The sequence below is a fragment of the Wolbachia endosymbiont of Oryzaephilus surinamensis genome (genome assembly GCF_025617515.1).
GTDB lineage: Bacteria > Pseudomonadota > Alphaproteobacteria > Rickettsiales > Anaplasmataceae > Wolbachia.
The window spans coordinates 173014-403699 of the sequence record NZ_CP092526.1 but is presented as its reverse complement, the minus strand read 5'-3'; the positions used below and the strand labels follow the sequence as shown (position 1 = coordinate 403699).

General features: G+C 34.3%; 168 protein-coding genes and 21 pseudogenes (1 of these 189 cut by a window edge). 101 read left to right on the top strand and 88 right to left on the bottom strand.

What is annotated here, in order from left to right:
• The first annotated feature begins 42 nt into the window (after nucleotides 1–42).
• From MJ631_RS01710 to MJ631_RS01670, 9 genes and pseudogenes are all read left to right on the top strand, one after another.
• Nucleotides 43–852: an ATP-binding protein gene (locus MJ631_RS01710; protein WP_262986573.1), complete on the top strand. Its 810-nt coding sequence runs from the start codon at nucleotides 43–45 to the stop codon at nucleotides 850–852.
• Nucleotides 853–868: 16 nt separating this feature from the next.
• On the top strand, nucleotides 869–1675 hold the full coding sequence (locus MJ631_RS01705; RefSeq protein ID WP_262986572.1) for a helicase RepA family protein: 807 nt from the start codon (nucleotides 869–871) through the stop codon (nucleotides 1673–1675).
• Between the two features lie 32 nt (nucleotides 1676–1707).
• On the top strand, nucleotides 1708–2199 hold the full coding sequence (locus MJ631_RS01700) for a hypothetical protein (protein ID WP_262986571.1): 492 nt from the start codon (nucleotides 1708–1710) through the stop codon (nucleotides 2197–2199).
• Nucleotides 2196–3380 carry a helicase RepA family protein gene (locus MJ631_RS01695; RefSeq protein WP_262986570.1) on the top strand — a complete coding sequence of 395 codons (1185 nt, stop codon included), beginning with the start codon at nucleotides 2196–2198 and terminating at the stop codon, nucleotides 3378–3380. Before MJ631_RS01700 ends, MJ631_RS01695 begins: the two co-directional genes overlap by 4 nt.
• A gap of 35 nt (nucleotides 3381–3415) precedes the next feature.
• Complete coding sequence (locus MJ631_RS01690) at nucleotides 3416–5512, top strand: AAA family ATPase (protein WP_262986569.1); 2097 nt, start codon at nucleotides 3416–3418, stop codon at nucleotides 5510–5512.
• Nucleotides 5513–5662: 150 nt separating this feature from the next.
• Entirely contained in the window at nucleotides 5663–7186 is a 1524-nt protein-coding gene (locus MJ631_RS01685) for a hypothetical protein (RefSeq protein ID WP_262986568.1), read from the top strand.
• Nucleotides 7187–7276: 90 nt separating this feature from the next.
• Nucleotides 7277–8043: pseudogene (locus MJ631_RS01680) on the top strand (IS5 family transposase).
• A 727-nt stretch (nucleotides 8044–8770) separates the two neighbouring features.
• Nucleotides 8771–9790: an IS110 family RNA-guided transposase gene (locus MJ631_RS01675; protein ID WP_262986354.1), complete on the top strand. Its 1020-nt coding sequence runs from the start codon at nucleotides 8771–8773 to the stop codon at nucleotides 9788–9790.
• A 287-nt stretch (nucleotides 9791–10077) separates the two neighbouring features.
• A pseudogene (locus MJ631_RS01670) lies at nucleotides 10078–10641 on the top strand (transposase); the annotation flags it as partial.
• A 561-nt stretch (nucleotides 10642–11202) separates the two neighbouring features.
• On the opposite strand, the gene MJ631_RS01665 reads toward MJ631_RS01670, so the two are convergent.
• Complete coding sequence (locus MJ631_RS01665; protein WP_214303242.1) at nucleotides 11203–12222, bottom strand: IS110 family RNA-guided transposase; 1020 nt, start codon at nucleotides 12220–12222, stop codon at nucleotides 11203–11205.
• A gap of 56 nt (nucleotides 12223–12278) precedes the next feature.
• Between MJ631_RS01665 and MJ631_RS01660 the strand changes: the two genes are divergently transcribed.
• A complete protein-coding gene (locus MJ631_RS01660; protein WP_262986567.1) occupies nucleotides 12279–13103 on the top strand; it encodes a hypothetical protein in 825 nt (274 codons plus the stop codon).
• A 188-nt stretch (nucleotides 13104–13291) separates the two neighbouring features.
• Nucleotides 13292–22330: an ankyrin repeat domain-containing protein gene (locus tag MJ631_RS01655; protein ID WP_262986566.1), complete on the top strand. Its 9039-nt coding sequence runs from the start codon at nucleotides 13292–13294 to the stop codon at nucleotides 22328–22330.
• A gap of 347 nt (nucleotides 22331–22677) precedes the next feature.
• Here the strand turns inward: MJ631_RS01655 and MJ631_RS01650 are convergent, their stop codons facing one another.
• Nucleotides 22678–23607 carry an Rpn family recombination-promoting nuclease/putative transposase gene (locus tag MJ631_RS01650; RefSeq protein ID WP_262986565.1) on the bottom strand — a complete coding sequence of 310 codons (930 nt, stop codon included), beginning with the start codon at nucleotides 23605–23607 and terminating at the stop codon, nucleotides 22678–22680.
• 129 nt (nucleotides 23608–23736) lie between these two features.
• Here MJ631_RS01650 and wmk (MJ631_RS07990) point away from each other — a divergent pair.
• The 5 genes and pseudogenes from wmk (MJ631_RS07990) to MJ631_RS01620 all read left to right on the top strand — a co-directional run bounded on the left by wmk (MJ631_RS07990) (nucleotide 23737) and on the right by MJ631_RS01620 (nucleotide 28449).
• Nucleotides 23737–24640: pseudogene (wmk, locus tag MJ631_RS07990) on the top strand (WO male-killing family protein Wmk).
• Between the two features lie 164 nt (nucleotides 24641–24804).
• Nucleotides 24805–25467 (top strand): JAB domain-containing protein, encoded by a 663-nt coding sequence (locus MJ631_RS01635; protein ID WP_230609182.1) that lies wholly within the window; start codon nucleotides 24805–24807, stop codon nucleotides 25465–25467.
• A 106-nt stretch (nucleotides 25468–25573) separates the two neighbouring features.
• Nucleotides 25574–26245, top strand: a pseudogene (locus tag MJ631_RS01630) (hypothetical protein); the annotation flags it as partial.
• Nucleotides 26246–26307: 62 nt separating this feature from the next.
• Nucleotides 26308–26439, top strand: coding sequence for a hypothetical protein (locus MJ631_RS01625; protein ID WP_255521118.1), 132 nt, complete (start codon nucleotides 26308–26310; stop codon nucleotides 26437–26439).
• 255 nt (nucleotides 26440–26694) lie between these two features.
• On the top strand, nucleotides 26695–28449 hold the full coding sequence (locus tag MJ631_RS01620) for a reverse transcriptase domain-containing protein (protein ID WP_214303292.1): 1755 nt from the start codon (nucleotides 26695–26697) through the stop codon (nucleotides 28447–28449).
• On the opposite strand, the gene MJ631_RS01615 is transcribed toward MJ631_RS01620, so the two are convergent.
• Nucleotides 28429–29823, bottom strand: coding sequence for a coiled-coil domain-containing protein (locus MJ631_RS01615; protein ID WP_262986561.1), 1395 nt, complete (start codon nucleotides 29821–29823; stop codon nucleotides 28429–28431). The genes MJ631_RS01620 and MJ631_RS01615 overlap by 21 nt on opposite strands.
• Nucleotides 29824–30795: 972 nt before the next feature.
• On the opposite strand from MJ631_RS01615, the gene MJ631_RS01610 reads away from it, so the two are divergent.
• The 3 genes and pseudogenes from MJ631_RS01610 to MJ631_RS01600 all read left to right on the top strand — a co-directional run bounded on the left by MJ631_RS01610 (nucleotide 30796) and on the right by MJ631_RS01600 (nucleotide 39266).
• Nucleotides 30796–36705, top strand: coding sequence for an ankyrin repeat domain-containing protein (locus tag MJ631_RS01610; protein ID WP_262986560.1), 5910 nt, complete (start codon nucleotides 30796–30798; stop codon nucleotides 36703–36705).
• A 263-nt stretch (nucleotides 36706–36968) separates the two neighbouring features.
• Nucleotides 36969–38498, top strand: coding sequence for an ankyrin repeat domain-containing protein (locus MJ631_RS01605; RefSeq protein WP_262986559.1), 1530 nt, complete (start codon nucleotides 36969–36971; stop codon nucleotides 38496–38498).
• 67 nt (nucleotides 38499–38565) lie between these two features.
• Nucleotides 38566–39266, top strand: a pseudogene (locus MJ631_RS01600) (IS6 family transposase).
• A 58-nt stretch (nucleotides 39267–39324) separates the two neighbouring features.
• Here MJ631_RS01600 and MJ631_RS01595 read toward each other — a convergent pair.
• From MJ631_RS01595 to secA, 4 genes and pseudogenes are all read right to left on the bottom strand, one after another.
• Nucleotides 39325–39864 (bottom strand): annotated as a pseudogene (locus MJ631_RS01595) (phage terminase large subunit family protein); the annotation flags it as partial.
• Between the two features lie 130 nt (nucleotides 39865–39994).
• Nucleotides 39995–40413 (bottom strand): annotated as a pseudogene (gene tnpA, locus MJ631_RS01590) (IS200/IS605 family transposase).
• 15 nt (nucleotides 40414–40428) lie between these two features.
• Nucleotides 40429–40737, bottom strand: a complete 309-nt coding sequence (locus MJ631_RS01585; protein WP_038227401.1) for an IS4/Tn5 family transposase DNA-binding protein — start codon at nucleotides 40735–40737, stop codon at nucleotides 40429–40431.
• Between the two features lie 220 nt (nucleotides 40738–40957).
• Entirely contained in the window at nucleotides 40958–43609 is a 2652-nt protein-coding gene (gene secA, locus MJ631_RS01580; RefSeq protein WP_012481813.1) for a preprotein translocase subunit SecA, read from the bottom strand.
• 225 nt (nucleotides 43610–43834) lie between these two features.
• Between secA and MJ631_RS01575 the strand changes: the two genes are divergently transcribed.
• On the top strand, nucleotides 43835–43981 hold the full coding sequence (locus MJ631_RS01575) for a hypothetical protein (RefSeq protein WP_007302910.1): 147 nt from the start codon (nucleotides 43835–43837) through the stop codon (nucleotides 43979–43981).
• 73 nt (nucleotides 43982–44054) lie between these two features.
• Here the strand turns inward: MJ631_RS01575 and MJ631_RS01570 are convergent.
• Nucleotides 44055–44755, bottom strand: a pseudogene (locus MJ631_RS01570) (IS6 family transposase).
• Between the two features lie 74 nt (nucleotides 44756–44829).
• On the opposite strand from MJ631_RS01570, the gene MJ631_RS01565 reads away from it, so the two are divergent.
• Complete coding sequence (locus MJ631_RS01565; protein WP_246485268.1) at nucleotides 44830–48417, top strand: hypothetical protein; 3588 nt, start codon at nucleotides 44830–44832, stop codon at nucleotides 48415–48417.
• On the opposite strand, the pseudogene MJ631_RS01560 reads toward MJ631_RS01565, so the two are convergent.
• A pseudogene (locus tag MJ631_RS01560) lies at nucleotides 48411–49220 on the bottom strand (IS982 family transposase). The gene MJ631_RS01565 and the pseudogene MJ631_RS01560 sit on opposite strands and share 7 nt — an antisense overlap.
• 97 nt (nucleotides 49221–49317) lie before the next feature.
• Between MJ631_RS01560 and MJ631_RS01555 the strand changes: the two are divergent.
• Nucleotides 49318–49491 (top strand): annotated as a pseudogene (locus tag MJ631_RS01555) (transposase); the annotation flags it as partial.
• A gap of 510 nt (nucleotides 49492–50001) precedes the next feature.
• Here the strand turns inward: MJ631_RS01555 and MJ631_RS01550 are convergent.
• A complete protein-coding gene (locus MJ631_RS01550) occupies nucleotides 50002–50271 on the bottom strand; it encodes a hypothetical protein (protein ID WP_262986558.1) in 270 nt (89 codons plus the stop codon).
• Nucleotides 50272–50511: 240 nt separating this feature from the next.
• Nucleotides 50512–51420 (bottom strand): annotated as a pseudogene (locus tag MJ631_RS08215) (IS5 family transposase).
• 192 nt (nucleotides 51421–51612) lie between these two features.
• Between MJ631_RS08215 and MJ631_RS07985 the strand changes: the two are divergent.
• The 5 genes and pseudogenes from MJ631_RS07985 (at nucleotide 51613) to MJ631_RS01515 (ending at nucleotide 61101) form a co-directional block, all read left to right on the top strand.
• Nucleotides 51613–52107 (top strand): annotated as a pseudogene (locus MJ631_RS07985) (ankyrin repeat domain-containing protein).
• A gap of 90 nt (nucleotides 52108–52197) precedes the next feature.
• Nucleotides 52198–54759 (top strand): ATP-dependent chaperone ClpB, encoded by a 2562-nt coding sequence (gene clpB / locus MJ631_RS01530; protein ID WP_052264804.1) that lies wholly within the window; start codon nucleotides 52198–52200, stop codon nucleotides 54757–54759.
• A gap of 27 nt (nucleotides 54760–54786) precedes the next feature.
• On the top strand, nucleotides 54787–59457 hold the full coding sequence (locus MJ631_RS01525) for an NAD-glutamate dehydrogenase (RefSeq protein WP_214303349.1): 4671 nt from the start codon (nucleotides 54787–54789) through the stop codon (nucleotides 59455–59457).
• A gap of 5 nt (nucleotides 59458–59462) precedes the next feature.
• Nucleotides 59463–59753 carry a Sec-independent protein translocase subunit TatB gene (gene tatB, locus MJ631_RS01520; RefSeq protein ID WP_007302915.1) on the top strand — a complete coding sequence of 97 codons (291 nt, stop codon included), beginning with the start codon at nucleotides 59463–59465 and terminating at the stop codon, nucleotides 59751–59753.
• On the top strand, nucleotides 59725–61101 hold the full coding sequence (locus tag MJ631_RS01515; protein WP_262986555.1) for a PleD family two-component system response regulator: 1377 nt from the start codon (nucleotides 59725–59727) through the stop codon (nucleotides 61099–61101). The genes tatB and MJ631_RS01515 overlap by 29 nt, the downstream gene beginning before the upstream one ends.
• Before the next feature lie 22 nt (nucleotides 61102–61123).
• On the opposite strand, the gene recO is transcribed toward MJ631_RS01515, so the two are convergent.
• Nucleotides 61124–61852 (bottom strand): DNA repair protein RecO, encoded by a 729-nt coding sequence (gene recO, locus MJ631_RS01510; RefSeq protein WP_007302913.1) that lies wholly within the window; start codon nucleotides 61850–61852, stop codon nucleotides 61124–61126.
• A gap of 196 nt (nucleotides 61853–62048) precedes the next feature.
• Between recO and MJ631_RS01505 the strand changes: the two genes are divergently transcribed.
• Together MJ631_RS01505 and MJ631_RS01500 are read left to right on the top strand one after the other, a co-directional pair.
• On the top strand, nucleotides 62049–62597 hold the full coding sequence (locus MJ631_RS01505; protein ID WP_052265027.1) for a hypothetical protein: 549 nt from the start codon (nucleotides 62049–62051) through the stop codon (nucleotides 62595–62597).
• A gap of 49 nt (nucleotides 62598–62646) precedes the next feature.
• Nucleotides 62647–62740 (top strand): annotated as a pseudogene (locus MJ631_RS01500) (IS200/IS605-like element ISW1 family transposase); the annotation flags it as partial.
• 103 nt (nucleotides 62741–62843) lie between these two features.
• Here the strand turns inward: MJ631_RS01500 and MJ631_RS01495 are convergent.
• Nucleotides 62844–63047 (bottom strand): annotated as a pseudogene (locus tag MJ631_RS01495) (IS256 family transposase); the annotation flags it as partial.
• Nucleotides 63048–63124: 77 nt separating this feature from the next.
• On the opposite strand from MJ631_RS01495, the gene MJ631_RS01490 reads away from it, so the two are divergent.
• The 12 genes from MJ631_RS01490 to MJ631_RS01435 all read left to right on the top strand — a co-directional run bounded on the left by MJ631_RS01490 (nucleotide 63125) and on the right by MJ631_RS01435 (nucleotide 72858).
• On the top strand, nucleotides 63125–64537 hold the full coding sequence (locus tag MJ631_RS01490) for an IS4-like element ISWosp2 family transposase (protein WP_214303148.1): 1413 nt from the start codon (nucleotides 63125–63127) through the stop codon (nucleotides 64535–64537).
• Entirely contained in the window at nucleotides 64528–65097 is a 570-nt protein-coding gene (locus MJ631_RS01485; RefSeq protein ID WP_262986554.1) for a hypothetical protein, read from the top strand. Before MJ631_RS01490 ends, MJ631_RS01485 begins: the two co-directional genes overlap by 10 nt.
• A gap of 15 nt (nucleotides 65098–65112) precedes the next feature.
• Nucleotides 65113–66288, top strand: a complete 1176-nt coding sequence (locus tag MJ631_RS01480) for a phage tail sheath subtilisin-like domain-containing protein (RefSeq protein WP_262986553.1) — start codon at nucleotides 65113–65115, stop codon at nucleotides 66286–66288.
• 17 nt (nucleotides 66289–66305) lie between these two features.
• A complete protein-coding gene (locus MJ631_RS01475) occupies nucleotides 66306–66812 on the top strand; it encodes a phage major tail tube protein (RefSeq protein WP_262986552.1) in 507 nt (168 codons plus the stop codon).
• Between the two features lie 82 nt (nucleotides 66813–66894).
• Complete coding sequence (locus tag MJ631_RS01470; protein ID WP_262986551.1) at nucleotides 66895–67149, top strand: phage tail assembly protein; 255 nt, start codon at nucleotides 66895–66897, stop codon at nucleotides 67147–67149.
• Nucleotides 67150–67264: 115 nt separating this feature from the next.
• Nucleotides 67265–69541, top strand: a complete 2277-nt coding sequence (locus tag MJ631_RS01465) for a phage tail tape measure protein (protein ID WP_262986550.1) — start codon at nucleotides 67265–67267, stop codon at nucleotides 69539–69541.
• Nucleotides 69541–69888, top strand: a complete 348-nt coding sequence (locus MJ631_RS01460; RefSeq protein WP_262986549.1) for a phage tail protein — start codon at nucleotides 69541–69543, stop codon at nucleotides 69886–69888. Before MJ631_RS01465 ends, MJ631_RS01460 begins: the two co-directional genes overlap by 1 nt.
• Nucleotides 69889–69890: 2 nt before the next feature.
• A complete protein-coding gene (locus MJ631_RS01455) occupies nucleotides 69891–70100 on the top strand; it encodes a tail protein X (RefSeq protein ID WP_141456743.1) in 210 nt (69 codons plus the stop codon).
• Nucleotides 70101–71036 (top strand): phage late control D family protein, encoded by a 936-nt coding sequence (locus MJ631_RS01450; RefSeq protein WP_262986548.1) that lies wholly within the window; start codon nucleotides 70101–70103, stop codon nucleotides 71034–71036.
• A gap of 118 nt (nucleotides 71037–71154) precedes the next feature.
• A complete protein-coding gene (locus MJ631_RS01445; protein WP_262986547.1) occupies nucleotides 71155–71634 on the top strand; it encodes an ankyrin repeat domain-containing protein in 480 nt (159 codons plus the stop codon).
• A 67-nt stretch (nucleotides 71635–71701) separates the two neighbouring features.
• Complete coding sequence (locus MJ631_RS01440; RefSeq protein ID WP_263858700.1) at nucleotides 71702–71923, top strand: hypothetical protein; 222 nt, start codon at nucleotides 71702–71704, stop codon at nucleotides 71921–71923.
• Between the two features lie 14 nt (nucleotides 71924–71937).
• Nucleotides 71938–72858, top strand: coding sequence for a patatin-like phospholipase family protein (locus MJ631_RS01435; protein ID WP_262986545.1), 921 nt, complete (start codon nucleotides 71938–71940; stop codon nucleotides 72856–72858).
• A 38-nt stretch (nucleotides 72859–72896) separates the two neighbouring features.
• On the opposite strand, the gene wmk (MJ631_RS01430) is transcribed toward MJ631_RS01435, so the two are convergent.
• The 5 genes from wmk (MJ631_RS01430) to wmk (MJ631_RS01410) form a co-directional block, all read right to left on the bottom strand.
• Nucleotides 72897–73799, bottom strand: a complete 903-nt coding sequence (gene wmk / locus MJ631_RS01430; protein ID WP_262986544.1) for a WO male-killing family protein Wmk — start codon at nucleotides 73797–73799, stop codon at nucleotides 72897–72899.
• Nucleotides 73800–73824: 25 nt separating this feature from the next.
• Entirely contained in the window at nucleotides 73825–74739 is a 915-nt protein-coding gene (wmk, locus tag MJ631_RS01425) for a WO male-killing family protein Wmk (protein WP_263858699.1), read from the bottom strand.
• Between the two features lie 67 nt (nucleotides 74740–74806).
• Nucleotides 74807–75967 carry a hypothetical protein gene (locus tag MJ631_RS01420; RefSeq protein ID WP_262986542.1) on the bottom strand — a complete coding sequence of 387 codons (1161 nt, stop codon included), beginning with the start codon at nucleotides 75965–75967 and terminating at the stop codon, nucleotides 74807–74809.
• A 103-nt stretch (nucleotides 75968–76070) separates the two neighbouring features.
• A complete protein-coding gene (locus MJ631_RS01415; protein ID WP_262986541.1) occupies nucleotides 76071–76727 on the bottom strand; it encodes a JAB domain-containing protein in 657 nt (218 codons plus the stop codon).
• Between the two features lie 185 nt (nucleotides 76728–76912).
• Nucleotides 76913–77824 (bottom strand): WO male-killing family protein Wmk, encoded by a 912-nt coding sequence (wmk, locus tag MJ631_RS01410; RefSeq protein ID WP_262986540.1) that lies wholly within the window; start codon nucleotides 77822–77824, stop codon nucleotides 76913–76915.
• A gap of 121 nt (nucleotides 77825–77945) precedes the next feature.
• On the opposite strand from wmk (MJ631_RS01410), the pseudogene MJ631_RS08065 reads away from it, so the two are divergent.
• The 3 genes and pseudogenes from MJ631_RS08065 to MJ631_RS01395 form a co-directional block, all read left to right on the top strand.
• Nucleotides 77946–78191 (top strand): annotated as a pseudogene (locus MJ631_RS08065) (PD-(D/E)XK nuclease family transposase); the annotation flags it as partial.
• A gap of 633 nt (nucleotides 78192–78824) precedes the next feature.
• The gene (gene ltrA / locus MJ631_RS01400; RefSeq protein ID WP_019236826.1) at nucleotides 78825–80372 is read left to right on the top strand and encodes a group II intron reverse transcriptase/maturase; all 1548 of its coding nucleotides are present in this window, start codon (nucleotides 78825–78827) and stop codon (nucleotides 80370–80372) included.
• Nucleotides 80369–81130, top strand: a complete 762-nt coding sequence (locus tag MJ631_RS01395) for an Rpn family recombination-promoting nuclease/putative transposase (RefSeq protein ID WP_262986538.1) — start codon at nucleotides 80369–80371, stop codon at nucleotides 81128–81130. Before ltrA ends, MJ631_RS01395 begins: the two co-directional genes overlap by 4 nt.
• Here MJ631_RS01395 and MJ631_RS01390 read toward each other — a convergent pair.
• Nucleotides 81114–90512 (bottom strand): ankyrin repeat domain-containing protein, encoded by a 9399-nt coding sequence (locus MJ631_RS01390; RefSeq protein ID WP_262986537.1) that lies wholly within the window; start codon nucleotides 90510–90512, stop codon nucleotides 81114–81116. The genes MJ631_RS01395 and MJ631_RS01390 overlap by 17 nt on opposite strands.
• Nucleotides 90513–90697: 185 nt before the next feature.
• The gene (locus MJ631_RS01385; RefSeq protein WP_262986536.1) at nucleotides 90698–91945 is read right to left on the bottom strand and encodes a hypothetical protein; all 1248 of its coding nucleotides are present in this window, start codon (nucleotides 91943–91945) and stop codon (nucleotides 90698–90700) included.
• A gap of 788 nt (nucleotides 91946–92733) precedes the next feature.
• On the opposite strand from MJ631_RS01385, the gene MJ631_RS01380 reads away from it, so the two are divergent.
• The 3 genes from MJ631_RS01380 (at nucleotide 92734) to MJ631_RS01370 (ending at nucleotide 98884) form a co-directional block, all read left to right on the top strand.
• Nucleotides 92734–94071 (top strand): hypothetical protein, encoded by a 1338-nt coding sequence (locus MJ631_RS01380; RefSeq protein ID WP_262986535.1) that lies wholly within the window; start codon nucleotides 92734–92736, stop codon nucleotides 94069–94071.
• 9 nt (nucleotides 94072–94080) lie between these two features.
• A complete protein-coding gene (locus MJ631_RS01375) occupies nucleotides 94081–96279 on the top strand; it encodes a hypothetical protein (protein ID WP_262986534.1) in 2199 nt (732 codons plus the stop codon).
• Nucleotides 96280–96937: 658 nt separating this feature from the next.
• Nucleotides 96938–98884: an ankyrin repeat domain-containing protein gene (locus tag MJ631_RS01370; protein WP_262986533.1), complete on the top strand. Its 1947-nt coding sequence runs from the start codon at nucleotides 96938–96940 to the stop codon at nucleotides 98882–98884.
• Between the two features lie 438 nt (nucleotides 98885–99322).
• On the opposite strand, the gene MJ631_RS01365 is transcribed toward MJ631_RS01370, so the two are convergent.
• The 23 genes and pseudogenes from MJ631_RS01365 to MJ631_RS07980 all read right to left on the bottom strand — a co-directional run bounded on the left by MJ631_RS01365 (nucleotide 99323) and on the right by MJ631_RS07980 (nucleotide 117867).
• Nucleotides 99323–100816, bottom strand: a complete 1494-nt coding sequence (locus MJ631_RS01365; protein WP_262986532.1) for a recombinase family protein — start codon at nucleotides 100814–100816, stop codon at nucleotides 99323–99325.
• Between the two features lie 2 nt (nucleotides 100817–100818).
• Nucleotides 100819–101250 carry a DUF2924 domain-containing protein gene (locus MJ631_RS01360; RefSeq protein WP_262986531.1) on the bottom strand — a complete coding sequence of 144 codons (432 nt, stop codon included), beginning with the start codon at nucleotides 101248–101250 and terminating at the stop codon, nucleotides 100819–100821.
• A 4-nt stretch (nucleotides 101251–101254) separates the two neighbouring features.
• On the bottom strand, nucleotides 101255–101728 hold the full coding sequence (locus MJ631_RS01355) for an ankyrin repeat domain-containing protein (protein WP_262986530.1): 474 nt from the start codon (nucleotides 101726–101728) through the stop codon (nucleotides 101255–101257).
• 31 nt (nucleotides 101729–101759) lie between these two features.
• The gene (locus MJ631_RS01350) at nucleotides 101760–102464 is read right to left on the bottom strand and encodes an ankyrin repeat domain-containing protein (RefSeq protein WP_262986529.1); all 705 of its coding nucleotides are present in this window, start codon (nucleotides 102462–102464) and stop codon (nucleotides 101760–101762) included.
• 167 nt (nucleotides 102465–102631) lie between these two features.
• The gene (locus MJ631_RS01345) at nucleotides 102632–103786 is read right to left on the bottom strand and encodes a phage tail protein (RefSeq protein WP_262986528.1); all 1155 of its coding nucleotides are present in this window, start codon (nucleotides 103784–103786) and stop codon (nucleotides 102632–102634) included.
• Entirely contained in the window at nucleotides 103771–104571 is an 801-nt protein-coding gene (locus tag MJ631_RS01340) for a baseplate assembly protein (RefSeq protein ID WP_262986527.1), read from the bottom strand. Before MJ631_RS01340 ends, MJ631_RS01345 begins: the two co-directional genes overlap by 16 nt.
• A 2-nt stretch (nucleotides 104572–104573) precedes the next feature.
• Entirely contained in the window at nucleotides 104574–104909 is a 336-nt protein-coding gene (locus MJ631_RS01335; RefSeq protein ID WP_263858714.1) for a GPW/gp25 family protein, read from the bottom strand.
• Between the two features lie 7 nt (nucleotides 104910–104916).
• Nucleotides 104917–105954, bottom strand: coding sequence for a PDDEXK nuclease domain-containing protein (locus MJ631_RS01330; protein ID WP_262986525.1), 1038 nt, complete (start codon nucleotides 105952–105954; stop codon nucleotides 104917–104919).
• A gap of 29 nt (nucleotides 105955–105983) precedes the next feature.
• On the bottom strand, nucleotides 105984–106238 hold the full coding sequence (locus MJ631_RS01325) for a PAAR domain-containing protein (protein ID WP_019236415.1): 255 nt from the start codon (nucleotides 106236–106238) through the stop codon (nucleotides 105984–105986).
• Nucleotides 106239–106703 carry a phage baseplate assembly protein V gene (locus MJ631_RS01320; RefSeq protein ID WP_262986524.1) on the bottom strand — a complete coding sequence of 155 codons (465 nt, stop codon included), beginning with the start codon at nucleotides 106701–106703 and terminating at the stop codon, nucleotides 106239–106241.
• The gene (locus MJ631_RS01315) at nucleotides 106690–107166 is read right to left on the bottom strand and encodes a hypothetical protein (RefSeq protein ID WP_262986523.1); all 477 of its coding nucleotides are present in this window, start codon (nucleotides 107164–107166) and stop codon (nucleotides 106690–106692) included. Before MJ631_RS01315 ends, MJ631_RS01320 begins: the two co-directional genes overlap by 14 nt.
• Nucleotides 107163–107672, bottom strand: coding sequence for a phage tail protein (locus MJ631_RS01310; RefSeq protein WP_262986522.1), 510 nt, complete (start codon nucleotides 107670–107672; stop codon nucleotides 107163–107165). The genes MJ631_RS01315 and MJ631_RS01310 overlap by 4 nt, the downstream gene beginning before the upstream one ends.
• Before the next feature lies 1 nt (nucleotide 107673).
• Nucleotides 107674–107979, bottom strand: coding sequence for a head-tail joining protein (locus MJ631_RS01305; RefSeq protein WP_262986521.1), 306 nt, complete (start codon nucleotides 107977–107979; stop codon nucleotides 107674–107676).
• 96 nt (nucleotides 107980–108075) lie between these two features.
• On the bottom strand, nucleotides 108076–109080 hold the full coding sequence (locus tag MJ631_RS01300; protein WP_262986520.1) for a major capsid protein: 1005 nt from the start codon (nucleotides 109078–109080) through the stop codon (nucleotides 108076–108078).
• Between the two features lie 25 nt (nucleotides 109081–109105).
• Nucleotides 109106–109477 carry a head decoration protein gene (locus tag MJ631_RS01295; RefSeq protein WP_262986519.1) on the bottom strand — a complete coding sequence of 124 codons (372 nt, stop codon included), beginning with the start codon at nucleotides 109475–109477 and terminating at the stop codon, nucleotides 109106–109108.
• 141 nt (nucleotides 109478–109618) lie between these two features.
• Nucleotides 109619–110650 (bottom strand): S49 family peptidase, encoded by a 1032-nt coding sequence (locus MJ631_RS01290; protein ID WP_262986518.1) that lies wholly within the window; start codon nucleotides 110648–110650, stop codon nucleotides 109619–109621.
• Complete coding sequence (locus MJ631_RS01285; RefSeq protein WP_262986517.1) at nucleotides 110650–112068, bottom strand: phage portal protein; 1419 nt, start codon at nucleotides 112066–112068, stop codon at nucleotides 110650–110652. The genes MJ631_RS01290 and MJ631_RS01285 overlap by 1 nt, the downstream gene beginning before the upstream one ends.
• A complete protein-coding gene (gpW, locus tag MJ631_RS01280; protein WP_263858713.1) occupies nucleotides 112069–112284 on the bottom strand; it encodes a gpW family protein in 216 nt (71 codons plus the stop codon).
• 1 nt (nucleotide 112285) lies between these two features.
• The gene (locus MJ631_RS01275; RefSeq protein ID WP_262986515.1) at nucleotides 112286–114112 is read right to left on the bottom strand and encodes a phage terminase large subunit family protein; all 1827 of its coding nucleotides are present in this window, start codon (nucleotides 114110–114112) and stop codon (nucleotides 112286–112288) included.
• Nucleotides 114109–115584 carry an ankyrin repeat domain-containing protein gene (locus MJ631_RS01270; protein ID WP_262986514.1) on the bottom strand — a complete coding sequence of 492 codons (1476 nt, stop codon included), beginning with the start codon at nucleotides 115582–115584 and terminating at the stop codon, nucleotides 114109–114111. Before MJ631_RS01270 ends, MJ631_RS01275 begins: the two co-directional genes overlap by 4 nt.
• A gap of 3 nt (nucleotides 115585–115587) precedes the next feature.
• Nucleotides 115588–116067 carry a hypothetical protein gene (locus MJ631_RS01265; RefSeq protein ID WP_262986513.1) on the bottom strand — a complete coding sequence of 160 codons (480 nt, stop codon included), beginning with the start codon at nucleotides 116065–116067 and terminating at the stop codon, nucleotides 115588–115590.
• A gap of 28 nt (nucleotides 116068–116095) precedes the next feature.
• A complete protein-coding gene (locus MJ631_RS01260) occupies nucleotides 116096–117307 on the bottom strand; it encodes a DNA modification methylase (protein WP_262986512.1) in 1212 nt (403 codons plus the stop codon).
• 103 nt (nucleotides 117308–117410) lie between these two features.
• Nucleotides 117411–117867: pseudogene (locus MJ631_RS07980) on the bottom strand (crossover junction endodeoxyribonuclease RuvC).
• Between the two features lie 463 nt (nucleotides 117868–118330).
• Here MJ631_RS07980 and MJ631_RS08210 point away from each other — a divergent pair.
• The 24 genes and pseudogenes from MJ631_RS08210 to MJ631_RS01130 all read left to right on the top strand — a co-directional run bounded on the left by MJ631_RS08210 (nucleotide 118331) and on the right by MJ631_RS01130 (nucleotide 138695).
• Nucleotides 118331–118708, top strand: coding sequence for a virulence RhuM family protein (locus MJ631_RS08210; protein ID WP_262986510.1), 378 nt, complete (start codon nucleotides 118331–118333; stop codon nucleotides 118706–118708).
• 38 nt (nucleotides 118709–118746) lie between these two features.
• Nucleotides 118747–118947, top strand: a complete 201-nt coding sequence (locus MJ631_RS08205) for a virulence RhuM family protein (RefSeq protein ID WP_262986509.1) — start codon at nucleotides 118747–118749, stop codon at nucleotides 118945–118947.
• Between the two features lie 1610 nt (nucleotides 118948–120557).
• The gene (locus tag MJ631_RS01240; protein ID WP_262986508.1) at nucleotides 120558–122621 is read left to right on the top strand and encodes an AAA family ATPase; all 2064 of its coding nucleotides are present in this window, start codon (nucleotides 120558–120560) and stop codon (nucleotides 122619–122621) included.
• A 42-nt stretch (nucleotides 122622–122663) separates the two neighbouring features.
• Nucleotides 122664–123164 (top strand): sigma-70 RNA polymerase sigma factor region 4 domain-containing protein, encoded by a 501-nt coding sequence (locus tag MJ631_RS01235; protein WP_262986507.1) that lies wholly within the window; start codon nucleotides 122664–122666, stop codon nucleotides 123162–123164.
• Nucleotides 123165–123179: 15 nt separating this feature from the next.
• A pseudogene (locus MJ631_RS01225) lies at nucleotides 123180–123984 on the top strand (ATP-binding protein).
• Nucleotides 123985–124001: 17 nt separating this feature from the next.
• Nucleotides 124002–124808, top strand: coding sequence for a helicase RepA family protein (locus tag MJ631_RS01220; protein WP_262986504.1), 807 nt, complete (start codon nucleotides 124002–124004; stop codon nucleotides 124806–124808).
• Between the two features lie 33 nt (nucleotides 124809–124841).
• Nucleotides 124842–125333 carry a hypothetical protein gene (locus tag MJ631_RS01215; protein ID WP_262986503.1) on the top strand — a complete coding sequence of 164 codons (492 nt, stop codon included), beginning with the start codon at nucleotides 124842–124844 and terminating at the stop codon, nucleotides 125331–125333.
• 307 nt (nucleotides 125334–125640) lie between these two features.
• Complete coding sequence (locus MJ631_RS01210; protein WP_262986502.1) at nucleotides 125641–126324, top strand: hypothetical protein; 684 nt, start codon at nucleotides 125641–125643, stop codon at nucleotides 126322–126324.
• 97 nt (nucleotides 126325–126421) lie between these two features.
• Nucleotides 126422–126646, top strand: a pseudogene (locus MJ631_RS01205) (hypothetical protein); the annotation flags it as partial.
• A gap of 2 nt (nucleotides 126647–126648) precedes the next feature.
• Nucleotides 126649–128586: a DUF4815 domain-containing protein gene (locus MJ631_RS01200; RefSeq protein WP_262986501.1), complete on the top strand. Its 1938-nt coding sequence runs from the start codon at nucleotides 126649–126651 to the stop codon at nucleotides 128584–128586.
• A gap of 14 nt (nucleotides 128587–128600) precedes the next feature.
• Entirely contained in the window at nucleotides 128601–129785 is a 1185-nt protein-coding gene (locus tag MJ631_RS01195) for a hypothetical protein (protein ID WP_262986500.1), read from the top strand.
• Between the two features lie 4 nt (nucleotides 129786–129789).
• On the top strand, nucleotides 129790–129984 hold the full coding sequence (locus MJ631_RS01190; protein WP_262986499.1) for a hypothetical protein: 195 nt from the start codon (nucleotides 129790–129792) through the stop codon (nucleotides 129982–129984).
• Entirely contained in the window at nucleotides 129981–131354 is a 1374-nt protein-coding gene (locus MJ631_RS01185) for a hypothetical protein (RefSeq protein ID WP_262986498.1), read from the top strand. The genes MJ631_RS01190 and MJ631_RS01185 overlap by 4 nt, the downstream gene beginning before the upstream one ends.
• Nucleotides 131355–131376: 22 nt before the next feature.
• Nucleotides 131377–131937 (top strand): hypothetical protein, encoded by a 561-nt coding sequence (locus MJ631_RS01180; RefSeq protein ID WP_262986497.1) that lies wholly within the window; start codon nucleotides 131377–131379, stop codon nucleotides 131935–131937.
• A complete protein-coding gene (locus MJ631_RS01175; protein ID WP_262986496.1) occupies nucleotides 131930–133111 on the top strand; it encodes a phage tail sheath subtilisin-like domain-containing protein in 1182 nt (393 codons plus the stop codon). The genes MJ631_RS01180 and MJ631_RS01175 overlap by 8 nt, the downstream gene beginning before the upstream one ends.
• A gap of 13 nt (nucleotides 133112–133124) precedes the next feature.
• Complete coding sequence (locus MJ631_RS01170; RefSeq protein WP_262986495.1) at nucleotides 133125–133631, top strand: phage major tail tube protein; 507 nt, start codon at nucleotides 133125–133127, stop codon at nucleotides 133629–133631.
• Between the two features lie 46 nt (nucleotides 133632–133677).
• Nucleotides 133678–133935 (top strand): phage tail assembly protein, encoded by a 258-nt coding sequence (locus MJ631_RS01165; RefSeq protein ID WP_262986494.1) that lies wholly within the window; start codon nucleotides 133678–133680, stop codon nucleotides 133933–133935.
• On the top strand, nucleotides 133932–134063 hold the full coding sequence (locus tag MJ631_RS01160) for a hypothetical protein (protein ID WP_256438231.1): 132 nt from the start codon (nucleotides 133932–133934) through the stop codon (nucleotides 134061–134063). Before MJ631_RS01165 ends, MJ631_RS01160 begins: the two co-directional genes overlap by 4 nt.
• A complete protein-coding gene (locus tag MJ631_RS01155; RefSeq protein WP_262986493.1) occupies nucleotides 134045–136336 on the top strand; it encodes a phage tail tape measure protein in 2292 nt (763 codons plus the stop codon). Before MJ631_RS01160 ends, MJ631_RS01155 begins: the two co-directional genes overlap by 19 nt.
• Nucleotides 136336–136683: a phage tail protein gene (locus MJ631_RS01150; protein WP_262986492.1), complete on the top strand. Its 348-nt coding sequence runs from the start codon at nucleotides 136336–136338 to the stop codon at nucleotides 136681–136683. Before MJ631_RS01155 ends, MJ631_RS01150 begins: the two co-directional genes overlap by 1 nt.
• Entirely contained in the window at nucleotides 136680–136889 is a 210-nt protein-coding gene (locus MJ631_RS01145) for a tail protein X (RefSeq protein WP_262986491.1), read from the top strand. The genes MJ631_RS01150 and MJ631_RS01145 overlap by 4 nt, the downstream gene beginning before the upstream one ends.
• Nucleotides 136886–137851 (top strand): phage late control D family protein, encoded by a 966-nt coding sequence (locus tag MJ631_RS01140; RefSeq protein WP_262986490.1) that lies wholly within the window; start codon nucleotides 136886–136888, stop codon nucleotides 137849–137851. The genes MJ631_RS01145 and MJ631_RS01140 overlap by 4 nt, the downstream gene beginning before the upstream one ends.
• Before the next feature lie 48 nt (nucleotides 137852–137899).
• A complete protein-coding gene (locus MJ631_RS01135) occupies nucleotides 137900–138418 on the top strand; it encodes an ankyrin repeat domain-containing protein (RefSeq protein WP_262986489.1) in 519 nt (172 codons plus the stop codon).
• 67 nt (nucleotides 138419–138485) lie between these two features.
• Entirely contained in the window at nucleotides 138486–138695 is a 210-nt protein-coding gene (locus tag MJ631_RS01130) for a hypothetical protein (RefSeq protein WP_262986488.1), read from the top strand.
• Here the strand turns inward: MJ631_RS01130 and MJ631_RS01125 are convergent, their stop codons facing one another.
• Nucleotides 138696–139217, bottom strand: coding sequence for a phospholipase D family nuclease (locus MJ631_RS01125; RefSeq protein WP_262986487.1), 522 nt, complete (start codon nucleotides 139215–139217; stop codon nucleotides 138696–138698).
• Here MJ631_RS01125 and MJ631_RS01120 point away from each other — a divergent pair.
• A complete protein-coding gene (locus MJ631_RS01120; protein ID WP_263858698.1) occupies nucleotides 139216–140121 on the top strand; it encodes a patatin-like phospholipase family protein in 906 nt (301 codons plus the stop codon). The two genes, MJ631_RS01125 and MJ631_RS01120, sit on opposite strands and share 2 nt — an antisense overlap.
• A gap of 129 nt (nucleotides 140122–140250) precedes the next feature.
• On the opposite strand, the gene wmk (MJ631_RS01115) is transcribed toward MJ631_RS01120, so the two are convergent.
• The 4 genes from wmk (MJ631_RS01115) to wmk (MJ631_RS01100) form a co-directional block, all read right to left on the bottom strand.
• Nucleotides 140251–141171 (bottom strand): WO male-killing family protein Wmk, encoded by a 921-nt coding sequence (gene wmk / locus MJ631_RS01115; protein WP_262986485.1) that lies wholly within the window; start codon nucleotides 141169–141171, stop codon nucleotides 140251–140253.
• Nucleotides 141172–141262: 91 nt separating this feature from the next.
• Nucleotides 141263–142486: a hypothetical protein gene (locus MJ631_RS01110; RefSeq protein WP_262986484.1), complete on the bottom strand. Its 1224-nt coding sequence runs from the start codon at nucleotides 142484–142486 to the stop codon at nucleotides 141263–141265.
• Nucleotides 142487–142765: 279 nt separating this feature from the next.
• Nucleotides 142766–143434, bottom strand: a complete 669-nt coding sequence (locus tag MJ631_RS01105; protein WP_262986483.1) for a JAB domain-containing protein — start codon at nucleotides 143432–143434, stop codon at nucleotides 142766–142768.
• Nucleotides 143435–143621: 187 nt separating this feature from the next.
• The gene (wmk, locus tag MJ631_RS01100) at nucleotides 143622–144530 is read right to left on the bottom strand and encodes a WO male-killing family protein Wmk (RefSeq protein ID WP_262986482.1); all 909 of its coding nucleotides are present in this window, start codon (nucleotides 144528–144530) and stop codon (nucleotides 143622–143624) included.
• A gap of 129 nt (nucleotides 144531–144659) precedes the next feature.
• Here wmk (MJ631_RS01100) and MJ631_RS01095 point away from each other — a divergent pair, with 129 nt between their 5' ends.
• Entirely contained in the window at nucleotides 144660–145589 is a 930-nt protein-coding gene (locus MJ631_RS01095) for an Rpn family recombination-promoting nuclease/putative transposase (protein WP_262986481.1), read from the top strand.
• A 208-nt stretch (nucleotides 145590–145797) separates the two neighbouring features.
• Nucleotides 145798–146864: pseudogene (locus MJ631_RS01090) on the top strand (IS481 family transposase).
• A gap of 252 nt (nucleotides 146865–147116) precedes the next feature.
• Here the strand turns inward: MJ631_RS01090 and MJ631_RS01085 are convergent.
• From MJ631_RS01085 to MJ631_RS01065, 5 genes are all read right to left on the bottom strand, one after another.
• Nucleotides 147117–147677: a latrotoxin-related protein gene (locus tag MJ631_RS01085; protein ID WP_262986480.1), complete on the bottom strand. Its 561-nt coding sequence runs from the start codon at nucleotides 147675–147677 to the stop codon at nucleotides 147117–147119.
• A gap of 389 nt (nucleotides 147678–148066) precedes the next feature.
• Entirely contained in the window at nucleotides 148067–154339 is a 6273-nt protein-coding gene (locus MJ631_RS01080; RefSeq protein WP_262986479.1) for a hypothetical protein, read from the bottom strand.
• Nucleotides 154340–154838: 499 nt separating this feature from the next.
• On the bottom strand, nucleotides 154839–155858 hold the full coding sequence (locus MJ631_RS01075) for an IS110 family RNA-guided transposase (RefSeq protein WP_214303242.1): 1020 nt from the start codon (nucleotides 155856–155858) through the stop codon (nucleotides 154839–154841).
• Between the two features lie 109 nt (nucleotides 155859–155967).
• Nucleotides 155968–161757: a hypothetical protein gene (locus MJ631_RS01070; protein WP_262986478.1), complete on the bottom strand. Its 5790-nt coding sequence runs from the start codon at nucleotides 161755–161757 to the stop codon at nucleotides 155968–155970.
• Between the two features lie 9 nt (nucleotides 161758–161766).
• Nucleotides 161767–167265: an OTU domain-containing protein gene (locus MJ631_RS01065; protein ID WP_262986477.1), complete on the bottom strand. Its 5499-nt coding sequence runs from the start codon at nucleotides 167263–167265 to the stop codon at nucleotides 161767–161769.
• A gap of 728 nt (nucleotides 167266–167993) precedes the next feature.
• Here MJ631_RS01065 and MJ631_RS01060 point away from each other — a divergent pair.
• Entirely contained in the window at nucleotides 167994–169256 is a 1263-nt protein-coding gene (locus MJ631_RS01060; protein WP_262986476.1) for an ankyrin repeat domain-containing protein, read from the top strand.
• A gap of 87 nt (nucleotides 169257–169343) precedes the next feature.
• Complete coding sequence (locus MJ631_RS01055) at nucleotides 169344–171758, top strand: ankyrin repeat domain-containing protein (RefSeq protein ID WP_262986475.1); 2415 nt, start codon at nucleotides 169344–169346, stop codon at nucleotides 171756–171758.
• Nucleotides 171759–172172: 414 nt separating this feature from the next.
• On the opposite strand, the gene MJ631_RS01050 is transcribed toward MJ631_RS01055, so the two are convergent.
• The 23 genes from MJ631_RS01050 to MJ631_RS00940 all read right to left on the bottom strand — a co-directional run bounded on the left by MJ631_RS01050 (nucleotide 172173) and on the right by MJ631_RS00940 (nucleotide 190724).
• Nucleotides 172173–173660: a recombinase family protein gene (locus MJ631_RS01050; protein ID WP_262986474.1), complete on the bottom strand. Its 1488-nt coding sequence runs from the start codon at nucleotides 173658–173660 to the stop codon at nucleotides 172173–172175.
• Complete coding sequence (locus tag MJ631_RS01045; RefSeq protein ID WP_262986473.1) at nucleotides 173654–174088, bottom strand: DUF2924 domain-containing protein; 435 nt, start codon at nucleotides 174086–174088, stop codon at nucleotides 173654–173656. Before MJ631_RS01045 ends, MJ631_RS01050 begins: the two co-directional genes overlap by 7 nt.
• A gap of 4 nt (nucleotides 174089–174092) precedes the next feature.
• A complete protein-coding gene (locus MJ631_RS01040) occupies nucleotides 174093–174557 on the bottom strand; it encodes an ankyrin repeat domain-containing protein (protein ID WP_262986472.1) in 465 nt (154 codons plus the stop codon).
• Between the two features lie 38 nt (nucleotides 174558–174595).
• Nucleotides 174596–175306, bottom strand: coding sequence for an ankyrin repeat domain-containing protein (locus tag MJ631_RS01035; RefSeq protein WP_262986471.1), 711 nt, complete (start codon nucleotides 175304–175306; stop codon nucleotides 174596–174598).
• A gap of 167 nt (nucleotides 175307–175473) precedes the next feature.
• Complete coding sequence (locus MJ631_RS01030) at nucleotides 175474–176634, bottom strand: phage tail protein (protein WP_262986470.1); 1161 nt, start codon at nucleotides 176632–176634, stop codon at nucleotides 175474–175476.
• Nucleotides 176634–177428 (bottom strand): baseplate assembly protein, encoded by a 795-nt coding sequence (locus MJ631_RS01025; protein ID WP_262986469.1) that lies wholly within the window; start codon nucleotides 177426–177428, stop codon nucleotides 176634–176636. The genes MJ631_RS01030 and MJ631_RS01025 overlap by 1 nt, the downstream gene beginning before the upstream one ends.
• A 2-nt stretch (nucleotides 177429–177430) precedes the next feature.
• Nucleotides 177431–177766: a GPW/gp25 family protein gene (locus MJ631_RS01020; protein ID WP_263858697.1), complete on the bottom strand. Its 336-nt coding sequence runs from the start codon at nucleotides 177764–177766 to the stop codon at nucleotides 177431–177433.
• A 22-nt stretch (nucleotides 177767–177788) separates the two neighbouring features.
• Nucleotides 177789–178043 carry a PAAR domain-containing protein gene (locus MJ631_RS01015; protein WP_262986467.1) on the bottom strand — a complete coding sequence of 85 codons (255 nt, stop codon included), beginning with the start codon at nucleotides 178041–178043 and terminating at the stop codon, nucleotides 177789–177791.
• Nucleotide 178044: 1 nt separating this feature from the next.
• Nucleotides 178045–178509 (bottom strand): phage baseplate assembly protein V, encoded by a 465-nt coding sequence (locus MJ631_RS01010; protein ID WP_262986466.1) that lies wholly within the window; start codon nucleotides 178507–178509, stop codon nucleotides 178045–178047.
• Nucleotides 178496–178972, bottom strand: a complete 477-nt coding sequence (locus tag MJ631_RS01005) for a hypothetical protein (protein WP_262986465.1) — start codon at nucleotides 178970–178972, stop codon at nucleotides 178496–178498. The genes MJ631_RS01010 and MJ631_RS01005 overlap by 14 nt, the downstream gene beginning before the upstream one ends.
• Entirely contained in the window at nucleotides 178969–179475 is a 507-nt protein-coding gene (locus MJ631_RS01000) for a phage tail protein (RefSeq protein WP_262986464.1), read from the bottom strand. Before MJ631_RS01000 ends, MJ631_RS01005 begins: the two co-directional genes overlap by 4 nt.
• 1 nt (nucleotide 179476) lies before the next feature.
• On the bottom strand, nucleotides 179477–179782 hold the full coding sequence (locus tag MJ631_RS00995) for a head-tail joining protein (RefSeq protein WP_262986463.1): 306 nt from the start codon (nucleotides 179780–179782) through the stop codon (nucleotides 179477–179479).
• Nucleotides 179783–179865: 83 nt separating this feature from the next.
• On the bottom strand, nucleotides 179866–180870 hold the full coding sequence (locus tag MJ631_RS00990; protein ID WP_262986462.1) for a major capsid protein: 1005 nt from the start codon (nucleotides 180868–180870) through the stop codon (nucleotides 179866–179868).
• A gap of 36 nt (nucleotides 180871–180906) precedes the next feature.
• A complete protein-coding gene (locus MJ631_RS00985) occupies nucleotides 180907–181278 on the bottom strand; it encodes a head decoration protein (RefSeq protein WP_262986461.1) in 372 nt (123 codons plus the stop codon).
• A 46-nt stretch (nucleotides 181279–181324) separates the two neighbouring features.
• On the bottom strand, nucleotides 181325–182404 hold the full coding sequence (locus MJ631_RS00980) for a S49 family peptidase (protein WP_262986460.1): 1080 nt from the start codon (nucleotides 182402–182404) through the stop codon (nucleotides 181325–181327).
• Nucleotides 182405–182418: 14 nt separating this feature from the next.
• A complete protein-coding gene (locus MJ631_RS00975) occupies nucleotides 182419–183831 on the bottom strand; it encodes a phage portal protein (protein ID WP_262986459.1) in 1413 nt (470 codons plus the stop codon).
• On the bottom strand, nucleotides 183831–184862 hold the full coding sequence (locus MJ631_RS00970; protein WP_096097252.1) for a PDDEXK nuclease domain-containing protein: 1032 nt from the start codon (nucleotides 184860–184862) through the stop codon (nucleotides 183831–183833). The genes MJ631_RS00975 and MJ631_RS00970 overlap by 1 nt, the downstream gene beginning before the upstream one ends.
• A 26-nt stretch (nucleotides 184863–184888) precedes the next feature.
• A complete protein-coding gene (locus MJ631_RS00965; RefSeq protein WP_262986458.1) occupies nucleotides 184889–185113 on the bottom strand; it encodes a gpW family head-tail joining protein in 225 nt (74 codons plus the stop codon).
• Nucleotides 185103–186944, bottom strand: coding sequence for a phage terminase large subunit family protein (locus MJ631_RS00960; protein ID WP_262986457.1), 1842 nt, complete (start codon nucleotides 186942–186944; stop codon nucleotides 185103–185105). The genes MJ631_RS00965 and MJ631_RS00960 overlap by 11 nt, the downstream gene beginning before the upstream one ends.
• Complete coding sequence (locus tag MJ631_RS00955; protein ID WP_262986456.1) at nucleotides 186941–188422, bottom strand: ankyrin repeat domain-containing protein; 1482 nt, start codon at nucleotides 188420–188422, stop codon at nucleotides 186941–186943. The genes MJ631_RS00960 and MJ631_RS00955 overlap by 4 nt, the downstream gene beginning before the upstream one ends.
• A complete protein-coding gene (locus MJ631_RS00950; RefSeq protein ID WP_262986455.1) occupies nucleotides 188422–188901 on the bottom strand; it encodes a hypothetical protein in 480 nt (159 codons plus the stop codon). Before MJ631_RS00950 ends, MJ631_RS00955 begins: the two co-directional genes overlap by 1 nt.
• A gap of 29 nt (nucleotides 188902–188930) precedes the next feature.
• On the bottom strand, nucleotides 188931–190145 hold the full coding sequence (locus MJ631_RS00945) for a DNA modification methylase (protein ID WP_262986454.1): 1215 nt from the start codon (nucleotides 190143–190145) through the stop codon (nucleotides 188931–188933).
• Between the two features lie 102 nt (nucleotides 190146–190247).
• Nucleotides 190248–190724, bottom strand: a complete 477-nt coding sequence (locus MJ631_RS00940; protein ID WP_262986453.1) for a crossover junction endodeoxyribonuclease RuvC — start codon at nucleotides 190722–190724, stop codon at nucleotides 190248–190250.
• 217 nt (nucleotides 190725–190941) lie between these two features.
• Between MJ631_RS00940 and MJ631_RS00935 the strand changes: the two genes are divergently transcribed.
• From MJ631_RS00935 to MJ631_RS00910, 6 genes are all read left to right on the top strand, one after another.
• Nucleotides 190942–193101, top strand: coding sequence for an AAA family ATPase (locus MJ631_RS00935; protein ID WP_263858696.1), 2160 nt, complete (start codon nucleotides 190942–190944; stop codon nucleotides 193099–193101).
• Between the two features lie 1360 nt (nucleotides 193102–194461).
• Nucleotides 194462–194986, top strand: a complete 525-nt coding sequence (locus MJ631_RS00930; RefSeq protein WP_007301868.1) for a sigma-70 family RNA polymerase sigma factor — start codon at nucleotides 194462–194464, stop codon at nucleotides 194984–194986.
• 60 nt (nucleotides 194987–195046) lie between these two features.
• A complete protein-coding gene (locus tag MJ631_RS00925) occupies nucleotides 195047–195871 on the top strand; it encodes an ATP-binding protein (protein WP_141457091.1) in 825 nt (274 codons plus the stop codon).
• A gap of 16 nt (nucleotides 195872–195887) precedes the next feature.
• Nucleotides 195888–196694, top strand: coding sequence for an AAA family ATPase (locus MJ631_RS00920; protein WP_262986451.1), 807 nt, complete (start codon nucleotides 195888–195890; stop codon nucleotides 196692–196694).
• A 39-nt stretch (nucleotides 196695–196733) separates the two neighbouring features.
• Entirely contained in the window at nucleotides 196734–197234 is a 501-nt protein-coding gene (locus MJ631_RS00915; RefSeq protein ID WP_007301871.1) for a hypothetical protein, read from the top strand.
• 42 nt (nucleotides 197235–197276) lie between these two features.
• Nucleotides 197277–199025 (top strand): AAA family ATPase, encoded by a 1749-nt coding sequence (locus MJ631_RS00910; protein WP_012482040.1) that lies wholly within the window; start codon nucleotides 197277–197279, stop codon nucleotides 199023–199025.
• A gap of 6 nt (nucleotides 199026–199031) precedes the next feature.
• Here the strand turns inward: MJ631_RS00910 and MJ631_RS00905 are convergent, their stop codons facing one another.
• Together MJ631_RS00905 and MJ631_RS00900 are read right to left on the bottom strand one after the other, a co-directional pair.
• Entirely contained in the window at nucleotides 199032–200168 is a 1137-nt protein-coding gene (locus MJ631_RS00905; RefSeq protein WP_262986450.1) for a hypothetical protein, read from the bottom strand.
• On the bottom strand, nucleotides 200110–201321 hold the full coding sequence (locus tag MJ631_RS00900; RefSeq protein ID WP_007301877.1) for a hypothetical protein: 1212 nt from the start codon (nucleotides 201319–201321) through the stop codon (nucleotides 200110–200112). The genes MJ631_RS00905 and MJ631_RS00900 overlap by 59 nt, the downstream gene beginning before the upstream one ends.
• 140 nt (nucleotides 201322–201461) lie before the next feature.
• On the opposite strand from MJ631_RS00900, the gene MJ631_RS00895 reads away from it, so the two are divergent.
• The 16 genes from MJ631_RS00895 (at nucleotide 201462) to MJ631_RS00820 (ending at nucleotide 215272) form a co-directional block, all read left to right on the top strand.
• Entirely contained in the window at nucleotides 201462–202145 is a 684-nt protein-coding gene (locus tag MJ631_RS00895; RefSeq protein WP_262986449.1) for a hypothetical protein, read from the top strand.
• 6 nt (nucleotides 202146–202151) lie between these two features.
• Nucleotides 202152–204104 (top strand): DUF4815 domain-containing protein, encoded by a 1953-nt coding sequence (locus MJ631_RS00890; protein WP_262986448.1) that lies wholly within the window; start codon nucleotides 202152–202154, stop codon nucleotides 204102–204104.
• 11 nt (nucleotides 204105–204115) lie between these two features.
• Complete coding sequence (locus MJ631_RS00885) at nucleotides 204116–205300, top strand: hypothetical protein (RefSeq protein ID WP_262986447.1); 1185 nt, start codon at nucleotides 204116–204118, stop codon at nucleotides 205298–205300.
• A gap of 5 nt (nucleotides 205301–205305) precedes the next feature.
• Complete coding sequence (locus tag MJ631_RS00880; protein ID WP_262986446.1) at nucleotides 205306–205500, top strand: hypothetical protein; 195 nt, start codon at nucleotides 205306–205308, stop codon at nucleotides 205498–205500.
• Nucleotides 205497–206930, top strand: a complete 1434-nt coding sequence (locus tag MJ631_RS00875; RefSeq protein ID WP_262986445.1) for a hypothetical protein — start codon at nucleotides 205497–205499, stop codon at nucleotides 206928–206930. Before MJ631_RS00880 ends, MJ631_RS00875 begins: the two co-directional genes overlap by 4 nt.
• Nucleotides 206931–206936: 6 nt before the next feature.
• A complete protein-coding gene (locus MJ631_RS00870) occupies nucleotides 206937–207497 on the top strand; it encodes a hypothetical protein (RefSeq protein ID WP_262986444.1) in 561 nt (186 codons plus the stop codon).
• A gap of 77 nt (nucleotides 207498–207574) precedes the next feature.
• Complete coding sequence (locus MJ631_RS00865) at nucleotides 207575–208744, top strand: phage tail sheath subtilisin-like domain-containing protein (RefSeq protein WP_262986443.1); 1170 nt, start codon at nucleotides 207575–207577, stop codon at nucleotides 208742–208744.
• Between the two features lie 15 nt (nucleotides 208745–208759).
• Nucleotides 208760–209266 carry a phage major tail tube protein gene (locus MJ631_RS00860; RefSeq protein ID WP_208571690.1) on the top strand — a complete coding sequence of 169 codons (507 nt, stop codon included), beginning with the start codon at nucleotides 208760–208762 and terminating at the stop codon, nucleotides 209264–209266.
• Nucleotides 209267–209312: 46 nt separating this feature from the next.
• On the top strand, nucleotides 209313–209567 hold the full coding sequence (locus tag MJ631_RS00855; RefSeq protein ID WP_262986442.1) for a phage tail assembly protein: 255 nt from the start codon (nucleotides 209313–209315) through the stop codon (nucleotides 209565–209567).
• 115 nt (nucleotides 209568–209682) lie between these two features.
• A complete protein-coding gene (locus MJ631_RS00850; protein ID WP_262986441.1) occupies nucleotides 209683–211953 on the top strand; it encodes a phage tail tape measure protein in 2271 nt (756 codons plus the stop codon).
• A complete protein-coding gene (locus MJ631_RS00845) occupies nucleotides 211953–212309 on the top strand; it encodes a phage tail protein (RefSeq protein ID WP_262986440.1) in 357 nt (118 codons plus the stop codon). Before MJ631_RS00850 ends, MJ631_RS00845 begins: the two co-directional genes overlap by 1 nt.
• Complete coding sequence (locus MJ631_RS00840; protein ID WP_262986439.1) at nucleotides 212306–212515, top strand: tail protein X; 210 nt, start codon at nucleotides 212306–212308, stop codon at nucleotides 212513–212515. The genes MJ631_RS00845 and MJ631_RS00840 overlap by 4 nt, the downstream gene beginning before the upstream one ends.
• Nucleotides 212516–213451 (top strand): phage late control D family protein, encoded by a 936-nt coding sequence (locus MJ631_RS00835; protein WP_262986438.1) that lies wholly within the window; start codon nucleotides 212516–212518, stop codon nucleotides 213449–213451. It abuts the gene before it with no gap.
• Nucleotides 213452–213503: 52 nt separating this feature from the next.
• Complete coding sequence (locus tag MJ631_RS00830; protein WP_038227557.1) at nucleotides 213504–214037, top strand: ankyrin repeat domain-containing protein; 534 nt, start codon at nucleotides 213504–213506, stop codon at nucleotides 214035–214037.
• 72 nt (nucleotides 214038–214109) lie between these two features.
• A complete protein-coding gene (locus tag MJ631_RS00825; RefSeq protein ID WP_007302999.1) occupies nucleotides 214110–214337 on the top strand; it encodes a hypothetical protein in 228 nt (75 codons plus the stop codon).
• 20 nt (nucleotides 214338–214357) lie between these two features.
• Nucleotides 214358–215272 carry a patatin-like phospholipase family protein gene (locus tag MJ631_RS00820; protein WP_262986436.1) on the top strand — a complete coding sequence of 305 codons (915 nt, stop codon included), beginning with the start codon at nucleotides 214358–214360 and terminating at the stop codon, nucleotides 215270–215272.
• Between the two features lie 95 nt (nucleotides 215273–215367).
• On the opposite strand, the gene wmk (MJ631_RS00815) is transcribed toward MJ631_RS00820, so the two are convergent.
• The 10 genes and pseudogenes from wmk (MJ631_RS00815) to mutL all read right to left on the bottom strand — a co-directional run bounded on the left by wmk (MJ631_RS00815) (nucleotide 215368) and on the right by mutL (nucleotide 226117).
• The gene (gene wmk, locus MJ631_RS00815) at nucleotides 215368–216354 is read right to left on the bottom strand and encodes a WO male-killing family protein Wmk (protein WP_236515186.1); all 987 of its coding nucleotides are present in this window, start codon (nucleotides 216352–216354) and stop codon (nucleotides 215368–215370) included.
• 46 nt (nucleotides 216355–216400) lie between these two features.
• The gene (wmk, locus tag MJ631_RS00810) at nucleotides 216401–217303 is read right to left on the bottom strand and encodes a WO male-killing family protein Wmk (protein ID WP_262986435.1); all 903 of its coding nucleotides are present in this window, start codon (nucleotides 217301–217303) and stop codon (nucleotides 216401–216403) included.
• Nucleotides 217304–217403: 100 nt separating this feature from the next.
• Nucleotides 217404–217886, bottom strand: a pseudogene (locus MJ631_RS00805) (hypothetical protein); the annotation flags it as partial.
• A 92-nt stretch (nucleotides 217887–217978) separates the two neighbouring features.
• A complete protein-coding gene (locus MJ631_RS00800) occupies nucleotides 217979–219733 on the bottom strand; it encodes a reverse transcriptase domain-containing protein (protein ID WP_262986433.1) in 1755 nt (584 codons plus the stop codon).
• Between the two features lie 255 nt (nucleotides 219734–219988).
• Nucleotides 219989–220120 carry a hypothetical protein gene (locus tag MJ631_RS00795; protein WP_255521118.1) on the bottom strand — a complete coding sequence of 44 codons (132 nt, stop codon included), beginning with the start codon at nucleotides 220118–220120 and terminating at the stop codon, nucleotides 219989–219991.
• 62 nt (nucleotides 220121–220182) lie between these two features.
• Nucleotides 220183–220896, bottom strand: a pseudogene (locus MJ631_RS00790) (hypothetical protein); the annotation flags it as partial.
• A gap of 191 nt (nucleotides 220897–221087) precedes the next feature.
• Nucleotides 221088–222320: an IS256 family transposase gene (locus MJ631_RS00785; RefSeq protein ID WP_262986431.1), complete on the bottom strand. Its 1233-nt coding sequence runs from the start codon at nucleotides 222318–222320 to the stop codon at nucleotides 221088–221090.
• A 91-nt stretch (nucleotides 222321–222411) separates the two neighbouring features.
• Nucleotides 222412–223077 (bottom strand): JAB domain-containing protein, encoded by a 666-nt coding sequence (locus tag MJ631_RS00780; RefSeq protein WP_262986430.1) that lies wholly within the window; start codon nucleotides 223075–223077, stop codon nucleotides 222412–222414.
• A gap of 170 nt (nucleotides 223078–223247) precedes the next feature.
• Nucleotides 223248–224186: a WO male-killing family protein Wmk gene (gene wmk / locus MJ631_RS00775; RefSeq protein WP_262986429.1), complete on the bottom strand. Its 939-nt coding sequence runs from the start codon at nucleotides 224184–224186 to the stop codon at nucleotides 223248–223250.
• A 68-nt stretch (nucleotides 224187–224254) separates the two neighbouring features.
• Nucleotides 224255–226117 (bottom strand): DNA mismatch repair endonuclease MutL, encoded by a 1863-nt coding sequence (gene mutL / locus MJ631_RS00770; RefSeq protein WP_262986428.1) that lies wholly within the window; start codon nucleotides 226115–226117, stop codon nucleotides 224255–224257.
• Nucleotides 226118–226316: 199 nt separating this feature from the next.
• Between mutL and MJ631_RS00765 the strand changes: the two genes are divergently transcribed.
• From MJ631_RS00765 to MJ631_RS00755, 3 genes are all read left to right on the top strand, one after another.
• Complete coding sequence (locus MJ631_RS00765; protein WP_262986427.1) at nucleotides 226317–227234, top strand: Rpn family recombination-promoting nuclease/putative transposase; 918 nt, start codon at nucleotides 226317–226319, stop codon at nucleotides 227232–227234.
• A 264-nt stretch (nucleotides 227235–227498) separates the two neighbouring features.
• Complete coding sequence (locus tag MJ631_RS00760; RefSeq protein WP_262986426.1) at nucleotides 227499–228842, top strand: cytoplasmic incompatibility factor CifA; 1344 nt, start codon at nucleotides 227499–227501, stop codon at nucleotides 228840–228842.
• Between the two features lie 9 nt (nucleotides 228843–228851).
• Nucleotides 228852–230686, top strand: the 5' portion of a protein-coding gene (locus tag MJ631_RS00755) for a hypothetical protein (RefSeq protein ID WP_262986425.1). 352 nt of this gene lie beyond the right edge of the window; the window shows 1835 of its 2187 coding nt (coding positions 1–1835); the start codon lies at nucleotides 228852–228854; its stop codon lies beyond the right edge, outside the window.

Sequence of the window (230686 nt, the reverse complement as noted above, 5' to 3'; positions counted from 1 at the left end):
GTCACCGTGTATATATATCTGAGTGATTAAACCAGGAGAAAAATGAAAATAATTGATAGAGATGAACGAATGAAGACACAAACAGGAGCAAAAATTGTGATCTTTGGTCCTTATGGAATTGGTAAAACTAGTTTACTTAAAACTCTCGATGAAGCAACAACACTTTGCCTTGATTTTGAAGCAGGACTTCTAGCTGTACAAGACTGGAAAGGAGATTCAACTGAGATTCGCACTTGGAATGAGGCCAGAGACATTGCTTGTCTTATTGGTAAACCTAATCCTGCATTAAGGTCTGATCAGGCGTATAGTCAAAAACACTATGAGCATGTCTGTAGCAAATATAAAGATCTTCTTTCTGAGGTTTCTAAATACCAATGCATCTTTGTCGATAGTATAACCGTTGCTTCACGTTTATGTCTATTATGGGCAAGGATGCAACCTGAGTGTTTTTCTGATAGATCGGGAAAAGAAGACAAAAGAGCTGCTTACGGGTTACTCGCACAAGAGATGATGGCTTGGCTCAATCAATTTCAACACATCAGAGATAAAGACATCATCATAGTTGGCACATTAGGTCAATATCTTGATGACTGCAATCGTCCAACTTGGCTACCTCAATGTGAAGGTGCTAAAACCGCAAGTGAAATTCCAGGTATTGTTGACGAAGTAATCAGTATGGTTGGAATCAAGAAAGATGATGGTACAGAGGTTCGTTCATTTGTCTGTCAGACGATTAATTCTTGGGGATACCCTGCTAAAGATCGAAGTGGTTGTCTTAACATGGTTGAAGAACCGCATCTTGGTAGATTACTTGCGAAAATTAAAGCCAAAACCTTGGCTTCTGTTGCCTAATTTTAAAAGGAGTAATATGGAACAAAGCTTTTTCAATATCGGTCAAAAAATTCCTTTTTTCAGCGTAAAGGAGTATTTAAGTGATCAAACGCCAATACCAGAAGATATAATCTCACCAAGAATTTTGACAAAAAGAGGTCTATTGGTACTGGGTGGCCCACCTAAAATTGGCAAAAGTGACTTTTTGATCTCTTGGCTTATTCATATGGCAGCTGGAGTTTCATTTTTGGGTATGACTCCAAGCAAACCTATGAAAATTTTCTATCTGCAAACTGAAATTGAATATGAATATATGAAAGAACGTTTGCAACAACTTCAACTGGATAACGAACTTTTGAATATAGCTGCCAATAACTTAATCATTACACCAAGAGTACAATTATCTTTCAGCAGTGAAGAAATAGATGAAATTAAAAATGTTATTAAAGAGCGTTTTAAACCTGATATTATTGCAATCGATCCTCTTCGTAACATTTTTAACTCAAGTGAATATGGCAATGAAAATGACAACAGCGCTATGCTATTCTTTTTGCAAAAAACGCTTGAAAGACTGAGGAACATTATTAATCCAGATGCAGGTATAATCCTCACTCACCACACAAAAAAACTGTCCAAAAAGATGCTGGAAGAAGATCCATTTCAAGGCCTAAGCGGTGCTGGATCTTTACGTGGATTTTATAGCACTGGCATGGTGATGTTTGCTCATGATGAAGAAAGCACTACCCGTCAAATAGTGTTTGAGCTGCGAAATGGTGAACGTGTGGCAAGCAAGCTTGTCGATAAGATAAATGGTCATTGGAAGGTTGTAGACCAATGGAGTTGATTCTTTTTTTTACTTAATTTATAGGGAACAATATGCTAACAGATTTTTTAACTGATTTTAATAACGCAAAACTGCAGAGCAATTTAATACCGAAAGGTACAATAGTCAAGGTAAAAATGGCAATAAAGCCTGGAGGTTATGAAAATTGGTTCACTAAAAGCTATGCTACCGGCAGCATCTATTTAAACGCTGAATTTACCGTCACTGAAGGTCAATATGCAAAACGTAAGATTTTTCAAGTAATTGGTATTAAAAGTGGCAAAGCAAGCGTTGAAGGAGAAGATACTTGGGGAGAATCTGGTCGTTCTATGCTTAGAAGCATTTTGGAGTCAGCACGAAATATTCATGCACATGACACTTCAGAGAAAGCGGTTACTGCTAGAAAAATCAACTCTATAGCTGATTTTAACGGGTTAGAGTTTACTGCAAAAATTGGTATTGAATCTGATCGGTATGGAGAAAAAAACAAGATTGCTACTGTTATTACTCCAGAACAATCTGAAGTTGATTGGTTGCCATTTTGAAGTACGACGAAGAGAAGCTCTGGATTGCTGTAATTGAGAGAGCTATCAAAGATGCAGCAGGAAAAAATCTAGAGCTAAAGAAAGAAGCAATAAAATGGTTTGATTCAGAGTCTTTTGAAACTGTTTGTGAGCTAGCTAATCTCAGCTCTAAACGTATGAAAAGTATGTATGGGGGTTTTATGCAGAGAAAGGAAATAAAAGGATTATTGATTGATAATATTAAGAAGTGTGTACCTTACCTAATTCCAAACGGTAATTTTTATCGAGAGAGGACTTATGTTGGCAATTGTGATGGGGATACGATTACAGTTAAAATAGTGGGTAAAGAAGCTGGAAATTGGCGTAATTTTACTAAAGGAATCAGTGGTGATATCATTGATCTTTGGACTTTAGTGAAAGGTGATATAAATTCCACTAAGAAGTGGTTAAATACTAAAGAAAACACAACAGAACATAAAATTACATCGTTTTTAGCAAGGCATTACTTAAATGATAAATCACCAATGCCAAAAGATATAATAGGCCCAAGAATTCTAACTCCAAGTGGTCTTTTGGTCATAGGTGGAACTCCAAAAATAGGGAAAAGTAATTTTCTACTTTCCATGTTAGTACATTTAGCTGCTGGAGTATCATTTCTTGGTATGAAGCCTGCAAAGCCACTTAAGATATTCTATCTACAGAATGAAATGGAATATGATTACATAAGAGAGCGCTTACAGAAGCTAAGAATCAGCAAGAAAATCCTTGATGAAGGAACAGAAAACTTAGTTATTACTAAAAAAGTACAGTTAACTTTGAATGTGGAAAAAATAAAAGAAATTATGTCGGAAAATCTCGATGTAAAAACAGTTGATCTTATAGTGATAGACTCTCTTTTTGATTATAGGAGTATGATCTCTTTTCTGCAAAATAGTATTGATGAACTACGCTCTATAACTAATCCTACGGCTGGAGTAATAGTTACACATTACACCAAAAAAGTGTCAACAACCACGTTAAAAAAGAATCCATTTCAAGCATTGAGTGGTGCTAATGTTTTAAGAAGTTTATATACATCTGGAGTAATGATATTTAGGCCAGAAAGGAATACTCTGCAATTGATGTACGAACTTAAAAACGGCAAACCAATATCAACAAAATTCATAAATATGGTTAACGGACGCTGGATAGCTACAGCTTAACCAAATTTCTAAACTTTAAACATATTGGAGATTTTATGGATATCTATTGTGATTTTAATACTGTGCCTTCCAAAAAAAATGGAAGTTCTAAATTATCAGAAGAGAAAGAACAGCTAAAAGATCAACTTTTACTAAATATCAGATCTTGTCTTTCATACCTATTACCAAGAGGGATTTTTCGTGGTGATAAGTTTTATGTAGGCAATATACAAGGTGATAAAGGCAAGAGTCTAGTAGTAGAATTAAGTGGCAGTGAAGCTGGCCTATGGCATGATTTTGCAACAGGAGAAGGTGGTGACATTATCGACCTTTGGGCGGGAGTAAATAGAAAAAGTACTAGAACAGAGTTTACTGAAGTAATGGACTCTATAGCTGAATGGCTTGGTCATTTTAAAAAGATCAAAACTGACAAAACTGCAGGTAATCCAACTGCATATTGGGATTATTACGATGAAAAAGGCCAAGCTCTTGTTAGAGTATATCGTTATGATGATAATGGAAAGCGATATCTTCCTTTTGATATTAAAAGATCCGACTTTGGAACGCCAGAGATAAGACCACTCTACAACATTCCAGGTATCTTAAAGTCCGATAAAGTTGTTCTGGTTGAGGGAGAAAAATGTGCAGAAGCTCTGATAAAACAAGGTATTACAGCAACAACAGCAATGTCTGGAGCAAATGCACTTATTGAGAAAACAGATTGGACTCCACTTAAAGGTAAAAATATTATTATTTGGCCAGATAATGATGAACCAGGTAAAAAGTATGCTGAAAATACTACTACAAAACTTATTAGTTTAGGTATTGCATCACTTTCTATGATTAAAATTCCAGAGAATAAACCGAAAGGCTGGGATGCTGCTGACTATTTACAAGAAAGCACAAACGTCTCTGATTTTATCAAGAACAACGCAAAAAAAGTAATGATTAAACCGCCACTAAAGATTTTAGACTGGAGTGCAGAACGCTTTGTAGGTCCGGTACCAGAGCAAAAGTTTCTTGTTGAGGGAGTATTTCCTTTAGGAGTTACTTCAATAGTGGCTGCTATGGGAGATACAGGTAAAGGCATGCTTCTTCTTGATCTAGCACTTAAAGTTATAAGTGATAAAGATCAGATATGTAGTTTTGGTTCATTTGTTACTGAGCATGGATCAGTGGTAATTTTTTCAGCAGAAGATGATGCAAGTGAGATACACCGCCGCTTAGAACGACTTGACCCTAAGTGCGAAAGGTTAAAACATAAAGATAAATTATTTATTGTACCACTGCCAAATGTCAGAGGATCACTTACAATACTCAGAAATGTTCGTGGTAAAATCGTTGAAATTTCTCCTGAATTTGAATCAATCATGAAGCAGCTCGAGGAAATAAAAGATCTAAAACTGATAGTATTTGATCCACTTGCTTCATTTATTCATGCAGATATAAATGCTGATCCTGCTGTAGGAGATTATCTGATGTGTTTGCTATCTGATCTAGCGTGTAGTACTGGAGCTTCAATTATTACTGCTCACCATATGAGAAAACCAAAAGGAGAAAAACCTATACTAACTGTTGAGCAAGCAAGAGATGCAATTAGAGGTACCTCTGCCCTTGTTAATGGTGTTAGATGTTCATATGCTTTTTGGCCAATAGAAGATACAGCTAAGCAAGAAATCTTTAGGTCAATGGGTGAGACTCCAAGACAAAATGCTTTATTTTCCGGGGCAGTTGTTAAAGCAAATGGGTTAGCTGATCGCACTGTACGTACTTACCTAAGAAATCAAGAAACAGGACTACTAGAAGATATAACGGCACAATTAAAAGTTAAAGACATTAGTGATAAAAGTCTTAAGATATACCTTGTCAATGCAATTAAACGATCTGCTATTGCAGGACATCCATTTACTCATACAGGAAGCACAGGAGTATATAAACAACGGCATAGGCTACCTGAAATCTTTCACAGTATGGGAAGAGATAGATTAGAACGTGTGGTGCAGGAGCTTTTGCAGGCAAAACAATTAGTAAAAGGAATGTCTAAAGGTTCAAGAGAAGATAAGTGGCTTGACGTTATAACAGGACCATTTGCTTGTGGTATAGGAAAATTCACTCCTGGAGCTGAAGATTTTAGCTGTAGACAAAGCTTATAAGTCTCTATCTTTATTTACAAATCCCTCATACAGGTTTAAAATACTATAAATAGGGATTCTAAAATATACTATCAGTTTTCTTAATATATTATCAAATTATTTATCATTATATGATACAACTTACAGCATATTTATAGTAAGGTGTTAATCATGAAAGAGGCAAAGAAGAATCCAGTAGTTAGATTAAAGGCTACAGCTAAAGAATTTAATTTTCTTAAATTAAGAACAGATCAAGCTAATAAATTAGCGAATTCCGGTGAAACAATGTTCTTAGATTTTCAAAGGATGAATTTTATTATTAACGGAAAAGAGATAGATAAAAATCTTATTATTGCATTTAAGGAAGGAGCTAAAGATTATAAAAATGAGATTTTTAACCGTGATAATTTTGATAACCTCTCTGAAGAAGGTAAAGCTTTTATGGAACCAGTACTTAAGGAGCTTGATCAAGATAGACTATCTGAAGTTTGGGAAAATCATTGTAATAGCCCTACAGTTGCTGATGAAAAAAAAATTGATGAATATAGAAAGGAATTTGAGAGATTTTATAACACAGGGAGAAGCTCTTATCATCTATTCTCCAAAAAAGATTACCGTGCATTAGCAAAGGAAACTTTCAAGGAAATGTTTAGATACGCTGAAGCAGAAATACCAAGTGATGCTATTTTAGAAGAGTTAGTCACCAATTGTAATCAAGCAGGGTATGGGGCTGGTATATTTAATGAATCTCATGCAGCACTCAGTAGTTGTAGCTTAATTCCACACAGTCCTAAAAAAGCGCTAAACATTTACTGCACTGATCACAACTGCATAAAAGTGACGTCTGATATGGCAATGCCTATAACCACGGTTGACAATCCGGAAGAGAAAATATGCGACCTATCCAGCTCATTAGAATTCACACTCGAATCTCAAAATGACAAAGATGATATAATATATAAAGAAGGTAAATTATCACTCACTATTCCTGAAGAGTTAAAAAATTATAAAGATAATGGCAAGAGCTTGTTTGACATTATTAAAGAATATTTTCAGAAATTTTGTGCAGAATTAGGATTTAAACATAAGACAAAAATACAAATAGAGCATGACTTAGGTACTCAAATCAAAGTAAGTAACTACTTAGGTGACACAATATCAATCACAGGATCAGATGCAAATAAAGAGTTTATCCATCTTTTAAGCAAAAATCTCAGAGGGAGGTTATTGGAATCAGGAGTTGCTCTAGGAGATGAAGATGTTGATGGTATTATTGAAGTTAGAGTATCTGCAGTTATGGATCTACTTAGTGATTATGCCAAATTGGAAGATAATAAAGAAAACAGGGAGTTATTAATAAGTGAAGTAGCAGATAATTTAGGGCTTTCCTTTCAAGGTAAAATATCATCAGAAGTATTAGGATCTTTACCTTTTTTGATAAAAGATAAGGTTAATCATAACCAAGTTCAGTTTGTTGTAAATATTTTTACCAATTTAATTATTGAAGGGAAAAGCGAGATGTATGAAAAAAAGGGTGCGATTAATGCAATTGATGCAATTCATCAGAAGGTAGATAAGGCAATTGTTGAACAAGAAAAAAAAGCAACCAACAAACAAGATATAGAAAATGATAAATGGACAGATAGAATCAAAAAACAGAGATTATCTATGGAACCACATGAACATTTACATTAAAAACACTGGTATGCTCTTTAAATATCTTAGAACCTGTCTTGAAAAGAAAAAAAGGGAATGATGAGGTAAGTTAAAAATAGGAGGTAAGAATTGTATCCAAGCGATATAAGTGACAAGGAATGGGAAATTTTGGAGCCACATGTTGCACAAGGAGCAATAGGGAGGCCAAGGAAGCACAACATCAGAGCAATTATTAATGCAATAAGGTATATAATGAGAGGTGGCTGCCAATGGCGAATGCTGCCAAAAGACTTTCCGCCGTGGAAGACTGTGTATGATCATTATTTTAGATGGCGTAATAACGGAAAATTGCAGGAAATACATGACACTTTGGTGAAAAAGGTAAGAGAAATGGTTGGTAAAAATGATACACCATCAGTTGGGATAATAGACAGCCAGTTAGTAAAAACAACTCAAAAAGGGGATCTAGAGGTTACGATGCTGGCAAGACAATAAAAGGCCGTAAACGCCATATTATTGTAGATACATTAGGCCTAATCAATGTAGCTGACGTTCATAGTGCAAGCGTTCAAGATCGTGACGGCGCTCTGAATCTTTTTTCTCAAGCTAAACAGAAAACTCCAACATTACAGAAGTTTTTTGCTGATCAAGGATATACAGGTGAGCTTCAAAATCGCTGTTTTCTGAAGACAGGATGTCTACTCACAATTGCCAAAAAAGCTAGTGATTCTGTAGGGTTTTAGGTCATTCCTAAGCGATGGATTGTTGAAAGAACTTTCGCTTGGCTTTCGAATTTTAGGCGCATGAGTAAGGACTATGAACACTCGCCACTTACTTCAAAAACTAATATCTTCTTTGATATGATTACTATTATGCTTGCTAAATTAACCGTTTAAATCTTTTCAAGACATGCTCTTAGAGTTTAATCTATTTTTTTATTCAATCTACTTAATCAAAAATATTAACTTTGGAGCCAGAAACTACAACCTATTATAAGCTATGATTTCAATTAAAAAGGGATAAGACATCAAATGGTTGAATTACATTCCTGATTCCTGGGTTATTCACTAAACAGTTAGAAATCAAGGAAGCTAAAACCTGCATAAAACCTAGACTTTTTGACCTACATTCCTAAAAGCATTCCTAGTAACTACATACTTAAAGTTAGCTAATATGGCTGATTTTACCATTCCTAAAACTCTTATATATTATATATATATAATAACAATAGTAATAAATAATAAATAAAATAAATATATAAACTACAAATAAATAAAACTTATCAAAAAGAAGGAAGATCAAAAAGACCACCGAAAAACATTATTTAGATTTAATGAAAAAAATACAATTTAGAGACAATTGCGGTTAGTACGATTTTAAAGGGATTTTAGTGTGCCGTAGAGACACAAAGACTGTTCAGAAAAGAACAAGCTGAGTGCAAAAGCTACGCAACAGATGAGGGTGGGCCCCTTGAAGCCGGTTTACAAGAGCAGGCTTCAAACAACATACTGTAATTGCGATTGAATGATGGAGAGACATACTCCATTATTTTAGCACGAAGTAACAAGTTCAATGAATCTGTTCTTCAAAAATAATTTAAACCTTTACAGTAGGAGTAGTCTTATGAAATATTATAGCGGATTAGATGTGTCATTCAAAGAAACTTTTGTAAGTATCGTTGATGAGAAAGGAAAAATTGTTAAAGAAGAAGTTGTTGCAAGTGAGAGCAGTGCAATAGCTGAGTTTCTGCTTAGTCAAAGCAGAGAATACGAATCCATAGGAATAGAAAGTGGGCAATTGTCAATATCGATGTGCAAAGAGTTAAGGAGCTTTGAATTACCAGTAATTTGTGTAGATGCGAGGCATATGGCAGCAGCATTGTCTGCGAGAATCAATAAAAACGATAAAAATGATGCAAGGGGTATAGCACAAATGATGAGAGCTGGGCTGTATAAAGAGGTATTAGTAAAATCAGATGAGTCTTGTCAAGTTAAGGTAACGCTCGGAAGTAGAAGGCAGTTAATGTATTGCAGAGAGCAAATTATGGGAACAATAAGAGGGCTATTGAAGATATACGGAATAAAGCTTGGCAAGAAGTCAAAGATTGTAATCTTTTCTTTAAAAGTGCAAGAAGCAATAAAAGATCTAGATAAAGTCAGTAAGGATTCAATTGAAGCATTAGTTTGTAGTTTGGAAATAATAGAAGAATCAATAAAAAAGCTTGATAAAATATTATCAGAGAAAGGCAAGAAAGACGAAGATTGCAAATTATTAACTACTGTACCAGGAGTTGGTATTATAGTAGCAATGACGTATAAGGCTACAATTGATAATCCACATAGGTTTGAAACATCTGATACAGTCGGAGCCTATATGGGATTGACGCCAAGACAGTACGCTTCTGGAGAAGTTAATCGTCATGGTAGCATATCAAAGATGGGACCGGTAGAATGTAGAAATATGTTGTATGAAGCTGCGCATACAATACTGACAGTTAGCAAGAAAAAATTCAAATTAAAAAGCTGGGGAATAAAGCTTGCAAAAAAGAAGGGTGTAAAGAAAGCAGTAGTTGCATTAGCAAGAAAACTAGCTGTAATTATGCATAGAATGTTGGTTGATAAAACAGAATTTTATTATCAATAAACACTAAAGGAGTATAGGACAATAATTTTATTGAAAGTAAAGATAGTAATGCCGATGGAAGGGATAAGCAAGAGCTATGGTTGAAGCGTAGACTTCGTAAACAACATGTTGCCATCCACTTCCGCCCTAACAAGTATAGTGCGGCTTGGCTAAAATTAAACTAGCCATATCAGACCGCGGAGAGAACCATGGAAGCATGCTATTTTTAATTTATATCAAGGATTATGGAGGAAATATGCTATTTTGATCTATGTGAAAATTATTGTTGACTTGTACGCAATTAGAGAACCTTAGTCGCACTTTGCCAACGTCGTGATGACATTACGCAAATGAGAGTTCAAGAGAAATGTAGATTAGCAGCACCTGAAAACGACTATATAAAAGAAAGTTGCCAAAAGGCTGTTGACTTTTTTAACAATCAGATAAATGAACTCAACGATTCTATACAAAAAATTATTGATGGAAATCCAGAGTTACAAAAGCGCCAAAAAATCATAAGAACAGTACCAGGAATAGGTATAAAATTATCTCAAGACTTTGTGTGTCTGATGCCAGAGCTTGGCCATTTAAACAAAAAAGAAGTTGCAAGTCTCGCTGGAGTTGCACCGCATCCAAAAGAAAGTGGAAAAACTATTGGCTACAGAAGAATAACGGGTGGTAGAAGTAATGTCCGTAGAAAGCTTTTTACGGCTGCAATGGCTGCTGCAAAGTCCAAATCTGCACTTGGTGCCTTTTATTCTAAGCTTGTTGAAAGTGGCAAGAAGAAGATGGTAGCTATAACAGCTCTAATGCGTAAAATTATAGTTATTGCCAATGCCAGGCTTAAAGAAGCAATTAATTTGCATATTTAAAATTTACACAGCAGTAACTGAAATGGGTTAATGAATATTGTGAATAAGTTCTCTAATTGCATAAAAGTCAACAATAATTTTTTGTATCATGAAAAATATTTTTTGATGTAAAATTCAGCTCTAATACAACCTTTTATTTATTATTGTATTATCTTATTCAATCAAAAGAGGTTTTATTGGCAATAAAAACATCAACACTAATTTCCAATTAATCTCTTTTAAACTATGTAGCCAATGAATATGTGGATAAATACGTCCACACAAACTTAAAGTATTTATCCACATATTCATTAAGCTTATAAAAACTAAGGTATCATTCTTTTCCTCTATAGTCTTAATGATTTTACATAAGTTAAAAGTAGCATGCTTCCATTGTTCTCTCCGCGGTCTAATATGGCTAATTCATATTGTAGCCAAGCCGCACTATACTTGTTAGGCGGAAGTGGACGGCAACATGTACGCCACGAAGTCTATGCTTCAACTTATCCTCTTGCTTATCCCTTCCATCGGCATTGCTATCTTTACTTTCAGTAAAATTATTGTTTTATACTTCTTTAGTGTTTATTGATAGCAAAACTCTTTTCTATCGATTAGCATCTTATGCATAATCACGGCTAATTTTCTTGCTACTGCAACAATTGCTTTTTTCATGCCCTTTTTCTTTTTAAGCTTCAATCCCCAGCTTCTTAATTTAAATGTCCTTTTACATTTTACCAGTAAGACCTGCGCGGCTTCATATAACATATTCCTACAGTCCACTGGTCCCATTTTTGATATACTTCCGTGTCGATCAATCTCACCAGAAGCGTACTGTCTTGGACTTAATCCCATATAGGCTCCAACTGTATAAGATGTTTCAAACCTATGCAGATCATCTATTGCAGCTTTATATGTCATTGCTACTATAATACCAACTCCTGGAACAGTAGTTAATAATTTACAATCCTCATCTTTTTTGCTTTGTTCTGAGAGCATTTTATCAAGTTTTCTTATTGATTCTTCTATTATTTCTAAACTATGTACTAATGATTCAATTGAGGTTTGGCTAATTTCATCTAGATTATTAACCATTTCTTGCACTTTTAAAGCAAAGTTTGCAGAACTAAGACGTTGATTAACTTTTATCCCGTATATTTTCAGTAATCCCCTTATTGTTCCCGCAATTTGCTCTCTGCAACGTATTAATTGTCTTCTGCTTCCAAGTATTATTTTAACCTGACAAGCTTCGTCTGATTTTACTAATACCTCCTTAAATAGCCCAACTCTCATCATTTGTGCTATGCCTCTTGCATCATTTTTATCATTCTTATTGATTCTCGCAGATAATGCTGCTGCCATATGCCTTGCATCTACACAAGTTACTGGTAATCCAAGATTCCTCAACTCTTTGCACATCGATATTGATAATTGCCCGCTTTCTATTCCTATGGACTCGTATTTTTTGTTTTGACCAAGCAGAAACTCAGCTATTGCACTGCTTTCACTTGCAACAACCCCTTCTTTAACAATTTTTCCTTTCTCATCAATGATACTAATAAAAGTTTCTTTGAGTGAGACATCTAACCCGCTATAATGTTTCATGAGACTACTCCTACTGTAAAAGTTTAAATTATTCTTGAAGAACTAATTCATTGAATTTGTTACTTCGTGCTAAAATAATGGAGTATGTCTCTCCATCATTCAATAGCAATTACAGTATGTACGGGCTTAAATGTGCTGTGAGTCTTAAGCAAGAGCAGGCAGTGGAATTCTTCTGGAATAAAATAAAATCATTACCTGAAAGTGAGATGAGCGAACAGAAAAAGGATGAAATCTTGATGAAGACAGCAGTATATGTAGCAGGGAACCGTTGTAATAGTTATCCTGAAATATTCGAGTTTTATTTTAGTCAAATAAGTCCTGATAAATATCCAGAACTTCTAAAAAGAGACTTAGCTGAAAATGGTTATTATGGTAGTCTAAACACGCTACAGGGTGCACTTCGCTTTGATCAATTTCAAGCATTGTTTGACTATTTGAAACCAAGTAATGTTTCAGAAGATAAATATCTTGTCTGGCTACACTATATAAAAACAGAAAACAGCTCATATTATGCTGGTGAAGGTGCAAAGCTTTTCATGCATATGTGGAGAAAGGAGGGATTTGATAGCCATCGTACTTATGTGCTGAAGGAAGAAGTTTGTAATAGATCTTGCTTTCTTGTTACAAGTTTATTAGTACCTTGGGTAAATCAAAATTACATGGAACCGGTATGGGCAATATTAGATAAGGCTAATTCTGATCAAATTAAAGAATTTATGGATTCTAGGCAAGCGGAGTATATACGATCTGTGTTAGAGCAAAGAGATATTGATTCATTAAATAAATTTTTATCATACGGTAAGTCTACAGCTGAAGGGTTTACTAGCTTGACTGAGGTTAAATTAAGCAAAGCATGTGAGCAATTAGGGTTGGGCAATTAAGGTATTATAAGGCAATTCTATAAAACAGGTGATGGTTTCTTGTTACTACTTTAGCTTCTGTCAAAAAGGCGTTGCATTATAATATAAATGTTATATATCCAAGTTAGTATGCAGGTAAAAATAGCTTATATTGTTGATATCTCTGATAATAAATAGTGGATTTGGTATAATGTAATGAAGGGGGCTTTATGTTTAAGACACAATATCTAACAGATCACCTAAAAAAAGAAGGCGTTAATTCAAAGATTACCGAATTATCGGATCAAATACAATATATAGAGCAAGCTAAAGAATTTTATCAACTTAAGCGTTATCGTAGATCTGATGTTGATTCCGAAAGTGGAAGTCAGGTTAAGAGAATCGATGTTCCAGGAGACGGTAGTTGCTTATTTTGGTCTGTTACTATGGCTTACTTAATACCCGTCAGAAACGACGATGCTTTATTTCGACAAAGGTATGAAGTACTATTTGGAAATGATGGAACTGTAACCCAAAATTTAGATCATATTAGAGGTTTGGTTCGGAATTTAGGTGCTGCGAATTATGATGATACATTTGCAAATTTAGTAAGAAACGTATTTCGTAATCGAGTAGTTGATCACATAAGTTCTTATAGAAATGAGTTCAGAGATTTTGTTGAAGGTGATTTTGAGCGTTACTTGGAAAACATGAGGAACCCTGATACTTGGGGAGGTGAACCTGAAATAAGAGCAATGAGTGGAATGCTTAGCGCAACGATTAGTGTTTCTGGTGAGGTTGAAACTCAATATGGTAATGGAAATACTCAAATACAGTTATTTCATGTTGGTGCACCAGGTAAACGAAACCATTATAATTTTGGTCTTGAAAGGAATATTATTGATAATGATAAAGAGCTTGCAAAAGGCTTAAAAAGAGTCATGGGTAAAGTAAGACCACAAGACTTTGAGTTAATACAGTTATTGATAGAGGAAGCAAGTAAAGAAGTTGGTATAAGCCAGCAAGATGAGGATTTTAAATCTTTTGAACCGAGATTTCAGTCATTTGTGGATCAGATTCCATCTTATTTACACTCTGTAGAAAAAGCAGGATTTTTTACACACTTCTTCCTAGGGAGCTTTTCTACTTTGCCAGATATAAAAATTGCAGAAAAGTTAAATATTAAAAAGATTTATTTTAGTTTTGATACTTCAAAAACTTTAAAAGTAGCTATTGTTAAAAATGGTCAAATTGGAAATGCTGAAGATGCTATTAATAATATAGATTTATTTTCCATTTCAGAAGGTAAGCGTGGCCATCAGTTTACTGTTAATGAGTTGGAGAACATATTAAGAAAGAATATAGATAGGAGTAAGATTAGAGATCGGGATGTTGAGAATGAGATCCTAAATATTAAGAATGAAATTCAAGATAGAATAAAATCTAGATTAGTACAGATCTATAAAGGAAAGGGTGATATTTTTGTTAATATGGAAGCTAAAGAGATACTTGATTCTGCTACTAGCAAGGAATTTTATGAAATAGAAAAAGGAATATGGAATAATCCGGAAGGTGATATAGCGAAGCTATCTGATTCTGATGCGCAAACAGTTAGCAGGTCTTTAAAAAAAGTTCTTGAAAAAATTAATAACGTTCATTCTGAGTATGTAGGATCAGTAGTCTATGATAATAGTGCACGTGAAGCAGCACATCATGGATTTATGGTAGGCGTTTTCATGAATTTCCACTATAGGTATAATCTTAGAGTTTACCCAGAGCAATTTGCAGGAAGGGGTTATGCAGATATTATCTTGCTGGCTCGTGGTCCTGATCGTGCATTGGATTCTATTCCCATTATTATTGAATTAAAAGCGGGAGCAGGTTCTAATGCTACTCCAGATAAGGCTTTGCAGCAAGCAGAAAGGTATGCACAAGGTTTCCAACCAAATGTTCAGCGAGTTTTAACTACTGCAGATAACATTTTATATGTTGGTGTCAACCTTGATAATCCGTCTCCTATCTCTGATATTAAAGTATCAAATCGTGGAGAAGAAATAATTCCTCTTTTTCAAGATATGTTAAAATCCTCTGATGATTGGGATACGCAAGAGATTGGTAAAAGAGAATTAAAAGAACAGATAAAAGATAATATGGAACGTATTTATCATACGTTTCCTGGTACATCAGAGAAGGGAGATAATCATTATTTTAGTAGGTTTTTACTAGGGCAATCATTATTATTAAGTGAAGATTCAGGAACAAGTTTAAAAAAGTATATTTTTATCTATGGAGACAATATACCTACTGAAGTGCATCCTAATCTTCGTAGGCTTGGACGTCCGGCAGCTCAAAGAGCCAGAGAAAGACTGTCAGCTAACCTTGATGCAAGCCATGCAGTTGTAACAATGGTGCTCATCCCAGAAAATACAGAGAAGTTGGTTTATGTGATGAATATTGTTGAAGCTAACAGAAAAGATGTTTTGAACGGGCTGAATGAAGTTCTTCCTCTTGATAGATTAAATAGAGAAATAGGGAATAGGGAAATAATCGAATTAAGTCTTAATTTTGATACTAGATACAAGTCAGATTTTAAAAGATATCTTACTATTTGGGCTGAAAAATACAATTCTTTACAAGAGTACAACAACGGAGATAATAGATTTCAAGGTACTTTTAAAGAAGTTACTTATCCTAATGAGTTAAAAGAAACATTTGATAAAGCACTAGATATCCAATCCTTATCAATAAGAGGATATAGTAGATTATTAGAAAAAATTGGAGAAGGAATCTTTCCTTTTAAGAGTCTCGTTAATAAAGAAGCTCATTTCCAGGGAATATTGAATGGAGTGTTTAGTTATTATAGTGACTTAAAATTACAGGAATCACCAGAAACTAGAGCATTAGTTTTAACTGAGTTTCAAACTGGTAGAGGGGAACGTATTGACATGCTAGTTCATGGTATTAAGTTTGTGGCTCAAGGTGGAAATGCTGAGGAGTACACTCCAATAGGGTTAGAACTTAAGGCATCAAGGCAGGGTAAAGGGGCTCAAGCTTTATTGAGGGAAGCAAATGATCAAATAAATGAAGAGTACAAAGAAGGTGTTACCTATAAAACACTTACAGATGGTGATGAGGTAAAATTTATCGGTGTTGTTTTCGATAAAGGATCTAATAATCCGAATAAACTTATTTTAACAAGTAGGACAACCAAGGAAGGATTTATTCCTGTTGAAGTAGTTCATAGTTCAGTTCATATGCTGCCTACTGGTGAAGCAACACAATCTTTGAATAAGTTAAATCTTAATGGCTGTGCAAAGCAAAGCAATAGAAAGAAGAGAAGTATTAAATGTTTATTTTCAAAGGATGATGTGGAAAAGTTTAGTAAAGGAAGGGTAGATAAAAATAATGTAGGTAAGGTTATAATTGATAGTGAAAAGTTCCTAACTTATGTTAAAAGCAGTCAAGATGAAGGGAAAAATGCTCAGCTAATAGAGTTTATTGGAAACAAAAATATTGAGGGTGACTATAAATATTTAGTTGATAAGGTGATTGGAGACCAAGGGTATGAGCGCTATATTCAGAATGAGCGTATCAAGGATTTATATGGTGACGTTTTACAGCAAAACAGTGATTTAACAAAAAACCCGAAATTAAAAAGCAGATTAATGAATGCTGCAGGTGGAATACAATTAATAAGAGGAATTCATGGTGCTATTGTATCTTGCAAGGATGGAACAGCAACGGATTGTGGATTAAATCTAGGTGGAATAGGATGGTCTTTTGCGTCTCAACCAATTGAGAATGTAATGGTTAAAATTGCTCCAAAAGTTGTAACATCAGCTGAAAAAGTTGTAGGAAGGATTATACCGGGTACTTTAGGTAAGCAGACAAAATTTGTTGTTCAAGTTGCAGGAGTAAAATTTGGAAGTAAAATAGCGAAAGGCACGGCAGGAGCTATAGCTGGTATATTTGATATTATTGATATAGGCATATCAGCAAATAACCTTGTAGACTGTAAAAATAGAGAAGATAGTAATAATCCATGTGGAGAAAAGGAGATAAGAGATAATATAGCTTCTATAGCCTTTTCTGGTGTGTCATTTGTTTCTGGTGTTGCTCTTACAGCAGCTAGTCTGCCTGGAGTTGGTATTGGAGTTGGATTTGGACTCATGGTAACTCATGGAGTTTATAGTGGTATTAGCAATATTATAGAGTATGAAAAGAAGTATGATACAACTCATGGTGAGAATTTCGATATCTTTTTGCATACGCTTTTACTTTCATCTATGCCATATGATCTGGAACACCTTGCAGCCAGAAATAATATGGTTAATAGTCAAGCTAAAAGAGCCTGGAAAGCTTTAAGTGATAGCCCTAATGATGTAGTTGCCTATGGAGTTGGTTTTGGGGTGGATAGCGACACGCCATCTCTTCATGCAGGGTATGGAAAGATTCTAATGAATAGAACAGATGCTGATACAACAAACCTTTCACGTGTTATACCTGACCCAATTCAAAATGCTACGATGATTTGCTTACCACAAGTCACTAGCGAAATTTATGAAAAAGGTATTAAAAAATCAGTTCCAACAGCTGTGCATCACTGTGAAAATACAATGGTTATTGCTGATAGAAGAAGAATGCAAAATGGTACAATAATTCTTTATAATTTAGAAAGCATAGATGAAGGTACCATTGTTGGAAGTAATACATTAAATAACTACTTCTTGATTTTTAGAGGAAACACAGGAATAACTGGTGGTAATAATACTGTTAACAAATTTATTCTTGTGAAACCTGGAGGTTTTTCGGGTAAAATTATTGGTGGAAGTAATGCTACTAATATACTTGACCTAAGTCAATCAACAGAATACGACTTTGTACAAGCAAAAATTGACTATCGTTTTAGACCTAACGCTCCCGGTCTTTTAAGGTTAACAACAAATCTTCATCGATTGATCAATGATTATGTTGATAGCAATGTCGATGCTTTCAGGTATAGCTATATTGGAAGGCAAAATAAGACAGATAATGTTTTATGTACATATAATTCTAGGCGCCTTACTAGAAACGATAATCGTGACGTCTTTATAAATAGTGGTGGAGGTTTGAGCAAAAATGAGAAGGATACAGTTGATAATTGTAAAAAAGTAGCTATTGCGCCATACACTAAAGTTACAGGTGCAGAAAATGATTATACCTTTTATATAAAAACCACAGATTACGAGGCTAAAGATTTATATTCAGAAATTGATGTAAAAGGAACGGGAACTGTAATCTTTCCGGAAACTAATCTGCTAGATGATTGTGATGAAATATCTTATTTCTCGACTAATAATACTTTATCTTTAAAAATAGGGCTGGGTCAAGGTAATCAATATACCCTTGATATTAAAAATTATATTAAGCAAGGCAGTAATCAACCTAATTTTATGCTGATAGATAAAAATGGTAGTAATATTATTCCTAAAATTGAGAAACTAGAATCATCCATTACAAAAATTAACTCGTTCGAGTTACATACAGAACATTCTCTTGATAGCTTTGATGCTGCAGAAAATCATTACAAGGAAATACTCATTAATAATAAGGACTATAAAGTCTTTGGTGTTGTTAGAGCAAAACTACAAAGCAATAGCGCATTCCAACATATGGTATTTGGTTCTTCAGGAGAAGATATAATAAATTTTGACCAAAGGAGTATGTTTGCTAGAGGTGGAAATGGAAGTGATATGTATGTTATTGATAGCAACACAGAGAAAAGAGAGATTATTATTGATAATAACTCAGGTGATAAAAAATTAGATATGTTGGTTATGCCAGAAGTTCCTGAGGAGTTTTCAATTCAACAGTGTAACTTGCATTTAAACTATAGTAATACTCATGTTCAAGTAAGAAATTATCTTAAGGGTAACAGCTATAGGCACCTTATGGTTATGAACAGTAAAGGAGAAACCTTTATTCCTTATGTACAATCAATGTCATGTGCTGGCTCTTCCGTAGAAAGTGGCAAATTATCTCCCTTTTTCCATGCCACACAGACTCAGAATATGTTTTTGTTGCCTAAGGATTTTGAAGGTGATCATTTAGTGATTGATTCTAATCTTGAAGATATCGAGAAATATAAAGATGAAGATGATCTCTTATTAACAAGAGAAGGTGAGATTCCTTTTATTATTAGAGTAGAAGATTTTTATAATGACCAAAGTAAATGGAGAGATGTTAATTTTCTTCTGTGGAACAATGGTAATTTTTTTCCATATTTAGGTTTACAGCAAGAGGTTGATGGAATAATGGACTATCAAGATAAACTTAAGAATGATTATGAAAAAATTATAAAAGAATATGTTATAGATTTCACTAAGTCTATCAGTATCACACATAATCAAGATGGCACTTTAACTTCGGTGGGGCAAGATGAAGAACGCATAGGAGTAGTGATATTAAAAGATATTACTCCAGATCAGATTAGGGTTTCCAGTAGTAATACAGATTTGGTGTTTTCCGACGAAGTATCTAACCATGTAATCAATGTAAAAAATTGGAATAATTCTGAGTCTTATAGGATTTCTACATTGGAATTCGATTTAGGGTTAGAACCAATAATAATCCGGAGATTAGACAGGTTTAGTTTGTCTGATATAGCAGAAATACAAGGTCTGATTAATAAAGCTTCAGAGATTTGCCAAAAGAAGGCTGGGTGCGAAGCTAACATTGAAGCTAAAAATAACGATGGCCAAACACTTTTTCATGTTGCTGCTCAAGAAGGCAAATTGCGTTCTATTAGGTTTCTTATAGGTAAAATTGAAAGTATGAATTTTGAAGATAATTTGTATTCAGAACCTGATGAACTAGTAAAAGCAGTTCGCCAAAGAGAAAGATTAAAGTCTCTCATAAATGAAAAAGATAAGTTCGGTTATACACCGCTACAATATGCTGCTAAAAATGGCAAGTGGGATATAGTTAATCTTTTCCTTGATAAAACTGCTGAAAGAAATCAAGATGACGTTGCAGATAAAGATAAATTCTCAACAAGCTGGACTACCGTGCACTATGCCGTTTACAATGGTAATATGAGTCTATTTAATGATATATTTCAATTTCTTTCAGATAAAGAAACTATGATTAATACTAAAGACAGTAGTGATTGGACACCTCTACACTATGCTGTATATTACAATGCTTTAGATGTGGTAAAATTTCTTGTGAACAAAGGAGCTGATATCAGTGTTAAAGATAAGGATAGTAAAACACCTTTAGACTTAGCTGCTCAAGAGAATGACACAAATGTAGCAGAGTTTCTAAAGCAAACGGAATTAGATAAAAAATTGTTAGCTGCAGTGCAAGATGCAGGTCTTAATGAAGTTAAAGATCTTATTAATCAGAAGGCTAATATTAATGCTAAAGACATGTACGGTTGGACGCTTTTACACTTTGCTGCTTCTCGTGATAAACTTAGTGTAGTTGAGTTTCTCTTCAATAACAATGCTAATATTAATGCTAAAGATGTGTATGGTAATACACCATTACATGTAGCTGCCCAGTACAGTAGTAGTCTTGAAATAGTTAAGTTTCTTTTAGACAAGGATATTAGCGGTATTAATAATATAACCAATAATGGTTGGACACCATTGCATGTAGCTATACAAGGAAACAAATTAAATACAGTCGAACTCCTTCTTGGCAGAGGTGCTGATATTGAAGTTAGAGATATTTATAACCAAACATCTTTAGATTTGGCTACTCGAAAAGGTTACCTAGATATAGCAGGAATTTTGAAGCAAGTACAATTAGATAGAAAATTGTTGACTATTGTGGAAAGCGGTGGTTTTAATGAAGCTAAAGGTCTTATTGCTCAGGGTGCTAACATTGATACCAATGACAAGAACGGTAATACACTACTGTATTCAGCTGCTGAAATCGGTGATTTAAACCTAGTTAAACTCCTTCTTGATAACGGTGCTAATATTGAAGCTAAAAACGGAGAATATCAAGCAACTCCATTGCATGGAGCGGTTGAAAACTACAGGATAGATGTAGTCAAATTACTTCTTAATCGTGGTGCAAATGTTAACGCTGAAGACAAAGACAATTGGACACCTTTACATTATGGTGCTGATACCAACAGTTCTGATATAGTAAAAGTTCTTGTCGATGCTCATGCTAATCTTGGTGCTAAAGGTAATTACGGTAAAACACCGCTAGATATTGCGAAAGACAAGGGGCACAATAATATTGTGGAATACTTAGAAAAAAAGCTCAGGGGAGGAAGAGGAGAACGCAAACGCCGTCATCACCATGGAGATCACAATTCTCATAACTTATCACGCAAACCCCTTGCTATAGACCAACCTCAGATAGCAACAAGCAGTGGCGCAAAACCATCTTCATGGATAAATGATTTATTTAGTCGGGTGAAAAGCTCTGTAGGTAGATTATTGAGTTCTAAATCTGAGGGGACTGCAAGTTCATTATCACAAGTTGATGGGCAATTTGCCAAAGCGTCGATAAGTAATAGTAGTTTCACAGGTACCACACTACCATCTGATGGTACAGATAAAAGACAAGAAAATGGAGGTTTCTTTCGAGACAACGTCGATTATGTAAATGCAAATCTAAAACGAATGTGTGAAAGGCAAGCACCTGTTAAATTTAAGCCTAAGGATAGAAATACAATATTAGAAATGGGAGATCACTATCTATCACAGGTTGACTTTAATGGTACAATAACTTTATTTGACTTATTGATTAGAAGGGTTACAGGTCAAAAGTATATTTCTACAATAGATCAGTCTATATCTCCACTAGAGGCACAGGAATATACACTCAATATTACAAAGGGATTTGAGAAAGTAGTAGAGCAAGCTGGATTAAAAAGTGGTGTGTCAATGCATCGATTAAATATTGATTTTGTGGAAATACAGAAAGAAGTTACAGGAAAAATCATGAGTGGTAAATTTGATGAGATTTCGGGGATTTTCAACTCATATGTAGAGAAAGCATGTTCTGGTAAAGAAGCTGGTAAATTAAGTCCGAAGAAATTTGAAAAGTTTATAGCTCAATTTAATAAGGGTCTGCTAAATCAATCAATAGAGCAGATATTACACAACAGAGATGGTAGATTAGAAGTTGATGGTACAAAAAAACAGCAGATAAGTTTAGAGCCTCAAAGTTATTTAAGTAATGCTTCAGTTCACAGCCATTCAGAAGTATCAACTTGTCTTTCTGAGATAGGAGTAACCAAGCTTGGAGGTAATATCAATAGGTAGGTTATAATATAAGAGGTGCAGCTATAAAATGCCAAGTAGTGAAAATTTTAAAGTGAAGGTAGCAAAATTAGCCAAAATAATTAGGGAAACCAGTAGCAAGTTTGATGGTCCTAATACTAAAATGGATGAAGTAGACATTAAATACTAAGTGGTTAATGTGTTTTCCATATTGAACTTACAGCACGTAGCTTTGATATAGAAGTTTGAGTAACGTTATGATAGTAATTTATATAATTCTATGTGCAATCCTTATAGCTATTTTAGACAGTTCATTAGATTCTTAATTAGGGAATATATCTAACTTAAAGAAGATTTTCATAAATGTTGAAGTGAATAAGTTGTAGTATTTATGTTTTTTCCCTGAGTTGTAAAATTTCAGAATGAGAGAGACCGGTAATTTGAGCTATAACATCTATAGGGACATCGGCCTTGAGTGAATTTTTTGCAACTTCAATTTTACCTTCAATTTTACCTTTTTCATGGCCGATTTGGATGCCTTCTTTCCTGCCTTTCTCTTCTCCAATTTGGATTCCTTCATGTTTAGCATCATCGAGTTTTTGAGCAAGGATAGCGTTTTCTTTCTGCACGCTCAATATTCTTTCTTCATATGCGATCAAATCCTTTTCATTCCAGCGAAACCTGTCTAATTCATCATATGCTAGCTTTATTATCGGAGCTTCTGCTGCTATCTTTTTTAGATCTTCTTCAGTTGTATCTTCTGCGTATTTAAAAAAGAAACACCATCTCTCTGTAGTATTCTCTAATTGCTCTACCTTATTTTTTGTAAATTTAGGCAACTCAATAAAGACAAATTGTAAATCTTTCAAGTAATGCCCATTGGTTTTGATATCGCGTATATTATGAGTAGAAATATAGTCAACTTCTTCAGGCAGAAGGTTACAATTGGAAATAGCAATAAAGAAGACTTTCTGAAGATGAATGTAATTACCAGATTTATCTAATTGCCGAGAGTAAGCTTTAGCAGCATAAAGTTGAGCACGTTTCTCAAAGCCTTTATCACGAGCGAGTTGCATTTCGATAACAAATCTATTACCAATAGAGTCTTTGCAAAGAACATCAACAATGCTTTGTTTGTCAGAGGCAATTTCAGGATCCATAATGGTACTAAGGAATTCAATTTCCATTATTTGATCAGAAGTAGAAAAACCTAAGATATCGTTGAGGAAGTGAATTAAGATATTTTTATTCTTTTCAGAGCCAAAGATCTTTTTAAAGCTCAAGTCATTTTTGGGATCAAGAAATTTCGAAAGAGCCATGACGAATTAACCTAAAAAGCATTAGTAATTATACACAATTGTGAAGAAATATTCAACTAAAATTCAAACATAGAAAGAAGCATCCCTTTTGTATATCTTTATTTGGTAGTATTAAACTGTATAATATTTATGGCAAATATCTCTATAAGGTATCAGATAGCACAAAAAGTAAGGAGCTGGAGGTTAAAGCGAGGCTATACTCAAAAAGATTTAGCGGGAAAAATCGGCGTAACATATCAAATAGTACTACAATATGAAAAAGGAACACGAAAAATTTCGATTGAAAAGTTGTGCGCTATAGCAAAGGTGTTATCAATTAATATTACGGATCTTATTCCTGTATCAAATGAAAAAATCTGTTTTGAAGATAAGGGAGAGGAAATATTAAATCTAGTAAGAAAATATAAAACGATTAATGATCAAGAGTTGCGCAAGGTGTTTTACTTGCTAACAAAATTTACCCGAGTTGGTGAGAAAAGTAGTAAAAAAGCAGAGAAAGTAAAAATTGCAAAGGGCCTGGTTAAAGCAGGGATTTCTGTTGATATTGTTTCACAAGCAATTGGCCTCTCTGCTGATGAATGTGTTGAAGAAAAAATAGGTTCTATATACTGCAAAATAGGAAAGAAGATAAAAGAATGGACGGGAATATACTCAGAAGGATTTAGCAAAGAAAATGAGTACAACACGTGATGAAATAAGCAACTATGAACAAGGAAGAACTGCTGTTCCACTGGGAAGATTATATGAGATAGCAAAGGCGTTATCGATTAATATCATGGACCTACTTGAACTAACAGAGGATGCAGATGATAAAGTGGTACCTAATTTAATTGAAGAATACAAAAAAATTGAAAGCCAAGAACTACGTCATGCACTAATGAAATCTCTGTTTGAAAGCATACAAATTTGCGAAGAGAAAGTGAAAAGAGCAGAAAAGATGAAAATTGCAAAGGATTTAGTTAAGGAAGGAATTTCTATCAATATTATTTTAAAAACAGTAGGCATCTCTTTAGACGAAATTCAACAAATTTAAAATAAAAAATCAGTATCTATTAATATCTTTACTTTTTGATGAAAAAATAAGTAAAAAAGATTGAAAAATTGATTTGACTTCACTCGGAAGCTATGGCTCTATGCCAATGCTGATAAAGCAGTAAATATTAAAAAAAAGTTTGTTGTTAGTGAAGGGTAAATTATATGAATAATAATAAGAATAAAGAAGAAATAGAATTCAGAATATTAGAAAGCAAAGGCAAAGCACTACTTGATCGTGAAATAATGGAAACATTTTTAAGTGCAGTACATGAAAGGCCGCAAGCTCAAGAAATTGCTAAAAATCTGGTGAATACTTATGCAGGAGTAGGAAGGATTTTAGGTAGAGAAATGGATGACCTGAAAGTTATAGAAGGAGTAACTGATTCTGCAGTAGCAATGATTATGTGTGTTAAGGAAACACTAGAAAGGGTACTGAGAGAAAAGCTCAAAAGTGAGCCAATAATGGACTTACAAGGGCTAGTAGAGTACTTAAACGTAAGTATAGGACACTCAGAAAGGGAATGTGTAAAAATACTGTACTTGAATAAAAGGCGTCAACTAATTGGAGAAGAATCCTATATTGGTGAAATGGAAAAAGCACCAGTATACATAAAGGAAATTACAAGAAAAGCATTAATAAAGAATGCAACATTAGTAATAATGTCACACAACCACCCTGGGGGAAGTTTAGAACCTTCAGAAGAAGATCAAGAAGTAACAAAGAGCTTAGCAGCAGCATGTAGTACTGTAAGCGTTAGATTATTTGATCATATTATCATTACAAGTGGGGGTTATTTTAGCTTTAGAGAAAACGGATTGTTATAGCAGAAAGTATTTGCAAATCTACTCATATTAATTTATAATGAGTAATATAATGTATAATAACAAAGTTTATTGTACACTTAAAAAGTATTTTTAATATGAGGTTTATATGACTAGTAAAGATCAGAATAAAAAGACTAATGTTAATCACAAGAAAATATTTGGTGCTCTTGAAAGCGTTGATATAGAGCAGTCTAAATTTGTGAGTAAAATTAATAGCCAGAAGGAGATAAAACTGGAAGATACAATGCCTTTCCCTAGCAGAAACGTTCGCGAAAACAAAATCAACTATGGAAAAGGACTTGATTATATATATGGCACAAAACCTGTAAGTGATCAAGAAGATAAAAATCCATTTGCCTCAGCTTTGCAAAAAATAAAGCCAAATACAGAGAAGCTGAGCTGGTTTAAGAGTTCTATAGTAGAGGCAAAAAACGTAAATGAATTGCACAAAGTTATAGACAAAGTACTAGCTTCTGGAGCAAGGCTAAATGCATGTAATGATGGAGAATGGAGCTTCGCGGAATATGTGATACTGGGCACACATTTTCATAAATTTGATAAGGCTGATCGTAAAAAGCTAATACGTAAATTAATGCTAAGTGGTGCAGAGTTTCATGATACTCTACTGCAGAATAAACTGATAGGTGAAATCTATAATGAGCTACAGCCAGAAGTTCAGCCACAGATAGATAAGCAACTAGAAGAGCTAGAGGAAGCTGGCGAAAATGCTGTGCAAGAAGGAGAATTAATAGATGTTGAGATAGATAATACAACATCGGTGCGACCCGAAGTTGCGATTTTGTGATGGTTAGATTCCATCTTCCCTAGACATCAGGGATAATGTATGTCTCACATTTTAAAGAATGGCAACCTTTAGGATGCAAGCATGAGATAAAAGCAGGTAATGCTAAACCTTATAGCAAACTCCTGCAAACAGAGTTAGATATGGTTACAAGAGAAACTTATGATTGAATTGTCGTTATATTGAATATGCGAAATTAAGGTTGTTTTACGCATAGACCAAAATGGTATGAAGCATACGAGGAATTAAAGTTAGATGTCTTTGATTATAGATGTTCTCAGCTTCCGGTAAAAAGTAAGAACCTAAGTCTAACACGAAACAAAATCGTGAAACGGGATAACCATATAGGTGCTCTTATATTCATTTGAATGTAAGTAGGCAGCCAGCCATAAGCACTTACATTGGAGGGATTGTCCAAGAAGCTAATGCCCAAAGTAATATTTGGGATATGCAGACGTGGACACTATAATTTGGAGGGTAAAGTTGTGAATAGTAGTAAATATGTTATAGACCAACAATTTGTTAGGTATGAATGGAATACAATTCCTTGGCGTAAAGTTGAGAAATTTGTATTTAAGCTACAAAAGCGAATTTACCAAGCTGCAATATGTAATGATAAGAAGAAGGTACATAAACTTCAAAGATTATTACTCAATTCAATAAGTGCAAAACTACTTGCTGTCAGAAAAGTAACTCAAGATAACAGAGGGAAGAAAACTGCAGGTATTGATGGAAAAGCAAATCTTAATCATAAAGAAAGATTGCAATTAGCATATTCTTTAAATGTTAGAGAAAAAGCGAAACCATCAAAACGTGTTTGGATTCCAAAACCTGGAAAACCAATAGAATATCGCCCTCTTGGTATACTTACTATCTCAGATAGGGCAAAAGAAACACTTATGAAAATGGCACTAGAGCCAGAGTGGGAGGTAGGATTTGAACCGAACATGTATGGTTTTAGACCTGGTAGGTCATGTCATGATGCTATTGAAGCCATATTTAATTCACTGAATTGGAAAACAGCGTACTGTTTAGATGCTGATATTTCTGGATGTTTTGATAATATTAATCAAAATGCTCTGTTGGAAAAACTTAACACTACACCAACCTTTAGAAGAATTATAAAAGGATGGTTAAGAGCTGGAGTAATGGAAAACAGAAAATTTGAATCCACAAAACGTGGTACAATTCAAGGAGGGACGATCTCACCGTTACTTGCTTGTGTTGCATTAAATGGATTAGAACAATATATCAAAGAAACGTTATGGAGTGAACTTCTTCAATATAGGAAGATGAAATGTGGTGTTGCAAGCAGTAGAGAAGCAAAAAGCTCATTAAGTGTAATTTTCTACGCAGATGACTTTATCATCATACATGAGAGTAAGGAAATCATTCTGAAGGCAAAAATGATAGTTGAAGAATGGCTCAAAACCATTGGACTAGAATTGAAACCTTCAAAAACAAAGATTTCTCATACTCAAAATGGAGAAAAGCCAGGATTTAATTTTCTTGGTTTCTCAATAAGGCATTACTCTACGAAAAATAATAAGAGGGGTTATAAATTATTAGTCAAACCAAGTCGTGAATCCAGAAAACAGCATACACTCACTATAAAACATAAGATTAGAGGATTAAGAGGATCAACACAAGAAACAGTAATAAGACAGCTTAACCCAATTACTAGAGGGTGGAGCAAATATTATTCTTCGGTTGTGTCAAACAAGACCTTTAGGTTTATTGACAGTGTAATGTTTAGAAACATCTGGAAGTGGGCAGTCTACAGGCACCCAACCAAAGGAAAATACTGGATTAAAAATAAATACTTTAAAAAGTATAAAAACGATAATTGGCGATTTATGACAAATAACAAAGTTCTTCTTATTAAGCACGGAGATCATGCTATTAAAAGGCATGTCAAAGTGAAAGGAACCAAGTCTCCATATGATGGCGATTGGGTTTATTGGGGTAATCGTTTAAGGAAGATACCAGATAAACTACCAAGAGTAATAAAATTGTTGAAGTTACAACAAGGTAAATGTGGTCATTGTCAACTTTGGTTTAAAAATGATGATATCTTAGAAACACATCATATTGACCGAAACAGACGTAATAATATGAAAAAGAATTTATCCTTGTTACATGGACATTGTCACGATGAATTACATAGAAAGTGTGCATGACAAGCACCAAATTATAGAGGAGCCGTATGAGGCGAAAGTCTCACGTACGGTTCTGAAGTCGAGTGGGGAGAGGCGACTTTTCCCACTTAGATAACTATTTATTTTTTGCCAAATACTTTCATACTTTTCTTCTTCTCTTGTATTCGGTTTTACTTTCGCTAAAGAAAAAGAATCTTTTTGACGAATTAAAACAAAAGTATCTTTTTCTTTATGAATTATGGCTTCATCATAGAATAGTTGACTGTAACGCCTACCAAAACTTTCATCATAATCAGGGCAAGGGCTAACATTGTCACTTTCACTATCCGTTTCGTTCCATACTTCAATTGGGAAATCATTATTTTCAAGGTTTTCATCTTCACTTGTTCGACAATTTTCTGTTTTTCCATATAGCCAGGTTGATTTCTGGTCATCGCTACTTTCATCGTCAGCTTCATTCCATAATCCAATCTCGAAATCATTATTTTCAAGGTTTTTATCTTCACTTGTTCGATAATTTTCTGCTTCTCTATCTGGTAAGGTTGATTCTTGGTCATTATTATCAATAATATGTTTAATTTTCACTTCAGGTACAAACTGAAGCTTTGCTATTTCTTCTCTTACGTTTTCTTTGTTTATTTCATCTGTAAGAGACACTTCATTACTAATATAGAAATTTTTCTGTTTTAAACTTTCGTTTTCCTTCTGCAGTCTATTGAATTCTGCAAATAGTTCTTTATACTCTAATAAATAAATACAAAATTGATCTCTTACATCATTAAGTTCCTTCTCTTTTTCTAATATCTGATTTTCATAGTCACCTTTCAAATCCTCTATACTGTTTATCAGCACTGTACTTTCTTTTCTTACTCTGTTTAACTCAGCTTCAGTCAAATCCAGTTTTTGCTGTAACTCTTCATTTATTTTGTCTGTTAACTGAATTTCATTCTTTGCCTTTTTTAATTGGTTATTTAAGTTCTTAATTACATCACTTTTGTTCTGAGTTTCTAATAATAACATTTCTACTTTCTGTTTTAGCTGTTCGATGTCTTGATCATTTTCAGTTAAACTTCTCGTCTTTTTTTGTAATTTAACTTCAAGCTTTTTAATTTTCCCTTCTAGGGTTTGCATTTTTCTGGTAAGTTCACTTACTTCTTCGTAATACTCTTCTACTCTTTTCTTATAGTGTTTTTGTAACTCTACATTTTTTTTAAGATCAAAATTTTCTTGTTGTAGATTTTCTATTTTGCTTTCTAAACTATCTATTGCTTGATTTTCTTCATTGCTAATCTCAAATACCTCTTCAGGAAAATCTTCAAATTCACAAGATGAATTGCCTTCAAGGTCGTTACTACCAAATAAATTATATTGTACTACCTGCTTAAAACTAAACATACCTATACCCCCTACTAAAATAAACAAGTAATATATTGTATGCGCTATATATCATAAATACAATCAATTTGAATATAATCTATTTACTAATTCGTATTGTGAATTTTTATAGAGTAGGTTTAGGTGTAAAATATTATAATACCATTAAAGCAGGTGAATAAAGCATAGTCTTTTTGAAAGGATAAATTTAATGAAAAGACCATACTAATTAGTGTTATAAGGAATTGAATTATTTACTTTCTCCAAAAAACATAAAAAGATCGTATATTTGTGAGAACAATTTAAGCAAAAGCTGCGTTATGAAAATAGAAGCTTGAAATTTTTGCAACAAAGCCAAGTAAATTGGTTCGCATGTAAATATGGCTGAAGTAGGCTAATATAGCTGCTTTTACTATATAATAAATTGATATAAAGAAAAGTTCGCACGGATCTAGCGGTAGTCCAACGCATCCCAAAACAAACTCTTCTCTCACTAGCTAGTTTTGGGTTCTGGAAATGGCTGTGTCGTTTAGGTTTTTATTGATGTGTGAGATTAAGTGGGTATTAATTTATTTAAAAGTAGAAAGGATCAGTTAGTACATTAAAGTAAAAAAATAGAAGTATTTTTGCAAGCACTGGCTTTAGTTTTAAAAAAATATTAAAACATGAAAAAAGTTCTTGTTCTGCTAGATTTCTTTAGCTATAGTCGAGTTTAACATAATAAATACATGGGGTATTGAGTCAGATGCATTGTATTATGTACATCATTCAGAAAGCAATCCTGGCTTTTTTAAGAATATATCTAGTTTAGTAAGAAATCAAAAGAAAAGCACACTGTTACTCAGCAATCAAAGTTACTTGAAATTAACTTAAGGTTTCTACAGCAAATTGTTTTGGTACAGCTGTATAAGAATCAAATGTTGAAACCAATCTTTAGAAAAGAGGTTTACGACAAAATCATCAAAATATGAATATTAAAATATAGGGGGCTTTATGTTAGGTAAAGAAAATACAAAGGAACAAGTAATAGATAATCAATCTAGGTTAATAAGAATGCAAAAAGAAGACACACTACTATCTAGCAGTCAGCAAATATTAAAGCTGCCAGAAGGTTTTACAATAGGAAAAGCAATTGGAGGAGGAGATTGTTTCTTTGATGCAGTTGCACAGGGACTTAGACAGCTTAGGCCTGGCATGGAATTTACTGTTAAGTCTTTACGTCAGGTTTGTAAGAAGCTAACTTTAAATGATCAACAATTAAGAAAGCAAGTTATACAGGATGCTAGAAAGCTTGAGGGTTATGGAGTAATACTTCCGCAGCCTGGTATTAATGATGATGAATTATGGAGTGCTTACTTGGATAGCATAGAATATACTGTTGAAGATATAGAAAAAATGAAGAGCACAAATCTACCCTTGCATCAAGCATTAACTGGCTCAAAGTATGGAAGTACATTACAAGCTCCTATATGGGGTAGGGTTGAGATTGAGGGAAGGCTAATTTGTAAAAAGTATAATGTCAAGCTACATGTTATAGAGAGCAATCCATGGTATACTAATGATAATCAACAAGAGCCTTTTTTGCATCAATTAATAGATGACTCAGGTTTAAGAAATATAGGTGGATATGATAAAGTTGATTATAACGATGGTAGTATCTTGCATATAATAAATGGAGGATATTCTCATTTTGAGCCAATACTCAGAAAGGAAGTTCAGCAACCATTACCTTATTCTGACCTAACTCAAGTTCAGAGTATGTTGAAAGAACTGTCCTTGGAGCAAATATATGAAGAACTTATTAATACTATAGAGGACTGTAGTCTTTTAGAAATGGAAAAGCTTGAAAAGCTAAAAGTTTTTTTTAGAGCACATCCAAGGTTGGATGTTAATTGTCAGGTTAATCAACGTGGTGATACACTGTTACATATTGCTGTTTGTAATGACGAGTTAGAAATTATCAGGTTTCTATTGAGAAAAAGAGCTAACGCTAATATTTTAAACATGGAGGGTAAGACTTCCATAGACATCGCTAGAAGTAATAACAGGAAGGGTATTGCTAAGATACTGCAACCACTTGTTTCGTATAAAAGAATTGATGTCCCAGGAGATGGTAGTTGCCTATTTTGGTCTGTTGCTTTAGCTTATTTAACTCCTGTAAAATTTGACAATAATAAATTCTGCAAGAGATTTTACCAATTATTTGGAGACGGCCATGATGTACAAACAATCCAAAGGCTAATCCAAGGTGATGTACATATTTGCCAAAATGATATGCTAAGGTGGTTAGTAGAGAAAATATTTCGTGAAAGAGTTGTTGAAAAAATGCGTTCGTTTCAAGAGGAATTGAAAGACGAGATTAGTATGATAGACTTTTTTGAGAGTAAAAATGAAGGTTATATAACAAATGGTAGCTTTAAAGAAAAATTTCTTTCTGATTTTGGCTCTGAAATTGAAGTTAAGCAGCAGTATGGAATCGAGTCTAGTAAACTCCAGCCTAGCCACTTCAATAGTAATGCAGTAGATGACATTTGTATTGAGCTTGAGAAGATACATAACCCTAAAAAGGTTCGTAAATTTCAATTTGAAGCATATTTAGAATGTATGAGGAGTCCTAAAGCTTGGGGTGGTACATATGAGATAAAAGCAATGTCCCAGCTATTAGAAACTGCAATAACAGTATGTAAGGAAAATTCATCCGAAACTTATGGTAAACAAAGAGAATGTCATAATAATGAAATACGCTTGTTTTATAAAAATAGGAATCACTGTCAATTTTACCAAACAGAATATTCAGATTTAGTAAAGTTTGTTCAGAGCTTTGTACAATCATTTGAAATGAAGCTTATTATATATTCTACATTTGGAGAGATGATAAGAAGGAAAAAAGAAGTGCTTCCACAAGAAGTAATTAACAAAGATTTCGTACGAAGCATCTTTGGATTTTCAGTATGTAGAGGTGTAAGGACAATAGGTGGTGAGAGAGCATATAGGAGCAGAAGTTTTTCTTGTCTATCAGATTTAATAGAAATGTTTGACAGTTGTAAGCTCATTTTTAGGAAAGTGTTAGTAGATGCTGGGTGTGATATTTTTCAAAGCTTTGAAGCACAACTTGAGAAAATTGGTTTTGATCAAGTTTCAAGTGTAGTAGAGGATATTGTGGATAAGATAATTCAATATTATATTCAAAAAGAATATGATAGGAGTGTAGATGGTGCAAGCATAGTTGAAGCTCTTGTTCTAGATAAATATTCACAGAAAATACATGGTAAAGTGGCACAGTATGGAAAGAGGAGTTATAATATCATAGATCTGTATGAAAATATTGGAATTGTAACGGGGAAAGAAGACTCTCTTATCTATTATGAAAAAAGAGATAAATCTAGTCAGTATGGTTATCGTCGTCTTTTTATATGTGAGAAGTTGAGAAAAGTGTATGATGCAGTAAAAACTACAAGTACGGAATTTGAGGATTACGTATATACTTTAGATCAACAAAGCTTTGTAAACACTGTGGAAGAGGTGTTCTCTATTGTTAATGAAGAGATTCAAATACCAAGTAGAGGAAAATGGAATAATCTTGTCGAACAGGTTAGATCACACATTGAGAAAGAAGCAGAGTCTTTATTTAAGGAAATTAAGTTTCTTCATAGAAAAAGAAAAACAAGCCTACTCTGTCGTCAAGAATCTTTAATCACAGCAGAAAAAAGAAAGCCCATTAGTGCTCGAGATACGGCAGCAAGCATAAAGCGGCTAAAAAAATCTGAAAAAAATCTTGAATATATGTCTTTAGTAAAAGACAGTCTAGTAAAGTTACAAGATTTAGCTTATTATTCTAAGCTAGAAAAAATATTTAAAAGCCATACTGAGGAAATTTTTCAAGAGTATAAGAAATCCTTTGAATTACATTATAATGACACAAAAAAAACTGATGGATTTCAGCTTAGTATAAAGGGAATTAATCAATCTTTCTTTTCTATAAAAAGATTTAAATCTAAATTGAAGAAACAGAAGCTTAAAGATGTGTGTCCCGCAGTAGATGACTTTACAGGAAGGCAAGAGCAAGTAAAAAGGATATGTCAAGAACTGCAAAAGGAAAAAGGAGCAGTGGTAGTAATAACTGGTAAATATGGCATGGGCAAAACTCAACTGGCTAGAAAGTGTGCTGAGGAAAGTAGAGAAAGTTATAGCCATATCTATGAGATAGAAGACAGTAACATGTTACCTATAGAGAGGCGTTTTTCTTCTTTAACCAAAAGGAAATTAGGTATATATATGGAAGAAAAAAAATCACTAATAGGAAGTAAAAAATGTCTAATTATTTGTCATAATGCTAAAAGAGAAGACATAGAAGAGGTTCTAGAGGTAGAGGATCGAGTAGGTTTTGATTTTTTATTCACTTTTCCTGATCAGCCTTGTAAAGGCGTAGTAGAAGTCGCTTTGGATGCTTTTGAAGAAGATCAAGCTGTACAACTTACTAAAAGAATTTTAGGAATAGTAGATAAATCACAAGACGAACAAATAAAAGTATTTGTAAAAAGGCTTGAAGGTTTTCCATTAGCTATAAAGCTAGCAGCAGCTTATATTAGAAATAGTAAGTTAAGTAATTCAAAAGAAGCATTTGGAATTCATGAATATTTAATAAAATATGAAGATCTTGATCAGGTAATTCCAAAAAATAATAAGCAGGACAAATATGATAGGGTTTTATTAGTAACAACAGGCATTTCCATGGAGGTAATGGAAAAGAAAAATGGTGGAGTACCTTTTAGGTGTTTGAAAGTTATGGCTCATTTGGGTAATAGCTACATTGACCCTGATATGTTTTTAGTTTTGGTTGAACTAGAGTCTACTTTCAAATTGATGGAAAATTATTCTCTGCTTGATATAGAAATGATAGGCAGAAAAAAAATGTATGTTATACATGAATCGATAAAAGAAGCCATACGTTCGCAAATCGCTGAAGATCAAAAGGAGGATATACTGCTAACTGCTGTGGAAATATTTGAAGATGAATTTAGCAATTTGTTGGAAAAAACTGATACTTTGCATCTTATAGCCTTAGTCGATTACCTTGGAAACTATAACACTTTTAAAGAAGAAGAGCCTTTTGTGATTAGATCTATCACACGTTTACATTTAGAGGGCGAGTATAAGGAAGTTGTCAGGCTTTCAACAAGAATATTGCCGATTATTGAATCTTCAACGGAAAATTCTTTAAAAATTAGATATTTACGTGCCCTTGCGTTAGTTGCATTAGAAGATTGTTCAGGGTTAAAAGAGCTTTTTGAACTCAGAAAAAGCAGCTACAGGGGTTATTTTGAGCAAATGCTTCTAGATCATTTTATAGTTATTACTTACACCATAGAGGAGAAGTATGATTGTGCATTAGATTATTTACGAAGTTGTGCTTCTCTACTTTCTGTCAGTGATAACTTATCAAGTAGATTGGCAACTCTATCAATTGATTTGGCTAGAGTATTTGTAATGAAGGAAGAGTATCTATGTGCATTTACAGTATTGTACTACGTTGAACATTTTAAAGTAGAATTTAATTCTACGGGAAAAGATAATTTCTATCAAGATTTTTTTAAAAACCATGACTTATTGTATTTTTCATACCTCAAATACACCCGGACCTTAGGAAAACTTTATAGCATTCAAGATGAAAAATACTTCTATCTTACAACAACATCGCCACATATCAACTTACATAAATTGAATTCATCGATTTTACAAGAATGTTTATTTGATATTCTAAAATACCAAAAGCAAAGTCCTTTCATACTTAGAAGTCCTTTTATTGAAAAAATGATAAGTATAAAAGATAAAAGAAATCTATTAGATGAAGTGTTAACGGAGTTCAACAACTTGATTAGCTCAGGTGAGTTGTATGAAAGCAATCATATAGGTTTTTATAAAAATCTTATACAATTATCTGTTGGGTATGCCTATCTTGGAAAAAAAGGGGCATCACAAGAACTTAAAAACATGCAAGAGTTACAGGAGAGAAGAATAGGGTTAAATCATCTTGGTACTACACAAAAAATGTCTACTGAAAGTGAAAGAAAAAAATGTTTAGAAAAGGAAATAGAGAAAAAATCATTTCTTCCACAATCCAAAGTAATTGATTTTGCTGTTGGTAATACTTTATATGAAGATAGTGTAAATCTATATTGTAGAAACAGTATAAGCTTTTTACACTATGTTGTCACTGCTAGCTCAGATATTATTGAATACCTTACAGATAAATGGGCTAATATGAATCTAAAATTCAGTAGTCTCTTAAATATTATTCCTAGCCTTTTAGAGCGAGGAGCTTGCATAAATCTACAAGATAAGCGTGGTAGGGGGGTTCTGCACTATGCTGTTATTGCTGGTCACCTAAATATTGTTAAATACTTTGTAGAAAAAGGAGCTAATGTAAATCTACAGGATAGAAATGGTGTTAGTCCTCTACAATACGCTGTTATCGCTGGTCGCTTAGATATTATTGAATACCTTTTAGAGCAAGGGGCTACTATGAATCTAGAATACAAAGATCTTTTGCGTTATTGTATTGCTATTCATGACCAAAATGTTAAAGCGCAATCAATTATGTCCTCAGGCCCTTGTTCTTCAGACTTAAAAGTGCAATCACATAGAAAACAACAGAAGACAACTATACATTTAGGTAAGTCTAAGAAAAGAAGATTAGAAAATACAAGTGCAATATCTAAGGAAAATACGCCGAATATACAACTGCTTCAAGATAACGTATCAGACACATCAATGCAATTTGAAGATCTTGATCATAGAATGCAAGGTGACATTTGTAATAAGTTAGAGGAAAAAGTTAATAGTCAATTGGAAAATAGTGACTCACAGCAGTTAGTTGACAATAGGTACTGGTGCATGCAATAAAATGAAGGAGCATAAGTGATAAGGTATCCGTACCTTCATTTAACAGAATGGCGCTAGATCAACACATTCCAAGAAAAACACTTCTCACGTCTCTTGATTTTGAGCGCTGGAAATGGTTATTTTATTGTCCCAAACTTGGGACAATAAAATAGCCTAAAGATACAATATCTATAAAAGTTACTTGTATTATCGATTTCATTTACTAATATATAATAAAATCTAATATGATCTTAAATTTAAATATAAAATAAGTAATTAACTTTATGGTGAAGGTAATAGATTATCTCAGGACAGATTCACAAGCAGTTAAGTTAGATAGGGAAGAAAAATCTTTTCAATTTAAAAATAGAATAAGACGTCAATATAACCCTAATGATATTAATATTGCCAAGTTGTTTCTTGCGATACGTGAGCATAGAACGGATAATCCTCAGCTAAATAAGATTAGTGAAATTGAAGGGTTACTTACTCAAGTAGAAAATATTAATGATATTGATCTCAATGATGGTGGTAATACACCACTACATGTTGCTGTAAGCAAAAATCATCAAGACATTGTTGAACTTCTTTTGAATGTGTCTGGTATAGACCCAAATATTAAAAATAATCAAGGTAAAACTCCACTAGATATTGCTAAGCAACAAAATAAGGGAGAGATTATTAGGACTCTAGAAGAACATTTAAAAAAATTTTCTGATCAAGTAAAAGGACTTTCTGCACAGGAGGAGGAAGTACATGAAAAGCTAAGAAAGTTTGTTGAAGATTTTGTTTTTATTTATGAACGCTCTTTATCAGAGTACTATAAGAGACTAGAAAATCAAAGAGGAAAGCAAGGTAAATGGGCTGATTTTGTTAATATGATAATATATATAGGAAAAGGTGGAACAGAACAAGGAGAAGCGGAATCAAAAGTAATTCCTCTTATTGGAATTAACATTCTTCGAGCAACAATATCCAGCATTGGTAGTAGTTATAATAGAGCAGAGCTTAAAAAGCTGATAGATCAATTGTATATATTTAAAAAGGATCCAATCAAAGTCAGGGAAGAGTTAGTAAAATCTGGTATTGAAATCTTTCAAAGTTTTGAGAGCCAATTTATACAAGTAACAGCAGAAGGAAGTTGGCGGAGAGCAATGACAAAATTAGCAGAAGATGCTGTGAATAGAGTGGTTGATTACTATAGAAAAAATACTGAAAAAGAGCTTTGTGCTTCCTCAATTACTGAGGGTATTATTTTTGGAAAATCAAAAAGATATAAACAAACCTACACTGGTGTTCCTCATATTAAGCTAGGACATACTTTAGAAAGTAAAAATTCATGGAATACTGCAGAAATATTTGATAAAGCGGGATTAGTAACGATAAAGAGCGATGGTCGTGCTGATAAATACTATAGGAGAATAGACGGAAAGAGTGATACTAGCAAATATGGCTATCGTCTTCTTTTGAAGTGGGAGTTGGAAAATAAAATAAAAAAATTCATGAAAGAATACAGTGAAGAAAATCCTCCCAGAGAAGAGTATAGGTATGTTTTAAAGTCAGATGGGAAAACAAATGAAGAATGGGAAGATGAATTATTGAATGAGATTAATAAGCAAGATCCGAAGTTAGTCGAAGAGAGGTTACTAAGCAAATTCAAAGGAGAAATGGAACAGGAAGCTGAAAAAAACTTCAATGAATTAGAGGATTATATAGGTAAGAATTTTAATGAGTTATCAGGTTACATAGAAAGTAATCAAAATGAGATTAAGGGAGTCTTTGATGAATTAATGAGGGTTCTGTCGCATCTATAAATCCTGGTATGTAACATTTGTAGGAAAGTAGAAAAGAAGTGATATGATCATCTAAAAAAAAGCAAAGATGTTTCGTATTAGTTCAAAATTATTGCCATATTTCAAAGGATTTAGCTTTTCAGCAGAGATAATAATGTTATCTGTATATATGAAATGTAGATTCTCTTTGAGCTATTGAGATTTGGAAGAAATGCTGAGTATAAGGGGAGCAAAAATTGATCATGCTACGTTACAAAGGTGGGTTATCAGATTTGTGCCACTGATAGATGAAGCGGTAAGGAAAAGGAAGAAGCAGGTTGGCAGTAGCTGGAGAATGGACGAGACCTACGTTAAATTAAACGGCAAATGGGTTTATCTATACAGAGCACTATTGGTAATACTGTAGACTTTCTGTTGTGTGCTCGTAGAGACAAGTCTGCGGCACTTGCGTTCTTTCGTAAAGCCTTTAGAGAGAATAACCTTCCTGAGAAAGTAGTAATTGATAAAAGCGGCAGTAATACTGCTGCTCTTGATGATTTGAATACAGAAATTTCTGAAGATTGTAGAATCATGGTTTTTCAAATAAAATATCTAAATAATATTGTCGAACAAGATCATAGATTTATCAAAAAACGAATAAAGCCAATGCTTGGTTTTAAGAGCTTCCACTCCGCAAAGATTACCATTACCGGCATAGAAAATATTCGTATGATTCAAAAAAGACAAATTATCGGGGCTAATGATAATGTTTCTACTTTTGAGAATTTTGCTATGCTAATTGCTCTATAACTCCCATAATCCCAGTTTAACGATCTTCTTGTACCACAATTTATAGATGCGACAGAACCCCTCCCGAATCTCCTGGATAGGCATCTATCTCATCAAGAAAGAGGTATTTTACTGGCATAGATCGGAGGCCTACACTGCTGTTTGCTCCAGTTATTACTACTATTCCACCTGGAAATTCCTTACTTTGCACAGTATTGCCTGAATCTCTTGACCTTGGGTCTTTTACTTTACTTTTTAAACATGGTGTACTCTCTATTAACGGCGCAAATCTTCCTTTTGACCAACGCTTTCCCATTTCAACTGTTGGCTGTACTACCAGCATTGGACCTGGTGTCTGATCTATGATATAGCCTATCCAATTGTTACCAGCTTCTGTTCCTCCAATCTGCGCTCCTTTCATGAATACTATTTTTTCAGTTGGTGAAGAAGGAGATAGTGAATCCATAATTTCTTTTAAATAAGGAGTTCTTTCCGTTCTCCATTTTCCTGGCTCTGATGCTGCAGTTGGTGCTAGAACTCGATACTCATTCGCCCACTCTGATACTTTAAGCTCTGGATCTGGTTTTAAACCTTCAGAAAATGATGTGGCGTATATCATATTGCTAGCTCTTCACCATCATTAGATGATACTTCAACATCACTTAAATTAGGACTACTTGTTTTCTCACTTTCGAGTTCATTCAACCACTATGGATTAAAATCCAAAGATTGAGAGAGAGCATAGAATGCTAACTTTCGACTTGAAAGTCACCAAATTTATCTTCTTTTTTAGAGTGATTTTCAATATAATTTTTTATCATTTCGTCAGTTACATTTCCGCTAGTCCTGACAAAGTAGCCTACTGCCCACAACCCAATATCTCTTTTTTAGCTCTGGAAAGTTTTGCTGGATTTTTCTGGAACTTTTTCCTTTTATTAACTGCACTAACTTACTAATACTTAAGTATGGGGGTACAGAAACGTATACGTGTATATGACTTGACGCAACTCTACCTCTGATAATTTCTACTTGATTATTTGCACATACTTCTTGTACAACTTCTTTAGCTTTCTGTCCAATATCTCCAACTAGTACTGGATATCGATATTTTGTTATCCACACTATGTGATATATATACAGAGTGACTGCTTTTTCTATAATATTCCACATTCTTTCAGATTTTTCACCTTAAAATTATATTCTTAAAAGGATGGACTTCAAGTCCAGGGTTTTTCTCCCAAATTTGGGACAATAAATTATCCTTATCCTTAAGCTTTTCATTGCTAAATAATCTGTATGCACCCTTAGCTTCTTTCCATCCACTACAGCTTTGATTAATTGATCCAGACACCTTACCCTCTATACAATAGCCTGTTTTAATAAGTCTCTTATTAAGTCTTGTATCTCCTAAATTAACGTGTTTTAACTCTCTTTCCAGCCATTTATCCCCTAAGCCATCAGTATATTGCACATTTGTACTTACTTCACTCATTTTAATCCCAAATTTATTTGGTATCCATTTTACTCACTTTTTTATTTGTGGGTAAAAGTGAGATTTGAATCCGATTGAGAAGTTCTGATCAAGCACGCCATAAGAAAGTCTCTACAAACCTTTTGGCCCAATATTAATTCGGCTATTGATTTTGTCTTTCAGAGTGCTCGAGCAGATCTGACTTCGGTTAGCTATAGCAGCTATAATGTGCTTGCAACAACTAATTCACTACGGCAACTGCACCGTGACAGTGTTTGTATTTTTTTCCAGAGTTACAAGGGCACTTGTCATTTCTTGAAACTTTTGGAAGTCTGCTATTTTTAGTAGAGCGTGACCTATTGCCTATTTCTTGATTGTCTAGCAACTTAAAGTGCGCTAGGCGGTGAATGGTAAGCTCCCTCCACTTTTCAAGCATCGACTCAAACATTAAGAAAGCTTCGCGTTTAAATTCATTCAGTGGGTCTTTTTGCCCCATGGCACGCAAATTTATGCTTTGTCTTAGGCTCTCTAAGACCGAAAGGTGCTCCCTCCATAAATGATCAAGTGTCATGATCATCACTTGTTTCACTATCGTATTCCACAAATCTGTAGTTTGTTGACTATTGAAATATTTTTCTTTCTCAGTAAAAAATTCTTGTATTTTGTCATTTATATAATCCAAGGCTTCTTGTTTATTCAAAAACTCTGCTAGATTAAGCGTTATCCCGTATCTTATGTGGAATTCTTTTGCAATATCTTCAACATAATCTTCGTAATAACCACTTTGTACTATACCTTCTATTATATCCTCATTTACTTCACTATATACTTCAACTAAATCATTGATTTCATTGTTTAAAATATGATTTCTCTGCTTAAAAATAACCTTACGTTGATTGTTAATTACATCATCAAACTTTAGCAAAGACTTCCGCACATCATAATTTCTAACTTCAACTTTCTTCTGTGCTTTCTCAAGTGCTTTATTAATCCATGGGTGATGAATAGCTTCATTGTTCTTTAGTCCCACTTTTTGTAAAAAATTCCTCATTCTATCAGAGCCAAATATTCTCATTAAATCATCTTCAAGTGATAGAAAGAACTTAGAAAGTCCAGGGTCACCCTGACGACCAGAACGGCCACGCAGTTGATCATCTATTCTCCTGCTTTCATGCCTTTCGGTTCCGATAACACATAAGCCACCAGCTTTTATAGCAATTTCCTTATCTTTTTTTACTCTTTCGACTATTTCTTGATATTTTTTTTCTCTTTCATCAGCATTTTTTATTTTCTCGAGCTCTATTTTTGCAATCATTTCAACATTTCCACCAAGCTGAATATCAGTTCCACGTCCTGCCATGTTTGTTGCTATAGTAATGCTGCCTGGTATTCCAGCTTGCGCTATTATGTACGCTTCTTGTTCATGATAACGAGCATTTAGTACTGAATGCTTAAGAGAATAGCTTTGCAAAAGCGCAGAAAGTTTTTCAGAGTTTTCAATACTTACCGTACCAACAAGGATTGGTTGTAGGCGTTTGTGGCATTCTTCTATGAACTTCAATACAGCACTAAATTTTTCTTTTTCTGTGCCATAAATTTCATCGTCAACATCTATTCTTTTAACAGACACATTAGTTGGAATTTTTACTACATTTAATCTATATATATCATGAAACTCCTCTGCCTCTGTTACTGCTGTTCCTGTCATACCAGAAAGTTTGTTGTACATACGAAAGTAGTTCTGAAATGTGACTGATGCTAAAGTTTGACTTTCATGCTGAATTTCAAGATTCTCCTTTGCCTCCAATGCCTGGTGAAGACCATCAGAATATCTCCTACCTTCCATCATGCGCCCAGTAAACTCATCAATAATTACCACCTTACCGTTTTTCACTATATAATCTTTATCAGCAGTAAACAGCTTATGTGCACGAAGTGCTTGATCTATATAATGAGTCAGTATAATATTGCTAGTATCATAGAGCGAGGAATTTTCAGGAATGATGTTATACGATTTTAGTAATTCCTCCACTCGTGAAATGCCATTTTCAGTGAGGAACACTGCTCTACTCTTTTCATCGACTTCATAGTCAGAATCAACTAATTTGATTACTATTTTATTGATATGCTTATATATCTGATTATTTTCCTCAAGTGGGCCAGAAATAATGAGCGGAGTACGCGCTTCATCAATCAGTATAGAGTCTACTTCGTCTACTATCGCGTAATTGAAGCCTCTCTGAACCATATCTTCTTGAGAAAATTTCATATTATCTCGTAGATAATCAAAGGCAAGTTCATTATTTGTTGAGTATACGATATCTGCGCTATAAGCCTTTTTTCTCTCGTCGTCTGTCAAATTATTTGTAATAAATGCAACAGAAACTCCAAGAGAATTATATAATTTACTCATCCACTCTGTATCTCGTTTTGCAAGATAGTCGTTAACAGTTACGATGTGCACACCTTTTCCTTCTAAAGAATTTAGATATGCAGCTAAAGTTGCGACGAGTGTCTTTCCTTCTCCTGTTTTCATTTCTGATATCATGCCATTATGGAGAACCATGCCACCAATTAGCTGAACGTCGAAATGCCTCATGTTAAGGAATCTTCGTGATGCTTCTCGTACAACCGCAAATGCAGGTACGAGAAGGTCATTTAGTGTTTTTCCATTTTTCAGTTCTTGTTTTAATTCCGCAGTTTTACTAGCAAGATCCTCATCAGATAAGCTCTGCATTTCTTGCTCTAGCGCATTAATCTGCTGAGCAATTTTTCTGAAGGATTTTATTATCTTCTTGTTCGTTGATCCAAATATCCTTTTTATAAAAAAAAGTGACAACGTAAAGATGAAGAATATAAGAATAGTTGTTAAAACTAACGTAGAGTCTGGCATAAACTTAGGTAAAGTTTTATTTAATATGAGATTATATTACTAAACGTAACCTGCGGCAATTAGATTCAGAAAATCTTTATTTACAAACTAAGGAAAAGATTCTTGCAGATGAAATGTAAAAGAGTCTATTTATTTTATTAAATATTATAATTAATAATTAAACTTTCTTGATAAATTATTAAAATAGTCTTAAGCTACATGTATAAAACGGTTAGTGGAGTTACAATGTTAAGCAATATTATAAAAGTAAAATTAGAGAAAAATAGTTGTCCTTTTGAAGAATTAGAAGAATTTTTTGCTTCATTAAAATTTGGTACAAAAGGGTTTAAAGATTCTTCATTCAACCACTATGGATTAAAATCCAAAGATTGAGAGAGAGCATAGAAGGTTCTGTCGAATCTATAAATTGTGGTACAAGAAGATCGTTAAACTGGGATTATGGGAGTTATAGAGCAATTAGCATAGCAAAATTCTCAAAAGTAGAAACATTATCATTAGCCCCGATAATTTGTCTTTTTTGAATCATACGAATATTTTCTATGCCGGTAATGGTAATCTTTGCGGAGTGGAAGCTCTTAAAACCAAGCATTGGCTTTATTCGTTTTTTGATAAATCTATGATCTTGTTCGACAATATTATTTAGATATTTTATTTGAAAAACCATGATTCTACAATCTTCAGAAATTTCTGTATTCAAATCATCAAGAGCAGCAGTATTACTGCCGCTTTTATCAATTACTACTTTCTCAGGAAGGTTATTCTCTCTAAAGGCTTTACGAAAGAACGCAAGTGCCGCAGACTTGTCTCTACGAGCACACAACAGAAAGTCTACAGTATTACCAATAGTGCTCTGTATAGATAAACCCATTTGCCGTTTAATTTAACGTAGGTCTCGTCCATTCTCCAGCTACTGCCAACCTGCTTCTTCCTTTTCCTTACCGCTTCATCTATCAGTGGCACAAATCTGATAACCCACCTTTGTAACGTAGCATGATCAATTTTTGCTCCCCTTATACTCAGCATTTCTTCCAAATCTCGATAGCTCAAAGAGAATCTACATTTCATATATACAGATAACATTATTATCTCTGCTGAAAAGCTAAATCCTTTGAAATATGGCAATAATTTTGAACTAATACGAAACATCTTTGCTTTTTTTTTAGATGATCATATCACTTCTTTTCTACTTTCCTACAAATGTTACATACCAGGATTTATAGATGCGACAGAACCAATGTGAACTGTCTTGGGAAGACGTAGATGAATTCAATACAGAAAAAGATGAGAAAAGAGATTTTAGTAAAATTAAAATAGATAGTAAAAAGTTTATTGACTATATAAAAGATATACCAGAAGAAAAACGTTCTCAGCTAATTGAGCTAGCAGGTAAAGTTGAAGTTACAGGTGAGTTTCATGATTTAATCAATAAGCTTACCAGTAATCAGAAGGTTATGAATCATTTAAATAGAGTAAAAAAAATCTCTAGCATAACTATGCATGGAATGATGGCTAAAAATATTTTAGCTGATTTTTTAAACAGAGATTATCAGGGTGTAGCAATTAATATTGGTTTTATAGCAGGTGGTCAAGGATTTGCTAAAGTTGCTGAAGTTGCATCTCGTAAAGGATTAAATTTACTCTCAGAAGGAAAAGCATTACTCGGTAAATCTTTAAGAGTAGCATCTTCTTTTCTTGCTCGTGGTACTTCTACCTTTGTTGTTTATGATCTGGTAAATCAGGTAGAAGCATTTAGAAACGGTACGGAAGAAGAATTAGTTGGCGTAGTAGGAGATAGTATTTACCTAGGTGTTAATACTGCAGAGATTGGCATCGAAGTTGCTGAAGGTTTTGAAATATTAGAAGGAATATCAAGTGTTACTGGACTAATTGGAGCAGAAATTGGAGATGTAGTATTTATTGGTACTGATGTTTACATGGCAGTAAAGAGAGTTGATAAGATTGATCAATTGATTCACTTAAGTGGAAGAGAAAAATTTATTGAAGGATTGCGTGCATTTATAGGTATGCAACCTGAACAATATATAGAAGAATTAATAGAAGAAAAACAACTTTACAACCAATTAGTTAAGCAAGGATTTGAGTATTTGAAGCAGCATAATGATATTCAAAGTTATGTATTCCCTACTGGTCAATCAGTTGTTAGTTCTTGTCGTCAGGTGCCATACCAAGTGCTTCAGTGTGATGGCGCTGGATTTGGAGAATTATGCATGAGAAGAATTAATGTTACACTTTACACTGAAGAATGCAAAGTTAAGTTTAAGATAGACTTAGACAGTAAAGTACTGCTTGATGGAAAAGGAACCGATATAAAATGGAGTAGAGCAAGGCCGAATAATCCAAGTGGTGGAAAATTGTTTTGTTTCTCGCAGGGAAATGACGAACCTGCTCCAAATTATGGGTCATATTTATGCGAAAATGCGATTGGTTTATCTAATAACAAGATAGAAGGATATAATCTAATTAATTTAGGAGAAGGTGAAGATTATGCCAGGGGATTTAAGGATAGTCCGAACGTATTTGTAGTGAATGATGGGTCTAAAGAATATTATGGGGGAAATAAGAATGATATCTTTGTTTTACAGGGAGATCTGATAGAAGGGTCCTTGTACGGAGAAGATGGAATTGATACCTTAGATCTGACTGGATTTGCTCAAGAAGCTGTGAGTGTGAATGTGTATTTAAATACAAATATTGGCACTATTGTGTACAACAGATATGGTTATTCTGGATTTCAAATTAATTCAGTAGAAAGAGTGCTTGGTAGAAAAGCTAAGGCAGATCATATATTTAGTGCATGTGAAACTAAATTCTTGGATGGTAATGGTGGTAAGGAAGATCAACTTGATTATTTGGAAATAAAAGATAATAACTGTGTCTATGATATACAAGTAATAGTTAGAAATTACACTGAAGTAAATAATCTAGCACTCAAAGGTAACTTTAACTATATTGTACCATTTCAAAAAGGTAGTGCATCTGTTAAATTACTTGCTAATTTCGAAAATAACCATAGGTTTATATTCGACTACTTGCTTGCTGATATTCAGAGTATTGATATTAAAGATCACAATAGTATAAAGTTCGATTTTTCCTCAAAAGTTGCAAATAGTAACTTTAGTATATCTATCTCATATAACATAATGAACAATATAATCTATCAATTAAAAGACAGTGCTGAAATAAAAGTAGGTAAGGAAAGAAACTTGTATGCAATACAGAATACTAATAAAACTATTGATGAAATTATAGAAAGTTACCCAGCTATAGCAAATAAACTCAATATGACTATCGCTGTTCAAGATGGTGATGAATCTATACTTGTTGGCTATGGGAAGTGTGAGGTAATTTACAATAATCCAATCTATAACAGTCACTTAATTGGAAATGGTGGTAAAAACATATACGTAATTACTATAGCCTCAGGTGAGCAAAGATATGAACATAATATTTTTTCTATGCCACAAATAAACATCTACAATCCTGATCAAGCAAGTTCTATAGATACGTTAGATTTACGTAACGTGATAAAAATAATACAAGATGATTTGAAAATACATATTAATCTGCCAAGAATTTTTCAAGATGGAAATGATTTGCTAGTTAGGTTAGAAGCAGAAATGGGACAAAGTTTTTTATTAGAAGTGCTAACAGTAAGATTAAAAGACGGTTTGGATTGGTATGAAAATCTTCATATTATCTCAGATAGTGCGCCTATGAAAATAAGTTCTGAATTAGAATTAAAGCCACTACCTTTGATCTTTGAAAAGGATAAAGAAATTATTGTGGTAACGGGTCAAGATGTGGAGAAAGATGCTGAGCTTATCACGCCTAGAAAAGGAGGAAACAATACGTTTGTTCGTAGTAATGGTCATGATCTAATAATAACTAATGCTTTTGATTCGACTATTGCTAAGAATGATCTGTGCAGTATTACACTTAGTAAATTCTATAAAACACCTAAGATGAAAACGTTATCAATAAAATTTACTGATAAAGAGATAGTGTTAAAAGATTATGAGAAAGAAATAAGTACAGCAAGAGACGTTAATGTTGTGAAAAAAGAATATAAGGATCAAGTGTACGATGATGTGTTTACAGAAGTCATGTTATCTGATCAACCTCATAGACATAGGCAGCACATTAGAAACCGTAGAATGGTGAGTAGCAGTGCAAAACCATCTTCGTGGATAAATCATTTATTTGGTTGGGTAAAAAGCTCTGTGAGTGGGTTATTAGATTCGAGAGCTGCTCTACCTGAAACTTCAGCAAATTATTCTAATACATCTGGTACTAGCCAATTTAGTAGTGAAGTTTGTATCAGTAACAATTTTGGTTTAGGATTCTTCTTATTACAAAGTTTCCTAGATAAAAAATATCCTCTTCCTAAGTTTTGTTCTGCTACTCATGAAGAAGTGCTGGCTGATACACTTAATATAATGGAAGAATTTAAAAAGACACTTAAAAAAACAGCTAAACAATCTGGTGTATCAGTGAAAGGTTTTGACTTTTTTAAAGTGTATTCAGATATAGCAGGTCATGTAAGGAACGAAAGATATTCTAAAATACCAAGTACATTATATTCAGCCGCAGAAGAAGCCTATCCGGAAAATGAGAAGTTTTTGAGTATTTTAAAAGGCAATATTGAAAAGATGTTTGATAAGCAGCAGATAGTTAATGGTGGATATCAACCTAATGACATTGCTGATAATAAACCTAGAAGCTATTTTAATAACACAACAGTGGACAAAAAGCTACAAACCCCAGTTATGGATTATCCGAGTCAATAAAGCTTAGAAATAGAGGACTTTTTCGACTGCATGGAATACGAAACTAATGTTGAAAAAGTATGTACCAAAAAATTTATGGGGGATCTGTGCCGAAGCTCAAATTTATTTTTCAAACAACCAAAAACTGTCTCAATAATCAATTTTTCTCAATAGAATCTTCTCTTTTAAAGAAATCAGTGCGTTTTTCATGCCTTTTTTCACTTGAGTGACGAGTTTTAGACCTCTATCGAAGAGTTTCTCAAAGAGGTCCTTCTTCTTTATCTCTGAACAAAAGTCCTGTCAATTTTTTAGTCAAATTTGGTGTAGGTTTTCTGTCGTCAACGCTGCCTTTAGTTAGCGTAATAACTTGAACTTCGACTATTTCATTGATTACCAGATGCAATTTAAAACCGAACATAGGTAGTCTTTCCTATATTTGCCAACTCTTTGAAAACTTTATTTTTTGCGATCCTTTTTGTGTGGCAAACAGCGATTGCAGTTGTATCAATATAGAGTGATTTTTGCTTGCTCGCAGAACCACTGCAAAAGCATTGCCAAATACCATAAAACCCTGAGTTTTAGAGCAACAAATCTATGATACGAAGGGAGTTTTGAAAACTCAGAACTGTACAATAATTTAAGATAACTCAAGTAAAAAAACTTGAAATTTTTGCACAGCGATTGTGGTAAAGTAAGATTATAGTAAGTATTTCTGGCACGGTAATTTCAGGTATTCTTTTTGTTTTTTTGCCACTTGATAGAAGCTTTTCTGAAAGTTTTTCATCAGCAATGTGACAAAAATCTTCTATAAAACAGTAAAATATCTTTCTTCATGGATAACCTCTTAATTTTTGCTAAAATACCTGAGTTTACCCTATTCCTCTCTTTATTAATTCTACTTTCTAATCCATAACTGGGGTTAATAAGATTACTGAACTTGCTAAAGGAGTTGGTGCAGAAATTTTATATCTACCTCCTTATTCTCCAGATTTTAACAAAATTGAGCATAATTGGTTTGCTATAGAAAATAGAATTAGGAAAAACATTCCTCTATTCACATCTTTTCGTCATGCTGTCGATTCTTACTTCTTATGATTTTTTTGGACTATTATGGGAAGGGCTATATTTTAACAGTTTTAAAGCTGAAATAAAGAATATAGGCGTAACCACCGAAAAAGACTTTTTCTTATCAAAAAAACACCGTAAAACCCCATCCTTCAGGGCGGGGATATAAGGCGGAAGCGGGTGTTGACACCGAATATGCACAAAAGCATAATAGATTTAGCGGCAGGGCATGCCGTGTTGTGCCTGTGGAGGGGATAGTGCATTTAGCCTCCCGATGAAGCAGGAACCCACCGAGATGATTCAGACTTCGGTCTGAACGTGGTAGGAATCCTTGCCCTTTAGGGCGGGGAGGATGTCAACACACGAAGGCACCTCCCCTTCCTTTTTAATAAAAAATATCTATATACCTATTATAATATACGTAAATGTATATTATGCAAAATATAAGCAAGGTTATGCGCTGCTTAAACTTCTCTAATTAGTGACACTCAACTATAAGAGTAGCTTGCATAGCAAAGAAGATACTAAGTATCTTCTTTTTTATAGTTTTATTAGATTTAGATCTGATGACAACTCAGATAAATCGTTCAGCCCTTCCTGGAGCTGAGACGTAATAGAATTTAATTGATCACTAAATTTTACATCCTGTTCAAAGCTCCAATCACTTTCCCTACATTTACTAATGCATGCACTACGTAGTTCGTTATTATCCTGATGACTTTTAGGACATGCGCGTATGCAATGGTAATATTGTTCATACGCTTCTTCTCTAGTATTATACGCAGCAGCACTTTTTGTATTACTTTTCATAATATTCTCCTTAATTAAAAAACTAGTATAATATTAACATGTAACTATGAATTTTATACTAAATATAGTACATCTTCTTTTCAGAACAACATAAAAAATCAAACTACCCATACCCTCTCTAGCATTTGGTTAACCAGCAATCATTTATCGCTCTGCCGTAAGAAGTGTAGCCACTGCCAAGTATAGCCCTTCCCAGGTTTTGTTGAATGGCAAGGAATAAGGAGGAGTAATGAAAGGAATTTACGAGGCAAATTTGAAAATAGGCATACCTATATCAGTAAAGTTATTAATAAAATAGCATTTTAAAAGCACCTCTTGAGAGCGATTTACCTCAGATTTATTCTTAAAACTAAATCCAAATGTTTTTTTGAGCCTCAGGAAAAAACTCTCGATACGTGAACGTATTTCATACCTTGTCTTCTTTTTCCAGTGGGTAAGTTTTCCTTATACTAATGTTGTTGTTTCTTTCTGATAGATAATCTATATTGCTGCAGATTTTTGCATTTTTTCTTGGCTTTATGATGGGTTTCAAATTGTATTGATTGCACAACTTATATAAATTATCTGTATCATAAGTTCCATCTGCACGCAGAGACTTAATCTTATAGATATCACCCATTTCCTTTAGTATTTTAGATGCTATCATGTGAAAGAAAATTAGTATATCGAACTGCTATTGCCTTTTTGCTGTTTACGTCCAAAGCAACATATAGCTTTCTTATTTGATCTGTACCATTATACTTCCTTATCTTGGCGTTATCTTTGTTATGTTGAGTACTGTTACTATAAATATGCATTACAGTAATATCTATAGCAATTTCAATATTCTCTATGTCATTTTTATCTGTTCTGTGGTCACATAGTTTCAAATTAAGTTTGACGAGAAGCTTGTGAATACTTGGAGATTCTTCACTATACTTTGTAAATATCCTTTTATAAATCCAACTGCTTGCCTTAAGCCTATTCCAAATAGATTAACGACTATACGTACTGCAATAACAACCTTATCGCTATAAATCTCCAGGAATTTTTTCTGAACTTTCGTACCAGTTTTCTATAGCTTCATCGATAAAATGAAAGACATTTCCTCTTTTTTCTAAAAATTGATTATACTCTTTAATGATTACTGACCTTCATCTTCTTTGGCATATACTCTACACAATGTTCATTTCTTAATAAAGTAACCACTTTCTTTAGATTTTCTCCCTTTTTTCTCCCATCTCTACTCGCTATGCAACAAAGCCAACTCAGGTTACCTTACTATGTTGTCATCATCTTTGAGTAAGTAATGTTAATAAAAAATGAGTAAATGATCTATTTAATATTAAAAAGATGTTGAATATGGATAAATTGAGTCAAGATACAAAAAAAAAGCTGCATTTTTGGTGGCTTATAACATTAATAGTATGTATTATTGCTACCTATTACTACATGAAGTCAAAAGCTGCAGATAATTATAAAACGATATTACGCATTGCTTCTCAAAATTGTAACTTAGAAACTGTAAAATTCTCAGTAAAAAATTTATTAGATACTGATACACACATGCCTAAGTTAACTGCGTTACATTATGCTGCAGAAGGGGATATTTAGAGATAGTTAGGTTTTTAATAGATGAGGGAGTTAACGTAAACATTATTAACAAGTATGTAAGCACAGCACTACATAATGTTGCATATTATGGTGATTTAAGGATTATCAAATTTTTGCTAGAAAAAGGCGCTAATCCTAACATTATAAACGATGATGGAAAAACCTAGAAATGTAGCTGTGTTAAGGTCAAGGCATAACAAAGATAAGCCCTACGATCAAATATTCAACCACTATGGATTTTAATCCATAGTGGTTGAATGCTGAATGACTTTAAGTTTAAAATTGAGAAAGTAGTTGTTATATATATCAGCAAGTATGAGTTAAATTTGTATTATGGACTTGAATAAATTTACCGAAAAAGCAAAAAGCCTAATCCAGAGCGCTCAAATGAAAGCATTGGGAGCTGGGCATCAGATTTTTATGCCTGAACATTTACTTAAAGTAATGCTTGAAGATGAGTCAGGTTTAGTTCAGGATTTGATAGGCACCTGTGATGGAAATGTTCAGAATATTTCTGATGCTGTGAGTAGTACAATTAAAAAGTTTCCAGTGGTTGGAGGACCAGGTAGTGTTGGACTTCAGCTTTCAAGAGAGGTAGCAAAAGTTTTTGATGATTCAATTGGTATTGCGAGGAGAAATAAAGACACATTTGTTACTGTTGAGCGGTTGTTGCAGGGCCTTGCTGCACAAAAAGATGAAATTGTAGGTAAAATTTTAGCAGAAGGTGGTGTAACACCGCAAAAATTAAATTCAGTTATTGCAGAAATGAGAAAAGGTGGCAGTGCAGACTCTCCAAATAGCGAGGAAAAATTAAATGCGGCAAAGAGGTATACAAAAGATATTACAGAGCTTGCTATGCAAGGTAAGCTTGATCCTGTAATTGGTCGTGATGAGGAAATCAGAAGAACTATGCAGGTATCGTTGAGGCGAACAAAAAATAATCCAGTACTGATAGGTGAACCTGGTGTTGGAAAAACTGCAATAGTTGAAGGTTTAGCAAACAGAATTGTTGCAAATGATGTACCACTTGGTTTGCGTGATGCAAAAGTTTTAGCTTTGGATCTTGGTGCATTAATTGCTGGAACAAAATTTAGAGGGGAGTTTGAAGAGAGACTAAAAGCAGTGATTAATGAGATTTTAAAAGCAGAGGGCAAAGTTATTTTGTTTATAGATGAGCTTCATACTTTAGTGGGAGCAGGAGCGACAAGTGGTGCGATGGATGCTTCAAATTTGCTCAAGCCTGCTCTTGCGCGTGGAGAAATTCGCTGTATAGGGGCTACAACTTTGGATGAGTATCGTCAACATATAGAGAAAGACCCTGCGCTTGCAAGGCGTTTTCAGCCTGTGTTTATTTCTCAACCGACTGAGACTGATACTATTTCAATACTGAGGGGTTTGAAGGAGAGGTATGAGGTGCACCATGGTATTAGAATCACAGATGGTGCAATAATCGCTGCTGCAACGCTTTCTAATAGATATATAACAGATAGGTTTTTACCTGATAAAGCGATCGATTTAATTGATGAAGCAGCAAGTAGGGTTAGAATTGAAATGGACAGCAAGCCTGAGGTTGTTGATGAGCTTGAAAGAAAGATTATACAGCTGAAAATTGAGTCAGAGGCTTTGAAAAAAGAAAGTGATGAAAACTCTAAGCAACGTTTAAAAAAGATAAATGAGGAAATTGAGAGTCTAAACAGTAAATTTGCTGACTTAAGCAGTAAATGGCAGATGGAAAAGAATAAAATAGCTAAAATACAAGAAACTGCTGAAAAATTGGATAATGCGAGGAAAGAGCTAGAATTGGCTCAGCGGAATGGAAATTTAGGAAGGGCAGGGGAATTGATGTATGGTGTGATTCCTCAACTTGAAAATGAGTTAAAAAATCAGGAAAAAGTTACTGATAGTTTCCTAAAGAAAGAAGTTACTGAGAGTGATATTGCAAATATTGTTTCAAAATGGACAGGCATTCCAGTTGATAACATGATGCATAGTGAAAAGGAAAAGCTCCTTAACATGGAAAATGAAATAGGAAAAAGAGTAATAGGGCAGAGAGATGCAATTGAAGCGATAAGTAATGCAGTAAGGCGCTCCCGTTCTGGTGTTCAGGATACTAATCGACCTTTTGGTTCATTTTTATTCTTAGGTCCAACCGGAGTTGGAAAAACAGAGTTAGCAAAATCTCTTGCCGAATTTTTGTTTGATGATCAATCAGCACTTCTACGCTTTGATATGTCAGAGTATATGGAAAAACACTCCGTTTCAAAGTTAATTGGTGCGCCTCCAGGATATGTTGGTTATGAACAAGGTGGCAGATTAACCGAAGCAGTAAGGAGAAGACCATATCAGGTAATTTTGTTTGATGAGATAGAAAAGGCAAATCCAGATATATTTAATATACTACTGCAGATTTTGGATGAAGGTAGACTAACCGATAGCCATGGCAAATTAATTGATTTTCGTAATACCATACTAATTTTAACTTCTAACCTTGGAGCTGAGATGATGCTAAGAGGAGCTACCGAATCTGTGAAAGATGAGGTGATGAAAATAGTTAAGTCAGCGTTTCGTCCAGAATTTTTAAATAGACTGGATGAAATTATTATATTCCACAGCTTAACCAAAGATGACATTGATAAAATTATAGATGTTCAATTCTCTTATTTACAAAAGATGCTTGCTAAGCGTAAACTGAGTATTAGTTTATCGCAAGAAGCTAAAGAACTAATAGCACAAACTGGATATGACCCTGAATATGGAGCGCGGCCTCTGAAAAGGGTAATACAAGAATGCATTCAAAATAATCTAGCTAAGTTAGTTTTATCTGGGGAAATAGTAGAAGGAGATGAGCTAATAGTGTATACTTCTGGTAACGAAATCTTAGTTAAAAAGATCTAGATTCGCTGTGTATTTTTGTTTTGAAAAATGTGTATAAATCATAATGTTAATGTTGAGTCTTTATTTAAGCTAGTTGATCAAGGGAATAAAAAAGAGAAAGAAAAAATTAAAGAGTTTATACAGTACTTTTATAATTTTGTTTATAATAGTGACCTAAAAGTCAACGATAAATTTCTTTTATACATTGCAGAAGATGCGTACAACTTCATTCTTAAAAAAGAAAAAGAAGAAAGTAAATTGGCAGTAAGTAATGTAAATGATATTTCAGGAATAGAAGGCAATTTCACTATAATTAAAATCACAAATTATGACATGCCCTTTTTAGTGGATTCTGTCATTTCCACTATTAAGTCAAACGGTTTAACTATATGCTATTATAGTAACAGCATAATTAATGTTCAAAGAAAAAATAGCCTAATAGATAAAATTCATCTTTTAGAAGAAAGTAATGGAATCAAAGAGTCAGTAATATATGTAATTATTAAAGGCATAAGCGGTAGCTTTGTTGATACACTAGAAGAATCTCTACGAAAGACGCTAAAAGCAGTTAACTGCGTTGTAAAGGACTGGCAATTGATGCTCAAGAAGCTTCTTGAGCATCCGGCATTGGATGCTGGAGGCAGAGATTTTCTAGCTTGGTTGAAAAATAACAATTTTGTATTTTTAGGTTATCAAGAATACATTACTAATAAAGAAGGGAAGCTTGCTCTAAGTGGTAAGGAGAGCCTCGGGTTAATGAGAGCAAGTGAAGAGTACCAAAATTCATCAATTTTTTCTGAAAGCTTGAATTCTTTATACATACTAAGATCAGACCTAATCTCAATAGTTCATCGGCGTACCTATATGAATTGTATAGGAGTGAAAGAATTTAATGATCAGGGTGATGTAATAAGGGAACAGCATTTTTTTGGGCTATTTACTTCTATAGCAGAAGTGCAAGATATTCGAACTATTCCGGTAATAAAGGATAAGGTTACAACAATAGAAAAAAAGGCAGGATTTGTTCCTGGTGGCCATAACAATAAAGCTTTAATTTCCATTTTACAGGCATTTTCTTGTGACGAATTATTCCAATCAAATGAAGACGAGTTATTTGAAATTTGCACCTCGATCATGTCTCTTGCGATTAGACCAAGAGTCAAATTATTTTTGAGAAAGGTAGGGAACTTTATTAGTTGCATAGTATTGATACCGATGCGTTATGCTAGTGCAAGACTAATGTTTAAGATACGCGATATATTGAAAGATGAAACGAATGCAGAAAGTTCAGATATTTATAACAATCACATTATCAATGAATATGATTTGATGAAATTACACGTGGTGCTAAGAACCAAAAGCGCTAGCATTTTTGATGATGAAGTTTTGCGTATCGAAAACAAGTTAAGAAACATTACAGAAAAGTGGGAAGATCGTTTTATAGACAATTTATATAATACTTTTAGCACTGTTGAGGATATATTTATCCGCTATTGCAAGGCATTTCCGATAAGTTATCAAGAGAATTTTGAACCTCATGATGCGTATTATGATATGAAAAAATTGGAGATAGTGAGAAAGAAAAAAGTCAGCGAAGTTGATTTGAGGCTTACTCGTGACAATCTCAACTATCAATTGAAGGTTTACACTCCAAGCAACGGAGGCCTTGAATTGTCAAAGATATTAAAGGTTACTAAGAATTTAGGGGCTAAGATTCTATCTCATAATGGTTATTATATAGAAATCAACGGTGGAATATGGATACATCATTTTGTGTTGTCAAGAGTTGATGAATTAATAGACAACATTACTTTAAAAGAGCAGTTTGAGGTAACACTTGTAAAAGTGTTCAGCAAGGAAATAAAAAATGACTATTTTAACAGCTTGATCATTATTGCTGGGCTCGAGTGGAAGGAAGTGCTTCTGATTAGAGCGCTAAGCGCCTACCTAAAGCAGACATCATTTAGCTATAACCCAGAATATATCCAGAAAGTAGTATCAGAGTATCCAAAAGTAGTAAGGTATTTAGTAGAATTATTTCATTCAAGATTTGATACTAAAATAGATATTGATAGGGCAGAAACTACTAGCATTTTGATAGAAAAAATTGAAGAACTACTAAAAGAGATCAGCAACGTTTCACATGATTACGTTTTGCGTTCGATATTTAACTTGATAATGGCAATTTTGAGAACCAGTTATTATCAAGATGATAAGCCATACTTATCTATCAAATTTGATTCAAGTAAAATAAATGGTTTACCTGACCCGCGCCCATACCGTGAATTGTATGTTTATTCAAACCTTTTTGAGGGAATACATCTAAGAGGAGGGAAGTTGGCTCGTGGTGGTTTGAGATGGTCGGATAGAACGGAAGATTTTCGCACTGAAGTTTTGGGACTCATGAAAGCCCAGATGACAAAAAATGCGGTCATTGTACCTGTTGGCGCAAAGGGTGGGTTTGTAATAAAGCAAGTTTATAAAGACAAAAACATTTTAAGGGAGAAAGGTGTTGAATGCTATAAGAATTTCATCAGAGGAATGCTTGATATTACTGATAATGTAGTTGATGGCAAAATAACTCCACCAGAAAATGTGATTAGGTATGACGAAGATGATCCATATTTGGTAGTTGCAGCAGATAAAGGCACTGCTTCATTTTCTGATTATGCAAACGAAATATCCTCTGAATGTAACTTTTGGCTCGAAGATGCATTTGCATCTGGTGGATCAGCAGGTTATGACCACAAAAAGATGGGTATTACAGCAAGAGGTGCATGGATTGCAGCACAACGCCATTTTTGGAGAATGAATAAGGATATTTACCAGGATACAACTGTTATTGGAATTGGAGATATGGCTGGCGATCTATTTGGGAACGGCATGCTGCTTTCAAGAAATATGAGTTTAATTGGAGCATTTAATCATATGCATATTTTTGTTGATCCAAATCCTGATGCGGAAAAGAGTTTCGTGGAGCGTAAACGGCTCTTTGAATTACCGTTTTCCACTTGGATGGATTACAATAGAGATTTGATTTCTCATGGTGGCGGGGTATTTGAACGTAGTAGCAAACAAGTAGAAATTTCTCAAGAAATGAAAAAGTGCTTTGATATAACGGAAGATACATTATCTCCAAATGATTTGATTCGATATTTGCTCAAGGCAAAAGTGGATTTCATATGGAATGGAGGAATTGGCACCTTTGTTAAGGCAAAAAGTGAAAGCCATGGCATGGTTGGCGATAAAGCAAATGATGAATTAAGAGTAAACGGTCATGATATTAGAGCTTCTATGTTTATAGAGGGTGGCAACCTTGGTTGCACGCAGCTTGGAAGGGTAGAATACGCTAAAATAGGTGGGTATATCAATGCAGATTTTATTGATAATTCAGCAGGAGTAATATGTTCTGATCTTGAAGTTAACATCAAGATTGCTTTTGTTGCAATTATGAAAGAAGGGGGAATTTCCTTGGAAAAAAGGAATGAAATACTGGCTAGCATGATAGATGAAGTTGCATCTAAGGTACTTGAAAACCATAACAGGATTGAAACAAAAGCATTGCTTCTTGAGTGCTTGCAAGCTAAAGAAAAGTTGGAGCAGCACCATAAATTATTACTCAGTTTAGAGAAATTTGGGCTGCTAAACCGAGATGTAGAATTTCTTCCAGCTGAAGAAGAGGTAGCAAGAATGTTAACTGATGGAGAAGGTTTCTGTTCTCCTCAGCTTTCTGTTCTGATGTCTTATGCAAGAACAGCAATAAAAAATGAAGTTATACACTCTGAGCTACCTGAAAAAGATTTTTTGTGCCGTGATTACTTACTAAATTACTTTCCACAAAGGATGGTAACAGAGTTCAAGGATTCCATATTGAAACACCAACTTTGTAGGGAAATTATTTCTACTTGCATTACAAACGATGTAGTAAATAGGATGGGCTGTATATTTATTAATAATTTGGTTGAGAGTACTGGAATTAAAGTACATGAAGCAGTTAACATATATATCGTTGTTAATCACCTATATAATTTAAGTAGCCTTTGGCAGAAAATTGATGAATTGGATGGAAAAATTGATGTTGATTCATATTTGCAAGTAGTGAGAAGTGTGCAAAAATTTATTGGTAGGGTATCATTTTGGTTAGTAAAAAATCTTGGTAAGCTTAATCTTGTAGAACTAGATGGTGTTACAAAATTTAGGGGTGCAATTGAAACTTTAGGCCATGATATTTTAGATGATCGCCTGTTAAAGATCTATAATCATGGATTAACCTCTTTGGTAGAGCTTAACATAAATAAAGATCTAGCAAAAAAGGTTGCTGATTTACGTATTCTTATTTATGCGCTGGACGTTATATCTATTGCTGAACAGACATCTTTATCAATCTTTGAAGCTGGTAGAATATACTTTAAATTAAAGTCGCTGCTAAGGTTTGATATGATTAGAACAATTGCTGTCAAGATTAAAAGCCATTCTTCTTATTGGGATCGCAGCTTAATTAATGATTTATTAGATGATTTAAGCAATTATCATCATAAGCTAGCTGTTAAAGTTATAAAAGCTACTGATAATCATATAGATAAGGTTCAAACTTGGGCTCTTAATGATAAGGATTATATAGAGCGTTACAATAGCTTTTTAGATGAGATGGTTGCTTCTAAACTTGATTTAAGTAAATTAATACTCATAATCAGGAGAATTAAAGTACTTGCTTCATAGGAAAAATGTTTAATATAGGTCTTTCAGAAATTTTAGTTGTAGCTTTAGTGAGTATAATTGTTTTTGATAAAAGTAAAGTACCTGTATTTCTTAATCTTATTAAAAATATATATAGGTATTTCTGGGTTGTAAAATCAAGAGTTAGGAAATTGTTGAAGGATACCGGAATTAAAGAATTATATGAAGGGCATAACGTTGAAAAAGTCAATTACATAATTGGTGAAGATGGCAAGCTTTATCCTACTTACAATGTAGATAGTACAAAAAATGACAGCAAAAATCCTAGTAGTAGATGATATACCATCTAATGTTAAGCTTTTGGAGGCTCAGCTAAAAGCAGAGTACTATACAGTTATTGTAGCTTATGATGGCGAGGAGGCGATAGATTTAGTAGCGGAACAGCAGCCAGATATTATCTTACTTGATGTCATGATGCCAAAAATGAATGGTTTTGAGGTTTGTAAGAAGCTAAAGAATGATCCCTTAACGACTTATATTCCAATCATTATGGTAACTGCGCTGCATGACACTCATGATAGAGTGGAAGGAATTAATGCTGGTGCGGATGACTTTCTAACTAAGCCGATAGATGAAACTGCTTTATCTGCAAGAATTAAGTCTCTTGTGCGCTTAAAGATGATAATAGATGAGTTGTGCTTGAGAGGAGAAACTAATGCTGAGATTGGTGGAGTAGCAGAAAGCAGTATTATGGATTATTCTAATCAGATTTTTGATGCTAACATACTTGTTGTAGATGAGGACACCTTTCAAGCAGAGCAGATACACAATGTTCTAAAGCAACGCTTCAGATCAATTAAAATACTGCACGATCCAAAAGAAGCATTAAAGGTTGGTATTAAGGATAATTACGACCTGATTATTTCTGACATGCAGTTTTCAAAAACTGACGGCCTACGGTTGTGTTCTAAGTTTCGTAGTAAAGTAGAAACACGTTATACACCAATTCTGATCCTTTCTGAAGATTATGATAAAAGCAATTTAGTAAAGGCACTTGATGTAGGTGCTAATGATTATTTAACAGTACCTTTAGATGAGAGTGAATTAATAGCTAGGGTTAATTTGCAAGTGAAACGCAAAAGGTATCAAGATGCCTTGAGAATGAATTTATTTAATAATGTAGAAATGTCTATAAAGGATCCATTAACTAACTGTTATAATAGAAGATATTTTGATGCACACTTAAGAAATATTGTTAAGGATTCTGTGGAAAAAGATAGAAGTTTATCTCTTATGATACTTGATATAGATTATTTTAAGATGGTGAATGATAACTTTGGGCATAATGCTGGAGATGAACTTTTAAAGGAAATACAGAAAAGAATTTCTGAAAATATCAGAGTGACAGATTTATTAGCTAGGTTTGGTGGTGAGGAATTTGTTGTTGTAATGCCAGATACCAATGTATCAGATGCGTATACTATTGCAGAGAGAATAAGGAAAATTATTGCCAAAGAACCTTTTATACTTGTGGGTAAAAATACAACCCATAATGTAACTGTGAGCATTGGAATTTCAGCAATGCAAAGATCTGACCTTGATGATGTTAAAAAATTTATAGTACGTGCTGACAAATATTTATATAAAGCAAAAAACAGTGGTAGAAATAGAGTGGTTACTGGTTGAAGTTCTTTCAAATAAGTAGTAACTAAGATTCAAATGATAGCATAAAATTTCTCAACTCCGGAAATTTCGCATTTAACTGCAGAAATAGATATTTATTTAAAAAATACCCTGTAATTTTTAACCCTAGTCTGAATTCTTGATATGAGTAGCTATTTTGTAGGTTGTTATTGTATACATCATGCAACATCTGTGGAAAAGGTAGTAATTTATCTGCATAACAGTCACCTACTTTTTTTGACACTGCTCTACCAGTTTTTGGAGAAATAAATTGTAGATTTTCTTTCACACCTGTTACAGCACATTTTGATAGGTCTAACTTAAATCCAAGTTGCGTAAGAAGCAGAAGCTCTAAGTTAAGGTAATGACTTTGCCAAAACTGGCTATTATGTTTTATTACATCGATGAAGTGTCTAAAATTATCATATAACTTGATGCAGGATTCACTTTCTGGAAGCACTTTTTCTAATATAGACGAGAAAGAAACAATAGCAATGCTTTTTAACCTATCTTGAAAGAAATGATGAAATGGAGATTCAATCAATTCGCACTTTAAAAAACCTAGATTTTCAGGTAGCTTAGCACTCCATTCTGCATGTAATAGATTACTTATTTGAAACTTATAATTGCTATTGTTTGTTAACCTAGTTAATCCTCTGCACTTTCCATGATTTTTTGTAAATAGAGAAAGAATTAAATTTTTATCACCGTATTTTTTAACAGCTATAATAACACCTTCATCTTTCCATCTCATTCAGAGTATATTGACCATATGATATTATAGAGATAATAAAATTAGTGTAGCAAATTTGAGTTTAAGTCAACTGAAATATATTGACTTTATGTGCAATATTAGCTTTAAACCAGTAAAACAAGCTGCTTAACATATGCGCCCTCTCTATTTTAATTATACTCTTCTTTTGTTTCTATGTTGTTTTTTGCTTTTTTCAATGAAAGCCCAAACGGATGATTCGTCAGTTATTCCTATACCACAAAGAAAAAAAGAATTAGTTGAGTTAGTACAACCGAGGCAAATTATTGAAATACAGGAAATTGATGAGGGTATTCCAATTCCCAAAAGAAAAAAGGGTGTAGAAAGAAAACTAAGAGAAGACATCAAAGAGGTGAAAAATGAAATAAGAGATAAGAAAAATATTGAGAACAAAGATGATGAATTGGCTGTAACAGAAATTATTAATTCTATAAGGGATAAACTGACAGAGTGTTGGAGCATTCCTGAGAGCATAGTTTATAAAGAAAATTTTAGTATAAAAATTAACTTATTATTATCCAGTAAAGGCGAGATCGTTGTAGCCAACGTAGCAGATAGTAGTTCTTATCAAAATAATCCTCTTTTTAGATCAGCAGCAGATAATGCAATGCGTGCAGTATATAAATGTAGCCCGTTAATTGGCTTACCTGCTGAGCAGCATCACATTTGGCGCGAAGTCACGTTAGATTTTATTGTCCCAAATTTAGGAGAAAAACACTGGACTTAAAGTCCATCCTTTTAAGAATATAATTTTAAGGTGAAAAATCTCAAAGAATGTGGAATATTATAGAAAAAGCAGTCACTCTGTATATATATCACATAGTGTGGATAACAAAATATCGATATCCAGTATTAGTTGGAGATATTGGATGGCTTTGTTGCATGGCTACCAATGAGAAGGTGTGATGTAAGGGATTTACGAGGCAAATTCGAATAGGCGGGAATGTTCAAAAAAGTGTGTCAAGCCGCATTTTTAGTTCAACTCAATTTTCAATCTGTTGGGAAAGAAGATGTCAAGTTGAGACATAGTTAAAGCCCAATTAGGGAGAGCCATAATCCACTTTTGCTCCACTTTTTTTATAGCACAATATACCAACTTATACAAGGCATTTGTACTGGTAAATGAGCCCTTGGTTTTAATGAATTTCCTGATTCATCTATGCAACCCCTCAATCTTACTATTACCCACAAATATAAATGGACATAAAAATAAAGTATTACAACATTAAAGTTTGCAAACATTGAGGGTAAAAAATGGCAAACAGGAATAATGAATGGGCTGAAAATGAATTTGGAGATGCTGTACTTGGAGATAAAAGGTTAACTGACCGATTAGTAAATATTGCTGATAGTTTTACAAGTTTACCTGAAAGCTCAATCAATCAGGCGTGTGGAAGTTGGTCAGAAGCAAAAGCAGCATATCGTTTTTTTCAAAATGAGAACGTGAAAGAAGGCGATATTCTAGCTTCACACGTTGCTAAAACAGTTGAAAGAACAAAAGCCCATAAAAAAATTTTTGTGATCCAAGATACAAGTTATATTTCATACACAGACCATGAAAAAACAAGTGGATTGGGAGTTATTACAAGAAAACATAGTCAAGGTATTATAATGCATACAGCTCTAGCTGTTAGTATAGAAGGTTTGGTACTAGGGATACTAGATCAAAAAATTTATTCAAGACCTGAAGAATCTGAAAACATAAAAAAAAAGAACAATGACAGTATCCGCATTGAAGATAAAGAGAGTATAAAATGGTTAGAAACTTTAAGCAACACAAACAACATTATTGATTCAACTCAAACTGAGACTATAACTATATGCGATAGAGAAGCAGATATATATGAGTTTTTTGAGCTTGCATATAATCTTAATTCGGCAGTGTTAGTTAGAGCTTCCAAAGATAGGGCAGTAAATAGAAAATCTCGATATCCTGAAAAAGGTGAGCAGAAGTTATGGGAATTTATTAAATCCTCTCATTGTGCAGGTACGGTAAAAGTTGAAGTTCCTGCAAAAGATAATAAGCCAAAAAGAACAGCACATTTGGAAGTTAGATTCGGAAAGTTTATTATGCATCCATCTAAGAATAGTATTAGGCATAAGACAGAAGAATTACTTAAATTACCACACTATGCAGTTTACGTTGTTGAAAAAGACTTTCCTTCTGAAACAAATCCGCTAGAGTGGATGCTTTTAACAAATCTTCCAGTCAATACCTTTGATGAAGCTGTTGAAAAAGTTAGGTGGTATTGTCTTAGATGGAAAATAGAAATATTACATAAAATTTTAAAATCTGGTCTCAAAGTTGAAGAATGTAGGCTTGGAACAGCAGAAAGGTTGATGCGATATTTAACAGTAATGAGTATTATTGCTTGGAGAATTTTCTTTATTACAACAATTGCAAGAACTGATCCAACATTACCGTGTACTACCTTATTAGCCGAAGAAGAATGGAAAGTTCTATATGTAAAAATACATAGAAAACCATGTTCAAATGCAACTCCTACTATAAAAGAAGCTGTTTCATGGATTGCTCAACTTGGAGGACATTTGGCTAGAAAAAATGATCTAGAACCAGGCCCCATTACTATTTGGAAAGGATGGAGACGTCTCTTTGATCTAGCAGAAGGATGGCGACTTGCTCACGAACTTTATATTTGTGGGTAATAGTAAGAATTTATATTAGATTTGAACATAACAAACAAGTAGAAACAACAACGCTTGAAAGTAAGCCAATTGGAAATGATTGGTATGAAGCGCCAAAGAATTTCGACTGGCAAAAAAGTTATTGTTTAACAGAAGGAGAGAAAATTGTTGAAAGGAATAAGGAAGATATTGAGCTGGAATTATTGGAAAATGCGAAGTTTTCTGCACTTTCTAATCTTCATGCTTATTATGATAACTATACTCACCAATACGCAGGATATTCTCATCAGAAGTCTAAGTCGTACGAAATACAAGCAAAAGCCGCAGAGAACATTTTAGCAGCACCAGAATCTATAGACAAAAAAGATGCAGAAATTATAGAGCCATTAGCAAAAGTCCGAGGAATTTCAGTAGTAGAAATGGCAAGAATAATTCAGGAAAAAGCAAAAAGAGCGAAAAAAGCAATAATCAAGTGCGAAGAATTGGTGGATATAGCTGAAAGGGAAATCGGTGAAGCTAAAAGTAAGGAAGAGCTGCAAACTTTGCTAGATGATTGTAAACAAAAAATGCAAGAAAGTTGAAAAGGGGAAAAAGAAATGACAGAACAGTTTCTACATGGAGTAAATGTTATCGAGGTTACCTCAGGAGCAAGAACAGTACGCACAGCTAAATCATCAGTGATAGGTATAATTGGTACTGCACCTGAAGCTGATGAGCAAAAATTTCCACTGAATAAACCGGTACTGATAGCAGGAAGCTTAAAAGAAGCAGCAAGACTTGGAAAGAATGGAAGTTTACCTTCTGCAGTAAATGGAATATTTTCCCAAATCGGTGCAACAGTAGTAGTTATTCGAGTTAAAGAAAGTGAAAACAGCGATTCAAAGCTCAAAGAAAGTGAAACTATTCAAAGTATAATCGGTGGAGTTGATAAAGAGACTGGAGAGTATCAAGGGATAGAGGCATTTCTCAGTAGTGAAAGTATAGTCCATGTTGCGCCAAGAATATTAATTGCACCTCAGTTTACTCATCAGTTACCTGAAATAGATGGAGTAAATCCAGTAGTGAGTGCTTTAATTTCCATAGCAGAAAAATTAAGAGCAATTATTGTTGCAGATGGACCAAATACCAATGATGAAGAAGCAATAAAATGGCGAAAAAGCATCAGTAATTCAAGAGTTTACGTAGTTGATCCATGGGTTAAGGTGTTTGAAGGGGAAGAAAAACCGGCAAGCCCATTTGTAGCAGGTTTAATAGCTAAAATAGATAGCGAGCAAGGATTTTGGCACTCACCTTCAAATAAAGAGATAAATGGTATTGTTGGAACAAGCAGGCCTATTGATTTTACGCTCGGTAATACAAATTGTAGAGCAAACCATTTAAATGAAAATGAAGTAACAACGATAATTCATCAAAATGGCTATAGGCTTTGGGGAAATAGAACATGTTCAAATGACTCAAAATGGGCTTTTTTATCAGTGAGAAGGACTGCAGATTTAATTAATGATAGTTTACTTCGAGCTCATCTCTGGGCAGTTGATCGCAATATCACCAAAACTTACATAGATGATGTGATTGAGGGGGTGAATTCTTATCTTGCAAATTTGAAAGCTCAAGGAGCTATTATCAGTGGAAAATGTTATGCAACTCCAGAACTCAACACACCGGCAAACATTGCAAGCGGGAAAGTATATTTTGACTTTGAGTTTACACCACCGTATCCAGCAGAACAGATTACTTTTAGATCACACTTGATCAATAGCGAAGTACTGTAAGAAAAGGAGAAAAACAAATGTTACCGAAAATACTGAGAAATTTTAACGTATTTGTTGATGGTAGAGGCTATGCAGGAAAAATAGATGAAATAACTTTGCCGAAGCTTACCATAAAAACAGAGGAGTACCGTGCTGGTGGTATGGATATTCCAATAAATATTGATATGGGCATTGAGAAGCTTGAAGCAGATTTCACTTTTGCTGAATACGATACAGAGCTCTTTCGGCTATTTGGCTTGATAAATGGAAATTCGGTATCTTTGACGCTCCGTGGTGGAATGCAAGGGAGTGGTAGTAACGATATTGAAGCTGTAGTAATCAATCTCAGGGGAATATTCAAAGAATTTGACTTTGGTAGCTGGAAACCTGCTGAAAAAGCCACTCTCAAATGCACTGTAGCTGCCCATTATTATAAACTTACGATAGGTGGCAATGAGCTGATAGAAATCGATGCTGAGAATATGATTCGCAAGATTAATGGTGTTGATCAGATGGCACTACTTCAAACGGTGCTTGGAATATGAAGATTTTTAGAATTCTATTTTTTAGATGTTGATCAAATAGTTACAACATTTTACAAGATTTTATTTTTTATAGGAGAATTTTATGCAAACTATAACACTAAACAACCCAATAACAGTTGATGGAATTTCTGTCTCAGAATTATCGATGCGTGAACCTAAAGTAAGAGATTTACTTACTATAGAACGCATAGAAGGCGAAGCTTTGAAAGAGGTAGCTTTAATTGCTAATCTAGCATCTGTGCCAAAAGAAGTAGTTGAAGATTTATGTATTAAAGATTATGTAGAAATACAAAAGGTACTAAAAGATTTTTTGTCGCCGCTGGAACAGAGGAGTTAAGATTCAATATTTTAAAACTTAGCTCAACAACAGGAAGTGGAATTGAGCAAATTATTAATATGAGTATAAAAGAGTTTCTAAAGTGGTTAGAAGTAAGTGAAGGAGTAACAAAAAAATGTCAATGCTTTCAATAAAGATCGGTGCAACGTTAGATGGCAGTTTTAATAGTGCAATGACAGGTAGTGCAGCAAAGCTTTCTAAGTTGGGTGATAGTATAAAGCAGCTTGATTCGTCAATGAAATCGGTTTCCAAATTTAAGCAACTAAATCATGATGCCCTTGAAGCTATGAAGAATTGGAAGGAAGCGGAGAAGAAAGCAAAAGAATCAGCCGCAGCAATTGCTAAAGAGAAGAAGGAAAAAAAAGAGCCAAGTAAAGCACTGAGAAATGAATTTGAAAAATTGAAAGCATCAGCATCAAAAGCAAAAGAGGCTTATATCAAAAAGAGAGATGCTCTTCACACATTAAATGAAGAAATCAGGAAAAGTGGAAAGGATGTCAAATCTTTAGTGAGAGATCAAACTAAACTTGGTTCATCTATTGAAGTACTAAAAGGAAAATACAGTAAATTAGGATCTGTAATACAAAAACAGCAAAATGCTTTGGCAAAAAAAGCGCATTATAGATCACAAGCAATGGAGACTATAGGACTAGGTCTTTCACTTGCAGCTCCAATTAAAGTTGCGATTGACTTTGAAAGTGCCATGGCTGATATTAAAAAGGTCGTAGACTTTACTTCTGGTACAAACGAAGCTGAAGAATTTGCTCAAAAATTGAAGAAATTATCCCGTGAAATACCATTATCAGCTGCAGAGTTAGCACAAATAGCTGCAAGTGGTGGACAGCTTGGTATCAACAAAGGTAAGCTACTTGAATTTACCACAACAGTAGCTAAAATGGCCACAGCATTTGATATGTCTGCCGAACAAGCTGGTGATTCCATAGCTAAACTCGCTAACATTTATGGAATTGCAGTAGAGAAGATGGAAGGAGTTGGTGATGTTATAAATTACCTATCAGATAATACTGCAGCTAAGGCAAACGATATGATTGAAGCACTTGCTAGAGTGGGTGGTAATGCAAAACAATTTGGTTTAGATATTAATCAGACAAGTAGTTTAGTAAATGCCTTCGTTAGTTTAGGTAAACAACCTGAAAAAGTAGCAACTGCTGTCAATGCTCTGCTTTCTAAACTTCAAACTGCTGAAGGGCAAGGAAAAGAGTTCAAAGCAGCATTGGAATCGATAGGTATCACTGCAGAGGAAATGTCACAAAAGGTTGCTGAAAACGGGCAAAACGCTCTACTTTATTTTTTTGAAACTCTAGAAAAAGTAGATAGACAGGAACGTTCACAAATCCTTCTCAATCTCTTTGGTCAAGAATATCAAGATGATATTGCATTAATAGTTGGAAGTTTGGAAGAATATAAAAAAGCAATAGATTTTGTGGCTGATAAAGAAAAGTATAACAAATCTATGCAAAAGGAATTTAATAACCGTGCAAGTACTACAGCAAATAATTTGCAGCTACTTAAAAATACAATAGCAGAGCTAGGAATGAACTTAGGGTCAGTTATGCTACCTCCTTTAAATTGGATAAGTAAGATTTTGAGGTCTATATCTATAGGTATAGCTTGGTTCGCAGAGAAGTGTCCAATTTTAACTACAGGAGTTATGAGCATAATTTCAGCTCTTATTATTGGCAAGATTGCAGTGGTAGGTTTTGGTTATGCATTTGCATTAGCTGGAGGTGGAATATTAACTTTTAAGGCTATTTTGCAGGGAACACTTTTGCCAGTATTAACTTCGTTATCAGCTCGAGTAATTCCAGCAGTAATCATGGGACTGAAAGCCTTAACGTTAGCCGTGGTTACCAATCCTATAGGAGCTGCTGTTGCTGGACTATCAGTTGGTGCAGCGCTTGTAATTGCTAATTGGCAAAAGGTGAAGGACTTTTTCTCAAGTATCTGGAAATCAATTACAAAACCTATAGAAAATTGGATTGGTATAGGAAAATTGTTTAATGATAATCCAATAAAAGCATTAGAGAAACCAGTAGAAGCAAAAATAGGCAGTGCAACTAGTGAAAATAGAAATGTTTTTAGTAAAGGAAATCCTTTATTAAATAATAATGCTTTTAGTAGAATTTCGAATAGTAGAACGAATATTGAAAGTGTGATTACAGAAAAAGGTTCTGTAGCAGATAATTCAGAGAAAGTTTTAAAAGACTGTGAAAAGTGTGAACAAAAAATTTTCAATCAAACTTTTACATTTAATATAAGTATAAAAGCAGAACCTAACCAAGATGTACGTAGTCTTGCTGATGCAGTAATAAAAAGAATAAGGGAAAAATCACGTGACGTTCTATTTGATTCAATAGAGCCGATTTACTAATGCTATCGTTTGGTCAACATAAGCTTTCTCCAACAAGTGTAAGGTACAGTAAAGAAAATCATTGGAGTACTATTGAGTGCATTGGTAAAATACCTTCATTACAAAATATTGGCCAAGGCACAGAAAATATAGACTTAGAAGGAGTAATTTATTTCCATAATCTCAATGATTTAAATCAATTAAAAAGTATGAAAGAAGCAGAAGAACCACATACTTTAGTAGACAGTTTAGGTAATGTTTTAGGGAGGTTTGTGATTGTACGGATAGAGAAAAAACAAACATCATTTTTTCCTTGTGGATTACCAAAAAAGGTTGAGTTTAGTTTAAGTTTGAGGAGATTTAACTAAAAATGGCAACATATTACTGGAGTAAGGAAGGAGAGATGATAGATCTAATTTGCTGGAGGCATTATGGAGCAACTAGAGGAGTAGTGGAAGTAGTTTTAGAGGCTAATCCTGGTCTTGCAGAGTATAGTGGTTCTTTGCCATCTGGATTAAGGATTAAACTGCCTTTAATACAAGAGCAATTAAAAAAATCGAAGTTAAAAGTGTGGGAATAAATGAAACCTGAATTTAGCATTGAGGGAATAAAAGATCATGTAATATCAGTGCATCTTACTGATGAATCTGGTACTATAGATGATGTTGCAGAGGTATGTATTGATTATGGTAATGAAAATGTAGAAATTCCAAATGAATTAAACATAGCACTAGGTTATAAGGAAATTGGAATCTTTCCAATGGGCATATATACAGTCAACGAAGTTACAATACAAAGTCCACCTAAGACTCTACTAATCAAAGCTCATGCAACAAATTTAAGAATATCTTTGAAGGCAAAAGTATCAAAAGAATGGCGCCAAATTACCATAGAAAACTTAGTAAAAGAAATAGCCCAAAAACATGGATATGGATACAAAGTCGCTGAGGAATTTAAGAATGTATTAATACCCCACATTAATCAGGTAGATGAAAGTGATATAAGTCTGTTAACAAAGATTGCAACAGAGCGTGAAGCAATGGCAAAGTTAGCTGGTGGGTATATATTGTTTATTTCAAAGAATATGGCAAAATCAGCCACAGGAAAAGCTTTAGGAACAACGACTATTAGACCTCAAGACACAATTAATTGGAAAGTGCATTTTACCGTACGTGATAAGTATAATTCAGTAGTAGCAAAATGGCATAGCTATGAAAAGGGCGAAACTATTAAAGAAACAGTTGGTAGCGGTGAACCAAGTTATATTATGCTGGAACTTTACTCAAATGCAGAGTCAGCACTAAGTGCAGCAAATGCCAAATTAAAACAATTGAAGCGTAACAATGAAACTTTAGATATAACTATGCCTGGTAATCCGGAGTTATTCGCAGAAGCTAAACTTAGTCTTATAGGTTTTAATCAAGCGGTGGATGGTGAATGGATAATTAATAGAGCGGAGCATACTTTAAATAGCTCAGGTTATTTTACTATATTATCAGCATCTTTAAGTAAATGAAAACGATGTTAAGGAAAAATAAGTATATAGTCTGTTCAATGTAAAGAAACTACTGAATATGAGTCAACTGAAATGTAATGAAAAAGAAAAAATACATTTTGTATGGTTTATAATATTAATGGTATGTATTGTTATTACATATTGCTATCAAAAATCTAGAGCTAACTCCTATTATAGGAAAATATTACAGACAGCGTCTGAAAGCTGCAGTTATGAGGTTATTGAGCTTTTGGTAGGAAAAAATGTAGTATATATTGATGAAATAGGGTCTTCTGGTTTAACACCTCTTGGCTATGCATCAAATTCAGGATGTCTAAAAGTTGTAAGATTTTTAGTGGATAAAGAAGCAAATATACATGTTACTAGTAAGTATGGAAGTACAGCACTACATAATGCTACACACTCGGGAAACTTAGAGGTTATCGAGTTTTTATTAGAGAAAGGAGCAAACCCTAATATCATAGATAATAACGGAAAGACACCAAGAGGAATTGCCGCACTAAGGTCAAGACACAATAAAGACAAGCCCTATGATCAAATAATAAAGCTACTTGCAGAAGCAGAGGACCGATACGAATCAACAAAAAGTAATCACTAAAGCTGTAAGTTTTCTATAATCTGTATATAAACTTCTAAAACTATCCATAACAAGTTAATATTTTCACATGAAAAAGCAAAAAATCCCAATAGCGGTAATAATAACAATAGTTGTACAGACTGTAGGATCCATCTGGTGGTTGGCAAAACTCGACTTACGAGTACACACCCATGATCAATTTATAGAAAAAAACCAAGGACTAATCGAAATAGTCTATCGACTTGAAGAGAGAGTGAAAAACCTCACTGAAGAAGTCAATGAACTTGAAGCTATTCACAAACACAAATAAGAACTAAATTTTCAGTGACAAAGTACATTTTATCTGTAGATGGAGGTGGCATTAGAGGGATAATACCTGCCATTATTCTAGCAGAAATAGAAAAGAGGGCAAAGAAACCGATAGCTGAAATCTTTGATCTTATGGCAGGAACCTCAACTGGTGGGATTATTGTTGCTGGACTTTGTAAAAGCAATAAACTTCAATACTCTGCCAATGATTTGGTTGAACTTTATCAAGAGTATGGAGCATATATCTTTCAATCATCATTTTGGAGAAAATCAATTGCTTCTTGGCTGAGTGGTTCTCAGTACTCATATAGAAATATGGAATTTATTCTCAACAAATACTTTGGTGAAAGTACTATGGCCGATGTTGCGAGTAATCTACTACTCACCAGTTATGACATTCACAATAGTTGTGAATTTTTCTTCAAAAGTTGGAAAGAAAAAAACATTAAGTTGAAAGATGCACTCAGAGCTACAACAGCTGCTCCAACGTACTTCACACCAAAACGTCTAAAAATTAGCCAAACAGAGAGAGTGTTGATAGATGGCGGAGTGTTTGCTAATAATCCAGCGGCTTGTGCATATGCAAGTGCTAAGAGGTTATTTCCAAATGATGAGATTATACTGCTATCAATAGGCACTGGTAGAACAGATAGAAGTATAAAGTATGCTAACTCAAGGAAATTTGGCAAGATAGGGTGGGTCAAGCCACTACTGAATGTGATGTTTGCCTCTGGATTGGATTGCGTTGATTATCAACTAGAACAAGTAATAGACGATAAATATATAAGAATACAATCGCAATTGAAAGTAGCATCGACTGAGATGGACAATATTACACTCAAAAATATCAAATTTCTTCAGCAAGAGGCAAAGGCAATGATAGAGGACAATCAGAAAGTGATAGAAAAATTCTGTATAGAAATATTAAATATATAACTATTTTTACTTATATCTTATATATTATTTAACACAATTCAATTATCACACTCATCAGCAGTTAGGCCACTTGCTCGCACAATAATATCAAGAGCAACACCTGCCTTTGCTAGATTTTTTGCAACCTTGATCCTTTCTGTTTTTTTAACTTTTTCCTTGCCGCTTTTCATATCTTCAGATAGAGATTTGACTAATGATTCTTGTTCTCCGTACTCATCCATTAAACTCAATAGCTTTTTGCTTTCTCTTGTTTTAGGTAGCAGAACTTTAATATTCACTGATAATGCATCTGATATTTCATATAATTTATCAAATGTTATAGCAGTATACCCTCTTTCATATTCGTGTATTTCCTTGAGTGTTAAACCAACTTTATCCGCCAAATCTTTTTGAGTGTATCTCCTTATCAATCTCCATTCTCTTATTCTTTGTCCTATTCTGTAATATATAGAATCAGTGCAGATTTCTCTCTCTGTACTATCATACTCGTAAATAGATAAGCCGGTTGCCTGGAAAATAATATCAGTAGAAACTCCTTCTTTTACTAGATTTTTTGCTATTTCCAACCTCGCCTCTTCTTGATTAATTTTTTCGCTAATATGAACAAACCTGACTAATGAAGGTACTATTTTGCCTAATTTTTGATTCTCATATATTTTCGTTAGATAGAATATTTCTTCGTCTTCATCTTCATACTCTCTTACTGTTATTGGTTTAGGTAATAGATCTACAACATTAACTGACAGTACTCTTGCTATTACATATAGTACTTCAATCGGAATAGGAATATACCCATTTTCATAATTGGTTACTTCTTTATATGCTAATTCGATTTTACTTGCTAACTCTGCTTGAGTACACCTTTGAATTAATCTACAATCTTCTATTTTTTGCCCTATTTTGTAGTGTATAGAACTAACATCTCTTACAGAAACAAACATATATAGCTTATTTAGAAATAAATTTTCATCCAATTTGATCAGCAGATAAACCAACTATTTGCAAAATAATATCAATAGGAATTCCCCCTTTTACTAAATCCCTTCCAACTTTAATCCTTTCTACCTCTCTCACTTTCTCTTCGCAAATTTGTATGCTTTCAAACAAAGATTTTATTAGTGCATTACGTAGTTCTTGGCTCTCAATTTCTTTGTATTCTTTAATCAAATCAGGTAGCTCATTTTTCACTTTACTCCCTTCCTCTATTAGTAGATCCGTAATATTAATCGATAATGCTTCTGCCATTTCATATAATTTATCAAGTGGAACAGCAGTCCTTCCTTGTTCATAGTTGCTTATTTCGTGACGTGTTGTATTCATTTTCTCTGCTAAATCTTTTTGAGTATACTCCCTCACTAGCCTCCATTCTTTTATCTTTTTTCCTATTTGGTAGTAGATAGAACCAACTTTTTCTTCAATACATTCATCAGCAGAGAGACCAATTATTTTTGAAACAATATCAGCAGAAATTCCTCCTTTAATCAGACCCTTTGCAATTTTTACTTTCTCTGCTTTCCTACTACTTTTCTCACTAACTTGAACAAATTTGGTTAATAAACAAAACATCCTACGTAACTCATGATCGTTAATTTTTTTATATTCTCTTACTAGATTTAATATTTCTCCTTCCTCATTTTTAAAGCCGATTTTCTCCTTTGATGCAGGAATGAGATCGGTAATACTTACTGACAATGCATCTGCTATAGCGTACAGCCTTTCGATTGAAATTCTACGGTTCCCTTTTTCATATTGCAGTATTACCCAGTACTTTACACCAAGTTTCTCTGCTAAACCCTTCTGAGTATAACCTCTCTCTAACCTCCAATTTTTCACTTTTTCCCCTACTTCACAGTCTAGACTTTTTTCCACGAAAACAACCATGCGTATAATATTTTCTACTATAGCTCAAAGGCTCCAGATATAATAGCCAGACTCTGGAACCTTTAAATTAAAGTGCCCTACAAGTTTCTTTACTATTTTCACGTACTTTGTCTGCCCATGAAAACAATTTTTCACTTACTTCCTTCTGCTTTTCACTCCATATGCCACATCTAGTGAAATTACCTCTTTCTACCACTTCCTTAAGCTTCACTCCCCCAAAAAGGCAGTTTTTTCCTATTTCTTCGCCTCTTTTTTCTAACTCAGCCCACATTTCCTTATTTTCTACTCTCACTTGCACCTGATCTGCCTCTTGGTACAATACAATATTTAGCTTACCAATGCTCGTAGGAAACTCTAACATGACAGAGCTGCCATTTGACATATCAGTATAGTTTCTTATATCTCCTTTCTCGCTTTTAACCTCAACTGCATTATTACCCATTTTTAAAATATTACTCCCTAACTCTCTCAGTATTTTGGCTACCTCTACCTTGCTATCTTCAGAGAATTCCATAAAAAGCATTTTATTATCTATCTCGATATCTATTAATTCTCCTTCCTGAACAGCACTTTCGCCAGCTTTCTCTAGTTCTTCTAGTTGCTTATCTATCTGTGGCTGAACTTCTGGTTGTAGCTCATTATAGATTTCACCTATTAGTTTATTCTGTAGTAGAGTATCATGAAACTCTGCACCGCTTAGCATTAATTTACGCATTATCTTTTTTCGATCAGTCTTATCAAATTTATGAAAATGTGTGCCCAGTATCACATATTCCGCGAAGCTCCATTCTCCATCATTACATGCATTTAGCCTTGCTCCAGAGGCTAGTACTTGGTCTATAGTTTTGTGCAATTCATTTACGTTTTTTGCCTCTACCACAGCACTCTTAAACCAGCTCAACTTTTCGCTTTCGCTTATACTTGGCTTTATTTTTTGCAAAGCTGAAGCAAATGGATTTTTATCTTCTTGATCATTTAAAGGTTTTGTACCATATATGTAGTCGAGCCCTTTTCCGTAGTTGATTTGAACGTCTCTATTAGGAAAGGGCACTTCTCCAAGCTTTTTAGCCTTATTAATTTTGCTTACAAAGGTGGACTGCTCTTTAGTACGACCAATTCCTACAATAGCATTTAACATCTCACCTTTTGATAATTTATCAAGATCAACGTTTAACTCGTAAACACCTCCTTTTTTGTCATCAAAAGGTACAATTATTTTATTACCCATATTACCTCCACTATTAAAAATACTTTTTAAGTATACAAACCTTAATTTATACATTATATTACTCATTATAAATTAATGTGAGTAGATTTGCAAATACTTTTTGCTATAACAATCCACTTTCTCTGAAGCTAAAATAGCCCGTACTTGTGATGATAATGTGATCAAATAATCTAACGCTTACAGTACTACACGCTACTGCTAAGCTCTTCGTTACTGCTTGATCTTCTTCTGACGGCTCTAAGCTCCCTCCAGGGTGGTTGTGTGACATTATTATTAATGCTGCATTTTTTATTAATGCTTTTCTTATAATTTCCTTTATGTACACTGGTGCTTTTTCCATTTCACCGATATAGGATTCTTCTCCAATTAGTTGACGCCTTTTATTCAAGTACAGTATTTTTACACATTCCCTTTCTGAGTGGCCTATACTTACGTTTAAGTACTCTACTAGCCTTTGTAAGTCCATTATTGGCTCACTTTTGAGCTTTTCTCTCAGTACCCTTTCTAGTGTTTCCTTAACACACATAATCATTGCTACTGCAGAATCAGTTACTCCTTCTATAACTTTCAGGTCATCCATTTCTCGGCCTAAAATCCTTCCTACTCCTGTATAAGTATTCACCAGATTTTTAGCAATTTCTTGAGCTTGTGGCCTTTCATGTACTGCACTTAGAAACGTTTCCATTATTTCACGATCAAGTAATGCTTTGCCTTTGCTTTCTAATATTCTGAACTCTATTTCCTCTTTACTTTTATTCATATAATTTACCCTTCACTAATAACAAAATGTTTTTATATATTTACTGCCATTTTTTAGCAGTCTTGGCATAAGGCCATAGCTTTTGAGTGAAGTCAAATCAATTTCTCAATCTTTTTTACTTATTTTTTCATCAAGAAATTAAGATATTAACAGATACTTATTTTATCTAATTGAAAATTAATTCTTTATGTAAAAGAAGTTGTTACTATTTTAGAAATAACATCAGTAGAAAAACCTAACTTGAGTAAATTATTTGCAACTTTCATTTCCTCTGTTTTGTAAATCTTTTCTTTGTAAATTTGCTTTCTTTGCAATAGAAATTCTACCAATATATTTAGCTCATCTCGTGATTCCTGATTGTCAATTTTTTTATATTCTCTTGCCAAACTTAATAATTCATTTTCTCCTTCACAATCACTTTCTTTGTATTCCTTTATTAGATCTTCAGCATCTACTGACAATTCTTTTGCTATTTCCCATAACCTTTCACTTAAAATGGTGACACTACCTTGTTCATAGTGATGTATCTGTGAGGGTCCTATATTAAGCTTTTTTGCCAATTCTTCTTGTGTATATCCTCTTATTATTCTCCACTTTTTTATCTCTTGTCCTCCGTTTGGCTCGTATCTCTCTTTATCAGCATATTCTTCAGTTGATAAGCCCGTTGCTCGATAGATAATGTCATTATCAAACTCTGCCTTAACTAGATTCTTTGCAATTCTTATTCTTGCTGCTTTTATATTACTTTCTTCTTCAGCTCGGACAGACTTGGTTAATACATAAATTGCTTTGTGTCCTCCTGTTTTTTCTATGAAATTATACATTTCCTGGCTTCTAGCTTCATCAAAACAACAGCTCTCTTTTAGTACTTTTCGTCTTGGAAAGAGATTTCCAACAGGAATTGATAATGCCCCTGCTAATATTTTTAACTTTTCAATTGGAATGCCACATGTTCCTTGTTCATATCTTAGCAGTGTATGATAGTTTATGTTTGCTTTGCCTGCTAAGTTTTTCAGGGTATATTTTCTTTTTAACCTCCAGCTCCTTACTTTTTGCGCTATTTGGTACCTTATGGAAACAGTAGTATGCTTTGCCATACAGAAATAGATATTATACAGGTTAATACTACCAAATAAAGATATACAAAATGTTTGCATTTTAGTTGAATATTTCTTCACAACTGTGTATAATTATTAATGCTTTTTATCTTACTTTCTCATGGCTCTTTCGAAGTTTCTCGATCCCAAGAATGATATATCGTTCAAGCGCATCTTTGGTACTGAAAAAAATAAGGACATTCTTATTCACTTCCTTAATGATATCCTTGGCTTCACTGGCAAAAGTACAATAAGGGATATAGAGTTCTTAAGTACTATTCAAGACCCTGATATTGCTTCTAAAAAACAAAGCATTGTTGATGTTCTTTGTAGGGATGAAAATGGGCTGCAAGTCATAGTCGAAATGGTGCGACCTGAAAGTCTTCGGTCATATTGTTTAAAAGGAGAGGAATTCATTCAGAAAGAAACTGAAAGGATTCTAAAACTTATTAAACCAGATGTTTTGCCGTCTGAGTCTACGCATCAGTGCGAATCGGGCAACCGGTTGGTGCCAAGCGATGCGGACAATGAACCTCCTCTTGAAAAAGAAGATGCTCAATCGTGAGAGGGGCATAAACTGCAAGCATCATGTGGTTGGAGGGCTAGGCTAGTGGTATGGTGAACGTAAGTGAAGCTTTATAAGTACCGATACGATGAAAGAGCTAAAGATGCTGATAAGCTCTGACCAAAAGGTAATGTGGATAAGTTACATTTTTCATTTCTAGATGTACGCAAATAATAACTCCACCGGTATAGAGAAGCCACCTAACCCACTGTTGTATGACTGGAGAAACAGGGTAAGCCTGTATTTTCGCCTACATGGCAAGCAAACCGCAAGGAATGCTGATGGAAGTGCAGGTAAAGGAGAATGGAGAAAGCGAATGCCATTTTGTAACGAAATGGATAGAATTTGTAACATTAATTCGCGTGAAAACGAGCAGACTTCCATTTGGTCCCTCGTGACAAGAAACTTTGTTAACCACTTAAGGTAGGAAAGCAGATGATTACAAGTAAACCTGTAAGTGCATCTACCGAAAGCTTTGAAGCATGGAAGCAATTGCCATGGAAGAAATGCCAGAAAGTTATTGTGAGGCTACAAAGACGTATTGTTAAGGCTGTCCAAGAAGGAAGATGGGGTAAGGTAAAAGCTTTACAACATCTTCTCACACGCTCTTTTAGCGGAAAAGCTTTGGCTGTTAAGAGAGTAACTGAAAACCAAGGAAAAACCACAGCAGGTGTAGATCGTCAACTATGGTCAACTTGCAATGCTAAATTTCAAGGAATAAAGCTGTTAAAACAAAGAGGATATAAACCTTCTCCGCTCAAACGAATTTATATCAGTAAATCTAATGGCAAAAGAAGGCCTCTCGGTATACCCACGATAAAAGATAGAGCGATGCAAGCATTATATCTGTTTGCTCTGGAACCGATAGCTGAAACGATCAGTGATCGTCACTCCTATGGCTTTAGACCTAAAAGATCCTGCGCGGATGCTATTGCTGCTTGTCACTTATTACTGGCAAGACGCAATCGACCACAATGGATACTAGAAGGTGATATCAAAGGGTGCTTTGACAACATTAACCATGAATGGCTTATGAAGCATATTCCTATGGAAAAGAAAATTCTTCATAGATGGTTAAAAGCTGGTTTCCTAGAATCGAAAACTCTGTATCCCACAACTGCTGGCACTCCGCAAGGAAGTATAATTTCTCCAATACTAGCTAACTTTACCTTAGATGGTCTTGAACAGTTATTAGAAAGTCGCTTTGGTAAATTAGGTAGCAAAAGAAGAGGAAAAATCAGAAGTGGAGTGAATGTAATCAGGTACGCAGACGACTTTATTATTTCAGGTTTCACACATGAAGTACTGGAAAAGGAAGTTAAGCCTTTAGTATCATCTTTTCTTCATGAGCGAGGTTTAATTCTGTCAGAAGAGAAGACAAAGATTACATCTATTACAACAGGGTTTGACTTTCTTGGTTGTAATGTACGTAGATATAATAAGAAGTTAATTATTAAACCTTCGAAAGAAAGTATTAAAAGACTTCTTAATAAAGCACGTACATTGATAAAAGCAAATATAGCGAACACTCAGGCTATAGTAATTAAGTCACTCAACTCTCTACTGAGAGGATGGGGAAATTACTATCACCATGTGTGTGCTAAAAAAGCGTTTAGAAAGATCGACAATGAAATTTGGCATAGTTTATGGAAATGGGCAAAGAAAAGACATCCTCGTAAAGGATTACGTTGGATAAAGAATCGTTACTTCAAAGTAATGGGTCAACGCCAATGGGTTTTTGCTGCACCCATATGCAAGAACAAACCAAAAGAGATACGGTATTTAAGACTGCTTAAGCTGATTGATATACCTATCAGACGACATGTTAAAATCAGAGCGGATGCAAATCCCCTTGACTTAAAATGGAAAAAGTATTTTGATGAGAGAGTGAAACGAACAAGAATGTTAGCAAGCTCCTTTTCAAGAGAAGGTTCTCTACTGTTGGTGTCACCATTAAGAATGATGTTTCCTGAGGAATCATGAAGGACAAGCCGGTTCTAGAAAAGAAGAACTTAGATAAGGGGCTCAAGCGTAGTGTGGGGAAACCTGCATGCTGCGTTTCTAAGGGAGGGGGTAGTAGTAATACTGCTTCCTTACCTGACCAGGTCGCTAAAACTAAGGGCTTTGAAAAACGTGCTCAATACTATGCTGCTAAAGCCTATTCAAGACAGGCTGATAAAGGCGATCAATATCATGACCTTAAGGAAATTATCTTTATTGCTATAGCAGACTGTATTTTATTTCCTGATAAGTCTGAGTACAAATCAAAGCATACTATTCGCGATGAAGATACTAATGAGCATGATCTAAAAGATTTTTACTTTATATTTATTGAGTTACCTAAATTTCCAAAAACCAAAGAAGATCAGCTTTCAAGTATAGTTGAAAAATGGGTCTACTTCTTTAGATATGCAGATGAAACTAGTGAAGAAGAGCTAGAGAGAATAATAGGAAGTGATCTAATAATTGAAAGAGCATATGAAGAACTAAATAGGTTCAACTGGTCAGAAAAAGAATTTATAGCCTACGAACAAGAGATCAAACGTATTCGTGATGAACAGGCTGTCCTTGCTCAAAAGCTCGATGATGCTAAACATGAAGGCATCCAAATCGGCCATCAAAAAGGTAAAATTGAAGGTAAAATTGAAGTTGCAAAAAACTCACTTAAGGCCGGTGTCTCTATTGATGTTATCGCTGAAATCACTGGCCTTTCTTTCGATGAGATTAAGAAATTAATTTAACCTTATCCCGAGTCAAATGGCCTTGAACTGAAGCATTACTTAAATAACTTTGAGGCTCTAAATTCATTTGCTTTGCATCATCAACTTCTAATCTACCATCTCTGTTGTGCTCTATTGATTGATTTAATGTTACATCTAGCCCCTTATTAAATTCAATCATAAACTTGTCAAATTTCTTCGGACTTAATTTACCAGCTTCTCTACTAGGACATGCCTTCTCTATATATGAGCTTAAAATCCCTGAAATCTCATTAAATTTACCACTCATGACTTTTCTAGTAATCTCTTTCTGCATTCCCATATAATCAATATTTAACAGGTGCATTGATACACCACTTTTCAATCCAGCTTGCTCTACTACTTTCTCAAATCCCTTTGTAATATTGAGCGCATAGCCCTGTGCTTCTAGTGGAGATATAGACTGATCTGCTGTAGAAATATACTTTTGACCTGTAACTTTTCTAATTAATAAATCAAGTAACATTATTGTACCATTAAAATCAACCTGTGATAGATAGTGATCTCCCATTTCTAGTATTATATTTCCGCTACTAGGTTTAAATTTAACAGGTGTTTGCCTTTCACGCATTTGTTTTATATTTGCATTTACATAATCGATGTTGTCTCGAAAGAAACCTCCATTTTCTTGTTTTTTATCTGTACCATCAGATGGTAGTGTGGTACTTGTTGAACTACTACTACTTACCGAAGCTTTGGCAAATTGCTCATCAACTTGTGGTATTGAACTTGCAGTATTTGATGCTTCCTCAGATAAAGCAGCTCTAAAACCACCTACAGAACCTTTTACCCACCCAAACAAACCATTTATCCATGAAGATGGTCTTGTGCCACTACTTGCTGCTATCTCAGGTTGACCACTCGAATCTAAGGATTGACTTAGCAAATAACGGCGGTTACGTTGTACAGGTTTTTCTCTTTCTTCCTTGATTTCTTTTAAATATCCTACAACATTATCATGTTTTTGATCGATAGCAATGTCTAAAGGTGTTTTACGATACCAGTCTTGAGCATTGATATTAGCTCCTAAGCTTACAAGGTATTCTACTACATCGAGACGACCACCCTTGGAAGCCCAATGTAATGGTGTCCACCAATTCCCATGAGATCTGTAACCATCTTCCCAATTAACATCCACTCCTTTCTCGACAACAAAAAATTTTACAATATTTTTATGACCATGAAAAGCAGCAATATGTATAGGAGCCTGACCATCTGTAGTCTCATATTTCTTAGAATAGAAGCCAGCACCTTTCTCTACAAGGAACTCAGCAGCCTCTAAGCTTCCAGCTTTAGCAGCATAGTGTAGAGGTCTCCAATAATCATCACCACAATCATTAACATTTTCTCCTTTTCTAACAAGAAAACGTAGATTTTCCATATCATTATTTTCAGCAGCAAAATGCATAGCTTTTTTACCACGGGCATAATCTCTACTTCTTTCTTCCAAATATTGAACGATATCTGTATGTTCTGCACCTCTAGCAATGTCTATAGGTGTTTTACGATACCAGTCTTGAGCATCGATATTAGCTCCTAAGCTTACAAGGTATTCTACTACATCAAGATGACCACCTTTGGAAGCCCAATGTAATGGTGTCCACCAATTTCCATGAGATCTGTAACTATCCTCCCAATTAATGTCTACTCCCTTCTCGACAACAAAAAACTTTACAATACTTTTATGACCATAATAAGCAGCAATATGTATAGGAGCCTGACCATCTGTAGTCTCATATTTCTTAGAATAGAAGCCAGCACCTTTCTCTACAAGGAACTCAGCAGCCTCTAAGCTTCCAGCTTTAGCAGCATAGTGTAGAGGTCTCCAATAATCATCACCACAATCATTAACATTTTCTCCTTTTCTAACAAGAAAACGTAGATTTTCCATATCATTATTTTCAGCAGCAAAATGCATAGCTTTTTTACCACGGGCATAATCTCTACTTCTTTCTTCCAAATATTGAACGATATCTGTATGTTCTGCACCTCTAGCAATGTCTATAGGTGTTTTACGATACCAGTCTTGAGCATCGATATTAGCTCCTAAGCTTACAAGGTATTCTACTACATCAAGATGACCACCTTTGGAAGCCCAATGTAATGGTGTCCACCAATTTCCATGAGATCTGTAACTATCCTCCCAATTAATGTCTACTCCCTTCTCGACAACAAAAAACTTTACAATACTTTTATGACCATAATAAGCAGCAATATGTATAGGAGCCTGACCATCTGTAGTCTCATATTTCTTAGAATAGAAGCCAGCACCATTCTCTACAAGGAACTTAGCAGCCTCTAAGCTTCCAGCTTTAGCAGCATAGTGTAGAGGTCTCCAATAATCATCACCACAATCATTAACATTTTCTCCTTTGCTGAGAAGAAACTCTATAATATTTTTATTATTGCTCTCAGCAGCAACATGCACAGGTCTTTTACCAGAGTTATCTGCAGCATTAATATTGGCACCTTTACGTATAAGGTACTCTACTACATCCAGATGGCCACTCCAAGAAGCCCAATGTAGTGGCGTCCAGCCGTCTTTGTCAACCTCATTAACGCTTACCCCTTTATTGAGAAGAAGTTCTATAATGTTTTTATTATCGTGCTCAGCAGCAATGTGGATAGGCTCTCTGCCATAAACATTTTGAGCATTAATATTAGCTCCTTTGTCAACGAGGAGTTGAGCAGCCTCTAATTGACTAAATCTAGCAGTGTAGTGTAACGGTGTCCAACCATTTTTATCAATCTCATCAACACTGACTCCCTTGCTGAGAAGAAACTCTATAACATTTTTATTATTGTTTTCAGCAGCAACATGTACAGGTTTTTTACCAGAGTTGTCTGCAGCGTTAATACTAGCCCCTCTGTCAACAAGAAACTCAGCAGCCTCTAAACCTCCTCTCCATGCAGCATAGTGTAGTGGTGTATTACCTACCCTTTCAGTATCGTCGATGCTTACTCCCCTGCTCAAGAGAAACTCTATAATGTTTTTATTATTGTTCTCAGCGGCAATATGTATAGGTTTTTTACCATAAATACCTACCTCTTGAGCATTAATGCTAGCACCTTGATTGATAAGCTCCCTCACTTTATCAAGATTATTTTGCCTTACAGCATTAAACAGCTGCTCAGTCGATAAAACTAATTTTTCCTTATTAAATTCCACTATAACATCTTCTGAGTTACAAATAGAAGCTATACACTTTGAGTTAGAAACTATTGCATCATTAAAAGCAAACATCATTTCTCTTGCCGGTTGATAAGTATTCCAGTTCTCTACTTTTACAAGAGTGTTATTTTTATGTGATAGCAATAAGGTATCATTTATAACTCTCATATTGAAATCTAATATAGACTTATCTTTCAAATCAACTAAACCAATATCATTCTTGTTAACAGGTTGATTATGATAAATCTGTAACCCTTGCTCATCTGGCTTATAATATCTGAAAGAACTAAATTCATCAGCTCTTTCTCCAAATTCTTCTGGTTCCATAATTTTGTCGCTCAACTCTATGGATAAATCCCAGTTTTTATGAACAGAAGAATAGTAATCCGATATTGATAATGCTCCTCTATCTGATAACAATAGCAAATCATTATTTAGCTTCAAAAAAAGAACTTTTTCTGAGTCAAATGTGAAACAATTATGATGATTTAAAAGGTTAGTACCATTAACACTAAATCTTCCATCTACTTTTAAGCTATGAGAGCAATAATCTCGCTCTAATTCTCCATTCTGAAGTTTGTAATATTCTTCCCCATTAAATGTAACTGTAACATCTTTATAATTTGATAGCAGGGTTATATTTAGGCCATTTTTGTTAATCTTTATTTCTCCTTTATTATCTTCTATAAATGGCATATCATTTAACGTACTATTTAGTAGACTAAAATCTAATATACCATTTGCTTGAGCAATCATAATATTAGCGTTTCTGTTATCGAAAAGATAAAGATGGCTTATATTACTTGGAGCTTTCCAGTAAAAATTATGGTGATCCTCATCAGGGTAAAAAATATGATTACTAGAACTACCTACAACACCATGATAATTAGTGTTTAATAATTGCTTTGTAATATTAAAGTTTGAATTGTCCATTTTTTGCAGATTATCCAACTTATTATCTAATTTTGTTATGTGCACATTTGTTACTCTATCAGTATTAATGTCTACTTTTGTTGGAGTTACAAACAAACCATCTGCTGTTTTTACTGATGTTTGTTTATCTACACTTATAAAAGCTCCACTTTTATTGTAGATATTTGTTATATTATTAGCATGAGTCATACTACCTATATCACTAAAATTTATTGGCAATAACACCAACCCTTTTCCACGAATAGAGTCACCAAAATAACCTTTTATTGTAGTAAAGTTTTTTGCTGTTATTACATCATTTCCACCTTTACCGTCTACATAACCTGCATGAGAAACTTCTATATGATTAGCTTTGCTACTTCCAATGACAGAGTGTATATTCTCTGAATCTGCAAAATTACCTCGTGTTACAACTATATTATTTTGTCCAGTAGAAGATCCACCTAAATTACATACAAAATTATCCTTTGCTATGTAGAAGAAATTTGTTCCTTGTTTATGAATATCACAATTACTTAACTGATCTGTAAAATAATACCTGTTCTGTACACTAGACCCCTGATTATCGATTCCATAACTATTAAGTAGTATATTCTTACCATTAAAAATAACATCAATAGTATAATTAGAAGTCACATTTATAAAAGCATCATTATTAGGTATGTAAAACAACATATTTGCAGGCAGCCTAGAAGAACTGCTTTTACTATACATAATTGCATTCTGGCAACCAGGCAGATACTCTTTTAAAGAAACTTTTTTCACTGTTGTAGACAATACCATATTCTCATACTCTGATCTGTAACCGCATTGTGCCACACCTTCTACTCTTTGTAAGGTTTTTTCACTTATCACTGTTAGATCAACATTATCCCCTTTAGGACCACAAATAGCACTATAATTTTTCATTGTACTTGGAAGAAGCCTGCTAATATGGTTGTTACCACTCTTTACATTGAGAGAGATATCTGAAACACGTGTTATCAATCGAAAATCAAATTTATTATCAACTATTCTTGTGTGACGGAAACAAGGAGTTATTCCCAAATACGCAGAAGCATCATCTGATTGCATCACCTCTCTTTTTCTCCTGAAAATAGACCCATCAAGGTATTTTTCTTCTGTAAGAAGTATAGAAGGTAATGATATGGCTATTTTATCATAACTACCCTTAAATTGATCTAAGATCTTTGATATATACTGTTTATATATTTCTTCTGCTTGCAGATCATTTCCTATATAATCTGGTAGTTTTTTACTAAGAAAGAAATCCCAATAAAGATCATGCTTTTCCTGATCTGTAAGACTCATTTGTTCTGTTAACTTTTCTACTTCAAGCTCTGCTTCTACAAATTGTGATATGATAATAACAGCAACTGAAATAGCAGCTCCAACCGGACCGGCAAATTCTCCTATTACTCCAGCTTCCATACCTATAGCCGACATTGTTTCAGTAACAACTGCAGGTACATCTGCAGCTATAAAAATGGAATTAGTTGCGATGTTTAGGTCAGCAATCTTTACATCTACAGGATCTGTTGCATTTTCCCTTGCTTTTATCGACTCCGCTAACCCTAAAAATGCTGCAAAGTTACCTATAGCACGTCCCATAACTGGAGCAAATCCCTTTAGCATCTGAGAATCAAGCTTTGTTCCTAACTCTAACATTTTTCCAGAGATTTTTTCACCAATCTTTGGCATTACCCAGAGATTTAATGCATCATAACCTAGCCCTTCTACATCTCCATTTGCTATATGTTTACCAACTAAAAATACCGTAAAGGCAAGACCTGCACCTTCTGCTACTTTCCCTATTTTTTCTGCTACTCCAGACCTTCTCAGGATATTTTTCATTTCTTCTTTATTTTCTATGTTGTCCTTCATCTCCTTCACAATATCCCTAATCTCTGGATCTATTGAACTTAGATCTATATTTTTAACTTTTGCGATAAATGCTTCTTCAACATTTTGGTCTATAGTTTCACCTCTAGATATTCGCTCAGAAACCTTGAAAAGCTGATCATAAAACTCAATATTCTTTACTCTTTCTGCTACCTTGTCAGCATTAAACAACTCTTTGATACGTTGTTCTTTTTCCTCTTCTGTAATCTCTTCTTCATCAAACGAATCCTTGCAGGCCATATTTACACTTCTTTCTCTTCTTGGTTTTTTACTTGGTGGATACTCTGGTGATGAAGGTTCTCTTTTTTCTCCTTTAGAACACTGCCCTACAGTAGGTAACATATGAACTGAACTATGAACTACACCAACAGGAATAAATCCTTCCTTAGCTGTCCTACTTGTTAAAATAAGTTTATTTGGATTATTAGATCCTTTATCGAAAACAACACCGATAAATTTCACCTCATCACCATCTGTGAGTGTTTTATAGGTAACGCCCTCTTTATACTCTTCATTTATTTGATCATTTGCTTCCCTCAATAAAGCTTTAGCTCCTTTGCCCTGCCTTGATGTCTTAAGTTCTAATCCTATTGGAGTGTACTCCTCAGCATTTCCACCTTGAGCTACAAACTTAATACCATGAACTAGCATATCAATGCGTTCCCCTCTACCAGTTTGAAACTCAGTTAAAACTAATGCTCTAGTTTCTGGTGATTCTTGTAATTTTAGGTCGCTATAATAACTAAATACTCCATTCAATATTCCCTGGAAATGAGCTTCTTTATTAACGAGGCTCTTAAAAGGGAATATTCCTTCTCCAATTTTTTCTAATAATCTACTATATCCTCCTATTGATAAAGATTGAATATCTAATGCTCTATCGAATGTTTCTTTTAACTCATTAGGATAAGGAACTTCTTTGAAAGTACCTTGAAATCTATTATCTCCGTTGTTGTACTCTTGTAAAGAATTGTATTTTTCAGCCCAAATAGTAAGATATCTTTTAAAATCTGACTTGTATCTAGTGTCAAAATTAAGATTTAATTCAACTATTTCCCTATTCCCTATTTCTCTATTTAATCTATCAAGAGGGAGCACTTCATTTAGCATGTTCAGAACATCTTTTCTGTTAGCTTCAATAATATTTATCACATAAACCAATTTCTCTGTATTTTCTGGAATAAGCACCATTGTTACAACTGCATGGCTTGCATCAAGATTAGCCGATAGTCTTTCTCTGGCTCTTTCAGCTGCTGGACGTCTAAGCCTACGAAGATTAGGATGCACTTCAGTAGGTATATTGCCTCCATAGATAAAAATGTATTTTTTTAAACTTGTTCCTGAATCTTCACTTAATAATAACAATTGCCCTAGTAAAAACCTACTAAAATAATGATTATCTCCCTTTTCCGGTGTACCAGGAAACGTGTGATAGATACGTTCCATATTATTTTTTATTCGTTTTTTTAGCGCATTTGTGTAGATTTCTTGCGTATCCCAATCATCAGCAGACTTTAATATATCTTGAAAAAGAGGAATTACTCTCCCCTCACGGCTCGACCCTCCGATATTAGAAATAGGAGATGAACTATCAAGATTGACACCAACACATAAAATTTCGTCCGCAGTGGTTAAAACCCGCATAACATTTGGTTGGAAGCCTTGTGCATACCTCTCTGCTTGTTGCAAAGCCTTATCTGGAGTGGCATTAGGACCTGCCCCTGCTTTTAATTCAATAATAATGGGAATAGAGTTTAATGCACGATCAGGACCACGAGCTAGCAGGATAATATCTGCATAACCCCTTCCTGCAAATTGCTCTGGATAAACTCTAAGATTATACCTATAGTGGAAATTCATGAAAACGCCTACCATAAATCCATGATGTGCTGCTTCACGTGCACTATTATCATAGACTACTGATTCTACATATTCAGAATGAACGTTATTAATTTTTTCAAGAACTTTTTTTAAAGACCTGCTAACTGTTTGCGCATCAGAATCAGATAGCTTCGCTATATCACCTTCGGGATTATTCCATATTCCTTTCTCTACTTCATGAAATTCTTTACCAGCAGGGGAATCAAGTATCTCTTTAACTTCCATATTAACAAAAATTCCATCCTTTCCTTTGTAGATCTGTACTAATCTGGATTTTATTCTATCTTGAATTTCATTCTTAATATTTTGCTCAACGTTCCGATCTCTAATCTTACTCCTATCTATATTATTTCTTAATATGCTCTCCAACTCATTAACAGTAAACTGATGGCCACGCTTACCTTCTGAAATGGAAAATAAATCTATATTATTAATAGCGTCTTCAGCATTTCCAATTTGACCATTTTTGACAATAGCTACTTTTAAAGTTTTCGAGGTATCAAAACTAAAATAAATCTTTTTAATATTTAACTTTTCTGCAATCCCTGTATCCAGCAAAGTAGAAAAGCTTCCTAAGAAGAAGTGCGTAAAAAATCCTGCTTTTTCTACAGAGTGTAAATAAGATGGAACCTGATCCACAAATGACTGAAATCTCGGTTCAAAAGATTTAAAGTCCTCATCTTGCCGGCTTATACCAACTCCTTTACCTGCTTCCTCTATTAATAACTGTATTAATTCAAAATCTTGTGGTCTTCCTTTACCCATGACTTTTTTTAAACCTTTCGCAAGCTCTACATCATTATCAACATTACCTCTCTCAAGACCAAAGTTATAATGATTTCGTTTACCTGGTGCGCCAACATGAAATAACTGTATTTGAGTATTTCCATTTTCATATCGACTTTCAGTTGCACCAGAAACACTAATCCTTGCTCTGAGCATTTCACTCATTGCTTTTATTTCAGGTTCACCTCCCCAAGCATTAGGTTTCCGCATGTTCTCTAAGTAATTATCAAAATTACCTTCAACAAAATCTCTGAACTCATTTTCATGATCACGTATATAATCAACTACTCGGTTGCGAAACACATTTCTTACTAAGTTTGCAAATGTATCATCATAATTGGCAGTACTTAAATTCCTTACCAAATTCCTAATAAGATCTAAATTTTGAATTACAGCTCCTTCATTTCCAAATAGTACTTCATACCTTTGTCGAAATAAATCATCGTCGTTTCTGACAGGTATTAAGTAAGCCATAGTAACAGACCAAAACAAGCAACTACCATCTCCTGGAACATCGATTCTCTTAACCTGACTTCCACTTTCGGAATCAACATCAGATCTACGATAACGCTTAAGTTGAGAAAATTCTTTAGCTTGCTCTATATATTGTATTTTACCCGATGATTCGGTAATTTTTGAATTAATGCCTCCTTTTTTTAGATGATCTATTGGATACTGTATCTTGAACATAAAACCCCCTTCATTATATTAAACTCACTATATCAAGCCTAATTAATATAAGCTGTTTTTATCTATATACTAATTTATATATAATATGTGTATTATAATGCAATATCTTTTTGACGAAAACTAAACAAGCTAAAGTAGTAACAAGAAACCACCACCTGTTTTATAGAATTGCCTCATAATACCTCTTAATTACCCAACCCTAATTGCTCACATGCTTTACTTAATTTAACCTCAGTTAAGCTAGTAAGCTCTTCAGCTGTAGACTTACCGTATGATAAAAATTTATTTAATGAATCAATATCTCTTTTCTCTAATACAGATCGTATATACTCCGCTTGTCTAGAATCCATAAATTCTTTGATTTGATCAGGATTAGCCTTATCTAATATTGCCCATACCGGTTCCATGTAACTTTGATTTACCCAAGGTACTAATAAACTTGTAACAAGAAAGCAAGATCTATTAGAAACTTCTTCCTTCAGCACATAAGTACGATGGCTATCAAATCCCTCCTTTCTCCACATATGCATAAAAAGCTTTGCACCTTCACCAGCATAATATGAGCTGTTCTCTGTTTTTATATAGTGTAGCCAGACAAGATATTTATCTTCTGAAACATTACTTGGTTTCAAATAGTCAAACAATGCTTGAAATTGATCAAAGCGAAGTGCACCCTGTAGCGTGTTTAGACTACCATAATAACCATTTTCAGCTAAATCTCTTTTTAGAAGTTCTGTATATTTATCAGGATTTATTTGACTAAAACAAAATTCGAATATTTCAGGATAACTATTACAACGACTACCTGCTGCATACACTGCTGTCTTCATGAAGATCTCATCCTTTTTCTGTGAGCCCATTTCATCTTCAGGTAATGACTTTATTTTATTCCAGAAGAATTCTACTGCTTCCGCTTGTTTCAAATCTATAGCACATTTAAGTCCATATTCATATGGATGACGACCATCTAGATTTAGTTTAGAGATGTAACCGCTAACAAAATGTGACCAAAAACCTGTTAAAAGGTCGCTTGTTAAAGATTTAACTAAGTGACCATACTCCAACAGACTACTTTTACCTTGAGCTGATAATCTTTTTTTTCTTTCCTCAAATAAAGCAATAATATCTTCCTCTAAGCAGCACCTACAGGCAATTTCATAGCTAGGGTTACTAAAGGGACTGCCTGGCATTATCAGCTTTTTACCTATCACCTGCCTATCAAGTTTAACTTTATGTAAATTGTCTACTTTCTTCCAACAATCCTCATTAGATAGCACTTGTGAAAGAAAATTGTGCCTCTTTTTACCACCCCTTTTGTGCAAGTCCCAATTTGCATAACACCAGCGCTCAATTTGAAAAAGCTTAGATGCTCTATAGGGATCATCCTCTTTAATAGACGAAAACAAAACTTTTGGAATATCTGAACGCAGCATAATTACCCCTCTATGAATGGAAAAACATGGAAACTGTTACGTCTAACATACACTATAGTAACTTGATACCATTTCGAGTAAGATATCCCTTTTCTAAGTTTTGTCAATCCTCAATTTGAAAAATTTTTTTAGACTTGAATAACTCTCAACAAAAGCCTCTTAATATGAGAGATACATGACGTTTTGTTTATTTTAAATTCTGTTTTTTATAAGTCTACCTTAGTTATTATTCTAAAATAAACTAGTATTAATTTAGCAGAATGTATTATTAAGATCTTAAGTAAGATAACCATTTCCAGAACTCAAAACCAGCTAATGAGAGAAGAGTTTGTTTTGGGATGGGTTGGTCTACCGCTAGATCCGTGCGAACTTTTTTATATGGTAATTTCATTGTACGCTAAAACCAACTATATTAGCCTACTTTAGCCATGTTTACATACGAACTAGTTTGCCTAATTTTGTTGCAAAAATTTCAAGCTTCTATTTTTACAACCTTATTTTTACACAACATGCTCTCACAAATATACGACCTTTTTTGCAATTTTAGAAAGAGTCAATAATTCAAATTTTTGCAGCACTAAAATAGACGTTTCTTTAGTTACAACAAGGTCTATTTTTTCGTAAATAAAAATGTTTTATAATAATTAATTATTAGAATGAAAATATCATACTTGGCTCTCAAGAAATTTCCTGTTGTGCAGTGGTAAGGTTTGGAGAAAAAGATTGGCTTGGCAACGATAATTTACTAGACTAAAGTTTATATTAAAATACAAAATGGGGTTGCGGGTATGGAATCTGGTTTGGATCACAATTACAATAAAATACTTGATATATTAAAAGGTGGTATTAAAGGCGACGATAATCAAGTTAAAGCAAGAAAACATCTTAGAGTAGAAAGATGGTTGAGGGTTTATATTCAATTAATTGAAGATTTTGATGAGGGAAAATTAAAATTTTTCTCTGATATATTCTCTGATAATTCTTGTTGGGATGGAATAAAATTAAAAAATAAAGCTGTTGGTGAAAGGCTAACTGAAGAAAAAAATAAAAATGGAAAAGAAAATCCGCTTGATCTTGCAGATAGATATTACTTGGCATGTAAATATTGTCTAGAAGATAAGATTCCTGGATTGTTTGAACAAGTATTTATGAGATTTAAGAGAAGTGTCTTTGAAGAGGATGGATCTGATGATGATCTGAGAAGAGAATTATTGGAAAATATCGAAGAAACTAGCCCTATAGAAGCTTTCTGGTCTTTTCTTATTGATAAGCAGATTGGAAAACTAAACGAATATAAATCAGTTGAAGGTTTGCAAAAATCCATACAGATAAATTCTAATAAAAACTGGGAAGAAGGTATAGAGTTCTTCTATAATAAATTACACAATGATTCCAGTATTTCTAGTCAAGATAAAAATAATTTGTTAATTGAAGCAGCTTTATCTGCAGTAAAGGGTTACAAAGAAGTAGACACTATAGAGTTTTGCCTGTCTAAAATGGATGATGAACAAAAGAAAAAATTACTAGATAGAGATTATAAGGAAAATACTTATTATGCAGTGTTGAATATGCTAGTAGGTCAGTATTACTTTGATTCTTTTATGGAATTAAGCCGATTGTGTAGTCAGATTGAATGTGAACGTTACACAACTTTTTTATCTTCATTATCAGATCAAGTACTGAAGAATCCAGATCTGTCTGAAGAAACAAAAAAATGTATGATGAATGTTTGGGAACGTATAATAAAATTAAAAACTCAAGACCGCGGGGAGCAATCTATTTCCTCTATTTTTGTAGACTATTCAGTTACATATACAATAGCAAATTTAATTGTGGATCCAAGTAGACAAGGGGTAAGTAAAGAAGAAATATTAGGGAAGATATTAAAGCATGTAAAAGAAATGAGTGGTGAAGAGATGATAAAGGTTAAAGATTCTGTATTAAGTAAAATTCAGTTATTTCATGGGGGTAAAAAATTGCAATTAGGAGAACAAGTGTTTTCTAAATTAGCTCAAGAAGCTTCTAAAGAATCAATTTTGCGTGAAGCTGGTGATACTTTGCCACAGTCAAGTCTCAGTACGACTGATACCCCATATAATATAAAATCTTTAGGCCATAGCAAATAGGAGAGTAATATGCCAAGTAATGTCAAGCCGCTTGAGTTGGTACAGCTTCTGTTGATGAGAAATAAATCAAAAGACGAGTTCCTAGATTTTCACAAAAGGTTCCAATCGTTTATCAATCAATCTCCTTCTTTTTTGCATTCAGTTGGAAAGCCAGGCTTTTTCCCTAGTTTCTTTTTTGGTATGTTTGCTACTGTATTAGACACAGAACTTGCTACTAAAATTGGTATCAAAAAACTTCGTTTTCGTTTTGATGATAACAGAACTTTAAAAATAGCTATATTAACTAATGAGGGACTTAAGTGTATAACGGTGTCTGATCAAGTTGATGGTAACATGCATCTAAAGTTCTCTCAAGGAGAGTTAGAAAAAATAGCACAGAAATGGAAAATGGGAGCAGAGTTTGATAAACTAGAAAAAGAAGAGCATGAAATAACAATTACAGGAAAAGAAGTAAAGTACGGAAATGTTGATCCAGCTTTTAGTAAAAAGACTGATTATTCACAAAAAGGTTTTACAGAAATAGAAAAAGATCGTGACCAACAAGACCTAGAGAGCTTAATTTCAAAATTGAGTAATCAAGATTTCGAAGAAGTAAAAAAGAACGCTAGAAGAATGTTTAATTATATTACAAATGTCTATAAGAAATATGAAAAAGAAACTCTATTTAGCGGTAAAGAATCAAGTCATCATGGGTTTTTAGCTGGGTTTTTGATAAATTTTAAGTATCGTTTTCACCTAAAACTTTATCTCGAATTATTTGCTGGAAAAGGTTACGCAGACATTATTTTACTTGTGCGCGGTTCTGATAAGTCGCTAAGCTGTATTCCTATTATTATTGAGCTTAAAGCAGGTACTGGTGAGATAAGTACAGTGATAAAAGCATTGAAGCAAGCACAAGATTATGTTAAGGGCTCTTTTTCTAACTCTATAAGAATGATTACTATAGCTAATGAAGCTATTTGTGTAGGATTAAATTTTGACATGGTTCATCACGAAAATGTTAAAATTGATGTAGAAAATTTTCTTAGTCGAGAAGGTAATTCTGTAATAGAAAAGTTACTTGGCACTGAAGCAGCGAATGCTGAGGTGATAAGAACACAGCTAGAGTATCTTTACTATGGAATTGTTTGGAGCAATGGTGGAAGTGATAATATTAATTATGTCAGCAGAATGATCTTAGGTCAGCTAGTACTTATTTCTAATATTATTAAGCGTGAAAAGTTAGGTAAACATATTTTTATTTATGATCAAAATGATAAAATGGTTACTGGATCACAGAAACGCCCAGAAGCAGCAAAAGAAAGTATTGCGGATTGTGTTACAACTATAGTGCTAACTTTAGGTAAGAAGGTGCTTATACTCAACATAAATGAAAAAAATGAATTTGCATTGATAGTGCCAGATAATAAAGGAATTCCTATTGAAAATATTAGGGGAATTCAAAACGTCAATGACATAAAGATACAAGAAATAACCTGTAACTTATACAGTACACCTAGTAATAAGAATCCATTTGATCAGTACTGTAATAAGAATAAGGGAATTAAAGTAAATACGTATGACTCATTGGACAAATACAAAAGAGGTAAAGAAATTTTACAAGGTAATTTTACTCGAATTGTGGAAAATAAAAAATTTAAAGCAGCTTTGAGCAAAGCTATAGAATCTGGTAAATATGATGATTACAAAAAACTATTTGAAGAAATTTCTCATATACTACATCCTTTCAAATCATTAATAAGCAATGAGGCTACATTTCAAGCTGTATTGCATGGTTTATTTAGTAGCTACGGAGAAGATAATATAAAAGTTATTACTGAATTTCAAATAGGTGGTGGAGAGAAGTTGGATGTTATGTTGGTTATAAATGCTACTGATCAAAAAAAAGAATACCCCCCAGTTGGAATAGAGCTAAAATTTGCTAAGAAAGGAGAATTGGATAAAAAAGAAAAAGATGCTAAGGACCAGTTGAAAAGATATAAAGAAGGTGAAGCGTATAAGGTAATTACTGATGCTGGCAAAGTGAAACTGATATATGCTGTTTTTAATAAAGGTGCAACAGATGAAGGTTCCCTTATAAAAATTGGTAATGAGTTTGTAGAGGTAGATGTAAGACATAGTTCTGTGGTTGCTTTTGGTCAACAGCCAGGTAGTCTCAAACAACCTTATGTTCAACAAGCAGGTCTATCTCGAGCAGTTAATCAGTGATCTAGTCTTAAGAAATAGTCATCTTAAGTAGGTTATGCTATCGGGAAGTTTTGTGACAAAGTTATAGAAGGAAAACAAAATGATCCTGATACGAGTACATGGAGTGCTGTTAAAAGTTCGTTTTCCGATACATTTATTACTAAGCATAATATGAATTACATTTATAGTAATCAATCTCCAGTGAATTCCTTAGATAGCTAAGAGCTAAAAGTATGTATTGTGTAAATAGTTACCAAGGCTGGAAGGTTTTGAACTTTTTTTCACAACACTGATGTTCTTGCTAAAATATTTTTGAAAAAGTTAGTTGACTTATAAATAATTCTCTACTAATACTGGCATGTATTTGTTTATTCTGCTGAAGTTGCTCCATACAGGTTTGCTGTAAAAACTTCAGCAGTTTCCGTACTCCTTTAAAGCATAATTCATCATGCTCTTATAGTAGTGATATCAAGTATAGTTTTAACTATGTTAATCTATAGTAAAATTAGCCCAAATTTGCAGCTATAAGCAACTTTTAACCTCTCTATATACTCCATTGTTACTCACCATAAAAACTTAACAAAAGCTTAACGACGTGAGTAGTAAAAAGATTATGGTTATTGACTTAATGTTATATATCGCATACAATATATCATATATCTTAGCTTAAGGGGTAAGTATGGGTGAGTCTACTGGGATAGTAAAATCTATCATCAATCTACTAAAACCAAAATCCAAACCAGAACCATCTGATTTTGAATATGAATCCATTATAGAACATTTATCATCTAAAGAGCATTTATTAAATGAACTGATGAATGATATGTGGTACTCAGGAGATTTACCATCAGTTAGAAACTATAATGAACCATCATCTTTGATAGATAGCAAACTTGGATTAAGTGAACAGATTTGTGTTTGGTTTGCTCTAGATCATGGTCTTACACCAAGTCAAAAAAATTTAAACAAAAAGTTACTTAGTGCTCTAAAATGTTTAGCTTCTAACTGTGGTTCATTTGATAATACTGAACCTCTTGAAGAATTTTTACATGATAATAGAAACAATAAAGATTTAAAAGTAATTCTTAACCTCAGAAGAGGAGAATCTCAATCAACAGTATTGCATGCGATTGCAGGAGCAAATATTGGTGGATTTCGTCGCACAGGAAATCAGGCTATAGATTTACTCTTAGAAGCAGGCGCAGATCCTAACATACAAGATAATAAAGGAAAAACACCATTATACCTTGCTGCTGCCAAAGGTCATTACAATAATGCAAACTCTCTTCTCTTAAAAGGAGCTAACCCTAATATAACAAGTAGAAAGGGCAAAACTCCACAACGAATAGCAACTAATAACCTCTGCTATAATATTGAAGAATTATTTTTAACTGATAAACAGAAAAAGATGAATAAGGAATTGTATGACTTACTTGTACTCGATTCAGACTGCACTGAAAATTTAAAGGAGTTTTTAAGTAAGCATAAAAGAGATTCAGACCTAAAAGTGGTGCTAAATATTCGGCAAGGAATGGGTGAATCAAAAGTGTTTTCGTATGTTGATCGTTTTGCTTGGGACAATGAAGGTCTTGCTCAAGAGTTAAGAAAGATATTTTTAGAAGCAGGAGCATTAGATTATGATATAAATATTTATCGTCAGCAAAAGAAAGGACAGGCCAGTACATTACTCGTCAATTTAACTTCAAATCAGAAGGAAAAGTTAAATAAGTTTTCTGATAAGGTGTTTCAAGCTCAAAATATGGCTGAACTTGAAAAGATTGTAAACGATGCTATAAAGTCTGGTGTACGTTTAAATTATTCTTCTTCACAAGATTTTTTTTTAGGTAATGAGTACACTTTTACCGATTATGTGATGAAAAAAATCAGTGAGTTAGAAAAGAATCCTAAAGTTGCTAGTAATATAATATGTCAATTAGTATCAAAAGGGGCAGTGTTTGGTAATACAGTTGATGCTAACACACTGACATCAGAATTTAAAGAGCATAAAACTAACCTAAAAAAAGCTTATAGAGATTATATTAGCAATTCTCATAAGTTTATTGAAATCGCAAAAAGTGCAACCAATAGCGAGCTAAAAGATGCAAGAGTAGACAACTCCGTTTTTTACTTAGAATATTCTAAAGATAGTAAAATAGACATTATAAAGATAACAGATGGGGCAAGGGATTTAGGTCTAACCGATGGAGATGTAAAGTGTGGAAGAAATATAGTAAAGATCGGTAGTAGTGAAGTAGAAATTCAAACTGAAGGTGGAATAAGGTATTACACAGATCTTACAGAAGGCAGCGATATAGTATTAACCTTCTATACTAGTTTGGGAAATGTAGATGTTAGACTGTATCCTGACATACAGGATAAAAGCAAAATTATAGTAAAAGTGAGTAATAGAGAGGAAATATTAGAAAAATTCAAAGATCGAAAAGAAGAATTAGGTAATGATTGCGCACTTGGTGAAGATTTGGTTTATGATGCTATTGAAAATGGGTACTTTGAAAGATCTGGTGGATTAATGCGCCCTGAGGTAATAACCGAGTCTAATAACAAATGGACAGAACGTGAAGAGTTAAGAAGGACTTCTGATCCTAGGAGAGAAGTTTCTAGGTAGATTAATTTGCTAAAAAAGTTGAAGATTATTATTTAAATATAAACTACTGTAATTTATAGATTAAGGAGTTCGTACCAATGTCTATGATCTTTTAAGAATACTCTTTTATATTGTTTTTAAGCTGGCTACAAAATGAGGATATGGAACATACAATTGGCTGAGCCGCCTTTTACAGAATTTCTCTCCAGATCTACTATTAAAATATGCAGCTAAAATTGGATACATCTTCTACCGCTGTTGCATCTAATATGTCAAAATCTTCATCATTTATATTGATATTTTCGCATAATTGATTTTGTAACATTTATTTGCTCTTCTGTATCAATTTCAACATCTTTTTGTGTGGCTCTTTGTAGTAGCTCCTTTTGCAATAACCTTTTTTAATTTTCTGGCACATACTTTTTTCGATGTTTTTTCATATTGTTGTTTTTATAAACGTTACGATGCTAAGCCGTAAAATTTCTTCAATTGCTCACCCCAAAGCATCGGTATTTCCCTTAATTCAGCTAACTTCAAATCTCTTGGCTGCCTCCCATTTACTATGTCTTCTTTTATTTTCGGAGCTAAATAATTTAGCCTTAAAATTTGCTGTATACGTCTTGTACCTATATTAATTTTGGCACTCAGATCTTTCACACTTTCGTATTTTCCTTCCTCCAGTTGCCGTTTCCACAGATGGGCTCTTACCACTGCTTTCAGTAGCGCATTGTTTGTTTTACCTTCTGGTTCTACTACCGTGCATTTATTTCCTTTCTTCTTTATTGGTATAAATTTTTCCTCTGATTCAGAACTCACCTCCATTCCATCCTCTCTCACCATTACTCCTTTTATTAACTTTTTCACTACTTCTTTCTGCTTTCCAAAACTTAAATTTTTCCATTTTTCTTCGGTCTTTTCTTTCCCATTTTCATATAGCTGCTCTGTCTTTCTCATTACTTCTTTTTCCACCTCTCCTGCTACTATAGTTCTGTTTATTGATTCACAACCTTTTCCCCTTAAATGATTATTGCACACGTAATATCGGTACCTTTTATTTTCTTTTTTCGCATACGTTAGTGTCATATTTACACCACAGCTCTTGCACTTTATTATTCCCTTTAGTAGCGCCTCCTCATATTTTGCCTTTCTATACGGCTGATTCTTTATCAATTCCTGCGCTTTTTGCCATTTTTCTTCTTCTATTATTGCTTCATGTTTTCCTTCATACTCTTTCTCATAATGCCGTATTTTTCCCATATATATTGGATTTGTTATTATTCTTCTCACCGTCGCTTTTTTAAAGATATCTGATTTTCCTTTCGTACGGTACCCTTCTCTGTTTAACTCCCTTGCCAACTCTGCCATTGACTTCAGCTTCAAATATCTCTCAAATATATACCTTACCACCTTTGCTTCTTTTTCATTTATTATTAATTCTTTATCTTTTACATCATATCCAAGCGGCAAAGTTCCTCCCATCCATAATCCTTGTTCTTTTGATGTTGCTATTTTATTTTTTACCCTTTCTACAATCATTTCTCTTTCTAGTTGTGCTGCTCCTGACAATACTGTTTGTACAAACTTTCCCATTGGCGTATTATTGTCAAATATCTGCGTTACTGCTACAAAATTTACTCTATGCCTTCTAAAAAATGACGTTACTTCTATGCTGTCTTTTGTTTCTCTTGATAACCTATCTAGTGTATATACTACCACACAGTCCACTTCTCCTTTTTTTACATCTTCAAACAACTCCTTTATCGCTGGTCTTTCTAAATTCTTTCCTGAGAAACCTCCATCATCGTACCTTTTTGCCAATGCTACCCAACTCTCTCTGCTCTTTATGTATTTTTCACATGCTACTCGCTGCGCATCAAGACTGTTAAACTTTTGTTCTAGTCCATCCTCATTTGATTTTCTTGTATATATCGCACATCTTACTTCTTTTAGCATTCTCAACTTCCATTTTTATCACGCAAACCAAATAGGAGCGGCCCATTATAGCTCATTCCCATTATTTTTCCGGCTACTGCTGATAATGATGTGAAAAATTCTTCTCTGTAGATTAAACCCTTATCTGTTACCATTACTGCGTGAGTCTCTTCCCCTCTTTCTAATATTAGCTCTGTTCCTTCTACTGGTAATTTGTCACTACTTATTCTTTTTCCCTGCTCCAGCCGATCTGCCAGATACTCTAGTCTTTTTGTCCCCTTTCTTGACATTTTTCCATACGCTTCCTCCTGCATTCTATAAGATAATCTTGGTATCAGATATTTCTTTGAGTATCTAGGCGCCTCTTCCCCATATACCTTCTTCCATATTTTTCTCAGCTCACCCAAAGGTTTTCTCTCTAAATTCATTACTTTCTTTTCTATTTCTTCCTCCATATTTTTAGCCTTTCATAAATAACTTTTCAATTCTGTCTATTTCTTTCTTCAATACTTCAGTTACTTCTTTACTGGTTTTCGCATAATCCATCGCTGTCATTCCAAATTTATCCGCTTGCTCTATTTCTGCTCCTGCTTCCACTAACTCTTTTACTATTTCAACTTTCCCCACCATGCACGCAAGGTGTAGAGGTATGCATTTATTTCCATATTCCTCAGCATTTACGTCTGCTCCTGATTTTATCAATTCCCTCACGATTTCTAGACGTTTCTCCGTTACCGCTAGGTGCAGTGCTGTGTATCCTTTCACATCTGCTGCATTCACATTCACTCCTTTTTCAACTAACAACTTCACTGTTTTTGCGTCTACTGCATAATGCAGAGCTGTTCTTTCCTTCTTGTCTCTTTCATAAATATTTTCATATGAGTTCTCTAATAATTCTTTTGCTGACTTATTAAATTTGCCAAACTTTAACATAATTTACCTCACCTTTTCTTTGACCTTTTTTTTAAGCTTTCCTTCTCACCACCTCATCTATCATTTCGTTTACTTGGCTCATTATCTCGCTTGCTAAATTTTTACATTCTTCCTTTATTAGTGACTTATCTTTCTTCCTTATTTCTCCTATCTCTATTATTTTTAGCTCTGGTAAATAACTCCCATTCAACATGTCTGCTATTTCTCCCACTAGCCTCTCTATTCCATAGCACGTCAGTTCTCTACTTTTTGTTACTCCTCCTTTTTCTCTCAAAAATTTACTTGCCTTTTCACTCTCTTTGCTATCACATAGACGATACTTTTCACTTTCCCAGATGTAATACATTGGCGTTGCGCCGTACTTATTCAGTTGATTAACTTCAGCTCCAGCCTTTACCAGCTCTTTTATTATTTCAACTCCTGCTCCTTTGCATGCAGAGTGCAGTGGCGTACATCCACTGACATATTGAGTGGCATTTACTTCCGCTCCTTCCCTTAGCAGCACTTTTACATTTTCTAAGCTTTTCGCAAATACTGCACAGTGCAGAGGTGTATAACCATTTTTATCTCTTGCATTGATCTCCGCTCCTTTTTTTATTAATAATCTCACTGTTTTGTAATCAGAGATTTCTACTGCTTGATGCAATATCGTCTCTCCTTCTTCATTTCTTCTATTAATATCGTTACTTGATACTTCTTTAAAAAACTTACTAAAAGATTCTTTGCTAAACTTCATACTTACCTCACAAAACTAGCTTTTCTAGCGCCAGATAAATTTCTTATATTTACCTGCTGCTATTCAAGTCATGTCCTTTTTAGCATGAGAAAGCAAGTCCTTTTCTTTTTATTTCATACATTTTAACCTATTATTAACATAATATATGAGTATCTAAATATAAGCACTTAACTTATTAGAGATATTATTCGACTATCTTTCCAACTTCTGTGCAAATGTCGATGTTCATGCCACTTCAGTACTCCTGGATAAAATACTAAAATGTGCTTTTCTAATTCGTGTATTGAGTCTTTTTGCTCTAAATCATTTTTATAGTAAACATTGTGTTCTGCTATAACGCATCCTACTATTTTCTGGTCAATGAAATTCTTTGTTTGATAAAAATGAGTGACGCTAAATCTTTCTAAAATTGGCTTGTGTTTTAAATTCCAATATTGCCCTGAAAGTTTATCGCTTCCCAATACAAATTTATTTCCTCTTTCTTCTACGCTACTAACTGGAAAGCACTCATTTATTTCTCCTAAGTTCCAACTGTCCGATAATACTATCTGCGCTTTTGCAAATTTAATCGATGGTAATAAGCTTTGAGTTAGAGGATACAGGGCTTTTAAGTTATACCACTGATGACTTCTTTCATAAATGCCTTGGTAATCCTTTATGTGAGGCTCTGTTTCTCCAAGTACTGCCACATCTAACCGATATACATCATTACTAAATGCTTGCTCATAATGAACACGAAAAGTACTAAACTTAAAACTTGGATTTAAGATTTTTAGCTCAAATGCGTTCTTTCTACCAAATGACAACACTGGTCCATCTTTTTCAACTTTTCTACCTGAATAGTCTGACAATAAGCTGCCGAATAAACTTTCATCTAAAATAAACCTATCAACGTTATAGTGATCATTGAAAATCCTCATTAGCCGCGATCTTGCTGGTAACGATAGTTTTGCAAGTTCTACTACTGCATCCACAAAAAAGTCATTTGGAACATCTTTTATTCCTATCTGTAATTCAAAAAAGTGCTTGCCAGGTGGCTCCTCAATAATTGTAATATCTTCTATATTTGCCCACTTGAGTGCTATTTTAAGTGATTTAGGTGTTCCTCGCAGTCTTTGAAATTTTACTCCTTCTACTACGGCTTTTCTTCTATCTTTTACCCAGCGTAGTATTTCCCCCAATTCATATTCCTCAATTAGCCAAGGTAATATTCTTTCTTCTAATCTAAATTTAAACCCTCTTATACAGCTTGGATCTACTTTATAATCTATCGCATCTACCAGCGCTTTTTCTTGTTTTGTTGCGTTTAGTGGCAATAGCATTTTAAATTTCGCAAATTTGCACACTCGTTACCTAGCACCACAACATCCTCTCTTGGCTCAATTAATTCCACATTTTTTACACCATCTACAAATAGATTCGCTATTATCCAAGATCTTGTTACACTCCACCCTAATCTTTTTGCTAATTCAAATTTCTCAATAAACTGCTTCTTGATTTCTTCCTCTGATATTATATAATTCGTGCTGATTCTGCTGTGGATATCTATTTCCATAATATTGCAACCAGCTACTGTTATTGTATCTGTTAAAACCCTTATATCATCTCTAGTAACCTGCTTTTTTACAATTTCTAGTAGCTCTTCTGACACTATGCCAGTTGTGGATAATTGTGTTGATAAGATTGAAATTTGTACTTTCCCTGGTATAGTTGATTCCACTAGTGCATCTTTTACTCTACTATCTGCTGACAGTGCATGATATTTATAATATTCCTTACTTCCTCCTGTTGACCAACCTGCTATCTTTGCTTTAATTCTTTTTCTAAATCGTTCATCATCTTCTTCTTTCTGCCTCTCTACTCCATAAAACTCAGCTAAATTACCAAGATCTTCTCCTGTTGCAAATTTTAGTAAATTACTTTTTACAGCTTCATTTATTCTTTCTCTGAGTAACAACTCTCTCCATGCTGCTACTTCTAATACCTTTATCGCTGGGTCACTTTCAATTAGTGCTGTAAAACTTTTATCTCGACTTATTAATTCTTCTTTCATCCGAGCAAAAATCTCTTCAAAGTTCAGTGGCTCAATAATGTTAGTCTGCTGCATCTTTATACTACGACTCCATCAAAGCGAATGTTTTTCCCACTTGGTACGTATAATCCTTCTAGGTCAAGCGTTACTTTTCCTTCTTTCACCTCTGTCATCTTTACTTTTTCCAGTTTCAACCTCTTTTCCCATTTTTCCAAAGCTTCTGCAGTTGCTGCATATATCTCAAGTGTTAAATCTCTATTTATTGGCTTATCCACCAATTCAAATAATCTTGACCCATAATCTCTCCTCATTATTCTACTGTTTACTGGAGTGGTCAGTATATCAATTATCGATTGTTTCAGATGTTCTATTCCCTCTAATTCTTTCCCTGTTTTAGCATCCATTCCTCTCATATATTTTTCATGGCTCTGACTTAATACTTGCATGTTTTTCACGTGCTATAGAAATAGCCTTTCTCAACTTCTTTTCAAGAATTTCTTTAGAAGGAAGCTGTGTTAAATACTGTGCAACATGAATATTAGAGCCTTCGAGTTCAAGATATTCTATATCCTCTTGATCCTTATCAGCACATAAAATAATCCCTAACGGTTTTTCTTCACCTGCTTTTCGTTCATTTTTATCTAACCAATTTAAATACCATTCCATCTGTCCTTTATAAGCTGGTTCAAAGCGACCTATTTTTAGTTCTATTGCTATAAGGCGTTTTAATCCTCTGTGAAAAAATAGCAGGTCCAAATACCTGTCAGTTGTTTTAGTACTCATCCTTTTTTGACGTGTTACAAAACAAAAATCATTTCCAAACTCTTGTAAAAATTTTGTCAATTCATCCAAGATTGTATTTTCTAGATCAGTCTCACTATAACTTGATGGCAATTCCATGAAGCTAAGGAAGTATGGGTCATGAAAAATGAATTCTGGTGCTAACATATTTTCTTCACGTAAATTTTTTATACTCCTTCTTATAAACTCTTCAGGTTTTTTTGCTAGCGCTGTACGTTCATACAACATAGTATCGATTTTACTACGTAGTGCCCTAACACTCCACCTTTCAATACGACACATTTCTATATAATAATTACGCTTCAGCTCATCAGAAATTGCAATAATTTCTACAAAATGTGACCAACTCAATTGTTGTGACAGTGTCGCGACAATTTCTTGATCAGAAAAGAATTTAGAAAATTGCACCATACGAAATAATGACGCTCTATCAAAACCACGTCCATATTTAATCTGAAGTTCTTTTGCAAGTTGGGAGATGATTTGCTTCCCATAATCTGCACGTTTGTGCTTTAGAATATCTTGATCAATTCTAGAGCCAATTTCCCAGTTTAACAATACTAGAGTAGAATTGAATTGAACAGAAAGATGATTTTTTGCTCTATCTATTAAATTACTAATGTCTCCTAATAGGCTAGTAGTTATATCCATATTCATAACTTTATTTTTAATAAGTATAGCATATTTTATCCTGAAAAAATGTTACTGCTACCACTGATCACCTTGGAACCACAAGAAACCATATCACCAACTCTTCCCACTCCAAACCCATTTGCAAACACTGTTTTTGATCCTTCAGTTAATACTCTACCTTCTGTAAAATTATCTCCTTTTCGGCAAACTGGCTTACCATTTACAAAAACATTGTTACTGCCACTAACGCAAAAATGTAGTGTTGCTTCTGCACAATGATCTCCTACTCGCACAACCGATTTATTCATTTAATTAAGGTTTATTTTATCTGCCTTCAATTTTATTCCACTTTTTGTCATTTCTATTCTCGATTCCCCAGCTTTCAGTGTTATTTTGTCTACTACTTCAATCTCTAAATGATGTTTATCTTTATCGTATGACAACTTTGTTCCATCTTGAAATGTTAAGCTACTCACCTCTTTTTTATTCTCTGATGCAGGGTATTTTTCCTGGTATATCCCTCCTAATACCACTCCTAATGATAGTTCACCAAAAGGAGAAAATACCACAACTTGTTCATCGATACCTGGTGAAGACCAATTTCTATCTTTTCCTGCTTTACTTGTTATCCACGGTAAATAATCTGTTAAAAATTCTCCTATTTTCACTCTTACTTTTGCTTTTTCATAATCTACTTCTTTTACAACTCCTATACGAATGATATTCGCTACTTTTCTCTGTAACTCTGCAATGGCAAAATTATTTTCCAACATGCATTTCTCCTACTGCTATTTTATGTGGCTTAATTTTCCCCTCTTCCCATACTGATTTACCTAAATGAAGCTGATGACTCCAATCAACCATCCACACCAAATATGCATCTAATTCGGGTCTAAATCCATCAGGCTCTGCAGAGAGAAATTCAGCAGGAGAAATATTCTTTACGTTCCAAGTATTTTTATTTACTACTCTTGCTACTTCTGCTGCTAATGACCTTACAACTACCGAGGAATCCTCGACTGTTCCATCAACTACAATTCGTGCTTCAAATTTTGCTCTCAACGCTAATTCTTCTGTTCCTGGATCTTTTCCCGATTCTAAACTCACAAGCTCTACAAATAACGCTGGCGCTAATAATTCTTTTCTTATCGATGGATAAATTTCACATGTCTGTATTGCTGGTATTTCTCTCTTCAGCGTAGTGCAGATTGCGTTATGCAAATCTTTAAAATTCATACACTTCCTGTAATATAACTTAATTCACGTTCAAAAAATTTTGTAAATACTTTCTCAACCTCATAATTAACAAGATTTCCTATTATCCTTGAAGCCTCAGGTTCTAGTGGCAACTTAACTTCCTTTATTGGCAATGCTGCTCTTCCTTCACGTTTAAAAATACCGCTATTTCCTTTTGGCATAACTGCTGCAAATCCTCCTATAAACTCATGCTTTCCTACTTTCGATCCTCTTCTTGTTTTTTGTATTTTGCCAATTGTCGATGCTCTAATGTCATAGAGATTTGCTCTAATTAACACTTCTAATCTGCTAGTTTTCGCCTTAAAAATTCTTAGCCTTCTTCTCATTAACGTCAATTTTATCTGCTTTTCCTCACTAATTTCCTTAGCTGCTTGCGCTTTTAACCATAGTGCCGTTTTGTTTAATGCCTTTACCGTTGCTAATTCTACTTTTCTTCTTTTAGCATTTACACTTTCTATTACCTCAACTTCTATATGAATAGACATTTTACACCCCAGACGCTTTTATTTTCCACGTTATTCCAGACTTGTCTCTAAGTGGCGGTGAGTGTACTTTATATCTTCGATCACCTATAACAAAAACATCTCCTACTATTGGCTTTAACACATCAAACGCACTTACTTCTAACGCTAAAGTTTCTTCCACAAATTGTCCTTCACCAATCTCGTATAATTTATCTGGCTGTTGCTTTAATACTTGTACCATGTATGACTTATCCTTTGATTTATACAAAGCCACTTCTCCTAAATGGGCAAAACAATCTTCTAATAATCGCTTAATATTCTCTTGCATATTTCTTTTTGATATACTAACCTTTACATGCTAAGAAAGCGCATACTGGTAGAGTCGTTCTGTGCCTCACCACCTTGTAGTTACTCTACCAGTATGTTATGCTATAGCGACTTTTACTAATACGCCAGGTCTATGGCACATTGGCAATGGATTTGACTGCGTATGTAAATCTGTTCCTCTATCAAATCTTCTTGGCTCTTGTTTTGCATAAAGTGGTTGTCCTAGTGTGTTTACCGTTTCATTAAAATCTGCTGGTGCAAAATATGTTGTAAATGTGCTCGCTGTTCCTAGTGGAAAACAGTGCCCTGTATCTTTCTCAATAAATCTTCTCACGGTTCCTTCAGGGTCAGTTGCTTGCCCTCTATATTCCTCAAATGTTATACCACAAAACGTAAATCCTGACCTCATATCATTTCGAAGCGCTGCTCCTTCTTGCCATCTCTCGTATGCTTCTTTCACTTTAGTATGTGAAGTTAGTGCATCAAAAAACTCAGGGCTTACCAAGGCATGAATTCCGGTCATATATTCACCACTTAGATTATCTTCTATATGCCGGAGTACTTCCATACACTTACGCTTTACATCAGTTGTTGCAGTTCCTAGTGCAAAATTTACTACTTTTGGTGTGATTTCAAATTCGTTGTACAGATTTAATAATTCTGACCCATCAGCATCTAAAATTATTCCTTTTAGCGCTCCCATTCGCAAATGCTCTAATGTTATTGCATGTTTGTTTCTCATTAGCTGCAAATGATCAGTTATTACATCTGCCAGCGCTTTAAGTTCACTCTCTGATCCAAATGCCCTTATTCCTTGTACTTCCTCTGGCAGCACTACATCATCATGTGGAATATGCGGAATCGTAAACGTTCTTACCTTTCTTTTTCCTCTTTTTCCTACTGTTGCTGGTGCTCCTGGAATTTGCGTTGGCAATAGGCTTAAAACTCCGTTGTGTTCTTCTATGGTAATATGTCTAAATCTTACTGACCTACTTGGAAACAAATTTAAATTTTCAATTCGTCCATAATTTATCGGCAATATATTTATCGCATTTGTTAGCGCCGTCATGCTAAATGCTGTATTTGTAAATGGATTTTGCATTCTTTTTCCCCCTTATTAATTTAAGTTACACTCCCTTGCGGACAATGATCCCTCGTGCTTCAAGTTGCTTTATTGCTTCAGCTTTCTGTTCTTCAGTGATATTTGCTGGCCACACAACTGCATGATCTGCTAGTATTGCACCACGAGTAATAATTACTGCTTTGGAATTTTCTGTCGCATTTACATCACTTACTATTGCACCTATTGCTGTTTGTGTGCCATCTGTTCCAACAGGATTAAGTACTCTAATAAAACCATCTTCCGTCTTTTTGGCAACTACTTCACCAAGCTTAAGATTTTGACCTTTAGCTACTGTTATTTGATCTCTTGAATATAGGTTGGACACTTCATATTTCAGAAGATCGCCTAAATTATTTCCTTCACTTATACTTATCATGTCTTTTTCTCTCCTTTTTTTATTTTTTTACCGCCGTGTTTATAAATGCTATACACCGCGGTTATTACCTTATAATTAGCCATTATGGCGCATTTTGGACACTTATTTACCGCAGAGCACTATATATGGCGGTTATAAAATTTAAATGCACCGACTTTTCGCTACCTGTGTCATCAAATCTTCCTGCGAATTCTGTGGTATTGCACTCAGTATCTCTGTCTTCTTCGTTCTCTCTGCAAGTAATTCCATTAAAACCTCCCTTGCTTGCTCAACACTTACGCTTTGCTCAATAAATTCTCCTATTTTCTCTGGCATTCGTGATAAGTTACATAAACGTATTAATTCAACAACTTCAGTACGATACTTAGTTAAATTATCAGTTTCTAGGTCAGTTGTAGTTTGTTTATTCATAGTATTTTCTCCTTTGTTAATAAATTCAAAAAATGTTGTAACTCCATCTGCAAGACCTATTTCTACTGCTTTCTCGCCAAAATATAGACCTGCTTCTGTTGATCGAATCTTTTCAATTGAAAGACCTCTGTTTCTTGCTATTAGCTGCACAAACATTTCATATAGTCGGTCTACTTCTTTTTGTAAGCTTCCCAGACTTTCAGACGTCATTGGCTCATGCGGGTTTAAATCATTCTTTCGACTACCAGCAAAGATTGTGGTGTACTTAATACCTTGCCTTTCATCAAACCTACTTTGATCTATGTGACTTGCTATTACTCCAACACTTCCTACTCCTGAAGTTCTACTCACAAATACCTTTTCAGCGCTAGAGGCTATAGCGTACGCAGCAGAATATGCATCATCATTTGCTATTGCAATAATTCTCTTTTTTGCTCTTGATTCATAAATAAAATCAGCTAGGTCAAAGACACCGTTTACTTCCCCTCCTGGACTGTCTATGTCAAGTAGAATCGTCTCTATGCTTTTATCTTCTAAAGCACTCTCTATCTCTTCATGAATATTTTCATACGAAGTCATATCTAAAATATGATCAAAAGCTTCTGTTTTTTTTGTCAAAACTCCATAAAGACGTATTATTGCTATTCCTTTTGGGTTTATATGAAAATGCTTTAAGTTCTTAAAGATAGGTTGTTTGCTATTATATAATGATAATAGTTCAAAGCTTCTTCTCTCTACCATTACTGGTTTATTTATCCACATCACCTTCCTTCCCTTTTATGATTAATGTCAGAATCGAAACAAAGTCCAAAAGAATCAGCTCGCTTTTGATCTTCGGCAATCTCTTGATCAATTTCTTCAACATCGTAACCCAATTCTGAAACAACTTCTGAGCGACTCTTGAAGCCATTTCTTACTGCCATCTGTTGTGCTTGTTGATCTTTCAGTGGATCCACCCAATCAAATCCCTGTGGTATCCATTTTACTTCTTCTTTCGCTGCTTTTGCCACTTTTTCATCTATACGGAGTTCTCCACAAAGTACTGCTAACTCTAGCCATCTACTCCATACTGGTCTACAAAATTGGAATACCATAATGTTATGTTGCAGCATAGCGCATCGACGACGAAACTCTATTAATCCCGCTCTGATTGATGAATAATTAACGCCTGTTAAATCTCCTGTTAGCTGCTCATATGTTATCCCTGTACCAATCGCTATTGCCCTGAGTTGCTGTCTTATAAACGCTTCATAACTTCCTCCAACATCTGACGGTTCTGAAAATTTTATGTCTTCTCCTGGGTCTAAAAGCTGCATTGTTCCAGGTTCCAATCCAGATAGTGCTACTCCTTGCTCATTACTTTCACCTTCTCCTAAAATATTTGCCTCAGGATCAAGTCTCGTAATAAACCCTGCAAACATCGCTGCTGTCTTTTTTCTCACTAATTCTGCATCATCATATTGATCAAGTTCATAGAGCTTTAGCAGTATACTTGAAAGCCATGGCTCTCCTCTAACTTGCCCAGGTCTTAATGGTTTATAGATATGTAAAACATCGTTTGCTGGCACTCTTACTGACTCTCCAAAGGTATTTTCACCAGGGTGTTCTTTAAATAGGTAATATGCTTCTCTTTGCCCAAGTCTATTGAACTCAATCCCGTTTCTTATTACATTACCATTTCCTAAAGTTTGATTTGTTTTATTGTCTAAATGTTCAGACTCAAGTACTTGCAGTTGTAATGGCACAGAAAATCTATCTTCCAGCTTTCTCGTTCTTAATCTTACAAAACATTCTCCACCCTCTATCATACTTCTGCATACCAGAGCTTGTAATCCATAAAAATCACTTATTCCACAGCTATCTGCTTCATCTGTCCATTTTAGCCATAATTCTTGCACCTTCTTTCGAAATTCTCCATCTCTTGCTTTTGATTGTGGTTTTATTCCTGTTCCAATAGAATTACTCACTATTGTATCAATGATATTTGCTGCATATGGATTTTTTCTCACCATATCACGTGATCTACTACGTAAAGTTTCAAGGTTTTGAGACAGCAAATTGTTTATACTTCCTAACTCTGGTTGAAAGTGAAAAAATCTTCTTCCTGAACCTGCTGCATCCCACGCTGAACTTTTGATTTTTGGCTTGTTGAATAATTGTTTGAAGGTTTTTAGTAGCATTTATAAAATTCCTTTACTCGTTGAAAAAATAATCTTTCTTTTGGCTACGGTTTTCAGTTCAGCTTTAATACGTTGTCTTAAGCTCAGTAGATCCTTTATCTGAACTTCAGCATATCTCACAACACGGTCACCATATGCAATTGATACTACTCGCTCTCCGTTTTGCAGCTTCTTTATCGCTTCTTCGACTTGACTTAAATATTCTTGATTGTACATTTTACTTCTCATTCAACCATTTACTTTGCCTCACTTTTTTAGGCTTTTTACTTTCCATTTTTCCACTCAAACTATTCCATTTACTCTCTGGCCATCTGTCTATTCCCAGTGCTATTGATGCTGCTCTCGCATAAATTCGGCAATCTAGTACTTCATTTCTGTCTCTTACCTTTTGCCACTCCTGTTTGGTGTATCCTTTTACTACCTTGCTGACTAATTGCTCTGCCGTTAGCTGCTTAAAATATTCAGGTGCATACTCAGGAAAATGACAGTATCCTGCTGGCACTTTCTCTTCTTCTTTTAAAACATTAAGTAATTGAAAAAGTTCTGACTTTAATATTGATACTCCTACTGGCCAGAGCTTTATTCCTCTCTTTAGCTTTTGACCACCAACTGTTATATCTACTCTACTTGGGCTGCTAAGTGGTACTAGGGCTTTATTTACACCTTTCACTGCCATTACTCTTCCAGATCCTTGATGACCTCTTACCCAGTTGTATACTTCTTGCGTTGCATATCCAGCATCTACTGCCATCATGCTTATCATATATTCAAGCCCATTTTCACCGACAAAATGATGATTGAGTAACTCTGAAAGCTTTCCCCATACTTCTCTACTCCCAGTATCTCCTTCAAATACTCGATAATCTATTGACCAATTTTCACGGCTTTTTCCCCATGCTACAACTTCTACTTCTAAACGATCTTTTTGGACATCTACTCCTGCTGTGAGAACTACTTCGCCTTTTGGTACTGTGCCAATCTGAAAAAATTCTCTCCTGTTAAATAATTGCTTCCAATCAGGTACTTCTCCTTTATCTACCCAAGTTTCTCCAAGCGTAGTATTTATCCAAACCTTCAGTAATTGTTCACTTTCTTTTGCATGTAGAAAATCTTCTACTGCTTGTTGCCAACTATACCAGCCAACTGGACTATAAAGACTTGAAAGATGAAATCCTTTTTTCTCACCTTTTACTCTATTAGTAGGTCTCCATTCTCCACGCTCAAGCATCTCTGTCTTTTGATGATTTTCTATTTTGCCGCTACATTCAGTGCAGACATAATGTGCTGTTCTTGAGTCGTTATTTTCCCATTTTATTTGTGACCATTTTAGAACTTGATAGTAACTACAACGCGGACAGGGAACAAAAAAATATCTCTTATCTGTTGCTTCAAATTCTTTCTCAATTCTGCTTATTCCATGAATCGTTGGTGTTGATACTAAAAAAATCTTTCGCCGTGCAAATGTATTGGTACGAGCTATGCTGAGTAAAACTGGATCTCCTTCTCCACCTGAGTCTCCTGGATAGGCATCTATTTCATCAAGAAAGAGATATTTTACTGGCATAGATCGGAGGCCTACACTGCTATTTGCTCCAGTTATTACTACTATTCCACCTGGAAATTCCTTACTTTGTACAGTATTGCCTGAGTCTCTTGACCTTGGGTCTTTTACTTTACTTTTTAAACATGGTGTACTCTCTATTAACGGTGCAAATCTTCCCTTCGACCAACGCTTTCCCATTTCAACTGTTGGCTGCACAACTAACATTGGACCTGGTGTTTGATCGATGATATAGCCTATCCAATTGTTACCAGCTTCTGTTCCCCCAATCTGCGCTCCTTTCATGAATACTACTTTTTCTGCTGGTGAGGACGGAGAAAGTGAATCCATGATTTCTTTTAAATAAGGAGTTCTTTCCGTTCTCCATTTACCTGGCTCTGATGCTGCAGTTGCTGCTAAAACTCGATACTCATTCGCCCACTCTGACACCTTAAGTTGCGGATCTGGTTTTAAACCTTCAGAAAAAGATGTGGCGTATATCATATTTCTAGCTCTTCACCATCATTAGATGATATTTCCACATCACTTAAATTAGGACTACTTGTTTTCTCACTTTCGAGTTCAATAAACATTTTCTTTTCAAGCGCTTCTTCTATATACTTCTGAATTAAATTACTCATTATTATTGCAGCTATGAGTGCAACTATTCCCACCATTACCGCAGCTATAATGTTAGGGTAAATTCCTACTATCGCTATTGCGCATATTGTTATAGTGACACAGATGATATTGGTATATTTCTTTATTTTTTTATCTGCTATTTTTCTTTCTTCAAAATATTTATTGCTCAATAAATGAAATGTTGGAAAGTTGTCATTTTTTCCAAATAAAACTATATCCTTTTCCTTGTTTAGTAACTTTACCAGTTTTACGTTATTTGTTGTTATTGCGTACTCAAAAACATCTGTAGCATCTGCTCTTTTCTTTAGCAGTAATTTTACTATATTAAAATGCCTATTTATTGCAGCAAGATATACTGCTGATTCTCCTTGATCGTTTAAAACATCTACTTCAACTCCTTCTTTTAAAATCGCCCCTAGAATCTCCCCATATCCTTTTTTTGCTGCTAAGTGAAGTAAATTGTTCTTCTCTACTCCATACCTATTACTTATTAAAGCTTTTACTACTTCAGATTTGTTCTCTTCTTTCGCATAACAAAATGGTGTCTTGCCATTATCATCTTTAATCAAAGGATCTATATCCTCTCGGGTTAGTAATACTTCTACTGTTTTAAGTCTTTCAGCGTAATGTAGTGGTGTTTTATTTTCATAGTCTTGTAAATTAACTCCAGCATTAGGAACATTTATTAAGCATCTTACAATATCTAAACATAAGTCTCTTTCGTCGTAATTACTGCCACTTATAGCTACGTGCAAAGGAGATAATTTCATTGCATTTCTGCCGCTACCAGCTATATTGACATTCGCACCAAGATTTGAAAGTAATTTTACTACTTCTAGCTTCTTGTTGTTTACTGCATAATGCATTGCTGCATGATTTCTCACGTCAAGAACATCTTTATCCGCATTTCCTTCTCTAATTAAAATTTCTACTATCCCTTCATGTCCAGCTCCTGCCGCTAAATGTAACGGTGTATGTAGTAAAGCATTCTGCTCATTAACATTAACTCCTTTGTTGAGTAAAAACCTTACAGCATTTGCTTCATTCAACATCGCAGCTAAATGAAGTAAGCTATCTTTCTCCAATCCATATTTGTGATTGATTAGTGCTTGTAATATCTCTTCTCTTGCACAAGAGAGCGCACTTTTACCATCATCATCAGTGATCAGTGGATTAATATTTTTCCTATTTAGTAAGAGCGCAACCATACTAAGCTCGTTAATTTCTACTGCATAATGTAGCGGTGTCTTTCCATTTAATCCTCTAACATTTACATCCACTCCTTGCTGATTAATGAGACACTTTATTAATTCTAAACTTAAGTTAGCAGACATTATTTAAAACTTAATATTAGATAATTCTTGTAATGAGTTTGTAATCTCTTCGGTTAGCGCCATATGAATCTTTTCAGTGTCACTCAGTGATGCAAGCAGTGCTGAAACTCTATTTGGAATATTAAGCAAATTATTACGGACAACTCTTGCTACGTTAAATGCCTCACTTTTTACTTCTTCTACTGCTACAAGTTCTCCTATCTCAGCTTTTGCTTTTGCCTCAAGCAATTTGCCACGTTCCATCTCATTTTTTATTCGCGTTTTTAGCAACATTGTGGAGAGGTTACTTGTATTTTCGTTTTCTGGATTTTTCCTCCTCAGTGGCTGACTTGGATCTCGTATTGCTGCCACTGCTTCATTTGCTTGTTCTCTATTTACCAAACCATTCTCCAACTCAATTATTCCTTTTTTTACTAAATAACAGACATATTGCTTTGAAACTCCTATCTCTCTTGCCCATTCCGTTTGTGTGATTTTTTCCACTCTTTTCCTCCTCTCTTTTTGCTCCTTTTTACGAATTTTCTTCTTGAATTTCTGCAAAAGTTTTACCAGTACCAGAAAGAATTGCTTCCCTACCTGTGTACACTTGCCAACGTTTTATGGTTACATCTACAAATTTTGAATCTAGCTCTATTGTCCTACAAATTCTTCCTGTTCTCTCACATGCAATCAGTGTGCTGCCAGAACCGCTAAATGGATCAAGAACTATGTCTCCTGGTCTACTGCTGTTTACTATTGCTCTCTCCATTAGCTCTACTGGCTTCATTGTTGGATGCAGTGAGTTGTGTGTTGGCTTATCATAAAACCACAGATCACTTTGATTTCTACCACCATGCCACTCACGTTTATTGCCGCTTTTCCATCCATAGAGCATTGCTTCATATTGTCTCTGATAATCAGATCTTCCTAGCGTAAAGTGATTCTTTGCCCAAATGATGAATGTCGACCATTTTCCTCCTGCTTCCTCAAATACTTTTTGCAACGTTGAAAACTCTGATGATGATATGCAGATGTAAATTGCACCTTTCGTATATGCTAAAATATGAGTACAAATGTCATACAGAAAAAGTTCGTATTTTTCACCTTGATTGTCGTTTAATATCTTTTTGCCTTGGCTACTACCATAATCAACATTATACGGAGGATCACAAACAGTAATGTCTGCCATTTTATCATCTAACAGCGCTTTATATGATTCAACTACAGAGCTATCACCACAATAGATTCTATGATCACCTAAAATCCATAAATTCCCTGGTTTTGTTACTTCTACTTTTTTATCATCACCAGCTAAGTCAGAAAGATCTTCTTTTTCACCATCAAAATCATCGAGAAAACGTTGAACTTTTTCTAGCTCAAATCCAGTCATTTTAAGGTCAAACTGCAAATCTTCTAACTCTTGAATTTCCACCTTCAAAAGCTCATCATCCCACTTTGCCCAATTAGCTGATTGATTTGCCAGTAACCGAAAAGCTTTAGTTTGTGGTTCATTTAAATTATCACTTAAGACCACTGGAATACTTTCCATACCAAGTTTTCTTGCTGCTTTAAGTCTTAAATGACCATCAACCACAGTTCCATCGCTTTTTGCAACTATTGGTATACGAAAGCCAAATTCCCGAATAGAAGCACACATTCTATTTACTACGTCATCATTCTTACGTGGATTACGCTCATATTCGACTAGATTTTCAACAGGATAGTAGTGGATTGCTAAATTCATATCTTAATAATTAAAAAGTTAATATTCAAAATATCTCTGACGCTAAAGAAGGCCTGGGGTCAGCACCACCAAACCCGCCAGTATGGCCGAAAGGACCCACTTTTTATGGATTTTTCGTCTTGTTAATATCTTTACTAATGTAGAACATTAATGCCAAAGCATCTGCCTCATTATCATCTCTAGGTGAAAAACCTTTTTCACGTACCGCTTCAATAACTTCACTCTTACTTGCATTGCCTTTGCCTGTTATAAAGCGCTTTATAGTCTTTACAGGAACACCTTTGTATGGCACATGATGGTTCTTCACACCAAGCAGTCAAATGCGCCAAGAAACCTCCGTAGCAATGAGCTGCATCAGTTCCTAGATGTCTTCTTACTTCCTCAAAATACACTGCAGAAATGTCCTTCAAAGAATTAAGCCAATTACGAAAGTTTAAGAAGCACATTCCGCCTCCACTGAAACGACTACCATGAAAGCTTTTGCTTCCACTTTCAATTACTCCATCTGTAAGAATTGCCCAGCCCGTTTGTTTGCCGAGATCGAGTGTTAGGATTGACATTTTCTTTGTGTTTGAAGCGTATTGAGGTAAACTAACCTCGTTGAAACAATGCCCTTCTATTATATATATACCGGATTTCTTACTACTTTTTCCGGGATTTTTTGAAAAAAAGTGAAAACAATTTAAAAACTGCTTACCAGCTAAAGAATAAAGTAGATAGTTCTCTATTTTTAGAGTTTGACAGTTGCTTGTCTTTTTTACAAATAACCTATATGCTACTTGAAGTAAGGTAGAGTAGATATGATAATAAATGAAAACGAAATTTTATTATATACAACTCCAGATGGAGACGTAAGAATTGATGTTTTGTATCGAGATGAAAACATTTGGCTTACACAAAAAAGAATGGCGGAGTTGTTTGATGTTAATATTAGAACAATTAGTGAGCATTTACAGAACATATTTGCTAGTCAAGAGTTAGATAAAGATTCAGTTATCCGGATTTTCCGGAATACTGCTGAAGATGGTAAACAGTACCCTACACAATTTTATAATTTGGATAGCTATTGGTTATCGAGTTAATTCTAAAAAGGCTACATCTTTCAGAGTATGGGCTACAAAAATTTTGAGAGATTTCATCATCAAAGGATTTGCATTAGATAGCGAACGATTAAAAAACGGAAGGAAGTTCGGTAAAGACTACTTCAATGAGTTACTTGAAAAAATCAGGGAAATACGAGCATCCGAACGCAGATTTTACCAGAAGATTACAGACATTTATGCTGAATGCTCTGCAGACTATGATCCAAATTCAGAAATAACAAAACAATTTTATGCAAAAGTACAGAATAAATTATATTGGGCGATTTATGGCCTGACTGCAGCAGAGCTATCGAGTTGACCACAAAAAACCAAATATGGGGCTAACTACATGGAAAGATGGTCCTGGCAACAAAATTCATAAGAGTGATTGCAAAAAACTACTTGACTGAAAAAGAGTTGAGTGCATATTGTTTCCTAGATTATGCGGAACTTCAAGCAAGAAAGCATCGGCTAATAAAAATGCAGAATTGGGTTGAAAAGTTGGATGCATTTTTATTGTTCAATGATTATGAAGTGCTTAAAGATGCTGAGTGCTGAAGTTGCAAAAGCCCTAGCTGAAGGAGAATACCAGAGTTGTACAGACATGAATCTGATTTTGATGAATTAATTAAAGCAAGTAAAGAAAGTGAGAAAATAACTACAACAAAAACCAGCTTGTAGTTGAGCTATCTGTGTTTGACATCTTGTCTACCACCTTTTGTTTTAATTTCAAGGGGGGTGAAAAATTGTCCCCACCCTTTAGAAAGCCCTACCTGCCAATAAATAGTGGAAACATAAATCTTTATCTCTATCATACATGATAAAATTGGAGACGTAAATAAATAAATTTTGATCTTTGTCTCCATTTTAAGCGGTACATAAACTTTAGATGCAGAAAAAGCTCAATAGAAAAAAATGATCCATTTCTGCAATTTTAGACACCTATGCTTAAAGAACAAACAAATCGTATCCTCTTTTTCCGGAATACTCCCAAATTGGCTGAAATCTTGAACGGAATACATATTTTAATTTAATTGTTAGGACATTTATATTATAAGTAAAACAGAAATTTAATAACTAAAGGAGAAAACCTACGTTTTAAAGCTAGCTACAATTTTTAAGTAAAGCAAGTAGCCACCTGATTAAAGATCGCTTATAAAACAACTCTAAACTCAACTAAAAGGTATTTTTAGTAGTCTTACCATCACAAAAGAAACTTATGTATAAGTTTAACACGATTTTCATGCCTTGTAAAGAAAATTTTTTAAAAAGAATTTAACCTTTCCTGTCTCAAATCCTTTTTTTAGAGAGCTATCTATAAGGGTTAAAAAATTAAAGAATAAATAAGAATGAAAAATATAAAATATAAATAGGGTATTATCATATACCTTATTTTTATTATTTATAATAATAGGTTTTTTCTCTAAACTAAGAAACACTCAAAATCAGCCAAGGAGCAACCTTTTATGATATTATAGTAGTTTGCTTGACTTGTAACCTTAAATTATGTTAAACTCCTCTACAGTAGCCCACTTCTCAGCTTAATGAGATTTCATTTTATAATCTAAAATGGCTTAAACTGCCAAAAGTCTATGTAATCTCGAATCTAAAGTGCTTAATTCACAAATAATTATTATGAATAGTTTTACTAATACAGCATTTTTATGGCTACTTCTTATAGACGGAAAATCTCTCCCCTGGGTATATTGTAAACACGTTAAGCTCTATTAAAGTTTAATAGAAAAATCGTAATGAAAAAAAATTTAGAGCAATTCATATTTCGGACTACATTTCTAGTCTTTAAAAAAGAGGTCATTTAGTGGAGTATGAAAGCGGAGTTGTGCAAAATTTTTTAAAAAAGTGAACAGTTTTTGTAATTTTGTCGAACTTACTATAGTAAGACCTAGCAAACCTGGTCTTCTGAATTGCAAATATTTGGAGTAAATATGGACAGTTTCAACTTACGCTTGAAAAAAAACTTCTCCACTCTTCCGGAAAAATCTATGAGAAATCCGGTATTACTATAGTAAAAGGTACAGAGACATCTCTCTACCCATTTATGACTGTATTTTAAATTACCAGCCTTTAAGAACATCATCATGAGCTATGTAGCTGAAAAAAAGACATTTTGTCAACAAACATAGCTTATTTTAACAGGAGAAAACAATATGCATGATAAGCAAGCTTTATTTGAAAGAGCAGCAGAAGTAAAAGCAGAACTACTCTCAAGAATAGAATCATCTTTATCCTACTTATTACCAAATGGTACTTTCCACGGGGGTAAGTTCTATGTTGGTAATATTAGAGGAGATAGGGGAAAAAGCTTAGTAGTAGAAATAAGAGGAGAAAAAGCTGGATTATGGGTTGATTTTGCCACGAGCGACGGTGGTGACATCTTTGATCTCTGGCGGGATGTTACTGGCAAGACGAAGTTTCTTGATACCATAGAAGATATAGAAAAATGGCTTGGCCGTTCAACATTTCAACCAAATCAGTTGGAATACTTAAATCAATCAGAAATACATTGGGATTACCACGATGAAAACAACCAAGTAATAGCTAAAATTTATCGTTATTATGATGCTGCAGGAAGAAAACGATATAGCTGTTTTGATGTAAAAAACTCAAGTAGTACTGCACCAAACCCAAGACCTTTATATAATATTCCAGGTATAATTAAATCTGACAAAATTGTTTTCGTTGAAGGTGAAAAATGTGCTGAAAGTTTAATAAATAAAGGCATAACGGCAACAACAACAATGTTTGGGGCAAATGCACCTATTGAGAAAACAGATTGGACTTTACTAAAAGGTAAACATATTATCATTTGGCCAGACAATGATGAAGCAGGCAATAAATATGCCAAAAACGCTGAAAAGAAACTTTTAGAACTTGGTGTTGCATCACTTGTTACGCTTAAGATTCCTCAAGATAAACCAAAGGGCTGGGATGCTGCTGATTGTATTCAAGAAGGAATAGATGTTGAAAAGTTTTTAGCTACAACTGTTCGCATACCATGTAGAAAAAACGTTACCTTCTTTCTTGCAGATCAATACTTAAACGAGAAATCTTCTGGACCAGGTGATATTATTGAGCCAAGAGTTTTAACCCCAGGTGGTCTTTTAGTATTTGGTGGAGCTCCGAAGGTTGGTAAAAGCGATTTTCTCATCTCATGGCTTACATATATGGCTGCAGGAAAATCATTTCTTAGCATGTCACCTACTAAACCTTTACGAATTCTTTATCTTCAAACAGAGGTTGGTTATTTCTACATGTGTGAGCGCATGAAACAACTTAAACTTGATCTGGAGGTTCGTAAATTAGTTTCCTGTAATTTAGCTATTACACCACAAACAAGGCTGCTTTTAAATGAAGACGGCATTAAAGACATTGTCACTGAAGCAGAAAAGATCTTTGATCCAAGTACAGTTGATGTCATTGCCATTGATCCATTGCGTAATATCTTTGATGCTGATGAACATGGTAGTGAGAATGATAATAATGCCATGATTTTCTTTCTCCAGGAGAGAGTTGAAAAACTGCGTTCTCTAATCAATCCAGATGCTGGAGTAATTTTAGTGCATCATACAAAAAAAATGCCAAAGAAGTTATTGGAAGAAGATCCATTTCAAAGCTTTAGTGGCGCAAGTAGTCTGAGGGGATTTTATACTACTGGAATGGTCATGTTTAGGCCAGATGAGAAAAACAGCAATCGTCAATTGATATTTGAGTTACGCAACGGTCATTCTATTTCACCAAAATGCGTTGATAAAGTTAATGACCATTGGTATGAGATTGATCCAGAGTCACATAGGCTAGTGAATAAAGATTATGGTGAAAAACTAGATGCCGAACGTTCTCGTAGATATGACATCATCTTGGACTTAATATGTGCAGAAGGACGTAAGGGTCATGCTTATACAATTAATCAGTTTTGTCAGGCATTTGAAAATAAAGAAGGTCTCGGCAGTACACATTCTATTCGTGATCGTCTCGATGTTCTTGCTACCAAAGGCTACGTTAAATTCAACAAAGAAGGCAAAAACGCTGCAAGAAACAAATACGGAGTACTTTGCGTTGAAGGTATGGAATTTGGGCAAAAAATATTTGATCCAGAGAAGAATAAAAAGGTTACAGTCTATCACAGATTACTACCCACACACTACAAGTCACCACACTATGGCAGCGTAATTCCTGTAGAAAATCCAAATACTTGGGTTTATCACAATTAAATTATTAACACTTTAATCATTTCTTAATTAGAGGGAGAAAATATGCATTCTAAAAATTCCTATACTGGTATTAACCCAAAAGTTGTTAAACACATACGACACTATGCTAAACTTCTGAAGAGAGGAAAAGCTTTTGCTTATAAAGACATTGAAGATGTTGAGCAAGATCTTTTACTTGACTGTTTGCCTGGCCTTAATGAACTTGAAGGGCATTTTATAAAACAGTACGTTAAATGCCGTGCTCTTAATTTAAAAGAAAAAGAACTATGTAAAAAACGTACCATTAATTTTGTTGATGAAACTTTACACGAAGAGAGTGATGAAAGTCTTGAATATAGCTCCGCGGTACGGATTGATGTAAATGAGGCAATTGCAAAGTTACCTCGAGAGTTAAGAAAAATATGTAAACTATTGGCAGAAGATCACAGCATTTGTGAAATTTCCAGAAGGACTGGTATACCAAAATCAACTCTCTACGACACAATTAACAAATTACGCAAAGAGTTTTCCCACCTAAAAACATACCTAAAACGAGATTTCTAACTATAGGGGGAAAATATGAAAATAATAAACAGCAAAGAAAGGACAAAAATGGTCACAGGTGTAAAGATAGTAATCTTTGGTCCTTATGGTATAGGTAAAACTAGTCTCTTAAAGACCATAAATGAACCAACACTTTGTCTTGATTTTGAAGCAGGACTTCTTGCTGTTCAAGATTGGCAAGGAGATTCAATCAGTATTCGCACTTGGAATGAGGCCAGAGATATTGCTTGTCTTATTGGTGGGCCAAACCCTGCACTAAAATCTGATCAAGCATATAGTCAAAAGCACTATGAACATGTATCTGGTAAGTACAAAGATTTTTTTCTCTGAGTTTTCTAAATACCGATGCATCTTTGTAGATAGTATAACCGTTGCTTCACGTTTATGTCTATTATGGGCAAGGATGCAACCTGAAGCTTTTTCTGATAGATCAGGAAAAGAAGATAAAAGAGCTGCTTATGGGTTGCTTGCTCAAGAGATGATGGCTTGGCTCAATCAGTTTCAACATATCAGAGATAAAGACATCATAATAGTTGGCACATTAGGTCAATATCTCGATGACTGCAATCGTCCAACTTGGCTACCTCAATGTGAAGGAGCTAAAACTGCTAGTGAGATTCCAGGGATAGTTGATGAGGTAATCAGCATGGTTGGAATCAAGAAAGATGATGGTACAGAGAAACGTTCATTTGTCTGTCAGACTATTAATACTTGGGGATACCCTGCTAAAGATCGAAGTGGCTGCCTTGATATGGTTGAAGAACCGCATTTAGGTAAATTACTTGCGAAAATTAAAGCCAAAACTTTGCTGTTTAATTAAAAATTGGAGAAATTATTATGGAACAAAGCTTTTTCAATATCGGTCAAAAAATTCCCTTTTTCAGTGTAAAAGAATACTTGGATGATCAATCGCCAATACCAGAAGATATAATCGCACCAAGGATTCTAACTAAAAGAGGTCTATTGGTACTGGGTGGCCCACCTAAGATTGGCAAGAGTGATTTTCTAATTTCATGGCTTGTCCACGTGGCTGCTGGAGTTTCATTTTTGGGTATGACTCCAAGCAAACCTATGAAAATTTTCTATCTGCAAACTGAAATCGAATATGACTACATGAAAGAACGGTTGCAACAACTTCAGCTTGATGAGGAACTTCTGAATATAGCTGCCAATAACTTAATTATCACGCCAAGAGTGCAATTATCTTTTACCAGTGAAGAAATAGATGAAATTAAAAATGTTGTCAAAGAGCGTTTCAAACCTGATATTATCGCCGTCGATCCTCTTCGCAACATCTTCAACTCAAGTGAATATGGTAATGAAAATGACAACAGCGCTATGCTATTCTTTTTGCAAAAAACGCTTGAAAGACTGAGAAATGTTATCAATCCAGATTCGGGCATAATACTCACTCACCACACAAAAAAACTGTCCAAAAAGATGCTGGAAGAAGATCCATTTCAAGGCCTAAGCGGTGCTGGATCTTTACGTGGATTTTATAGCACTGGCATGGTGATGTTTGCTCATGATGAAGAAAGCACTACCCGTCAAATAGTGTTTGAGCTGCGAAATGGTGAACGTGTGGCAAGCAAGCTTGTCGATAAGATAAATGGTCGTTGGAAGGTTGTAGACCAATGGAGTTGATTCTTTTTTTCACTTAATTTATAGGAGGACAATATGTTATCAGATTTTTTAACTGATTTTAATACTGCAAAATTACAAAGTAATTTAATACCAAAAGGTACAATAGTCAAGGTAAAAATGGCAATAAAGCCTGGAGGTTATGAAAATTGGTTCACTAAAAGCTATGCTACCGGCAGCATCTATTTAAACGCTGAATTTATTGTTACTGAAGGTCCATACGCAAAACGCAAGATTTTTCAAGTAATTGGTATTAAAAGTGGCAAAGCAAGCGTTGAAGGAGAAGATACTTGGGGAGAATCTGGACGTTCTATGCTTAGAAGTATTTTAGAGTCAGCACGGAACATTCATTCAAATGACACTTCAGAAAAAGCAGTTATTGCTAGAAAAATCAACTCTATAGCTGATTTTAACGGATTAGAGTTTACTGCAAAAGTCGGTGTTGAAGCTGATCGATATGGAGAAAAAAACAAGATTGCTACGGTTATTACCCCGGAGAATGCTGAGATTGACTGGATCCCATTTTGAGGTACGACGAAGAAAAGCTATGGTCTGCTGTCATTGAGAGGGCTATGAAAGATGCAGTAGGAAAAAACGTAAAGCTGAAAGAAGAAGCGATAAAATGGTTAAATTCTGAATCTTTTGAAACTGTTTGTGAGCTTTGATTTTCAATATGTCAAAAAGCATTGTCTCGGTATTCTCGAAAGAAAAAAGTAGTTCTAGTTTTTTAAGATAAAAGAATGTTTAAGCATAAAAATGCACTTCAAAAAAAATTTTCATTTTTCCCGGAAAAACCTGTGAGAAATCCGGTATATATATAATAAGAGAGGCAAACATGTCAATACTCACACAGTCAGGAAGAGCAGCAATAGCAGCAAGTATAAAAGAACAGCCTATACATCTTGCTTGGGGCAGTGGTGATGCCAATTGGGAAAGTAGTCATCAAGTCGAAAAAGTTTTTGTTGAGGATGAAATAGCCCTAGATCACCATCCCATTAAAGACGTAAAAGTTTTTATCGGACAAACAACTTATCAGCCAAGTGTTGACTATACAGTTGATAGTAGTACTGGTCTAATAAAACGTACGGAAAATAGCTCTATTGTAGAGAATAGTACAGTTACCATAGAGTATACTGAAAGCACACCACCTGAACCTATAAATTCTATAAAGCTCTTGAATGAACTTGGCAGACGTACTGCAGACGAAGTTCTCTTCTGCACAGGTGATGAGAATGGAGAACTTGTAACTCCTTCTGGAAGGTTTAGGCCCTTAAATGTACCAACTAATAACTTGTACCTTAAATTTACTTTCGATTTCACGGACGCAGCAAATCAAGTAATCAAAGAGCTAGGAGTTATGGTTGGCACCAAAGTAAAAGAAGCTTTACCACCAGGGCAAAGATATTTTGAACCTAAAGATATTGAAAATCCTGGGATTTTATTGGTTTTAGAGCACACTGTGCCACTTATCAGAACCGCAGCTACAAGAGAAACTTTTTCCTTTGTTGTAACATTTTGACATATGGCAATAGTCTATTTTTTGAAAGAAAAACACTTAGATCAGAAGAATCAACAAAATCTAAGCTCATTTTTATTGACATGCAAGACGGTATCTCTATCTCAAATTTACTTTCGATTTCACGGACGCAGCAAATCAAGTTATACGGGAATTAGGGGTTATGGTTGGTACTAAAATAAAAGAAGGATTACCTGAAGGACAGAGATATTTCGAGCCAAAAGACGTGGAAAATCCTGGAATTTTGTTAGTTTTAGAACACACCGTACCACTTATCAGAACATCTGCAACTCGGGAAACTTTTTCATTTGTAGTGACTTTTTAACTATGACACTGAGTAGCTATTATAACCGTTTTAATCCTGACAAAGAGTACGAAAAAAGTTTGTTCCTGGCAGGAAGAGGTCTACAGTCAGCAGAATTAAACGAGACTCAGGAGTATGCTCTCTCTAAGCTTAAAGGCATAGGTGATGCAATATTTCGTGATGGTGATGTTATAACAGGCAGTAATTGTATTATAGATAGAGAAACTGGTAAAGTTACACTTGAAGGAGGAAAAATCTATCTTCGTGGAGCAGTTAGAAAAGTAGAAGCAAAAGAGTTTGTTGTTCCACTGAGTACCACAGTGCGTATAGGTGTTTATTACGTAGAATCTACCATTACAGAACTTGAGGACGAAAATCTTCGTGATCCTGCAGTTGGTACAAGAAACTATCAGGAAGTAGGAGCTGCAAGACTTAAAGTTTCTACCATTTGGGGTTATCAATCTGAAGGTGTTTCTTCCCCTTTTTCTGTAAATGGAGAATTTTATCCAATTTATAACATTGAAAATGGAGTATTAATAGAACATTCACCGCCACCACAAGCAAATATAGTAACTACTGCTCTTGCTCGTTATGACAAAGAAGCCAATGGTTCCTATGTCGTAAATGGTCTTGAAGTAATGTTCCTGCAAAAGGAAGAGGGAGAAGGAGGAAAAAAAATATTTGTGATTAATGAGGGCAAAGCTCATGTTGATGGCTATGAGATTGAACTTCCTCACAGTATTCGTGTTTCTTTTGATGAAGATCCGGATATAAAATCAGTTGAATCAGAACCACATACTTTTCAGCCAAATAGCCAAAGAGTAATGGAACTGAAGGTTAATGATTTTCCAATAAGTGAAATTAAAAAAGTAGATATAACTGTTCAAAAAACCATTACTGTTACTCACGGTTCATATTCAGGAGCCATTGATCCGATACCTGATTCTGCAATACTTGAGCTTATTCAAGCTAAACAAGGCAATGTTATTTATGAAAACAGTATAGATTACAAACTAAACGCAGGAAACGTTGATTGGTCATTACCCGGTAAAGAACCAGCTCCTGGAAGTAGTTATCAAATAACTTACCGCTGTCGCACTCATGTAAGTCCTGAAGATATAAGTGAGCAGGGGTGTAAAGTAAAAGGAGCAGTTGATAACAGCTTGGTTTTGATAGATTATACCTGGAAAATGCCCCGCTTTGATTTAATTACTATAGATGCAAAAGGCGCAATAAGAAGAATAAAAGGCATAGCTCACCCTTGGCAACCATCGATGCCTAAAGCACCTAGTGGACAACTTTTGCTCTGCTACATTCACCAAACATGGAAAAACGGAGAAAAAGAAGGGGTAAAAATAGTGAATAATGCTATTCATGCTATACCGATGAATGAGCTTGAAGCAATGAAAAGGGGAATAAATGATCTTTATGCGCTGGTTGCACAGGAACGTCTACGCAGTGATGCAAATTCAAGAGAACCTACCACCAAAAAAGGAGTATTTGTTGACCCATTCTTTGATGATGATATGCGTGATCAAGGAATTTCGCAGTCTGCAGCAATAGTAAATAAGGAACTAATTTTACCAATAGATGTAACGATTGCTGATATTGATGGAGGAGAAAAAACTTATTTGTTGCCATATGAACTTGAACCGGTACTGGAGCAGCTTTTACAGACTAAAGGAGAAAAAATTAATCCGTATCAAGCTTTTGATCCAGTTCCGGCACAAATTACTCTAAATAAAAATATAGACCACTGGACGGAGGTTACCACGAATTGGAAAAGTCCAGTAACTAGAGTATTTAATGTTAAAGAAACAACAGAGCTGCTGTCAAGTACTTCATACGAAGCTGAATTTATGAGAGAAGCAGTACAGAATTTTGAGATCGAAGGTTTTGAGCCAAGTGAGAAGCTTAAAGAGATAAAATTTGACGGAATAAACATTCAACCTATAACTTAAAACTGGAAAACCAAATGTTAACAGCTAACAATCAGGGAAAATTAAAGGGAAAGGTGAAAGTACCAGCAAATATTCCAGCCGGTACTAAATTAGTGCAATTTTACGGGGATAAAGGAAGTTATGGAGAAGCAACTTATACTGGTAAAAAAACAATTACCATAGAGGAAAGAAGAAGAGTTATCGCAGCAAGAAGAGTTGATCCTTTAGCACAAACATTTACTTTAAATGAGAGCAGACACATAGGGGGTCTAGATTTATGGTTCACAAATAGCGGCAAAAAACGTGTTGTTGTGCAGATTAGAGAAACAGCAGTGGGAATGCCCTCGCAGACTGTCATTGCTGAAAGTTATATTGAGCCAAAAGATATAAAGATAGATGGCACAGCAACATGTATAGAATGGCCACCAGTGTTTTGCCATGCAGGAGAGGAGTATGCAATAGTACTGCTTACTGATGATCCTGGTACTGCAGTAAAGATAGCAGAACTTGGCAAATATGATGCAGTAAATAGCCGTTGGGTAACAAGTCAGCCATATCAAGTAGGAGTATTACTTTCATCTAGCAACGCAAGTACTTGGACTCCACATCAGAACTTAGACTTAACGTTTCGGCTTTTGGCTGCAAAATTTAGCGAAGTTTCTCACATTATTGATCTTGGCAAGGTTACTGCAAATAACGTATCAGATTTAATTGTTTTGACGAACGTCGAAAAAGTAGCATTTGATACCAATGTAGAATTTATCTTAACAGATGAAGAGGGAAGAGAAAACTTTTTGTCTGATAATTTGCCGCTTGCACTGCGTGAAAGAATAAATGGGGAATTAACGGTAAAAGCAAGCCTAAAAGGAGGGCGAGAGAAAAGTCCAGTGCTATATCCAGGGTTACAGCTAGTTCTAGGTAATCTTTTAGAGTCTGGAGATTATGTTACAAGAAGTATTACAGCAGGAGCTAACACTAAGATTACCATAACATATGATGCGCTAATACCTGGCACTGCAGATGTTAAAGCATATGTACAAAAAAACGTGGATTGGCAATTAGTAAATTTAACATCAGGAAAACCAATTGGAGAAAATTTGGTAGAGAGAACTCATGTGCTATCAAATTTTAATGGTAATGATACAAGGATAAAATTGGTTTTAAGTGGAACAGTTGTTTATCGCCCTAAAGTCAAAAATCTACGAATCATTATCACTTAGCAGAATGTCAGATGATAAAACAAGTAGAGGATATTCTTTGCCTCATCCAGAAAACATTGCTGTGCAAGATGTTGTTCGTATCCGTACCACAATTAAGAAAATAGATGAAGATATTACCGAAAGAGAAGATGAGCATAATCAACTAAAAAATAATTTTAAACGATTTAGATTTGAAACTTTTTTGAATTTTTGGGAATGAAAGAAGCAATATACCAAAGGATAAAGGATTTAGCAGCAAATAGCACGGCTGATCAACTGGCATATCTTGCAAAATCGCTGGAATTGATAGCAGATAAAAAAGCTATTGCTGACATTGTGCAGATGACTGAGGTAAAAGAGATAATTGATGCACTACAAAAAAGACTTAAGGATTTAGCGGCAAATAGTACACCAGATCAATTAGCATATCTTGCTAAAGCACTTGAATCAATAATCGGCAAAAGTTCAGTTTCTGAAATTGTACAGATGACTGATGGTAAGCTAAAAGAACTTCTTGATAGTGCAAAAAAACACTTAACTGATCTGGATAATAAAAAAGCTAGTTCTTTAGCAGTGATCTCTGAATCAGAGAAGCAGTTATTAAAGAGAATTGATGAAAAAGGAACAACAAATTTATCGCTACTTGATACGAGAAAGAATGCCAATATTGCAGCAATAAACAGTGTTGGCAATGATCATAAAGATGGTCTTAAAGGTTTAGTGAATAACTTCCGTACTGTTAATGATGTACCAAGTGGCTCATCAATCATGAAAGAAGTAAGAAATCGTCATATGATTGAACCTGGAGCATTACCTTTTTTATTTGGTGTACTAAGTAGAAAAAATAATTACTTTGGCCACGGAACTTTTACAACTGAGCTTGGTCAGTGGAGTAGTGATGTAACAAAAACAGACTATATGCTACAACTACTAGCAGGTACTCACACATATGAAAGCTATGTTAGTTTTTATCGGCCAAGACAACTCAGTTTTTTAGAGGGAAGCAAAGGTACATTTATCTATGGAGAATCATACCCAAGATTTATGTATGATGGATTTTCTGAGCAATTCAATATGCTGAAATACCCTTATGCTGCACTGGGAGTAATATTCGTAAAAAACACAAGCAATGTAGATATAAGTAAAACTCTAAACTTTGTTGGATCTGCAATGTGGTATAAAGATGAAGTTAATTATGGAGGAGCAGGATTATTTATAGGTACACCTGATAAAACTAATACAAGGAAGTCAGAGATTTCGAGAATTACTTGGACACGTATTTACCAGCATGAAATTAACAGTCCTGAATTTATTGCATCAGGTAACATACTCATTCCAGAAGGAAAAACTGTTGCAGTGTTACTTTATACGTCATCTAATCTTCACTCAGAAGGTGAAAGAGTTGGTGAGACACCTGAGTTCTTTGCAAGTGAGCACACGTATAGCACAATCTATGGTCAATTTATTCAGTGGGGAATATATAATTTTCGCAGCAATTTTCTAACCACGGGACTTGAGGTGGACGTAGAGAGAACGCTAAGAGCTTGGCAATGCCCAGGATTAGATGCCACTCATAAAATTTGGAATTGATACTAGAAAACGGAGAAAACCAATGCCAATTTATATTAGATTTGAACATAACAAACAAGTAGAAACAACAACGCTTGAAAGTAAGCCAATTGGAAATGATTGGTATGAAGCGCCAAAGAATTTTGACTGGCAAAAGAGTTATCAGTTAACAGAAGGAGGAGAAATTGCTCAGCGGAGTCAAGAAGATATTGAATTGGAGTTACTACAAAATGCGAAGTTTTCTGCACTTTCTAATCTTCGTGCTTATTATGATAACTATACTAACGAATACGCTGGAAATTCTCACCAAAAAGCTAAATCGTATCAAATACAAGAAAAAGCCGCAAAAAGCATTCTAGCAGCACCAGAATCTATAGATGAAAAGGATAAAGAAATTATAGAACCATTAGCAAAAGTCCGTGGTATTACAGTTATTGAAATGGCAAGAATAATTGAAGAAAAAGCAAAAAAAGCAGTAAAAGAAATAATTAAATGTGAAGAGTTGGAAGACATTACCAAGAAGAAAATTGCAGAAGCCAAAAGTAAAAATGAGCTAGAGAACTTACTAAACGATTTTAAACAAAAGATACAAAGAAATGGCTGAAGAATTTTTACACGGAGTAAATGTTATAGAGGTAACCTCAGGGGCAAGATCAGTACGTACAGCTAAATCATCAGTGATAGGTGTAATTGGTACTGCACCTGAAGCTGATGAGCAAAAATTTCCACTGAATAAACCAGTACTGATAGCAGGAAGCTTAAAAGAAGCAGCAAGGCTTGGAAAGAGTGGAAGTTTACCTTCTGCAGTAAATGGAATATTTTCCCAAATGGGAGCAACAATAGTAGTTATTCGAGTTGAAGAAAGTGAAAACAGCGATCCAAAATTAAAAAAAGAAGAAACGCTGAAGAATATAATTGGCGGTGTTGATAAAGAAACCGGAGAATATCAGGGAATAGAGGCATTCCTCAGTAGTGAAAGCATAGTTCATGTTGCGCCAAGAATACTAATTGCACCTCAGTTTACTCATCAATTATCTGGAGATGCTGGAAATCCAGTGGTTAGCGCTTTAATTCCTATAGCAGAAAAGCTAAGAGCAATAATAGTAGCAGATGGATCAAATACCAATGATGAAGAAGTAATAAAATGGAGAAAAAGTGTAGGCAGCTCAAGAGTTTATATTGTTGATCCATGGGTTAAGGTATTTATTGAAGGAAAAGAAGAAATTTTACCATCTAGCCCATTTGTAGCAGGTTTAATAGCGAAAGTAGATAGCGAGCAAGGATTTTGGCATTCACCTTCAAACAAAGAGATAAATGGTATTGTTGGCACAAGCAGGCCTATTGATTTTACGCTCGGTAATACAAATTGCAGAGCAAACCACTTAAATGAAAATGAAGTAACAACGATAATTCATCAAAACGGCTATAGGCTTTGGGGAAATAGAACATGTTCAAATGACTCAAAATGGGCTTTTCTGTCAGTGAGAAGGACTGCAGATTTAATCAATGATAGTTTACTTCGAGCTCATTTATGGGCAGTTGATCGCAATATCACCAAAACTTATATAGATGATGTAATTGAGGGGGTGAATTCTTATCTGGCAAGTTTAAAAGCACAAGGGGCGATTATTAGCGGAAAATGTTATGCAACCCCAGAACTCAATACACCAACAAACATTGCAAGTGGAAAAGTATACTTTGACTTTGAGTTTACACCACCATATCCAGCAGAACAGATTACTTTCAGGTCACATCTTGTGAGTGGTACAATATTATAAAAAAGAGGAAAAAATGTTACCGAAGATTTTAAAGAATTTTAACGTATTCGTAGATGGTCGGGGTTACGCAGGAAAAATAGATGAAATTACCCTACCAAAGCTTACCATAAAAACTGAAGAATATAGAGCTGGTGGTATGGATATCCCAATAAATATTGACATGGGCATGGAAAAGCTTGAAGCAGATTTCACTTTTTCTGAATACGATACAGAGCTCTTTCGGCTATTTGGGCTGATAAATGGGAATTCAGTAGCTTTGACGCTCCGTGGAGGGATGCAAGGAAGTGGTAGCAATGATATTGAAGGAGTAATAATCAACCTTAGGGGCATATTCAGAGAATTTGATTTTGGCAGCTGGAAACCTGCTGAAAAAGCCACTCTCAAATGCACTGTAGCTGCCCATTACTATAAACTTACGATAGGTGGTAATGAATTAATAGAAATCGATGCTGAAAATATGATTAGAAAGATAAATGGTGTTGATCAAATGGCCTTGCTGCAAACGGTTTTAGGTATTTAGGTTTAGTTTTAAAAAGATTTTAGAATTTTATTTTTTAGGAGAAAGTATGACAACAGTAAAACTTAATAACCCAATAACAGTTGATGGAATTTCTGTCTCAGAACTTACCATTAGACGTCCAAAAGTTAGAGATTATTTAGCTATTGAGAGACTTAATGGTAGTGATCTAAGTAAGGAAGTAACTTTGACTGCCAATCTGACATCAGTTGCAAAAGAAGCAATTGAAGAGTTGGATATTGCTGATTATGTAAAAATGCAAGAAGTATTAAAGGATTTTTTTTCACCAATTATCCAAAAAACTTGAGATTAGAAATACTAGTGCTTGGCTCTATCATAGGTGGTGGAGTTGAGCACATTCTTGATATGGAGATTAGTGAATTTATTTCATGGAGCAAATTAGCAAGGGAGCTTAAATGTCAACGTTATCTATAAAAATAGGAGCTGTTTTAGATGGCAGTTTTAATACTGTAATAAAGGGCAGTAGTAATCAACTTACTTATCTTGGTGAGAACATAAGGAAGCTTGACTCATCTTTAAAATCAGTATCAAAATTTAAGCAGTTGGGTCATGATGTTTTGACTAGCAGGAGGTCGTGGAAGGGCTTTGAAGATCAAGTAAAATCTTTAGCTAAACAAATGAAGGCAATAGAGAAACCGAGCAAAACCTTAAAAGCAGAATTTGACAAGGCCAAAACCTCCGCAATAAAAGCAAAAGAAGCATATTTGAAAAAGAGAGATGCTTTGCATTCATTTAATGAAGCAGTAAGAAAAAGTGGAAGAAATATTAAGTCATTAGTAAGTGATCAATATAAACTTGGTTCTTCTATTGAAGTGCTAAAAGGTAAGTATGGTAAGCTTGGGTCTGCAATACGTAGTCACCAAAGTTTTTTAGCAAGCAAAGCACATTTTAAGTCACAAATTATAGAGACTATTGGGCTAGGGCTAACGCTTGCAGCGCCAATTAAAGTTGCTGTTGATTTTGAATCGGCTATGGCTGATGTAAAGAAAGTAGTAAAATTTGTGCAAAATGACACTAAAGATGAAGCATTAAAGTTTGCTAAAGAGTTAAAGAAATTATCTCGGGAGATACCCTTGTCAGCTGCAGAATTAGCACAAATAGCTGCAAGTGGTGGTCAACTTGGTATTGACAAAAATGATCTTATTAAGTTTACAACAGTAGTTGCCAAAATGACCACAGCGTTTGATATGTCGGCAGAAGAAGCTGGTAATGCTATTGCGAAAATATCCAACGTCTATGGAATTAAAGTTGATGGTATGGAAAATGTAGGTAACATAATAAACCATCTCTCAGACAATACCGCTGCTAAAGCACAAGAAGTGGTTCTTACATTAAATAGAATTGGTGGTAATGCTAAACAGTTTGGTTTAGAAGTTGATCAAGCAAGTAGCTTAGCAAGTACGTTCATAAGTTTAGGTAAACAACCTGAAAAAGCAGCAACTGCTATAAATAACTTTCTTAGTAAACTACAGACTGCAAGAGAGCAAAGTCCTGAATTTCACGATGCATTAGATGAGATGGGAACAAGTATAGAAGAGCTCGAACAAACCATTAAAAAAAATCCTCAAGAGGCAATATTACAATTCCTTGAAACTTTAAAAAGAATAGACGATCAAGAGCGTGCCGGTATTCTTATGAATCTATTTGGCGCTGGGTTTCAAGATGACATTGCTCTTTTAGTAGGAAGCTTAGACATTTATAAGAAAGCTATTGAACAGGTAGCTGATAAAGGAAAATACCGCTCCTCAATGCAGAAAGAATTTGAAAATCGGGCAAACACTACAGCTAATAAATTACAATTACTTAAAAATGCAGTATTTGAAGCTGGAATGAATCTAGGGTCAGTGATGTTGCCTACTTTAAATTATGTAGCTGGAAGTTTGAAAGCAATAACAGAGCGTATAGCTTCTTTTGCAGAAAAATATCCAACTTTAACTACAGTAATCATGAGTACTTTAGCAGCTTTGATAAGTTTGAAAGTCTTAGTAGTGGGAGTAGGCTATGGAATTACTTTATTAGGAAGTACAATTTTTGGTCTTAAAGCAACGATATTGGCAACATTTTCATTTTTATCAGCTATAGTTTTCCCTGCAGTAATAACAGGGCTAAGAGCAATAACACTAGCTGTAATGACTAACCCAATTGGACTTTTAATAGCGAGTCTTGTTTCTGGTGCAGCTTATGTTCTAACTAACTGGCAAAAAGTGAAAGACTTTTTCTCTAGCTTTTGGAAATCACTCATTGAACCTATAGGAAAAGCTTTTTCATGGATGGGAAATACAGTTAGTAGCATATTTGCTGAGAATAACCCGATTAGAAAATTTGAAAATAATGGAAATTTTGTTAATAAGCTTTCTAAAAATAGCATTTTCAGTAACGGAAACCCATTGACAAGTAATAGTGCTATTAAACAATTTTCAGAAAATAGTAAAGGCAATTTTGAGAGTTTTAAAGTTAAAGGTGTTATAGAAGAAAAAAGAGCTATAGAACAAGAAGAAATTGAGAAAGCATTCAAGAAAAGTAGATATGAAAATAGGGAATCTAAAGTATATAACCAAGCATTCTATCAAACGTTTAATATCAACATTAAGTCTGAAGATGTCCGCAGCGTTGCTGATGCAGTAATAGAACGATTTAGAGAACAAGCACGTGGGGCACTTTTTGATATAGTTGAAGAGTTACATTGATGTTGCTTGGAAAATGTAAGCTTGAACCAATAAGCCTAAGATACAGTAAAGAAAAAAGGTGGTATACAATTGAATGTATTGAAAAAACGTCGCTACAAAACATTGGTTCAGGAATTGAATGTATTGATTTAACAGGAGTGATTTATTCACGTTATCAGAGTAATGGCTTAGAACAGCTAAAAAATATACGTAACACTCAAGAACCACACGTTCTAGTTGATAATTCAGGAAGTGTATTTGGAAATTTTGTCATTACTAATGTAGAAGAAAAGCAGATATTATTTTTTCCTGATGGAAAACCGAGAAAAGTTGAGTTTATTTTGAAGTTAAAAAGTTACAGTAAGTGATTTATTATTACACGAAAGAAAACGAAATGTTGGATTACATTTGCTGGAAACATTATGGATACAGTAGTGAAGCAGTGGAGGAAGTATTGCTTGAAAATCCAGGCCTTGCAGAATACGCAAGCTTTTTGCCCGCTGGATTAAGAATTAAGCTTCCTAAAATTCAGAAAATATCGAAAGAATCTGTCATAAATATTTTAGATGAATGACGCCAGACTTTGATATAGTAGCAAAAAATAACCCAGTAACAGAGGTTTTAAAAAAGAGTTTAATATTATTACGTGTTACTGATGGATCCGGTACTACAAGTGACGAAGCTGAGATATATATTAGTTATAACTCTAGCGCTTTAGAACTTAAGGGTAATTTACAGGTTTTTCTAGGATATAAAGAAACAGGTTTATTACCTATGGGGGTATATAAGGCAAATCAAATTACAATACAAAGTCCACCACAAACTTTAAGAATAAAATGTGACGCTGCAAGTTTAAGAGGATCATTAAAGGAAAGAAAATCAAAGGAATGGAAAGACATTACCTTGGAAGATTTGATTAAAGAAATAGCACAAGAACATGGGTATGAAGGTAAAGTCGCTGAAAGATTTGAAAATATATTTATACCACATACCATTCAAGCAGATGAAAGCGACATGAGTTTTTTGGAAGGATTAGGCAAAAAATATGATGCACTAGTAAAACCAGCAGGAGGATATATAATTTTTATTCCAAAGGGAGAAGCAAGATCAGCGACTGGAAAGATGTTAGGTACAACAGTATTAACACCTAAAGATATTATAAATTGGGAGGTAAATTTTAATGTGCGTAACAAATATGGATCTGTTATTGCAAAATGGCACAGTTATGAAAAGGGAGAAACTATAGAAGAGAAAGTGGGAAATGAGGGTCCAAGTTATACCCTGCAAACGCTTTACTCTACCGCAGAATCAGCAATTAGTGCAGCAGCAGCTAAGTTAAAACAACTAAAACGTAGTACATCAAATTTAAATGTAACTGTTCCTGGTAATCCAGAATTATTTGCAGAAGCTAAGATCAGCCTTTCAGGATTTTGTCAGGAAATTGAAGGTGAATGGATAATTAGCAAGGCAGAACATATTCTGAATAATAGAGGATATCAAACTATAGTAGAGGCAACAGTGAGCAAAGCTGTTTAAGTGAAACTTAAGCAAATGGTCATTTAATTCCAAATAAATATATAATACATGAACATAAATTCGATCATATATAAAAATAGACTAATTTTATTAATAGCACTAGCAGTATGTATTGTAATCGTATGTATTTCCTTATCTGAAAAGAGATATAAAGATAGCATTACTAAATTAGAGATTGCATCTGAAACTTGTGACCTAGAAAATATCGAGCTCTTGATACAAAATAATGTAAATATTGGCGAAAAAGCATTGCATTATGCTGCAGAAAAAGGATGTTTAGAAATTATAAAATTTTTAGTAGAAAAGGATGTTGATATAAATACTGCCAATAAATTTAAGCGAACAGCACTACATTATGCTGCAGATAATGGACATTTAGAAATTGTCAAATTCTTATTAGATAAAGGATCAAATCCTATAGCTACAGATCGAGATGGAAGAAGACCAAGAGATATGGCTGTAGTGGAATTGCGATATGATAAAAACAAAGGCAAAACATATAGAGAAATCATAAAGCTACTTGCTAAAGCAGAGGATCAATACGAATCAACAAAAAGTAATCACTAAAGCTGTAAGTTTTCTATAATCTATACATAAATTTCTAAAACTATCCATAACAAGTTAATATTTTCACATGAAAAAGCAAAAAATCCCAATTACGGTAATTATTACCATATTAATCCAAACCGTAGCATTGATATGGTGGTTATCCAAGCTAGACTCAAGGGTACAATTTCACGATAAACTCATTGAATATGGTTTAATGGAAAAAGTGTTAGTACTTGAGGAAAGGGTAAAAAATCTTTCTGAGGAATTGGATGAACTTAAAGCTGATTTAAAGTAATTATTCTTCTACTTTTGGTGTATAAGGATCAGATTGAGATTGACGATCCTTCCAGTTTTCGATGTATTGCTCAACTAATTGAGGATCCCCTGTTATAATCAGTAGATTCTCAGCATTTCTTGATTCAGCTGCATAGGTGAAATTAAAAGAGCCAGTTATTATTTTGTTATCATCAATAATCATTATTTTACTATGAGCAATCGCTGGTTTAAAGTCTACCCAAATTGGGATTTTTTGCTCAAACAGCTCATTGATAACACTATACTTTGAGCTAACTTGCGATTCGTCGAGAATAACCATGACATCAACTCCACGCTTTTTAGCTTGAACCAAGGATTCAGCAATAGGCTTCGAGGTAAATTGGTATGCCTGAACCAACACGGATTTTTTAGCATGACCCACAGAATCAATTATTAGATTGGTGCAATTTTCTCTAGGAGTGAAACATACAGTAGTACTTGGACAAGAAACACAACCTGATAAAAGCAAACAAGTTAAAAAAATCAATAAATATCTAAACATGGCCAAATATATTCTTTCAGTCGACGGTGGAGGCATAAGAGGTATTATACCTGCTATTGTTCTAGCTGAAATAGAGTATAGAACAAAAAAGCCAATCTCTCAAATGTTTGACTTAATGGTCGGAACTTCTACAGGTGGTATTATCGTTGCCGGATTATGTAATAAACAATACTCTGCTCTCGACTTAGTTGATCTCTATCAGAAAGACGGGTCACATATCTTTAAGTCTTCATTTTTCAGAAGATCAATATTTTCCTGGCTAAATTGTGCACAGTATTCATGCAAAAATATTGAATGCGTTCTGAATAGATATTTTGGTGATTCTACTCTTGCAGATGCAACAAATAATTTAATGCTTACAAGCTACGATATTAAGAACAATTATCCCTTCTTCTTTAAAAGCTGGAGAGAAGATAGAAATTTTATCAAATTGAAAGATGCATTACGATCTACAACTGCAGCACCTACTTACTTTGCACCTAAATATCTTAAAATCAACCAAAAGGAAATGGTATTAGTGGATGGCGGAGTATTTGCAAATAATCCAGCGGCTTGTGCATATGCAAGTGGTAAGAGGTTATTTCCAAATGATGATATTCTACTGTTATCGATAGGTACTGGCAGAACAGATAGAAGCATAGCCAATTCAAAGAGATTGGGAAAAATAGGCTGGATAAAACCACTAATACATGTGATGTTTTCTTCAAGTTTAGATGCAGTGAACTATCAACTTAATCAAGTTATAGCTGATAAATATATACGCATACAATCGCAATTGAAAATAGCATCACCTGACATGGATAATATTACATCAAAAAATATCAAATCTCTTCAGCAAGAGGCAAAGGCAATGATAGAGGACAATCAGGAACTGATAGATAAATTCTGTGATGTTTTATCTTGATACGTCAAATTCTGCAGAGCTAAACAAGTTTTTAGAATAGAAGTGGGAGTATTAAATATATAACTACTTTCACTTATATCTTAATATATTATTTCTGAGTCAGTAAACTACTGAGGTTTTTAACCCAGGCTAAGTTTTGAAAGCATAATTTTCAAGCTCCTCAATAGATAAATCTGTTATTTTAGAAATAGCATCAATAGAAACGTCCAACATACGTAAATTATTCGCAACTTTTATTGCCTCCGCTTTGTAAATCTTTTCTTTGTAAACTTGCTTTCTTTGCGATAAAAATTCTACCCATATATCCAGTTCATCTCGTGATTCTTGATTGTCAATCTTTTTAGACTCTCTCACCCAACTTAATAGCTCGTTTTCTGCTTTATAATTATCTTCTTCTTTCTTCATCAGATCTTCAGGATTAACTGATAACTTTTCTGCTATTTCCCATAATCTTTCACTTAAAATGGTAGCACTCCCTTGTTCATAGTGATGTATCTGTGAGGGTCCTATATCTAGCTTTTTTGCTAATTCTTCTTGAGTATACCCTCTTATTATTCTCCATTTTTTTATCTCTTGTCCTTCGTTTGAATGCTCAGAGCCTTTTTCCTCATCATATTCATCAGTTGATAAACCAGTTGCCCGATAGATAATATCATTATCAAATCCTACTTTCGCTAAGTTCTTGGCCATGCTTACCCTTGCAGCTTTTACATTATTTTCCTCTTCAGCTTGAATAAACCCAGTCAAGTCGCGAATCAACTTGCATGACTCTTGTCCCTTTATTTTTGCTATCATCCATTCTTTGTTAAAAGAACAATTTTCTCTCAGTACTTTTTGTCTAGGAAATAAGCTGCCAACATGAACTGATAATGCTTCCGCTATTACTTTTAATTTTTTAGTTGGAATGCCACATGCTCCTTGCTCATATCTTAGTAATGTATGATATTTTATGCCTGTTTTCTCTACTAAATCTTTTAGGGTATACTTTTGTTTTAGCCTCCAGCTTCTTACTTTTTGTGCTATTTTGTATCTTATAGAGATATTTGCCATATCGTAACAATTTTACCGAAATAAACATCTGTTAGAAAGCCTTTTTCAATTTTATGGTTGTAAGTAAGAAGGGAAGAAAACCTCCCTTCGTTTAAAGTTTCCGAGAAGTTTCTTTACTACCTCCACATACCTTATCAACCCACGATAATGTTTCGCTATTACTAATTGTCTTTTCAACCTTATCTTTACTCCACTTGCCACTCCTAGGAAAACTTCCTTTTTCTACTGCTTCTGTGACTGTCATTCCTCCAAAAAAACACCCTTTTCCTATAGTTTCCCCTTTTTTTTGTAGCTCAGACCACATTTCTTTATCTGCTACTCTGACCTCTACTTTATCTCTATTATGGTATATTACAATTTTTAGGCTACCAATACTTGTAGGAAATGTTATCTCAAAAGCACTATTATCAGACACATCAACGTAATTCCTCTCACCTTCTTTTTCACTTCTAACTTCAACCTTACTATTTCCTACTTCTATTACATCACCTCCTAATTTTACCTCTCCTGTGGTTAACCCTAAATTTCTTGTACCTTCCAATACTCTTGCAATATTTACCTTACTATTCTCAGAAAATTTCATAAAAAACGTCTGATTATCCATTTCCACGTCTTCTATGATTCCTTCATTTTCAATAGCACTTTCACCGATTTCTCTCAGTTCTTTAAGCCACTCATCTATCTGTGGACGAACCTCTTGATACAGTTTGTTATGCATTTCACTTATTCCCTTATCCTGCAATAGATCGTAACTGAATATTGCTCCATTTAGCATCAATTCACATATTATGTCTTCCTTCTCATTTTCTTTGCATTTGATCGAAGGCATTTTCGATATCACCGTATCAGCAAAACTCTTCTGTCCTTCGCTATACGCATTTATCCTGATTCCAGCACTTAGTGCTTGGTCTATAGTCTTGTTCAGTTCTTCTACGCTTTTTGCCTTTACCACTCTACTTTTAAACCACCTCAATTCTGCATTTTCACTTGCACTTAGCTCTATCTTGCTTAAAGATGGAATAAATGGATTTTGACGATTTGAAGATTTTTTGTTATAAACCTCACGTCCTTCTCCAAGATTGATTGATTTTTCAGAAACATCGCTAGGGGAAGGCACACCTTCAGGATTCTCAAACCTACTTTTATCATCAAATATTTTCGGATCAGTCTCGTCTAAAAGTATAAGCTGCTGATTTTTTTTGCTAGTACGCCTAATAGCACTATATAGTCCTTTTGGTAACTTTTTAGAATCAATGATTAACTCATAAGTATTTCCATCTGTATCATCAAATGATACTGTTTTTTTAGTAGTCATATAGCCTCCTATTAATCATGTTATTCAAGTCTACAGAGCAACTTATTGCTTTATAATTAACTTAATACGCAAATTATAAAAAGATCTTGTATATCTTGCAACTATTTATACTAAAAGAATAGCTTTATCAGGACTTTTATTCTTTAACTACAACTTAATATACAAACTATACAAAGATCTTTTATATTTTATAATTCTCCAATATCTCTCTCCAGATTCTTGACTAAGTTTTTTTGCTACTGTGTGGTAGCCAAACTTCTCAAGCAATTGAAATTTGGTTTATAACAGCTCTCTTTCCTTAAAACTGCAATATCCTTTGTCTGTCATAATAATGTGATCCTCTAACTCAATTCCCACTCCTTGACATGCTGATACTAATTCTCTAGTCATAACCTTATCATCTTCTGATGGCTCTAAACTCCCTCCTGGATGATTGTGAGATAATATTATCGATGCTGCTTCCATTGATAACGCCTTTTTTACCACTTTCCTTTCAGATAGGTGTACTTCATCTATTGTACCAAAATACACTTCATCTCTTATCAAACGGTTCTGTTTATCCAAATATATTATCTGAACAGCTTCTTTTGCTGAAAAGCCTATGTTTACCCTTACATACTCTATCAGCTTTTCTTGGCTATCCATTACTGGGCCTCTCTTTAATCCTTCTCTGAGTGCTCTTTTATAAGCTTCTTTTACACATTCAATTGCTGCAGCTGCATGTTCGGTCATTCCTTCTATCATTTTCAGATCATCGATTTCTCGCCCTAAAATTTCTCCTATTCCTGGACAATTATCCATTAGAGTTTTAGTAACATCTTGTGCTTGCTTTCTGTCATGAACTGCTCCTAAAAGCACTGACACTATTTCACGGTCAAATAAAGCACTTCCTCCTCCGCTTTGTAGTACTCTCTCAATTTCTTCTGTAAGTTTTTTACCATTATTCATAAAATATACTCCTCGTTAATAACAAATTGTTTTTAATTATTTACTGCTGTTTTTTATCAGCATTGGCATAGAGCCATAGCTTCCGAGTGAAGTCAAATCAATTTTTAAATCTTTTTTACTTATTTTTTCATGAATAGGTAAAGATATTAATACATATTTATTTTCAAGTTATGTAAAAAGGTTGTTGTTAATCAATTATTTTAGAAATAACATCAGTAGAAAAACCTAACTGAAGTAAATTATTTGCAACTTTCATTTCCTCTGTTTTATTAATCTTCTCTTTGTAAATTTGCTTTCTTTGCAATAAAAATTCTACCCATGTATCCAGCTCATCTCGTAATTCCTGATTGTCAATTTTTCTATATTCTCTTGCCAAACTTAATAATTCACTTTCTCCTTCGCAATCACTTTCTTTGTACTCCTTTATTAGATCTTCAGCATCTACTGACAATTCTCTTGCTATTTCCCATAACCTTTCACTTAAAATAGTAACACTACCTTGTTCATAGTGATGTATCTGTGAGGGACCTACATCTAGCTTTTTTGCTAATTCTTCTTGAGTATATCCCCTTATTATTCTCCACTTTTTTATCTCTTGTCCTCCGTTTGGCTCGTATCTCTCTTTATCAGCATATTCTTCAGCTGATAAGCCTGTTGCTCGATAGATAATCTCAGTATCAAACCCCGCCTTAACTAGATTCCTCGCAATTCTTATTCTTGCTGCTTTGATATTACTTTCCTTTTCAGCTTGAATAGATTGGGTCAAAGCATAAACCACCTTGCGTAATTCTCGCTCTCCTATTTGTATGTATCTTTGCATTAGATTATACATTGCTTGCTCCTTAGCTTTATCAAAACAGCTATTTTCTCTTAGCACCTTTCGTTTGGGAAATAGATTTCTAATAGGAATTGATAATGCCCCTGCTAATATTTTTAACTTTTCAATTGGAATGCCACATGTTCCTTGCTCATATCTTAGCAGTGTATGATAGTTTATGTTTGCTTTGCCTGCTAAATCTTTCAGGGTATATTTTTGTTTTAACCTCCAGCTTCTTACTTTTTGTGCTATTTGGTATCTTAGAGAGATATTCGCCATAAATATTATACAGGTTAATACTACCAAATAAAGATATACAAAAGGGATGCTTCTTTCTATGTTTGCATTTTAGTTGAATATTTCTTCACAATTGTGTATAATTATTAATGTTTTTTATCTTACTTTCTCATGGCTTTATCTAAATTTCTTGATCCAAAAAACGACCTTAGCTTTAAAAAAATATTTGGCTCTGAAAAGAATAAAAATATCCTCATTCACTTCCTCAACGATATCTTGGACTTTTCTACTTCTGATCAAATAATAGAAATTGAATTCCTTAGTACCATCATGGATCCTGAAATTGCCTCTGACAAACAAAGTATTGTTGATGTTCTTTGCAAAGACTCCATTGGTAATAGATTTGTCATCGAAATGCAGCTCGCTCGTGATAAAGGCTTTGAAAAACGTGCTCAACTTTATGCTGCTAAGGCTTACTCAAGACAATTAGATAAATCTGGTAATTACATTGATCTTCAGAAAGTCTTCTTTATTGCTATTTCCAATTGTAACCTTCTACCTGAAGAAGTTGACTATATTTCTACTCATAATATACGCGATATCAAAACCAATGGGCATTACTTGAAAGATCTACAATTTGTCTTTATTGAGTTGCCTAAATTTACAAAAAATAAGGTAGAGCAGTTAGAGAATACTACAGAGAGATGGTGTTTCTTTTTTAAATACGCAGAAGATACAACTGAAGAAGATTTGAAAAAGATAGCAGCAGAAGCTCCGATAATAAAGCTAGCATATGATGAATTAGACAGGTTCCGCTGGAATGAAAAGGATTTGATCGCATATGAAGAAAGAATATTGAGCGTGCAAAAAGAAAAAGCTATTCTTGCTCAAAAACTTGATGATGCTACTCATAAAGGTAGACAAGAAGGTAGACAAGAAGGCATCCAAATCGGCCATGAAAAAGGTAAAGTTGAAGGTAAAATTGAAGGTAAAATTGAAGTTGCAAAAAACTCACTCAAGGCCGGTGTATCTATAGATGTTATAGCTCAAATTACCGGTCTCTCTCATTCTGAAATTTTACAACTCAGGGAAAAAACATAATATTCCTACTTATTCACTTTAACATTTATGAAAACCTTCTTTAAGTTAGACATATCCCCTAATTAAGAATCTAGTGAACTGTCTAAAATGGCTATAAAGATTGCACATAGAATTATATAAATTACTATCATAATGTGTATTAAACAAGATTTAATCTGACACTTTAAAAAAGTAAGTTATAAAATAATAAAAGAAAGGAGTGTTAGAAATGAATACAATACAAACAAAAATATTAAAACCAAAACTAGGTTTATTAGAGCTAGCAAAACAGCTCGGGAATGTATCTCAAGCGTGCAAGGTAATGAAGAGATACGTTTTATAGATTCAAGGAGTTATACGAAAATGGAGGAGAAGAGGCGTTACATGAAATCAGCAAGAAAAAACCGCTATTTGCAAACAGAGTTTCCGAAGATATAGAAAGAGCAGTAGTAAATATTGCAATAGAATTTCCAGCATATGGACAGCAAAGAGCTGCAAATGAGCTGAGAAAAAGAGGTATAATAATTTCCGAAGGTGGTTGTATGGCTAAGAAACGACATTGAAACGTTCAAAAAAAAAGACTTAAAGCCCTTGAAGCGAAGGTTGCACAAGATGGCATAATTTTAATTGAAGAGCAACTTGCAGCTTTAGAGAAAGTGAAAGAACAAAGGGAAGCACATGGTGAAATTGAAACAGAGCATCCTGGTTATTTGGGTTCTCAAGAGACTTATTATGTAGGCAATATAAAAGGTATAGGAAGGATCTACCAGCAAACTTTCATTGATACCTATTCAAGGGTTGCTATGGCAAACAGACAAAACTGCAATCACTGCCGCAGATCTTCTTAATGATAGAGTCATACCATTCTTTGATGGACAAAATGTGCCATTATCCCGCATTTTGACTGATAGGGGTACAGAATACTGTGGCAAACCAGAGAATCATGCTTATCAGCTTTACTTGGGAATTGAAAACATTGATCATTCAAGAACTAAGGCCAATTCTCCACAAACTAACGGCATATGTGAGAGGTTTCATAAAACTATGCAAGATGAGTGTTACAATATTATCTTTAGAAAGAAAATCTACAGTTCTTTGGAAGATCTGCAGATTGATGTTGATCATTGGCTGCGTTCTTACAATGAGACAAGGCCTCATTCAGGCAAATATTGCTATGGCAAAACACCTATGCAAACTTTTCTTGATAGCAAACAAATTGCTTTTCAGAAAAATATTAGTAACATTAAACAAAAGACTGATATTAGTTTTAACTACCTCAATTCTTCTGTCAGTTAATTCTCATCTGTCAGATTAAGTTGTGTCTAGTACACATAATGTTACCCAAACTTCTATATCAAAGCTACGTGCTGTAAGTCCAATATGGAAAACACATTAACCACTTAGCATTTAATGTCTACTTCATCCATTTTAGTATTAAGACCATCAAACTTGATACTGGTTTCCCTAATTATTTTGGCTAATTTTGCTACTTTCACTTTAAACTTTCCACTACTTGGCATATTATAGCTCCACCTCTTATATTATAACTTACCTATTGAGATTACCTCTAAGCTTGGTTACTCCTATCTCAGAAAGACAAGTTGATACTTTTGAATGGATTTGAACAGAAGCATTACTTAAATAACTTTGAGGTTCTAAACTCATTTGCTGTTTTTTTCCATCATCAACTTCTAATGTACCATCTCTGTTGTGTAATATCTGCTCTATTGATTGATTTAGCAGACCCTTATTAAATTGAGCTATAAACTTTTCAAATTTCTTCGGACTTAATTTACCAGCTTCTTCACCAGGACACGCTTTCTCTACATACGATTTTAAAATCCCTGAAATTTCATTAAATTTACCACTCATGACTTTTCTAGTAATCTCTTTCTGCATTCCCATATAATCAATATTTAACCGGTGCATTGATATGCCACTTTTTAATGCAGCTTGCTCTACTACTTTCTCAAATCCCTTTGTAATACTGAGTGCATAGCCCTTTGCTTCTAGTGGAGATATAGACTGATCTACTGTAGAAATATACTTTCGACCCGTAACCTTTCTAATCAATAAGTCAAGCAACATTATTGTACCATTTACATCCATTGGTGCATCAACTTGTGAGATTGAACTTTTATAGCCTTTTTTATAATAGTCCGAATGCGATAAGATATGTGTTTATGGCTATAGCAGGCCAGTAGCGTATTACGGTCTGTTCGGATTATTGTAAAAAGGGCTATAGATCCAATTTTTATAATTTTCTTTTTGACTAGCTAGACAATATCTATTTTTATGTCTTTACTTTATCGGCTAATCCATAACTGGGGTTTGATAGAGTTTTTGCCTCATTACACCAAATAAAACTGAAAAATTTAAACGATACTCTAATTTGATCTGGGCTATTTAGAGCACCTTGTCTACCCTGCCGCTCTGCTGAACGGATACACTCATCATTGCTTTAAATATACTTTTCTTCAAGGTTATCAGTTATTCAATCAAAAACTTTGAGACCGCATTCGAGGTTGAGCAAATTTATGCACGCTCTCTATATCAATGCTGGTATTAGGGATATATTGCAAACCTCGAAACTCCACTTTAGCTCTAGCATTATCTGTAGTAGACGTAGTAACTGACTCTGTAGAACATGAAATTTGTTGAAAATCTGCATCTTCTTGGAAGTTTTGTGGCTTTTTTGAAACTGGAAGATTTTTTACATTTGTAGCATTAGGCTTCATATTGCGAACCATAGGTTTCATAGATGTAGAACTTTGTTGAAACCTTAAACTTTGAAAGTTCTGACGTTTCTCCTGAGTTTCAAGAATTTCATGTGTATGCACAACTTTCACTTTGATATCTTTAGGTTTCTTCCAATTTTTAGGGTTAATATTAACCCCTGGGCGTTCACGGTAATTTATCCCTACATTATCCATAACACCCATACAACAAGCACAAGGCGGTTTAGAAGTATCTATATAATCAAAACTAATTCCATTTTGTTTTGCAAAAGCACATAACTGCATTTCAGCGTGTGGAGCTCTATTTTCGGTGTAGTTTGTTGGTTTTTCTTCTGGTTCAATAAAAAACACTCTTTTAATACCCTTAGTTCTACACATTTTTTCTAACTTGTTCGTTATAAAAATATGATCTTCTCCCCACCCATACTCTGAAGTATTTATAATAGGCTTGCCTTTATTATCCACTTTTCCACTATCTTTACTAACTTGATAATTACATGCCAAATACAAGACTCCATCTTTTTCAGCAGCTGCAATTGTTTCATAATTCCTTTGCTCTTGATAAGTTGGAAGGGTTTCTACACTATGATCTTTTTCAAACTTGACTTTCAACACATAATTAGAATAAAAAGAAATGTTACTACTATGCTTGTGTTGTTCCTTACTACCTTCCATTTTAAGAGCTTTTTCAAAGGCTGGTTTGCATGCAGTCAAATACTTTGCTTTGTTCAATTCATCAATTGCCATATCCAATAGTCTCTTCGTCTTAGAAAATTTGGTTTTTCCTATCAGTCCTCCGAGTTTACCTTTATCGCTTTCTCTCATTTGACCTGTATATTTTACGTCTTTTTTTCCTTCCATTTTATCATTCATATATTTTTTTAATTCTTCATCATCTAGTTTTTCTATTATTCTCTTTATTTCACGTTCTAATTTTCCCTTTGCTTTTTCTGCTTCCTTTAAGGGTTTATTTATGAATTCCTCCACACTTTTTAATAATTTTTCCATAGATCTTTGAACACCTCTATTTTTGCTATTATCAAGTTCTTCAAGAATATCATCAATTAATTTAGGATCTTCTGTTCGCTCAAGCAATTTACACAAAATTTTATGATACTTTTCTGTAATATGGTTTTCTACTTTAGATATATTGTCACATTGTTGTTCGCTCTGTAGCTTTTCCTTATACTCCTGTTTCTGTTTTTCAAAATATTCAAGGTATCCACTTTCTTTATAGGATTGATATGCTTCTTGCATTTTTTTTCCAACATATCTCACTAGATGATTAGCGCCTTCTTTAAGGACAGGGCTCACAATATGCTGTGATATAACTCGTCCAGCCTTTTCGTGAAGCAATGATTTCCACTGATCAATTACTTCTTTTTTAAAGCTCTCATAATCTTTCTCTGTTTCTTGTTTTTGACTTAACTGGTCCTGCTCTACATCTTTTTCCGACTTATTTAGTCTATCTTTTATTTCTTGATCTAAGTTATTTAAAAGATTATTAGTAATCATTGTTATATTAGCAATCTGAGTGGAACGTTCTGACCAAACCACTATTTTGCTAATAGTATGAATAGGTAATTCTAAATTATTACCCATCTTACTTCTTTTCTCGGCAGCCTCTGCAATTCCCTGAGTTACGCTGCTAACTATCTTGTTGGCTATAGACAAGAACTTTTCCACACAATTTTGTTCAGTAAAAACACTCTCGGTTAAATCACTTACCATTTTTCTTGCACTTTCTTCTCCTAATGTCTTATAGGCTTTCCCCAGACTTTTGGAAATGTTATGCTTTTCAACCTCTTGTTCAATATTTGGTAAAATTTCAGAAGCTATGCCTTCACATAACGCTTGAAGGTAATTTTCAATAATCGTATCAACTCCTGCATTAGCTAAACCAAGGGCTACCCCTTCTATGGCTTTTAACGTAATACGCTTTGTAACTTCTTTCCCTACTACTTTCCAACCTGCAGTTTTAATCAATTGAGTACCAGACATTTCTGCTACTTTCTTACCAAATTCAAAATTAGGTCCGGCTAGTTTATGGCCAAAACGTGATACCTTAGCACCTCTTGAAAGATAAGCTCCTATACCAACAGTAACAGCTGTCATCATTAAACTTTCAAGCTTATGCTGTCCATAATCTTCCCAACTAAAATAACCTGATTTTAGAGCACTAGCAGCAAAGAAGAGATCATTTACACCCTCATTAACAAATGCAGCACCAACATGAGTCATAATACCCACTGAATATAACTCTATAGCAGTACCTATAGCTATTTGACTTACTCCCATAGCAGTTACTACTGCAGTGTTAAGAAGCATTTCTCGTGTCCATTTCTTTTCTTCTAACTGTAGAAGTTGATCTAACCCATTTAGAGAAAAAGCATGCACTTCTTCTATATTTCCAAATACACCTTGATCACTAAACTCAGTTAGAGGTTTTAGCTTACTATCAGGCACTTCTAAAGCTTTTAATGAACTTCTTGATCTTTTCAAAGTGCTGACAATATTTTTAATTGTATCTTCTTTCGCTAGCTGTAATCGGTTATCTAAAACTTTTTCCACTGTTTTATCAATACTTTGCGACGTGGTCAGTACATTTTCTTGGCTTCCTTCGGAAGAAAAGCTTAAGGGTTTTTGTCTTTTGTCAGGACTACTAATATAATAAAGATCGAGTAATAAAGATGCGCTAGCATTTTTAATATTTTCCTTGCTAATAGCTCTAATACCCTCATCTTGTATAGACTGTATTGGATCGTACTTGATAATCCACCCTTTCTCAACCAAGCAATCAAAAAGCTCTTCTACACACTTTTCTGGAATGAGTTTACTTTGAGAAAGTATACATTTAAATTTATCTTTAGTCATTTTTTGACTATATATACTCTTCAACTTTTCCTCTAAGTCCTTATCTTTGGTTGTCACCATGGTAGGTTTGATGATCTTCTGTTCTAATAATTCCAAGACTAAACTTTGATGTGGCTTGGTTATCAATTGCAGACGAACAGGAAATTTTTTTTCTTTTAGCCGTACTGCAATTTTTTGAAGGGCTATTCTATAGGTAAAACATGTAGATAATAGTCCTTTTACAACATTCTCATAAACTGGACAGAAAGAAAGTTGAACTTGTTTGATTTTATCAAATTTGATCTTTAGTCCATAAGCACTATTTTCTGAGTCATCCTTTTTCTCAAGAACTTTTCGCTCAACAAGCTCTGCTAAAATTTTTTCAGCTTCACTTGTAGTGATATTTACTTTAGTAAAGTCTTCTAGAGTAATAGAATCGTAACAAGGAAAAGTCATAGATTCAATTTTACTTAGGTCTATATGCGCTTTTCTGTTAAATGAAAGTACTCCTCTCTCTTTCAATACTTTATATTTGTCTTTGCCTACAATCTTTATAAAGTCATCTTTTTTAAAAATATTACCATTATTCTTTTGTTGCGTAACCCATTCTGCGTTTAAAAGGATCTGCTCATTGTTGAGCTCTAGAGTTTGCTTTTCTAACTCTTTTTGGTTTATTTTTCCAGTCAGATGGTCCAACAATGAAGGATTTATTTCTTTCAATTTTTCATTATTAACTACAACATACTTAACTTTTTCACTTAAGACTTCTTTTTTAATGAGCAATGTCCAAAATGCTTCTCTGCTAGGTAATGGTACTGCTTTTTTTAACGCTTTTTGAAATTCTTTCTCATTAATTTCCTTCCCTTCATGTTTGGAAAGAAAATTTTTTAGTGTTTTAACTGATACTCCATATCCAGCACTGATCACTTTTAGCTCTTCTTCAGAAATGCTCTTTTTTACTCTCGGCTTTTTTAGCATGCCCTTTTCAAGAAGATTTTTATATAGACTTTCAGCCAGCTCTTCCTTAATATCATAATTGACAAAAGATTGTGGAGTAATAGTGTGGCCAAAAATATCATCTATAGATCGTGAAAACATATAGTAAAGGTTAGCCAAGCTCTTTTGTTGTTCTTCATAAGCATCAATTTGAATAATGCTTTCATTATTATTTTTCTTGATTTCACCAATAATACCTGCAGCATTGATAGCAAACTTACTGTGCTCATCTAAAAATCTTGTAGCTTCTCGTAATTCTTTCTTGAATTCTTGTAGGTTTTGCTTATCTTCTTCTCCAATTTTTTCCCAATCAATTTTCTTTGCTAATGCAAATGCTTTATAATAATGCGCTGCTTCAGAAAAATATGGTTCTCTTGTAACTACATCGTCAAATAGTTTAATGGCACTTTCATGAGCATTTTTATGCTCATTATTTTGAGAGAGATACCTTCCAAGTTTAACCATTTGAACTGGATCCCCTTCAACCCAAGCTAACCAGCTTGTGCTATCATGTTCAATAATTGGAGTTGAAGGCCCGTCATCATAAGATGGTAACCACTTTTCGTTATACCTAGTGTCTAAATTTTTTAATTGTGAAATAAATTTGTCCAGTAGGTTGTGAAGATTTCTTTTATCCTGTTCATCTTTCAAATCTCTTATATATTTATTGTGTTCATCTAACCAGAAAGCCCATTTGTCCAAGCAACTCTGCAATAAAATTTCTTTAACGTCAGTAGGTACTTTTTTATCATTAAGGTTTTTCTTCAATTGTTTGTACTGCTCTTTGAATGTTTTAAAGCAGCTTTCTTCCATAGTAATCCTAGTATCATAGTAAGCTTTAATGTCAGATATACGATGTAATTCTTCCGCATCACGCTCTTTTTTTAAATCAAGTATTTTTAAGTTACTGTATTCTTGTCCTTTTGAATCTATAATGATTAATTGACCAGAACCCTGGTCTCCACTTCTTGCTGCTCGCCCAAATGCTTGCTGTTCAATTCGAATATTGTTAGGTAGATAAGTTAAATAAACATGCAATCCTCCTGCTTTTCTCAATTCTTCTGTAATTTTTATATCAGTTCCACGGCCAGCTAAGTTCGTTGCAATAATAATCTGTCCTTGCCCCAACTCTTTGTTACCTTGAACAATTTTAAATCCTTTATCAAACTCTTCGTAATCTCTTGTATATGTATGAACATGTTTTGCATCCTTTCCTCCAAAAGCTTTGTATAAAGTCTCTACATCATTTACTGTTTCACAGATGATTAAAATAGATCGTTTTTTTTCCTCAGTTAGCCTTTTTGTTTCATTACATATGCGCTTTATCCATTCATCTTTGCCAGTACAAAGAATAGGTTTTTCCTCATGAAATTGCTTAGACTTGGCTGTAGGGATAGTTACAAAGTCTACCTCATGTATCTCCTGTAATAAATCTCTTTCTCTCTGTGACCCTAAGGTCCCTGTCAGCCCATATAAATTGCTATACAATTTAAAAAAAGAAACGTTAGAGATAAAAACAGCTTTTAAGCTTTGTAAAGATAATTTACACCCATGTTTGAGTTGCAAAAATTGGTGTAGTGCTTCATCCCACTGAGAATTTGCTTGATCTGTTCCTGTATCTCTATCAAGAATTGTAATATTAGGATTGCGATCTGGACTACTTCCAGTTCTATCTACATCCACTACATAATCCTCTCCTGCTTTCATGAAGAACGCGGTTATAGCATTATTAATCCAAGATTCTAAGTGCTGTTCAATAAACGGTCTGAGATTATTGGGAACATGTATAAATTTTTCTCTTTCAATACACTCCTTTAAAAGGTAATTGAGACGATCTTTGTAACTAGAGAATTCAGGTAAAAGTATTTCATTGAGTTTATTATCATCAATATTTTCTTTTAATAATTTACCCTGATCGTCTAATACCTCAGCTTTAACCAAACATTCCCATATAATATTTTTTTGCTGCTCATTTAATTCAGACCCAAGTTTTCCAATATCTTCTTTTTTTATTAAACCATATAAGTCATTTAGTACTGCTTCTTTAATTGCCTTAGCGTTAAAAGTGTAGGAAAGTTCCTCATGGTCTCTAGCTGGTCTATTAATCCACTGCCAAATGTAAATGTAAACAGATTCCAGCTTATCTAGGCCTGCCAGATCATGAGATAAGTTCTCTAATTGCATAAAAGTCAACAATAATTTTTTGTATCATGAAAAATATTTTTTGATGTAAAATTCAGCTCTAATACAACCTTTTATTTATTATTGTATTATCTTATTCAATCAAAAGAGGTTTTATTGGCAATAAAAACATCAACACTAATTTCCAATTAATCTCTTTTAAACTATGTAGCCAATGAATATGTGGATAAATACGTCCACACAAACTTAAAGTATTTATCCACATATTCATTAAGCTTATAAAAACTAAGGTATCATTCTTTTCCTCTATAGTCTTAATGATTTTACATAAGTTAAAAGTAGCATGCTTCCATTGTTCTCTCCGCGGTCTAATATGGCTAATTCATATTGTAGCCAAGCCGCACTATACTTGTTAGGCGGAAGTGGACGGCAACATGTACGCCACGAAGTCTATGCTTCAACTTATCCTCTTGCTTATCCCTTCCATCGGCATTGCTATCTTTACTTTCAGTAAAATTATTGTTTTATACTTCTTTAGTGTTTATTGATAGCAAAACTCTTTTCTATCGATTAGCATCTTATGCATAATCACGGCTAATTTTCTTGCTACTGCAACAATTGCTTTTTTCATGCCCTTTTTCTTTTTAAGCTTCAATCCCCAGCTTCTTAATTTAAATGTCCTTTTACATTTTACCAGTAAGACCTGCGCGGCTTCATATAACATATTCCTACAGTCCACTGGTCCCATTTTTGATATACTTCCGTGTCGATCAATCTCACCAGAAGCGTACTGTCTTGGACTTAATCCCATATAGGCTCCAACTGTATAAGATGTTTCAAACCTATGCAGATCATCTATTGCAGCTTTATATGTCATTGCTACTATAATACCAACTCCTGGAACAGTAGTTAATAATTTACAATCCTCATCTTTTTTGCTTTGTTCTGAGAGCATTTTATCAAGTTTTCTTATTGATTCTTCTATTATTTCTAAACTATGTACTAATGATTCAATTGAGGTTTGGCTAATTTCATCTAGATTATTAACCATTTCTTGCACTTTTAAAGCAAAGTTTGCAGAACTAAGACGTTGATTAACTTTTATCCCGTATATTTTCAGTAATCCCCTTATTGTTCCCGCAATTTGCTCTCTGCAACGTATTAATTGTCTTCTGCTTCCAAGTATTATTTTAACCTGACAAGCTTCGTCTGATTTTACTAATACCTCCTTAAATAGCCCAACTCTCATCATTTGTGCTATGCCTCTTGCATCATTTTTATCATTCTTATTGATTCTCGCAGATAATGCTGCTGCCATATGCCTTGCATCTACACAAGTTACTGGTAATCCAAGATTCCTCAACTCTTTGCACATCGATATTGATAATTGCCCGCTTTCTATTCCTATGGACTCGTATTTTTTGTTTTGACCAAGCAGAAACTCAGCTATTGCACTGCTTTCACTTGCAACAACCCCTTCTTTAACAATTTTTCCTTTCTCATCAATGATACTAATAAAAGTTTCTTTGAGTGAGACATCTAACCCGCTATAATGTTTCATGAGACTACTCCTACTGTAAAAGTTTAAATTATTCTTGAAGAACTAATTCATTGAATTTGTTACTTCGTGCTAAAATAATGGAGTATGTCTCTCCATCATTCAATAGCAATTACAGTATGTACAACATATTGTTACCTTTATCAAGCAACATACTATCTACTTCATCAACAATTACATTGTTAAAATCACGATCTCCTAAAATATTCTTTTCATTATTCTTTACATAGAATCTATCCAGCAAATAGTCGCGCTGAAAATTAGATAGATCACCATATACCACCTCACATGAATATGCTTCCTTTCTTTTTTCAATATCTTCGCTACAGTTATGTGATACATTAATACCAAACAAGTTATAGATATCTCTATTACCTTCAGCATCACGTTTTGCCAATACTGAAGAGCTAGTTATAATATCTACTTTCTCTCCACAAAGTGCTTTCATAATTGATGCTGCTACTACAATCAATGATTTGCCTTCTCCAGTAGACACTTGTGCTAGGGTACTACGATCATTTGTCAATAATGCTAATACAGTTAATTTTTGAGTATCACGAAGCTTAAATACTCTTTTTAGTTCTAATTCTTTTTTTAACTCTATTGCTCTACATATTACAGCAAGCATTTCCTCTTTAACATCTTGCTTTCCTTTACCAATATTGCTGTGAAATTCTTTTACCCAATTTTTAATATCATCTTCTGTAAAACTACCTACAGATTTTCCACCGATTACATATTTCTCATCACAAATACTCTTAATGGAGTCTGCAATTTTTGATAAATTGTCTTTAATTTTTTCTGAAGTATTACCTTTACCTTTAATTAGTTCAACTAACTGCGTTATCTTCCGTTCTTCTTTATTAGCAGTAAACTCCTGCTGCATTTTCTGTTCCCACTTATCAATGCTACAACTGTTAAGGGTATTTAACTCTTTTTCACTTAAGTTCCATTTTTCATTATGAAAATTAGATAAAATATTAGTAAGCTTATCAGATGACAATTCTTGTTTTTTCTTCTCTAGAGCCTCTATAAATTTCTCCGCTAAAAGAGTGCCAAAAATATTCTCTATAGATAAAAGATAGTAAGAAGCTGTTGGTAAGTCACCCTTTTGCCAATTTACTAATTCTAATAGCTTGCATGTCCAGTATTTTTCTTTCAGTGCATAAGGCCACTCAGATAACTCTAGTCCTTCTAAACTAACTGTTTCATTTGGAATATTACTTAATAAATGCAGAATATCTTCAATGCATTGAGTAGAAATAGGATTGCTTGATTTATGTTGATCCAACTTTACTTTAAATAACAGTAAAACGTCCTTACTTTCTATTTTTGATAAGTACTTTCTCCATTCAGGTTTCTCTATTAATGTTTTTTTGAAATAATCTTCGAGTTGTAATAATATCAATTCATCTATCCAACTCTTTTGAGGATAAGCTGCAACTATCCAACAAAAGATATTCAATTCTTTTTTATCTTCAATAACAGAAGTTAGAATTGAGTTCACTAAACAATATAATTCTTGAGAGGATACATGTCTTCCTTCGCTAGAAAAGCTTTTCAACATGTTATGCAAAATTCCTTGCTGCCCAATATATTGAGATGTAATTTTGTTCAATCGCTCTTTTAACTGTTGTTTTTTCCCTTTAGGAAAGTATTCTATAATTTTTTCTATATCTTCCTCTTCATTAAAATATTGTTCATCTTCTGAAGGACTGTTATTGGATAAAAAAGCTTTATTCTTTAAGTAATTATCAAATTCTTGTTTTTGTTTAAATGGTTCAATTTCTATAAGAATCCTTGCGTAAAAATTATCTTTTTTCTTACGCTCTTGCTCTAACTTTAAGTAGTTTCCATCTATATTTAATTGTATAAATTCATTATCTCTACATAATATGTGAATAATTTGCTTAGATGAAGGATTGTGATCACCTTGCAGAAACAATTTATTATCTTGATTTTCAGCGTATAATCTAATATTAACATCGAAAATGTAGGCTAATAATTCCCTATAGCTTTCTGATAATAAGCCTTTTTCTTGAATATAATCATCGTATTTCTGAAGAACAGCTTGATCTTTGCAACACTCTTTCCAATCATATTCTTGTCTAAGTTGATTATTAAAACGATTATAAAGAGCCTTCAAAAAATCGTCTTTTTGTATTTTTTCTTCTAGCTTACTTCTTAGAGATTTATCTTTAATACTTTCAATCCATAAACCAAATACTTCTGCATGTCTTGGCTGGGATAGCTCTCTTTTAAACGCCTCAAAGAATATATTCAAACTATGTTCTTGATCTTTTAGAAATTTTTTATGTTTGTTATAATATTTTTTAACATCTGTATGTTCCTCTTCTAATTTTCCTACTTCTAAAACAAACGCTCTAATTGAGTATTTTAAAGCTTTATTCTCTGTATTCTGTAATTCTTCTTTATAAAATTTAGAAATTTTTTCACGCTGTTCTTTGCTATTTTCATAAAGATATTGATTCAGAGTTCCTAAAATATGGTGAGAAATATTGTTATCATTTTCTTTTGCTTCAATAAGATATCTTGCTGCATTTTCAGGTGTTAATTCTATATTATCTGTAACTTCCTGATAAAGTGGTAATTGCTTTGCAATTTCTTGCAATATAGCAAATCTATACTTATCAAGTAAAAGCTTTTCTATATCTTTTAGCTTGCTGTTCTCTGTGTTACTCTGCAAGCTTCTCGTGTTAGTAAAGCTACTTTCTAAAGCGCCAAAGACTAAAAATAGCTGACTAAGCTGAGATAAATTCAGTTCTGTCTTTTTTAACTGAAACCAATTATCTAGAAGCGATGGTTCTTTTGCTAGCTTGTCAATCAAACTTTTAACATCAACTGTCTCTCTGTAAGTGGTACTAGATGTTGTAATAAAGATATCATTATAATGCTTACTTTTATTCTGGTAAGGAGAATGACGCTTAATTCCTAATTCTGTAGTTTGCTTTTCCTGCTGCTCTTGATTTTCAACAATTGCTTGCAAAGCACGTTGTTTAGTACTCTCTAAATCGAATTGTAAATTCCGTAACGTGCTTCTTTCCATAAAGCTCAAATGATGAGAATAGTTAGCTAAAATGCTACTTTGTGAAATGTTCTTTTTCCTTACAGCTTGTGCATGATGCTGTCGGTCGTTATTCTGTCTGGTACTCTTCCTTTCTTCATACCTTTTTTGCTTTTTGTGCTCAATCTTAGAAGGCTTCAGTTCAGCATATATATCCCCTTCACCTTTACGTTCTTTATAGGGACATCGTATACGTTTTGGTGAATTATCACTATAGTACCTTAACTCAACTTTACTTTTTTCTTTTACACCAGAAAATTTAGGCCATTCTTCTGTAAAAAACTTCGAAATTGAATAGTCCATATAACCCATATCCCAACCATTTTCTCCACGATCACCATATAAGCCTCCCTGTCCTTTTTCTCCTTCTTTCCCTTGCTTAACTTCTTTTATAATATTGAATTCCTGGCTGCTTTCTGGGTTTTTTACTGTTATTTCTCCAGCATATCCACCTTGACCACCTAATCCGTATTCTCCACCATGTCCTCCAGGTTGACCTAATGATCCTTTATAAAGCAGAAAAGCTTGGCAATTTGTAGTCATACCTGCACGTTCAAAAGAAAAGATAATCTCGTTTTCTTGATTCGTCATTGCATTTATGAAAATATTTCCCTCAAAAGGATATTTCTCTTTGCCTCCCCTTCCATAACTCCTACCATGACGTTCTTTTGTTTTTTTAGAATCTTCTATAACCTCTTCAATAACTTCTTCATTAAAAGTCACATCACTTTTGAAAGGAAATGTACCTCGTTTGCTTTCATACCACTCAGATATTATGACTCGTGAATCTTTTTTGATGTTAGTAACAGTTTTTAATATATTAGTTGCTCTTTCTACGTGGGTAAATTTAGCGGCCGGAGGAAATTTTTCATCAAATTCTGTCTTTGTAACACCTTTTCCATCTTCACCATCCCTTCCATCACCACCATCTTGTCCTTTACTACCCTTACCACCATTTGAAATAATGGTAAAATTTTTCGGATTTTCTATTTTCTCTACTAGAATCAAGACATTGCCACCACTTTCCCCAGGATAACCATCTGCTCCTTGTTTACCATGACCATCTTTTCTAGTACCTGCATTATCGGAATAGGTATGATCGTTGTCTTTTCCAGATATATCCCAGATTACTTGATCATGAACTTTTATTGCTTTTGTTAAAATAACTACATTCCTTCCCTGCCAAACTTCACTCTTAAGATTTATATCAATATGTATAATATCAGCACCAACAAAACGTACTTCATCTATGTTTGGATTTTCTAAAAGTGTATTTTCTAATTGCCGTAAAATTTCACTGACAACAATGTTCTTTCCTTTCACTTCAACAACCAACCGACCATCTATTCCTCTTTTTTGTATTCCTACTGGTTTTATATAAGCACCTATAACTTCCTTAAACTTGTCTATTAAAAAAAGACCTTCTTCCTTTAAGCCCTCTGTTGCTTCTTGCAAAACTATAAGATTTTCACCATAAATACCTACTTCAAGCTTCATAATATTATTGATCAACTCATCAAACGATAAATTACCACGATAAAAATCTTCTAATTCTAGTTCAGCAATAATTGATTGAAGACTTTTAGAGAAACTTAAAAAATTAACAAAAGCTTCTAGAAGCACTAACTCTTTTTTGGCAGAATCACTATAGGCAACTATTTGTTCCAAGCACTCTTTTTTAAACTGACTTATGAAAAATTTTTCATCTTCTTTCCTAACCAATTTATAGTGCTCCATTAAAAGGGTATAATACTCAAGTTGGTTCAAAGGATTAGGAATCTGGCTTAAACCTTTTATATTATCTAATGAATTAAAAATCTCTTGAATAACAGTACGGCTTTTACTTCCAGTTAGTTCTTTGAGTAAATTTGTTGTTTCTCGTAGCCAAAACCTTGTGCAATATTTTACATATTTTCTCTCAATATAAGCGTTGTCAATAGTGCTAAGCAGTTTATGAAACTTTTCCTCTATATAACTTTTAACCTGCACTAAGTTACTTTTGTGCTCTGCAATTTCTTTACTAATAATATCTTTTATCTCCTGTTTCTTATCACTATGTTCCTTCGTTGCATTTACAGTTTTTTTGAGATTGTCACTAGTTCTCTGATACCGCATACTCAGTGCAGATTGGCCAGCCAATTGATACACTTGACCTAAATAATCAGACTGCTCTGCAGTAATGAAAGTATTTTTATGCTCAGGTACAGTAATCGCATCTTCTAGTATGCTAATTACTCTTAACAGCTGAATATTTTGAATCTGCTGCCTATTCTCATTAGAGCATTGTTGCAAAGGAATATGGTTGATATGACCTAAAACAATACATAACTTTATATACTTTTTCATATTAGAAGCTCTATATTGTGTTAGCAGATTGTTCTGCTGCTTATATATTTCATTTATTTCTGCCAAAAATTTTTCAGCATCATTCTTTAATCCTTTTGTCTCGCCTGAATAGTCTTCGCTAGAAACTTCAGCAAGCTTCTCTAAACATTTTTCTAGATATCTTTGAATACTGTCTAAATCAATCTTATACTTATTGAATAATTCATCATTATAATAGCACGCAAGGTTAAAATAATGGTAAGCTAAGCGTTTACAATACTGCGAATAAGACCAAGAATTAGTATTTTCTCTTATGTCCTTCCTTAGCTCTCTATACCGTTTATTTAATTCTTCTGACACGTTTGCTAGCCAAGGCTCATTTCCTACCCAACTCCCCAAAGAATTTAAATACTGAATAGCTTGCTCAATATTCAAAAAAGAGCTTACATTTTTTCCACTGTCACTAATCTGTTGATTTTGAACATTAAACATATATAACTCCTACCTATTTTGTTGTCTACTTACTGCTGGTTCCACAGATGGCTGATCTATATTAGTGCTACATTCTTTTTGAAAAAAAGATTCAAGAAAATCCATCGTTGTCTTATGATCACTTTCTGACTTTTTAATTCTCTCTTCATTATTTGAGCCTTTTTCTTCTATCTTCAATTTTCTTGCTGTATTTAAGCTTTGATAATCTATAGGAGCTTCTTTTTCTTCCAGAAATCCAGCATTTATCAAATGTTCTTTGCAGAGTATCAATTCATAACTGCCCTTATTATCTTTACGTGCAGTTCTGCCCTTAATCTGTGTTTCTTCTTTTATATCAAGTGAAAAGAATGTCTGTATAACATGCACCCCGCCGCTATTTTCTACAGCAACACTAGACCTAAAATCAACACCACGACCCATACCTCTTGTTGCTAGCGTTATTGTTTTTGCAATACCTGCTTCATCAATGTACTTTTCTTTGGTATGCTCTTCCGTATTTTCTGTTAATATGTGTAAGCGATAAAATCTACCGAAGAATTTTTCTTTAAACTTGCTTATTTCTATATCTGTATTAAAAAATATTAATACTGATTGTCCTAAACCAACCCTAGAGTTTGCATGACTAAAAATTTTACTGAGCCATTCTTCTTCTGAATTCTGAGATGTAAAATTTTCACTTGAATTAAATTTTAAATGAGAATCACCAAAAAAAGATGGCATGATGGAATTTTCTCTGATGTTATAAGATTCTCTTACTGCTTTTTTTTCATGCTCATCTAGCGTAGTCAAGGTACCACTCACTCCTAAGATAAGAGGATATTCCTTAGGCAATTCTGCATAAGACACTTTGCCACAGTTTATATTCAAATATCCATAATTTTCACGATTAAAGTCTTTTTTCTTCAATCTAAAATAATTAAATATGTTATAGTAACCAGAGTAAGTGTAAATGGAATATACTCCATCCGATCGTATATAACTTATGATTCCTTTATCGTTAATTTTATAGTTGTTAATGTACCAGTCTTTATCACTTCCTTTTGCAACCTTTATTGCAGCATCAATCATTTCCTCTAGATGTTCTTGATAGAGAGAACGATTAGCATATTCTTTTTTAATAACCACATTATCTTCTTCTTTCAAAAGATAGTATTTTCCAGGTTTAAATAAAAATTTATTAAATTCTTTAAAATTTTGATTTCTTTCTCCTATTTTTTTATTAGTAAATTCTTCCAACTCTTTCAAAATAGTACTTTTTTCATAATTTTTGCTGGCCATTTTCCATATTTTTTCTTGAATACTAGCTAGTTCTGGAATACCTGTAGTGTTACATGCACCATAAGTATTCCCATAGAATTGATCAGAAAAGAAAACATCCACTTCATCTATTAAAAGAGTAGTATTACTGATATCCTCTTGCTTTATCTGTCCAGATTGCTCCGCGCTGTGATTTAAAATACGACCTTCAACTAATTCTCTTAAACCTTGCTTCTTGCCATTTACCTCAGGCTTTATCACTTCATTTGCCATCTCCTCAAATGTACCATAAGTTATCTTGTCACCAATACCAAACTCCTTAAAAAAGCCGTTAAAATCTTGTTGATCTCGAGTTGCTAAGTATTCACTATAACAAACAGTTCTGACCTTATGACCTGTCAATACTAATAGTGAAGAGAGTAAACCTAGTACAAGCGATTTGCCTTGTCCTGTTAAGACTTGCGCAAGATGCTTATCAACACCTTTAGAGTCTTTATCAACACTTAACAATCGCAAAATGCATAATATTTGAATGCAATGCGGCTTTAAGCTCTTTCCTGTACTTGTAATATCTTTTGATTCCTGTATAGACCACACAGCAGCTAATCCAGCAAGAAGATCAGGTAAAGTTTCTTTCTTGAATGTTAAATCCCACTCATGGATTTTAATTTCTTTAGATTGCTTCTTTACTTCTTTAGTAATAAAATCGATCTTATCTTGATAGCTTTTCCCGAAAGTCTCTTGTATGTAAGAATTAAATTTTTCTAAGTATCTATTATAGCAATCTCTTAGTGCTTCTACTGTGCTGTTACTGTTTTCTTTTCTATATAGCTCTAAAGCTTTATCTATATCAATCTCATCTTGTTTTCTTAAATACCAAAAAGATTCCCCTATGATACCAATTCGTTTTTTAAAATCCTTATAAGAGCTGCTATTATCTACTACAGAAATAAACGGCTTGGTACTTTCTTCTTTGAATGTATCGAAAGATATATAATTAGGTTGTTCCTTGAGATAAAGAAAAGATTTCTTAATTGCTGATAGTAACTCACTTGCCGCACTTAAATTATTGTCATTAGACCATTTCTTTTGCCTCAGTAAATTACTTACTCTATTTAATAGATCTTGAGTGATTTCAATAAGGTAATGATTAGGGATCTTTTGGCAATTTTTAATGAAATTTTCAGGATTTAAAACTTTATATGAATTTTTATCTTTATTGGCTACCTCTACTTCAGTTAAGTCATTAGCTTCTTTAATAAGCCAATTGAATTCTATACTATTTAAATCCTCTAAAAATTCATTAAACGATCTAAAGTACTTAATGAACCCTTGTGATTTTACTTTTTTATCAAGTGCAGTACTTGCAATATCAAGTAGTGTGTTACGTATTGCTTCCATGTTTTGCTTGAACTCCCCATAAGGAAACTTATCAGGAATTTTTTCTAAAATAAATTCTCTATTCTTCCAATACTCGTTATATACATCTACCAAGTCTCTAAAATCACCGGATTGTTCATCTAAAAACGCCTTCTTAATAGATTCTATTTGTTTTGTTAAAATATCTCGATCAATTTCTGAAACTTCTTTTGAGAGATAAGGACTTGTTTGTGCTATAAATCTTATAACATTATGTGTTGCTATTCGAAATGACTCATAATGATCACCTTCTGTGTTTTTAATAAAATCAGTATAGCCTTTTATGAGAGGTTCAAATAACTTTAATTCTTCTTTGGAAAGTAGGTTGGCAATAGCATTGTTAAGAATATAAATCCATACTAAGCGCTCCTCAGGTATAGCTGACAACTTGTCACTGCTAACAAACAAGTTCTTGATGATAGATTGCCGTAATGTTTTATCATTCTCAAATTTCCTTTTGTTAGAATAATAACCTGGTTCAAAATGTTTCATTAGTGTAAAGATAAAGCGATATTGCTGCTCAAGAGAGTCATTTAAAGAGGAAGTTGATGGCCAATTTATAGTTTTTATCAAGCCCCATTTTCCTTGTTCATTTTTTTTAAGCAAATTATTAACAGGAATATCTGTTTTATCGCTAATCTCTAAAATTAACTCCTGAAAGCTCTTACAAAGATAAAAATAAATAGGATGAGTTAAAGGTGCAAAATCCTTCAGCGAATTGTACTTCATTATTTCATTTACCTTTCTAAATAAAGCACCCCACACATCACCTACAAGGTCCAGAAAAGGTTGCTCACTCATCATATCAACTAGATCTGCAAACAACACCATATCTTTATTACTGATATAAAATATCGATTTATCATGCAAGTCAGATAAGTGATCTACCATAACAGATGGAGCCATCACAAAAATAGATCCGAAATATTTATCATGTAAGGTGTTTCTATGATTATTTATTCCTTCTTTACAGATTTGCTGTAATCCTATCAGTAAATCACTTGTGTAAAATTGATCAACTCGAGAAAACTCTTTCTTTCTTACATCCAGAGTTCTTTCTCTATTAAGTAATCGTTGACTACTACTATTTGTCTCGTGTGAAATGCCCTTATTCTTAACTATATCATCTAATATTGATATATTACTAGGGAGCTTTCTCCAATCTTCTAATCTTTTAGAAAACTGAAAAAGATCCTCTGCATACTCAAGATTATCTGCAGTTTTACCATTTCTACCATGCAAAAGCTGTTTAAACTGTTCATAAGCTTTATCCCTGTCATTTAATAATTCATCTTCTATAATTTTAGTAATTTTAAGCTTTTTAAGAAAATTTCGTTTTATATCTATAGGATGCCCAGCAAAATCCAACTCTTCAATCTTGTCGAAGCTCACTCTTGCAATAAAGTTTTCCTGATCAAAAGTAAATAAATAACCTGGACTTTGCTTCCTGATATAAACTGTTTTATTATTATGTGGATGAGTAAATTGACACGAATCTAATTCTATCAAATGATTATTCTTCCATTGTCCCTCTATATATCCATTTTCACCAAATGACTTCCTTGTTCCCTTATTTTCATTAAAGCTACTTTGGCCAACTTTTTTAGATTTGCCGTCTTTCCAAGTATGCTGCTTAAAATTTGATACAGTAGGAATAGACTCTAGGTCAGAATCACTTTCGCAAGATATAGAAGATCTCTCAACCTTACTAGGATTATCACTAGCATCACAGTACTCCTCATAAGAAGACAACAATTCCTGTTGACTAAGGCCATTATTAGATCTTTTCTTCCTATTTTCTGATAAACCTGATGGTTGTTCTCTTAGGCTACCGACTTGATTAGAAGGACCTGGCTGAAGTTTTTGCTTTTGGCCTGATTTAGGCTGACGATCATCAGAGGATTTTGAATGTTTTTTCTCTATCAGCTCAAGAATTTCTGAATTAATTTTCTCTTTATTTTGAATCACTTGCGTTTGCTCATCAAATGAATCACTGCTCTTTATAGTCTTAATTAATTCTTCTTCAGGTGTTATCTCATCGTCATAATCAGAAAAAGATTGTTGCTTATTGTGTTGTGTACTCAGTATTGGCTCGAAATGTGCATTACCCCTATTTATTATGTGTATAGTATATTGATCATCATAGTTTATATTATCTAACGAAAGAGGGCCTGAAAAACTGATAAGCTGATGTATATTATCCAATCCATCAAAAGCTGTCATATCTACTAATAGACTAGATGCCTCTTCAGAATTATCTTTTTGTAATTGTGAAGCGAGTTCTTTATCAGAATTAGAATTGCTTATTATTAATCTGATGTTATCACTAAACTCTCTTGCATTATTCAATACTTGTTGTTGCAAATGTAAAAGATATGATGACTTTTCAACAATATGAAGCTTTACCTGATACTCTTTGCAGAGTATTCTACCTTCAACTTCAGGGTCACCCCATCTGTTACTATTGAGGATGTTACTCGTATAAGAATCTAGAGTTTCACTACGTACTCTGCCACTATTGTCATGACTGTTAGCAATAGCATTTATGAACCATTCTGGTGGACTATTTTGCGCAAACTTTTTGCAATATTGTCGCAGTTGTTCAACAGTAACTTCTATTCCTAATTTCTCCTCTAACCCTTGCTTAAATGAATCAAAGAAACAGTTTCCATCAGCAATTGCCTGTCCTATCTTGAAATTCTCTGGCAATCCTAGATTATCATCTGATCGTTTGAAGCGGAGTTGCTGCTTTACATATTGTACTCCTTCCAATGTTTCTGGACTAGTTTTCTCTTTTTTAAAGTAATCTATTGAATGTTCCACCTTCAGCATAAAACCCCACTTTATTTTACATAAAAACCTATGATTATATTAGATTTCTTATATGATTATATTAGATTTCTTATATGCTAATAGATAAAATTGGCAATGCAAGTAATTTTTATGTATATTTTGGTATTTTATCTTCGGGCTATTTTTTTAAGTTTTTAAGCTGGTAATTGATGTTGATCTTTATTTATCATTAAATTCTATTTTTACTATAAATTAGCTCAATTTTTCTTCTTATTATCAAATGAATTATTATTAATCCAGCAATATATTTTACTAATAACTTAAATAAAACAACCATTCCCAGCAACCAAAACCAAGAGGCGTGAGAACTGTTTTTCTTGGGATCCATTGGTCTACCATTTGTACCGTACGAACTTTTTTATATTCTGACTTTGATATACGCTAAAACTAGCCACATTAGCACATTTCATCCATGTCTACATACGAACTGTTTTGCCTAAGATTATGGAAATAATTTAAATTTTCTATTTTTATAACCCTATTTTACGAGGCTTGTTCTCACAAATGTATGACCTTTTTTGAAGGAGTAAATAATTGAAATCCTTATGACACTAAGTTGAAGTATTTTTCTATCAAATTCGAAATAAAAGATATTTTTCTATACCTATGTACAACAAATTTGCAGTTTCGAGAAACATATAAAACTCTTGCTGATCATATCAAGTATGTAATAATCAAAGCATAGGTTTTTAAAATGAGGTAAAATTATGTGTTCTAATCAGTTGAAAGAACAAGATTTTTATGCAACATGCACCATACCAATTTATCAAGTTGGTGTGAGTGTGAGAACTACGCTGTCATATTTAGCTACTCTCAGTAGTTACTTAAAAATAGATGAACATCATGTACAAGAAAGTAATAGTAATACTGAGTTACATTGTGCTGCTTTTCATGGTAACTTAGAAGTAGTTCAAGCTCTGTTAGAAAAAGGAGCTAGTGTTGAAGAACGAAATAGCAAAGGCTGTACTGCTCTTCATTGTGCTACTGAAGGTGGTTGCTTAGCAGTAGTTAAGTACTTTATAGACGAAAAAGGAATCGACGTTAATCAAGAGAACGATGATAATGAAACTCCTTTGCATATTGCTGTTAGAGAGGACCACTTAGAAGTAGTTCGATTTCTATTAGAAAAAGGAGCTAGTGTTGAGGAACTAGGTAGCGGAGGATGTACTGCTTTGCATTATGCTGCTAGCGGTGGCAATTTAGAAGTAGTTCAACTTCTATTAGAAAAAGGGGCTAACGTTACCGCGTTAATGATAAACCTTGATACTACTTTGCATTGTGCTGCTAAAGGTGGCAACTTAGAAGTAGTTCAAGCTTTATTAGGCAAAGTGGCTAATATTAATGCACAAAACAGTTATAGAGATACTGCTTTGCATATTGCTGCTGGATTTGGTCATTTGGAAGTAGTTCAATTTCTGTTAGAAAAGGGTGCTAGTTTTGAAACACGAAACAACGAAGGATGTACTGCTTTGCATATTGCTGCTGAAACTGGTCACTTAGAAGTAGTTCAAGCTCTGTTAAAAAAAGGGGCTAACATTGAAGCAAAAAGCAAAAATGGCAGTACTGCGTTGCATGAAGCTGCTAGAATGGGTCGCTCAGACATAGTTCAATATCTTGTAGAGGAAAAAAAGGCTACTATTGACGTAAAGGACGTTGATTGTAATACCCCCCTGGATTTAGCTGATAGAAACGGCCACAAAAATATTGTTGAGTATCTTAATTTTCAAGAAAAGAAGCATTCTGAAACTTCAAAAGCAATAAAGACTAGTTTCTCTGTAGGTGTAATAGCCATGTTGACAGTAACTATGGGATGTATTGTTACTCATGTTAGTTTATCAATATTAGTTATTGCTGCATTGATAGTTGGAGCCATTGCTGGTGGCATGACATATACAGTATTAAAGCCTAGTACTAAGCTAAATGAATATGAAGTAGAGAGACAAAGTTTACCAGAAACCGTAATACCTTAATAGTGAATGTTATATAGCAAATTAGATCTTGTCTTTTATGTCGGGTATATAATAATAAAATATGAGGTTTTGAATTGAGGTAGAGTTATGAGCTTTGATAAGTTGGAAGAAATACTAGCTTTTATTGATGCTGACGTTGGTTTAAGTAAGAGTAATGTCGTTGGAAAAATAGAAGAGAAGCTAAAACAAGTAGATACATCTGGCCTATTACAGTTTGCTGTTTTGAAAAACAATAAACGAATGGTAGAGACTCTTATACAAAAAGGGGTTGATGTTAATGGAATGGATATATACAATCGTGATCCATTATATTATGCTATTTTACATGGAAATACACGAATAGTAGAGGTCCTGATAAAAAATGGGGCAAGTGTTAGGAAGAAATATAATGATGGAAGTACTCCTTTGCATCATGCTATCTTGGGTAACAAAACAAAAATAGTAGAGCACCTAATAAACAATGGGGCTGATCTTAATGCAGTAGATGAAAAAGGTAGGACTCCATTATACTTGGCTGGCCGAAATACAAAAATGATCTTGATTCTTATAAAGAATGGAGCATGTCCCTTACTGGAAAATAGAAATGTTGAATTTTTGAAGTATTTAATTGCACTCATTAAAGATGGTGATATAGATAATTTGGAGAAGAGAGAAGCGAAACAGAAAGAAGAGCAAGTAGATGATGAATATGAATCACTTAAATACTCATTGCTGCTTAGTGATAACAGCTCTTTGATCTCTATTATAAAAAGGGAAGAATTCAATAATTTAATATCTGAGTGGTCTTCAGGTGCACCTGACTTAAAAGAGGGCCAAAAAAATTTGAATAAGGCGTTGTTAAGTCTCCTAAAAGACTTTCCATTTTGTAACATTACAAGGTTTGAGAATTTTTTACAAGACAACAAAAGTAATGATGATCTAAAGATTGTTCTCAATCTTCAAAGAGGAAAGTCCAAGTTGACAATACTGCATATAATACAAAGTATGGAGCATTTGGCAGTAGAAAAAGATATGGCCTGGGCAGTTGGAGCATTTATAACTTTACTTTTAAAAGCTGGAGCTGACCCTAACATAGTTGACAGTGAAGGACAAACACCTTTGCACTATGCTGCTTATTATAATACTTTAAATATACCTTTACTTCTGAACAAAGGAGCACGTAATCAACCTGACAAACAAGGAAAAACTCCTCTAGATATTGTAATTATTAACAAAAAACCTTTTGAAGTGAATATTTTAGAACAAATCTTTTTAACTCAGGAGCAAATGAGAGCAAAAAGCCATTTAGAAAATATTTGCGGTTATAGCCTTGACACTAATCAACTAAGAGAGTTTTTAAATCAGCACAGAGGAAATGAAGGTCTTAAAGAGATTTTAAATCTTCGTGATTGCAAAGGAAAGTCTCGTATTTTTCAAAAGATTAGAGATGCTTGTTATGGTGATAAAATTCGTTTTAAAGAAGCAGAAAGGTTGCTGTTAGAAGCAGGAGCAATTGATTACAAAGGATGGAAGGACAAAGAACATTTACCTAAAGCTTCCACTTTATGGGACATTTTAATATTAAACCAACGGGAGGAATTAAAAGCTTTTTTAGATATGGCCAATGCAACCGAAAACATGAACGAGTTAGAGCAAGTTGTAAAAAGAGCTATAGAAGCAGGAGTAATGCTGAACTTTGCTGTGTCAGGAAGTTTATATGACAAGAAATATGAGAGTAAATATGGCTTTGCAGATTGTGTAATAAGAAAAATTAGTGAATTAAAAAAGAACTCTAGAATTGCAAGTGATGTAGAGGTTGCTAGTCGTATAGTATGTAACTTAGTATCAAAAGGAGTAGTACTACATACCATAAGCAGCATCCTTGTCATTGATGAACTAGAAGAGTTTAAAAGCCACAAAGCTAATATGGTAAAAGCCTATGAAAGTTATGCAAAGCGTAGTTTGAAATTTATGGAAATTGTTAAAAGTGCAACTACTGGCAAGGTGAAAAATGTAAAAGTGGATAACTCTATTCTCTATTTGGAATATTCAGAAAATAGTGTAGTTGAGGTTGCGAAAATCATAAATGAAGCAAATTTAACTCATGGAAGTATAGAATCTAGAAGAGATGTAATAGCAATCGGTGAAAGTGAGGTAGAAATTATAACGGAAGATGGGATAAGAAATTATACTAATCTTACGGGCAATATAGTACTGACTTTCTATACTAGTTTGGGAAAGATAGACGTTAAACTGTATCCTGACGTACAAGATAAAAGCAAAATTATAGTAGAAGTGAGTAATAGAGAGGAAATATTAGAAAAATTCAAAGATCGAAAAGAAGAATTAGGTAATGATTGCGCACTTGGTGAAGATTTGGTTTATGATGCTATTGAAAATGGGTACTTTGAAAGATCTGGTGGATTAATGCGCCCTGAGGTAATAACCGAGTCTAACAACAAATGGACAGAACGTGAAGAGTTAAGAAGGACTTCTGATCCTAGGAGAGAAGTTTCTAGGTAGATTAATTTGCTAAAAAAGTTGAAGATTATTATTTAAATATAAACTACTATAATTTATAGATTAAGGAAGTTGTACCAATGTCTTCTAAGAATACTCTTTTATATTGTTTTTAAGCTGGCTACAAAATGAGGATATGGAACATACAATTGGCTGAGCTGCCTTTTACAGAATTTCTCTCCAGATCTACTATTAAAATATGCAGCTAAAATTGGATACATCTTCTACCATTGTTGCACCTAATATGCTAAAATCTTCATCACTTATATTGATTTTGTAACATTTATGTGCTCTTCTATATCAATTTCAACATCTTTTTATTTAGCCCTTTGTAGTAGCTCCTTTTGCAATAACCTTTTTTAATTTTCTGGCACATACTTTTTTCGATGTTTTTTCATATTGTTGTTTTTATAAACGTTACGACGCTGAGCCGTAAAATTTCTCCATCTGCTCACTCCATAACATAGGTATTTCCCTCAAGTCAGCTAACTTCAAACTCCTTGGCTGCCTCCCATTTACTATGTCTTCTTTAATCTTTGGTGCTAAATAGTTCAACCTCAAAATTTGCTGTATACGTCTTGTACCTATATTAATTTTGGCACTCAGCTCTTTTATATTTGCGTATTTTCCTTCCTCTAGTTGCCGTTTCCATAGGTGAGCTCTTACCACTGCTTTGAGTAACGCATTGTTTGTTTTGCCTTCTGGTTCTACTACCGTGCATTTGTTTCCTTTCTTTTTTATTGGTATAAATTCCACCTTATCCTCTGAACTCAGCTCTATTCCATCCTCTCTCACCATTACTCCCTTTATTAACTTTTTCACTATTTCTTTTTGCTTTCCAAAACTTAAATTTTCCCATTTTTCTTCAGTCTTTTCTTTCCACTTTCCATATAGCTGCTCCGCTTTCCTCATTACTTCTTTTTCTACTTCTCCTGCTATTACATTTTGGTTTTCTGATCCACAACCTTTTCCCCTTAAATGATTGTTGCATACGTAATATCGGTACCTTTTATTTTCTTTTTTTGAGTATGTCAGCGTCATATTTACACTACAGCTCTTGCACTTAATTATTCCCCTAAGCAATGCTTCCTCATATTTTGCTTTTCTATATAGTTGATTCTTTATCAATTCCTGCGCTTTTTGCCATTTTTCTTCCTCTATTATCGCCTCATGTTTTCCTTCATATTCTTTCTCATAATGTCTGATTTTTCCCATATATATTGGATTTGTTATTATTCTTCTCACCGTTGCTTTTTTAAAAATATCTGATTTTGTTCGGTAGCCTTGACTATTTAACTCCCTTGCCAATTCTGCCATTGATCTCAGCTCCATATACCTCTCAAATATATGTTTCACCGTCTTTGCTTCTTTCTCATTTATTATTAATTCTTTATCTTTTACATCATATCCAAGCGGCAAAGTTCCTCCCATCCATAAACCTTGTTCCTTTGATGTTGCTATTTTATTTTTTACCCTTTCTACTATCATTTCTCTTTCTAGTTGTGCTGCTCCTGATAACACCGTTTGTACGAACTTTCCCATTGGCGTATTATTGTCAAATATCTGCGTTACTGCTATAAAATTTACTCTATGCCTTCTAAAAAATGATGTCACTTCTATACTATCTTTTGTTTCTCTTGAGAGCCTATCGAGCGTATATACCACTACACAGTCTATCTCTCCTCCTTTGACATCTTCAAATAATTCCTTTATCGCTGGTCTTTCTAAGTTCTTTCCTGAGAAACCTCCATCATCGTACCTTTTGGCCAATGCTACCCAGCCTTCTCTGCTCTTTATGTACTTTTCACATGCTACTCGCTGCGCATCTAAACTATTAAACTTTTGTTCTAGACCATCTTCATTTGATTTTCTTGTATATATCGCGCATCTTACCTCTTTCAGCATTCTTTCTCCTTATCTCTCATTCCAAATAGAAGCGGCCCGTTGTAGCTCATTCCCATTATTTTCCCTGCTACTGCTGACAATGACGTGAAAAATTCTTCTCGGTAGATTAAACCCTTATCTGTTACCATTACCGCATGCGTTTCTTCCCCTCTCTCTAATATTAGCTCTGTCCCTTCTACTGGTAATTTATCGCTACTTATTCTTTTTCCCTTCTCTAGCCGATCTGCCAGATACTCTAGTCTTTTTGTCCCCTTTCTTGACATTTCTCCATACGCTTCCTCCTGTATTCTATATGCTAGTCTCGGTATCAGATATTTCTTTGAATGTTTAGGTGCCTCTTCCCCAAATACCTTCTTCCACATTTTTCTCAGCTCACCCAAAGGTTTTCTCTCTAAATTCATTATTTTCTTTTCTATTTCTTTCTCCATATTTTTAGCCATTCATAAATAGCTTTTCAATTCTGTCTATTTCTTTCTTCAATATTTCAGTGATCTCCTTACTGTTTTTCGCATAATCCATTGCTGTCATTCCAAATTTATCCGCTTGTTCTATTTCTCCTCCAGCCTTCACTAATTCTTTCACTATCTCTTTTTCGCCTATCATGCATGCAAGGTGCAGCGGTGTGCATTTATTTCCATATTCTTCCGCATTTACATTCCCTCCTGATTTTATCAATTCCCTCACGATTTCTAGACGTTTCTCCGTTACCGCTAGGTGCAGTGCTGTGTGTCCTTCTACATCTGCTGCATTCACATTCGCTCCTTTTTCGACTAATAACCTCACTGTTTTTGCGTCTATTGCATAATGTAGAGCTGTTCTGTCTCTTTCATAAATATTTTCATATGAGTTCTCTAATAATTCTTTTGCTGACTTATTAAATTTGCCAAGCTTTAACATAATCCACCTCACCTTTTCTTTAAATTTAAATCCCTCTTTTAAACCTTCCTTTTCGCTACCTCATCTATCATTTCGTTCACTTGGCTCATTATCTTGCTTGCTAAATTTTGACATTCTTTCTTTATTAGCGATTTGTCTCTCTTCCTTATTTCTTCTATCTCTATTATTTTTAACTCCGGCAAATAACTCCCATTCAACATGTCTGCTATTTCTCCCACTAGCCTCTCTATTCCATAGCACGTCAGTTCTCTACTTTTTGTTATTCCTCCTTGTTCTCTCAGAAATTTACTCGCCTCTTCACTCTCTTTGCTATCACATAGACGATACTTTTCACTTTCCCAGATGTAATACATTGGTGTTGCACCGTACTTATTCAGTTGATTAACTTCAGCTCCCGCTTTTACTAGCTCTTTTATTATTTCAACTTTTGCTCCTCCTATTTTGCACGCAGAGTGCAGTGGCGTACATCCAGTAACATATTGAGTGGCATTTACTTCTGCTCCTTCTCTTAGCAGCACTTTTACATTTTCTAAGCTTTTCGCAAATACTGCACAGTGCAGAGGTGTATAACCATTTTTATCTCTTGCATTTACCTCTGCTCCTTTCTTTATTAAGAACCTCACTGTTTTGTAATTGGAGATTTCTACTGCTTGGTGTAATATCGTCTCTCCTTCTTCATTTCTTTTATTAATATCCTTACTTGATACTTCTTTACAAAACTTACTAAAAGATTCTTTGCTAAACTTCATACTTACCTCACAAAATTAGCTTTTCTAGCGCCAGACAAATTTCTTATATTTACCTGCCGCTATTCAAGTCATGTCCTTTTTAGCATGAGAAAGCAAGTCTTTTTCTTTTTATTTCATACACTTTAACCTATTATTAATATAATATATGAGGATCTAAATATAAGTACTTAACTTATTATAGATATAACTTGACTACTTTTCCAACTTCTGTGCAAATGTCGATGTTCGTGCCACTTCAGTACTCCTGAATAAAATACTAAAATGTAATTTTCTAATTCGTGTATTGAGTCTTTTTGCTCTGAATCTGAGTCGTTTTTATAGTAAATGTTGTGTTCTGCTAAAACATATTTTCTGACCTTCTGATCTGTATAATTTTCTACTTTGTAACGATGGATAATACTGAATCTTTCTAAAATTGGCTTGTGTTTTAAATTCCAACGTTGCCCTGAAAGTTTATCGTTTCCCAATACAAATTTATTTCCTTTTTCTTCTACGCTACTTACTGGAAAGCACCCATTTATTTCTCCTAATTTCCAGCTATCTGACAGTACAATCTGTGCTTTGGCAAACTTTATTTCTGGTAATAAGCTCTGTGATAGAGGATATAGTGCTTTTAAGTTGTACCACTGATGACTTCTTTCATAAATGCCTTTGTAATCCTTTGTATGAGCCTCTGTTTCTCCAAGTACTGCTACATCTAATCGATATATGTCATTACTAAATGTTTGTTCATAATGCTCTCTTAAATAGTTGTCTACAATCTCTACTAACGGACCTCTAGAACTGAAAAAATTTATTCTTCCAAACGATAACACTGGCCCATTTTTTTCAACTTTTATACCAGAGTAGTCTGATAACAAACTTCCAAATAAACTTTCATCTAAAATAAACCTATCAACGTTATAGTGATCATTGAAAATCCTCATTAGCCGCGATCTTGCTGGCAATGACAGCTTTGCAAGTTCTACTACTGCATCTACAAAAAAGTCATTTGGAACATCTTTTATACCTATCTGCAGCTCAAAGAAGTGCTTGCCAGGTGGTTCTTCGATAATTGTAATATCTTCTATATTTGCCCATTTTAGTGCTATTTTGAGTGATGCTGGGGTTCCTCTTAAACGCTGAAATTTTACTCCTTCTACTATGGCTTTTCTTCTATCTTTTACCCAGCGTAATATTTCCCCCAATTCATATTCCTCAATTAGCCAAGGTAATATTCTTTCTTCTAATCTAAATTTAAACCCTCTTATGCAACTTGGATTAACTTTGTAGTCGATTGCTTCTACTAATGCTTGCTCTTGCTTTGTTGCGTTTGGGGGCAATAGCATTACTCAATCTTTAAATTTCGCAAATTTGCACACTCGTTACCTAGCACCACAACATCCTCTCTTGGCTCGATTAATTCCACATTTTTTACACCATCTACAAATAGATTCGCTATTATCCAAGATCTTGTTACACTCCACCCTAATCTTTTTGCTAATTCAAATTTCTCAATAAACTGCTTCTTGATTTCTTCCTCTGATATTATATAATTCGTGCTGATTCTGCTGTGGATATCTATTTCCATAATATTGCAACCAGCTACTGTTATTGTATCTGTTAAAACCCTTATATCATCTCTAGTAACCTGCTTTTTTACAATTTCTAGTAGCTCTTCTAACGCTATGCCAGTTGTGGATAATTGTGTTGATAAGATTGAAATTTGTACTTTTCCTGGTATAGGTGATTCCACTAGTGCATCTTTTACTCTACTATCTGCTGACAGTGCATGATATTTATAATATTCCTTACTTCCTCCTGTTGACCAACCTGCTATTTTTGCTTTTACCCTCTTTCTAAATCGTTCGTCATCTTCTTCTTTCTGCCTCTCTACTCCATAAAATTCAGCCAAATTATCAAGATCTTCTCCCGTTGCAAATTTAAGTAAATTACCCTTTACAGCTTCGTTTATCCTCTGTCTGAGCAAAAGTTCTCTCCACGCTGCTACTTCCAGAACCTTCATTGCTGGATCGGATTCTACTAATGCTGAAAAGGTTTCATCTCTACAGACTAACTCTTCCTTCATTCTTGAAAATATTTCCTCGAAATTTGGCTTTTCTACAATATTTAGCTGCTGCATCTTTATACCACAACCCCATCAAAGCGAATGTTTTTCCCACTTGGCACGTATAATCCTCCCAGGTCAAGCGTTACTTTTCCCTCTTTTACTTCTGTAATTTTTACTTTTTCTAACTTAAATCTCTTTTCCCATTTTTCCAAAGCTTCTGCTGTTGCTGCATATATCTCAAGTGTTAAATCTCTATTTATTGGCTTATCCACCAATTCAAATAATCTTGAGCCATAATCTCTCCTCATTATTCTACTGTTTACTGGAGTGGTCAGTATATCAATTATCGATTGTTTCAGATGTTCTATTCCCTCTAATTCTTTCCCTGTTTTAGCATCCATTCCTCTCATTTTTCGACTACTTTAATTTTTTTTATTTTGAAAACACACTTTGATTTTTACTTACTACTTGAAAACTACAGGACGCCACATCACCTGTTCTCGCTACACCAATACCATTTACAAATACGCTATTTGATCCTTGCGTTAGTGTCTCTCCCATAGTTAAGGTATCACTTCTACGACAGACAGATCTACCATTAATACGCACATCTTTACTCCCGCTTACGCAAACATGAATAGGTACTCCAGTACAATTATCGCCTGTACAAACTATAGCTCTTCTCATGTCAATTTAAATCTATTATACTTCCTTTCAGTTTTATTCCACTTTTTGTCATTTCTATACTCGATTCTCCAGCCTTCAGTGTTATTTTATCTACTACTTCAATCTCTAAATGATGTTTATCTTTATCATATGACAACTTTGTTCCATCTTGAAATGTTAAGCTACTCACCTCTTTTTTATTTTCTGGTGCAGAGTACTTTTGTTGATATATTCCAGGAAGTACTACTCCTAAAGATAATTCTCCCAGCGGGGAAAGTATAACTACTTGCTCATCAATATCTGGCGGACACCAATCTCTATCTTTTCCTGCTTTACTTGTTATCCACGGTAAATAATCTGTTAAAAATTCTCCTATTTTCACTCTTACTTTTGCTTTTTCATAATCTATTTCTTTTACAATTCCTATACGAATAACGTTTGCTAGCTTCCTATTCAGCTCTGAAATCGCAAAACTATGATCCAACATTTATATTTCCTACGTTTATTGTATGTGGTTTAATTCTCCCCTCTTCCCATACTGATTTACCTAAATGAAGCTGATGACTCCAATCAACCATCCACACCAAATACGCATCTAACTCCGGCCTAAAATCATCTCCTCCTCCTGATATAAATTCTCCTGGTGAAACATTTTTCACGTTCCAAGTATTTTTATTTACTACTCTTGCAACCTCAGTAGCTAATGTTCTGATAATAATAGGTGCATTTTCTACCGTGCTATCAATCACAATTCGTGCTTCAAATCTTGCTTTCAGTGCTAATTCTTCTGTTCCTGGATCTTTTCCAGATTCTAAACTCACAAGCTCTACAAATAACGCTGGCGCTAATAATTCTTTCCTTATCGATGGATAAATTTCACAAGTTTGAATTGCTGGTATTTCTTTCTTCAGCGTAGTGCAGATTGCTTGATGTAAATCTTGCCAATTCATATAGGTGTAATGTAACTTAATTCGCGGTGGAAGAATTTTTCAAATACCTTTTCAACTTCATAATTAACAAGATTCCCTATTATCCTTGAAGCCTCAGGTTCTAGTGGCAACTTAACTTCCTTTATTAGTAATGCTGCTCTTCCTTCACGTTTAAAAATACCGCTATTTCCTTTTGGCATAACTGCTGCAAATCCTCCTATAAACTCATGCTTTCCTACTTTCGATCCTCTTCTTGTTTTTTGTATTTTACCAATTGTCGATGCTCTAATGTCGTAGAGATTTGCTCTAATTAACACTTCTAATCTGCTTGTTTTTGCTTTAAAAATTCTTAATCTCTTTCTTATCAAACTTAATTTTATCTTCTTTTCCTCACTAATTTCTTTTGCTGTCTTCAATTTTAGCCATAGTGCTGTTCTGTTTAACGCTCTCACTATTGCTAATTCTATTTTTTTTCTTTTAGCATTTACACTTTCTATTACCTCAACTTCTATATGCACAGACATTTTACACCCCATACGCTTCGATTCGCCAGACCATTCCAGATTTATCTCTAAGTGGTGGTGTGTGTATTTTGTATTTGCAATCACCTATAACAAAAATATCTCCTACAATTGGCCTCAGTATATCAAAAATGCTTACCTCAAGAAAAATCATCTCTCCCACAAATTGTCCTTCACCAATCTCGTATAATTTATCTGGCTGTTGCTTTAATACCTGTACCATATATGACTTATCCTTTGATTTATATAAAGCCACTTCTCCTAAATGGGCAAAACAATCTTTAAATAATCTCTTAATATTCTCTTGCACGTTTCTCCGCTATATACTAACATTTATATGCTAAGAAGAGGTAAAGCATTCTTCTGCCTCACACCGCTTTATATTTGCTCTACCTATGTTGCAACGATCTTGACTAGTATCGCTGGACGGTGGCACATTGGCAGAGGGTTTGACTGCGTATGCAAATCAGTCCCTCTATCAAATCTTCTTGGCTCTTGTTTTGCATAGAGTGGCTGTCCAAGAGTATTTACTGTTTCATTAAAGTCTGCTGGTGCAAAATATGTTGTAAATGTACTTGCTGTTCCTAGTGGAAAACAGTGCCCTGTATCTTTTTCTATAAATCTTCTTACTGTTCCTTCAGGATCAGTTGCTTGCCCTCTATATTCCTCAAATGTTATACCACAAAACGTAAATCCTGACCTCATATCATTTCGAAGCGCTGCTCCTTCTTGCCATCTCTCGTATGCTTCTTTCACTTTACTATGCGAAGTTAGTGCATCAAAAAACTCAGGGCTTACCAAGGCATGAATTCCGGTCATATATTCACCACTTAGATTATCTTCTATATGCCGGAGTACTTCCATACACTTACGCTTTACATCAGTTGTTGCAGTTCCTAGTGCAAAATTTACTACTTTTGGTGTGATTTCAAATTCGTTGTACAGATTTAATAATTCTGACCCATCAGCATCTAAAATTATTCCTTTTAGCGCTCCCATTCGCAAATGCTCTAATGTTATTGCATGTTTGTTTCTCATTGATTGCAAATGATCAGTTATTACATCTGCCAGCGCTTTCAGTTCACTCTCTGATCCAAATGCCCTTATTCCTTGCACTTCCTCTGGTAACACCACATCATCATGAGGAATATGAGGAATGGTAAATGTTCTTACCTTTCTTTTACCACGTTTTCCTACTGTTGCTGGTGCCCCTGGTACTTGCGTTGGTAGTAGACTTAAAACTCCATTATGTTCTTCTATGGTAATATGTCTAAATCTTACTGACTTACTTGGAAATAAATTTAAATTTTCAACTCGTCCATAATTTATCGGCAATATATTCATCGCATTTGTTAGTGCCGTCATGCTAAATGCTGTATTTGTAAATGGATTTTGCATTTTTTATTTTCCCCTTTTGTGTTTTTAATAGTTTTTTTAAGCTCCCTTGCGGATAATGATCCCTCGTGCTTCAAGTTGCTTTATTGCTTCAGCTTTCTGTTCTTCAGTGATATTTGCTGGCCACACAACTGCATGATCTGCTAGTATTGCACCACGAGTAATAATTACTGCTTTGGCATTTTCTGTCGCATTTACATCACTTACTATTGCACCTATTGCTGTTTGTGTGCCGTCTGTTCCAGTGGGATTAAGGACTCTAATAAAACCATCTTCCGTCTTTTTGGCAACTACTGCACCAAGCTTAAGATTTTGACCTTTAGCTACTGTTATTTGGTCTCTTGAATATAGATTTGAAACTTCGTATTTCAGAAGATCCCCAAGGTTATTTTGTTCTGTTATAGTACTCATTCTGCTTTTCCCCTTTATTTTTTACTTTTGTTATACTATGAATATTCTAAATGCCAGATTGTGCACGACTTCTTGCTACCTGCATCATTAAATCTTCTGACGAATTCTGTGGTAATGTGCTTAAAATTTCAGTCTTCATTGTTCGTTCTGCAAGTATCGACATTAATATTTCTTGTGCTTGTTTGCTGCTAACATTCTGCTCTATAAATTCTCCTATTTTCTCTGGCATTCGTGATAAGTTGCATAAACGTATTAATTCAAGAACTTCAGCATGATAACTGTCATTTTTGATTTTATTAGTTAAATTATCAGTTTCTAGGTCAGTTGTAGTTTGTTCATTCATAGTAATACTCCTGTTTTTATTAATAGATGAAAGAATTGTCATTCCGTCTGCAAGGCCTATTTCTACTGCTTTCTCCCCAAAATATAGCCCTGCTTCCGTTGATTTGATTGCTTCTATAGAAAGATTTCGATTCCGTGCTATTAGCTGGACGAACATCTCATATAAACGATCTATTTCCTCTCTCAAACTTTTTAAACCTTCAGAGTTAATAGGCTCATGCGGATTTAAATCATTCTTTCGACTGCCAGCAAAGATTGTGGTGTATTTTATTCCCTGTTTTTCATCAAACCCACTTTGATCTATATGACTTGCTATTACTCCTATACTCCCAACTCCTGAAGTGCGGGTGAGAAAAATCTTTTCAGCGCTAGAGGCTATAGCGTACGCAGCAGAGTATGCATCATCATTTGCTAATGCCACAATTCTCTTTTTTGCTCTTGATTCATAAATAAAATCAGCCAGGTCAAATATACCGTTTACCTCTCCTCCGGGGCTGTCTATTTCCAGTATAATTGTCTCTATGCTACTATCTGCTAATGCTTGTGTAATTTGTTCTTCTATTTGCTCATATGATGTCATTCCCAGAAAGACGTCAAAAGCTCCTGGTTTTTTGGTCAAAATTCCATGTATTTCTATTACTGCTGTTTTTTCTATATTCTGATTTACTGCATGTTTTATCTTTTTAAAGATAGGTTGTTTTCCGTTATATAGTGACAACAGGTCAAAGCTTTTTTGCTCTATCATCATCGGCCTACATAGCCAGTTGGTTTGTAAAATTTCCATAAAGTAAACGAGATTTATTTTGTTTGTGTCCTAACATCAGAATCAAAGAAAAGGTTGAGAGAATCAGCACGCTTTTGATCTTCTGCTATTTCTTGGTCAATTTCTTCTACATCGTAACCCATTTCTGATACTACTTCTGAGCGGCTCTTGAAGCCATTTCTTACCGCCATTTGCTGTGCTTGCTGGTCTTTCAGTGGATCTACCCAATCAAATCCCTGTGGTATCCATTTTACTTCTTCTTTCGCTGCTTTTACTACTTTTTCATCTATACTCAGTTCTCCACAAAGTACTGCTAACTCTAGCCATTTACTCCATACTGGTCTGCAAAACTGGAATACCATAATGTTGTGTTGCAGCATAGCACATCGACGACGAAACTCTATTAATCCTGCTCGAATGGATGAATAATTAACACCTGTTAAATCTCCTGTTAGCTGCTCATATGTTATTCCTGTACCTATTGCTATTGCCCTCAGTTGCTGTCTCATGAATGCTTCATAACTTCCTCCTACATCTGATGGCTCTGAAAATTTTATGTCCTCTCCTGGGTCTAAAAGTTGCATTGTTCCAGGTTCTAGGCCAGATAGTGCTACTCCTTGCTCATTACTTTCACCTTCTCCTAAAATATTTGCTTCAGGATCGAGCCTTGTAATAAACCCTGCAAACATCGCTGCTGTCTTTTTTCTCACTAATTCTGCATCATCATATTGATCAAGTTCATAGAGCTTTAGCAGTATACTCGAAAGCCATGGCTCTCCTCTAATTTGCCCAGGTCTCAGTGGTTTATAGATATGTAAAACATCGTTTGCTGGTACTCTAACTGATTCGCCAAATGAGCCTTCTCCTGGATGTTCTCTAAATAAGTAATATGCTTCTCTTTGCCCAAGCCTGTTAAACTCAATCCCGTTTCTTATTACATTACCATTTCCTAAAGTTTGATTTGTTTTATTATCTAGATGTTCGGACTCAAGTACTTGCAGTTGTAATGGCACAGAAAATCTATCTTCCAGCTTTCTCGTTCTTAAACGTACAAAACATTCTCCTCCCTCTATCATACTTCTACATACTAGAGCTTGTAATCCATAAAAATCACTTACTCCATTACTGTCTGCTTCATCTGTCCATTTTAGCCATAATTCTTGTACTTTTTTGCGAAATTCTCCATCTCTTGCTTTTGATTGTGGTTTTATTCCTGTTCCAATAGAGTTACTTACTATCGTATCAATTATATTTGCTGCATATGGATTTTTTCTCACCATATCACGTGATCTACTACGCAGGTGCTCAAGGCTTTGAGAAAGCAAATTATTTATGCTTCCCGCTTCTCCTTGCCAATACATTACCCTTCTTCCTGAGCCCGCTGCATCCCATGCTAAACTTTTTATCTTTGGTTTGCTAAATAATTGCTTGAACGATTTTAACAGCATTACTTTTCCTTATCTGAAACTTTGGATAACTCAGCCTCTAGCTCTTCTATTGTTGGCAAGGCTGTCTTTACATTCTCTGGTAGATTTTCAGTAATTTTATATTCTGCCAACCCTATCGGTTTATTTATGTCTTTCAGTGTATACTTAGCTAGTACGTTATCCTTTGACTTGCATAAAATTAATCCTATAGATGGTTGATCTGTCTCGTGCTTTAGTAAATCATCAACGGCTGAAAGATAAAAATTCATTTTACCTGCATATTCTGGCTTGAAATCTTTGTCTTTTAGCTCAATTACTACAAAGCAACGTAACTTTAAATGGTAAAACAATAAATCAATATAGAAGTCTTTATTTCCAACATCTAAGTGAAATTGCCTACCTACAAATGCAAATCCTTCCCCTAGCTCAAGCAAAAACTTCTCTACATGGCCTACAAGACCTTTTTCCACTTCTCTTTCATGAGCGTCATCTCCTATACTCAAAAAATCAAAAATATATGGATCTTTTAATGTATAATGTGCTAAATCTGACTGGGGAGAAGGTAACTTATCTTTGAAGTTAGTAACAGCTTTTCCTTGACGTTTGTGCAATTCACGTTCGATTTGCATCACCATTATACTACGTGACCAACCGTGCTCTATAGCTTTTTGAAAATAAAATAGTCTTTCTTTTGGATCTTTTACTTTATCTAAAATAACTACAATATGAAACCAAGGCAATTGTGCAGCAACCTGCTGCGTAAATTCAGTATCTTGATATTCTGCAGCAAATTGACGCATATAAGTAAGATTCCTAGCACTAAATCCCTTCATTTCTGGAAATGCGCTTCTCAAATCCTTACTTAGCTGATCTATGATTTTAGCACCCCAACCATGTTCTTTTTGGCGCCTTAAGATCTCTGTACCAATATAGTGATAAAGCACAATGAGTTTGCTATTTACTGCTAGTGCTGCTTTATAACGACTAGTAGCAATCTGTTCTTTGAGCTGCTCTAAAAATTCTGTATATTCTTTTGCTATAATTTTTGTCATACGGTTCCTTTTAACGATTTTTATCATTATATGATCCCTTTACTCGTTGAAAAAACAATTTTCCTCTTTGACCTCATGCCTGCAACTTTTAACCCCGCTTTTATTCGTTGCCTGAGCTCCAATAAATCCTTTATTTGAACTTCCCCGTACCGCACAACATGGTCACCATATGCAATTGAGACAACTCTTTCTCCGCTTTGCAGTTTTTGAATTGCTTTCTCAACTTGAGTTAAATATTTTTCACTGTACATTTTGATTACCAAGCCACTTACTCTGTCTTACTTTTTTAGGCTTTTTGCTTTCCATTTTTCCACTCAAACTATTCCATTTACTCTCTGGCCAACGATCAATTCCAAGTGCAATAGATGCAGCTCTTGCATAAATTCGGCAATCTAGTACTTCATTTCTTTCTCTTACCTTTTGCCACTCTTGTTTGGTGTATCCTTTCACTACCTTGCTGACTAATTGTTCTGCCGTTAGCTGCTTAAAATATTCAGGTGCATACTCAGGAAAATGACAGTATCCTGCTGGCACTTCTTCTTTTTCCCCGTTTTTTAAAACATTAAGTAGCTGAAAAAGCTCTGACTTTAATATCGATACTCCTACTGGCCAGAGCTTTATTCCTCTTTTTAGCTTTTGACCACCAACTGTTATATCAACTCTACTTGGGCTGCTAAGTGGCACTAGGGCTTTATTTACACCTTTAACTGCCATTACTCTTCCAGATCCTTGATGACCTCTTACCCAGTTGTATACTTCTTGCGTTGCATATCCAGCATCTACTGCCATCATACTTATCATATATTCAAGCCCATTTTCACCGATAAAATGATGATTGAGGAGCTCCGAAAGCTTTCCCCATACTTCTCCACCTCCTGTATCTCCTTCAAATACTCGGTAGTCTATTGACCAACTTTCACGGCTTTTTCCCCAGGCTACAACTTCCACCTCTAGACGATCTTTTTGGACATCTACTCCTGCAGTAAGTACCACTTCTCTCCTTGGCACTGTGCCAATCTGAAAAAATTCTCTCCTGTTAAATAATTGCTTCCAATCAGGTACTTCTCCTTTATCTACCCAAGTTTCTCCAAGCGTAGTATTTATCCAAACTTTCAGTAATTGTTCACTTTCTTTTGCATGGAGAAAATCTTCTACTGCTTGTTGCCAACTATACCAGCCAACTGGACTATAAAGACTTGAAAGATGAAATCCTTTTTTCTCATCTTTTACTCTATTAGTAGGCCTCCATTCTCCACGCTCAAGCATCTCTGTCTTTTGATGATTTTCTATCTTTTCACCACATTCTATACATATATAGTGTGCTGTATTTGGATTTTTATCTTCCCATTTTATTTGTGACCATTTTAATATTTGGTAATAATTACAATGTGGACATGGTACAAAAAAGTATCTCTTATCTGTTGCTTCAAATTCTTTCTCAATTCTGCTTATTCCATGAATCGTTGGCGTTGACACTAAAAAAATCTTTCGCCGTGCAAATGTATTAGTTCGAGCAATACTAAGCAGTACTGGATCTCCTTCTCCTCCTGAATCTCCTGGATACGCATCTATTTCATCAAGAAAGAGATATTTTACTGGCATAGACCTCAGTCCTACACTGCTGTTTGCTCCAGTAATCACAACTATTCCACCTGGAAATTCCTTACTTTGCACAGTATTGCCCGAATCTCTTGACCTTGGGTCTTTTACTTTACTTTTTAAGCATGGTGTACTCTCTATTAACGGCGCAAACCTTCCTTTTGACCAACGCTTTCCCATTTCAACTGTTGGCTGTACTACTAGCATTGGACCTGGTGTTTGATCGATAATATAGCCTATCCAATTGTTACCAGCTTCTGTTCCCCCAATCTGCGCTCCTTTCATGAATACTACTTTTTCTGCAGGTGAAGATGGTGATAGTGAATCCATTATTTCTTTTAAATAAGGAGTTCTTTCTGTTCTCCATTTACCTGGCTCTGATGCTGCAGTTGATGCTAGAACTCGATACTCATTCGCCCACTCTGATACTTTAAGCTCTGGATCTGGTTTTAAACCTTCAGAAAAAGATGTAGCATATATCATATCGCTAGCTCTTCACCATCATTAGATGATACCTCAACATCACTTAAAATAGAACTGCACTCACTTGTTTTCTCACTTTCAAGTTCAATAAACATTTTCTTTTCAAGTGCTTCTTCTATGTACTTCTGAGTTAAATTACTCATTGTTATTGCAGCTATGAACGCAACTATTCCCACCATTACCGCAGCTATAATGTTAGGGTAAATTCCCACTATCGCTATTGCACATACTGTTATAGAAACACAGACGATATTGATATATTTCTTTATTTTTTTGTCTGCTATTTTCCTTTCTTCAAAATATTTATTGCTCAATAAATGAAATGTTGGAAAGTTCTTCTGTCTTCCAAATAGCACTATTTCCTTCTCTTTGCTCAGTAATTTTATTAATTTTGCGTTGTTCGTTATTATTGCATACTGAAAAACATCCGTGGCATCTGCTCCTCTCTTTAGCAACAACTTTACTACGTTAAAGTGACCATGCTTTGCAGCAACATAAATTCCCGTTTTTCCACTCTCATCTACAGCATCTATTTCAACTCCTTCACCCAGAATACCGTCTATTAGGTCTTCATATCCTTTTCTGGCAGCTAAATGAAGCAAACTGTTTTTATCAGCTCCGTATCTATTACTTGCTAAAATCTTTACTATATCTAATCTATTTGCTTCTTTTGCATAACAAAATGGTGTCTTGCCATTATCATCCTTAATTAAAGGGTCTATATCTTCTCGCGTTAGTAAAACTTCTATTGTTTTCAGCCTTTCAGCATAATGTAGTGGCGTTTTATTTTCATAATCTTGTAAGTTAACCCCAGCATTAGGAACATTTATTAAGCATCTTACAATATCTAAACATAAGTCCCTTTCGTCGTAATTACTACTACTTATAGCTACGTGCAAAGAAGATAATTTCATTGCATTTCTGCCGCTACCAGCTATATTGACATTCGCACCAAGATTTGAAAGTAATTTTACTACTTCTAGCTTCTTGTTGTTTACTGCATAATGAATTGCTGCATGATTTCTCACGTCAAGAACATCCTTATCCGCGTTTCCTTCTCTAATTAAAATTTCTACTATTTCTTCATGTCCAGCTCCTGCCGCTAAGTGTAATGGTGTATGTAGTAAAGCATTCTGCTCATTAACATTAACTCCTTTGTTAAGTAAAAATCTTACAGCATTTGCTTCATTCAACATCGCAGCTAAGTGAAGCAAGCTATCTCCCTCTGATCCATATTTATGATTGATTAGTGCTTGTAATATTTCTTCTCTTGCACAAGAAAGCGCACTTTTACCATCATCATCAGCGATCAGTGGATTAATATTTTTCCTGTTCAGTAAGAGTGCAACCATACTAAGCTCGTTAATTTCTACTGCATAATGCAGTGGTGTCTTTCCGTTTGATCCTCTGACATTAACATCTAATCCAGGTTGATTAATGAGGCACTTTATTAATTCTAAACTTAACTTAGCAGACATTATTCAAATTTAGCGTTAGATAATTCTTGTAATGAGTTTGTAATCTCTTCGGTTAGCGCCATATGAATCTTTTCAGTGTCACTCAGTGATGCAAGCAGTGCTGAAACTCTATTTGGAATATTAAGCAAATTATTACGGACAACTCTTGCTACGTTAAATGCATCGCGCTTTACTTCCTCTACTGCTACAAGTTCTCCTATTTCAGCCTTAGCTTTTGCCTCAAGCAATTTACCACGTTCCATCTCATTTTTTATTCGCGTTTTTAGCAACATTGTGGAAAGCTTTTCTCCGTTTTCTGAATAGTTTTTTCTTCTCAGCGGTTGACTTGGATCTCTGATTGTTTCTATAGCCCTATTTGCTTGTTCTCGGTCAATGAGTCCATTCTCCAGCTCAACTATTCCTTTCTTTACTAAATAACAGACGTATTGCTTTGAAAATCCTTGTTCTCTTGCCCACTCTGTTTGTGTGATTTTTTCCACTCTTTTCCTCCTCTCTTTATTGCTCCTTTTTACGAATTTTCTTCTTGAATTTCTGCAAAAGTTTTACCAGTACTGGCTAAAAGGGCATCTCTTCCGGTATATATTTGCCAACGTTTTATGGTTACATCTACAAATTTTGAATCTAACTCTATTGTCCTACAAATTCTTCCTGTTCTCTCACATGCAATCAGTGTACTTCCAGAGCCGCTAAATGGATCAAGAACTATGTCTCCTGATCTGCTGCTGTTTACTATTGCTCTCTCCATTAGCTCTACTGGCTTCATCGTTGGGTGTAGTGTATTGTGCGTTGGCTTATCATAAAACCACAGATCACTTTGATTTCTTCCTCCATGCCACTCACGTTTATTGCCATTTTTCCAACCGTAGAGCATTGCTTCGTATTGTCTTTGATAATCTGATCTGCCTAGTGTAAAATGATTCTTTGCCCAAATGATAAATGTTGACCAACGACCACCTGCTTCTTCAAATACTTTTTGCAACGTTGAAAACTCTGATGATGATATGCAGATGTAAATTGCACCTTTCGTATATGCTAAAATATTGGAACAGATGTCGTAGAGAAAAAGTTCGTACTTTTCACCTTGATTATCATTTAATATTTTTTTATCTTCTCTCTCCTGACTGCTACCATAATCAACATTATATGGAGGATCACACACAGTAATATCTGCCATTTTATCATCTAACAGCGCTTTATATGATTCAACTATAGAGCTATCACCACAATAGATTCGATGATCACCTAAAATCCAAAGATCACCTGGTTTTGTTACTTTTTTGTCATCAATAGCTAAGTCAGAAAGATCTTCTTTTTCACTATCTAAATCATCAAGGAAATGTTGAACTTTTTCTAATTCAAATCCAGTCATTTTAAGATCAAACTGTAAATCTTCTAACTCTTGAATTTCTACTTTCAAAAGCTCATCATCCCACTTTGCCCAATTAGCTGATTGATTTGCCAGTAACCGAAAAGCTTTAGTTTGTGGTTCATTTAGATTATCACTTAAAACAACTGGAATACTCTCCATACCAAGCTTTCTTGCTGCTTTAAGTCTTAAATGACCATCAACCACAGTTCCATCGCTTTTTGCAACTATTGGTATACGAAAACCAAACTCCCGAATAGAAGCACACATTCTATTTACTACATCATCATTTTTACGAGGATTACGCTTATATTCGACGAGGTTTTCAACAGGATAGTAGTGGATTGCTAAATTCATATCTTAATAATTAAAAAGTTAATATTCAAAATATCTCTGACGCTAAAGAAGGCCTGGGGTCAAACCCACCAAACCCGCCATTATGGACGAAAGGACCCATTTTTATGGCATTCTTGATATGTTAAAATCTTTACTAAGATTCATAACGTAAAACATTAATGCCAAAGCATCGGCCTCATTATCATCTCTAGGTGCAAAACCTTTTTCACGTATCGCTTCAATAACTTCACTCTTACTTGCATTACCTTTGCCTGTTACAAAGCGTTTTATAGTTTTAACATTAACACCTTTGTATGGCACATGATGTTCTTCACACCAAGCAGAGAGAACTGCAAGAAAACCACCATAACAATGCGCTGCATCAGTTCCAAGGTGTCTTCTCACTTCCTCAAAATAAACTGTTTCAATACTTGGAAATTTTTCTTTCATTTCATTCAACCACTTACGAAAATTTAGAAATACCATGCCACCTCCACTAAAACGACTAGTATGAAAACTCTCACTGCCACTTTGAACTATTCCATCATGTAGAATAGCCCATCCGGTTTGTTTCCCTAAATCTAGTGTTAGTATTGACATTCTGTAAGATATTTGTTTGGAGGTAGCCTAAGCAATAACATGGACACTTAAGTTACCTCTTGAAAATAGTGGGAGTGAAAATTACGAGTTTCAAACTTTCATACCCCTCTACTAATATATATCGCAAAAACTTCACAGAATGTTCAAAAAAATATTATTTTTTATGTTTTTTCAAATTACGCTGAACAAATTCATTTCATTTTGCGATTAATTACTTATGAGGAAACAGAAAAAATCCCTGATAAGTTTTAATGGAGAATTTATGAATATTTCATGCGATTTCAACAATACTATTTCACAAAGTTATCTACCATCATCAGAAGAAACAGCGAACATAAAATTAAGGCTTCTGGCCGATCTCAGATCTTGTCTTTCTTACTTGCTACCAAATGGGGTTTTTCATGGTAATAGGTTTTATGTAGGTGATGTACATGGTAATCGAGGAAAAAGTTTAGTAGTAGAATTAACTGGTAGTAAAGCTGGGCTTTGGAAAGATTTTGCAACAAATCAAGGTGGTGATATTATTGATCTTTGGGCAGAAGTACACTCCAAAACAGAATTTCATGAGATAATGGCTTCTATAGCTGAGTGGCTTGGGTATAACAAAAAATATACAGAGAAGCAATACATTGACGAAGACTTTGAGAAATTTATTACCTACAGTTGGAATTATTATGATGAAAATGGTCAGGTGATTGTAAAAGTTTACCGTTCTGATTTTCCTGGAAAGAAAAAAGTATACAAGCCTTTTAATGTTAAAACGTTGAGTTATAAAGCACCTGATACAAGACCACTATACAATATCCCTGGTATTTTGAAGTCTGATAAAATCATTCTTGTTGAAGGTGAAAAATGCGCAGAAGCACTAATAGAAAAAGGAATTACTGCAACAACCACAATGTCTGGAGCAAATGCAGATGCGGACAAAACTGACTGGTCACAACTTAAAGGCAAGCATATTGTTATTTGGCCGGATAACGATGAGCCTGGTAAACAATATGCTGAAAATGCTACTACAAAACTTCTCAGCTTAGGTATTGCATCGCTTTCTATAGTCAAAATTCCAGAAGGTAAACCAAAAGGTTGGGATGCTGCGGACTATGTACAAGAAAACACAAATGTTTCTGACTTCATTGAAAATAACTTGAAAAAGGTAATTATTAGACCACCACTGAACATTTTAGACTGGAGTGCAGATCGTTTTGTAGGTCCAGTACCAGAGCAAAAGTTTCTTGTTGAAGGAATATTTCCTTTGGGTGTTACTTCAATAGTAGCTGCTATGGGAGATACAGGTAAGGGTATGCTACTCCTCGATTTGGCGCTTAAGGTTGCAAGTGACACAGATCAGATATGTGGTTTTGGTTCACCTGTTACTGAACATGGATCAGTAGTAATCTTTTCAGCAGAAGATGATGCAGGCGAGGTACACCGTCGGCTTGAACGTCTTGATCCTGAATGTAAAAGATTAAAATTTAAAGATAAGCTGTTTATAGTACCACTACCAAACGTAAGAGGATCACTGACAATACTGAGAAGTATTCGTGGTAAAATTATTGAAGTTTCGCCTGAATTTGAGTCTATAATAAAACAACTTGATAAAATTAAAGATCTGAAATTAGTTGTGTTTGATCCTCTTGCATCGTTTATTCATGCAGACATAAATGCTGATCCTGCTGTAGGAGATTATCTAATGTGTTTATTGTCTGATTTAGCATGTAGTACCGGAGCTTCGATAGTTACTGCTCATCATCTGAGAAAACCAAAAGGAGAAAAGCCTATATTAACTGCTGAACAAGCACGTGATGCAATTAGAGGCACATCTGCTCTTGTTAATGGTGTAAGATGCTCATATGCTTTTTGGCCAGTAGAAGGTACAGCTAAGCCAGAGATCTTTCAATCAATAGGAGAAGCTCCAAGACAGAATGCGTTATTTTATGGAGCAGTTGTTAAGGCAAATGGTTTAGCTGACCGAACTGTACGTACTTACCTGAGAAACCAAGAAACAGGGCTATTAGAAGATATAACAGTGCAACTAAAAGGTAAAAATGCTAGTGAAAAAGACCTTAAAATGTATCTTGTTGATGCAATTGCAAGCTCTGCTGTTGCAGGGCATCCATTCACTCATACAGGAAATACAGGAGTATACAAACAACGGCACAGATTACCTGATATTCTTCATGGTCTAGGGAGAGATAGACTAGAGCGTATAGTACAAGAACTTCTACAAACAAAGAAGTTAGTAAAAGGAATGTCTACAGGCTCGAGAGAAGATAAATGGCTTGATGTTAGAGAAGGCCCTTTTGCTCGTGGTGTTGGAAAATTTACTCATGGAGCTGAAGGTATTATACCAAATCTCATTGCTAACAAGACAAATTAGAAACAGCCCTTTTTGACTATAATTGAAGAGTTTAAGCAAATTCATAATATGTTCTATTTGTCTTTCCAATAACAAAATTAGTTGTAGATAAAATTACGGGTAAGCTCTTCAAGCATCTGAGGGTTTACCCTATTTTTTTATTACAAGCATTGGAATACATTATATATTATAACTTCAACTAGAAGTTGATAGAATATATAAAAAATCATACCACTAATAATTGAATTATGTTCCTATTCCTGCGTTACTGAATCAGTAATCAGAAATTAAGGAATGAAAAATACCTCTAGAAACCTAAACTTTATACTCTCTATTCCTAAAAGTGTTCCTAGAAAGCACCCCTCTAAAGTTGGCCATTATGGCTGATTCTACGTTCCTAAAACCCTTATATTATTATATAATATATATGAGTAATAAATAAAAGTAATAATAAATATAAATAATAGTAAATTACAAACAGTATAAAATGTTAATGAAAGTAAAAAGACTACAAAAATATTACTAAGATATTTAAATTGAATAAAAAAGAACAAATGACTGACAATAGCGTTTTTAAAAGATTCTACGACTTTAAGGTCAATTATCTACCTTGAACTAAAGAACGCTTATAAACCACATTAAAACCGATTAAAAGGCAATTAACACTACATTTTAACTTCGCAAAAGATTCCTACCCAACTTTATCATGTTTTATTTTAGTTATAAAGAAATTTTTTTTAAAGCTGAATTAACTTGAAAGAACATAAAAAACCTAACAAACAGTGGAAGGATAAACATGCTGAGTTTTAAAATCAAAGTCTTTAGTAGATTTAAAAGGCCTAATCATTTTTGTCTTTTTGATGAGCTTTATCGAACCAATTTTAAAATTATTTAAACTTTTTTTGAAAAATTTCCGGAAAAAGTTGTGACTAATCCGGTATAATTATTATAGAGGACTATGAATTTTAGATGCTCCAGAAAGAAGCGGTTAAACAAATGCTTAGAAAAAAATAAAATGACCTTCAATTGCGTTTCAAGACGATTCTGTAATGAATTATACCACCTCTATGCAATAACGCTTTTTGTTTGTAAAGAAATTTCTTACAAGCCTGACAAAAAAATTCACCTTTCTTTATAGGGTTAAAAAAGTTTTATAAAATCTTTAATTCTTTAGTAGAAATCTTATTGGATCAACCTATTTTTCTTCTTTTCACCGAACCATGTCTGAACAAATTTTTCACATGGGGGATGCTTCAAGAAAAAAGGCCAGAATATCAATAGTTTTATTTTTTCATATGGGGGAACGAATTTTTCCCATGCCGTACAAAGTGAGGTTAAAACCCTTCATCCTTATTCCTTTCAATCTTTCATGGAGTGCTATATGCAATCTAAAAATAAATATCCTGGTATTGATCCTTCAATCATTAAACAAATACGAAAACGTGCTAGACAAATTAAATCTTATAAATGCTGTGTTAATTCTGATATTGAAGATATAAAGCAGCAGCTCTTATGTGAAACTTGGTCTGATTTAAGCCAGTATAATGGTGAAGAAAGTGGTAGAAATGCATTTATTCATAGTGTCATAAAAAACCATGCAATAAGCCTTCTACGCAAACAATCCTGTGCTAAACGTGGTAGTAAAGCAGGCGTAGCATTTGTTGATATTACTGACTTGGATGATGTTATTGATGAAAATAGTAATTTTGCAGATAAAGTAGCAGCTAGTGTTGATATAAACGAAGCAATTTCAAAACTACCAAAGCTCTGGCAGGACATTTGTTATCAGCTTGAATCTCATAGTATCTCTGAAATCGCAGAAATACATGGAATATCTAGAACAACCATCTATGACATTAGAGAACAAATACGCGCTAAACTTGCTCATCTCAAAATATATTTATGAAAATTTTTGAACAAATCGTCGTCATTTTGCGATTACATATTATGAAGGGGTAATAAAACTATGACTTTAAAAATAATAAATAGTGAACAAAGAGTAAAAATGGTAACAGGTGTGAAGATAGTAATCTTCGGACCATATGGAATTGGTAAGACCAGTCTGCTTAAAACTTTGAATGAACCGACACTTTGTCTTGATTTTGAAGCTGGGCTACTTGCTGTTCAAGATTGGCAAGGGGATTCTATAAGTATTCGTACCTGGAATCAAGCTCGCGATATTGCCTGCCTAATTGGTGGACCTAATCCTGCATTAAAATCTGATTCAGCATATAGTCAAAGACACTATGAGCATGTATTCAGTAAGTACAAAGATCTAGAATTCTCTAAATATAGCTATATTTTTATCGACAGTATTACAGTAGCCTCGCGGTTATGTCTTTTATGGGCAAAAATGCAACCAGAAGCTTTCTCTGACAGAAATGGCAAACAAGACATGAGAGCTGCATACGGGTTACTTGCTCAAGAAATGATGGCTTGGCTCAATCAGTTTCAACATATTCCCAATAAAGATATCATTACAGTTGGTACGTTAGGTCAATATTTAGATGACTTCAATCGTCCAACTTGGCTACCACAATGCGAAGGAGCTAAAACTGCCAGTGAAATACCTGGTATTGTTGATGAAGTAATTAGCATGGTAAGCATCAAGAAGGATGATGGTACAGAGGTACGTTCCTTTGTTTGCCATACTATTAATTCTTGGGGATATCCTGCTAAAGATCGTAGTGGTTGCCTTGATATGGTTGAAGAGCCGCATTTAGGTAAATTACTTACAAAAATCAAAACTAAAACCTTTTCTACTTCTACTCAATTTATGCCACACAACTAACTTTTGGAGGTTACATATGTTACAAGACTTTTTAACTACTGGTCAAAAGATTCCCTTTTTCAGTATGAAAGAATATTTGAATGACCAATCACCTATACCGAAAGACATCGTCTCACCAAGAATTTTAACTCAGAGAAGTTTATTGGTTCTAGGTGGCCCTCCTAAAATAGGTAAAAGTGACTTTTTGATCTCTTGGCTTGTCCATATGGCTGCAGGTGTTTCTTTTCTTGGTATGACTCCAAGTAGACCTTTGAAAATCTTCTACATGCAAACTGAAATTGAATACGAATATATGAAGGAACGTTTGCAATGTCTTCAACTTGATCCAGAACTTTTGGCAATAGCTGCTAATAACCTAATAATTACGCCAAAAGTGCATTTATCATTTTGCCATGAAGAAATAAATTACATAAAAGAAATTGCGAAGGAACGCTTTAAGCCTGATATTTTGGCAGTGGACCCTCTGCGCAACATCTTTAGTAGTGAGTATGGCAATGAAAACGATAATAGCGCTATGCTATTCTTTCTGCAAAAAACTCTTGAAAAACTACGTAATGCTATTAACCCAAATGCTGGAATAATATTAACGCATCACACGAAAAAATTATCCAAGAAAATGCTCGAAGAAGATCCATTTCAGGGCTTAAGTGGTGCTGGATCTCTCAGGGGATTTTACACTACTGGCATGGTGATGGTTGCTTATGATGAGGAAAGTACCAGACGTCAAATAGTATTTGAGCTACGCAATGGTGAACGTGTGCCAAATAAACTTATCGATAAGATCAACGGTAGCTGGCAGTTTCTTGATCAATGGAATAACTGAGCTTTTTTTAAAAATCAATTGATATATAGGGGGCAACTTATGCTGCAAGATTTTTTAACTGATTTCAATAATGCGAAACTACAGAGTAGTTTAATACCTAAAGGTACAATAGTCAAGGTAAAAATGGCAATTAAGCCTGGTGGTTACGAAAATTGGTTCACTAAAAGCTATGATACTGGCAGCATCTATTTAAACGCTGAATTTACCGTCATTGAAGGTCCATACGCAAAATGTAAGATTTACCAAATAATTGGTATTAAAAGTGGCAAATCAGAAGGTAAAGAAGATACTTGGGGAGAATCTGGACGTTCTATGATTCGCAGTATTTTAGAGTCAGCACGAAATATTCATACAAATGACACATCAGAAAAAGCAGTTCTTGCGCGAAAAATCAACTCAATTGCAGATTTAAACGGCCTGGAGTTCACAGCAAAAGTAGGCATTGAGGCTAATAATACCTATGGAGATAGGAACAGAATTGCTACGGTCATTACTCCTGAACAAGAGAAAAATTCAGACGCTGATTGGATACCATTCTAAATAAATTGCAACTATTTTTATAGTAAATTAATCGGAGGTTACATGGAGTTTTGCATTACTGAATCAAGACAAGAGATAAAAATGTTATTGGCTCACAATATTAAAGAGTGTCTGTCTTACTTATTGCCTGGTGGTAAATTTGGTTATGGGTTCTATTCTGGAAATATTAATAAAGACCACTTGATGGTAGTGGCAGAAGGTAAGCAAACTGGCACTTGGTATAACTGTGATAAGAAAACTAACGGAGATATTATTGAACTCTGGAGCATAATAACCAATAAAACTGATTTTTCTGAGATTACCAGCCTTATAACCAAGTGGCTTAGTGAGCGTATAATAGCAAAATATAGCTACCTTGATAAAAATAATGAGGCTATAGCTTATGTTTATTTGTATAAAAACAATTATAGACATATATGGAATCTAAGAACCTCTAGGAATGGTCTGAAGCCATTATATAACATTCCCGGTATTATTAAGTCTGATGAAGTGATTATAGTTAAAGGTGAAAACCGTGCTGATAGTTTAATAAAGAGAGGTTTTACAGCAACAACTGCAATAGATGATGATATTGAGAAAACGGATTGGTCTATGCTAACAGATAAGCATATAATAATTTGGCCGGAAAAAGATGAACAATATGTTAAAAAAGTAGCAGTGGAACTAGACAATTTAGGTATGTCCTGTGAGAATCCTGAAAGTTTAGGTATATCATCTGAGAACCGTGAAAGTTTAAGTGTATTATCTGAGAAAAAAGCATTTCCTGCTAGTCATTATCTAAATGATAAATCTCCATCACCAGAGGATATAATTTTACCGAGAATTCTTACTCCTGGAGGACTTTTACTACTTGGAGGAGCTCCAAAGGTTGGCAAGACTGATCTACTGCTTTCTTGGTTAGCACATCTGTCAGCGGGACTACCGTTTTTGAGTATGGTTCCAATTAGACCATTAAAGATCTTTTATCTTCAAACTGATCTTGAATATCCCTACATTAAGGAACGGCTACAACAATTGAAATTTGATGATAAATCTCTAGAATTAATATCAAAAAATTTAATTATTACACCAAAAACAAGCTTACTTTTGAATTCTCAAGGAGTAGAAGAAGTAAAAGATATTATAGCAGAGAGACTAGACGTTAAAACAGTTGATATCATTGCTATAGATACACTACGTGGTGTTTTTGATTTCAATCAATATAAAGGAGAAAATAGTAATAGCTCGATGTTTTGTTTTTTAAAAGATAGAGTTGAAAAATTGAGGTCTATAACAAACCCTAGTTGTGGAATCATTTTAACGCACAATACTAACAAGGTATCGAAAAAGTCATTAGTAGAGGAACCATTTCAAAACTTTAGCGGAGCATCGGCTTTAAGAAGTTTTTATACTTCAGGGATAATGATGATCAAGCCAAACGGAGAACAAAATACTCGTCAATTGATATTTGAACTTAGAAATGGTAAATCTATTTTACCTATGCAGATCGAAAAAGTAAATGACAGTTGGCAAACTGTATCAGAAAAACCAACTGTAAAACAACGTCGAAAAAAAAGTTATGACATCATTTTACGGTTAATTAATGAGAGAGCAGCTAAGGGAAAATTTTATACTAAAAGCCAATTTTGCTATTTATTTGAAGATACATTTGGTTTGAAGAGTTGTCATTCCATTCGTAGATATGTTAACGCATTAGTTGCTTCAGGTTATATTAAATTCTATGAAAAAGAAATACCAGAGCGCGTAAAAGTTATGAAAGTGGCTGAGCATTTAACGAGGAGAGATATTTAATAACACTCATTTTTTAAGAACAATAGTAAAAGGATTAAGCCTGTAGCCATATTCCTTAGTACCTATCCCTGACCATGGCAGAGTTTGAATAATATCGTCTTTTTTGACATTTAAACCTAAAGTTATAGCCAATTTCTCTGCTATAGTTTTTTGCATTCTATTTATTGGTTTGCGAATTTGTTGTTCAACATCGTGAATGTTTTCTAAGCGATTTGCAATTTCTCCAACGTTTAAAGTTTTGTATTGCTCTGGAGAAATTCCACTTTTAAAGTCATGAAAAAATTGATCTAAGAAAATAAAAAATATTCTTCCAGACTTTGACTGTGTTTCGATAACTCCTATACCATTAACACAAATGTCATTGCCTTTAATATGGAGCTGAAAAGTCTTTTCTGCTGGAGTAGACTTAGTCTGTTGCAATGGAATGTAAGAATAGCAATTGAATGCCTGAAAAGAAACATTAGGTAATAATTCTGGTACTCCTTTTTCTACTGTTTGATGCAATACTTCATTTAAACTTTGATCTTCGCAAATTAGATCTGCTATACGAACAATGTGTAGATTCAGTGGTGGCTTAAGACTCTCCTTATTAAAAGTTATTAAAGCAGTAGGGGTGGTTTTTAACTTATCCACAGCAGAGTATGAGTTATCAGGACAGCATTCGGGAATAATTAAGCTGATAAGGCTTGTGTCAACAATAACATAATAAACTCCGGTTGCTACTTTATTACAAGTAATCTTTAAACTTGCTAATTGCTTTTCAAACCATTCTATAACTTTCAAATGATTAACTTTTACCTCTAAAGAAAAGTAACGCTGTTTTTTATAAGTATCAGGTAAAATATCACGTTCACAGAGGTCACACATTATTGGGTTATCATAATCTTCATCATAATCGCTGACAATTTCTAATCTATTGTTGCAGAAAGGATTTATTACATGAAAATCAAACTCATCTTCATCATTAGCACAGATTATAAAGTAATATTCTCTTAAATTTACAAACCCAAGACTTGACAGGTATTGTGCAACTTCTAAATAATCTCTGCTAGGTGTATCATAAGAGTCACTCCACCGTAGCAGATTAGTAACTATTTGCCTGTAGAAAGTTGGATTTTGCTTTTGACAGAATGGTAAGTCCATAAGTATTGGAAAACATTAACTTAAAATCTTCACGTTCTTTTTTATCAAGTACGTGTTCTGAATAATTGATCGCTATATAGTCTGTATTGGCATGAAAAGATAGAGTAACTTTTTTGTTTCTAAATATCACCTTTATATGTTGAACAAGACTAATATTGTAGATTATACTGCCAATTGAAGGCTCTAACACCTTTAACCACTTTTCTATGGAATTTGTGTTTAATGTAAAATAAGTGCTTGGTTCAGGTGACGTAAACTTTAATTCAATTAATTTGATGTCTTTTATTAATTCATGTACACAGTCAGTCAAGAATGTACGCACTTGGGCAACTTTATTCTGATTACGTAGATTAATAAATGAGCATTCACGTTGAAAATATCGACTGGCAATGCTGTTTGCTATTTCTAAGCCACGTTTGAGGTTTTTAGTACACAAATTTACCTGATTGCTATTTAAAGAGAAGTCAAGAATAATCCAGTCAGGTTTGTAACCGTGTATTACTTGGTTTGAGCTAAGTACCAGGTCTGAATCACTAGCACGACGTATAAATAAGTAAATGCGGTCTTGGTAGTAAAAAAAACCTTTGAACTTACTTTCAAAGTTGTCATTTGCTAGAGAATCATGTTGAGTTAATATCTCTCGCAGTACCTCTTTCGACAAAAAATCTTTAAATGAGCTCTGTCTTTGTCTTGGAGGATTATTTAAAATAAATGATGAAAAACTTCTTTTTTGAACTTTATTAAAAAGAAAGACGTGCTTCAGCAAGTTATGGTCAATAAGAAAGAGAGTAAATAGTATAGATTTTTTATCATATTTTACATCGCCACTCAATATAGGCTTTGCTATCTCAATTATGGCTGAATCAGACTTCAAACGGCTAAAGTAGCTGATTAAATAATAATTAGGTAAATAATCAAGGTTGCTGTCGATAAGGAATTTACGCTTTTGCTGAACTGACCTATAGTCATAATAAGGACTATTATCAAACAAATGCTGTTGATAATTGAAGTGTTGTTTAAGAATAACATTTAATTGCTTATTATTAAGAGAGTTAATCCAACTTTTGCACAAATCAGGATTTTGAAAACTCAATAGTAACTCAGTAGCAGGAACTTCAAGATCATCTTCCCAGAATTCTTGATTGGCAATCATTATCCAAAAGAAAAAATATTATGATAACTGTAGTATATTAAACAGTTGCGTCAATACTACCATAAAAAAATAATAAAAAAAAATTGAACAAATTGAAGAGAAAAAGCGATTATATATAATAGGAGGGTTGAAAACAGATAATGTCAATTCTAACGCAATCAGGCAGAGCAGCAATAGCAGCCAGCATAAAAAAGCAATCTATCCATCTTGCTTGGGGAACAGGTGATTCAAGCTCTGGAAGTAGCCATAAAGTAGAAAAAACTTTCGTTAAGGGTGAAATAAAACTTGATCATCAACCTGTTAAAGATGTGAAGGTTGTTACAGGACAAACAATGCATCAGCCAAGTGTTGACTATACAGTTGATAGCAGTACTGGTGTAATTAAACGTACGGAAAATAGCTCTATTCCAGTAAGTGATAAAGTTACCATAGAGTACATTCAAAGCACACCACCTGAACCTATAAATTCTATAAAGCTCTTGAATGAACTTGGCAGACGTACTGCAGATGAAGTGCTATTCTGCACAGGTGATGAAAACGGCGAACTTATAACTCCTTCTGGAAGGTTTAGGCCTTCTGATGTACCAACCAATAATCTTTTTCTCAAATTCACTTTCGATTTCACGGATGCAGCAAATCGAGTGATCAGAGAGCTAGGGGTTATGGTTGGTACTAAAGTAAAAAAAGAATTACCTGAAGGACAGAGATATTTTGAACCTCAAGATATAGAAGACCATGGGATTTTATTGGTTTTGGAACATACCGTACCACTTATCAGAACATCTGCAACTCGGGAAACTTTTTCATTTGTTGTAACTTTTTGAAACAAAATGACTTTAAACGCCTATTATAACCGTTTTAATCCTGACAAAGAATACGAAAAAAGCTTGTTCCTGGCAGGAAGAGGTCTACAGTCAGCAGAATTAAACGAGACTCAGGAGTATGCTCTTTCTAAGCTTAAAGGCATAGGTGATGCAATATTTCGTGATGGTGATGTTATAACAGGAAGCAATTGTATTATAGATAGAGACACTGGTAAAGCTACACTTGAGGGAGGAAAAATCTATCTGCGCGGTGCAGTTAGAAAAGTTGAAAAAGAAGAATTTGTTATTTCACTGAGTACCACAGTTCGCATAGGTGTTTATTATGTAGAATCTACGATTACAGAACTTGAGGATGAAAACCTTCGTGATCCTGCTGTTGGTACACGTAATTATCAAGAAGTAGGAGCTGCAAGGCTTAAAGTTTCCACCATTTGGGGTTATCAATATGAAGGTCTTTCTCCACGTTTTTCTGAAGGGGAGTTTTATCCAATCTATAACATTGAAAATGGAGTATTAATAGAACACTCACCGTCACCACAAGCAAATATAGTAACTACCGCTCTTGCTCGTTATGACAAAGAGGCAAATGGTTCCTACGTTGTAAATGGCCTTGAAGTGATGTTCCTCCACAAAGAAGAAAAGGGAGAAGAAGGGGTAAAAAAGGGTAAAAAAGAAATATTTGTGATTAATGAGGGCAAAGCTCATGTTGATGGCTATGAGATTGAACTTCCTCACAGTATTCGAGTTTCTTTTGATGAAGATCCGGATATAAAATCAGTTGAATCAGAGCCACATACTTTTCAGCCAAATAGCCAAAGAGTAATGGAACTGAAGGTTAATGATTTTCCAATAAGTGAAATCAAAAAAGTAGATATAACTGTTCAAAAAACTATTACCATTACTCACGGTTCATATTCAGGAGCCATTGATCCGATACCTGACTCTGCAGTACTTGAAATTATTCAAATTAAACAAGGCAATGTTATTTATGAAAATAGTATAGATTACAAATTAAACGCAGGAAACGTCGATTGGTCATTACCTGGTAAAGAGCCAGCTCCTGGAAGTAGTTATCAAATAACCTATCGCTGTCGCACTCATGTAAGTCCTGAAGATATAAGTGAAGAGGGATGTAAAGTAAGAGGTGCCGTTGATAACAGCTTGGTTCTGATTGATTACACCTGGAAAATGCCCCGCTATGATTTAATTACTATCGATAGCAAAGGGGTGGTAAGGAGAATAAAAGGTATAGCTCACCCTTGGCGACCATCAATGCCTAAAGCACCTAGCGGACAACTTTTGCTCTGCTACATTCATCAGACATGGAAAAACGGAGAAAAAGAAGGGGTAAAAATAGTGAATAATGCTATTCATGCTGTACCGATGAATGAGCTTGAAGCAATGAAAAAAGGAATAAATGATCTTTATGCTCTTGTTGCACAGGAACGTCTACGCAATGATGCAAATTCAAGAGAACCTACTACCAAAAAAGGAGTATTTGTTGATTCGTTCTTTGATGATGATATGCGTGATCAAGGAATTTCACAGTCTGCAGCAATAGTAAATAGAGAGCTAGTTCTGCCAATAGATGTAGAAGTTGCAGATATTGAAAAAGGTGGGGAAAGATATCTTTTGCCTTATAAACTTGAACCGGTACTGGAGCAGCTTTTACAGACCAAAGGAGAAAAGATCAATCCATATCAAGCTTTTGATCCAGTCCCGGCGCAAATTACTCTAAATAAAAACATTGACCACTGGACAGAGGTTACCACGAATTGGAAAAGTCCAGTAACTAGAGTGTTTAATACTAGAGAAACAACAGAGCTATTGTCAAGTAATTCTTATGAAACTGAATTTATGCGAGAAGCAGTACAGAATTTTGAGATCGAAGGTTTTGAGCCAAATGAAAAGCTCAAGGAGGTGAAGTTCGATGGTATCTTCATTCAGCCTACTGCGTAAGAGGTAAAAATATGCTCACAGCCAACAACCAGGGAAAATTAAAGGGAAAGATAAAAATCCCAGCAAATATTCCAGCAGGTACTAAATTAGTACAGTTTTATGGGGATAAAGGAAGCTATGGAGAGACAACTTATACTGGTAAAAAAACTATTACTATAGAAGAAAGAAGAAGAGTTATCGCAGCAAGAAGAATTGACCCTTTAGCCCAAACATTTACTTTAAATGAGAGCAGACACATAGGAGGCCTAAACTTATGGTTCACAAATAGCGGCAAAAAACGTGTTGTTGTGCAGATTAGAGAAACAGCAGTGGGAATGCCCTCGCAGACTGTCATTGCTGAAAGCTATATTGAGCCAAAAGATATAAAGATAGATGGCACAGCAACACGTATAGAGTGGTCACCAGTGTTTTGCCATGCAGGAGAGGAGTATGCAATAGTACTGCTTACTGATGATCCTGGTACTGCAGTAAAGATAGCAGAACTTGGCAAATATGATGCAGTAAATAGCCGTTGGGTAACAAGTCAGCCATATCAAGTAGGAGTATTACTTTCATCTAGCAATGCAAGCACCTGGACTCCACATCAAAATTTAGATTTAACGTTTCGACTACTAGCTGCAAAATTTAGCGAAAATTCTCACGTTATTGATCTTGGTAAAGTTACTGCAAATAACGTATCAGATTTAATTGTTTTGACGAACGTCGAAAAAGTAGCATTTGATACCAATGTAGAATTTATTCTGACAGATGAAGAAGGAAAAGAAAATTTTCTATCTGATAACTTGCCGCTCGCGCTGCGTGAAAGACTATCTGGAGAGCTAACAGTAAAGGCAAATTTAAAAGGGTCAAAAGAAAAAAGTCCAGTGCTATATCCTGGGTTACAGCTAGTTATGGGTAATATAGGGGAAAAAGGAGATTATGTAACTAGAAGCATTACAGCAGGAGCTAACACTAAAATCACCATAACGTATGATGCGCTGATACCTGGCACTGCAGATGTTAAAGCATATGTACAAAAAAACGTGGATTGGCAATTAGTAAATTTAACATCAGGAAAACCAATTGGAGAAAGCTGGGTGGAGAGAACTCATGTACTGACAAACTTTAATGCTAATGAGACAAGGATAAAATTGGTTTTAAGTGGAACGGTTGTTTATCGGCCAAAGGTAAAAAACTTGCGGATTGTTATAACATAAAAAAAATGCCAAATGATAAAACAAGCAGAGAGTATCCATTACCTCATCCAGAAAATATTGCAGTGGAAGATGTAGTACGTATTCGAAGAGCTATAGAAAAAGTAGATGAAGATATTACCGAAAGAGAAGATGAGCATAATCAACTAAAAAATAATTTTAAACGATTTAGATTTGAAACTTTTTTGAATTTTTGGGAATGAAAGAAGCAATATACCAAAGGATAAAGGATTTAGCAGCAAACAGCACACCTGATCAACTTGCATATCTTGCAAAATCGCTGGAATTGATAGCAGATAAAAAAGCTATTTCTGATATTGTGCAAATGGCTAAAATAAAAGAAATAATTGATGCACTACAAGAAAGGCTTAGGGATTTAGCAGTAAACAGTACACCAGATCAATTAGCATATCTTGCTAAAGCACTGGAATCAATAATCGACAAAAGTGCGGTTTCTGAAATTGTACAGATGACTGATGGTAAGCTAAAAGAACTTCTTGATAGTGCAAAAAAACACTTAACTGATCTGGATAATAAAAAAGCTAGTTCTTTAGCAGTGATCTCTGAATCAGAGAAGCAGTTATTAAAGAGAATTGATGAAAAAGGAACAACAAATTTATCGCTACTTGATACGAGAAAGAATGCCAATATTGCAGCAATAAACAGTGTTGGCAATGATCATAAAGATGGTCTTAAAGGTTTAGTAGAAGATTTTCGTGCTGTTAATAATGTACCATCTGGCTCATCAATTATTAGGGAAATAGAAACTCGTGATAACCAATTAAAAACATCCCTGATAAATGAGGTAAAAACTCGGGATGAACAGTTAAAAGCGTCTCTTATAAATGAAATAAGAAAGCGCAACATGGTTGAATCAGGGTCATTACCTTTCTTATTTGGTGTACTTGGCAGAAAAAATAATTACTATGGCCACGGAACTTTTACAACAGAGCTTGGAAAGTGGAGTAGTGATATAACAAAAACTGACTATATGTTACAACTACTAGCAGGTAGCCATACGTACAATACAGATTACGTTAGTTTTTATCGGCCAAGACAACTAAGTTTTATAGAGGGAAGTAAAGGAACATTTATTTACGGAGAGTTATGCACAAAAAGTTTTTCGGGTAGTTATGATGAGATATACTATTACCCGTATGCTGCACTTGGAGTAGTATTTGTAAAAAATACAACGAATGTGAACATAAATAAGACAATGGAATTTGTTGGATCATCGTACTCGAGTACAGAGTATGGGGGAGCAGGATTATTTGTAGGAACTCCTGATAACACTAATTCTAATAAATCAAGAATTTCAAGAATAATATGGAAAAATGTTTACCAATACACGAGTTCTGATAGCAAGTTAGCCGGATCTGGTAATGTGGAGATTCCAGCAGGAAAAACAGTTGCAACATTACTTTACACATCATCTTACCTATGTTCCAGAACACAAGTCAGTCAAGGTATGCTTGCATCAAATTATGTATACAACTATGGTCAATTTATCCAGTGGGGAATATATAACATACGTAGCAATTTTCTAACCACAGGGCTTGAGGTGGATGTAGAGAGAACACTAAAGGCTTGGCAATGTCCAGGGTTATCTGAAACTTATGAGCTCTGGAGGTAGCAAAGAATGCCAATTTATATTAGATTTGAAAATAACAAACAGATAGAAGTAACAGTACTTGAAAATAAGCCAACTGGGAATGATTGGTATGAAGCACCAGAAGATTTTGATTGGCAAAAAAGCTATTGTTTAACAGAGGGAGGAGAAATTGCTCAGCGTACTAAAGAAGATATACAAAAGGAGTTACTGGATAATGCAAAGCTTTGTGCATTTGATAGTATGCGCTTCTATTATGATAATCATACTCACCAATATGCAGGTCATTCTCACCAAAAAGCTAAATCTTATGAGATTCAAGCGGAAGCCGCAAAAAGCATTCTAGCAGCACCAGAATCTATGAATGAAAAGGATAAAGAAATTATAGAACCTTTAGCAAAAGTCCGTGGTATTACGGTTATTGAAATGGCAAGAATAATCGAGGAAAAAGTGAAAAAAGCAGTAAAAGCAATAGTGAAATGCGAGGAGTTGGAAGACATGGCGAAGAGGAAAATTGAAGAAGCTAAAAGTGAAGTAGAGCTACAGACTTTGCTCGATGATTTTAAACAAAAGATGCAAAAAAATGGCTGAAGAATTTTTACATGCCCATAATAGCCCTATTCCTATAGTGAGTAGGGTTATCTTTCTCTCTTATTTATTTATATCATATGTTTAACTTACAACATGGTGTAAATGTTATTGAGGTAACCTCAGGAGCAAAGACAGTACGTACAGCTAAATCATCAGTGATAGGTGTAATTGGTACTGCACCTGAAGCGGATGAGCAAAAATTTCCGCTAAATAAACCAGTGTTAGTTGCAGGAAGCTTAAAGGAAGCAGCAAAGCTTGGAAGGAGTGGAACTCTTTTCTCAGCAGTAAAAGGAATATTTTCCCAAATTGGTGCAACAGTAGTAGTTATTCGAGTTGAAGAAAGTGATCCAAAATTAAAAGAAGAAGAGACGCTGAAGAATATAATTGGCGGTGTTGATAAAGAGACTGGAGAGTATCAAGGGATAGAAGCATTCCTCAGTAGTGAAAGCATAGTTCATGTTGCTCCAAGAATATTAATTGCACCTCAATTTACTCACCAACTACCAGAAGATGGCAAAAATCCAGTGGTTGCAGCATTAATTCCTATAGCAGAAAAGCTGAGAAGCATAATAGTAGCAGATGGTCCAAATACCAATGATGAAGAAGCAATAAAATGGAGAAAAAGTGTAGGCAGCTCAAGAGTTTACGTGGTTGACCCATGGGTTAAGGTGTATATTGAAGGAAAAGAAGAAATCTTGCCTCCAAGTTCATTTGTAGCTGGTTTAATAGCGAGAGTAGATAGCGAACAAGGATTTTGGCACTCACCTTCAAATAAAGAGATAAATGGTATTGTTGGAACAAGCAGGCCTATTGATTTTACGCTCGGTAATATAAATTGTAGAGCAAACCACTTAAATGAAAATGAAGTAACAACGATAATTCATCAAAATGGCTATAGGCTTTGGGGCAATAGAACATGTTCAAATGACTCAAAATGGGCTTTTCTGTCAGTAAGAAGAACTGCAGATTTAATCAACGATAGTTTACTTCGAGCTCATTTATGGGCAGTTGATCGAAATATTACCAAAACTTATATAGATGATGTGATTGAGGGGGTGAATTCCTATCTGGCAAGTTTAAAAGCACAAGGAGCGATTATCAGTGGAAGATGTTATGCAACCCCAGAACTCAATACGCCAGCAAATATTGCAAGTGGAAAAGTATACTTCGACTTTGAGTTTACACTACCATATCCAGCAGAGCAGATTACTTTCAGGTCACATCTTGTGAGTGGTACAATATTATAAAAATGGGAGAAAGAGATGTTACCGAAGATTTTAAAGAATTTTAATGTATTCGTAGATGGTCGGGGTTATGCAGGGAAAATTGATGAAATTACCCTACCAAAACTCACCATTAAAACAGAGGAATATAGAGCTGGTGGTATGGATATCCCAATAAATATTGACATGGGCATGGAAAAGCTTGAAGCAGACTTTACTTTCGCTGAGTATGATTCAGAACTATTTAGACTTTTTGGCTTGATAGATGGAAACTCAGTATCTTTAACTCTTCGTGGAGGAATGCAAGGAAGTGGTAGTAATGATATTGAAGGAGTAATAATCAATTTAAGAGGCATTTTTAAAGAATTTGATTTTGGTAGCTGGAAACCTGCTGAAAAAGCCACTCTTAAATGTACTGTAGCTGCCCATTACTATAAACTTACTATAGGTGGTAATGAGCTGATAGAGATCGACGCTGAGAATATGATTAGAAAGATAAATGGTGTGGATCAGATGGCCTTGCTGCAAACGGTTTTAGGTATTTAGGTTTAATTTTAAAAAGATTTTAGAATTTTATTTTTTAGGAGAAAGTATGACAACAGTAAAACTTGATAATCCAATAACAGTTGATGGTATTTCTATCTCAGAATTATCGATGCGTGAACCTAAAGTAAGAGATTTACTGGCTATAGAACGCATAGAAGGAGAAGCTTTGAAAGAAGTAGCTTTAATTACTAATCTAGCATCCGTACCAAAAGAAGTAGTTGAAGATTTATGTATTAAAGATTATGTAGAAATACAGAAGGTGCTAAAAGGTTTTTTGTCGCCGCTGGAACAGAGGAGTTAAGATTCAATATTTTAAAACTTAGCTCAACAACAGGAAGTGGAATTGAGCAAATTATTAATATGAGTACAAAAGAGTTTCTAAAGTGGTTAGAAGTAAGTGAAGGAGTAACAAAAAAATGTCAATGCTTTCAATAAAAATAGGTGCAACGTTAGATGGCAGTTTTAATAATGCAATGACAGGTAGTGCAGCAAAGCTTTCTAAGTTGGGTGATAGTATAAAGCAGCTTGATTCATCAATGAAATCTGTTTCCAAATTTAAGCAACTAAATCATGATGCCCTTGAAGCCATGAAGAATTGGAAGGAAGCGGAGAAGAAAGCGAAAGAATCAGCTACAGCAGTTGCTAAAGAGAAGAAGGAAAAAAAAGAGCCAAGCAAAGCACTGAGAAATGAATTCGAAAAATTGAAAGCATCGGCATCAAGGGCAAAAGAGGCTTATATTAAAAAGAGAGATGCACTTCACACATTAAATGAAGAAATAAGGAAAAGTGGAAAGGATATTAAATCTTTAGTGAGGGATCAAACTAAACTTGGTTCATCTATTGAAGTGCTAAAAGGGAAATATAGTAAACTAGGATCTGTGATACAAAAACAGCAAAATGCTTTAGCAAGAAAAGCACATTATAAATCACAAGTAATGGAGACTATAGGGCTAGGACTTTCGCTTGCAACGCCAATTAAAGTTGCTATTGACTTTGAAAGTGCTATGGCTGATGTTAAGAAAGTAGTAGGCTTTCAAGAAGGGACAAACGAAGCTAATGAATTTGCTCAAAAATTAAAGAAGTTATCTCGTGAAATACCGCTATCAGCTGCAGAGTTAGCACAAATAGCTGCAAGTGGTGGTCAACTTGGTATTGACAAAAATAAGCTACTTGAATTTACCACAACAGTAGCTAAAATGGCTACAGCATTTGACATGTCTGCTGAACAAGCTGGTGATTCTATTGCCAAACTCGCTAACATTTATGGAATTGCAGAAGAAAAAATGGAAGGAGTTGGCAACGTTATAAATCACCTCTCAGATAACACTGCTGCCAAAGCAAAAGATATGGTTGAAGCTCTAGCAATAGTTGGTGGTACCGCAAAACAATTTGGTTTAGATATTAATCAGACAAGTAGTTTAGTAAATGCCTTAGTTAGTTTAGGTAAACAACCAGCAAAAGCAGGAACTGCCATAAACGCTTTACTTTCTAAGCTCCAAACTGCTGAGGGACAAGGAAAAGAATTTAAAGCAACATTGGAATCCATGGGCATAACTGCAGAAGAGATGTCACAAAAAGTTGCTCAAAACGGTCAAGAAGCATTACTCTATTTTTTTAAAACTTTAGAGAAAATAGATAAACAAGAACGTTCACAAATCCTTCTCAATCTCTTTGGTCAAGAATATCAAGATGATATTGCATTGATAGTTGGAAGTCTAAAAAAATATGAAGGTGCCATAGCTCTTGTAGCTGACAAAGAAAAGTATAAACATTCCATGCAAGAAGAATTTGACAATCGCGCAAGTACTACAGCAAATAATTTGCAGCTACTCAAAAATACAATAGCAGAGCTAGGAATGAACTTAGGGTCAGTTATGCTACCTACTTTAAATTGGATAAGTAAGATTTTGAGGTCTATATCTACAGGTATAGCTTGGTTCGCAGAGAAGTGTCCAATTTTGACTACAGGAGTTATGAGCATAATTTCAGCTCTTATTATTGGCAAGATTGCAGTGGTAGGTTTTGGTTATGCATTTGCATTAGCTGGGGGTGGAATATTAACTTTTAAGGCTATTTTGCAGGGAACACTTTTACCAGTACTAACTTCGTTATCAGCGCGAGTAATTCCAGCAGTGATCATGGGACTGAAAGCTTTAACGCTAACCAATCCTATAGGAGCTGCTGTTGCTGGACTATCAGTTGGTGCAGCGCTTGTAATTGCTGATTGGCAAAAGGTGAAGGACTTTTTTTCAAGTATCTGGAAATCAATTACAAAACCTATAGAAAATTGGATTGGTATAGGAAAATTGTTTAATGATAATCCAATAAAAGCATTAGAGATACCAGTAGAAGCAAAAATAGGCAGTGCAACTAGTGAAAATAGAAATGTTTTTAGTAAAGGAAATCCTTTATTGAATAATAATGCTTTTAGTGGAGTTTCGAATAGTAGAACGAATATTATTGAAAGTGTGATTACAGAAAAAGGTTCTATAGCAGATAATTCAGAGAAAGTTTTAAAAGACTGTGAAAAGTGTGAACAAAAAATTTTCAATCAAACTTTTACATTTAATATAAGTATTAAAGCAGAACCTAACCAAGATGTACGTAGTCTTGCTGATGCAGTAATAAAAAGAATAAGAGAAAAATCGCGAGACGTTCTATTTGATTCAATAGAGCCAATTTACTAATGCTATCACTTGGTCAACATAAGCTTTCTCCAACAAGTGTAAGGTACAGTAAAGAAAATCGTTGGAGTACTATTGAGTGTATTGGTAAAATACCTTCATTACAAAATATTGGCCAAGGTACAGAAAATATAGACTTAGAAGGAGTAATTTATTTACATAATCTCAATGATTTAAATCAATTAAAAAGTATGAAAGAAGCTGAGAAAAATCAGGAACCAAGTATCTTAATAGACAATTTAGGAAATGTTTTGGGAAGATTTGTTATTGTGCGGTTAGAAGAAAAGCAAACGTCGTATTTTCCATGTGGATTAGCAAAAAAGGTTCAATTTAGCTTAAGTTTAAGGCGTTATGCATGACAGTACATTATATAACCCGAGAAAACGAAATGTTAGATTACGTATGTTTTAAACACTATGGATATAGCTCTGGAGCAGTAGAAATAGTATTGGAGGAAAACCCTGGACTTGCAGATTATGGAAGTTTTTTGCCTGCAGGATTAAAGATCAGGTTACCTACAATACAAGAGCAATTAAAAAAGTCGAAGTTAAAAGTGTGGGAATAAATGAAACCTGAATTTAGCATTGAAGGAATAAAAGATCATGTAATATCGGTGCATCTTACCGACGAATCTGGTACTATAGATGATGTTGCAGAGGTATGTATTGATCATGGCAATGAAAATGTAGAAATTCCAAATGAATTGAACATAGCACTAGGTTATAAGGAAACGGGAATCTTTCCAATGGGTGTATATACAGTCAACGAAGTTACGATACAAGGCCCACCTAAGACTCTACTAATCAAAGCTCATGCAACAAATTTAAGAATATCTTTGAAGGCAAAAGTATCAAAAGAATGGCGCCAAATTACCATAGAAAACTTAGTAAAAGAAATAGCCCAAAAACATGGATATGGATACAAAGTCGCTGAGGAATTTAAGAATGTATTAATACCCCATATTAATCAGGTAGATGAAAGTGATATAAGTCTGTTAACAAAGATCGCAACAGAGCGTGAAGCAATGGCAAAATTAGCTGGTGGGTACATATTATTTATTTCAAAAAACATGGCAAAATCAGCCACAGGAAAAGCTTTAGGAACAACGACTATTAGACCTCAAGACAGAATTAATTGGAAAGTGCATTTTACTGTACGTGATAAGTATAATTCAGTAGTAGCAAAATGGCATAGCTATGAAAAGGGTGAGACTATTAAAGAAACAGTTGGTAGTGGCGAGCCAAGTTATATTATGCTAGAAATCTATCCAAATGCAGAGTCAGCATTAAGTGCAGCAAATGCCAAGTTGAAACAATTGAAGCGTAACAATGAAACTTTAGATATAACTATGCCTGGTAATCCAGAGTTATTTGCAGAAGCTAAACTTAATCTTATAGGTTTTAATCAAGCGGTAGATGGTAAATGGATAGTTAATAGAGCGGAGCATACTTTAAATAGCTCAGGTTACCTTACTATGTTGTCAGCATCTTTGAGTAAGTAATGTTAATAAAAAATGAGTAAATGATCTATTTAATATTAAAAAGATGTTGAATATGGATAAATTGGGTCAAGATACAAAAAACAAGCTGCATTTTTGGTGGCTTATAACAGTAATAGTATGTATTATTGCTACCTATTCCTACATGAAGGCAAAAGCTGTAGATAATTATAAAACGATATTACGCATTGCTTCTCAAAATTGTAACTTAGAGACTGTAAAATTCTCAGTAAAAAATTTATTAGATATTGATACACACATGCCTAAGTTAACTGCGTTACATTACGCTGCAGAAGGGGGATGTTTAGAGATAGTTAGGTTTTTAATAGATGAGGGAGTTAACGTAAACATTATTAACAAGTATGGAAGCACAGCACTACATAATGCTGCATATTATGGTGATTTAAGGATTATCAAATTTTTGCTAGAAAAAGGCGCTAATCCTAACATTATAAACGATGATGGAAAAAAACCTAGAAATGTAGCTGTGTTAAGGTCAAGGCACAACAAAGACAAGCCCTACGATCAAATAATAAAGTTACTTGCAGAAGCAGAGGATCAATACGAATCAACAAAAAGTAATCACTAAAGCTATAAGTTTTCTATAATCTGTACATAAACTTCCAAAACTATCCATAATAAATTCACATTTTAAATTATTATGCAAAATCAAAAAATCCCAATTACAGTAATTATCACGTTATTAATACAAACAGTAGCATTTATATGGTGGTTATCCAAGCTAGACTCAAGGGTACAATTTCACGATAAACTTATTGAATATGGTTTAATGGAAAAAGTGTTAGTACTTGAGGAAAGGGTAAAAAATCTTTCTGAGGAATTGGATGAGTTTAAATTACACGTTCTAAGCGGAAAAATTAAATCTTAATACCTTTACCCAAATTCACAATGATTAAATATATTTTATCCGTTGATGGAGGTGGCATTAGAGGCATCATACCAGCCATTATTCTAGCAGAAATAGAGCAAAGGACAAGAAAACCGATAGCTGAAATCTTTGATCTTATGGCAGGGACCTCAACCGGTGGAATTGTTGTAGCTGGATTATGTAAAAAAGATAAACCTCAATATTCTGCTAATGATTTAGTCGAGTTCTATCGGGAATATGGACCATATATTTTCAAGTCTTCATTTTTTAGGCGATCAATATTATCTTGGTTTAACTGTGCACAATACCCATATAAAAATATTGAATTTGTATTGGACAAATATTTTGGTGATGATACTCTACAAAACACTTTAAATAATGTACTGCTTACCAGTTACGACATTCAGAATAATTGCCCATTTTTCTTCAAAAGCTGGAAAGAAGGTAATATTAAGCTGAAAGATGCACTCAGAGCTGCAACGGCTGCACCTACTTACTTTGCACCTAAATATCTTAAAATCAACCACAAGGAAATGGTATTAGTGGATGGCGGGGTATTTGCAAATAATCCAGCGGCTTGTGCATATGCAAGTGGTAAGAGGTTATTTCCAAATGATGATATTCTACTGTTATCGATAGGTACTGGAAGAACAGATAGAAGCATAGAGTATGCCAATTCAAAGAGATTTGGAAAAATAGGCTGGATAAAACCTTTGTTAAATGTGATGTTTGCCTCTGGATTGGACTGCGTAAATTATCAGATGAATCAAGTAATAGGCAATAGATACGTAAGAATACAATCGCAATTGAAGCTAGCGTCGGCTGACATGGATAACATTACATCAAAAAATATCAAATCTCTTCAACAAGAGGCAAATGCAATGATAGAGGACAATCAGAAATTAATAGATAAACTTTGCGATTTCATATCTTAATTTATACCAAGCAAAATTCAACTGAGCCAAAAAAGTTGGTTAGCAAATTCTGCTGGTTAAATCATTAACTAACTTTACTTATATCTTAAACACATTCAATTTTCACACTCACCCAACTCATCAGCAGTTAGGCCACTTGCTCGCACAATAATATCAATAGCAACACCTTCCTTAACTAGATCTTTTGCAATCTTGATTTTCTCTGCTTTTTTAACCTTTTCTTTACCAGTTTGCATTCCTTCAGATAAAGATCTGGCTACCGTATTCAGTAATTCTTGATCCTCAATTTTTTCGCATTTACCTATAAACCCAAAAACTGGCTCATTTTCATATTCTGTTAGTCCAAGAGCTTTAATGTTAACTGATAATGTCTTTGCTATCTTATATAATATTTCAATTGGAATGTCTGTATATCCTCGTTCATAGTCGTGTATTTCTTTAGGTGTTGAACCAATTTTATTTGCCAAGTCCTCCTGAGTGTATTCCCGTATTAATCTCTGCTCTTTTATCCTTTTTCCCACTTTGTAGAGTATAGAATCAGTACAAATTTCTTTCTCTATATCATCATATTCATAAGTAGATAAGCGAGTCACTTGGGAAATAATATCAACTGAAACTCCTTCTTTCACTAGATTCTTTGCTACTTCTATTTTCGCTTCTTCTTGGCTAATTTTCTCGCTAATATATACAAACCTTACTAATGGATACAGCTTCTTGCGTAATTCCTGATCCTTAATTTCTCTATGTATTTTTGTTAGATAGACTATTTCTTTATCCTCATCTTCATACCAACTGTTTTCTCTTAGTACTGTTGGTCCTGGAAGTAGATCTATAACATTGACTGACAATGCTCCTGCTATTATATACGATTCTTTGATTGTAATAGCCTTGCACCCTAGTTCAAAGTTATGTATTTCCTTATGTGTTAAACCAATTTTGCTTGCTAATTTTGCCTGAGTATACCCTTGTACTATCCTACAACCTTCTATTTTTTTCCCCAGCTCGTAGCTTGCTGAGCCAATATGCTCTGAATTATCATAGATAAATCCTCTAAAAGCTGTTTTTCCTACAGAAGCAAACATATATTCTATCACAAAAAAATCCACTATTGGCTAAGTTTTTATGAAATCACAAAAATTTCTCAATCATATAATTTGATAAGCCTGTCGTTTGCAAGATAATATCAACAGAAATTCCTTCTTTCACTAAATTCCTTGCAACTTCAATCTTCTTTTCCTCTCTGACCTTTTCTCTACAAACATGTATACCTTCAAATAAAGACTTGATTAGCATATCGCGTAATTCCCGGCTCTCAATCTTTTTGTATTCTCCTATCAAATTTGATAGCTTTTCTTCCGCTTCTTCATCTGATTCGGGAAGCAGATCTATGATGCTGATTGATAATACCTTTGCTATTTCATCTAACATTTCAAGTGAAACAGCAGCTCTCCCTTGTTCATACTCGTATATTCCTTGATTTGTTATGCCAACTTTATTCGCTAAATCTTTTTGTGTATATCCTCGTATCAATCTCCACTCTTTTATCCTTTGCCCTACTTTGTATGGAACCGAAATTTTGTTCTCCTCATACTCACCAATAGATAGGTTAGTTGTTCGAGAGATAACATGAGCAGAAACTCCTACTTTCATCAAACCCCTTGCTACTTCTATTTTTACCGCTTTTCTGCTTCTTTCCTCGCTCAAACGAATAAATTTGGTTAATAAATAAAATACCTCGCTTAATTCTTCATCCTTATACCCCTTTACTAAATTTAATATTTCTTCATCTTCAAAATATCTTTTTTCATTTGGTAGTGTCTCTCCACAAACTAGACCTTTAACATTCACTGATAATGCTTCTGCTATGGCATATAACTTCTTAATTGGAATTTTACGACTCCCTTTTTCATATTGCAGTATTGCCCAGTACTTTACACCAACCTTCTCCGCTAAATCCTTTTGAGTATACCCTCTCTCTAACCTCCAACTTTTCACTTTTTGCCCTACTTCACAGTCTAGACTTTTTTCCATACAAAGAACCATACATATAATATCTTCTACTATAGCTCAAAGGCTCCAGATATAACGGCAAGAAAAAACCTCTGGAACCTTAAAGTTGGCTGTAGACGCATTAAAGTTCTCTAAAGGTTTCTTTACTACCTTCACGTATTCTATTTACCCATGAAGACAATACTTCATCATTGCTAATCTCTTTTATAGCATACTTTTCATTCCATATGCCACATCTAGTGAAATTACCTTTCTCTACTGCTTCTTGAAGTTTCACTCCCCCAAAAAGGCAGTTTTTTCCTATTTCTTCGCCTCTTTTTTGTAACTCAGCCCACATTTCCTTGTTTTCTACTCTGACTTGTACTTGATCATATTTTTTTACATCGTGGTACAATATAATATTTAGCTGACCAATGCTTGTAGGAAATTGTAATATAATAGAGCTTTCATCTGACATATCGATATAGTTTCTTATACCTCCCTTCTCGCTTTTAACCTCAACTGCATCATTACCAATTTTTAAAATATTACTTCCTAACTTTCTGTTTGCTTCCAGTATTTTGGCTACCTCTACCTTGCTATTATCAGAAAATTCTATATAGTTATCTAAGTGGGAAAAGTCGCCTCTTCCCACTCGACTTCAGAACCGTACGTGAGACTTTCACCTCATACGGCTCCTCTATAATTTGGTGCTTGTCATGCACACTTTCTATGTAATTCATCGTGACAATGTCCATGTAACAAGGATAAATTCTTTTTCATATTATTACGTCTGTTTCGGTCAATATGATGTGTTTCTAAGATATCATCATTTTTAAACCAAAGTTGACAATGACCACATTTACCTTGTTGTAACTTTAACAATTTTATTACTCTTGGTAGTTTATCTGGTATCTTCCTTAAACGATTACCCCAATAAACCCAATCGCCATCATATGGAGACTTGTTTCCTCTCACTTTGACATGCCTTTTAATAGCATGATCTCCGTGCTTAATAAGAAGAACTTTGTTATTTGTCATAAATCGCCAATTATCGTTTTTATACTTTTTAAAGTATTTATTTTTAATCCAGTATTTTCCTTTGGTTGGGTGCCTGTAGACTGCCCACTTCCAGATGTTTCTAAACACTACACTGTCAATAAACCTAAAGGTCTTGTTTGACACAACCGAAGAATAATATTTGCTCCACCCTCTAGTAATTGGGTTAAGCTGTCTTATTACTGTTTCTTGTGTTGATCCTCTTAATCCTCTAATCTTATGTTTTATAGTAAGTGTATGCTGTTTTCTGGATTCACGACTTGGTTTGACTAATAATTTATAACCCCTCTTATTATTTTTCGTAGAGTAATGCCTTATTGAGAAACCAAGAAAATTAAATCCTGGCTTTTCTCCATTTTGAGTATGAGAAATCTTTGTTTTTGAAGGTTTCAATTCTAGTCCAATGGTTTTGAGCCATTCTTCAACTATCATTTTTGCCTTCAGAATGATTTCCTTACTCTCATGTATGATGATAAAGTCATCTGCGTAGAAAATTACACTTAATGAGCTTTTTGCTTCTCTACTGCTTGCAACACCACATTTCATCTTCCTATATTGAAGAAGTTCATTCCATAACGTTTCTTTGATATATTGTTCTAATCCATTTAATGCAACACAAGCAAGTAACGGTGAGATCGTCCCTCCTTGAATTGTACCACGTTTTGTGGATTCAAATTTTCTGTTTTCCATTACTCCAGCTCTTAACCATCCTTTTATAATTCTTCTAAAGGTTGGTGTAGTGTTAAGTTTTTCCAACAGAGCATTTTGATTAATATTATCAAAACATCCAGAAATATCAGCATCTAAACAGTACGCTGTTTTCCAATTCAGTGAATTAAATATGGCTTCAATAGCATCATGACATGACCTACCAGGTCTAAAACCATACATGTTCGGTTCAAATCCTACCTCCCACTCTGGCTCTAGTGCCATTTTCATAAGTGTTTCTTTTGCCCTATCTGAGATAGTAAGTATACCAAGAGGGCGATATTCTATTGGTTTTCCAGGTTTTGGAATCCAAACACGTTTTGATGGTTTCGCTTTTTCTCTTACATTTAAAGAATATGCTAATTGTAATCTTTCTTTATGATTAAGATTTGCTTTTCCATCAATACCTGCAGTTTTCTTCCCTCTGTTATCTTGAGTTACTTTTCTGACAGCAAGTAGTTTTGCACTTATTGAATTGAGTAATAATCTTTGAAGTTTATGTACCTTCTTCTTATCATTACATATTGCAGCTTGGTAAATTCGCTTTTGTAGCTTAAATACAAATTTCTCAACTTTACGCCAAGGAATTGTATTCCATTCATACCTAACAAATTGTTGGTCTATAACATATTTACTACTATTCACAACTTTACCCTCCAAATTATAGTGTCCACGTCTGCATATCCCAAATATTACTTTGGGCATTAGCTTCTTGGACAATCCCTCCAATGTAAGTGCTTATGGCTGGCTGCCTACTTACATTCAAATGAATATAAGAGCACCTATATGGTTATCCCGTTTCACGATTTTGTTTCGTATTAGACTTAGGTTCTTACTTTTTACCGGAAGCTGAGAACATCTATAATCAAAGACATCTAACTTTAATTCCTCGTATGCTTCATACCATTTTGGTCTATGCGTAAAACAACCTTAATTTCGCATATTCAATATAACGACAATTCAATCATAAGTTTCTCTCGTAACCATATCTAACTCTGTTTGCAGGAGTTTGCTATAAGGTTTAGCATTACCTGCTTTTATCTCATGCTTGCATCCTAAAGGTTGCCATTCTTTAAAATGTGAGACATACATTATCCCTGATGTCTAGGGAAGATGGAATCTAACCATCACAAAATCGCAACTTCGGGTCGCACTGATGTTGTATTGTCTATCTCGAGATCTATTAAGGATCCTTCTTGAACAGCACTTTCGCCAGCTTTTTCTAGTTCTTCTAGTTGCTTATCTATCTGTAGCTGAACTTCTGGTTGTAGCTCATCATAGATTTCACCTATCAGTTTATTCTGTAGTAGAGTATCATGAAACTCTGCACCGCTTAACATTAATTTACGTATTACCTTTTTACGATCAACCTTATCAAATTTATGAAAATGTGTACCTAATACTACATACTCTGAGAAACTCCATTCCCCATCATTACATGCATTTAGCCTTGTTCCATCACCTATTACTTCATCTATAACTTTGTTCATCTCTTTTGGGGTTTTTGCTTTTACCACCCCACTCTTAAACCAGCTCAACTTTTCACTTTCGCTTATACTTGGCTTTATTTTTTGCAAGGCGGAGGTAAATGGATTTTTATCTTCTTGATCACTTGCAGGTTTTGTGCCATAAACATAGTCAAATCCTTTCCCACAGTTGATTTTGTTTTCGCGAACTTCTCTACCAGGGAAAGGTGCTATTTCCTCAGGCTTTTTAGCCTTATTAATTTTGCTTACAAAGGTGTTAGTACGACCTATTCCTACAATAGCATTTAACACCTCACCTTTTGATAATCTATCAAGATCAATGTTTAACTCGTAAGTACCTCCTTCTTGATCATCAAAAGGTACAATTATTTTATTACTCATATTAGCCTCCGCTATTAAATATATTTAACTAAGTCTATAACCGACTTTATTACTTTATTATTAATTTAATATATACTTTCTCATTAATTGTAAGCAATAATTAATGTACTTGCAAATACTTTCTTCATTCAAGTAGTTAAACAACTCATGAAAATCTGGGAACGTTCAAAAAAGTGTGTCAAGCCGCATTTTTAGTTCAACTCAATTTTCAATCTATCTGGAAAGAAAATATCAAGTTGAGACATAGTTAAAGCCCAATTAGGGAGAGCCATAATCCACTTTTGCTCTACCTTTTTTATAGCACAATATACCTGTTTGTACAAGGCATTTGTACTAGTAAATGAACCTTTAGTTTTAGTAAATTTCCTGATTTGTCTATGCAACCCCTCAATTGGATTGGTGGTGTAAATCAGCTTCCTAACTGGTCCAGAATACTTAAAATAACTGGATAAGTTTTCCCAATTGTTCTGCCAGGATTTTATAACTAAAGGATACTTCTCTCCCCATTTTTCTTCCAGCTCAAGCAGATAATTCTCAGCAATTTCTTTACTTGAAGCACGATATATTTTTTTCAGATCATTCATGAAAACTTTCACATCTTTACTGGATACATATTTCAGAGAATTTCTTATTTGGTGTACTATACATAGCTGCACTTCTGCACTGGGAAATACACTGTTGATGGCTGTAGGAAAGCTTTTTAGTCCATCAATGCAGGCAATTAGAATATCTTCTACTCCTCTTTCTTTGAGGTCATTTAAAACTCCCAACCAGAAGTTAGCTCCCTCACTTTCAGCCAAATAAAAACCTAATACTTCTTTTCTGCCATTTTGATTTATACCCAATATATTATACATGCATTTACTTACGCAATGTCCGTCCTCCTTGACCTTAAAAAACATGCCATCCATGAACACTATTGGATACACTGATTGCAGTGGACGGCTGCGCCATTCATTGATTACTGGTAGCAGTTTATCAGTAATACTGGATATCTCTGCTGCTGATATTTTATGGTCATATATTTCCTCAACGTGTGAAGCTATGTCTCTGTATCCCATGCCACTGGCGTATGTACTTAAGACCTTTGCTTCAAGTTCTGGATGTAGGCTTGTTTGCCTTTTTTTGACTATTTGCGGTTCAAAGCTTCCTTCTCTGTCTCTTGGTGTTAATAGTTCAAATGAGCCTGAACTTGTATTCAAAGTCTTTGAATTTCTACCATTTCTTCGGTTATTTTCTTCACTTTTAGCTGACATGTGGCTTTCTATTTCACCTTCCAGACTTGCCTCTAGCAACCTTTTTATAAACGGTGTTAATGCTCCATCTCTTCCTGTCAATGGTCTTCCTTCTCGTATAGATGACAGGATATTTGTTTCTAATTCTTTATAATCTACCAAACCAGTAGTTCTATTTGCTTGACTCATATCAAACCTCCATTTTTTATATCAATTTATTACTTTTTTTTCGGTTTGACACACTTTTTTGAACGTTCCCGAAAATCTTCAAATATCTGCTTTATAACAGTCCTTGCTCTTTAAAGCTAAAATACCCAACACTTGTGATGATAATGTGATCCAGTAACCTAATCCCTATAGCCTGACAAGCTTTAGCCAAGTCTTTAGTTACAGCTTCATCCTCATCAGATGGCTTTAACCTTCCTTCTGGGTGGTTATGCGATATTATTATTGACGTTGCTTTTCTTATTAATGCCTTTCTTGTTACTTCTCTTATGTAAAAAGGTACCTTATCCACTGTACCAGTAAACACTTCTTCCCCCTTTAAACGGCACTTTTGATCAAAATATATTATTTTCATCTTTTCCTCCTCTGAATAACCAATACTCACCCTCAAATATTTTACTATGGTTTCCAAGTTATCCATTACAGGTCCTTTCTTTAACTCTTCTCTTGGTACTCTCTTTGCAGCTTCCTTTAGGCATAAAATTACTGCTACTGTAGAGTCAGTTATCCCTTCTATAGTTTTCAAGTCATCTATTTCCTGGCCTAAAACTCCTCCTATTCCAAAACTATCTATTAGCTTTCTAGCAATAATTCGAGCTTCTTCCCTGTCATGCACTGCACTTAGAAACGTTTCTATTACTTCACGATCAAGTAGAGCTTTACCGTTGCTTTCTAATGCTCTGAACTCTATTTCTTCTCTACGATCTTTCTTATTATTCATAAAAATTACCCTTCACTAATAACAAAATGTTTTTATATATTTACTGCTGTTTTTTTGTCAGTATTGGCATAAAGCCATAGCTTTTGAGTGAAGTCAAATCAATTTCTCAATCTTTTTTACTTATTTTTTCATGAATAGGTAAAGATATTAATATATACTGATTTTTTATTTTAAATTTGTTGAATTTCGTCTAAAGAGATGCCCACTGTTTTTAAAATAATATTGATAGAAATTCCTTCCTTAACTAAATTCTTTGCAATTCTCATCTTTTCTACTCTCTTCACTTTCTCTTTGCAAACTTGTATGCTTTCAAACAGAGATTTTATTAGTACATTACGTAGCTCTTGGCTTTTAATCTTTTTATATTCTTCTATTAACCTTGATAGCTCTGCTTCACTATTCTCATTTTCTCTTGTTTCTGGAAGTAGGTCTGTAATACTAATTGATAGTACCTTTGCTATTTCATCTAACATTTCAAGTGAAACACCAGCTCGTCCTTGTTCATATTCATATATTCTTTGATTTATTATACCCACTTTACTTGCTAAATCTTCCTGAGTGTATCCTCTTCTCAACCTCCATTCTTTTATTCTTTGACCTACTTTATACGGAATGGAAATTTTTTTCTCATCATTATCATATTCATCAATAGATAAACTGGTCGTTTGAGAGATAACATGAGCAGAAACTCCTTCCTTAACTAAACCCTTTGCCACCTCTACTTTTACTGCCTTTCCACTTTCTTCCTCACTAATACGGATGAATTTAGTTAATAAATAAAACGTTTCACGTAATTCTTGGTCCTTAATCTCTTTATGTCTTCTTACTAGATTTAATATCTCTTCTTCCTCATACCTTTCCTCATTTGATACTTCTTGTCCGCAAGCTAGATCTCTAGCAGTTGTTGATAATGCTTCTGCTAATTCATATAACTTCTTAATTGAAATTCTGCGTGTTCCTTTTTCATATTGCAGTATTACCTGATATGTTGTTCCGATTTTTTTTGCTAAATCTTTTTGAGTATATCCCTTTGCTAATCTACGATTTCTTACTTCCTGTCCTATTACTTTGTAATCTAAAAAATTAGAGCATTTATTCTCTTTTTTCACATTTTATACTCCATAACCAGAAGAGCTGTTACGTATACTTAATTGGGAACCTTTTTGACAAACTGAACTCATCTCCTTTCAAACAATTTTTCTATATCACTTAGTTTCATTTCTATATACGTTAGTCTTCCGTGATCAGAATATGGAGTTTTCTCAATTTGTCTTAGTATCTCATTCATCTCTTCCAATTTCATTTTTCTTCCTGCTCCGTGGCAAGCGATTATGGATGATATTTTGTTCACCTTATCCTCTATTGGTAGCGTATCTTCTATTTCCATTAACTTATCTACTATATCAACTAGCATCTCTTTTATATCTATTGTTCCCAAGATTGCAGGTATTTCTTTTACCCTTACTTTATCTTCTGATTCTATTTCAATACCAAAACCCATTTCAAAAAGCTTATCTTTATAAGTTTTAACCATCTCCATTCCAGCTTGGTTTTTAATCTCAACTATTTCAGGAAGAAGAAGTTTTTGTCTTTTTATGCTTGATTTTTGCTTTAAGCACTCGTATATCAATCTCTCATGAGCTGCGTGCTGATCTACTATAATCAATTTGCCTTTAGCCTCAGCAATAATATAAGTATTGTAGACATGACAGCGTGCATACCCTAGAGGATGATCCGCTATTAAATCAATTTGCTCTCTTTCTAGAACCATAACTCCTTTCTGTGGTGTAGATTTCTCTATACCTTCATACTTAAAACTTCCTGATAAGCTTCGCTTTCTTTCATCTGGTGCATTGAATTCTTTCATTAGACGATTTTCTAAAAGACTTGGCTTCCTTTCGTAAAATTCTTTTTGACCCTTTACTTCTCTGCTTTTTCCATTATTAACACGCTCACTATTCCTTTGACTTTCACTAACATCAAAAGGCGAACCACCCAGTTCTTCTCCAATACCTTGACACCTAGATCCATCAATATCACTCACTGAAGAGGTACCTATTCTCATTGACAACGCTTTTATTAGCCCTCTTCTCACTATTTCATATATTAACCTCTTATTTTGAAATCTTACTTCCGATTTATTTGGATGCACATTTACATCTACTTGGTCATATGGTACTTCTAAATGCAACACTGCAAAAGGATACCTATTGTTTGGAATAAAATCGTGATACGCATACCTAATTGCACCAACAAGTAGATTGTCTTTCATTGGCCTTCCATTAACAAACGTATAAATCTGAGTTGAGTTGCCACGATTGACATTAGGTTTACAGATGTGTCCCTTAAGTTTGATGCCTTCTTCTTCCTCTTTAACTTCCAGTGAATTGCTTTGAAATTCTTTTTCTATTTCACATAATCTGTTGAACAGCGAAGTTTGCTTAACATATTTTAAGAGCTTTTTATTACCAGAAGTGAGAGTAAACCCAATACTATAATTAATCATCGCTAAGTTATTCACAATATCAACAATACTTTGTGTTTCTGTCCTTTCGGTTTTTAGAAACTTTAGTCTATTTGGTGTAGCAAAAAATAAGTCACGAACTTCAATATATGTACCTTGCAACAAAGAACAAGGGGTAATCTCTCTTACTTTTTCTCCTCCCTCATACCTTATAGACCATGCTTCCTTTGCTCCACTTGCCTTAGACGATAATTTCATTCTGCTTACTGCTGCAATTGAAGGTAAAGCTTCTCCCCTAAACCCAAGGTGCTTGATTTCTATTAACTCACTATCGCTTAATTTTGAAGTAGCGTGGCGCATAAACGCAAGTTCCAAATCTTCCTTTTCTATTCCACTTCCATCGTCTGTTACAGTTATAAGATTACGCCCACCACTTTCTATTTTGATCTCTATCTCTGAACTTCCAGCATCTATTGCATTTTCTACTAATTCCTTTACTACACTTGCTGGCCTTTCGATTACTTCACCCGCTGCTATACGGTTTATTGTTTTTGTATCTAAAAGAATTATTGCCATATTTCCAACTCTCAGTCTTATCAGGATATAGCTTGAATATCAATGCAAATCAAGTTCTCTATTAGATGTCTCAACTAATTTAAAAACAGAAATAGTTGTAAAAACCCAGCCCGAAATGTTATCTCCTGTGGTTTGAATTTTAGTTGAATATTTCTTCACAATTGTGTATAATTATTAATGCTTTTTATCTTACTTTCTCATGGCTCTTTCGAAGTTTCTCGATCCAAAATTAGACTTAACATTTAAAAAAATATTCGGTACTGAAAAAAATAAGAATATCCTTATCCACTTTTTGAATGATATTTTAGGGTTTACTGAAATAAATACTATACAAGAAGTCGAATTCCTTAGCACCATTATGGACCCTGAAATTGCTTCTGATAAGCAGAGTATTGTTGATGTCCTGTGCAGGGATTCTACTGGGGCAAGGTACGTGATTGAGATGCAACTCGCTCGTGATAAAGGATTTGAAAAACGCGCTCAACTTTACGCTGCTAAGGCTTATTCAAGACAGGCTGATAAAGGTGGTAAGTATATTGATTTAAAGAAGGTTTTCTTTATTGCTATTTCCAATTGTAATTTATTTCCTGATAAGCTTGATTATATATCTAGTCATACCATAAGAGATGAAAAAACTAACGAGCATGATTTAAAAGATTTTCAATTTATCTTCATTGAGTTGCCAAAGTTTCCTAAGAGCAGAGAAGAGCAGCTAGAAAATGTAGTAGATCGTTGGCTATTTTTCTTCAAATACGCAGAAGAAACAACTGATGAAGATTTAAGAAAAATAGCAGAAAAATCACCAATAATAAAGCTAGCATATGATGAATTAGATAAGTTCCATTGGAATGAGAAGGACCTATTAGCTTATGAAGAAAGGGTAATGGATTTACAGAAAGAAGCTGCTATCTTGGAACAAAAACTAGATGATGCTACTCACAAAGGTAGACAAGAAGGTAGACAAGAAGGCATCCAAATCGGTCACGAAAAAGGCAGAAAAGAAAGGGAAATTGAAGTTGCAAAAAACTTACTGAAAGCTGGCGTATCTGTTAACTTAATAGCTGAGTCTACCGGCCTTTCGATAGATGAAACTGAACAACTTAAAGAAAAAGCCTAAGTATTGCAACTCCCTTAAAGCTCTGTCCATTTTTAACTTATTATATTTCTTTATCCACTAGTCTAGAGCCTATATCTAACTCTTTCGCTACTCTCGCTATGGCCTGTTTGATTTTCTCACCAATTCTACGTATCAGTTAAACGCATAATATCTAAATATAGAAAATGTTTTTCATAAAATTTTTCTTATTCTTGATAAATTTAGTGTTGATATTTGATTCTAACTTTTGCATAATGCAGTAAGTATTTTTATATGGAGAGTGCAATGCCAAGAAAAACAGATCGTCATGCTGCAGTCCTTAAAAAATTACAGGGTGTTATAAAATATATAGATTCTAAAATTGCTGCTGGAAAGCGTTTAGCTATTGAAAGATGGGTAAAAGCCTATACTAGGCAAGTGAAACATCTAGAAGACAGCAAATTAGAATTCTTATGCAACATATTTCGCGATGAAAATTGTTGGTCAGGTACTAGATTGAACAACACAATTTTAGGACAAAGGTTTACTGAAGAAAAATCAGGTGAAATAGATAACCCGCTTTCGAGATATGACATGGCATGTAGGTATTGTCTGGTAGATAAGATTCATCCTCTCTTTCAAGAGCAATTTGCATCTTACAAGGATAGTTTTCCTTCTGATGCAGTTGATGGTGACGGCAATCCAATAACTGACAGATACATGAGAGACTCATTACTAGAATATATGAAGAGTCAGGATCCTGTATTCAGTTTTTGGATCAATAAAGAGTCTGGAGAATTAGAGCAACATGATAATGCGGTAGATGGTTTTGAGAGAGCTGTAAAATTTAAGTGGAGCGAAGGAGTAGAATATTTTTGTAACCGTTTGAAAAGAGAAGATAAAGATAAGAAGATTACTGAAACAATTATTGCTTTATCCTCTGCTCAATGTAACCAAAATAGTGCTGCCATTCTAGATTTTTGTGTGCGTAACATAGGTGATAAAAATGCCCTGCTAGATAAATTATCACAGGAAGATGAGGGAATATACTCACTTCTTAACCCATTGATACGTTGGGGGTTTATTGATACAGTTGAGGATGTTGTTGAAAATTTGACTCTTGAACAAACTGTAATACCAGCAAATAAAATACTTTCAAGCCAAAATTACTCACTTCTTCTTTTTTCTATTTCAAAGGTCATGTTACAAAATCCTGGTCTAGAAATTAGAAAGATGATAATAAATCTCTGGAAGTGTGATCGCTTTGATCAGCATAAAAGAGCTGCTGTTGTTTCTGATATATCAATACAAGATACTCTTGCAGCGTTAGTTGTTGATTGGAAACACGATGATGATAAAGGTGATTCTGGAAAGAGAGAAGAAATATTAGAAATTTTATTGTTTGCTAAAAAGTGTTGCTCACCTAAAGATTTTTCATCTTTTAAGGAATGTATAGTTGAAAATTTAAAAATGGTCGGTAGAAAAGGTATGAAAGAGGGTATTGACTACAGTGAATTAGCAAGAAGATTATTTTCTCAGTTAGAGGGGGAGAAGATGCCCTTATCTCCTGAGGTTGTTGCCTATGGTGATCATCCACAGTCCATGTTAGGAACTCCTGGTGTTAGCGGTTTGTCTGGTCATAGTAAATAGAGGTGTTTCATGGATAACAATGACGAAAATATCGGATTAATTAGAAGTCTGTTAAGTGGAGAATGTAGTGATGAAAATTGTGATGATTGTATGGATTGCCATGATTTTATTAAAAGATTTGAATCTTTTTTAGATCAATGCCCATCTTTCTTACATTCAGTAGGTAAAGATCGTTTCTTCCCTGCATTCTTTTTCGGCATGTTTGCCACTGCATTTGATGCTGGTATTTTAAATAATGAAATGGTTTATTTTCGTTTTGATAATTATGATGGGAACAAAAAAGGAAACCTAAAGGTTGCTATTCTTACTAATGAAGCTGATGAGCAAGGCAGAAGGATAGTTAAATGTTTCACCATTGCTGATAGGCGGAATAGTGCTGGTTCGAGGTTTAGTGAATGGGAAAGGCTAGAAGTGGAGAGGGAACTTATTGGACAAAACCAACAGTTACAAGGAAATTTGGTTTTTATAGAGTACAAGGTGTATGTATGGAGGCAGAATGATGAAGAACCTACAAAATGTGAAGAGTTAGGGAATAGATTTAATGGAAATGATACAGGAAACAGAAATAATAGATTCCAAATCATTACTCCTCATATTGAGCAAAATAACTTACCAAATTTAGCAGGACTTGTGAGTAACAATACAGACAATGTAGAGTATTTAACGGGACAGGTTCTTCGGTATATTTTGAATATCCATAATAGATATAAAAATGCATTGAGTTTTTATGGTAAAGAGTCAGATTATCATGGGTTTTTAGCAGGCTTTTTTATGAATTTTAGGTATCAGCATACAGCTAATATTTACCTTGAGCTATTTGTAGGAGGTGGGTATGCAGATATCACTTTCCTTGTACGTGGTCAAGAAAGATTGACAGATTCTGTTCCCATTATTATTGAACTTAAGGCAGGAGCTACTAGAGATAAATATGCTGATAGAGCATTGGAACAAGCTGAAAATTATGTTAGAAAATGTCCTATTTCATCTATATCTATCTATACTTCATCAGAAGATGCCGTCTGTGTTGGATTGAATTTTGATCTACAACAGCAGCATTTTATGACTAGTGTGGAAAATTTTTTAGAGAGAGGCTTTCCTTTGGTAGAAAGATTGTTTGAAGCTGTAGTAGAAGGAGAAGTTGAAGTTGAAGAAAACGTTAGAGATTATCTACTTTATCCATCTTTTGGTGTACCTGCAGTACCAAGTGCTAGAAGTGGCAGTGATAGGATATTTTCTTATATGAATGGTTTTACTTTTGGAAGTGCTGCATTTGCAAGAGACACTGTATCAATCGGCAGAAGTAGAATAAATGTGACTAAGTATTTGTTTCACTATCATGATGATGATAGGATGCTGGGTCCACGAGGAAGAATTGCACAAGTAAATGTTGGAGATCGTGCTTTAACTATGGTTTTACGTGCATCTTTTACGAAACAGGAGAGAGTTATTGTATTTCATCTCCACCATATGTTGCGTCATCAATTTCCAGATATGGAGTTAGATTTATCACGATGGCCAAATGCTAGAGTTTATGAAGTAATATGTGAGCTAAATCCTGATAGAAGAGCTGAGGATGATCTAGGTATAACTGTTGGTGTAAGACTATTTCAATCACCTCATAATTATCTGAGAAATAGAGGTACTTTTATTGGTCAACTTGTACCAGTATTAAGTGCTAGAAATGTATATGATATTTCTAATATGGTTATGGAAGATGATTGGCAAAATATAGATAGGCATAATCAACTATTTGAAGCCATTTCTAGAGTGCTAATTCCATTAAAGAATGCAATAAATGTGAATAGTGAGGCCAGATTTCATTCTATATTGCATGGGATATTTTA

Excerpts from the sequence above, each read along its gene's own strand:
- MJ631_RS01465 (WP_262986550.1), top strand. The coding sequence starts at position 67,265 with ATGTCAATGCTTTCAATAAAGATCGGTGCAACGTTAGATGGCAGTTTT.
- MJ631_RS01445 (WP_262986547.1), top strand. The coding sequence starts at position 71,155 with ATGGTATGTATTGTTATTACATATTGCTATCAAAAATCTAGAGCTAAC.
- MJ631_RS01415 (WP_262986541.1), bottom strand. The coding sequence starts at position 76,727 with ATGAATAAAAGTAAAGAGGAAATAGAGTTCAGAATATTAGAAAGCAAA.
- MJ631_RS01110 (WP_262986484.1), bottom strand. The coding sequence starts at position 142,486 with ATGACTACTAAAAAAACAGTATCATTTGATGATACAGATGGAAATACT.
- MJ631_RS00970 (WP_096097252.1), bottom strand. The coding sequence starts at position 184,862 with ATGACAAAAATTATAGCAAAAGAATATACAGAATTTTTAGAGCAGCTC.
- MJ631_RS01315 (WP_262986523.1), bottom strand. The coding sequence starts at position 107,166 with ATGAATTTTAAAGATTTGCATAACGCAATCTGCACTACGCTGAAGAGA.
- MJ631_RS01015 (WP_262986467.1), bottom strand. The coding sequence starts at position 178,043 with ATGAGAAGAGCTATAGTTTGTACAGGCGATAATTGTACTGGAGTACCT.
- MJ631_RS00930 (WP_007301868.1), top strand. The coding sequence starts at position 194,462 with ATGCAATCTAAAAATAAATATCCTGGTATTGATCCTTCAATCATTAAA.
- gpW (WP_263858713.1), bottom strand. The coding sequence starts at position 112,284 with ATGTACAATCAAGAATATTTAAGTCAAGTCGAAGAAGCGATAAAGAAG.
- MJ631_RS01080 (WP_262986479.1), bottom strand. The coding sequence starts at position 154,339 with ATGCAATTAGAGAACTTATCTCATGATCTGGCAGGCCTAGATAAGCTG.
- MJ631_RS01395 (WP_262986538.1), top strand. The coding sequence starts at position 80,369 with ATGAAGGACAAGCCGGTTCTAGAAAAGAAGAACTTAGATAAGGGGCTC.
- recO (WP_007302913.1), bottom strand. The coding sequence starts at position 61,852 with ATGAGATGGAAAGATGAAGGTGTTATTATAGCTGTTAAAAAATACGGT.
- MJ631_RS00885 (WP_262986447.1), top strand. The coding sequence starts at position 204,116 with ATGCTCACAGCCAACAACCAGGGAAAATTAAAGGGAAAGATAAAAATC.
- MJ631_RS00925 (WP_141457091.1), top strand. The coding sequence starts at position 195,047 with ATGACTTTAAAAATAATAAATAGTGAACAAAGAGTAAAAATGGTAACA.
- MJ631_RS00875 (WP_262986445.1), top strand. The coding sequence starts at position 205,497 with ATGAAAGAAGCAATATACCAAAGGATAAAGGATTTAGCAGCAAACAGC.
- MJ631_RS00825 (WP_007302999.1), top strand. The coding sequence starts at position 214,110 with ATGCAAAATCAAAAAATCCCAATTACAGTAATTATCACGTTATTAATA.
- MJ631_RS01185 (WP_262986498.1), top strand. The coding sequence starts at position 129,981 with ATGAAAGAAGCAATATACCAAAGGATAAAGGATTTAGCAGCAAATAGC.
- MJ631_RS01310 (WP_262986522.1), bottom strand. The coding sequence starts at position 107,672 with ATGTCTATTCATATAGAAGTTGAGGTAATAGAAAGTGTAAATGCTAAA.
- MJ631_RS01060 (WP_262986476.1), top strand. The coding sequence starts at position 167,994 with ATGTGTTCTAATCAGTTGAAAGAACAAGATTTTTATGCAACATGCACC.
- MJ631_RS01175 (WP_262986496.1), top strand. The coding sequence starts at position 131,930 with ATGGCTGAAGAATTTTTACACGGAGTAAATGTTATAGAGGTAACCTCA.
- secA (WP_012481813.1), bottom strand. The coding sequence starts at position 43,609 with ATGCCAGACTCTACGTTAGTTTTAACAACTATTCTTATATTCTTCATC.
- MJ631_RS00760 (WP_262986426.1), top strand. The coding sequence starts at position 227,499 with ATGCCAAGAAAAACAGATCGTCATGCTGCAGTCCTTAAAAAATTACAG.
- tatB (WP_007302915.1), top strand. The coding sequence starts at position 59,463 with ATGTTTAATATAGGTCTTTCAGAAATTTTAGTTGTAGCTTTAGTGAGT.
- MJ631_RS01380 (WP_262986535.1), top strand. The coding sequence starts at position 92,734 with ATGGAATCTGGTTTGGATCACAATTACAATAAAATACTTGATATATTA.
- MJ631_RS00870 (WP_262986444.1), top strand. The coding sequence starts at position 206,937 with ATGCCAATTTATATTAGATTTGAAAATAACAAACAGATAGAAGTAACA.
- MJ631_RS00935 (WP_263858696.1), top strand. The coding sequence starts at position 190,942 with ATGAGGAAACAGAAAAAATCCCTGATAAGTTTTAATGGAGAATTTATG.
- MJ631_RS01200 (WP_262986501.1), top strand. The coding sequence starts at position 126,649 with ATGACACTGAGTAGCTATTATAACCGTTTTAATCCTGACAAAGAGTAC.
- MJ631_RS01390 (WP_262986537.1), bottom strand. The coding sequence starts at position 90,512 with ATGTTCAAGATACAGTATCCAATAGATCATCTAAAAAAAGGAGGCATT.
- MJ631_RS01480 (WP_262986553.1), top strand. The coding sequence starts at position 65,113 with ATGACAGAACAGTTTCTACATGGAGTAAATGTTATCGAGGTTACCTCA.
- MJ631_RS01710 (WP_262986573.1), top strand. The coding sequence starts at position 43 with ATGAAAATAATTGATAGAGATGAACGAATGAAGACACAAACAGGAGCA.
- MJ631_RS01065 (WP_262986477.1), bottom strand. The coding sequence starts at position 167,265 with ATGCTGAAGGTGGAACATTCAATAGATTACTTTAAAAAAGAGAAAACT.
- ltrA (WP_019236826.1), top strand. The coding sequence starts at position 78,825 with ATGATTACAAGTAAACCTGTAAGTGCATCTACCGAAAGCTTTGAAGCA.
- MJ631_RS01030 (WP_262986470.1), bottom strand. The coding sequence starts at position 176,634 with ATGCTATTGCCCCCAAACGCAACAAAGCAAGAGCAAGCATTAGTAGAA.
- MJ631_RS01525 (WP_214303349.1), top strand. The coding sequence starts at position 54,787 with ATGTGTATAAATCATAATGTTAATGTTGAGTCTTTATTTAAGCTAGTT.
- MJ631_RS00900 (WP_007301877.1), bottom strand. The coding sequence starts at position 201,321 with ATGATTGCCAATCAAGAATTCTGGGAAGATGATCTTGAAGTTCCTGCT.
- MJ631_RS01460 (WP_262986549.1), top strand. The coding sequence starts at position 69,541 with ATGCTATCGTTTGGTCAACATAAGCTTTCTCCAACAAGTGTAAGGTAC.
- MJ631_RS00845 (WP_262986440.1), top strand. The coding sequence starts at position 211,953 with ATGCTATCACTTGGTCAACATAAGCTTTCTCCAACAAGTGTAAGGTAC.
- MJ631_RS00985 (WP_262986461.1), bottom strand. The coding sequence starts at position 181,278 with ATGAGTACTATAACAGAACAAAATAACCTTGGGGATCTTCTGAAATAC.
- MJ631_RS08210 (WP_262986510.1), top strand. The coding sequence starts at position 118,331 with ATGGTAAACAGTACCCTACACAATTTTATAATTTGGATAGCTATTGGT.
- MJ631_RS01665 (WP_214303242.1), bottom strand. The coding sequence starts at position 12,222 with ATGAAACATTATAGCGGGTTAGATGTCTCACTCAAAGAAACTTTTATT.
- MJ631_RS01215 (WP_262986503.1), top strand. The coding sequence starts at position 124,842 with ATGTTATCAGATTTTTTAACTGATTTTAATACTGCAAAATTACAAAGT.
- clpB (WP_052264804.1), top strand. The coding sequence starts at position 52,198 with ATGGACTTGAATAAATTTACCGAAAAAGCAAAAAGCCTAATCCAGAGC.
- MJ631_RS01550 (WP_262986558.1), bottom strand. The coding sequence starts at position 50,271 with ATGAAAAGTAATACAAAAAGTGCTGCTGCGTATAATACTAGAGAAGAA.
- MJ631_RS01180 (WP_262986497.1), top strand. The coding sequence starts at position 131,377 with ATGCCAATTTATATTAGATTTGAACATAACAAACAAGTAGAAACAACA.
- MJ631_RS00860 (WP_208571690.1), top strand. The coding sequence starts at position 208,760 with ATGTTACCGAAGATTTTAAAGAATTTTAATGTATTCGTAGATGGTCGG.
- MJ631_RS01150 (WP_262986492.1), top strand. The coding sequence starts at position 136,336 with ATGTTGCTTGGAAAATGTAAGCTTGAACCAATAAGCCTAAGATACAGT.
- MJ631_RS01705 (WP_262986572.1), top strand. The coding sequence starts at position 869 with ATGGAACAAAGCTTTTTCAATATCGGTCAAAAAATTCCTTTTTTCAGC.
- MJ631_RS00975 (WP_262986459.1), bottom strand. The coding sequence starts at position 183,831 with ATGCTGTTAAAATCGTTCAAGCAATTATTTAGCAAACCAAAGATAAAA.
- MJ631_RS01295 (WP_262986519.1), bottom strand. The coding sequence starts at position 109,477 with ATGATAAGTATAAGTGAAGGAAATAATTTAGGCGATCTTCTGAAATAT.
- MJ631_RS01325 (WP_019236415.1), bottom strand. The coding sequence starts at position 106,238 with ATGAATAAATCGGTTGTGCGAGTAGGAGATCATTGTGCAGAAGCAACA.
- MJ631_RS01135 (WP_262986489.1), top strand. The coding sequence starts at position 137,900 with ATGAACATAAATTCGATCATATATAAAAATAGACTAATTTTATTAATA.
- MJ631_RS00835 (WP_262986438.1), top strand. The coding sequence starts at position 212,516 with ATGAAACCTGAATTTAGCATTGAAGGAATAAAAGATCATGTAATATCG.
- mutL (WP_262986428.1), bottom strand. The coding sequence starts at position 226,117 with ATGGCAATAATTCTTTTAGATACAAAAACAATAAACCGTATAGCAGCG.
- wmk (WP_262986482.1), bottom strand. The coding sequence starts at position 144,530 with ATGGCGAATATCTCTCTAAGATACCAAATAGCACAAAAAGTAAGAAGC.
- MJ631_RS01305 (WP_262986521.1), bottom strand. The coding sequence starts at position 107,979 with ATGCAAGAGAATATTAAGCGATTATTAGAAGATTGTTTTGCCCATTTA.
- MJ631_RS01350 (WP_262986529.1), bottom strand. The coding sequence starts at position 102,464 with ATGAAGTTTAGCAAAGAATCTTTTAGTAAGTTTTTTAAAGAAGTATCA.
- MJ631_RS00945 (WP_262986454.1), bottom strand. The coding sequence starts at position 190,145 with ATGAATTTAGCAATCCACTACTATCCTGTTGAAAACCTCGTCGAATAT.
- wmk (WP_262986540.1), bottom strand. The coding sequence starts at position 77,824 with ATGGCAAAGCATACTACTGTTTCCATAAGGTACCAAATAGCGCAAAAA.
- MJ631_RS00905 (WP_262986450.1), bottom strand. The coding sequence starts at position 200,168 with ATGGACTTACCATTCTGTCAAAAGCAAAATCCAACTTTCTACAGGCAA.
- MJ631_RS00940 (WP_262986453.1), bottom strand. The coding sequence starts at position 190,724 with ATGTCAATACTAACACTAGATTTAGGGAAACAAACCGGATGGGCTATT.
- MJ631_RS01210 (WP_262986502.1), top strand. The coding sequence starts at position 125,641 with ATGTCAATACTCACACAGTCAGGAAGAGCAGCAATAGCAGCAAGTATA.
- MJ631_RS01375 (WP_262986534.1), top strand. The coding sequence starts at position 94,081 with ATGCCAAGTAATGTCAAGCCGCTTGAGTTGGTACAGCTTCTGTTGATG.
- MJ631_RS01355 (WP_262986530.1), bottom strand. The coding sequence starts at position 101,728 with ATGTTAAAGTTTGGCAAATTTAATAAGTCAGCAAAAGAATTATTAGAG.
- MJ631_RS01040 (WP_262986472.1), bottom strand. The coding sequence starts at position 174,557 with ATGTTAAAGCTTGGCAAATTTAATAAGTCAGCAAAAGAATTATTAGAG.
- MJ631_RS01320 (WP_262986524.1), bottom strand. The coding sequence starts at position 106,703 with ATGTTGGAAAATAATTTTGCCATTGCAGAGTTACAGAGAAAAGTAGCG.
- MJ631_RS01440 (WP_263858700.1), top strand. The coding sequence starts at position 71,702 with ATGAAAAAGCAAAAAATCCCAATAGCGGTAATAATAACAATAGTTGTA.
- wmk (WP_263858699.1), bottom strand. The coding sequence starts at position 74,739 with ATGGTTGTTTTCGTGGAAAAAAGTCTAGACTGTGAAGTAGGGGAAAAA.
- MJ631_RS01155 (WP_262986493.1), top strand. The coding sequence starts at position 134,045 with ATGTCAACGTTATCTATAAAAATAGGAGCTGTTTTAGATGGCAGTTTT.
- MJ631_RS01470 (WP_262986551.1), top strand. The coding sequence starts at position 66,895 with ATGCAAACTATAACACTAAACAACCCAATAACAGTTGATGGAATTTCT.
- MJ631_RS01385 (WP_262986536.1), bottom strand. The coding sequence starts at position 91,945 with ATGCTGCGTTCAGATATTCCAAAAGTTTTGTTTTCGTCTATTAAAGAG.
- MJ631_RS01010 (WP_262986466.1), bottom strand. The coding sequence starts at position 178,509 with ATGTTGGATCATAGTTTTGCGATTTCAGAGCTGAATAGGAAGCTAGCA.
- MJ631_RS00890 (WP_262986448.1), top strand. The coding sequence starts at position 202,152 with ATGACTTTAAACGCCTATTATAACCGTTTTAATCCTGACAAAGAATAC.
- MJ631_RS01505 (WP_052265027.1), top strand. The coding sequence starts at position 62,049 with ATGAAAGCCCAAACGGATGATTCGTCAGTTATTCCTATACCACAAAGA.
- MJ631_RS01690 (WP_262986569.1), top strand. The coding sequence starts at position 3,416 with ATGGATATCTATTGTGATTTTAATACTGTGCCTTCCAAAAAAAATGGA.
- MJ631_RS01345 (WP_262986528.1), bottom strand. The coding sequence starts at position 103,786 with ATGCTATTGCCACTAAACGCAACAAAACAAGAAAAAGCGCTGGTAGAT.
- MJ631_RS00915 (WP_007301871.1), top strand. The coding sequence starts at position 196,734 with ATGCTGCAAGATTTTTTAACTGATTTCAATAATGCGAAACTACAGAGT.
- wmk (WP_262986435.1), bottom strand. The coding sequence starts at position 217,303 with ATGGAAAAAAGTCTAGACTGTGAAGTAGGGCAAAAAGTGAAAAGTTGG.
- MJ631_RS01300 (WP_262986520.1), bottom strand. The coding sequence starts at position 109,080 with ATGCAAAATCCATTTACAAATACAGCATTTAGCATGACGGCGCTAACA.
- MJ631_RS01455 (WP_141456743.1), top strand. The coding sequence starts at position 69,891 with ATGGCAACATATTACTGGAGTAAGGAAGGAGAGATGATAGATCTAATT.
- MJ631_RS01360 (WP_262986531.1), bottom strand. The coding sequence starts at position 101,250 with ATGGAGGAAGAAATAGAAAAGAAAGTAATGAATTTAGAGAGAAAACCT.
- MJ631_RS01450 (WP_262986548.1), top strand. The coding sequence starts at position 70,101 with ATGAAACCTGAATTTAGCATTGAGGGAATAAAAGATCATGTAATATCA.
- MJ631_RS08205 (WP_262986509.1), top strand. The coding sequence starts at position 118,747 with ATGGTCCTGGCAACAAAATTCATAAGAGTGATTGCAAAAAACTACTTG.
- MJ631_RS01490 (WP_214303148.1), top strand. The coding sequence starts at position 63,125 with ATGGCAAACAGGAATAATGAATGGGCTGAAAATGAATTTGGAGATGCT.
- MJ631_RS00855 (WP_262986442.1), top strand. The coding sequence starts at position 209,313 with ATGACAACAGTAAAACTTGATAATCCAATAACAGTTGATGGTATTTCT.
- MJ631_RS01170 (WP_262986495.1), top strand. The coding sequence starts at position 133,125 with ATGTTACCGAAGATTTTAAAGAATTTTAACGTATTCGTAGATGGTCGG.
- MJ631_RS00895 (WP_262986449.1), top strand. The coding sequence starts at position 201,462 with ATGTCAATTCTAACGCAATCAGGCAGAGCAGCAATAGCAGCCAGCATA.
- MJ631_RS01130 (WP_262986488.1), top strand. The coding sequence starts at position 138,486 with ATGAAAAAGCAAAAAATCCCAATTACGGTAATTATTACCATATTAATC.
- MJ631_RS01625 (WP_255521118.1), top strand. The coding sequence starts at position 26,308 with ATGTATGTCTCACATTTTAAAGAATGGCAACCTTTAGGATGCAAGCAT.
- MJ631_RS00820 (WP_262986436.1), top strand. The coding sequence starts at position 214,358 with ATGATTAAATATATTTTATCCGTTGATGGAGGTGGCATTAGAGGCATC.
- MJ631_RS00990 (WP_262986462.1), bottom strand. The coding sequence starts at position 180,870 with ATGCAAAATCCATTTACAAATACAGCATTTAGCATGACGGCACTAACA.
- MJ631_RS01195 (WP_262986500.1), top strand. The coding sequence starts at position 128,601 with ATGTTAACAGCTAACAATCAGGGAAAATTAAAGGGAAAGGTGAAAGTA.
- MJ631_RS01075 (WP_214303242.1), bottom strand. The coding sequence starts at position 155,858 with ATGAAACATTATAGCGGGTTAGATGTCTCACTCAAAGAAACTTTTATT.
- MJ631_RS01070 (WP_262986478.1), bottom strand. The coding sequence starts at position 161,757 with ATGTTTAATGTTCAAAATCAACAGATTAGTGACAGTGGAAAAAATGTA.
- MJ631_RS01615 (WP_262986561.1), bottom strand. The coding sequence starts at position 29,823 with ATGTTTAGTTTTAAGCAGGTAGTACAATATAATTTATTTGGTAGTAAC.
- MJ631_RS01050 (WP_262986474.1), bottom strand. The coding sequence starts at position 173,660 with ATGCTGAAAGAGGTAAGATGCGCGATATATACAAGAAAATCAAATGAA.
- MJ631_RS01275 (WP_262986515.1), bottom strand. The coding sequence starts at position 114,112 with ATGATATACGCCACATCTTTTTCTGAAGGTTTAAAACCAGATCCGCAA.
- MJ631_RS01340 (WP_262986527.1), bottom strand. The coding sequence starts at position 104,571 with ATGCAGCAGACTAACATTATTGAGCCACTGAACTTTGAAGAGATTTTT.
- MJ631_RS00765 (WP_262986427.1), top strand. The coding sequence starts at position 226,317 with ATGGCTCTTTCGAAGTTTCTCGATCCAAAATTAGACTTAACATTTAAA.
- MJ631_RS01285 (WP_262986517.1), bottom strand. The coding sequence starts at position 112,068 with ATGCTACTAAAAACCTTCAAACAATTATTCAACAAGCCAAAAATCAAA.
- MJ631_RS00780 (WP_262986430.1), bottom strand. The coding sequence starts at position 223,077 with ATGAATAATAAGAAAGATCGTAGAGAAGAAATAGAGTTCAGAGCATTA.
- MJ631_RS00880 (WP_262986446.1), top strand. The coding sequence starts at position 205,306 with ATGCCAAATGATAAAACAAGCAGAGAGTATCCATTACCTCATCCAGAA.
- wmk (WP_262986485.1), bottom strand. The coding sequence starts at position 141,171 with ATGGCAAATATCTCTATAAGATACAAAATAGCACAAAAAGTAAGAAGC.
- MJ631_RS01005 (WP_262986465.1), bottom strand. The coding sequence starts at position 178,972 with ATGAATTGGCAAGATTTACATCAAGCAATCTGCACTACGCTGAAGAAA.
- MJ631_RS01370 (WP_262986533.1), top strand. The coding sequence starts at position 96,938 with ATGGGTGAGTCTACTGGGATAGTAAAATCTATCATCAATCTACTAAAA.
- MJ631_RS01330 (WP_262986525.1), bottom strand. The coding sequence starts at position 105,954 with ATGAATATGGATATAACTACTAGCCTATTAGGAGACATTAGTAATTTA.
- MJ631_RS01365 (WP_262986532.1), bottom strand. The coding sequence starts at position 100,816 with ATGCTAAAAGAAGTAAGATGTGCGATATATACAAGAAAATCAAATGAG.
- MJ631_RS00865 (WP_262986443.1), top strand. The coding sequence starts at position 207,575 with ATGTTTAACTTACAACATGGTGTAAATGTTATTGAGGTAACCTCAGGA.
- MJ631_RS01620 (WP_214303292.1), top strand. The coding sequence starts at position 26,695 with ATGCCCAAAGTAATATTTGGGATATGCAGACGTGGACACTATAATTTG.
- MJ631_RS01685 (WP_262986568.1), top strand. The coding sequence starts at position 5,663 with ATGAAAGAGGCAAAGAAGAATCCAGTAGTTAGATTAAAGGCTACAGCT.
- MJ631_RS01105 (WP_262986483.1), bottom strand. The coding sequence starts at position 143,434 with ATGAATAATGGTAAAAAACTTACAGAAGAAATTGAGAGAGTACTACAA.
- MJ631_RS01700 (WP_262986571.1), top strand. The coding sequence starts at position 1,708 with ATGCTAACAGATTTTTTAACTGATTTTAATAACGCAAAACTGCAGAGC.
- MJ631_RS01000 (WP_262986464.1), bottom strand. The coding sequence starts at position 179,475 with ATGTCTGTGCATATAGAAGTTGAGGTAATAGAAAGTGTAAATGCTAAA.
- MJ631_RS01605 (WP_262986559.1), top strand. The coding sequence starts at position 36,969 with ATGGTGAAGGTAATAGATTATCTCAGGACAGATTCACAAGCAGTTAAG.
- MJ631_RS01095 (WP_262986481.1), top strand. The coding sequence starts at position 144,660 with ATGGCTTTATCTAAATTTCTTGATCCAAAAAACGACCTTAGCTTTAAA.
- MJ631_RS01650 (WP_262986565.1), bottom strand. The coding sequence starts at position 23,607 with ATGGCTCTTTCGAAATTTCTTGATCCCAAAAATGACTTGAGCTTTAAA.
- MJ631_RS01140 (WP_262986490.1), top strand. The coding sequence starts at position 136,886 with ATGACGCCAGACTTTGATATAGTAGCAAAAAATAACCCAGTAACAGAG.
- MJ631_RS01165 (WP_262986494.1), top strand. The coding sequence starts at position 133,678 with ATGACAACAGTAAAACTTAATAACCCAATAACAGTTGATGGAATTTCT.
- MJ631_RS00830 (WP_038227557.1), top strand. The coding sequence starts at position 213,504 with ATGGATAAATTGGGTCAAGATACAAAAAACAAGCTGCATTTTTGGTGG.
- MJ631_RS01475 (WP_262986552.1), top strand. The coding sequence starts at position 66,306 with ATGTTACCGAAAATACTGAGAAATTTTAACGTATTTGTTGATGGTAGA.
- MJ631_RS01655 (WP_262986566.1), top strand. The coding sequence starts at position 13,292 with ATGTTTAAGACACAATATCTAACAGATCACCTAAAAAAAGAAGGCGTT.
- MJ631_RS01035 (WP_262986471.1), bottom strand. The coding sequence starts at position 175,306 with ATGAAGTTTAGCAAAGAATCTTTTAGTAAGTTTTGTAAAGAAGTATCA.
- MJ631_RS00965 (WP_262986458.1), bottom strand. The coding sequence starts at position 185,113 with ATGTACAGTGAAAAATATTTAACTCAAGTTGAGAAAGCAATTCAAAAA.
- MJ631_RS01235 (WP_262986507.1), top strand. The coding sequence starts at position 122,664 with ATGCATTCTAAAAATTCCTATACTGGTATTAACCCAAAAGTTGTTAAA.
- MJ631_RS00785 (WP_262986431.1), bottom strand. The coding sequence starts at position 222,320 with ATGAGTCAAGCAAATAGAACTACTGGTTTGGTAGATTATAAAGAATTA.
- MJ631_RS00920 (WP_262986451.1), top strand. The coding sequence starts at position 195,888 with ATGTTACAAGACTTTTTAACTACTGGTCAAAAGATTCCCTTTTTCAGT.
- MJ631_RS01025 (WP_262986469.1), bottom strand. The coding sequence starts at position 177,428 with ATGCAGCAGCTAAATATTGTAGAAAAGCCAAATTTCGAGGAAATATTT.
- MJ631_RS00910 (WP_012482040.1), top strand. The coding sequence starts at position 197,277 with ATGGAGTTTTGCATTACTGAATCAAGACAAGAGATAAAAATGTTATTG.
- wmk (WP_262986544.1), bottom strand. The coding sequence starts at position 73,799 with ATGTTTGTTTCTGTAAGAGATGTTAGTTCTATACACTACAAAATAGGG.
- MJ631_RS01635 (WP_230609182.1), top strand. The coding sequence starts at position 24,805 with ATGAATAATAATAAGAATAAAGAAGAAATAGAATTCAGAATATTAGAA.
- MJ631_RS00840 (WP_262986439.1), top strand. The coding sequence starts at position 212,306 with ATGACAGTACATTATATAACCCGAGAAAACGAAATGTTAGATTACGTA.
- MJ631_RS01125 (WP_262986487.1), bottom strand. The coding sequence starts at position 139,217 with ATGTTTAGATATTTATTGATTTTTTTAACTTGTTTGCTTTTATCAGGT.
- MJ631_RS01335 (WP_263858714.1), bottom strand. The coding sequence starts at position 104,909 with ATGAGAGGAATGGATGCTAAAACAGGGAAAGAATTAGAGGGAATAGAA.
- MJ631_RS00800 (WP_262986433.1), bottom strand. The coding sequence starts at position 219,733 with ATGCCCAAAGTAATATTTGGGATATGCAGACGTGGACACTATAATTTG.
- MJ631_RS00960 (WP_262986457.1), bottom strand. The coding sequence starts at position 186,944 with ATGATATATGCTACATCTTTTTCTGAAGGTTTAAAACCAGATCCAGAG.
- MJ631_RS01190 (WP_262986499.1), top strand. The coding sequence starts at position 129,790 with ATGTCAGATGATAAAACAAGTAGAGGATATTCTTTGCCTCATCCAGAA.
- MJ631_RS01610 (WP_262986560.1), top strand. The coding sequence starts at position 30,796 with ATGTTAGGTAAAGAAAATACAAAGGAACAAGTAATAGATAATCAATCT.
- wmk (WP_236515186.1), bottom strand. The coding sequence starts at position 216,354 with ATGTTTGCTTCTGTAGGAAAAACAGCTTTTAGAGGATTTATCTATGAT.
- MJ631_RS01085 (WP_262986480.1), bottom strand. The coding sequence starts at position 147,677 with ATGGATGTAAATGGTACAATAATGTTGCTTGACTTATTGATTAGAAAG.
- MJ631_RS01220 (WP_262986504.1), top strand. The coding sequence starts at position 124,002 with ATGGAACAAAGCTTTTTCAATATCGGTCAAAAAATTCCCTTTTTCAGT.
- MJ631_RS00850 (WP_262986441.1), top strand. The coding sequence starts at position 209,683 with ATGTCAATGCTTTCAATAAAAATAGGTGCAACGTTAGATGGCAGTTTT.
- MJ631_RS01515 (WP_262986555.1), top strand. The coding sequence starts at position 59,725 with ATGACAGCAAAAATCCTAGTAGTAGATGATATACCATCTAATGTTAAG.
- MJ631_RS01240 (WP_262986508.1), top strand. The coding sequence starts at position 120,558 with ATGCATGATAAGCAAGCTTTATTTGAAAGAGCAGCAGAAGTAAAAGCA.
- MJ631_RS01585 (WP_038227401.1), bottom strand. The coding sequence starts at position 40,737 with ATGAGTGAAGTAAGTACAAATGTGCAATATACTGATGGCTTAGGGGAT.
- MJ631_RS01045 (WP_262986473.1), bottom strand. The coding sequence starts at position 174,088 with ATGGAGAAAGAAATAGAAAAGAAAATAATGAATTTAGAGAGAAAACCT.
- MJ631_RS01575 (WP_007302910.1), top strand. The coding sequence starts at position 43,835 with ATGTTAAGCAATATTATAAAAGTAAAATTAGAGAAAAATAGTTGTCCT.
- MJ631_RS01120 (WP_263858698.1), top strand. The coding sequence starts at position 139,216 with ATGGCCAAATATATTCTTTCAGTCGACGGTGGAGGCATAAGAGGTATT.
- MJ631_RS00980 (WP_262986460.1), bottom strand. The coding sequence starts at position 182,404 with ATGGAAATTTTACAAACCAACTGGCTATGTAGGCCGATGATGATAGAG.
- MJ631_RS00795 (WP_255521118.1), bottom strand. The coding sequence starts at position 220,120 with ATGTATGTCTCACATTTTAAAGAATGGCAACCTTTAGGATGCAAGCAT.
- MJ631_RS01420 (WP_262986542.1), bottom strand. The coding sequence starts at position 75,967 with ATGGGTAATAAAATAATTGTACCTTTTGATGACAAAAAAGGAGGTGTT.
- MJ631_RS01270 (WP_262986514.1), bottom strand. The coding sequence starts at position 115,584 with ATGTCTGCTAACTTAAGTTTAGAATTAATAAAGTGTCTCATTAATCAG.
- MJ631_RS00955 (WP_262986456.1), bottom strand. The coding sequence starts at position 188,422 with ATGTCTGCTAAGTTAAGTTTAGAATTAATAAAGTGCCTCATTAATCAA.
- MJ631_RS01260 (WP_262986512.1), bottom strand. The coding sequence starts at position 117,307 with ATGAATTTAGCAATCCACTACTATCCTGTTGAAAATCTAGTCGAATAT.
- MJ631_RS01675 (WP_262986354.1), top strand. The coding sequence starts at position 8,771 with ATGAAATATTATAGCGGATTAGATGTGTCATTCAAAGAAACTTTTGTA.
- MJ631_RS01565 (WP_246485268.1), top strand. The coding sequence starts at position 44,830 with ATGCGACAGAACCAATGTGAACTGTCTTGGGAAGACGTAGATGAATTC.
- MJ631_RS01290 (WP_262986518.1), bottom strand. The coding sequence starts at position 110,650 with ATGTGGATAAATAAACCAGTAATGGTAGAGAGAAGAAGCTTTGAACTA.
- MJ631_RS01055 (WP_262986475.1), top strand. The coding sequence starts at position 169,344 with ATGAGCTTTGATAAGTTGGAAGAAATACTAGCTTTTATTGATGCTGAC.
- MJ631_RS01020 (WP_263858697.1), bottom strand. The coding sequence starts at position 177,766 with ATGAGAGGAATGGATGCTAAAACAGGGAAAGAATTAGAGGGAATAGAA.